The organism is Micromonospora sp. CPM1, from assembly GCF_023896895.1.
Classification (GTDB): Bacteria; Actinomycetota; Actinomycetes; order Mycobacteriales; family Micromonosporaceae; genus Micromonospora; species Micromonospora tulbaghiae.
Genome location: NZ_JAMHIU010000001.1, coordinates 172892 through 403577 on the forward strand (window position 1 = coordinate 172892; position 230686 = coordinate 403577).

The 230686-nt window shown below is 73.4% G+C and carries 152 protein-coding genes (2 of these 152 cut by a window edge); 94 read left to right on the top strand and 58 right to left on the bottom strand.

Going from position 1 to position 230686, the window contains the following annotated elements; translation table 11 throughout:
- The 4 genes in view from M8C11_RS00650 to M8C11_RS00665 are tightly spaced (at most 20 nt apart) and all read right to left on the bottom strand, a layout consistent with a single transcriptional unit that may run on beyond the window.
- On the bottom strand, positions 1-67 hold the beginning of the coding sequence (locus M8C11_RS00650) for a discoidin domain-containing protein (RefSeq protein ID WP_252447739.1). Its footprint begins 2609 nt before the window's first position; only the first 67 of its 2676 coding nucleotides appear in the window; the start codon lies at positions 65-67; the stop codon falls past the left edge of the window.
- Positions 68-84: 17 nt separating this feature from the next.
- Positions 85-2361: a family 20 glycosylhydrolase gene (locus tag M8C11_RS00655; protein WP_252447740.1), complete on the bottom strand. Its 2277-nt coding sequence runs from the start codon at positions 2359-2361 to the stop codon at positions 85-87.
- Between the two features lie 20 nt (positions 2362-2381).
- Positions 2382-5117: an alpha-L-fucosidase gene (locus M8C11_RS00660; RefSeq protein WP_252447741.1), complete on the bottom strand. Its 2736-nt coding sequence runs from the start codon at positions 5115-5117 to the stop codon at positions 2382-2384.
- An 11-nt stretch (positions 5118-5128) separates the two neighbouring features.
- Positions 5129-7834: a glycoside hydrolase N-terminal domain-containing protein gene (locus M8C11_RS00665; protein ID WP_252447742.1), complete on the bottom strand. Its 2706-nt coding sequence runs from the start codon at positions 7832-7834 to the stop codon at positions 5129-5131.
- A 276-nt stretch (positions 7835-8110) separates the two neighbouring features.
- Between M8C11_RS00665 and M8C11_RS00670 the strand changes: the two genes are divergently transcribed.
- The 10 genes from M8C11_RS00670 to M8C11_RS00715 are packed head-to-tail and all read left to right on the top strand — an operon-like array spanning position 8111 to position 17487.
- The gene (locus M8C11_RS00670) at positions 8111-8959 is read left to right on the top strand and encodes a fumarylacetoacetate hydrolase family protein (protein WP_252447743.1); all 849 of its coding nucleotides are present in this window, start codon (positions 8111-8113) and stop codon (positions 8957-8959) included.
- Between the two features lie 2 nt (positions 8960-8961).
- Positions 8962-10269 carry an enolase C-terminal domain-like protein gene (locus tag M8C11_RS00675; protein WP_374666832.1) on the top strand — a complete coding sequence of 436 codons (1308 nt, stop codon included), beginning with the start codon at positions 8962-8964 and terminating at the stop codon, positions 10267-10269.
- Positions 10266-11045 carry an SDR family NAD(P)-dependent oxidoreductase gene (locus M8C11_RS00680; protein ID WP_252447745.1) on the top strand — a complete coding sequence of 260 codons (780 nt, stop codon included), beginning with the start codon at positions 10266-10268 and terminating at the stop codon, positions 11043-11045. Before M8C11_RS00675 ends, M8C11_RS00680 begins: the two co-directional genes overlap by 4 nt.
- A 7-nt stretch (positions 11046-11052) precedes the next feature.
- Entirely contained in the window at positions 11053-12099 is a 1047-nt protein-coding gene (locus M8C11_RS00685; protein WP_252447746.1) for a sugar ABC transporter substrate-binding protein, read from the top strand.
- Positions 12096-13616: a sugar ABC transporter ATP-binding protein gene (locus M8C11_RS00690; protein ID WP_252447747.1), complete on the top strand. Its 1521-nt coding sequence runs from the start codon at positions 12096-12098 to the stop codon at positions 13614-13616. Before M8C11_RS00685 ends, M8C11_RS00690 begins: the two co-directional genes overlap by 4 nt.
- Positions 13613-14614 (top strand): ABC transporter permease, encoded by a 1002-nt coding sequence (locus M8C11_RS00695; protein WP_121684862.1) that lies wholly within the window; start codon positions 13613-13615, stop codon positions 14612-14614. Before M8C11_RS00690 ends, M8C11_RS00695 begins: the two co-directional genes overlap by 4 nt.
- Positions 14615-14616: 2 nt before the next feature.
- Entirely contained in the window at positions 14617-14931 is a 315-nt protein-coding gene (locus M8C11_RS00700; RefSeq protein ID WP_252447748.1) for an L-rhamnose mutarotase, read from the top strand.
- The gene (locus tag M8C11_RS00705; protein ID WP_252447749.1) at positions 14928-15914 is read left to right on the top strand and encodes an aldo/keto reductase; all 987 of its coding nucleotides are present in this window, start codon (positions 14928-14930) and stop codon (positions 15912-15914) included. Before M8C11_RS00700 ends, M8C11_RS00705 begins: the two co-directional genes overlap by 4 nt.
- Positions 15908-16762 carry an amidohydrolase gene (locus M8C11_RS00710; protein WP_252447750.1) on the top strand — a complete coding sequence of 285 codons (855 nt, stop codon included), beginning with the start codon at positions 15908-15910 and terminating at the stop codon, positions 16760-16762. The genes M8C11_RS00705 and M8C11_RS00710 overlap by 7 nt, the downstream gene beginning before the upstream one ends.
- A 53-nt stretch (positions 16763-16815) precedes the next feature.
- On the top strand, positions 16816-17487 hold the full coding sequence (locus M8C11_RS00715; RefSeq protein ID WP_121684865.1) for a FadR/GntR family transcriptional regulator: 672 nt from the start codon (positions 16816-16818) through the stop codon (positions 17485-17487).
- A 10-nt stretch (positions 17488-17497) separates the two neighbouring features.
- Here the strand turns inward: M8C11_RS00715 and M8C11_RS00720 are convergent, their stop codons facing one another.
- Complete coding sequence (locus M8C11_RS00720) at positions 17498-19321, bottom strand: beta-galactosidase (RefSeq protein ID WP_252447751.1); 1824 nt, start codon at positions 19319-19321, stop codon at positions 17498-17500.
- A 119-nt stretch (positions 19322-19440) separates the two neighbouring features.
- Between M8C11_RS00720 and M8C11_RS00725 the strand changes: the two genes are divergently transcribed.
- The 6 genes from M8C11_RS00725 (at position 19441) to M8C11_RS00750 (ending at position 26148) form a co-directional block, all read left to right on the top strand.
- Positions 19441-20418: a LacI family DNA-binding transcriptional regulator gene (locus M8C11_RS00725; RefSeq protein WP_233585825.1), complete on the top strand. Its 978-nt coding sequence runs from the start codon at positions 19441-19443 to the stop codon at positions 20416-20418.
- Between the two features lie 206 nt (positions 20419-20624).
- Positions 20625-21947, top strand: a complete 1323-nt coding sequence (locus M8C11_RS00730; RefSeq protein ID WP_252447752.1) for a carbohydrate ABC transporter substrate-binding protein — start codon at positions 20625-20627, stop codon at positions 21945-21947.
- A gap of 122 nt (positions 21948-22069) precedes the next feature.
- Positions 22070-23041 (top strand): carbohydrate ABC transporter permease, encoded by a 972-nt coding sequence (locus tag M8C11_RS00735; RefSeq protein WP_252447753.1) that lies wholly within the window; start codon positions 22070-22072, stop codon positions 23039-23041.
- 11 nt (positions 23042-23052) lie between these two features.
- Positions 23053-23919 carry a carbohydrate ABC transporter permease gene (locus tag M8C11_RS00740; RefSeq protein WP_121684868.1) on the top strand — a complete coding sequence of 289 codons (867 nt, stop codon included), beginning with the start codon at positions 23053-23055 and terminating at the stop codon, positions 23917-23919.
- 19 nt (positions 23920-23938) lie between these two features.
- Positions 23939-24121 carry a hypothetical protein gene (locus M8C11_RS00745; RefSeq protein ID WP_252447754.1) on the top strand — a complete coding sequence of 61 codons (183 nt, stop codon included), beginning with the start codon at positions 23939-23941 and terminating at the stop codon, positions 24119-24121.
- A gap of 35 nt (positions 24122-24156) precedes the next feature.
- On the top strand, positions 24157-26148 hold the full coding sequence (locus M8C11_RS00750; RefSeq protein ID WP_252447755.1) for a discoidin domain-containing protein: 1992 nt from the start codon (positions 24157-24159) through the stop codon (positions 26146-26148).
- A 456-nt stretch (positions 26149-26604) separates the two neighbouring features.
- On the opposite strand, the gene M8C11_RS00755 is transcribed toward M8C11_RS00750, so the two are convergent.
- From M8C11_RS00755 to M8C11_RS00770, 4 genes are all read right to left on the bottom strand, one after another.
- The gene (locus tag M8C11_RS00755) at positions 26605-28038 is read right to left on the bottom strand and encodes a GH1 family beta-glucosidase (RefSeq protein WP_252447756.1); all 1434 of its coding nucleotides are present in this window, start codon (positions 28036-28038) and stop codon (positions 26605-26607) included.
- A complete protein-coding gene (locus M8C11_RS00760) occupies positions 28035-28934 on the bottom strand; it encodes a carbohydrate ABC transporter permease (RefSeq protein WP_374666623.1) in 900 nt (299 codons plus the stop codon). Before M8C11_RS00760 ends, M8C11_RS00755 begins: the two co-directional genes overlap by 4 nt.
- Before the next feature lie 10 nt (positions 28935-28944).
- Positions 28945-29877: a carbohydrate ABC transporter permease gene (locus M8C11_RS00765; protein ID WP_030500465.1), complete on the bottom strand. Its 933-nt coding sequence runs from the start codon at positions 29875-29877 to the stop codon at positions 28945-28947.
- 64 nt (positions 29878-29941) lie between these two features.
- Complete coding sequence (locus M8C11_RS00770) at positions 29942-31213, bottom strand: ABC transporter substrate-binding protein (protein ID WP_252447757.1); 1272 nt, start codon at positions 31211-31213, stop codon at positions 29942-29944.
- 208 nt (positions 31214-31421) lie between these two features.
- Here M8C11_RS00770 and M8C11_RS00775 point away from each other — a divergent pair, with 208 nt between their 5' ends.
- Complete coding sequence (locus tag M8C11_RS00775) at positions 31422-32495, top strand: LacI family DNA-binding transcriptional regulator (RefSeq protein WP_252447758.1); 1074 nt, start codon at positions 31422-31424, stop codon at positions 32493-32495.
- Between the two features lie 614 nt (positions 32496-33109).
- Here the strand turns inward: M8C11_RS00775 and M8C11_RS00780 are convergent.
- Complete coding sequence (locus M8C11_RS00780) at positions 33110-35794, bottom strand: LuxR family transcriptional regulator (protein WP_252447759.1); 2685 nt, start codon at positions 35792-35794, stop codon at positions 33110-33112.
- A 97-nt stretch (positions 35795-35891) separates the two neighbouring features.
- On the opposite strand from M8C11_RS00780, the gene M8C11_RS00785 reads away from it, so the two are divergent.
- The gene (locus M8C11_RS00785) at positions 35892-36305 is read left to right on the top strand and encodes a hypothetical protein (RefSeq protein WP_121684875.1); all 414 of its coding nucleotides are present in this window, start codon (positions 35892-35894) and stop codon (positions 36303-36305) included.
- A gap of 169 nt (positions 36306-36474) precedes the next feature.
- On the opposite strand, the gene M8C11_RS00790 is transcribed toward M8C11_RS00785, so the two are convergent.
- Positions 36475-37041 (bottom strand): hypothetical protein, encoded by a 567-nt coding sequence (locus M8C11_RS00790; RefSeq protein WP_252447760.1) that lies wholly within the window; start codon positions 37039-37041, stop codon positions 36475-36477.
- A 364-nt stretch (positions 37042-37405) separates the two neighbouring features.
- Positions 37406-38653 carry a hypothetical protein gene (locus M8C11_RS00795; RefSeq protein ID WP_252447761.1) on the bottom strand — a complete coding sequence of 416 codons (1248 nt, stop codon included), beginning with the start codon at positions 38651-38653 and terminating at the stop codon, positions 37406-37408.
- 87 nt (positions 38654-38740) lie between these two features.
- On the opposite strand from M8C11_RS00795, the gene M8C11_RS00800 reads away from it, so the two are divergent.
- The 7 genes from M8C11_RS00800 to M8C11_RS00830 all read left to right on the top strand — a co-directional run bounded on the left by M8C11_RS00800 (position 38741) and on the right by M8C11_RS00830 (position 43589).
- The gene (locus tag M8C11_RS00800; protein WP_158614799.1) at positions 38741-38905 is read left to right on the top strand and encodes a hypothetical protein; all 165 of its coding nucleotides are present in this window, start codon (positions 38741-38743) and stop codon (positions 38903-38905) included.
- Between the two features lie 91 nt (positions 38906-38996).
- A complete protein-coding gene (locus M8C11_RS00805; RefSeq protein ID WP_091427589.1) occupies positions 38997-39299 on the top strand; it encodes an urease subunit gamma in 303 nt (100 codons plus the stop codon).
- Positions 39296-39691: an urease subunit beta gene (locus M8C11_RS00810; protein WP_308212709.1), complete on the top strand. Its 396-nt coding sequence runs from the start codon at positions 39296-39298 to the stop codon at positions 39689-39691. Before M8C11_RS00805 ends, M8C11_RS00810 begins: the two co-directional genes overlap by 4 nt.
- Entirely contained in the window at positions 39688-41391 is a 1704-nt protein-coding gene (locus tag M8C11_RS00815) for an urease subunit alpha (protein WP_252447762.1), read from the top strand. Before M8C11_RS00810 ends, M8C11_RS00815 begins: the two co-directional genes overlap by 4 nt.
- Positions 41391-42083 carry an urease accessory protein UreF gene (locus M8C11_RS00820; RefSeq protein WP_252447763.1) on the top strand — a complete coding sequence of 231 codons (693 nt, stop codon included), beginning with the start codon at positions 41391-41393 and terminating at the stop codon, positions 42081-42083. Before M8C11_RS00815 ends, M8C11_RS00820 begins: the two co-directional genes overlap by 1 nt.
- A gap of 88 nt (positions 42084-42171) precedes the next feature.
- The gene (ureG, locus tag M8C11_RS00825; protein ID WP_252447764.1) at positions 42172-42843 is read left to right on the top strand and encodes an urease accessory protein UreG; all 672 of its coding nucleotides are present in this window, start codon (positions 42172-42174) and stop codon (positions 42841-42843) included.
- The gene (locus M8C11_RS00830) at positions 42843-43589 is read left to right on the top strand and encodes an urease accessory protein UreD (protein ID WP_252447766.1); all 747 of its coding nucleotides are present in this window, start codon (positions 42843-42845) and stop codon (positions 43587-43589) included. Before ureG ends, M8C11_RS00830 begins: the two co-directional genes overlap by 1 nt.
- Positions 43590-43596: 7 nt before the next feature.
- On the opposite strand, the gene M8C11_RS00835 is transcribed toward M8C11_RS00830, so the two are convergent.
- Positions 43597-44061 carry a MarR family winged helix-turn-helix transcriptional regulator gene (locus M8C11_RS00835; RefSeq protein WP_252447770.1) on the bottom strand — a complete coding sequence of 155 codons (465 nt, stop codon included), beginning with the start codon at positions 44059-44061 and terminating at the stop codon, positions 43597-43599.
- A gap of 96 nt (positions 44062-44157) precedes the next feature.
- Between M8C11_RS00835 and M8C11_RS00840 the strand changes: the two genes are divergently transcribed.
- The 8 genes from M8C11_RS00840 to M8C11_RS00875 all read left to right on the top strand — a co-directional run bounded on the left by M8C11_RS00840 (position 44158) and on the right by M8C11_RS00875 (position 52489).
- Complete coding sequence (locus M8C11_RS00840) at positions 44158-45240, top strand: substrate-binding domain-containing protein (protein WP_252447774.1); 1083 nt, start codon at positions 44158-44160, stop codon at positions 45238-45240.
- 404 nt (positions 45241-45644) lie between these two features.
- Complete coding sequence (urtA, locus tag M8C11_RS00845) at positions 45645-46889, top strand: urea ABC transporter substrate-binding protein (protein WP_252447776.1); 1245 nt, start codon at positions 45645-45647, stop codon at positions 46887-46889.
- 77 nt (positions 46890-46966) lie between these two features.
- The gene (gene urtB, locus M8C11_RS00850; RefSeq protein WP_252447778.1) at positions 46967-47854 is read left to right on the top strand and encodes an urea ABC transporter permease subunit UrtB; all 888 of its coding nucleotides are present in this window, start codon (positions 46967-46969) and stop codon (positions 47852-47854) included.
- Positions 47851-49035, top strand: a complete 1185-nt coding sequence (gene urtC, locus M8C11_RS00855) for an urea ABC transporter permease subunit UrtC (protein ID WP_252447779.1) — start codon at positions 47851-47853, stop codon at positions 49033-49035. Before urtB ends, urtC begins: the two co-directional genes overlap by 4 nt.
- On the top strand, positions 49032-49808 hold the full coding sequence (gene urtD / locus M8C11_RS00860; protein ID WP_252447780.1) for an urea ABC transporter ATP-binding protein UrtD: 777 nt from the start codon (positions 49032-49034) through the stop codon (positions 49806-49808). Before urtC ends, urtD begins: the two co-directional genes overlap by 4 nt.
- On the top strand, positions 49805-50500 hold the full coding sequence (gene urtE, locus M8C11_RS00865; protein WP_252447781.1) for an urea ABC transporter ATP-binding subunit UrtE: 696 nt from the start codon (positions 49805-49807) through the stop codon (positions 50498-50500). Before urtD ends, urtE begins: the two co-directional genes overlap by 4 nt.
- Before the next feature lie 185 nt (positions 50501-50685).
- Complete coding sequence (locus M8C11_RS00870) at positions 50686-51753, top strand: lytic polysaccharide monooxygenase (RefSeq protein ID WP_252447782.1); 1068 nt, start codon at positions 50686-50688, stop codon at positions 51751-51753.
- Between the two features lie 154 nt (positions 51754-51907).
- Complete coding sequence (locus M8C11_RS00875; protein WP_252447783.1) at positions 51908-52489, top strand: hypothetical protein; 582 nt, start codon at positions 51908-51910, stop codon at positions 52487-52489.
- Positions 52490-52588: 99 nt separating this feature from the next.
- On the opposite strand, the gene M8C11_RS00880 is transcribed toward M8C11_RS00875, so the two are convergent.
- The gene (locus M8C11_RS00880; RefSeq protein ID WP_252447785.1) at positions 52589-53587 is read right to left on the bottom strand and encodes a DMT family transporter; all 999 of its coding nucleotides are present in this window, start codon (positions 53585-53587) and stop codon (positions 52589-52591) included.
- A gap of 81 nt (positions 53588-53668) precedes the next feature.
- Here M8C11_RS00880 and M8C11_RS00885 point away from each other — a divergent pair, with 81 nt between their 5' ends.
- Positions 53669-54568: a LysR family transcriptional regulator gene (locus M8C11_RS00885; protein ID WP_252447786.1), complete on the top strand. Its 900-nt coding sequence runs from the start codon at positions 53669-53671 to the stop codon at positions 54566-54568.
- Between the two features lie 104 nt (positions 54569-54672).
- Here the strand turns inward: M8C11_RS00885 and M8C11_RS00890 are convergent, their stop codons facing one another.
- On the bottom strand, positions 54673-56238 hold the full coding sequence (locus M8C11_RS00890) for an RICIN domain-containing protein (RefSeq protein WP_252447788.1): 1566 nt from the start codon (positions 56236-56238) through the stop codon (positions 54673-54675).
- Positions 56239-56565: 327 nt separating this feature from the next.
- On the opposite strand from M8C11_RS00890, the gene M8C11_RS00895 reads away from it, so the two are divergent.
- From M8C11_RS00895 to manD, 6 genes are all read left to right on the top strand, one after another.
- Positions 56566-57573, top strand: coding sequence for a sigma-70 family RNA polymerase sigma factor (locus M8C11_RS00895; protein ID WP_252448160.1), 1008 nt, complete (start codon positions 56566-56568; stop codon positions 57571-57573).
- A 38-nt stretch (positions 57574-57611) separates the two neighbouring features.
- Positions 57612-58463: an SgcJ/EcaC family oxidoreductase gene (locus tag M8C11_RS00900; RefSeq protein WP_252447795.1), complete on the top strand. Its 852-nt coding sequence runs from the start codon at positions 57612-57614 to the stop codon at positions 58461-58463.
- Between the two features lie 108 nt (positions 58464-58571).
- Entirely contained in the window at positions 58572-59732 is a 1161-nt protein-coding gene (locus tag M8C11_RS00905; RefSeq protein WP_252447797.1) for an alkaline phosphatase PhoX, read from the top strand.
- A gap of 181 nt (positions 59733-59913) precedes the next feature.
- Entirely contained in the window at positions 59914-60225 is a 312-nt protein-coding gene (locus tag M8C11_RS00910) for a hypothetical protein (protein WP_252447799.1), read from the top strand.
- 90 nt (positions 60226-60315) lie between these two features.
- The gene (locus tag M8C11_RS00915) at positions 60316-60486 is read left to right on the top strand and encodes a hypothetical protein (RefSeq protein ID WP_181726501.1); all 171 of its coding nucleotides are present in this window, start codon (positions 60316-60318) and stop codon (positions 60484-60486) included.
- Positions 60487-60573: 87 nt separating this feature from the next.
- Positions 60574-61782 (top strand): D-mannonate dehydratase ManD, encoded by a 1209-nt coding sequence (gene manD, locus M8C11_RS00920; protein WP_252447803.1) that lies wholly within the window; start codon positions 60574-60576, stop codon positions 61780-61782.
- A gap of 10 nt (positions 61783-61792) precedes the next feature.
- Here the strand turns inward: manD and M8C11_RS00925 are convergent, their stop codons facing one another.
- From M8C11_RS00925 to M8C11_RS00950, 6 genes are read right to left on the bottom strand one after another with little or no spacing between them, the layout of a single operon-like run.
- Entirely contained in the window at positions 61793-63904 is a 2112-nt protein-coding gene (locus M8C11_RS00925; RefSeq protein WP_252447810.1) for an alpha-glucuronidase, read from the bottom strand.
- A complete protein-coding gene (locus M8C11_RS00930; protein WP_252447811.1) occupies positions 63901-64593 on the bottom strand; it encodes a hypothetical protein in 693 nt (230 codons plus the stop codon). Before M8C11_RS00930 ends, M8C11_RS00925 begins: the two co-directional genes overlap by 4 nt.
- Positions 64590-66116, bottom strand: coding sequence for a xylan 1,4-beta-xylosidase (locus tag M8C11_RS00935; RefSeq protein WP_252447812.1), 1527 nt, complete (start codon positions 66114-66116; stop codon positions 64590-64592). Before M8C11_RS00935 ends, M8C11_RS00930 begins: the two co-directional genes overlap by 4 nt.
- Before the next feature lie 6 nt (positions 66117-66122).
- Positions 66123-67766: an extracellular solute-binding protein gene (locus tag M8C11_RS00940; protein ID WP_252447814.1), complete on the bottom strand. Its 1644-nt coding sequence runs from the start codon at positions 67764-67766 to the stop codon at positions 66123-66125.
- 36 nt (positions 67767-67802) lie between these two features.
- Positions 67803-68741 carry a carbohydrate ABC transporter permease gene (locus M8C11_RS00945; RefSeq protein WP_233585866.1) on the bottom strand — a complete coding sequence of 313 codons (939 nt, stop codon included), beginning with the start codon at positions 68739-68741 and terminating at the stop codon, positions 67803-67805.
- The gene (locus tag M8C11_RS00950) at positions 68738-69673 is read right to left on the bottom strand and encodes a sugar ABC transporter permease (RefSeq protein ID WP_233585868.1); all 936 of its coding nucleotides are present in this window, start codon (positions 69671-69673) and stop codon (positions 68738-68740) included. The genes M8C11_RS00945 and M8C11_RS00950 overlap by 4 nt, the downstream gene beginning before the upstream one ends.
- A 78-nt stretch (positions 69674-69751) precedes the next feature.
- Between M8C11_RS00950 and M8C11_RS00955 the strand changes: the two genes are divergently transcribed.
- The 3 genes from M8C11_RS00955 to M8C11_RS30470 all read left to right on the top strand — a co-directional run bounded on the left by M8C11_RS00955 (position 69752) and on the right by M8C11_RS30470 (position 73408).
- Complete coding sequence (locus M8C11_RS00955) at positions 69752-70759, top strand: acetylxylan esterase (protein ID WP_252447816.1); 1008 nt, start codon at positions 69752-69754, stop codon at positions 70757-70759.
- A 121-nt stretch (positions 70760-70880) separates the two neighbouring features.
- Positions 70881-71411: a hypothetical protein gene (locus tag M8C11_RS00960; protein ID WP_252447818.1), complete on the top strand. Its 531-nt coding sequence runs from the start codon at positions 70881-70883 to the stop codon at positions 71409-71411.
- A 293-nt stretch (positions 71412-71704) separates the two neighbouring features.
- The gene (locus tag M8C11_RS30470) at positions 71705-73408 is read left to right on the top strand and encodes a tetratricopeptide repeat protein (RefSeq protein ID WP_252447820.1); all 1704 of its coding nucleotides are present in this window, start codon (positions 71705-71707) and stop codon (positions 73406-73408) included.
- 45 nt (positions 73409-73453) lie between these two features.
- On the opposite strand, the gene M8C11_RS00970 is transcribed toward M8C11_RS30470, so the two are convergent.
- On the bottom strand, positions 73454-73894 hold the full coding sequence (locus M8C11_RS00970) for a hypothetical protein (RefSeq protein WP_252447822.1): 441 nt from the start codon (positions 73892-73894) through the stop codon (positions 73454-73456).
- Positions 73895-74057: 163 nt separating this feature from the next.
- Here M8C11_RS00970 and M8C11_RS00975 point away from each other — a divergent pair, with 163 nt between their 5' ends.
- Both M8C11_RS00975 and M8C11_RS00980 read left to right on the top strand, forming a co-directional pair.
- Positions 74058-75650: a beta-1,3-glucanase family protein gene (locus M8C11_RS00975; protein ID WP_252447826.1), complete on the top strand. Its 1593-nt coding sequence runs from the start codon at positions 74058-74060 to the stop codon at positions 75648-75650.
- Between the two features lie 202 nt (positions 75651-75852).
- Positions 75853-76224, top strand: coding sequence for a nuclear transport factor 2 family protein (locus M8C11_RS00980; protein WP_252447828.1), 372 nt, complete (start codon positions 75853-75855; stop codon positions 76222-76224).
- 27 nt (positions 76225-76251) lie between these two features.
- Here M8C11_RS00980 and M8C11_RS00985 read toward each other — a convergent pair whose 3' ends face one another.
- Positions 76252-76608, bottom strand: coding sequence for a nuclear transport factor 2 family protein (locus M8C11_RS00985; protein ID WP_128136412.1), 357 nt, complete (start codon positions 76606-76608; stop codon positions 76252-76254).
- A gap of 106 nt (positions 76609-76714) precedes the next feature.
- Here M8C11_RS00985 and M8C11_RS00990 point away from each other — a divergent pair, with 106 nt between their 5' ends.
- Positions 76715-77755 carry a DUF4034 domain-containing protein gene (locus M8C11_RS00990; RefSeq protein WP_252447832.1) on the top strand — a complete coding sequence of 347 codons (1041 nt, stop codon included), beginning with the start codon at positions 76715-76717 and terminating at the stop codon, positions 77753-77755.
- A 208-nt stretch (positions 77756-77963) separates the two neighbouring features.
- A complete protein-coding gene (locus M8C11_RS00995) occupies positions 77964-78170 on the top strand; it encodes a hypothetical protein (protein WP_252447833.1) in 207 nt (68 codons plus the stop codon).
- 18 nt (positions 78171-78188) lie between these two features.
- Here M8C11_RS00995 and M8C11_RS01000 read toward each other — a convergent pair whose 3' ends face one another.
- Positions 78189-78737: a TetR/AcrR family transcriptional regulator gene (locus tag M8C11_RS01000; RefSeq protein ID WP_252447834.1), complete on the bottom strand. Its 549-nt coding sequence runs from the start codon at positions 78735-78737 to the stop codon at positions 78189-78191.
- 106 nt (positions 78738-78843) lie between these two features.
- On the opposite strand from M8C11_RS01000, the gene M8C11_RS01005 reads away from it, so the two are divergent.
- Together M8C11_RS01005 and M8C11_RS01010 are read left to right on the top strand one after the other, a co-directional pair.
- Positions 78844-79257 (top strand): nuclear transport factor 2 family protein, encoded by a 414-nt coding sequence (locus M8C11_RS01005; protein WP_252447836.1) that lies wholly within the window; start codon positions 78844-78846, stop codon positions 79255-79257.
- Positions 79254-80093 (top strand): NAD(P)H-binding protein, encoded by an 840-nt coding sequence (locus tag M8C11_RS01010; RefSeq protein WP_252447837.1) that lies wholly within the window; start codon positions 79254-79256, stop codon positions 80091-80093. Before M8C11_RS01005 ends, M8C11_RS01010 begins: the two co-directional genes overlap by 4 nt.
- An 8-nt stretch (positions 80094-80101) precedes the next feature.
- Here M8C11_RS01010 and M8C11_RS01015 read toward each other — a convergent pair whose 3' ends face one another.
- Complete coding sequence (locus M8C11_RS01015) at positions 80102-81007, bottom strand: helix-turn-helix transcriptional regulator (RefSeq protein WP_252447844.1); 906 nt, start codon at positions 81005-81007, stop codon at positions 80102-80104.
- Positions 81008-81173: 166 nt separating this feature from the next.
- Here M8C11_RS01015 and M8C11_RS01020 point away from each other — a divergent pair, with 166 nt between their 5' ends.
- The 3 genes from M8C11_RS01020 (at position 81174) to M8C11_RS01030 (ending at position 83778) form a co-directional block, all read left to right on the top strand.
- Entirely contained in the window at positions 81174-82031 is an 858-nt protein-coding gene (locus tag M8C11_RS01020) for an SDR family NAD(P)-dependent oxidoreductase (RefSeq protein ID WP_252447845.1), read from the top strand.
- A gap of 88 nt (positions 82032-82119) precedes the next feature.
- The gene (locus M8C11_RS01025; protein WP_252447846.1) at positions 82120-83067 is read left to right on the top strand and encodes a hypothetical protein; all 948 of its coding nucleotides are present in this window, start codon (positions 82120-82122) and stop codon (positions 83065-83067) included.
- Positions 83068-83136: 69 nt separating this feature from the next.
- Positions 83137-83778 (top strand): M23 family metallopeptidase, encoded by a 642-nt coding sequence (locus tag M8C11_RS01030; protein WP_252447847.1) that lies wholly within the window; start codon positions 83137-83139, stop codon positions 83776-83778.
- Positions 83779-83787: 9 nt separating this feature from the next.
- On the opposite strand, the gene M8C11_RS01035 is transcribed toward M8C11_RS01030, so the two are convergent.
- From M8C11_RS01035 to M8C11_RS01045, 3 genes are all read right to left on the bottom strand, one after another.
- Positions 83788-84201 carry a DUF4260 domain-containing protein gene (locus M8C11_RS01035; protein WP_252447848.1) on the bottom strand — a complete coding sequence of 138 codons (414 nt, stop codon included), beginning with the start codon at positions 84199-84201 and terminating at the stop codon, positions 83788-83790.
- Between the two features lie 144 nt (positions 84202-84345).
- Positions 84346-85830, bottom strand: coding sequence for a class I adenylate-forming enzyme family protein (locus tag M8C11_RS01040; RefSeq protein WP_252447849.1), 1485 nt, complete (start codon positions 85828-85830; stop codon positions 84346-84348).
- A 23-nt stretch (positions 85831-85853) separates the two neighbouring features.
- Positions 85854-87095: a hydroxymethylglutaryl-CoA synthase family protein gene (locus M8C11_RS01045; RefSeq protein ID WP_252447850.1), complete on the bottom strand. Its 1242-nt coding sequence runs from the start codon at positions 87093-87095 to the stop codon at positions 85854-85856.
- Positions 87096-87221: 126 nt separating this feature from the next.
- On the opposite strand from M8C11_RS01045, the gene M8C11_RS01050 reads away from it, so the two are divergent.
- Positions 87222-87761, top strand: a complete 540-nt coding sequence (locus M8C11_RS01050) for a DUF1697 domain-containing protein (protein WP_120569394.1) — start codon at positions 87222-87224, stop codon at positions 87759-87761.
- An 11-nt stretch (positions 87762-87772) separates the two neighbouring features.
- Here M8C11_RS01050 and M8C11_RS01055 read toward each other — a convergent pair whose 3' ends face one another.
- The 5 genes from M8C11_RS01055 to M8C11_RS01075 form a co-directional block, all read right to left on the bottom strand.
- Positions 87773-89053, bottom strand: a complete 1281-nt coding sequence (locus tag M8C11_RS01055) for a cation:proton antiporter (RefSeq protein WP_252447851.1) — start codon at positions 89051-89053, stop codon at positions 87773-87775.
- Positions 89050-89868, bottom strand: coding sequence for a Crp/Fnr family transcriptional regulator (locus M8C11_RS01060; protein WP_256484850.1), 819 nt, complete (start codon positions 89866-89868; stop codon positions 89050-89052). Before M8C11_RS01060 ends, M8C11_RS01055 begins: the two co-directional genes overlap by 4 nt.
- A 499-nt stretch (positions 89869-90367) precedes the next feature.
- Positions 90368-92623: an acyltransferase domain-containing protein gene (locus tag M8C11_RS30380; RefSeq protein WP_308212710.1), complete on the bottom strand. Its 2256-nt coding sequence runs from the start codon at positions 92621-92623 to the stop codon at positions 90368-90370.
- Positions 92624-92628: 5 nt separating this feature from the next.
- Positions 92629-93387: an enoyl-CoA hydratase-related protein gene (locus M8C11_RS01070; protein ID WP_120569397.1), complete on the bottom strand. Its 759-nt coding sequence runs from the start codon at positions 93385-93387 to the stop codon at positions 92629-92631.
- A 6-nt stretch (positions 93388-93393) separates the two neighbouring features.
- The gene (locus M8C11_RS01075; protein WP_252447856.1) at positions 93394-94272 is read right to left on the bottom strand and encodes a DUF6039 family protein; all 879 of its coding nucleotides are present in this window, start codon (positions 94270-94272) and stop codon (positions 93394-93396) included.
- A gap of 198 nt (positions 94273-94470) precedes the next feature.
- Between M8C11_RS01075 and M8C11_RS01080 the strand changes: the two genes are divergently transcribed.
- From M8C11_RS01080 to M8C11_RS01110, 7 genes are all read left to right on the top strand, one after another.
- Positions 94471-100524, top strand: coding sequence for an SDR family NAD(P)-dependent oxidoreductase (locus tag M8C11_RS01080; RefSeq protein ID WP_252447862.1), 6054 nt, complete (start codon positions 94471-94473; stop codon positions 100522-100524).
- A gap of 25 nt (positions 100525-100549) precedes the next feature.
- A complete protein-coding gene (locus tag M8C11_RS01085) occupies positions 100550-120874 on the top strand; it encodes an SDR family NAD(P)-dependent oxidoreductase (protein ID WP_252447863.1) in 20325 nt (6774 codons plus the stop codon).
- Positions 120871-121806, top strand: a complete 936-nt coding sequence (locus M8C11_RS01090; RefSeq protein ID WP_252447864.1) for an LnmK family bifunctional acyltransferase/decarboxylase — start codon at positions 120871-120873, stop codon at positions 121804-121806. Before M8C11_RS01085 ends, M8C11_RS01090 begins: the two co-directional genes overlap by 4 nt.
- Positions 121803-122051 (top strand): acyl carrier protein, encoded by a 249-nt coding sequence (locus M8C11_RS01095; RefSeq protein ID WP_013476299.1) that lies wholly within the window; start codon positions 121803-121805, stop codon positions 122049-122051. Before M8C11_RS01090 ends, M8C11_RS01095 begins: the two co-directional genes overlap by 4 nt.
- Positions 122048-123283 carry a hydroxymethylglutaryl-CoA synthase family protein gene (locus tag M8C11_RS01100; protein ID WP_252447865.1) on the top strand — a complete coding sequence of 412 codons (1236 nt, stop codon included), beginning with the start codon at positions 122048-122050 and terminating at the stop codon, positions 123281-123283. Before M8C11_RS01095 ends, M8C11_RS01100 begins: the two co-directional genes overlap by 4 nt.
- Complete coding sequence (locus tag M8C11_RS01105; RefSeq protein ID WP_252447868.1) at positions 123280-124473, top strand: alpha/beta fold hydrolase; 1194 nt, start codon at positions 123280-123282, stop codon at positions 124471-124473. Before M8C11_RS01100 ends, M8C11_RS01105 begins: the two co-directional genes overlap by 4 nt.
- A 178-nt stretch (positions 124474-124651) precedes the next feature.
- Entirely contained in the window at positions 124652-125908 is a 1257-nt protein-coding gene (locus M8C11_RS01110; protein ID WP_252447869.1) for a hypothetical protein, read from the top strand.
- 68 nt (positions 125909-125976) lie between these two features.
- Here M8C11_RS01110 and M8C11_RS01115 read toward each other — a convergent pair whose 3' ends face one another.
- The 3 genes from M8C11_RS01115 to M8C11_RS01125 form a co-directional block, all read right to left on the bottom strand.
- Positions 125977-126777: an ABC transporter permease gene (locus M8C11_RS01115; protein ID WP_013476303.1), complete on the bottom strand. Its 801-nt coding sequence runs from the start codon at positions 126775-126777 to the stop codon at positions 125977-125979.
- Positions 126774-127757, bottom strand: a complete 984-nt coding sequence (locus M8C11_RS01120; protein WP_121684466.1) for an ATP-binding cassette domain-containing protein — start codon at positions 127755-127757, stop codon at positions 126774-126776. Before M8C11_RS01120 ends, M8C11_RS01115 begins: the two co-directional genes overlap by 4 nt.
- Before the next feature lie 84 nt (positions 127758-127841).
- Positions 127842-129080 (bottom strand): cytochrome P450, encoded by a 1239-nt coding sequence (locus M8C11_RS01125; protein ID WP_120569404.1) that lies wholly within the window; start codon positions 129078-129080, stop codon positions 127842-127844.
- A 195-nt stretch (positions 129081-129275) separates the two neighbouring features.
- Between M8C11_RS01125 and bioA the strand changes: the two genes are divergently transcribed.
- Entirely contained in the window at positions 129276-130637 is a 1362-nt protein-coding gene (gene bioA / locus M8C11_RS01130; protein WP_252447870.1) for an adenosylmethionine--8-amino-7-oxononanoate transaminase, read from the top strand.
- Between the two features lie 74 nt (positions 130638-130711).
- On the opposite strand, the gene M8C11_RS01135 is transcribed toward bioA, so the two are convergent.
- Complete coding sequence (locus tag M8C11_RS01135; protein ID WP_121684468.1) at positions 130712-131449, bottom strand: thioesterase II family protein; 738 nt, start codon at positions 131447-131449, stop codon at positions 130712-130714.
- The gene (locus M8C11_RS01140; RefSeq protein WP_252447871.1) at positions 131446-137961 is read right to left on the bottom strand and encodes a non-ribosomal peptide synthetase; all 6516 of its coding nucleotides are present in this window, start codon (positions 137959-137961) and stop codon (positions 131446-131448) included. The genes M8C11_RS01135 and M8C11_RS01140 overlap by 4 nt, the downstream gene beginning before the upstream one ends.
- A 113-nt stretch (positions 137962-138074) precedes the next feature.
- Between M8C11_RS01140 and fabD the strand changes: the two genes are divergently transcribed.
- The 11 genes from fabD to M8C11_RS01195 all read left to right on the top strand — a co-directional run bounded on the left by fabD (position 138075) and on the right by M8C11_RS01195 (position 151789).
- Entirely contained in the window at positions 138075-140324 is a 2250-nt protein-coding gene (gene fabD / locus M8C11_RS01145; protein WP_252447878.1) for an ACP S-malonyltransferase, read from the top strand.
- 45 nt (positions 140325-140369) lie between these two features.
- Positions 140370-141311 carry a DUF6039 family protein gene (locus tag M8C11_RS01150; RefSeq protein ID WP_013476308.1) on the top strand — a complete coding sequence of 314 codons (942 nt, stop codon included), beginning with the start codon at positions 140370-140372 and terminating at the stop codon, positions 141309-141311.
- 3 nt (positions 141312-141314) lie between these two features.
- Positions 141315-143213, top strand: a complete 1899-nt coding sequence (locus tag M8C11_RS01155) for a non-ribosomal peptide synthetase (RefSeq protein ID WP_252447879.1) — start codon at positions 141315-141317, stop codon at positions 143211-143213.
- A gap of 1 nt (position 143214) precedes the next feature.
- A complete protein-coding gene (locus M8C11_RS01160) occupies positions 143215-144180 on the top strand; it encodes a chlorinating enzyme (RefSeq protein ID WP_120569411.1) in 966 nt (321 codons plus the stop codon).
- The gene (locus M8C11_RS01165; RefSeq protein ID WP_013287026.1) at positions 144177-144407 is read left to right on the top strand and encodes a phosphopantetheine-binding protein; all 231 of its coding nucleotides are present in this window, start codon (positions 144177-144179) and stop codon (positions 144405-144407) included. Before M8C11_RS01160 ends, M8C11_RS01165 begins: the two co-directional genes overlap by 4 nt.
- Positions 144404-145642: a beta-ketoacyl synthase N-terminal-like domain-containing protein gene (locus M8C11_RS01170; RefSeq protein ID WP_252447880.1), complete on the top strand. Its 1239-nt coding sequence runs from the start codon at positions 144404-144406 to the stop codon at positions 145640-145642. The genes M8C11_RS01165 and M8C11_RS01170 overlap by 4 nt, the downstream gene beginning before the upstream one ends.
- 6 nt (positions 145643-145648) lie before the next feature.
- On the top strand, positions 145649-146833 hold the full coding sequence (locus tag M8C11_RS01175; RefSeq protein ID WP_252447881.1) for an NAD(P)/FAD-dependent oxidoreductase: 1185 nt from the start codon (positions 145649-145651) through the stop codon (positions 146831-146833).
- 105 nt (positions 146834-146938) lie between these two features.
- Positions 146939-148495 carry an ABC transporter substrate-binding protein gene (locus tag M8C11_RS01180; protein ID WP_120569414.1) on the top strand — a complete coding sequence of 519 codons (1557 nt, stop codon included), beginning with the start codon at positions 146939-146941 and terminating at the stop codon, positions 148493-148495.
- Entirely contained in the window at positions 148492-149448 is a 957-nt protein-coding gene (locus M8C11_RS01185; protein WP_121684474.1) for an ABC transporter permease, read from the top strand. The genes M8C11_RS01180 and M8C11_RS01185 overlap by 4 nt, the downstream gene beginning before the upstream one ends.
- Entirely contained in the window at positions 149445-150236 is a 792-nt protein-coding gene (locus M8C11_RS01190; protein WP_120569416.1) for an ABC transporter permease, read from the top strand. The genes M8C11_RS01185 and M8C11_RS01190 overlap by 4 nt, the downstream gene beginning before the upstream one ends.
- Entirely contained in the window at positions 150233-151789 is a 1557-nt protein-coding gene (locus M8C11_RS01195) for an ABC transporter ATP-binding protein (protein WP_252447882.1), read from the top strand. The genes M8C11_RS01190 and M8C11_RS01195 overlap by 4 nt, the downstream gene beginning before the upstream one ends.
- 64 nt (positions 151790-151853) lie before the next feature.
- Here the strand turns inward: M8C11_RS01195 and M8C11_RS01200 are convergent, their stop codons facing one another.
- Both M8C11_RS01200 and M8C11_RS01205 read right to left on the bottom strand, forming a co-directional pair.
- Positions 151854-152264, bottom strand: a complete 411-nt coding sequence (locus M8C11_RS01200; protein ID WP_252447883.1) for a DUF3224 domain-containing protein — start codon at positions 152262-152264, stop codon at positions 151854-151856.
- A gap of 28 nt (positions 152265-152292) precedes the next feature.
- Positions 152293-152658, bottom strand: coding sequence for a VOC family protein (locus M8C11_RS01205; RefSeq protein ID WP_114920719.1), 366 nt, complete (start codon positions 152656-152658; stop codon positions 152293-152295).
- A gap of 264 nt (positions 152659-152922) precedes the next feature.
- Between M8C11_RS01205 and M8C11_RS01210 the strand changes: the two genes are divergently transcribed.
- The 5 genes from M8C11_RS01210 to M8C11_RS01230 all read left to right on the top strand — a co-directional run bounded on the left by M8C11_RS01210 (position 152923) and on the right by M8C11_RS01230 (position 165009).
- The gene (locus M8C11_RS01210) at positions 152923-153684 is read left to right on the top strand and encodes a class I SAM-dependent methyltransferase (protein ID WP_233585713.1); all 762 of its coding nucleotides are present in this window, start codon (positions 152923-152925) and stop codon (positions 153682-153684) included.
- Between the two features lie 12 nt (positions 153685-153696).
- Positions 153697-155631 (top strand): KedN5 family methylcobalamin-dependent radical SAM C-methyltransferase, encoded by a 1935-nt coding sequence (locus tag M8C11_RS01215; RefSeq protein WP_252447884.1) that lies wholly within the window; start codon positions 153697-153699, stop codon positions 155629-155631.
- 65 nt (positions 155632-155696) lie between these two features.
- Positions 155697-158804: a BTAD domain-containing putative transcriptional regulator gene (locus M8C11_RS01220; RefSeq protein ID WP_252447885.1), complete on the top strand. Its 3108-nt coding sequence runs from the start codon at positions 155697-155699 to the stop codon at positions 158802-158804.
- 117 nt (positions 158805-158921) lie between these two features.
- Positions 158922-160610 (top strand): bifunctional 3-(3-hydroxy-phenyl)propionate/3-hydroxycinnamic acid hydroxylase, encoded by a 1689-nt coding sequence (locus tag M8C11_RS01225; protein WP_252447886.1) that lies wholly within the window; start codon positions 158922-158924, stop codon positions 160608-160610.
- A gap of 139 nt (positions 160611-160749) precedes the next feature.
- Positions 160750-165009 (top strand): FG-GAP-like repeat-containing protein, encoded by a 4260-nt coding sequence (locus M8C11_RS01230; RefSeq protein WP_252447887.1) that lies wholly within the window; start codon positions 160750-160752, stop codon positions 165007-165009.
- 58 nt (positions 165010-165067) lie between these two features.
- On the opposite strand, the gene M8C11_RS01235 is transcribed toward M8C11_RS01230, so the two are convergent.
- The gene (locus M8C11_RS01235) at positions 165068-167827 is read right to left on the bottom strand and encodes a matrixin family metalloprotease (protein ID WP_252447888.1); all 2760 of its coding nucleotides are present in this window, start codon (positions 167825-167827) and stop codon (positions 165068-165070) included.
- 165 nt (positions 167828-167992) lie between these two features.
- On the opposite strand from M8C11_RS01235, the gene M8C11_RS01240 reads away from it, so the two are divergent.
- Positions 167993-170035 (top strand): hypothetical protein, encoded by a 2043-nt coding sequence (locus M8C11_RS01240; RefSeq protein WP_252447889.1) that lies wholly within the window; start codon positions 167993-167995, stop codon positions 170033-170035.
- Between the two features lie 61 nt (positions 170036-170096).
- On the opposite strand, the gene M8C11_RS01245 is transcribed toward M8C11_RS01240, so the two are convergent.
- Together M8C11_RS01245 and M8C11_RS01250 are read right to left on the bottom strand one after the other, a co-directional pair.
- On the bottom strand, positions 170097-171065 hold the full coding sequence (locus M8C11_RS01245) for an alpha/beta hydrolase (RefSeq protein ID WP_252447890.1): 969 nt from the start codon (positions 171063-171065) through the stop codon (positions 170097-170099).
- A 54-nt stretch (positions 171066-171119) separates the two neighbouring features.
- The gene (locus M8C11_RS01250) at positions 171120-171425 is read right to left on the bottom strand and encodes a putative quinol monooxygenase (protein WP_091416550.1); all 306 of its coding nucleotides are present in this window, start codon (positions 171423-171425) and stop codon (positions 171120-171122) included.
- A gap of 154 nt (positions 171426-171579) precedes the next feature.
- Here M8C11_RS01250 and M8C11_RS01255 point away from each other — a divergent pair, with 154 nt between their 5' ends.
- A complete protein-coding gene (locus M8C11_RS01255; protein ID WP_252447891.1) occupies positions 171580-172485 on the top strand; it encodes an AraC family transcriptional regulator in 906 nt (301 codons plus the stop codon).
- Here the strand turns inward: M8C11_RS01255 and M8C11_RS30675 are convergent.
- Positions 172388-172918, bottom strand: a complete 531-nt coding sequence (locus tag M8C11_RS30675) for a TetR/AcrR family transcriptional regulator (protein WP_374666835.1) — start codon at positions 172916-172918, stop codon at positions 172388-172390. The genes M8C11_RS01255 and M8C11_RS30675 overlap by 98 nt on opposite strands.
- Before the next feature lie 183 nt (positions 172919-173101).
- Here M8C11_RS30675 and M8C11_RS01265 point away from each other — a divergent pair, with 183 nt between their 5' ends.
- Both M8C11_RS01265 and M8C11_RS01270 read left to right on the top strand, forming a co-directional pair.
- A complete protein-coding gene (locus M8C11_RS01265) occupies positions 173102-173842 on the top strand; it encodes an alpha/beta fold hydrolase (RefSeq protein ID WP_252447892.1) in 741 nt (246 codons plus the stop codon).
- A 321-nt stretch (positions 173843-174163) separates the two neighbouring features.
- Complete coding sequence (locus tag M8C11_RS01270) at positions 174164-176326, top strand: S8 family serine peptidase (RefSeq protein ID WP_252447893.1); 2163 nt, start codon at positions 174164-174166, stop codon at positions 176324-176326.
- 23 nt (positions 176327-176349) lie between these two features.
- Here M8C11_RS01270 and M8C11_RS01275 read toward each other — a convergent pair whose 3' ends face one another.
- From M8C11_RS01275 to M8C11_RS01315, 9 genes are all read right to left on the bottom strand, one after another.
- On the bottom strand, positions 176350-177249 hold the full coding sequence (locus M8C11_RS01275; RefSeq protein ID WP_252447894.1) for a UDP-N-acetylglucosamine-transferase: 900 nt from the start codon (positions 177247-177249) through the stop codon (positions 176350-176352).
- Positions 177246-178190: a hypothetical protein gene (locus M8C11_RS01280; RefSeq protein ID WP_252447895.1), complete on the bottom strand. Its 945-nt coding sequence runs from the start codon at positions 178188-178190 to the stop codon at positions 177246-177248. Before M8C11_RS01280 ends, M8C11_RS01275 begins: the two co-directional genes overlap by 4 nt.
- A 127-nt stretch (positions 178191-178317) precedes the next feature.
- Positions 178318-179238 carry a hypothetical protein gene (locus M8C11_RS01285; protein ID WP_252447896.1) on the bottom strand — a complete coding sequence of 307 codons (921 nt, stop codon included), beginning with the start codon at positions 179236-179238 and terminating at the stop codon, positions 178318-178320.
- Entirely contained in the window at positions 179235-179738 is a 504-nt protein-coding gene (locus M8C11_RS01290; RefSeq protein WP_252447897.1) for a type VII secretion system-associated protein, read from the bottom strand. The genes M8C11_RS01285 and M8C11_RS01290 overlap by 4 nt, the downstream gene beginning before the upstream one ends.
- Positions 179738-180100: a type VII secretion system-associated protein gene (locus M8C11_RS01295; RefSeq protein ID WP_252447898.1), complete on the bottom strand. Its 363-nt coding sequence runs from the start codon at positions 180098-180100 to the stop codon at positions 179738-179740. Before M8C11_RS01295 ends, M8C11_RS01290 begins: the two co-directional genes overlap by 1 nt.
- A gap of 63 nt (positions 180101-180163) precedes the next feature.
- Positions 180164-180487, bottom strand: coding sequence for a YrhB family protein (locus tag M8C11_RS01300; protein ID WP_252447899.1), 324 nt, complete (start codon positions 180485-180487; stop codon positions 180164-180166).
- Between the two features lie 77 nt (positions 180488-180564).
- Entirely contained in the window at positions 180565-200793 is a 20229-nt protein-coding gene (locus M8C11_RS01305) for a DUF6531 domain-containing protein (RefSeq protein ID WP_252448163.1), read from the bottom strand.
- A 26-nt stretch (positions 200794-200819) separates the two neighbouring features.
- Entirely contained in the window at positions 200820-201716 is an 897-nt protein-coding gene (locus M8C11_RS01310; protein WP_252447900.1) for a WXG100 family type VII secretion target, read from the bottom strand.
- Positions 201713-202123: a YbaB/EbfC family nucleoid-associated protein gene (locus M8C11_RS01315; RefSeq protein WP_121685092.1), complete on the bottom strand. Its 411-nt coding sequence runs from the start codon at positions 202121-202123 to the stop codon at positions 201713-201715. Before M8C11_RS01315 ends, M8C11_RS01310 begins: the two co-directional genes overlap by 4 nt.
- A 252-nt stretch (positions 202124-202375) precedes the next feature.
- On the opposite strand from M8C11_RS01315, the gene M8C11_RS01320 reads away from it, so the two are divergent.
- The 13 genes from M8C11_RS01320 to M8C11_RS01380 all read left to right on the top strand — a co-directional run bounded on the left by M8C11_RS01320 (position 202376) and on the right by M8C11_RS01380 (position 224690).
- Positions 202376-202696 carry a WXG100 family type VII secretion target gene (locus M8C11_RS01320; RefSeq protein WP_091416604.1) on the top strand — a complete coding sequence of 107 codons (321 nt, stop codon included), beginning with the start codon at positions 202376-202378 and terminating at the stop codon, positions 202694-202696.
- Between the two features lie 37 nt (positions 202697-202733).
- The gene (locus M8C11_RS01325) at positions 202734-203036 is read left to right on the top strand and encodes a WXG100 family type VII secretion target (protein ID WP_013286988.1); all 303 of its coding nucleotides are present in this window, start codon (positions 202734-202736) and stop codon (positions 203034-203036) included.
- Positions 203037-203168: 132 nt separating this feature from the next.
- On the top strand, positions 203169-204005 hold the full coding sequence (locus M8C11_RS01330) for a hypothetical protein (protein ID WP_208576442.1): 837 nt from the start codon (positions 203169-203171) through the stop codon (positions 204003-204005).
- Between the two features lie 42 nt (positions 204006-204047).
- Positions 204048-207512: a hypothetical protein gene (locus M8C11_RS30385; RefSeq protein WP_305884523.1), complete on the top strand. Its 3465-nt coding sequence runs from the start codon at positions 204048-204050 to the stop codon at positions 207510-207512.
- A 2-nt stretch (positions 207513-207514) separates the two neighbouring features.
- On the top strand, positions 207515-207913 hold the full coding sequence (locus M8C11_RS01340; protein WP_252447901.1) for a hypothetical protein: 399 nt from the start codon (positions 207515-207517) through the stop codon (positions 207911-207913).
- A complete protein-coding gene (eccCa, locus tag M8C11_RS01345; protein ID WP_252447902.1) occupies positions 207910-211869 on the top strand; it encodes a type VII secretion protein EccCa in 3960 nt (1319 codons plus the stop codon). Before M8C11_RS01340 ends, eccCa begins: the two co-directional genes overlap by 4 nt.
- A 13-nt stretch (positions 211870-211882) precedes the next feature.
- On the top strand, positions 211883-213292 hold the full coding sequence (gene eccD, locus M8C11_RS01350) for a type VII secretion integral membrane protein EccD (RefSeq protein WP_121683182.1): 1410 nt from the start codon (positions 211883-211885) through the stop codon (positions 213290-213292).
- A 6-nt stretch (positions 213293-213298) separates the two neighbouring features.
- Complete coding sequence (eccB, locus tag M8C11_RS01355; protein WP_252447903.1) at positions 213299-214657, top strand: type VII secretion protein EccB; 1359 nt, start codon at positions 213299-213301, stop codon at positions 214655-214657.
- A gap of 7 nt (positions 214658-214664) precedes the next feature.
- Positions 214665-217859 carry a hypothetical protein gene (locus M8C11_RS01360; protein WP_252447904.1) on the top strand — a complete coding sequence of 1065 codons (3195 nt, stop codon included), beginning with the start codon at positions 214665-214667 and terminating at the stop codon, positions 217857-217859.
- Positions 217860-217863: 4 nt separating this feature from the next.
- Positions 217864-221151 carry a right-handed parallel beta-helix repeat-containing protein gene (locus M8C11_RS01365; protein ID WP_252447905.1) on the top strand — a complete coding sequence of 1096 codons (3288 nt, stop codon included), beginning with the start codon at positions 217864-217866 and terminating at the stop codon, positions 221149-221151.
- Between the two features lie 32 nt (positions 221152-221183).
- A complete protein-coding gene (locus tag M8C11_RS01370) occupies positions 221184-221504 on the top strand; it encodes a YbaB/EbfC family nucleoid-associated protein (RefSeq protein ID WP_252447906.1) in 321 nt (106 codons plus the stop codon).
- 119 nt (positions 221505-221623) lie between these two features.
- Positions 221624-222259, top strand: a complete 636-nt coding sequence (locus tag M8C11_RS01375; protein ID WP_252447907.1) for a response regulator transcription factor — start codon at positions 221624-221626, stop codon at positions 222257-222259.
- Position 222260: 1 nt separating this feature from the next.
- The gene (locus M8C11_RS01380) at positions 222261-224690 is read left to right on the top strand and encodes a hypothetical protein (protein WP_252447908.1); all 2430 of its coding nucleotides are present in this window, start codon (positions 222261-222263) and stop codon (positions 224688-224690) included.
- Positions 224691-224888: 198 nt separating this feature from the next.
- Here M8C11_RS01380 and M8C11_RS01385 read toward each other — a convergent pair whose 3' ends face one another.
- The 5 genes from M8C11_RS01385 to M8C11_RS01405 form a co-directional block, all read right to left on the bottom strand.
- Positions 224889-225296 carry a four-helix bundle copper-binding protein gene (locus tag M8C11_RS01385; RefSeq protein ID WP_252447909.1) on the bottom strand — a complete coding sequence of 136 codons (408 nt, stop codon included), beginning with the start codon at positions 225294-225296 and terminating at the stop codon, positions 224889-224891.
- A 197-nt stretch (positions 225297-225493) separates the two neighbouring features.
- Complete coding sequence (locus M8C11_RS01390; RefSeq protein ID WP_121683189.1) at positions 225494-225889, bottom strand: DUF4190 domain-containing protein; 396 nt, start codon at positions 225887-225889, stop codon at positions 225494-225496.
- Positions 225890-226009: 120 nt separating this feature from the next.
- Positions 226010-228085, bottom strand: coding sequence for a BTAD domain-containing putative transcriptional regulator (locus M8C11_RS01395; RefSeq protein ID WP_252447910.1), 2076 nt, complete (start codon positions 228083-228085; stop codon positions 226010-226012).
- On the bottom strand, positions 228082-230274 hold the full coding sequence (locus tag M8C11_RS01400; protein WP_252447911.1) for a BTAD domain-containing putative transcriptional regulator: 2193 nt from the start codon (positions 230272-230274) through the stop codon (positions 228082-228084). Before M8C11_RS01400 ends, M8C11_RS01395 begins: the two co-directional genes overlap by 4 nt.
- 286 nt (positions 230275-230560) lie before the next feature.
- Positions 230561-230686, bottom strand: the 3' portion of a protein-coding gene (locus M8C11_RS01405) for a cellulose binding domain-containing protein (protein WP_252447912.1). It continues 1119 nt past the right edge of the window; the window shows 126 of its 1245 coding nt (coding positions 1120-1245); the start codon falls outside the window, past its right edge; its stop codon occupies positions 230561-230563.

The window sequence follows — 230686 nt, forward strand, 5'->3', positions numbered from 1 at the left end:
CGACCAGCACGGTGGCCAGGGGTCGCCGCCGGGATCGTGGCCCGGGTGGGGACTGTGCGTGATGCAACCTTGCTCCTCCATGCATCATGCGGCGGGGAGGGTCCACCGCTGGTTCGCGGCGCCGGTGCACGGCCACAGCACCAGACGGGTGCCGTTGGCGGTGGCTGCGGCGTTGGCGTCGAGGCACTTACCGCCGGTGCGATAGCTGCTGCTGGCGGCGTCGTAGGTCCAGCGTTGGGTCGCCGCGTCGGTGCAGGTGCGGATCACGATGCCGGTGCCGTCGGCGGTGCTGCCGCCGGCCGGCTCGAGGCATTTGCCGAGAGCGACCAGGTTGCCGTTGGCCCGCTGGGTCCAGGTCTGATTGGCCCCGCTGTTGCAGTCCCAGAGGTTGACCGCGGTGCCGTCGGCGCTGTTGCTGGCCGGGATGTCGATGCAGCGCGCGCTGGCCTGACCGGTGATCACGCCGCGGCGGGGCCCGAAGACCTCGAACTCCCAGAGCGAGTAGCCGAAGCCGGTGCCGCGCTGGGTGCCCTGCATCCGCACGTAGCGGGCGGTGCCGCTGACGGCCAGCTCGTCCTTGCCGCCGTCGCCGGTGGTCGTGCTCGCCACGGTGGTCCAGGTGGTGCCGTTGGCGGAGGTCTGGATCTGGTACGAGCGGGCGTAGGCCGCCTCCCAGTGCAGCACGACGCGGGAGAGCTCCTGGCTGCTGCCGAGGTCGACCTGGATCGTGGTGGGGTCGGTCCAGGCCGAGGACCAGCGGGTGCCGAGGTTGCCGTCGACCGCCGCGGTGGCCGGGAAGCTCGCCGTCTCGGTGGAGGACGCGGTCACCGGCCGGTTGAGCGCCAGGTTGCCGTCCGTGCCCGGGCCGCCGGGCGCCCGGCCGACCCGGTCCATGACGGTGGTGAACGCGGTGTACGAGGCGACCGGCTTGGGCGAGCCCCAGGTCTGCTGGGCCACCACCCGCAGGATGGTGCGGATGCCCGCGGCGATCTGGTCCTCGGTCTCGTTGTCCGGGCTGTCGCACCACACGTGCACGAGCGAGCCGAGGTTGCGCGACGGGTCGGAGATGGTGGCGCCGCCGTGGAACATGTCCGGCCGCCAGGTCTCGTACGCCCAGGTCAGATTCGGCTTGCTGCGGCCGGGCACGTAGTAGGTCGGATCCCAGGAGGCGTTGGCGAGGGTGTGCCCGCGGTCGAGCAGCGCCTGCGGGCCGATGCCGAGGCCGTACCAGGCCTCGACGATGATGTTCGAGGCCGGCCGGATGGTGCCGTCGTTCTTGATGCCGTCGTTCCACATCCGGCTGGTCTTGCCGGCTGCGCGGACGATGTCGTTGGCCCAGTTGATGAAGCCGTAGTAGGTGTCCTGGGCGACAGCGTTCGGTCCGTAGTTGGCTCGGGCGTACTCGAGAAGCTGCGGGTAGTCGTCGAAGCTGGCGTAGTCGCCGAGGTACTCGTCCGCCCCGATGTGCCAGTACCGACCCGGGAACAGCGGCAGGAACTCGGTCATCAGGTCCCGGACCAGGGTGTACGCGCCCGGCTTGGACAGGTCCAGGTAGTACGGGTCGCGGTTGCCCCGCACGTCGGTGAGCTGGAGTTCCGGGTGATCGGCCAGGATCGCGTTCATGTGCCCGGGCATGTCGATCTCGGGGACGATCTCGATGTGGTACTGCCGGGCCAGCGCGATGAGCTCGCGCATCTGCTGCTTGGTGTAGTGCTGCTCGGAGACGACCTCGGGATGGGTGGTGCTCTCCAGCCGGAAACCGAAGGTGTCGGACAGGTGGAAGTGGAACCGGTTCATCTTCAGGTAGGCCAGCTCCTTGATGTGCTTGCGGAGCCAATCCACCGTGAAGTACTTGCGGCCCTGGTCGACCATCAGGCCGCGCTCGGGCTTGACCGGGCTGTCGGTGGTGGTGCCGGCCGGCACGGTGCTGGACTGCTTGAGCAGTTGAAGCACGGTGCGGGTGCCGTAGAAGGCACCGGTGTCGGTCGAGCCCTGGATGGCGATGCTGGAGCCGACCGTCATCGTGTAGCCCTCGACGGGCTGGTTGCCGCCGAGGGTGAGCCGGATGTCGCCGGCCGCGGCGGCGCCGGTGACGACCGGAACCGTGCGGCCGGTCAGGTCGCGCAGGTCGGCGGCGAACGTCGCCGCGTCGTCGTTCAGCTGGGCGGTCCAGGCGGGGTCGACAACGATGCGGGAGGCGGCACCGAAGGTGTAGCTGCCGGTGCCGGCGGTCCATTGCTTGAGAGCGGGGATGACGTGCAGATCGCCCGGTACGGCCGCGGCCGGACCGGCGGGCACGGCGATCACCGCGGCGGCGAGGGCGCTCACCGAGCCGGTGACCGCGAGTCGTCGGAGTCGCATGTGTTGAGCTCCCATCGGGGTCAGCAGGAGGAGGGGTTGGCGGCGGTGTCGGTGGAGTAGGCGGTGAGCGTGGCGACCTGTGGGACGCCCCGCGCGGAGGTGACCCGCAGCCGCAGCCGGTCGCTGGAGACTGCGGACGACAGCGGCACGATCCGCTTGTAGCCGACCGATCCGGCGGTGGCGACCTGCTGCCAGGTGCCGTTGATCCAGGCGTCCACGGCGAAGCCCTCGATGCGCTGGCCGTTGCCGATCGATTCCTGCACCAGCACCCGGTCGAAGGTGCGCGCCCGGCAGGAGGTCAGCTCGACCGAGCCGGTGGTGGCGTTGTTCGCCGGCGACCAGAACGAGGCCAGCGACGTGTCGGTCAGGGCGGCGGCGGTGCCGGTGGCGTCGGCCCGGGCGAACAGTTCCCTGCCGTAGCGGCCGCGGATGGTGGCGCCGAACGCGTCGAGCGAGGCGACGTCTGCCGTGTCCAGCACGCCGGCCTGGTTGGGCGGCACGTTGAGCAGCAGGTTGGCGTTGCGGCCCACCGCGTTCTCGTAGAGCCGGACCAGGGCGTCGGGCGTCTTGACCGAGCCGTTCTGCGCGGACTTCCAGAACCAGCCGGGCCGGATCGACACGTCGGCCTCGGCCGGGTACCAGGACAGGTAGGTGATGGTGCCGAGGTTGCGCCCGATCAGCGCGCTGGAGCCCAGGTCGGTCGACTGCGGCCCGCTCAGCAGGTCGTCGTCGCGGTTGAGCGCGGCGGGATTGGTGCCCTTGAACGGGAGGGCGCTCCACTCGTCGGCGCGGAAGGCGCCGGACTCCGAGCCGATCCAGCGCACATCCGGCCCGTTGATCGCGATGTTGGCGTTCGGCTGCAGCGACCTGATCAGGTCGTACCAGTCGCCGACCTGGTAGTTCTGCGGGTACGCGGTGTACGGGTTCGCGCCGTCGAACCAGACCTCGGACATCGGGCCGTACTCGGTGAGCAGTTCGTACAACTGGTTGAGGAAGTAGGCGTTGTAGTCGTCGGCCTGGTAGGTGAAGGTCCGCGCCGGGGTGCGGGTGTCGCCGACGACCAGCGTCGGGATGGTCACCGAGCGCCGGGCGCTGTTGTTGCCGAACCGGTCGCCGCCGCGCCGGCCGGGGATCTCCGCGCCGTCGGCGGGGGAGAGGTAGAAGCCGACACCGAGCCCGGCCGCGCGGGCGGCGTCGACGGTGGCGCGGAAGATGTCGTCGCGCCACGGGCTGGATCGCACCGAGTGGGTGCTGTACCGCGACGGGTAGAGCAGGAAGCCGTCGTGGTGCTTGACGGTGAGGATGACCTCCTTGAAGCCGTTGCGCTTGAGCACCTGCATCCACTGCGCCGGGTTGACCGTGGCCGGGTCGAACAGGGCCGGGTCCTCGTTGCCGGTGCCCCACTCGACGCCGGTGAAGGTGTTCATGCCGTAGTGCAGGAAGGCGGTCAGTTCCTGCTGCTGCCAGGCGAGCTGGCCGGGGCTCGGCACGACGTGGGCGGCCTTCTGCCGGATCCGCTCGAGCGTGTCGCACCGGTCGACCGGGATGACGGTGGCCGGGGTGACCGGTCCGCTGGTGCCGGGGTTGTTCTCACAGCCGGCCGGCGGCGGGGTGGCGCCGCCGCAGAGCGGCGCGTCGAGCTGGAAGTCTGCGGGGCCGGCCGCGCTGCGCATCGTCGCCAGCGCGATCGCGTCCATGGTGCCGTGCCAGCCCCGGTTCCTCGTGCCGGCGTCGTTGCCGAACGCCAGCAGGCCCTGCGCGGCGTTGGCCGCGGCGACCGGGGTGGTCACGGCGGTGCCGACGCGGCAGCCGTTCACGTACGCCTCGAGGCGAGCCGAGGTGTCGCTCACGTACTCGTAGGCCAGTGCCACGTGGGTGTTCTGTGTGTCGGACAGGTCCGGCCCGTTCTGCCGGGTGTCGTAGTAGGGCGCGTCCGGTCCGTACATGCCGAACTGGGTGGTGTTCTGCGACCCGTTGGCGTATCGGTAGTAGGCGCCGCCGGCCAGGCTGAGCACCGTGTCGAAGGCCATCGTGGCCCCGGCCCGGCGGCGCACGACCGCCTCGGCCAGCAGGCTCCGGTTCACGTACCTGGCGCTGGTCAGCGCGATGCGCGGGGTGAAGCCGACGCCGGTGCCGCCGCCGGTGAGCGTGACGGCGGAGCCGTCGACGGTCTCGGTGCCGGCCAGCCGGGTGAGCTGCCCGTCGACCAGTTCGCCGGGCGCCGGGGTGTACCCGCTGGCGGTGGTGAACGAGCCGCCGAACCCGACGTTGAGCAGTGGCTGGTATTCGGCCGCGCCGATGCGCCACTGCTGGTTGGTGGCGGTGCCGCAGGACCACAGGATGAGGCGGGTGTTGTTGGCGGTGCCGCCGCCGTCGGCGTCGAGGCAGGTGGCGGTGGCCTGGTTGCGCAGGGTCCGTGCGGTGGTGTCGTAGGTCCAGCGCTGGTTGGTGGCCGTGCCGCAGGTGCTGATGGTGGCGGCGCCGTTCGCGGCGGTGAGGCACTTGCCGCGGTTGCGGATGGTGGTGTCGGCCATCCGGTTCCAGATCTGGTTGGCCGCGCCGGAGCAGTCCCACAGGACCAGGGCGGTGCCGTCGGCCGTGGCGGCGCCCGGTACGTCGACGCAGCGGCCGCTGCCCACCCCGGTGATCTGTCCGGTGAACGCGGCGGGTTCGGCGGCGGCCGGGGAGGAGGGGGCGACGGCGATGAGGAAGGAAGCGGTCAGGGTCAGGACGGTGGCGCGTGTGATCGATTTCAAGGAGATGTCTCCTACATCAGCCACTGCTGGTTGGCCGCTGTGGTGCACGGCCAGAGGATGAGGCGGGTGTTGTTGGCGGTGCCGCCGCCGTCGGCGTCGAGGCAGGTGCCGGTGGCCTGGTTGCGCAGGGTCCGTGCGGTGGTGTCGTAGGTCCAGCGCTGGTTGGTGGCCGTGCCGCAGGTGCTGATGGTGGCGGCGCCGTTCCCGGCGGTGAGGCACTTGCCGCGGTTGCGGATCGTGTTGTCGGACTCGCGGGACCAGATCTGGTTGGCCGCGCCGGAGCAGTCCCACAGGATGAGGGCGGTGCCGTCGGCCGTGGCGGCGCCCGGCACGTCGACGCAGCGGTTGCTGGCGACCCCGGTGATCGTGCCGGTGACCCCGGTGGACACGGCCTGGTAGCGGCGGCCGGCGATGGCCGCGAAAGTGATCTGGTTGCCCGAGCGGGTCACCGGGACGGCCTGGCCGGTGCTCAGGTCGATCAGCGTGGCGGTGGACAGGATCGGGTTGCGTACCGTCAGATTGCCGCTGCGGCCGGCGGTCAGCGTGATCCGGCTGGCCTGCCGGTTGCGCCACTCGGCGTCCACCGTCACGTCGCCCCGCGCCTTCAGGCCGGTGACCGTGCCGGTCGGCCAAGCGGCCGGCACGGCGGGTAGCACGTCGACGACGCCGTGCTGGCTCTGCAGCAGCATCTCGGCCATGCCGGAGGTGGCACCGAAGTTGCCGTCGATCTGGAACGGCGGGTGGGTGTCGAACAGGTTGGCCAGCGTGCTGCCCTTGAGCTGCTCGCTGAGCATCTTGTGGGCGCGGTCGCCGTCCAGCAGCCGGGCCCAGAAATTGATCTTCCAGGCCTTGCTCCAGCCGGTGCCGCCGTCGCCGCGCGCGTTCAGCGAGACCTTGGCGGCCTCGGCGAACGCCGGGGTGGTCAGCGGCGAGATCTGCCGGCCGGGGTGCAGGGCATACAGGTGCGAGATGTGCCGGTGCTGGTTGTTGCGGTCGTCCCAGTCGGCCTTCCACTCCTGCAACTGGCCCCAGGAGCCGATCCGCAGGCCAGGGTCGAGCCGGTTGAGCGTCGACTGCCACTGCTGGCGCAGGGTGGTGTCCACACCGAGCGTCGTACTGGCCTCGACGACGTTGGTCAGCAGCTCCCACACGATCTGCTCGCTCATCGACGCGCCGGCCGAGAAGTCACCCTGCTCGGGGGAGTAGCTGGGTGAGACGACAAGCCTGTTGTCGCGCGGATCGGTGTGCAGGTTGGCGCGCCAGAACTCGGCCGCCTCCTTCATCGCCGGGTACGCCCGGTCGCGCAGGAACGCGGTATCGCCGGTGAACCGGTAGTGCTCGTAGAGGTGTTGGCACAGCCAGGCGGCCGCCTCCGGGAACCAGAACGCGGTGGCGTAGCTCTCCACGCCGGTGAAGCCGTACGGGTTGGTGCCGAGATGGGTGACCCAGCCGGTGGTGCCGTAGTTCCGCTGCGCGGTGACCCGGCCGGGGGCGCGCAGCGCCTCGATGAAGTCGAACAGCGGCGTCGCGGTCTCCGAGAGGTTGGTGATCTCCGCGGGCCAGTAGTTCATCTGCACGTTGATGTTGGTGTGGTAGTCGGCGTTCCAGGGCGGGCTGTTGGAGTTGTTCCAGATGCCCTGGAGGTTGGCCGGCAGGGAGCCGCCGCGCGACGACGCGATGAGCAGGTAGCGGCCGTAGGAGAAGAACAGCGACTCCAGCGCGCGGTCCTGGGCCCGGCCGGCCGCGCCGGTGTAGGCCGACCGCAGTTCGTCGGTGGGAATGTTCGGCATCTGCCCGCCCACGTTCAGCCGCACCCGGTCGTAGAGGCGGCGGTAGTCGGCCAGGTGCGCGGCGCGTAGCGCGTCCGGGGTGGCGGCCGCGGCCGCGTCGACCGCCTGGGTGACCTTCGTCCGCGGGTCCGCGCCGCGGTAGGAGGGGTAGGCACCGGCGTACGACGTCCCGGCGGACAGCACGACGAGCGCCGAGTCGGCGCCCGTGACGGTGACCCGGCCGGAGCCGTCGGTCCGGGTGCCGCCGGTCGTCACCACCCGGTACTGGGTCTCGTGGATGAGGCCGTTGCCGAGCGCGCCGCGGATGGTGATCCGGCCGTTCGTCACCGTGACTGAGCTGCCGGCCTGGGCGGTCACCGGCCGTAGGACGAATGAGATCTTCCCGGCGTGGCTGGCCGACAACCGGGAGACGATGACGTTGCCGGGGTAGCTGGCGAAGTACTCGCGGCGGTAGGTCGCACCGCCGTGCGAGTACTCGACGCGGGCGGTCGCATCGGCGAGGTCCAGCTCGCGCCGGTAGCCGCTGACCGTCGCGGGCGTGCCGGTCATGTCGAGGTACATGTCGGCGAGGTTCTGGTACGCGCCGAACGCGGTCGGCTGCTGGCCGAGCGCCGCGGAGACGGCGTTCGGGTCCATCCGGCCGTCCCGGTCGATCTGTGCCTGGACGGCGTCCAGGGCGCCCGGCCGGGGTGCCGTCCAGTTGCCGTGGTCGTACCCGGCGGCACCGGGGCCGCCGGTCCACAACGTCTTCTCGTTGAGCTGCAGACGCTCGGTCTGTACGCCGCCGAAGACCATGGCGCCGAGCGCGCCGTTGCCGATCGGCAGGGCGTTGTTCTCCCAGTTGGCCGCGGGCTCGTCGTACCACAGGGCCTGGCTGGGATCGGCGGCCGTGGCCCGTGCGGGCTGCGGGCGGTCGACCGCCGGCAAGGCGGACAGGGTGACGAGCAGGGTGGCGGCGACGGCTCGCGAAACGGTTCGGCTCCCCGCAGGTAGACGCATAAGCCCTCCTCAATACGTCGCAGTTAACATTGGATGTTTTTTTATGTCAAGACGTCGGAGTATTTTGGCAGCTAAAGCCGCCGAAGGCCGATCGCGCAAGGTCATTAAGGGCGGACGGAGGTCTTGCCCAGAGCGATCGGTGGATGTTAGACATCCGATGTTCGATGCCGAAACGGCAAAACACCCGATGTATTTGGTGGTGTGGTGAAGCTTCTCCGCGTAGGTCCTCCGGGCGAGGAACGGGTCGCCGTGCTGGGCGCCGACGACAGCCTCGTCGATGTGTCCGATGTGGTCGACGACCTGGATCCGGCGTTCTTCGCGGCCGGCGGCATCGACCGTCTGCGCGAGCGGTTGGCGGGGCGGGCGTCCCGGCCGGCGACGGGGGCACGGATCGGCCCGCCGATCCGGCGCCCCGGAAAGATCGTCTGCATTGGCCTGAACTACCGCGACCACGCCGAGGAGACCGGCGCGGCGCTGCCGGCCGAGCCGGTGGTGTTCCTCAAGGCACCGGACACCGTGGTGGGCCCGGACGACACGGTGCTCGTGCCGCGCGGCAGCAGCTGCACCGACTGGGAGGTCGAGCTCGGCGTGGTGATCGGCCGCCCGGCGCGCTACCTGGAGTCGCACGAGGCCGCGATGGCCTGCGTCGCCGGCTACGTCGTCTCGCACGACGTGTCCGAGCGCGAGTTCCAACTGCACCGCGGCGGTCAATGGGACAAGGGCAAGTCCTGCGAGACGTTCAACCCGATGGGCCCGTGGTTCGTCACGGCCGATGAGATCGCCGACCCGCAGCAGCTCGGCCTGCGGCTATGGGTCAACGGCACGCTGCGCCAGGACGGCAACACCAAGGACATGGTCTTCGGGGTGGCCGAGATCATCCGGTACCTGAGTCACTTCATGACCCTGTACCCGGGCGACCTGATCAACACGGGCACACCCGCCGGGGTGGCGCTCGGCCGGCCCGAGCCGCGGCCCTACCTGCGTCCCGGTGACGTGGTGGAGCTGGAGATCGACGGGCTCGGCCGGCAGCGGCAGACGGTGGGAGCGGCGTGACGATCCCGCGATTCCGGGCCCTGGAGACCCACGACATCCGGTTCCCGACCTCCACGGCGCTCGACGGCTCGGACGCCATGAACCCCGACCCCGACTACTCCGCGGCGTACGTGGTGCTGCGCACCGACGCCCCGGACGGGCTGGAGGGCCACGGGTTCGCGTTCACCATCGGGCGCGGCAACGACGTCCAGCGTGCCGCCATCGACGCCCTCGCGCCGTACCTCGTCGACCGCAACGTCAACGACGTGCTCGACGACCTCGGCGGGTTCTGGCGGGAGCTGGTGCACGACTCACAGCTGCGCTGGCTCGGCCCGGAGAAGGGGATCATGCACATGGCGGTCTCCGCGGTGGTCAACGCGCTGTGGGACCTCAAGGCCAAGACGGCCGGCCGGCCGCTGTGGCAGATGCTGGCCGCGATGTCGCCCGAGGACCTGGTCGACCTCGTCGACTTCCGTTACCTGACCGACGCGCTCACCCGGGCCGAGGCGCTGGAGATCCTCCGGCGGCAGGTGCCCGGGCGCGCCGAACGCCGGCGCCTGCTGCTGGCCGAGGGATATCCGGCCTACACCACCTCGCCGGGATGGATCGGCTACAGCGACGACAAGCTGCGCCGGCTGTGCGCCGAGGCGGTCCGGGACGGCTTCACCCAGATCAAGCTGAAGGTGGGCGCCGACCTGGACGACGATGTGCGCCGGATGCGTATCGCCCGGGACGTGTGCGGGCCGGACTTCCGGATCGCCGTCGACGCGAACCAGCGCTGGGACGTGGAGTCCGCGGTGACGTGGGTTGCCGCCCTCGCCCCGTACTCGCCCTGGTGGGTGGAGGAGCCGACCAGCCCGGACGACGTCGTGGGACACGCCGAGATCGCCCGCCGGATCGCGCCGGTGCCGGTCGCCACCGGCGAGCACGTCGCCAACCGGGTGATCTTCAAGCAGCTGTTGCAGCTCGGCGGGATGTCCTACCTGCAGCTCGACGCCGCCCGGGTGGCCGGTGTCAACGAGAACATCGCCATCCTGCTGCTGGCCGCCAAGTACGGCGTCCCGGTGTGCCCGCACGCCGGCGGCGTGGGCTTGTGCGAGCTGGTCCAGCACCTGTCGATGTTCGACTACGTCGCGGTCTCCGGCGCCATGGACGACCGGGTCATCGAGTACGTGGATCATCTGCACGACCACTTCGTCGATCCGGTACGGGTGCGTGACGGCCGCTACCAGGCGCCGCTCCGTCCGGGCTTCAGCGCCACCATGCGACCGGAGACCCTGGCCCGCTACGCGTTCCCCGGCGGTCCGCAGTGGATGGGCGTGGCTCGATGACCGTGCGCGAGTTCGACGGGCTGGCGGCCGTGGTGACCGGCGCCGCCTCCGGCATCGGCGCCGAGACCGCCCGCCTGCTGGCCGAGCGCGGCGCCCGGGTCGCCTGCCTCGACCGGGTGGCCGCGCCGGACCTGCCGTCGTTCGTGGCCGACCTCGCCGACGACGCGGCTGTCCGTACGGCGGTGCACCGGATCGCCGACCGGTTCGGCGGGCTGGACATCGTGGTGAACAACGCCGGCATCGGCGCGGTCGGCACCGTCGCGGACAACGACGACGCCGAATGGCACCGGGTCCTGGACGTCAACGTGGTCGGCGCGGTGCGTGTGACCCGTGCCGCCCTGCCGCACCTGCGCCGGTCCCGGCACGCCGCGGTGGTCAACACCTGCTCGGTCGCCGCGCACGTCGGGCTGCCCGACCGCGCGCTCTACAGCGCGAGCAAGGGCGCCCTGCAGGCGCTGACCCTCGCGATGGCCGCCGACCATGTCCGCGACGGTATCCGAGTCTGCTGCGTCAACCCCGGCACGGTGGACGGCCCCTGGGTGCGCCGCCTGGTGGCCGGGGCCGCCGATCCGGACGCCACGCTGACCGCGTTGCGCGCCCGGCAACCCAACGGACGGCTGGTCACCGCCTCCGAGGTGGCCACCGCGATCGCCTACCTGGCCAGCCCGCTCGCCGGTGCCACCACCGGAACCGTGCTGGCCGTCGACGGCGGCATGCAGCATCTGCGGCTGCCGCCGGCCTCTCTTCCACCCGTCGTCACGCCCGACCCCGAATGAGGAACTCATGAGACGGTCCCTGCGCGCCACGGGCGCCGCCCTGGCCACCGTTGCCCTGCTGACCACCGCCGCGTGCGGCTCCGACTCCCCGGACGCCGCGTCCGGCAACTCGGACAAGCCGCAGATCGGTGTCGACCTGCCCCGGGCCGACTCCGACTTCTGGAACTCCTACGCCAAGTACGTGCCCACCTTCGCCGAGGAGGTGGGTGCCGACCTGATGGCGCCGACCAACTCGCAGAACGACGTGGCCAAGCTCGTGGCCAACAGCCAGGCCCTGGCCAGCCAGGGCGCCAAGGCGATCGTCATGGCGCCGCAGGACACCGGCGCCATCGCCACCACGCTCGCCATGCTGGAACAGAAGAAGATCCCGGTGGTCTCCGTCGACACCCGCCCCGACAAGGGCAAGGTCTTCATGGTGGTGCGCGCCGACAACCGCGCGTACGGGCAGAAGGCGTGCGAGTTCCTCGGCCAGAAGCTCGGCGGCAAGGGCAAGGTCATCGAGTTCCAGGGAGCCTTGTCGTCGATCAACGGCCGGGACCGCTCCGAGGCCTTCGCCGAATGCATGAAGACGAAGTTCCCAGGCATCACCATCTTCGAAGAGCCCACCGAGTGGGAAGGCACCAAGGCCTCCGCCGCCCTCCAGACCCGGCTCGCTCAACACCCGGACATCATGGGCATCTACATGCAGGCGGGCGGCGTGTTCCTCGCGCCGACGCTGCAGCTGCTGCGCTCCAAGAGCCTGCTCGTGCCGCCGACCGACCCGAAGCACATCTTCATCGTCTCCAACGACGGCATCCCGCAGGAGTTCGAGGCGATCCGCAGGGGCGAGATCGACGCCACCGTCTCGCAGCCCGCCGACCTGTACGCCAAGTACGCGCTGTTCTACGCGAAGGCCGCGATCGACGGCAGGACCTTCCAGCCCGGCCCCACCGACCACGACAGCACGATCGTCGACGTCGGCAACGGCGTCCTCGAGGACCAGCTCCCCGCCCCGCTCGTCACGGCCGAGAACGTCGACGACGCCGGGCTGTGGGGCAACCAGGTCAGCAAGTGACCCCGGCCGTCGAGGCGACCGGCATCAGCAAGCGGTTCGGCGCCACAGTCGCCCTGGCCGACGCGCAGATCTCCATCGCGCCCGGCTCGACACATGCCCTGGTCGGGCGTAACGGCGCCGGAAAGTCCACCCTGGTGTCCGTCCTGACCGGGCTGCAACGCCCGGACGGCGGCACGCTGCACTTCGACGGCCGGCCGGCGCCTCCGACGGCCGACCGTCGACAGTGGCGGCAGCGCGTCGCCTGCGTGTACCAGAAGAGCACCGTCATCCCGGAGCTCAGCGTCGCGGAGAACCTGTTCCTCAACCGGCACGAGGAGGCCGGACCGCGCGGCCGGGCGCCGTGGATCAACTGGCGTGGCCTGCGCCGGGCGGCCGCCGACCTGCTGGACGAGTTCGAGCTCGCGGTCGACCCGGCCCGGCCAGCCGGCGAGCTCGACGTGGAACAGCAGCAACTCGTGGAGATCGCCCGCGCGCTGTCCACCGGCGCGCGGTTCATCATCCTCGACGAGCCGACCGCCCGGCTGGACGCCAACGCGATCGAGCGGTTGTTCCAGCGGATGCGCGCGCTGTCCGCGGCCGGGGTGACACTGCTGTTCATCTCGCATCACCTGCACGAGGTGTTCGATGTCTGCGACACGGTCACCGTGATGCGGGACGCACGCTGGGTGTTGACTCGGCCGGTCGCCGGGCTGAGCCGCGAGGCGCTGGTCGACGCGATGACCGGCGAGGCGGCCGCCGGCATGTCGCCGGCCGCCCGGCCGCCGGTGCCGGCGGACGCGCCGGTGGCGCTCGAGGTGCGCGACCTCGGCCTGGCCGGTTCCTACTCCGGCGTCCGGCTCGCCGTGCGGTCCGGGGAACTGGTCGGGGTGACCGGCTCGGGCAGCAGCGGCAAGGTGGCGCTCGCCGAAACGGTGGCCGGCCTGCGCCGGGCGGACACCGGCGAGATCCGGGTCCGGGACCGGGCGGTGCGGCCGGGGGACGTGCCGGCCGCCTGGGCCGCGGGCATCGGGCTGGTGCCGCAGGACCGCCATCGCGAGGGCCTGGTGCCGTTGCTGTCGGTGGCCGAGAACGCCACCATGCCGATCGGCGACCGGCTCGGCCCCGCCTCGGTGATCCTGCCCGCCCGCCGAGACAAGGTGGCGGCGGACATGATCGCGCGGTACGACATCAAGACCAGCGATCCCGGCGAGCCGGTGAGCAACCTGTCCGGCGGCAACGCGCAGAAGGTCGTCCTGGCCCGCGCCCTGTCGACCGGGCCGGACGTGCTCGTGCTCATCTCGCCCACCACCGGGGTGGACGTGCGCTCCAAGGAGACGCTGCTCGACGCGGTGCTGGACGTCGCGACCTCCGGGACCGGCGTCCTGCTGGTCTCCGACGAACTTGACGATCTGCGCTCCTGCGACCGGGTGCTGGTGATGTACCACGGCGAGGTGAGCCGCGAACTGGACCGCGGCTGGGACGACGCGGAGATGGTCGCCGCGATCGAGGGGCTGGCCGCAGAGGAAGGAACCCCATGACCGCAATGACGCCGGTGGCTCCGGCACCGGGCCGGGTGGTCCGCATCTCCCGCTTTCGGGACCTGGCGCTGGTACCGGCCATCCTGGTCCTGCTGTTGGTCGGCGCCCTCGTCGACCCCGTCTTCCTCACCCGGGTCAACCTCATCAACGTGCTGCAGCAGCAGACCGAACTGGCCCTGGTCGTACTGGCCGAGGCGATCATCCTGATCAGCGGCAAGTTCGATCTGTCGCTGGAGTCGGTCGTCGGTCTGGCGCCCGCGCTGGCTGTGGCTCTGGTCATCCCGGCAGGCAGCAACGGCCTCGGCACCGAGTGGGCCACCGCGCTGGCGGTCCCGCTCTGCCTGCTCGCCGGTGCGGCGGTCGGCGCCTTCAACGGCCTGCTGATCCTGCGCCTGCGATTGTCGGCGTTCATCGTGACGCTCGGCATGCTGATCGTGCTGCGCGGTCTGCAGATCGGCATCACCGGCGGGCAGAACCTGTTCGAGCTGCCGCCATCGGTGCTCTACCTCGGCAACGCCGTGTGGCTGGGCCTGCCGGCCTCCATCTGGCTGGCCGGGCTGCTGTTCGGCGCCGGCATCGCGACCCTGCGCTACCTACGCCAGGGGCGGGCGCTCTACGCGGTCGGCGGCAACGTCGACGCGGCCCGGGCGGCCGGCATCCGTACCGACCGGGTGATCTGGAGCGCCCTGGTGGTGGGCGGGGTGCTCGCCGCCCTCGCCGGCCTGCTGATGACCGGCCGGCTCGGCTCGGTCGCCGCCGCCCAGGGCGACGGCATGATCTTCACGGTGTTCGCCGCGGCGGTCATCGGCGGGATCAGCATGGACGGCGGCAAAGGCACCCTGTTCGGCGCGCTGTGCGGCGTCATCGTCCTCGGCCTGATCAACAACATCCTGACCCTCGCCGGGGTGTCGGCACAATGGATCCAGGCCATCTACGGCCTGATCATCCTGGTGGCGCTGCTGCTGGCCCGGCTCACCACCGGAAAGGCGCAGGACTGACGATGGCCGTGGAGATCGCTCTGCACACTGTCCTGAAGCCGGGTGCGCAGGCACGGTACGACGAGGTGCACGCGGTGATCCCGGAAGAGCTGGACCGGGCGCTGCGCGAGGCCGGGGTGCTCGGCTGGCGGATCTGGCGGGACGGGCAGCACCTGTTCCACCTGGTCCGGGTGGCGGACCCGGCGCACATGCGGCGAACGCTGCGCGACCACCCGGCCAACCAGGTCTGGCAACAGCGGATGGCGGAGCTGCTCGAGGTGGCCGACGACTACGACGACGACGGCCGAGGGCTGCCGATGGTCTGGGAGCTGCCGTGACCCGGACCAGCCTCGGCCTTGGCTGCGCCGCGCTCGGCAACCTGTACCGGGCGGTCACCGACGAGGTCGCCGCGGCCACCGTCGAGGCGGCCTGGACGGCCGGCATCCGCTACTTCGACACCGCGCCGCACTACGGGCTCGGACTGTCCGAGCAGAGGCTGGGCCGCGCGCTGCGCGGCCGGCCGCGGGACGACTACACGGTCAGCACCAAGGTGGGCCGGCTGCTGGTGCCCGACCCGGCCGGCGCCCGCCGCCCGGATCCCGAGGGGTTCGTCGTGCCCGCCACCCACCGGCGGGTCCGCGACTTCAGCCGCGACGGCGTCCGCCGCTCCCTCGACCAGAGCCTGGAGCGGCTCGGGCTCGACCGGGTCGATCTGGTGCTGCTGCACGACCCCGAGGGGCACGACCGGGCGGCGCTGGACGAGGCGTACCCGGCTCTCGCTCAGCTGAGGGCGGCCGGCGTGGTGGGCACGATCGGGGTGGGGTCGAAGGACCCCGGCATCCTGCAGCGGTTCGTCACGCAGACCGACGTGGACACGATCCTGCTGGCCGGCCGGTACACGCTGCTGGAGCAACCGGCTCTGGACGAGTTGCTGCCGGCCTGCCTGGACCGGAACGTCCAGGTGATCAACGCCGGGGTGTTCAACAGCGGCCTGCTCGCCGTCGCCGACCCGCACGAGGGCCTGCCGTACGAGTACGGCCCCGCGTCCGACGGCGTGCTGCGGCGAGCGCGGGCGCTGGCCGGCGTCTGCACCCGGCACGGCAGTTCGCTGCCCGCGGCGGCGCTCGCCTTCGCCGGCGGCCATCCCGCGGTCGCCTGCGTGCTGCTGGGCGCGCAGACGCCCGAGGAGCTGATCCGCAACGTGGCCCTGTTCCGGTGTCCGCCACCGGCGGCGTTGTGGGCCGACACGGTGGCGGCGGGGCTGCTGCGCGCGGACGCGCCGCTGCCGTCCGCGGATCACGAGAGGGAGCCGGCATGCTGACTGTCGACGCCCACCATCACCTCTGGCAGGTGCCGCAGGCGTACGCCTGGCTGGACGACGACCGGATGCGGATGATCCACCGCCAGTTCACCGTCGCGCAGCTGCAGGCGCAGCTGCGCTCCGCCGGGGTGGGCCGGTCCGTGCTGGTCGAGGGTGGCCGCTGCGACGAGGCCGAGTCCGACGACCTGTTGCGGTGGGCGGTCGAGGCGCCGCAGATCGCCGGCGTCGTGCTCTGGGCCGACCTGGCCGATCCGGCGCTCGCCGGCCGCCTGGCCCGGCACCTGCGGCGGCCCGGCGGTGACCGGGTGGTCGGGGTACGCAGCCAGGTCCAGGGCGAACCGGATCCGGATCACCTCGACCGCCCGGACGTCCGGGCGGGACTGCGGGCGGTCGAGGCTGCGGGACTCGCCTTCGATCTGGTGGTCCGGGTCGACCAGCTGCCGTCCGCCGCCCGGGCGGCCGCCGCGCTGCCGCAGCTGCGCTTCGTGCTGAATCACCTCGGCAAGCCGGAAATCCGGGCGGGCGCGGCCGGGCTGGCCCGGTGGCGCGGGCCGTTTGCTGCGCTCGCCGAGCAACCCAACGTCGCGGCCAAGGTGTCCGGCCTGGTGACCGAGGCGGACTGGGCCTCGTGGCGGACCGACGACCTGCGCCCCTTCGCGCGGGAGGCGCTGGAGCGGTTCGGGCCGGACCGGCTCATGTTCGGCTCGGACTGGCCGGTGTGCCTGCTCGCTGCCAGCTACGGCCGGGTCCGGGCCGCACTGCTGCAGGCCTTGGCACCGTTGTCCGAGGCGGCCCGGACGGCGATTCTCGGCGGCACCGCGGCGCGCGTCTACGGCCTGCGGGTCTGATCCGCGCCATCATGGCGACGCCCGTACCCTGAACCTTTTCCGCGGAGGCAGCGATGGCCCTTACCGACGAGGCGATCGGCAAGATCAAGTCGATGATCACGTCCGGCGAGCTCGGCCCCGGTGACCGGCTGCCCAAGGAGGGTGATCTCGCACAGCGACTCGGCCTGTCGCGCAACTCGCTGCGCGAGGCGGTGAAGGCGCTGTCGATCATCCGGGTGCTGGACGTCCGGCAGGGCGACGGCACGTACGTCACAAGCCTCGCCCCGCAGCTGCTGCTGGACACGCTGGGCTTCGTCGTGGACTTCCACCAGGATGACACCGTACTCGAGTTCCTGGAGGTCCGGCGCATCCTGGAGCCGGCGGCCACGGCGCTGGCCGCGCAGCGGATGAACGCTGAGGACGTCGCCAAGCTGCAGGCCGTGCTCGACGGCCTCGGTGACACCCTCGACGTCAAGGCGCTGGTCGCGAACGACCTGGAGTTCCACCGGCTCGTCGCGGTGGGCTCCGGCAACACAGTGCTGTGCTCCCTGCTCGAGGGCCTCTCCGGGCCGACCACCCGGGCGCGGATCTGGCGCGGTGTCACGCAGGAGGGCGCGGTCGCCCGGACCCGCGAGCAGCATCAGGCCATCGTCGACGCGATCGCGTCGGGTCAACCCGACCTGGCGCGGTCCTGGGCGACCGTGCACGTCGCCGGGGTGGAGGAGTGGCTCCGCAAGGCGCTGTGACCGCCGTCGCTCAGTCGAACTCCTCGACGTACTCCTCGGCCGGTCCCAGCTCCGGGCGGTCACGCAGTTCCAGGACCGGGCCGAGCCGGTCGGTCTCCAGCACCACCACCGTGTTCTCCCCGGCCCGCAGCAGTGGCGCCGGGCAGTAGAGCGTCACCTGCGGGCCGATGTCCCAGTACCGGCCGAGCAGGAACCCGTTGACCCAGACCACGCCGTGCACCGAGCCGGGCAGGGCGAGAAAGGTGTCGGCCGGCTCGTCGGCGCGGACCGTCGCGACCGCGAAGCCGGCCTCGGTGCGGGCCGGCCCGGTTCCGGTGGCCCGCAGCAGGTCGTCGGCCGTCCACTCGGGGAGCGCGATCGGCGTGCTGGTCCAGCCGTGCACGATCCGCCGGTCGACCAGCACCGGCCCGAGCAGCCCCTTGTGCTGCCCGACCAGCGGCCCGTAGTTGATCCGGCCGAGGTTCTCCACCAGGATCTCCAGGCGTACGGCCGCCCCCGTGCCGCGGATCGGCAGCTCGCGGTTGTCGGCGTCGGCGATCCCGAGCGGCACCCCGTCGGCGAACACGACCGCCCGGTCCCGGACGTCGCTCAGGACGATCCGGTGCTCGCCGGCCGGGATCCTCGGCCGGGCGGTGAGCAGCATCATGCCCGCGTCCAGTCCGAGCTGCTCGAAGCTGACCGGCCGCGGGGTGTCCACCGTGAGCGCCGGCACGGCGCACAGCCCGGCGAGCAGATCGGCGCAGTGCGTCAGCGGCACCCGGGCCGGGGGCAGCACCGGCATCCGCTCGGGTACCCGCACCGGCGCGGTGGCGCCGAGCACCGCCCGCATGGCGTGGAACTTGGCGGTCAGCGTGCCGTCCTCGGCGATCGGGGCGTCGGAGTCGTAACTGGTGACGGTGGGCTGGACCCGGCCCTGGCCGGCGTTGGCGCCCGCCCACAGCCCGAAGTTGGTGCCGCCGTGTGCCATGTAGATGCTCACGCTGCCGCCATCGGCCACGATGGCGTCCAAGGTGCCGGCCGCGCTGTCCACCCCGCGGACGTGATGCCGTTCGCCCCAGTGGTCGAACCAGCCGTTCCAGTACTCGGCGACCACGAACGGCTCATCGGGGCGGCGCCGCCGGAGCAGGTCCCGGGCGGCCGTGGGCTTCGAGCCGAGCGTGATCGCGGCGAGCGTGCCGGGGATCGTGCCGGCGTCGAGCATGAGCTCGGTCGGTCCGTCGGCGGTGAACAGCAGCTCGGTGATGCCGCGGGCGAGCAGGGCGGACCGGTTCCAGAGCAGGTAGGCGTGGTCGTCGCCGTAGCTGCCGTACTCGTTCTCGATCTGGACCGCCACGACTGGCCCGCCGGCGCTCGCCTGCAGCCCGGCGATCCGGGGGATGAGCTCGTCGAACCACCTTTCGACGGACCCGATGAACGCCGGATCGGAGCTGCGCAACGCCATGTCGCGGGCGGTGAGCCAGGCGGGCAGGCCGCCGTTCGACCATTCCGCGCAGATGTAGGGGCCGGGCCGCACGATCACGTCGAGGCCCTCGGCGCCGGCCAGCGCGATGAACGCCTCGACGTCGTGCCAGCCGTCGAACCGGGGCGCCCGGTCCGCGCGCGGCTGGTGGAAGTTCCAGGCCACGTACGTGTCGACGGTGTTGAGCCCGAGGTCGACCAGTCGCCGGATCCGGTCGTGCCAGAGGTCGGGGTGCACGCGGAAGTAGTGCATGGCCCCGGACAGGATGCGGTGCGGGATGCCGCGCCTGTGCAGCCGCCGGTCATGCCAGCCGAGCGTGGGGGAGACCGTGGTCGCCGGCTCCGGCGCTACGCCTGACGTGGTCGTCTCGATCATGGCGTGAGCCTATGTTACCGATGCCATAGCAAACAATGGCGCTATGATCAGGCCACCCCGAGTCTGAGGAGCGGCAGAACAGCATGACCGAGGCCATCACGCATAACAGGCAGCCGAGCATGGCTGACGTGGCACGCGCTGCCGGTGTGTCGGCGCAGACGGTCTCGCGGACCCTGCGCGACTCGCCGAACGTCAACGCGGAGACTCGCCGACGGGTGCTCGACGCCGTCGACCAGCTCGGATACCGCTACAACAGCGCCCCCAAGGTGCTGTCCTCGGGTCGCAGCTTCACGCTCGGGCTCGTGCTGCTGCAGGCCGGCGGCTACTTCTCGCGGTCCGCGGTGACCGACGGCGTGGAGGCCGCGGCCCGCGCCGCGGGCTACTCCGTCAGCATCACCACCATCGCCGAGCTGGATCCGGCGCTGATGGAGAAGGCCCTGTTCAAGCTCTCCGACCAGGGTGTCGACGGCATCGTCATCGCGGTGCCGCTGATCTCGGTGACCCAGCGGATGGAGGACATCACCCGGGAGATCCCCACCGTCACGGTGGACGGCTCCCGGACCACTGGCGCCAAGGTGCTCGGCATCGACCAGCGCGAGGCCGGCCGGATCGCCACGCAGCACCTCCTGGAGCTGGGACACCGTCAGGTCTGGCACGTGGCCGGGCCGGACGAGTGGATCGAGGCGCGCCAGCGCCGGCAGGGCTGGCAGGAGGCCCTGGCTGAGGCCGGTATCGACGCGCCGCCGCCGCTGGAGGGCGACTGGTCGCCGGAGTCGGGCTACCGGCAGGGCCGGATCCTCGCGATGATCCCCGAGGTCACCGCGGTCTTCGCGGCCAGCGACGAGATGGCGTTCGGAGTGATCAAGGCGTTGCGTGAACGGGGCCGGTCGGTGCCGGAGGACGTGTCGATCGTGGGTGTGGACGACATCGACCTGGCGGCCTACTGCCACCCGCCGCTGACCACGGTGCGGCAGGACTTCTACCGGTCGGGCGCGGCCGCGGTCGCCGTGCTGCTCGGCTCCGCAGGCGCCGTCGAGCCCGCCGTCGAGCCGCCGACCCTGACGGTCCGGGCCTCCACGGCGCCGCCAGCCCGCTGACCCGCCGTACCACCGCCCTGCTGACGGGCCGACCGGCCCGTCCCGTCGGCCATGCCCGCCGCCGCTGCCGGACGGAGCGTGTCCCTTCGCATCAGCATCGATCTTGACTACTCATGTTATCGGTGCCACAGTAACAATGCCTGGCTGACCGAGCGATTTGGCGCAGGCCAATTCACCCACGCGCGCTCGCCCACGAAGGACCACTCATGATGAAAAGATCATTCGTCCTCGCCGCCGCGGCGGCGACGGCGCTGAGCCTGATCGCCGGCTGTTCCGGAGGCGGCGACGCCACTGCCGGGGACAAGAAGATCCTCAAGATTGCCGCCTTCGAAGGCGGCTACGGCCGTGAGATGTACACCGAGCTCGTCGCCGCGTACCAGGCCAAGAACCCCGGCCTGGACGTGCAGCTGCAGATCTCGAAGTCTCTCGAGGACGAGATCAGCCCGAACATGAAGGCCGGCAAGTTCCCGGACGTCGTGGTGCTGCCCCAGGGCCGCAAGGCCGCCCTGTCCGAGACCCTGGTCAAGGACAAGGCGCTGGAGGACCTGACCGGCGTGCTGGACATGACCGTGCCCGGCGAGCAGACCACCGTGCGGGCCAAGCTGGCCGACGGGATCATCGGCCTCGGCACCAACCCGTACGGCGATGACAAGACCTACCTCATGCCGATGTTCTACGCGCCGACCGGTCTGGTCTACAACAAGGCCCTCTTCGCGCAGCAGGGCTGGCAGGTCCCGGCCACCTGGGACGAGATGTTCGCGCTCGGCGAGAAGGCCAAGGCGCAGGGCATCGCGCTGTTCACCTACCCGACCGCCGGGTACCTCGACTCGTACTTCTACGCGATGCTCGCCAACGTCGGCGGCACGGAGTTCTTCAACAATGTGATGACCTACCAGCAGGGCGTCTGGCAGACCCCGCAGGCACGCCAGACCCTGGACATCACCGCCAGGCTGCTGGGCTACGCGGCGAAGACCACGGTCGGCTACGCCAACGAGCAGGACTTCACCAAGAACCAGCAGTCGATTTTGGACAACAAGGCGCTGTTCATGCCGAACGGCACCTGGGTCGTCGGCGAGATGAAGGACGCGCCGCGGGCGAAGGGCTTCGCGTGGGCGATGACCCCGCTGCCGGCGGTCACCGCCGGTGGCAAGCGTCACCTCACCACGATCATCGAGTCGTCCTGGATTCCGAGCGGCGCCGCCAACAAGGACGCCGCCAAGCAGTTCATCGCCTACCTGTACTCGGACGAGGCCGCCAAGATCTTCGCAAAGTCCAGCGCGATCCAGCCGATCAAGGGCATCGCTTCCAGCGTGACCGGCGAGATCGCCGACTTCTACAAGCTCTACGACGACCCTGCCATCACCGCGCTGGTCGGCGGCTTCGCCAGTAGCGCCCCGGTCGAGGGCGTGAGCATCAAGACCACCCTGTTCGACACCGCCAACAGCATCGTCAGCGGCGACAAGACCGTGGAGCAGTGGCAGGCCGCGCTCAACGACGCCAGCGAGAAGCTGCGGCTGGCCGGCAAGTGAGCACGCGGCGGCAGCCCCGGTGCTGGGCTGCCGCCGCGCCCGCTCGTGCGGGTCGCCCCAATGTCCTTCCCGGCCGTTCGTTGCGGCCATCCCGTCCCGGCTAGAGGCAAGGACCGGTCACGGTGACAACCACCATCACCCCACCATCGGGCGTCGCCGAGCAGGCACCCAGCGAACCCCCGGCGCGCCGGCGCCACGCCGTCACCCGCCGGCGGCGTGGCAACGGCCGATTCGTCGCCGCCTGCCTGCTGCCTGCGCTGGCGCTGTTCGCGCTCTTCATGATCTGGCCCACGCTGAGCGTCTTCCGGATGTCGCTCTACACGTGGAGCGGCTTCTCCCCGAAAATGCGCTTCGTCGGCTTGGACAACTTCACCAAGCTGATCGACGACCAGCAGTTCCTGCGCGCCTTCCAGAACACGGTCGCGTTGCTCGTGATCGTCACCGTCGTGACGATGGGCCTGGGCCTTTCGCTGGCGGCCATCATGACCCGGCAGAAGCTGCGCGGCCGAAACCTCTACCGGTTCATCCTCTACATCCCGAACGTGCTGTCGGTCGTGGTCATCGCGGCCATTTTCTCGGCCGTCTTCGACCAGGAAAACGGCTTGATCAACGGTACGCTGCGGCTGCTGTCGCTGGACGGGCTGCAGCAGGTCTGGCTCGGTGACCAGGGTGTGGTTCTCTGGTCGGTCGCCATCGCGATGGTCTGGCAGGCGCTCGGCTACTACATGGTCATCTACATGGCCAGCATGGCGAGCATCCCGGAGGAACTCTACGAGGCGTCCGCGCTCGACGGCGCCGGCGCCGGCCGGCAGTTCTTCACGATCACCCTGCCGCTGATCTGGGAGACCCTGCGCACGACACTCACCTTCTTCGTCCTCAGCGCGGTCAACCTCAGCTTCGTGCTGGTCCGGGCGATGACCGGCGGCGGACCGGACGGTGCCTCCGAGGTGCTGCTCAGCTACATGTACCAGCAGGCCTACACGAACTCCTCGTACGGCTACGGCATGGCCATCGGCGTGGTCATCTTCGCCTTCTCGTTCCTCGTGTCGCTGCTGGTCAGCCGCGCGACTCGGCGTCAGCCCCTCCAGTACTAGAGGACGGTCCCATGTCCACCATCCGCAAGTCCGGCCGGACCTTCTCCACCTTGCTGCTCACCGTGATCGCGCTGCTCATCGTGATCCCGGTCGGCTGGGTGCTGGTGGCCTCGGTCAAGCGGAAGAGCGAGTTCTTCGGCAGCCCGTGGACGCTGCCGGAGGGCCTGCACCTGCGCAACTACGTCGACGCCTTCGTCACCGCCGGTATGGGCGGGTACTTCGCCACCTCGGTGCTCGTGACGCTGCTCGGGCTGGTCCTGGTGCTGGCGGTCTCGGTGCCGGCCGCGTACGCGGTGGCCCGCTACGAGTTCCGCGGCAAGCGCCTGGTCGAGACGGCGCTGATGGCCGGGCTGTTCATCAACGTCAACTACATCGTGGTGCCGATCTTCCTCATGCTTGTCGACTGGGACCGGGCGTTGCTCGACGTCTTTCCAGACGGCTTCTTCATCGACAACCCGGCCATGCTGGCGCTGGTCTACGCGGCCACCTCGATCCCGTTCACCATCTATCTGCTCGCCTCGTACTTCCGGACGATCCCGGGCGACTACGAGGAGGCGGCACTGCTGGACGGCGCGTCCCGGTTCCGGATCATGACACTTGTGATGCTGCCGATGGCCCGCCCGGCGGTCACCACGGTGACCCTCTTCAACTTCCTGGCCTACTGGAACGACTTCATCATCGCGCTGACCCTGCTGCCCGGCGAGGGCAAGACGCTGCAGGTCGGCCTGCTCAACCTGATGACCGCGCAGAAGGCGGCCGCCGACTACGGCCGGCTCTACGCCGGCATGGTCATCGTCATCGTGCCGGTGCTGCTCGTCTACGCGCTGATCCAGCGCCGCCTCATCGAGGGCATGGCCGCCGGCGGCGTCAAGGGCTGAGGTTCGAGGAAGGACTGTCATGAAGGATTCGACACGCGGCGCGGCGCTCATCGCCGGCCGGGCGGCGCTCGCGCTCGCCTGCGTCGTCACCGTCGTCGTCGCCCGGCCCACCGTCGGCTGGGCACACCTCGCGGTGATGCTCGGGGCGCTCGCCGTCCTGCTGCTCCTACTCGCCGGATACAACCGCAAGTTCCGATCTTGATTGCTCCTGTCGCCCCCGCACAGTTAGGACAGTCGATGCACCCGTTCCGGACAACCCTCATCGCGCTATCGCTGGTAGCCGCCGCAGTCCTGGTCGCCGCGCCCCCGGCAGCGGCCGCGAACACCACCTACTACGTCGACTGCTCCGCGACCGCGGCGGGCAGTGGCACCCAGGCCAGCCCCTGGAACAGCTTCGCGGCGGTGAACTCCCGGACGTTCACCTCCGGTGACCAGATCCTGATCCGGCGCGGCACCACCTGCGCGGGCCAGCAACTGTGGCCCAAGGGCTCGGGCAGCGCAGGCGCGCCCAACATCGTCGACGCGTACGGCACCGGCGCCAAGCCCATCCTGGCCGGCAACGGGGCCGTAGACGACGTGGTGAAGCTCTACAACCAGCAGTACTGGGAGATCCGGAACCTCGACATCTCCAACCAGGGTGCGGCGCCAGCCGCCCGTCGGGGCGTGCACATCATCCGCGAGAACTCCGGCACCGGCACCTACTACCGGGTCACCGGCGTCGACGTTCACGACATCAACGGCGTACAGAACAAGAAGGACGACAACGCGAGCGCCGGCATCTTCTTCGAGGTGCTCGGCAATTCCGTGCAGACGAAGTTCGACGACGTGGTGATCGCCGACAACACGGTCCGGGCGGTGGACCGCTACGGCATCCACTTCTGGACCCGGTGGATGACCCGGCCGGAGCTGGCCAACCCCAACTGCGGCTCGACCTGTGGTGCCTGGCACCCGCAGACCAGGGTCGTGGTGCGCGGCAACACCGTCACCGACATCGGTGGCGATGCGATCGTCGTACACCACACCCAGGGCGCACTGGTCGAACGCAACCGGGTGGACGGCTTCCGGATGCGCGACACCAACTGCGCCGCCGGCGTCTGGGGCTGGAACGTCAACGACACCCTGTTCCAGTTCAACGAGGTCAGCGGCGGCCGTAGCACCTGCGACGGGCAGGGCTTCGACCTCGACGAGGGCAACATCCGCACCATCTACCAGTACAACTACAGCCACGACAACGAAGGCGGTTTCATCCTGCTGTGCAACGGCGGCGGGTCGACCACCAAGGACAACATCGTGCGCTACAACATCAGCCAGAACGACCGCGGTGACCTGGTCGACCTCATCTGCGGGAAGATCACCAACACGAAGATCTACAACAACGTCTTCTACGTCGGTCAGAACGCCAGAATCATCAACAACACCAACGGGTCGACCGGCGCCAACGCCGAGTTCTACAACAACATCTTCTACGTGACCAGCACCGGCTCCAGCTACGTCAATGCCGGCTCGCTGCTGTGGGACTCGAACACCTTCTACGGCCAGCACCCGGCCGGCGAGCCCACCGACCCGGCCAAGAGCACGGCGGACCCGCTGCTGGTCGGTCCGGGCACCGCCACCTCGATCAGCAACGCCGGTGGGTACCGGCTGCGGGCCGGCTCGCCGGCCCTGGCCAGCGGCCAGGTCATGACGAACCCGGGCAGCCGGGACTTCTTCGGCGGAGCGGTCACCGCGGGATGCCGTCCCGACCGGGGTGCGCACCAGCTGACCACCACCTGCGCGCCCGGTGGCGGCGTCGTCCCGCGCACCGCCTGGTCGGTGCGGTACGTCGACAGCCAGGAGACGGCGGCGGAGAACGGGGCGGCGACCAACGCGTTCGACGGCAACATCAGCACGATCTGGCACACGAAGTACACCGGCGGCAGTGACCCGGCGCCGCACGAGATCCAGATCAACATGGGCGCGAGCTACTCCGTTTCGGGCCTGCGTTACCTGCCCCGGCAGGATGGCGGCTCCGGCGCGGCCAACGGGCGCATCGGCCAGTACGAGGTGTACGTCAGCACCGACGGCACCAACTGGGGAACGGCCGTGGCCACCGGCACGTTCGCCAACGACGCGAGCCAGAAGGACGTCCGGTTCACCGCGAAGACCGGGCAGTACCTGCGGCTGCGTGCCGTGAGTGAGGTCGCCGGCAACCCGTGGACGTCGGCCGCGGAGATCTACGCCCTCAACTGAGGCTCGTCCGTGCGTCCCTGGGGGAGTGACCGCACGGGACGGTAAGGCATGGGGTGGCCGCCACGGAGCGGGCACCCCATGCCGTTATGAGCCGGCTGCACCCCGGTACCAGACGAAAGACGCATACGAACACCAAGTATCGGCCCGCTGAACAGGGATGACACGGTGCGCTCCCGAAGAGTCGACGACTTCCGGAGTCAGTCTTCACCGAGCGGCGGCATAGGTCGGATCCTTGATCTGGCAGGGATCGGGTTCACGACTCGCTCGGGTGACCGAGGGCTCCCACGCTGAAATTTGTGGAAGATGTCGATGACGCCCGCGAGCTCGTTGAGCAGCGGATGCGCGCCACGGGGTTCGAGGAGGCCGGCCCTCGACGCCCCGCCAGGCGAGCCCGTCGCCCACGCCCCGCCTTCATGATCGAAGAGCTTGTTCCGGCCACGAGCCGCGGGCGGCGCTTCAGGTGGAGGTGCGTTTCCGCCACGCCCGCAAGCGGTCACGCAGCCAGTGGTAGCTGGCCTTGGGCGTACGGGATCCGGTGCCGTAGTCGACGTGGACCAGACCGAAGCGGGGCCCGTACCCGCGGGCCCACTCGAAGTTGTCGATGAGCGACCAGTAGAAGTACCCCCGCAGATCGAGCCGGTCGTCGACGGCGGCCGCACGGGCCGCTGCCGCCAGGTGCCCGGCCACGAACGAGATCCGTTCCGGGTCCGGCTCGGGTCCGTCCCGCAGGTCGGCGCAGCCGTTCTCCGTCACGTACACGGCAGGCAGGCCCGGGTAACGGTCCGCGAGCCCGGTCAGGGTGTCGAAGAGCCCTTGCGGCTCCACCGGCCAGCCCAGGTCGGTGGTGGGTAACCCGTCCGGCCGTAGCTGCCGGACCCCGATGTCGAACGCGCTGCGCAGCGCCGGGTCGGGCTGCTCGTACGGGGCGTCGGCGACGTGCACCCGGTAGTAGTAGTTGACACCGAGGAAGTCCAGCGGCGTGGAGATCACCGCCAGGTCACCGTCCCGGCGGAACGACAGATCGCTCACCCCGGCGTAGAGCCGCTCGAACCCGGACGGGTACGCGCCGCCCAGCACCGGATCCGTGAACTGCCGGTTGAGCATGAGGTCCTGCCGATCCGCCGCCGCCCGGTCGGCCTCGGTATCGCTGGCCGGCACGGCGGGGGAGAGGTTGAGCGTGATGCCGACGCGCGCCCGCGGGCCGGCGGCGGACCGGACTGCGGCGACCGCCCTGCCGTGCCCGAGCAGCAGGTGGTGGGCGGCGGCCAGGGCACCGTGTCCTTCGGCGGTGCCGGGAGCGTGCCGGCCCTCCGCGTAGCCGACCATCGACGAGCAGTACGGCTCGTTCAGCGTGATCCAGTCCTGGACCCGGTCACCGAGGACACCCGCCACCGCGGCGGCGTACTCGGCGAACCACTCGGCGGTGTCCCGTACCCGCCAGCCACCCTCGTCCTCGAGCGCCTGGGGCAGATCCCAGTGGTACAGCGTGACGAACGGCCGGATGCCGTGCCCGCACAGGGCGTCGACGAGCCGGTCGTAGTAGTCGAGGCCCCGCCGGTTCACCGCGCCCCGCCCGGCCGGCATGACCCGTGGCCAGGCGACCGAGAAACGGTAGGCGTCCACGCCGAGGCCGGCCAGCAGGTCGACGTCCTCCCGCCAGCGGTGGTAGCTGTCACAGGCGACCGAGCCGGAGGTGCCGTCGTCGACGGCACCGGGGCGGCGGCAGAAGGTGTCCCAGATCGACGGCCCGCGGCCGTCCTCGTCGACCGCCCCCTCGATCTGGTACGCCGCGGTGGCCGCGCCCCAGCTGAAGCCGGCCGGCAGGTCCGGCAGCTCGGGCAGGTCCGGCCGGGTTGCGGCCGCGGCGGCGCCTTGGGATGTGGTGGTCATCCCTTCACCGCCCCCTGCATGATGCCGTCGACGAGATGCCGGCCGAGGAGCATGAAGACGACGAGGATCGGCAGCGTGGCGAGCAACGTGCCGGTCAGCGTCAGGGTGTAGTCGGTGGTGTAGCCGCTGGCCAGTGCGGAGAGCGCCACCTGCACGGTCGCGTTGTCCTGCAGCACGACCAGCGGCCAGAAGAAGTCGTTCCACGCCTGCATGAAGGTGAACAGCCCGAGCACCGCCGCGGCGGGGCGGGCCGCCGGCAGGACGATGTGCCAGTACAGGCCGAACGTGCTGGACCCGTCGACGCGGCCGGCCTCCAGCAGTTCGTCGGGCACGGCGCGGCCGAGGTACTGGGTCATGAAGAAGACGCCGAACGCGGTTACCAGCCCGGGCACGATCACGGCGGTGAGGCGCCCGGTCCAGCCGAGGTCGGCCATCAGGATGTACAGCGGGATGATGCCGAGCTGGTGCGGCACCATCGAGGTCGCGATGGCCACGACGAGAAGCGCCTTTCGGCCCCGGAACCGCAGTTTGGCGAAGGCGAACCCGGCCAGGGTCGAGAAGAACACCACGGAGACGGTGATCGAGCCGCTGACGATGAAGGAGTTCACCAGGGCTCGGCCGAAGTCGGTCGTGTCGAACACGCGCGCGATGTTGTCGAAGAGGTGCCCGCCGGGCACCAGGGCCGGCGGCACCTTCGTGACGGCGTCGCTGGTCTGCGAGGACACGACGATGGACCAGTAGAGCGGGAAGACCGACCCGGCCACGACCGCCAGCAGGGCGCCGTAGCTCCAGACCGAGCCCTTGCGTGGGTACCCGAAGCTCCGGCGCCGGTGGGACCGGCGTTGCGGCGGCGAGGGTGTGGTGCCGGTCTGTATGGGGTCCGCGAGGGTGGTCACGGCGTTCTCCTCAGTCCTCGTCCTTGGCGATGCGCCGGGTGAGCAGGAAGTTGATGATCGCGAAGATGGCGATGACCAGACAGAGCGTCCAGGCGACCGCCGAGGCGTAGCCGAAGCGGAACTCCCGGAACCCCTGCTCGTACATGAACAGGGCGACGGTCTGGAACTGCCGGTCGGAGCCGCCGGTGGGCGTCTGGGAGCTGGCGAACAGCAGGGGTTCGGCCATGATCTGCAGGCCGCCGATCGTCGAGATCACCGTGGTGAAGATGATCGTCGGCCGCAGCATCGGGACGGTGATCCGCCTGAACTGCTGAGCCTGCGACGCGCCGTCGAGGTCGGCGGCCTCGTACAGGTGGTGCGGGATCGCCTGCATCGAGGCGAGGTAGATGAGGGCGTTGTAGCCGGTCCACCGCCAGGCGACGATGAACGAGATGGCCAGGTGGGAGCTCCAGGTGTTGGCCTGCCAGTCGATCGGGCCGATGCCGACGAGGCCGAGCGCCCAGTTGACCATGCCGAAGTCGCGGCCGAAAAGCTGGGTGAAGACGATCGTCACCGCCACGATCGAGGTGACGTTGGGCAGCAGCACGCCCATCCGTAGCGCGGTGCGGGCCCGCAGCCGGTGGTTGAGCAGGTGGGCGATCCAGAGCGCGGCGAGCAGTTGGGGCACGGTGGACAGCACCCAGATGCTGAGTGTGTTGCCCAGGGCGTTCCAGAAGTACGCGTCCTGCAGCATCTCGCGGTAGTTCGCGAGGCCGACCCAGCGGTGCGACCCGGAGTCGAGCAGGTCCCAGTCATTGAACGAGACGTACGCCGTGTACAGCAGCGGGAACAGCCCGAACGCGCCGAACAGCAGGAAGAACGGCAGGATGTAGAGGTAGGGCGAGCCCTTGGTGTCGAGCCGGCTCAGGCCGGCCCGCCGGGCCTGGTGGAGGTAGGTGGCCATCGTCGATCCTTCGTCGCCGGGCGCCGCCGGCGGTCAGGGGCGACCGCCGGCGGCGCGGGTCGAGTTACTTGGCGAGGCGCTCGACGTCGCTGACCATCTGCTTCCAGGACTCGTCGGACCTTTGCTTGCCCTGTTCGATGCGGACGAGGGCGTCGCGGATGGTGGTCTGCACGTCTCCGGCTCGCGGGCCCTGGTACTGGGGCTTGAGTTGCTTCGCCGCGGTGGTGAAGAGCTGGCCCACCGGGGCGTTGTTGAAGAAGGCGTCCTTGTACTGGGCAATGTCGGGCTTGTCGTACAGAGCCGGGATGGACGGCAGGTTGCCCCGCGCGGTGAACACCTTGGCCTGTTGTTCCGGGGCGGTCAGCCACGCCGCGAGCTTCTTGGCCTCCTCGATGTGCTTGCCCTGCTTGGGAACGGTGAGGTACGAGCCGCCCCAGTTGCCGCCGCCGCCCGGGACGCTCGCCACGTCCCACTTGCCGGCGGCGTGCTTCGCCTGGTCCTTGATCTTGGTCATCATCCAGGCCGGGCACGCGATGGTGGCGAACTGGTCCTTCGCGAAGCCGTTGTTCCACTCCTGCGAGCTGCCGATCAGCTTGGCCGACAGGTTGCTCTGGATCGCCTTCACCGTCAGGTCCCAGGCCTTTCGGACATCGGGGTTGGTGCTCACGACGATGGCGTTGTCCTCGTTGTAGTACCCGACCGGGGCCTGGCCGATGATGGCGTTGAACAGTTGGCCTCCGCCGTCGAAGAAGGCGCTGCCGGCCGGGGCCTTCGCCGCGTACCGCTTGCCGAACTCGATGTACTGGTCCCAGCCGCTGCCCCAGGCGGCCGACACCTGGTCGCGGTCGAACGGCATGCCGGCCTTCTCGAACAGGTCACGCCGATAGCAGATGGCCAGGCCACCGACGTCGGTGCCGTACCCGACCTGCTTGCCGTCCTTGGCCAGCGACGCCGCCCACTTCCAGTCGAGGTACTCGGACTGGCGGTCCTTGCCCAGGTCGACGAAGAGGTTGCCCCGCTCGCGCATCTGAGCGATGAAGCCCGTGTCGACGCCCTCGATGTCGCCCGCGCCGGAGCCGGTGGCCAGGTGGGTGATCAGGTCGCGATGATGGTCGTTGTAGGCGGCCGTGCGCTCCTGGATCGTGATGTTCGGGTGCGACTTCTGGTACTCGGCGTACAGGTCCTGGTACCCGAAGTTGCCGAACAGGTTGACGTTCAGGGTGATCTTTTCGTTGCCGCCGCCGGAGCCTCCCTCAGTGCCGGTGCCACACGCGGTCAGCAGTACTCCGGCGGCCAGGGTGGCCGCCGCTAGTCGCAAAAGTCGGTTTGGGTGCATGCCAGGGGAACCCTTTCGTGCGATGTAACCGGTTACCTGAAACCGGTTACATTGTCGGCGAAGCGATGGTGGTGGGGGTGGGTGGAGTTGGATGAAGATCGGATGCCGGCAGAGTTGCGGGTGGCCGCCGGCGAGCGCCTTTCCTGAGAAGTGTGAACGGGTTCGGCTAGGGGGTGTCAAGCTACGAAACGGTAACGGTCGATGCGGCTTGACCGGCGGACATCGCTGGCGCTACGGTCGTGAAACCGGTTACAGAGAAGGCACCACATTGACCACTATCAGGGAGTTGGCGCGCCGCTCCGGCGTGTCCGTCGCCACCGTGTCCCGCGTCTTCAACACCCCCGAGGTCGTCAGCCAGCACACCCGCCAGCGCATCCTCGACCTGGCCGCCGAGATCGGCTACCTGCCGAACGGGTCGGCCCGGACGCTCGCCACGAAGAAATCCAACATGGTGGGCCTGGTATGGGACACCGACCATCGCCGCCCTGGATGGCGCCATCCATTCCTGCAGGAGATCCTCGTCGCGCTCAAGACGGCGCTCAGCGCGCACGGGCTGAACCTGCTCATGCTCGCCGGCCACGACGCGGCGGGGCCCGACGACGGGCAGCGATACGTGCGCGCCGTCCGCCAGCACAACCTCGACGGCGCGGTCATCATCGACAACGGCACCCGGGACCCGGCCGTGCTCGCCCTCGTCGAAGCCCAGGTGCCGTGCGTCGCTCTCGACCTGCGGGTCGACGGCCCGACGTCGACCTACATCACCTCGGACAATGCCGGCGGCGCGGCGCTCGCCGTGCGCCACCTCGTCGAACGCGGCCACCGGCGCATCGCCACCATCACCGGCCCGCTGCGAACCTGGCCGGGAGCCGAACGGCTCGTCGGCTTCCGGGCCGCGCTGGCCGGGGCCGGCCTGCCGCTCGCCGACGGCCACGTCGTCGAGGGAGACTTCTATCTCGACGGCGGTCACGCCGCGATGGACCGGCTGCTCGCCCTCGACGACCGCCCTACCGCAGTGTTCGTCGCCGGTGACGAGATGGCTGTCGGTGCGATGCGGGCGGCCCAGGCGGCCGGCCTACGGATCCCCGACGACATCGCGATTGTCGGCTTCGACGACATCGAGGTGGCCGCGCTGATCCCGCCCGGGCTCAGCACCGTCGCCCAGAACAAGCCCGGCTTCGGCACGGCCGCCGCCGAGGCGCTGGTCGCCATGCTGCACGGCGGCGACGACCCGCCCAAGCCGACCGTGTTGCCGACGACGCTGGTCGTCCGCGGCTCCACCTGACCCGAACCGCGCGACGTCGGCGCCGTCCCGCTCTGGATCGTGCTGCTGCTCGCGGTCGCTGTTGCCGGAGCCGCTGTCACCGCCCCCGCAACCGGGCCTGCCCCGAGCGTCACACCTGTGCCTGGCCGGCGGTGGCTCGAATGATCCGGGGCCAGGTCCATGCGGCGCGCAGGATGAAGGCCAGAGGAGCGGGTCCCACAGTTCGAAGTCTTGATGGCGGCCATCGGGCGATGGAGCGACGGGGTCTCGTCGCCCGCCCGAAGTGGTCACCGAGGCCGGGCAGAACGGAAGGCTTCGGCCTGCGGTGATGTGGGCGATGAATCCGGTGTGACCTCCCAGAGAACTCCGAAGTGGTCAGGCGCATCGCTCCCCGCATGACTGGTGTCGGCTGTTGTCTCGAAGCGCGCTGACGTCAGGCAGCAGGGCTTCGTCGCGTCACCGCATGGCACCGGATGCTCCCGCCGCGGGCGCTTCAGCTCCGCCGACTCCTCCGACGTGACTGAACCGCCCCGGGCTCTGTGGAGACCATGATCCGGGGCGGTTCAGTTCGTGTTCCGGCTGGGCCCCCTTGGAACATCCGCCCGGACGCCCGCCGCTCCCGCAGGCGGCCGTCCTCACTCGGCGGACGCGACCCCGACCAGCGTCGCCAGCTGAGCCCGCGACGTGATGCCCAGCTTGGGGAACGCCTTGTAGAGGTGGTAGCCCACGGTCCGTGGGCTGAGGAAGAGCTGGGCGGCGATGTCGCGGTTGGAGGCGCCGGCGGCAGCCAGCCGCACGACCTCGCGTTCCTGCGCCGTGAGCACGCTGAGCGGGTCGCCGGCCCGGCGCGGCGCGGCCGGCACGTCCCCGGTCGCGCGCAGCTCGGCGCGGGCCCGCCGGGCCCACGACTCCGCGCCCAGCCGGTCGAAGACCTCCAGCGCGACGCGGAGCTGGGTGCGCGCATCCGCCCGCCTCCGGGCCCGCCGCAGCCACTCGCCATAGGCGAGTCGCGTCCTCGCCTGCTCGTACGGCTGGTCGTCGCCGTCGTGGGCGCGAACGGCGGCGACGAAGTGCGCCTCGTCCTGCTCCACCAGGGCCCGGCAGCGCAGGGCGACCGCGTCCGAGGCCGGTTGACGGACATGCCGTGCCCAGGTCACGTAGCGCTCCAGCGGCTCGGCGGCCCGCTCCGGCCGGCCACTGCGGACCGCCGCCTCGACGAGATCGGCGGCGGCGAGCGCCCCGAACCCGGTCGGCGGAATCCGTTCCAACTGCTCCAGAGCGGCGTCCGCGTTCCCCTGGCCGAGTTCGAGCCGGCCGAGCGCCCAGCGTCCGAGGGTCGCCGCGAGGACCAGCTTGCGGTCGTCGGCCCGCCGGACGCCGTCCTCGGCCCTCGCGCGGCACCCCGCCACGTCCTCCTGATGAGCGAGCACCCAGGCGAGGCAGCAGGTGAGGTGGATGACCCGGTGCTCGTGACCCAGGTCGGTCGACAGCCGCAGCCCTTCGTCGAGGGTCGCCCTCGCCTCCCCGTAGCGGCCCTGTAGCCCTTGCGCGAACCCCTGGTCCTGGAGGGCGAACGCCAGCCAGCCGATCATCCCGCTCGTCCGGCAGTCCGCCACGACCCGCCCGGTGAGTTCCTCGCAGAGGGCCGCGCGGCCCGTCGCGAGGGCGGCGCCGGCGGTGAAGGTCAGTCCGGGAACGCCCAGCCCGGCGAGCCCGGACGGGTCCAGCGCGCCGCCGGTGAGCGGCAGCCCACCCGCGAGGTCGCCGACGAGCAGCCGGGTCAGCCCGACCGCCTGGCCGACCAGCGGCGAATTGGTCGCCGGCAGCTCGTGGAGCGCCGTCGCCGCCTGTTCGGCCAGCGTCGCGTCGCCGGCGAACCAGGCGCAGCGAACCGCCTCCACCAGCAGCCAGGTCGCCTGCTCGGGGTCGCGCGCCGCCACCCGGGGCGCGGCGTCGAGGATGATCCGGCCGGCGGCCGGCGGCGTCCCCAGCTCGACCTCGCGGTGGGCGCGGACCTGGGTTAACGCCACGATCATCGCCGGGTCGTCCACGTCGGGCGTGGCGTTTGCGGCGAGCGCGGCGGCGCGGTCGGTCAGACCGGCGTCGCTCGCGGCCAGCGCCGCCGCGGCCAGCCGAGCGGATCGGCGTACCGGATCGACGGTGAGTTCGGCGGCCCGCTCGTAGGCGGCCGCCACCGCGGCGTGACCGCCCCGGGTACGGGCCCGGCCCGCCGTCTCCTCCAGCTGCCGCGCGACGTCCTCATCGGGACCGAGCGCGGCGGCGGCCAGGTGCCAGATGCGCCGGTCGGCGGCGTCGGGCGAGGCCGAGCCGCTCAGCGCGTCGGCGAGCGCCCGGTGTACGGCGAGGCGGCGGCTCACCGACGCGCTCTGGTATGCGGCAGCCCGGATGAGGGGATGACGGAAACCGACGGCCGTCCCGTTGATCCCGATCAGCCGGCTCCGCTCGGCGGCTTCGAGACCGTCGAGCGGAGCGCCGGCGGCGACCAGCGTCGCGAGTTCGCCGGAGCCTTCCGCCGCCGCGACCAGGAGAGCGGTGCGCGCGGCTTCGGGCAGCGCGGCCATCTGCGCGAGGAAGGCCTCCTGGATCCGCTCCGCCACCGGCATCGCCCCCACCGGCGACAACCGCCCGGTCCGCTGTTCGGGGGTCAGCGCGGCCGGCAGCTCGATGAGCGCCAGCGGGTTGCCGGCCGACTCCTCGACGAGGCGCTCCCGGACCTGCGGCGGAAGATCGGCGGGGAGCAGGGCGGTGGCGGCCGTGTCGTCGAGCCCGGCGAGACGGTGTTCGGGAAGGCCGGTGACCGGGAGGTCCGGACGGGCGGCGAAGATCATGGCGACGCCCTCGGCGCCGAGCCGGCGCGCCGCGAACACCAGGGCGTCGACCGACGCCTCGTCGCACCATTGCACGTCGTCCACGAGGCAGAGCAGTCCGCCCTCCCCGGCCAGCTCCGACAGGAGGCTGAGGGTGGCCAGGCCCACCAGGAACCGGCTCTCCGGTGGCGCGTCGCGCAGCCCCAAGGCGGCGCCGAGCGCCCTCGCCTGCGCGTCGGGCAGCGCGTGGATCCGGTCGAGCCCGGTTCGCAGGAGCAGGTGCAGCGCGGCGAACGGCAACGCCGCCTCGGACTCGATACCGACACCGCGCACCACCCGCATGCCGATCGCCCGCAGCGCGGCGTACTCCAGCAGCGCCGACTTGCCGATTCCCGCCGGACCCCGGAGAACCAGGGCGCCGCTGCGACCTTCCCGGGCACCGTCCACCAGCCGGTCGATCTGCGCCTGTTCCCCGACCCGCCCGTACAGCACGACTGGCAACCTACCGTCACGACGACGGATTCGGCATGGCCACCAGCTCCGTAGCTTCGTGATCAGACGCACGTCAGCACCACGAAGGGACTTCGAGATGGCCACCATCGCCAGTACCGTCCGGACCGCCGACGACGCCAAGCTGCTCCGCTTCGCCCTCAAGCAGGACGCGATCGGCTCCGGCGCCAACGGCGTCGTCTACCTCGCCGCCGCGGCGATCTTCGGCCGGCTGTTCGGCCTTCCCGCCGGTCTTCTCTACCCCGTTGGCGCCTTCCTGGTCGTCTTCGCGGCCACCCTGCTCCTCCTCGCATCGAGGCCCACGGTGAGCCGACCCGCCGTGGCGGTCGTGATCGCCATCAACATCGCCTGGGTCGCCGCGAGCGTCGAGGTGCTCGTCGCCGGCTGGTTCCCGTTGACCACCCTCGGCGTCGCGCTCGTGATCGCACAGGCGGTGGTGGTCGCCGGATTCGCCGCCCTCCAGATCATCGGCCTGCGACGGACGGCCTTCTGATTCGTACCGATCCCGGGTGCCCGTTCCGGGCCGGAGCGGGCACCCGGGGATCCAGCCCGCCGGCCGATCCGGTCGGCGCCCGTTCAGTGACCGACACGCCCGAACCGCCTGCGCCCACCACGGACGCCTGGTGACCGTGCGGCAGTCGACGCATTCACCCGCGGCTGGGTCAGGCCGGGGGATCGTCTCGGAAGAGGGCTTCCTTCACACCTCGACCGCCCCAGCGGGTGGCGACGAGTTCGGGACGGGGACGGGTCGGCTCGGGCACCCCGCGGTGTCGTCTGGTGTCGGGCGCCGGGCGGTCCCAATCAGCGACCAGGCCGAAAGGATCGGTGGCGCGGTCCGACTCATCGTCACATCGCTCCCGGACAACCATCGCTGGGTAGAAGCGCAGTTCCTGCGCCACGTTGCAGTCATCTGCCCGCGAAGCGACCACGGCGCCGCAGCCCCGACACGCGACACAGGGGATCCATCCCACCACCGACCAGCAGCCCGTGCGGACACGGTCATGGACGAAGCGTGTCCCGCGTACGTCGCCGGGTGAGAGGACGAAGGTGCCGGCGACCTGATCACGGCCGTAGGCGGCATCGTCGATCGCGTAGGCGCCGGGGTCCAGGAGCGGCGGGTTCACGTGGTGGCAGTCCAGGAGCGACCAGTGCGGCTCCGCCGGCAACTCCACCAACCGGACCGGGACGCTCAGCGTGTTCCCACAGCCCGCACACCGAAAGCGCTCCACTGCCGCAGTGTGGCATCGCAGCCGAGCGACGGCATCCGAGATGTGCCTACTTCGGCAGGCTGCGATCTACAAGGCGTTGGACGTGCGTGGTCTGATCTGGCGGGTCTGTCAGGATGGGTCCGTCAATGGGCACCGCTGTCAGAGTGGTGGATCTTCGGTCGCTGGGGCGGGCGGTTGGTCGCGCCCCACGGCTTGGACCCGTGCCCGGTCGCCGTGGAAGTCCGGGTTGAGGCGGTCAGCCAGACACGACCGGTGCGCGACGAACGACGCGCATCCGGGTCCCTCGCTGCTGCGCACATCGGTTGATCGTCGCGCACCGCTCCGTCGGCGTCACACAGGCATGCCTGCCACCCGGCCGAAGCGCTCACCGAGCCTGCGCGGAGGGGAGTGGCTTGCCCTGCGGTGATGCGGCCGGGTGATCCGCCTTGAGCCCGTTCATGGTTGCTCCGATCTTCAGCCACGAGGGGTCGCTGTCGGACGCCTCGGTGACCGTTCTCAGTTCGCCGGGCTGCCAGGTGCGGGTTCCGTCGGTGAGATCGAGTTCGTCGATGTCGGTGGCTGAGGACTCGGCGGTGCCGGTGAGGAAGGTGCGGACTGCGTCGGTTGCTCCCTCCGCTGTGGTGGCCGGTCCTCCCGAGAGCACGACGAGGGTGCCGTCGCCGGCGACGATCAGTTCGCCGGTGGCGGCGGCTGTCAGAGCGGTCACCGGGGTTCCGGGCAGAACCTCGTGCTCGGTCACCTGTCGCCCGTCGATTTCCAACTCGATGAGGGCACCTTCCGGTGTGCCGATCCAGAGGACGCCCGGGGACGGGCCGAACGCGACGTTGTGGCGCGACCAGGCGTTCATGCTCTCGAGCCATTCCTCGGGGTACGGGTATCCGGGGCAGGGATCCCCGAGTGTCAGGCCGAGAAGCCGGCGCAGGGACGGGAAATCGAAGACTTCCAGCGAGTTGTCGTAGGCGTTGCCCCGTATCGCGAAGTGCCGTCCGTTCGGGCTGAAGATCGGAGTTTGGTAGCCGTCGCAGTCGAGGATCAACGCGCGTCGCAATGGCCGCAGCACAGGCTGGGTGTCTTGCGAAAAGCGCACCAGCGTGGCGCCTTGGTCGCTTTGCAGGGTGGCGACCAGGCCCCCACCGGGGTGCGCCGCGACTCCGGTGTCCCAGCGCGGTCCGGTCGAGGTCGTGCCGGAGGCGAGGTCGAGCGCGATGGACGACTCCCAGCCGTTCTCGCCGTCGTTGGGCGACAGCCAGAGCGTCCGACCGTCCGGACTGAACGCCACCTCTCGTGAGTACTCGGCCGGCGGTACGCCGTCGATCGGGGCGGTTCCCGAGGGAGTCCAGCGGACCGTGCTGGTGTCGTCTGCGATGACCAGCTGCGGTTCAGTCGGATGCCAGGCGGCAGAGGGTGTCCGCTCGGCGCGGTCGTAGCCGCTGGCGTCGTAGCCAGCCGCACCTGTACCGAAGGCGCCGATCTCGCGTAGCTGCCCGACCGTGTACTCCCAGATCCTGATCGTCGGACGGTCGGTGTCCCACCCGGCGACCAACGGCAGCGTGGGGTGGCACAGCAACCGCCCGAGCGTCGCTCCGCAGCGCATCCTCGCCAAGGTTTGCACCGGCACACCCTAGCGGCACCGATGTTCTCCGGCGCAGCAAGCGAGGCCGCCCGGCGGCTGATCCAACAGGCCGCGGATCGATCCCTCATGCCGAGCACACTGTTGCCCCCGCCGGTGGCGATCCTCTACGGTCGGCTCAAGCGGTGGGCGGTGCGGTCCGCATCCGACCGACACCGCCGGGTGCCCGTCGCGCGGGCCGGGATGGTGGAGTCCCGGGCCACCCCGTCGGCGGTCGACGCGGCGGTCGTGTGACTCCAGCTCGTACTCCGGGTGGTGCTGCCCGGCGCGGCTCCGCGCGGAGCCGACGGCGAGCGGGCCACGCCGATCCCCACCGGAGAATCCCGTGTTCCTCAGCCCGCATGAGCAGGACCGCCTGCTCGTCCACGTCGCGGCCGACGTCGCTCGCCGCCGCCGCGAACGCGGCCTGCGCCTCAACTATCCCGAAGCCGTCGCGATCATCGTCGCCTTCCTGCTGGAAGGGGCCCGCGACGGACGGTCGGTGGTCGACCTCATGTCCGCCGGCCGGACGGTGCTCGGCCGCGAGGACGTCCAGGACGGCATCCCCGAGCTGCTGAGGGAGGTGCAGGTGGAGGCGACGTTCCCGGACGGTACCAAGCTCGTGACGGTGCACCACCCGATCCCGTGATCCCCGGGGAGATCCTGCCGGCGGCCGGCCCGGTCGAGATCAACGTGGGTCGGCCGGTGACCACAGTGGTCGTGGTCAACACCGCCGACCGTCCGGTGCAGGTCGGCTCGCATTACCACTTCGCCGAGGCCAACCCGGCCCTGATGTTCGACCGGGCCGTGGCCTGGGGTCAGCGTCTCGCTGTTGCGGCGGGTACCTCGGTGCGGTTCGAGCCGGGCGTGAGCCGCACCGTCGAGCTGGTCCCGCTCGGCGGCGCACGCGTCGTGCCCGGCCTCCGGGGCGAGTGCGCCGGGCCGCTGGACGAAGCGCCACCGACCACGCCGGAAGCAGACGCGCCGACGAATGGGGCGCCGGCGAGCGGGGCGCCGGCGACCGACGGGCCGGCGCGGTGAGCGCCGTGCGGCGGGACCGCTACATCGACCTGTACGGGCCGACCACCGGCGACCGCATCCGGCTGGCCGACACGAGCCTGCTGATCGAGGTGGAGACCGACCACTGCGTGGGCGGCGACGAGGCGGTCTTCGGCGGCGGGAAGGTGATCCGCGAGTCGATGGGCCAGTCGCGGGCGACCCGCGCCGAGGGCGCGCTCGACACCGTCATCACCGGCGCGGTGGTGCTCGACCACTGGGGCGTGGTCAAGGCCGACGTGGGTCTGCGCGACGGGCGGATCGTGGCGCTGGGCCGGGCCGGCAACCCGGACACCATGCCCGGCGTCCACCCCGAGCTGGTCATCGGCCCGGCCACCGAGGTCATCGCCGGCAACGGCCGGATCCTCACCGCCGGCGCCGTCGACACCCACGTCCACTTCATCTGCCCGGAGATCGTCACCGAGGCGCTGGCCAGTGGCATCACCACACTCGTCGGCGGTGGCACCGGCCCGGCCGAGGGCACCCGGGCCACGACTGTCACCCCGAACGCCTGGCACCTGGCCCGCATGCACGAGGCGCTGGACACGCTGCCGGTCAACGTGCTGCTGCTCGGCAAGGGCAACACCGTCTCGCCGGAGGCGCTGTGGGAGCAGTTGCGCGCCGGCGCGGGCGGTTTCAAGCTGCACGAGGACTGGGGCACCACACCGGCGGCGATCGACGCCTGCCTGCGGGTGGCGGACGCCTCCGGGGTGCAGGTGTCCATCCACACCGACACCCTCAACGAGGCCGGTTTCGTGGCCGACACGCTGCGGGCGATCGCCGGCCGGGCCATCCACTCGTACCACACCGAGGGCGCGGGAGGCGGGCACGCGCCGGACATCATCACGGTGGCCGGCGAGCCCAACGTGCTGCCGTCGTCGACCAACCCGACCCGGCCGTACACCGCCAACACCCTCGCCGAGCACCTGGACATGCTGATGGTCTGCCACCATCTCAACCCGTCCGTGCCGGAGGACCTGGCCTTCGCCGAGAGCCGCATCCGGCCGTCCACGATGGCCGCCGAGGACCTGCTGCACGACCTCGGCGCGATCTCCATCATCGGCTCCGACGCGCAGGCGATGGGCCGGGTGGGCGAGGTGATCCTGCGAACCTGGCAGAGCGCGCACGTCATGAAGGAGCGGGTCGGCGCACTGCCCGGCGACGGCGCCGCCGACAACCACAGGGCCCGCCGGTACGTGGCGAAGTACACCATCTGCGCCGCGATGGCGAACGGGCTGGACCGGGAGATCGGCTCGGTCGAGCCGGGCAAGCTGGCCGACCTGGTGCTGTGGGATCCGGCGTTCTTCGGCGTACGACCGCACCTGGTGCTCAAGGGCGGCATGATCGCGTACGCCCAGATGGGTGACGCCAACGCGTCCATCCCGACGCCGCAGCCGATGCTGCCGCGCCCGATGTTCGGCGCGTACGGCGCCGCGGCGTCGGCCACGAGCCTGGCGTTCGTCGCCCCGGCCGCCATCGACGCCGGGCTGCGCCTCGACGTGCGGCGGCGGGTGGTGCCCGTCGCGGACGTGCGCTCGCGGGGCAAGGCCGACCTGCCGGAGAACGACGCGATGCCCCGGATCGAGGTGGACCCGGACACTTTCACCGTGCGGATCGACGGTCAGGTGGTAGAGCCGGACCCGGTGACGCGCCTGCCGATGGCCCAGCGGTACTTCCTGTTCTGATGGCGACGTCGAGTCTGCTCCTGCTGCTGGCCGACGGCCGCTTCCCGGCCGGCGCGCACGCCCACTCCGGCGGACTGGAGGCCGCCGTCGCCGCCGGCCGGGTCACCGACCTGGCCACGTTGGAGGCGTTCCTGACCGGCCGGATGGCCACCGCCGGGCTGGTCGGTGCGGCGTTCGCGGCGGCGGCGCACCGGGCGGTGACCTCGGCCGGTTCCGCCGTACGCGGGTCCGCGCTGGCGTTGCTCGACGCGGAGCTGGACGCCCGGACGGCGGCACCGGCGCTGCGCACGGTGTCCCGTCGCCAGGGACGGGCCCTGCTGCGCGCGGGCCGGGCCATCTGGCCGGAGGCTTCCTTCGACGACCTGCCCTCCACACCTGGCGGAGCGCACCAGCCGTTGGTGCTCGGGCTGCTCTGCGCCGCCGCCGGCCTGAGCCGCGCCGAGACCGCCACGGTCGCCGTCCACGGGACGGTGACCGGTGCGGCCAGTGCGGCCGTACGCCTGCTCGGCCTCGACCCGTACCAGGTCCAGGCCCTGCTGGTCGGTCTCGCCGATTTGTGCGACGGCACCGCCGCCGCGGCGGCCCGGGCCGCCGACGGCCCACCCGAGCGGCTGCCCGCGGCAGCCGCCCCCCTCGCCGACATCCATGCCGAAGCTCATGCCACCTGGGAGGTGCGTCTCTTTGCGTCCTGACACCGTTGCGCCGGCCGCTGCGCCCACTGCCGGCCGGAATCCCGCCCCGCACGACGAGACCGTTCCGCACACCCACCCTGAACCGGGGGTGGACCCGCACCCGCCGCTGGCACTCCCCGGCCGGGCGCTGCGCGTCGGCATCGGCGGGCCGGTCGGGTCCGGCAAGACCGCCCTGGTGGCGGCCCTGTGCCGGGCGTTCGCCGGCGAGCTGCGGCTCGGCGTGGTCACCAACGACATCTACACGACCGAGGACGCCGACTTCCTCAAGCGGGCCGGTGTGCTGGACCCGAGCCGGATCCGCGCCGTGGAGACCGGTTGCTGCCCGCACACCGCCATCCGGGACGACATCGGGGCCAACCTCGACGCGGTGGACGAGCTGGTCGAGGCGGTCGGCCCGCTGGACCTGGTGCTGGTCGAGAGCGGCGGGGACAACCTGACCGCCACGTTCAGCCGGGGTCTGGTGGACCGGCAGATATTCGTGGTCGACGTGGCCGGCGGGGACAAGGTGCCGCGCAAGGGCGGACCGGGGGTGACGTCCGCCGACCTGCTCGTGATCAACAAGGCCGACCTGGCCCCCATGGTGGGCGCTGACCTGGCCGTCATGGACCGGGACGCGCGTGCCCGGCGCGGCGACCTGCCGACCGTGTTCCTGTCGATCGTCGGCGACCCGGCGGCGGGGCGGGTCGCCGACTGGATCCGCCACGAACTGACCCACCACGCCGCACTGCACCCGGTCACCACGCGGGTCGGCCCGGCCTGATGCGCGCGTACGCCCGGCTGGTCGCCCGGGCCGACGGCCGGGGCGGCACGGTCCTCGCCGAGCTGCGTGGTGAGACGCCGCTGCTGTTGCGGCAGACGCCCGGCAGCGGCCGTGGCGTGACCGTGTACGTCGTCGGCGGGGCGGCCGGCCCGCTCGCCGGCGACGACCTGCGCCTGGAGATCGACGTGGGACCGGGGGCGGCGGTGCGGCTGCACACCGTCGCCGCCTCGGTCGCCCTGCCCGGCCGGCCCGGCGCCGTGTCGCGGATGGCGGTCCGCGCCGTGGTGCACGACGGCGGCGCACTGCGCTGGCTGCCCGAGCAACTGGTCGCGGCGGCCGGCTGCGCCCACCTCGCCGAGTCCCGGGTCGAGCTGGCCGCCGGGGCGATGCTGACCTGGCGCGACGAGGTGATCTGCGGCCGGTACGGGGAGGCGCCGGGCGGCGCGGTCGTCCACACCCGGGTCGACTACGACGGCCGGCCGCTGCTGCGCCAGTCGCTTGAAGTGGGACCGGGCGCGCCCGGCTGGGCCGGCCCCGCGGTGCTCGGCGGCGCGCCGGCCACCGGGTCGCTGCTGGTGGTGGACCCGTCGCTTCCCCACGAGACCGCGACGGTCGAGGGCACCGTCGCCCGGCTGCCCCTGGCGAGCGGTCCGGCGACACTGTGGACCGCCACGGCTCCCGACGCGCACACGCTGCGCGCCCACCTCGACGTGGAGGTCGAGCCGCTGCTCACCAAGGTGGACTGAAGCGGGGTCAGCGGCGAGGGCCGGCCGCCTCGACGTGGTCACGGCGGCCCGCCGGGTCGAGCCGGGCGATCAGGTCGGCGAGGTGGTCGAGCAGGGCGGTGTCGCCCGGTACGCCCGCCTCGGCGAGGCTGGTCCGGACCCGCTCGTCGAGGCGCGCGTGCTCGCGGCGCCCCCGGGCGGTCAGGTAGGCCCGGATCCGCCGGCGGTCCAGCGGGTCGATCCGCCGGAAAACCAGGTTACGGTCGACGAGCTGGTCGACCAGCTTGGTGAGGGTTCCCGGCGGCAACGACGCCTCGGCGGACACCTCGCTCATCGGATGGCCCTGACCGTCGGCGAGCAGGCAGAGCACCCGCCACGCCTCGGTGGTCAGGTCGTGGTCGGCCAGAACGGCGGCCAACCGGCGGGAGAGCAGCCGTTCGGCGCGGGTGAGCGAGCGCAGCAGATCGGCTGGCGCCCCGGGCACGTCTGACATCGAACTCCCTGGGCCGGTGGCCCTGTCATGGTAGCGACTCGTCCCGGTCCGTGGAGAGCTGTGGTTTTCCCACGTCGGCCGGGCAATCATGGGCTCATGTCCGCGCCGGCCCCGCCGTGGCTCACAGTCGATCGGACCGTGGTCGGCATCGCGCTGGTGTACCCGATGCGCGGGCCGGCGGGGATGTTCGGCCCGACCTGCGAACTCTGCGCCCAGCTCGCGGTCGAGGAGATCAACGCCGGTGGCGGGGTGCTGGGCCGCGAGGTGCGGCTGGTGCCGGTCGACGGTGGCGCCCCGCCGGCTGAGGTGGCCGCCCAGGTGGAGGCGCTGGTGTCGGTGGGCGCCGTGCAGGGCGTGACCGGCTGGCACATCTCCTCGGTGCGGCAGGCGCTCGCGCCCCGGGTCGCGCACCGCGTGCCGTACGTCTACACCGCCCTGTACGAGGGCGGTGAGCGTACCGAGGGGGTATATCTGACCAGCGAGACGCCGGACGCCCAGCTGTGGCCCGCGATGCGGCTGCTCGCGGGGGAGCAGGGCGTGCGCCGCTGGTTCGTCGTCGGCAACGACTACGTGTGGCCCCGGCGCACCGCGCGGGCGGCCCACCGGTACGCGCTGCGCGGCGGTGGTCGCGTGGTGGGGCAGGCGTTCCTGCCGTTGGAGACGCACGACTTCGACGACGTGATGCGCCGGATCGAGCGCAGCGCGGCCGACGCCGTGGTGATGCTGCTCGTCGGCGCGGACGCGGTGCGGTTCAACCGGGCGTTCGCGCGGGTCGCGATGGACCAGCGTTGCCTGCGGCTGAGCACCCTGATGGACGAGAACATGCTGCTGGCCAGCGGGGCGGGCGCGACACGGCGGCTCTACAGCACGGCGGGCTTCTTCGCCGGCCTGGTGACGCAGGAGAACCTCGACTTCCACGGCGAGTTCGCCCGCCGGTTCGGGGTGGAGGCGCCGCCGCTGGGCAGCCTGGGGGAGTCCTGCTACGAGGGCGTGATGCTGCTCGCCGCCCTGATCGGGCAGGCCCGCACTCTCGACGTGCGGGCGATCGAGACGGCCGCCGACACGGTGGCGTACCACGGGCCGCGCGGCCGGCTCCAGCTGCGTCGGCGGCACGTGCGCCAGCGGATCTACCTCGCCGAGGCCGACGGTCTCGACTTCACCGTGCTCGCCCAGCTCTGACCGTCCGGTGCAGACCCTTGACACGTCCACCCGGCCCGGTCATAAGATGCTTCCTGCGTGAAGTATCTGCCCCAGGGGCGGATACCGTGAACGTCTGTCCACCCTCGGCGGAATCTGTCCGCCGACCATTGTGGCGGCGCTATTCTTCGGCGAATTGGACACGGCTGAAATCGTCTCGCATGGGGCGCCGTCAGTCGTTGTGTCGTGCGCTCTCGCCAGGTGTGTGGGAAACAGTCAATTAAGGACTGGGAAACGTCCGCGCAATCATGTCGGTCAACGCTTTGCGTGCCCGTAACCGATGCGATGACCACACGCGACGTCCACCCGTCGGCCTCGTCGTCGCCAACTCCACCGGACCGCACCGACCGCCCTTTCGCTACTTGAGTGCACCGCAGGGAGATTAGATGTCAGTTCTTTGGGGCCGCCGCATCCTGGCGGGTGCCATGACCCTCGTCGCCGCGGCGGCCATGACCGCGTGCGGCAGCAAGACCAGTGACGAGGGCGGCGCGGCCGGCGTCACCGCCGACGTCTCCGGCGACACCGTCAAGGTGGGCCTGCTCAACTCGCTCTCCGGCACCATGGCGATCAGCGAGGTCACCGTCCGCGACTCCATCATGCTCGCCGTCGAGGAGATCAACGCCGCCGGCGGCGTCCTCGGCAAGAAGATCCAGCCGGTCGGGGAGGACGGCGCCTCGGACTGGCCCACCTTCGCCGAGAAGGCCGAGAAGCTCATCTCCGAGGACCGGGTCGCAGCCGTTTTCGGCTGCTGGACGTCGGCCAGCCGCAAGGCGGTCAAGCCGGTGTTCGAGAAGAACAAGGCGCTGCTGTTCTACCCGGTGCAGTACGAGGGTCTGGAACAGTCGCCCTACATCTTCTACACGGGCGCGACGACCAACCAGCAGATCGTCCCCGGGCTCGACTACCTCAAGGCCCAGGGAACGAAATCGGTCTACCTGGTCGGCAGCGACTACGTCTTCCCGCGGACGGCCAACAAAATCATCAAGGCGTACGCGGCGGCGAACGGGATGACAGTGGTCGGCGAGGACTACGCGCCGCTCGGGTCCACCGAATTCGGCACGATCGTCAACAAGGTCAAGTCGTCCGGCGCGAAGGCGGTCTTCAACACGCTCAACGGCGACAGCAACGTGGCGTTCTTCAAGGAGTACAAGTCGGCCGGGCTGACCGCCGCCGCGATGCCTGTGGTGTCGGTGTCCATCGCCGAGGAGGAGGTCAAGAGCATCGGCACCCAGTACCTGGAGGGTCAGCTGACCGCCTGGAACTACTACCAGACCACACCCGGCGCGGCGAACGGCAAGTTCGTGGCCGCGTACAAGGCGAAGTACGGCGCGGACAAGCCGACGAGCGACCCGATGGAGGCCGCCTACGTCAGCGTCTACCTGTGGAAGGCGATGGTCGAGAAGGCCGGCGCGTTCGACGTCGAGAAGGTCCGCGGCGCCTCCGACGGCATCACCTTCGACGCGCCGGAGGGCCTGGTCACCGTCGACGGCAAGACCCAGCACATCGCCAAGACCGCCCGCATCGGCAAGGTCGGCGCGGACGGCCTGATCACCGAGGTGTGGAACTCCGGCAAGCCGATCGCGCCGGACCCGTACCTCAAGACCTATCCGTGGGCGAGCGCCCTGAGCTGACGACGCCGGCCCCGGGCGGGCACCGCGACGACGCGCTTCCGCCCGGGACCCCGACCAGCAGTACGGGAGTACCCACCGTGACAGTCCTCTTCGGTCAACTCTTCACCGGCATCAGCATCGGCGCGGTGCTGCTGCTCATCGCGCTCGGGCTGGCGCTGACCTTCGGCCAGATGAACGTCATCAACATGGCGCACGGCGAGTTCATCATGGCCGGCGCCTACACCACGTACGTGCTGCAACAGAGCATCACCGGCGCCGGCCTGTCGCTGCTGGTCGCGCTGCCGGTGGCGTTCGTGGTCGCCGGCACGATGGGGGTGCTGCTGGAGATCCTGCTGATCCGCCGGCTCTACGCCCGTCCCTTGGACACGCTGCTGGTCACCTGGGGCGTGTCCCTGATGCTGCAACAGCTCGCCCGGGACGTCTTCGGCAGTCCGAACGTGCAGACCCGCGCGCCCGACCTGCTCACCGGCAACGTGGCCCTGCCCGGCGGGCTGTCGGTCGCCAACAACCGGCTGTTCATCCTGGCCCTGGCCCTCGCCGCCGTCGCCGCACTCACCCTGGCGCTGCGGTTCACCCCGTTGGGGCGCCGGATCCGCGCGGTCGTGCAGAACCGCGACCTCGCCGCGGTGTCCGGCGTCCCCACCGCCCGGGTCGACCGGACGACCTTCTTTCTCGGCTCGGGCCTGGCCGGGCTCGCCGGGGTGGCGCTCACCCTGCTCGGCCCGATCGGCCCGACCATGGGCACCAACCTGATCATCGACGCCTTCCTGGTCGTCGTGGTCGGCGGGATCGGTCAGCTCAAGGGCAGCGTGATCGTCGCCTTCGCCCTCGGGGTCCTCCAGGCCACCGGGGAGTACCTCACGACCCTCAGCGTCGCCAAGGTGATCGTCTTCGTGGCGATCGTCGCGTTCCTCCAGTGGCGGCCACAGGGCCTGTTCGCCCTGCGGACCAGGAGCCTCGCATGACCGCCGTGACACCCGCGCCACCGACCACCGCCGACGCACCGGCCCCGGCCGGCATCGCGCCTGCGAGCCGGCCCGGTGGCCGGTCCCGGCTGCGCGCGGCGGCGGGGTTCGCGTTCGGCGCGGCGCTGCTGTTCGCCGTCGCGCCGCTGGCGCTGTCGGACTTCCGGCTGGCCCTGCTCGCCAAGTACCTGTGCATCGCCATGGTGGCCGTCGGCATCGGCATCGCCTGGGGGCGCGGCGGCATGCTCACCCTCGGCCAGGGCGTCTTCTTCGGCCTGGGCGGCTACGCGATGGCCATGCACCTCAAGCTCGCCGACGCGGGTCCCGGTGGGATGCCCGACTTCATGCAGCTGTACGGGCAGCTCGACGAACTACCAGTCTGGTGGCGGCCGTTCGCCAGCCCGTGGTTCGCGCTGCCGGCCACGGTGCTGCTGCCGATGGCCGTCGCCTTCGGGCTCGGCTCGCTGGTGTTCCGCCGCCGCGTGCGGGGCGCGTACTTCGCCATCCTCAGCCAGGCGCTCGCCGCCGCCATGGTGATCCTGTTGATCGGCCAGCAGGGGACCACGGGCGGCACCAACGGGCTCACCGACATCCAGGGCTTCTTCGGTTACGACCTGGACGACCCGGTCAACCAGCGGATGGTCTACTTCATCATCGCCGGCGTCCTGCTCGCGCTGCTCGCGCTGGCCCGCCAGGTCGTCCACAGCCGCTACGGGGAACTGCTGGTGGCGGTGCGTGACAGCGAGGAGCGGGTCCGCTTCCTCGGCTACGACCCGGCGTCGGTCAAGCTCGTCGCCTACGTGGTGGCGGCGGGTATGGCGGGCCTCGCCGGCGCGCTGTTCGTGCCGGCGGTGGGCATCATTTCGCCCGCCCTCATCGGCATCGTCCCGTCGATCGAGTTCGTCATCGGTGTGGCGGTGGGCGGCCGGGCCACGCTGCTCGGGCCGGTGCTCGGCGCGGTGGCGGTCGCCTGGGCGCGTACCGCCCTCTCCGAACGTTTCCCGGGCACCTGGACGTACCTGCAGGGTCTGCTCTTCGTGGTGGTGGTGGCGTTCCTTCCCGGCGGCCTGGCGTCGCTGTGGGCGCTGGCCCGCCGCCGCGACGCCGGCCCGCAGCGGAGCCGGCGCGGCTGGCCGGCGCCGGGCCGACGGCGTGCCCAGCGGGCCGAGGTGAACCAGTGAGCGGCGACCGGCTGGACGGGCTGTCCGTCCGTGACGTGCGGGTCAGCTTCGACGGCTTCACCGCCGTCGACGGCGTCTCGCTGGAGGTGCCCGCCGGTGACATCCGGTTCCTGATCGGGCCGAACGGTGCCGGCAAGACCACAGTGGTCGACGCGATCACCGGTCTGGTGCGGGCCACCGGCTCGGTGTGCTTCGGCGACCAGGAGCTGCTGGGGCGCCCGGTGCACCGGATCAGCCGGCTCGGCATCGGCCGGACGTTCCAGACGTCGACCATCTTCGAGGAGCTGACGGTCGTGCAGAACCTCGACATCGCCGCGGGTGCCCGCCGGAGCTGGGCCACCCTGGCCCGGCGTCGGCGGGGGATCCCCGACGAGGTGGCCGCCGCGCTGGAGACCATCGGGCTGACCGGCCGGGCCGACCGGCTCGCCGGCACGCTCGCGCACGGCCAGAAGCAGTGGCTGGAGATCGGCATGCTGCTGGTGCAGGACGCGCGGCTGCTGCTGCTCGACGAGCCGGTCGCCGGGATGAGCCACGAGGAGCGCGACGCCACGGGCACCCTGCTGGAGACGGTGAGCCGGGACCGCACGGTGGTGGTGATCGAGCACGACATGGACTTCCTGCGTCGCTTCGCGCGCAGCGTCACAGTACTGCACGCGGGGAAGGTGCTCAGCGAGGGCACTGTGGCGCAGGTCCAGGCGGACCCGCGCGTGCAGGAGGTCTACCTCGGCCACCCGGTCGACGCCGGGTCGGTCCCCAGCGGTCTGGAGGCATGATGCTGACCCTGCGCGGGGTGCACGCCGGATACGGGCGTTCCCGGGTGCTGCACGGCGTGGACCTCGCCGTCCCGCCCGACGGGGTGGCCGCGGTGCTCGGGCACAACGGCGCCGGTAAGAGCACCCTGCTGCGGGTCGCGGCGGGCCTGCTGCGCCCGACCGCCGGCACCGTCGAGCTGGACGGCGAGGACGTCACCCGCCTCGCGCCGCACGAGCGGGTGGCGCGCGGCATGGCGTACGTCCCGCAGGGCCAGCAGTGCTTCCCGCACCTGACGGCGGCGGAGAACCTGCGCCTCGTCGCGGACGCCCGGCGCGACGGCGCGGTGGCGACGGCGGAGGTGCTGGACCTGTTCCCGGCGCTGCGTCCGCTGCTGCGGCGGCGGGCCGGGCTGCTCTCCGGTGGTCAGCGTCAGCAACTCGCCATCGCCCGCGCGTTGATCACCCGGCCGCGGCTGCTCATGCTCGACGAGCCGACCGAGGGCATCCAGCCGTCGGTGGTCGCCGAGATCCAGGAAAGGATCGTCGAGCTGACCCGGCAGTCCGGCTTCAGCGTGCTGCTCGTCGAGCAGCACCTCGGGTTCGCGCTGCGGGTGGCGAGCCGCTACCACGTCCTCGAATCCGGCCGGGTCACCTCGCACGGCGACGGGGGAGTGACGGCGGAGCGGGAGGTGCGCGCGGCCCTCGCGGTCTGATCCGGTGCGCCGGTATCGATTTACATTGACAGCCGTCTTTACTAACATCGTGGCTGGGAGTCGCCATGCGCTGCTGGGCAGCAGTGCCGTCCACCCCTGGGACGGCTTGAACCGATCGGCGTCACCTTCTCCGGGGTGGGCACCCAGCGAGGGCCACTGGGCGCCGGCGCATCCACTGGAGCATCATGAAAATCTCACGGACAGTACGCCGTCTGGGACTGGGCGCGGTCGCAGTTCTCGTCGCCTCGTTCACGATGGTCGCCGTCAACCAGGCCGGTCCGGCCTCGGCGCACGGATCGGTCACCAACCCGCCGTCACGCAACTACGGATGTTACGAGCGCTGGGGTTCCGACCACCTCAACCCCACGATGGCCCAAACCGACCCGATGTGCTGGCAGGCGTGGCAGGCCAACCCGAACACCATGTGGAACTGGAACGGCCTGTACCGCGAGAACGTCGGCGGCAACCACCAGGCCGTCGTGCCGGACGGGCAGCTGTGCAGCGGCGGCCGCACCCAGGGTGGCCTGTACGCCTCGCTCGACGCGGTCGGCGCGTGGACCGCGAAGCCGATGCCGAACAACTTCACGCTGACGCTGACCGACGGCGCCAAGCACGGCGCCGACTACATGTTGATCTACATCACCAAGCAGGGATTCGACCCGACCACCCAGCCCCTCACCTGGAACAGCCTCGAGCTGGTACTCCGCACCGGCAGCTACCCGACCACCGGGCTCTACGAGGCGCAGGTGAACGCGGGCAACCGCACCGGGCGGCACGTCGTCTACACCATCTGGCAGGCGTCCCACCTCGACCAGCCGTACTACCTCTGCAGTGACGTGATCTTCGGCGGTGGCGGCAACCCGCCGCCGACGACCCCGCCGCCCACCACGCCGCCGCCCACCACCCCGCCGCCGACGACTCCGCCGCCCACCACGCCGCCGCCGGCCGGAAACGGTGCCTGCACCGCCACCTTCCGCAAGACGAACGAGTGGTCCGGTGGATTCGGCGCCGAGGTCACCGTCCGGGCCGGCAACGCCGCCATCTCCGGATGGACGGTGGCATGGACCTGGCCCAACGGCCAGAGCATCACGAACTCCTGGAACGCGACGGTCACCTCCAGCGGTTCGTCGGTCACCGCGTCCAACGTCGCCTACAACGGTTCGCTGAGCGCCAACGCCACCACCAGCTTCGGCTTCAACGCCTCCTGGAACGGCACCAACTCCACACCCAACCTCACCTGCACCGCCCGGTAACAGCATCTGCGGTGGGGTGGCGCGGCATGCGCCATCCCACCGCGGGCAGGGCCCTGCGCCGGGGGTGACACTGCGGACGGACCCGACTTCCGAGCAGAGATCCGTCCGCTGCCCTCCGCCACCATCAGGAACCGCGACGAGGTGAGGAACGACAATGATTCCCCGGGTACTCAGCGGCTGGTACCGGAGCGCGTTCGTGTGGATCGAGGTGTGCCTGCTGGCCGCGTCGATCGGCGTGGCCGCCGTGGTCACCTCGACCACCCCGAAGACGGACCCGGCAGCTCTCCGCCAGGAGATCCTGGCCCGGATGCGTACGACCCTCGAGCAGGCGGACCCGACACATCACGGTCACGCCGGGCACACCGCCCCAGAGGCGCCGGCCGGAGAGCAGGCCGCGCCGAAGGTCGTCTGCGGAGTCCACGTCTACGGCCACGAGCCCGCCGGGGCCGCCACACTGGCCGACGTCCGGACGGTCTACGGCTTCCACCTCTGCGGCGTCGCCGAGCAGAAGCGCCAGTGGGACGGGGCGGTCAAACTCGTCGGCCCGTTGATCATGGACATGACCACCCAGCCTCCCGGCATCACGGTGGTCGAGGCGACCGCCGACGTCAGGTTCGTCGACCGGCTGCGGGAGATGTTCCCCGACAAGTACGAGGAACTGGCACTCAGGGAAGCGTTGCCCGCATCGGAGATGGCCGACCTGCGGCGCCGGTACGACGACGCCGCCGGCCTCTGACCACGCCGAGCGGCCGGGTCACCGATTCCTGGACGCGATGTGCAGTAGGCACCCGCCGGCGCCTCCCGACAGCCGCCGATCGGCGCGAGAGCATCGACGTCAGCGGCGCGTGGCGAGGACCACGCCGCTCAGGCACAGCGCGCCGCCGGCCAGGGCGAGCGGTGCCGGCACCTCGCCGAGCAGCGTCCACGACAGCAGGACGGTCACCGGGGGCACCAGGTAGGTCGCGGCGGTGGTGCGACCCGCGGTCCAGCGGGACAGGACGTAGCCCCAGGTGAGGAAGCCGATAGCGGTCGGGAACACGCCCAGGTACAGCATGCCCAGGGTGGCCGCCGGTGGGGCCGTGGCGAGCTCTGCCAGGAGCGTGGGGGCGAACGGCAGCAGGGCCGCGGTCCCGGCCAGCGCGCCGAGCCAGGTCATCGTCACGGCGTCCACCCGCGCCAGTAGGCGCTTCTGGAGCAGTACGCCGAAGGCGTACAGGAGGGCGGAGAGCACCGCCAGGGCGACGCCGGCCTTGTCGGCGTGTCCGGTGAAGCCGCTGGCCGCGATCAGGGCGACGCCGGCGAAAGCGATCGCCACCCCGACGCCGAGCCGGCCGCTGAGCCGCTCGTTGAGAACGAGGACCGCGGCGACCGCGACGAGAATGGGCGCGACCGCCACCAGCAGTGCCGCAGTCCCGGCGTCGACCAGCCGCTCGGCAGCGTTGAGCGCCACGTTGTATCCGCCGAACCAGGCCGCGCCCCAGACCGCGATCAGCGCGAGGGTTCCGCCACGGGGCAGGGCCGTCCGGCGGGGAGCCGTGGCGTCCGGCCCGGGCTGAGCGTGCTGCGGTCGCGTGCTGCGGCGTCGGACGCCGGCGTTTACCGCCATGAACGCGCTCAGCGCGACGGACGCCGCTGCCATACGGCCCAACGCCATGGCGCCGGGGGAGTGGTCGTGCCCGGCGAAGCGGATGCCGACGAACGCCGACGCCCACAGGAGCACGGTGACACCGGCGGCACCGACCGTCGGCCAGGACCGGGGGTACGCCGCGCCGGCTCGGTCGCTCTCGGTGGCAGTCGGCCGGCTCGGGGCGGCGGTCAGCGGTGCACTCCTCATGTCACGATCCTCATGCGCCCGAATGTTCAGCACCAGCGACTATTTCTTCACAACCATTCAGCGGGGCTTTACTGTCGTGAGGTGCTCGACGTCCACCGCCTCCGCGTCTTCCGCTCCGTCGTGGCCTCCGGGTCCGTCCAGGCCGCCGCCGCCAACCTGGGCTACACCCCCTCCGCGATCAGCCAGCACCTCACCGCACTCCAACGCGAGACAGGCCTGACCCTCCTCGCCCGAGTGGGACGCGGCCTGCGACCGACGGCCGCCGGGCATGCCCTCGCCGCCGAAGCAGACCGGGTGCTCGCTCGGGTCGGAGCGGCCGAGTCGCTGATCGCCGACCTGCGCACCGGACGCACCGGCGCACTGTCCATCGCGTACTTCGCGTCAGTTGGCGGCGCCTGGATGCCCTTCGTGGTGCGGCGCATCCTCACCGAGTTCCCCGGAGTCCGGCTCGACCTGCAGCTGCGCGAACACATTCCGGACAGCCGCGAGGAACGCGCTGACGTCCAGGTGGTCGTGGCAGGCAACGGCTTCGACCCCGGCTCGGGTTTCACCACCCGTCACCTCCTCGACGACCCCTACGTGGCCGTCCTTCCTGCCGGGCACCGCCTCGCCGGGCAGGAGGAGGTGGACCTGGCCGACCTCGCCGACGAGCGTTGGATCGACAACGACTTCGCCCGCGGCTGGTGTCGCGCCAACCTCATCGAGGCCTGCACCGCCGCCGGGTTCAGCCCCGCCTTCCGCGTCGAGGCGCACGACTACCCGACCGCGCTCGCCTTCGTGGCGGCCGGCATCGGCCTCACGGTGCTCCCTGCGCTCGGGGCAGTACACCTGCCCGACGACGTGATCCCCGTCCGGGTGGTCCGCCCGACGCCGATCCGGTCGATACACGTAGTGGTGCACGACGCGGTCGAGCACACCCCGGCGGTACGGACGGCGGTCGCCGCGCTGTGGGAGTCGGCCGGCGCCGCGAGCGAGCGGTAGGACCGGGAGGAGGGGTCCGCCTCACCGGCAGCCGCGGACCCGCCACCGCCCGCTGCCGCAGGCGATCTGACTTCGCGGAAGGTCATCGACAACCGGCGGGCCCGTCAGACGGCCGTACGCGACCACTGCTGGTTGGCGCCGGTGTTGCAGGTGTACTGCTTGAGGACCACACCGTCCGCGGTCGATGCGGCCGGCACGTCCACGCACTTGCCGCTGTGCCGTGCCCGGAGCTGGAAGTAACTGCCGCCCGTGAGCATCTGGAACTGCTGATTGGTGCCACTGCCGCAGGTGTACTGGATCAGCTCGGCGCCGTCGGCGGTGGACGCGCTCACCACGTCGAGGCACTTCCCGCTGTTGCGGCTGACAAGCCGCCAGTAGCCGCTGCCGGCGTCCTGGAACTGCCACTGCTGCCACGTGTTGCCGTTGTACGTGTACTGGCCGACACGCGCGCCGTTGTCGGTGTTCGGTTGCTGGACGTCCATGGCCTTGCCGCTGTGCCGCACGGTGATCCGGTAGAACGTTCCCGTCGACGGTGGGGGCGTCGTGGGGCCGCCCCCGATGGTGTCGCCCCACGCGTACCGGATCTGGTCGGCGCCGGAGGTGTTGCGGACGGTCAGGTTGAGGTCGGTGCCGCTACCGCTGAGCGAGTACATCGAGTACCAGTCGTAGCCGATGGTGCCGGGCTTGCCGCCGAGCGCGGGCCAGTACGTGCCGCCCATCCGGTTGTCGCGCATGACCTGGGCCATGGCGCGGATGTGGCGCACGAAGTTGTCGGTGCTGTTCGCGTCGGCGTAGTTGCGGCCGTCGTTCATGGGTGCGCCGAACTCGGTGGCGACCGCCCGCGACGCGCAGTTGCCGAGGCGGGTCTGGATGTGGCTCCGGAAGGCGTCGTAGGTCATCTCGCCGTAGAAGAAGGCGTAGTGGTGGAAGGACAGCAGAGTCGAGGCGAAGCGGGTGTCGTTGCAGATGTCGCGCAGGTCCTGGCTGAACCCGGTGCCCCCGATGAGCACCCGGCTGGGCACCGCCGAGTAGTGGTAGCTGAGCCAGTCGGCCGCGACGTTGCGCCACTCCACCGAGCTGTAACCGTGGGGCTCGTTCATCGGTTCGAAGTAGACGTCGGGGTTCGAGCCGTACGTGTTGGTCACCGTGGACCACATCGCGTTCCACGCGGCGAGGTTCGTGATCCGGCCGCCGGAGGCGGCGCCGTCCTCCCAGTAGGCGAGGATGACCTTGAACCCGCGGGCGGTGGCGGCGTCGACGGCACCTCGGTAGGCCTCCCACCACGCCGTCCCCACCGTGTGGGTGTTGATGGGCAGCCGGACGGTGTTGACCCCCATGGTGGAAGCCATGTCGTCATAGAGGGCGTTGGCCTTGGCCCGCACCGTCGCGTTGCTGTCGGAGGTGCTCAGGCCCTGCACGACGAGCGGGCCGGTGCTGAAGTTGTCACCCAGCACGGCCCAGTTCATGCCTCGGAACTGGTTGGTGGCGGCGATGGCCGGTGACGAGATGACGATGCCGCCGACCATCGCCGTCGTCGCGGCCACCAGCACGGTCAGCAGCCGGCGAAACGACCGGGTGCTCCGTGGTGGTCCGGCGGTGTGGCCCCGCGACGACGTGGTCCGCGTCAGGAAGTGGTGAGTCACCGATCTGGCCTCTCTGGGTTCGGGCATCAGGCTGATCGTCGAGCCGCTGCTGCCCCGGGGTCCGAGTCCGTTAGCGTTAACATCGCCGGATCACGCTCAAGCCAGTCACGACGAGGCGGGCAGATGTGTCCTGATTGTTAAGTGCGTGTTGCAGACAAGTGTTAGCGGTCTCATCTGGAGAGTCAAGGCATCGACCAAGGTCGTTCCCTCTGTGCCCCGGCCCACCGGCCTGTGCCGGGCGGGCGCAGAGACCGCGCACCCGGGACGGTGCCCGGCACTAGATTGAGACGGGTGAGCCGGGGCGAACCATCGGCGGAGGTCGGTCCGTCGGGCGAGGACGTGACGGCGACGCTGCTGGCGGCGGCGCGTGCGGGCGACGACGCGGCCTTCAGTCGTCTGGTCGCACCGCTGCGGGACGAGCTGCGTGCGCACTGCTACCGGATGCTCGGTTCCTTCCACGACGCGGAGGACGCGGTCCAGGACACCCTGGATCGGGCATGGCGGGCAGTCGACCGGTTCGAGGGTCATGGGTCGATCCGGCCGTGGCTCTACCGGATCGCCACCAACCGCGCGCTGTCTCTCCTCCACTCGCGCGGGCGGCGTGAACTGCCGACCGATTTCACCGCTCCGGGCGTGTCCCGGGCCGAGGTGACCTGGCTCGAACCGTATCCGGACCGCCTTGCCCCGTCCGTTCAACCGGATCCGGAGACCCACGCCATCGCGAGGGAGACCATGGAACTCGCGTTCGTCGCCGCGTTGCAGCATCTGCCGCCGCGGCAACGTGCCGTTCTGCTGCTGCGTGACGTTCTCGGTTACTCCGCCGAGGAGACCGCCCGGATGCTGGTCACCACCGTCGCGGCGGTCAACAGCGCGATGCAGCGCGCCCGCCGGATCGTCGCCGGGCTGACGCCGTCGGACAGTCAGCAGCGGATCCTCGCCGACCTGGGCGACGCGGGGCAGCGGGAGGTGGCCGGGCGGTACGCCGCGGCGTGGGAGTCCGGCGACGTCGAGACGATCGTGGCGATGCTGACGGAGGACGCGCGGTACTCGATGCCGCCGCTGACCGCCTGGTACGAGGGCCATGAGCGGATCCGCGGTTTCCTGGCCGAGGTGACGGGAGGGCGGAGGTGGCGGTTCCTGCCGACGAGTGCCAACGGGCAGCTCGCGTTCGGGACGTACCTGTGGGACGACGCGGCTGCCGCCTACCTGCCGGCAGGGCTGGACCTGCTCGTGCTGCGGGGGCGCCGGGTGGCCGAGGTCGTCTCGTTCCTCGACGCGCGCCTGCCTGCCTTCGACCTACCGGATCGGCTGCCGGAAAGTTCGCGCGGAGGCGATGAGTTCGCGGTCCGGCCGGGGTTGTAGTCCCGACGGGTTCACCGGCCACGAAGGGCAGAGCCGACATGCCGAGCAACGAAGAACAGATCGGGGCCCTGGTCGAGCGCTGGGCCGCCGCGGTTCATGACGGGAACCTCGCCGGCGTCCTGGCCGACCACGCCGAGGACATGGTGATGTTCGACGTGCCGCCGCCGTACGAGGGCGTGCGCGGGTTGGACGCCTACCGGGAGATCTGGCCGCCGTTCTTCAGGTGGCAGGCGCAGGGTGCGTCGTTCGAGGTCGAGTCGCTGGACGTCGAAGCCGGCGAGGACGTGGCCTTCGCGTACGCGCTCCTGCGCTGCGGCACGGCGGCCGACTTCGCCGCACGTCCGGAGAACCGCCTGCGGCTGACCCTGGGCCTGCGCAGGCGGGAGGGCCGGTGGGTGGTCACCCACGAACACCACTCCTTCCCGCTGGCCGATCCCGCCGCCGAGCCGGCCCCGGACGCGGCAGCCGCCGAGGCGGAGGTACGCCGGCTCCACCAGCGCTGGTTCGAGGGCACCGCGGCCAAGGATCTCGATGCCCTGATGGATGCCGTAGCCGACGACGTGGTCTCGTACGAGCACGACCAGCCGCTGCGATACGTCGGCGTGAACGCGGTCCGCGAGGTCTGCGCGGCGGGTCTGGAGGCGTCGGGTGACGGATCAGTCGCCTGGGACGTGCCCGACCTGACGATCGTGGTCGACGGCGACCTCGCCGTCGCGTGGGGCCTCAACCGCGTCTCGGTACGCCCGAGCGGTGGTCCGCCGATCGAGAGCTGGTCCCGGGGCACCCGGGTCTTCCAGCGGCGCGACGGGGCATGGCTGATGACCCACCAGCACCTCTCCTACCCGTACGACCCCTCGACCGGGGCGGCACGGACGGATCTGCGTCCGTAGCGGCGCGGCACGACGTCGCACACCGAGCCGTCCATCGACGTTCATCCAACAGATCGGTGTGCGTAAGCTCCGCACGGTCGGATCTGGGGAACCTACGGAGGAGGTTCCATGGATCGTCGAGCGATGTTGCGGGCCACTGTTCTCGGTGCGGGCGCTGTCGCCCTGCCCTTCACGGCGTGGTCGGCCGCGTACGGAGCCCCGGCGCAGAACGCGGCGGGGCCCTACGGTGGGCTCCAGGCCGCCGACGCCAACGGCATCCAGTTGCCGGCCGGGTTCACCAGCTCGATCGTCGCGCGTTCCCGCCGGACGGTGCCGGGGACGTCGTACACCTGGCACGACGCTCCGGACGGCGGCGCCGTGTTCCCCAACGGCTCCGGCTGGATCTACGTGTCGAACTCCGAGGTGGCGGCCGGCGCGGGCGGCGGCGCCTCACGTCTGGTCTTCAACTCCAGCGGTGTCGTGGTCGGGGCGTCGCGGATCCTCTCCGGCACCAACAGCAACTGCGCCGGCGGCAAGACGCCGTGGAACACCTGGCTCTCCTGCGAGGAGGTGTCCCTGGGCCGGGTCTTCGAGACGTACCCCCTCGGCGGGACCGCCGTGGCGCGTCCCGCGATGGGCCGGTTCAAGCACGAGGCGGCCGCGGCCGACCCGGTCCGCCGGGTCGTCTACCTGACCGAGGACGAGACCGACGGCAAGTTCTACCGCTTCGTGCCGGCCACCTGGGGCGACCTGTCCGCCGGAACCCTCCAGGTCTTCCGCGCCGGTACGGCCACCTCCGGCACGTTCACCTGGGCCACGGTGCCCGACCCGGACGGCTCGCCCACCCCGACCCGGCAGCAGGTGTCCGGCGCGAAGACGTTCAACGGCGGCGAGGGCTGCCACTACGCGGACGACACCGTCTGGTTCACCACGAAGGGCGACAACCGCGTGTGGCAGGTCAACCTGGCCGCCGGCACGTACGAACTCGCCTACGACGACAACCTGGTCAGCCCCGGCACCCCTCCGCTGACCGGCGTCGACAACATCACCGGGTCCACGGCCGGTGACCTCTACGTCGCCGAGGACGGCGGCAACATGGAGATCTGCATGATCACGCCGGACGACAAGATCTCCGTCTTCCTGCGGATCACCGGACAGAGCGGTTCGGAGATCACCGGGCCGGCGTTCACCCCGGCGGGGGACCGGCTGTACTTCTCGTCGCAGCGCGGCACGACCGGCTCGTCCTCCGGCGGCATCACCTACTGCGTCACCGGGCCGTTCCGCCGCTGACCGGCTGCCGGCCGCGCTGACCGTCGCGTGGCCCGTCCGGCGAGGGGCGCCCGGTCGTCACCGGCCGCCCCTCGCCGACGCCACTGCCCGGACCCGCCGGGACGACCAGGCCCGCGCCGACCGGTCATACCTTGCGGTCGCGCGCCTCGGTCGGCGCGGGCACGCCGTACGCCGCGAAGCCGTGCGCGATCACGAGCAGCAGGCCGACGCGGGCTGCGATCGACGTCGTGATCCAATGATGCGCATGGTTCTCCAGCGCGTTACCGCCGGCCTTCTGTTGCTGATCGGGCTTCTGGCGATGGTCGCCACCCGGACCTTCCCGTTCCTCGACGATCTCTCCGAACCGGCCGAGACGGCGGTCGCGATCGGGGGCGCGGCATGCCTGCTGGCGGGGGTGTGGCTGTGGTTGCGCAAACCGGCGGACCGGTCGCCCGCAGCCGGCGACGGTGAGCCTGTGACCGCGCGTGAATCGGAGGGGCGAAGGGCGGAGTGATCGGCGGACGCGTCACCCGGGAATGCGGGCGAGCGCGCCCGTCGCCGCGCCCGGCGGGCGGTCCGGGCGGTGGCGTCGGATACTGGGCCGATGACCAACCCCGACCTCGATCCCGAGGTGTATCCGCCGATCGACCCGCGTGAGGACGTGCCGGACGACCCCGGCGAGCTGCTCCCGGACACGCCCGGCGAACTGCCCGAGGCGCCGGTCGAGCCGATGCCCGACGACGGGGATCCCGGGGGTGTACCCGAACCGGCCTGACCGGTCCGGCCCGCGCCGCCCCCCTTGTCGATCGACGATGATGGATAATCCTGTGGTGACCGGTGCGCCGACCGCAGGGGAGACCGGATGAGAATCGTCGACGCCCGGGTGATCGTTACCTGCCCCGGCCGGAACTTCGTGACCCTGAAGGTCGTCACCGACGAGGGAGTCACCGGCGTCGGCGACGCCACCCTCAACGGCCGGGAACTCGCAGTCGCGTCCTACCTGCGCGACCACGTCGTGCCGCTGCTGATCGGGCGGGACCCGGCCCGCATCGAGGACACCTGGCAGTACCTCTATCAGGGGTCGTACTGGCGGCGCGGGCCGGTCACGATGAGCGCCGTCGCCGCCGTGGACACCGCGCTGTGGGACATCAAGGGCAAGGTCGCCGGGCTGCCGGTCTACCAGTTGCTCGGTGGCCGGTCCCGCGAGGGAGTGACCGTGTACGGGCACGCCAACGGCGAGACCGTCGACGAGGTGCTGGCCGAGGTCGCCCGCTTCGTCGACCTCGGCTACCGCGCGGTGCGGGTGCAGTGCGGCGTGCCCGGCCTGCCCCGGACGTACGGCGTCAGCGCCGACAAGATGTTCTACGAGCCCGCCGACGCCGCGCTGCCGACCGAGACGACCTGGTCGACGGAGGCCTACCTGGCCCACGTGCCGGGCGTGTTCGCCCGGGTCCGCGAGGAGTTCGGCCCCACCCTCCGCCTGCTGCACGACGTGCACCACCGGCTCACCCCGATCGAGGCGGCGCGGCTCGGCAGGAGCCTGGAGCCGTACGCGTTGACCTGGATGGAGGACCCCGTCCCGGCGGACCTCCAGGAGGGGTTCCGGCTCATCCGCTCGCACACCACCACGCCGATCGCCGTCGGCGAGGTCTTCAGCAGCATCTGGGACGCCGCCCAGCTCATCCGGGAACAGCTCATCGACTACGTCCGCACCACTGTGGTCCACGCCGGCGGGATCACCCACCTTCGGCGCATCTTCGACCTCGCCGCGTTGCACCACGTCCGCAGCGGCTCGCACGGCGCCACCGACCTCTCCCCGGTCTGCATGGCCGCCGCGCTGCACCTGGACATCGCCATCCCCAACTTCGGCCTCCAGGAGTACATGCGGCACACCGAGCAGACGGACGAGGTGTTCCCGCACGGCTACCACTATGACGGCGGCTACCTGCACCCGGCCGAGACCCCGGGGCTCGGGGTGGACATCGACGAACAGGCCGCGGCCCGCTACCCGTACGCGCCGGCCTATCTGCCGGTGAACCGGCTGGCGGACGGCACCGTGCACCCCTGGTGAGCGTGCCGGTTCAGTGGATGCGGCGACCGTGCGCGTCCGGCACCCCGGACTTGCGGAAGAAGTAGGTGTTGATCTGGTCCCGCCACTCGACGGCGCTGCGGAGCTGTTCGTCGAGGCGCTCGGCGACCCGGTCGTGGACGGCCGGGTCGACCGCCCCGGCGACGAGCCGCCACCGCTCCCGCATCGCCGCCACCTCGTCGACCCCGGCGAAGTGCGTGTCGTAGATGTGCTGGATGACGGTGCGGCCGCTGTGCAGCACGTGCCCGTACGGGACGTGATGGAAGAACAGCAGCAGTTCGTCGGGGCAGCGCTCCCGTGACTCGTACACCTCCGACCACGGCGGCGGGTACTGGCCGGTGAAGCCGGTGCCGGTCGCCCGGGTCCGGTCCACCCCGACGCCGTCGCGGTCCGCGAAGTGGTAGGTGCCCCACGGGGTGTACTCGTAGCCGTCCACGTCCGGGCCGTAGTGGTGGCCGGGCCGCACCATGAAGCCGACGCCGAGCGGGGCGGTGTAGCGCTCGTAGGTGCGCCAGGAATCGTCCATGATCGCGTGCATCGTCCGCCGCACCGCTTCCGGATCGCCCGTGGTGACCGGCAGCCAGGTCAGGTCGATCCACTCGTCGAGGATCGCGGCGGGATCCAGCAGCGGATCCCAGGCGAGCCGGCCGAAGGCGTACAGGTTCGACTGGGCCAGCGGGTGCCCGGTCCAGAACGGGTCGTCGCCCACGTTGGCCACGGCGACCAGGCCGCCACCGGCGCCCGCTCGCCCGGCGGCCACGTCGGCGATCGTGCCGCCGGCCTCGCCCCGGGGGCGGAACCGCAGCACCTCGCTCCACCAGGGCCCGAGGTAGCAGACGTGCCGCTGCTGGCCGGTGTACTCCTGCGTCGCCTGCACCTCCACCGCCAACCGGGTGGCCGGCATCGCGGCGAGCACCGGGGACACCGGTTCGCGTGGCTGGAAGTCGATCGGGCCGAACTTCACCTGGAGGATCACGTTGTCGGCGAATCGTCCGTCCAGCGGCGCGAAGTGGTCGTAGGCGGCCCGGGCCCGGTCGGTCGACCGGTCCCGCCAGTCCTGGTGGTGGTCGTAGACGAACGCCCGCCAGCGCACCACGCCGCCGTGCGGGGCGAGCGCCTCGGCGAGCAGGTTCGCGCCGTCGGCGTGGTCGCGCCCGTACGCGAACGGGCCGGGCCGGCCCTCGGAGTCGGCCTTCACCAGATAGCCGCCGAAGTCGGAGATCCGCTGGTAGACCCGCCGGGTGGCGTCGATCCACCAGGCCCGGACCCGGTCGTCCAGCGGGTCGGCGGTGGGCAGGCCGCCGAGGACCACCGGGGCGGCGAAGGTCACCGCCAGATGCACCCGGATGCCGTACGGGCGGAGCACCTCGGCGATCTCCGCGACATCGCCGAGCCGGTCGGTCAGCAGCAGTGCCTCGGTGTCGTGCACGTTGACGTTGTTCACCGAGATCGCGTTGACGCCGCAGGCGGCGAGCAGGCGGGCGTAGTCCCGGAGCCGGGCGGGCTCGCGCCGGGCGGCGCCGTCGCGCCAGAACAGGGAGCCGCCGGCGTAGCCCCGCTCGACCTGGCCCGACACCGGGTGTACGGCCACGTTGTCCCAGTGGTCGAGCATCCGCCGGTCCAGCGCCGGCCGGTGCCGGCGCGCCGGAAGGTCGTCGTCGAAGGCCGCCGCGCCGAGCCGGACCACGTGGAACATCCCGTACAGCAGGCCGGCCGGCGCGTCGGCCAGCACCACAGTCACGCCGTTCGTCCGCGCCAGCAGGTACCCCTCGTCGCCGAGGGCGCCGTCGCCGGTGCCGTTCACCGCCGGTGTCGCACCGAGCCGGGCCGCCTCCGCCGCCGCGTTCGGCACCGGGCCGGCCTCGCGCAGGGCCAGCACCAGGTCGGCGTCCACCTGCCACGGCGGACCGTGCCAGACCCGCCCGCCGTACCGGGTGCAGGCCCGGCTCACCTCGTCGAGGACGGTGTCGACCAGCAGGCCGTCGCCGTGCACCAGCACCGGCCGGGAGCCGAGTTCGCGGAACGCCGCGGGCGGCAGCCAGGCGGCGTGCCAGGTCGACTCGCCGGCGTCGGCCGACGCCCGGCCGGTGACCGGAACGCTCATGCGGTGAACTCCGCCCGGATGTCGTCGATCATCGGGCCGCCGATCCGCAGCAGCGCCAGCACCAGGAGCGCGGCCAGCAGGGCGAGCACCGCCTCGGAGAACACCGCTGTGACACCGGCGGCGGCGGCCAGCAGCACGACGTTGCCGAACGTGACGCCGGGCTTGCGCGCCACGTAGTACACGGCGAGCCGGAGCACGTCGCGGGTGCGGAAGGTGAACAACGAGACGATCACCAGCGCGTTGAGGCCGACCAGGACCACGCCCGCACCGACCACCACGAGCGGCACCGTCCACCAGCCGGGGACGGCGGCGGCGGGCAGGTTCGCCAGGTTGACCGCGATGACGGCCAGCCACAGCAGCGTCGGCGCCCAGACGCGCAGCGCGCCCGGCAGGTTGGCCCGGTAGGCCCGGCGGAACGCGGCCGCGGGACGGAGATCGGTCAGGTCGGGGCGTTGGTGCCGCAGCGTGTACAGGGCGGCCGAGACCGCCGGACCGACCGGCAGCGCGGCGGCGGCGACCAGCGGGAGGTTGCTGCTGTCGCGTTCGAGCAGCACGAGCACGGCCAGGCCGGGCAGCATGCTCACCAGGAGCAGCAGTTCGACCACGAGCAGGATGTGGACCGTCGCGGCGGCCCGCGACAGCGGCCCGTCGCCGAACTCCCGCAGCCCGCCGGCTGGGTTGGCGCTCATGATCGCTCCCCGGGTGGGTCGAGCAACCGGTCGCCGTCCCACCACGGCGGGGTCTCGTCCACAACCGGAGTCAGTTCGGCGAGGGTCACCTCGTGCCGGGCGAGGTCGAGATCGAGGTCCGCCCGCCCGCCCGCGACCGGCAGGGCCCGATGGGTACGGGCCGGCTCGGCGGCCTCCCGCAACGCGTCGAGTTGCCGGGGCCGGGGCGAGTGCGGGCTGCCCATCTCCCGCCAGGCCGCCCAGGCGTTGCCGGCGTCCTCGCTCACCGACGAGCGGAGCAGGAACGCCGACGCGGTGCCCGGCGGGCCGATCGGCACCGACAGCGACAGGGTGTGCCGTTCGGGTGCCGGTTCCCGGCCGGTGACGTCGACAGGGGCCCAGGCCAGCACCGCGACCCGGCCGTCGGGGTGCCGGGTGACGAGGTGGTCCGGCCCGCGCGCGAGCACCTCGTCGCCGAGCCGGGCCATGAACGCGTACAGGTGGTAGGTGGGTTTCTTGATCTGCCGGTGGGTGAGCAGGCCGAAGCCGCCGTGCAGCGGCGCGGTCGGCACCCCCTCCTCCTCGAACACGTCGGTGAAGGTCCAGTAGGAGAAGGAGTCGACCAGGTCACCGCCGCCGGCCAGCACCGGAGCGAGGTAGGCGGCGTGGAAGGCCGTGTCGTGGATCGGATTGTCCGGCCGGTAGGAGGAGTTGAACTCGGTGATGTGCACCGGGCGGTCGGCCAGCGCGGTGCCGGCCAGGTGCCGGTGGGGCGCGGCGAACTGCTCCAGCAGTTCCGTCGCCGGGGCCAGGGTCTGCCGGGTGCCGAACGGCAGGTGCCGGGCCGGTCCGGAGGTGTAGGCGTGCCGGCTGACGAAGTCGACAGGTACGTCGCGGTCGGTGACGAACTCGGCGAAGGGCTTCAGCCACTCGTCGGCGCCGGGGGACAGGGCCGGGCCGCCGACCTGGAGCGCCGCGTCGACGTCCTTGACGGCGTGCGCCGACACCTCGTACAGGCGGTGGTAGGCGTCCTGGCCGGCACCCGCCCAGAACGCCGGCAGGTTGGGCTCGTTCCACACCTCGACGGGCCAGCCGCGCACCTCGTCGAGGCCGTACCGGTCGACCAGGTGGGCCACCGTGGCGCGGACCAGGTCGCCCCATTCGGTGTACGACCGGGGCGGCGTCACGTTGCCCCGCCACCAGAACACCGTCTGGTCGCCGGAGGCGAGCGCCGAGGGCATGAACCCCAGCTCCACGAAGGGCCGGATGCCCACTTCGAGGTAGGCGTCGACGACCTGGTCGACGTAGGTGAAGGCGTGCCGCACCCGGCGCTCGCCCCGGTAGTCGTAGGGGCGGTGCACCCCGACGCCGTCGCTGAGCAGCCCGTGCCCGCGGATGTGCCGGAAACCGATGTCCCGCTGCACCAGCGCCAGCGAGTCCTGATAGTCGCGTCGCAGGGCCAGGTCGAACCGGCCGGTGCCGACGCAGGTCCGCCAGGCGTCGGTCAGCCGGCCGACGGGCCGCTCGGGAACGGTGCCGCGCATCGCCGCTCAGCCGTGGCTCTTGCGGTACCGCTCGTACGCCTTGTTGACCAGGTCGACGTAGGCCTGCGCGTTCTTGCCCTTCAGCTCCGAGACGTAGGCGTCCCACTCGCTCAGCGGCCGCTGGCCGAGGGCGAACTTCAGCGTGTTCTGGGTGACGTGGTCCTTCAGCGCGGTCGCCCAGAGCGTCGTCTGCTCCCGCTCCTCATCGCTGAGCGGCGCGGGTGGCGGAGTCACCCAGGGCGCGGCCTTGCGGGCGTTCATCTCCTTCTGGAACTCCAGTTCCTCCGGCGAGAAGAACGACTGCACCAGGTCGAGCTTGCCGCCGTAGGCGAAGACGCCGTTGTAGAAGCCGAAGTCCTTCTGCAGATGCTTGCTGCCCTTCGGGTTGAGCCCGATGACGTTGACGTCCGGGGCGAGGGTGCGCTTGCCCGAGGCGTCCTTGGTGTACGTGGTGCCCTCGACGCCCCACTTGGCGAACTCCTGGCCGGCGTCGGAGTACCAGAGCCAGTCGACGAACTGCATCATGGCCACGAAGTTCTTGCCCTCGCGGGCCTTGCTGGAGATCATCACGCCGTTCTCCAGCCGGCTCGCCGCGTTGACCGGGCCGGCCGGTCCGACCGGGAAGAGGATCTTGCCGAGCCGTGCGTTCGGGTTGATCTTCGCGATGTCCGGGCGGTAGTCGTTCACCAGCGTCTGCGCGTTCGTGCTGATCACGAAGGACTTGCCGCTGGCGAGCTTCTGCCGGGCCTGGTCGTCGGTCTGGGTGAACGTCTCCGGGTCGAGCAGCCCTTCGGCGACCAGCTTGTGCAGGTACTCCACCACCTGCCGGTAGCCGTCCGAGGCGCCGGTGAAGACGTACTTCCCGGCCCCGGCGTCCCAGCTCGTCGGCTGGTAGTTCCAGCCGGCGCCGGGCAGGCCGTGTGCCAGGGCGAGCATGTTCAGCAGGTTGCCGGCCGGGTTGGGCTTGCCGAAGCGGTCGGAGAACGGGATGACGTCCGGGTGGGCCGCCTTCATCGCCTTGAGCATGGCGTACACCTCGTCCCACGTGGTGGGGGACGGGATCTTCAGCTGCTCCAGCACGTCGGTGCGGACCGCGAGGGTGTAGTCCTGCCAGGGCTTCTCGTGCAGCCCGGGCAGCAGGTAGAACTTGCCGTCCTCCTGCCGGAGCGTGTCCATCTCCGGCTGGAGCTTCCACCGCTCGATCTTGTCCTTGAAGTGCGGCATCAGGTCGAGGTAGTCGCTGACCGGCAGGATCGCGCCGGAGGAGACGTACGAGTTCTCCTGCGGGTGGTAGGTCTTCGGGATGATCAGCGGGGCGTCGCCGGAGCCGACCAGCACGCTGCGCTTCTGCTCGTAGTCGCTCAGCGGCACGGCTACCGGGTCCAGCTTGACGTTCGTCCGCCCGGCCAGCTCGGTCCAGAACAGCCACTCCGGCTTGAGCGGGTAGTTCGGGTGGTTGTTGTAGAGGATCGAGAACGTGACCGGCTCGGTGGCCTTGAACTGGTCCCCGACACCGTACTTCTCCATCGCGCCGGCACGGTTGCGGTCGAGGTCCTTCTTGTCGGGGGTGTCGTCGCCGCAACCCGCCAGGGAGACGACGGCGGCCGCGCCGGTGGCGAGCAGCACCTGGCGCCGGGACAGCTGGGCCATGAGTTCTTCCTTCCGGTGGTGGGGGTGCGTGGGCGGCTATCCCTTCACGGCGCCGAGCATGACTCCGGAGACGAAGTAGCGCTGGATGAAGGGATAGACCGCGAGGATCGGCAGGATCGTCAGCACGATCGTCACGGACTGGATGGTGGCGGCGGACTGCACGACGTCGCCGGCGCTGCCGAGGCCACCGCCGGTCTGCGTGGCGTCGGTCGCGCCCGCGATGAGGTTGCGCAGATAGACGGTCACCGGGAGCAGGTCCTGACGGTCCATGTAGAGGAACGCGGCGAACCAGGAGTTCCAGAACGAGACGGCGTAGAACAGCACCATCGTGGCGACCATGGCCTTCGACAGCGGCAGCACGATCCGCAGCAGCGTGCCGTACGTGTTCAGGCCGTCGACGGCGGCGGCCTCCTCCAGCTCGACCGGCAGGCTCTCGAAGAACGCCTTCATCACCAGCAGGTTGAACACGTTGATGGCGTTGGGCAGGGCGATCGCCCACACGGTGTTCTTCAACCCCAGGCTGGTGACCAGGACGTAGTTGGGGATCAGGCCGCCGGTGAAGAACATGGTGAACACGGCGATCCCGACCAGCGCGGTCCGGCCCCGCAGGTGCCTCTTTGACAGCACGTACGCGTAGCAGGTGGTCAGCACGACGGAGATGAGCGTGGCGACCACCGTGTAGAAGACGGTGTTGCGGTAGCTGACCCAGAACGTCGGGTCGGACGTCACCACCCGGTACGCGGTGAGGTTGAACCCGCGCGGCACGAGGTTCACCTCGCCCGCGACGATGTACGCGTTGTCGCTGAGCGAGCGGGCCACGATGGTGAGGAACGGGTACAGCGTCACCACCACGACGCCGGTCAGCACGACGGCGTTCACCACCTGGAAGACCCGGTAGCCCCGGGTGGGCCGGGGGCCACGCGGCCGGGCCGCCGGTTCCCGCGTAGGGGTCCGGGTACGGTCCTGCGTGCTCACCACAGGCTCGTCCCGACCGTGCGCCGGGAGATCGCGTTCGCCGACAGCACCAGCGTCAGCCCGATCACGGACTCGAACAGGCCGATCGCGGCGGCGTAGCTGAGGTTCCCGGAGACGATGCCCACCCGGTACAGGTAGGTCGAGATCACGTCCGCCGTCGGGTAGGTGAGCGGGTTGTACAGCAGCAGGATCTTCTCGAAGCCGACGGCCATGAAGGTGCCGATGTTGAGGATCAGCAGGGTCACCATCGTCGGCCGGATCCCCGGCAGCGTCACGTGCCACGTCTGCCGCCATCGGTTGGCGCCGTCGATGCGGGCCGCCTCGTACAGGTCGCCGTCGACTGTGGTGAGCGCGGCGAGGTAGAGGATGGTGCCCCAGCCGACTGTCTGCCAGACCTCCGAGGAGACGTAGATCGTCCGGAACCATCCCGCCTGCTGCATGAACGGGACCGGCTCGCCGCCCACGACGCGCAGCATCTGGTTCACCGCGCCGTCCACCGACAGCAGCTGGAGGACCATGGCCGCCACGATCACGATCGACAGGAAGTGCGGCAGGTAGGACACCGACTGCACGAACCGCTTGAGGGCCCGGTTGCGCACCTCGTTGAGCAGCAGTGCGAGCACGATCGGCAGCGGGAAGCAGAACACCAGGGTCAGCGCGCCCAGCACGAGCGTGTTGGTGAACACGTTCCAGAAGGTGGGGTCGGTGAAGAACAGCCGGAAGTACCGCAGCCCGGTCCAGTACTCGCCGAACAGGCTGCCGCCCGGCTGGAAGCGCCGGAACGCGATCACGTTGCCCAGCATCGGCAGGTAGCGGAACGTCAGGAAGAACAGCAGCGGCAGGACGGCCAGCGAATAGAGCTGCCAGTCCCGGCGCAGGGCCCGCCGCCAGGGCGTACGGCGACCGCGCGGGATCGGGGATGCCAAGCTCATCCTCCCGCCTGACCATCGACCGGAACTTTCCGGTAATACGCCGTAAGCCTTTCGGAAATTTATGGGTATCGTTATCGCGTGTCAAGAGCGTCGATTGACAACTCCCTCGACCAGCTCCGTCGCTACACGCCGGCCGTCGTCGAGCCCGCCGACTTCGACCGGTTCTGGCGCGCCACCCTCACCGCCGCCGCGGCCACCCCGCCGCTCGTCCGCGTCCGTCCCGAACCCACCGGTCTGCGGCTGGTCGACGTGTGGGACGTGACGTTCGCCGGCTTCGCCGGCGAACCCGTCCGGGCCTGGTACACCCGTCCCGCGGGCGTACAGGAGCCGCTGCCGGCCGTGGTGGAGTACCCCGGCTACGGACGCGGCCGGGGCCTGCCGGGCGAGCGGCTCACCTGGCCGGTGGCCGGTTACGCCCACCTGCTGGTGGACAACCGGGGACAGGCCGGACTGTTCAGCCGCGGGGACACCCCGGACCCGCACGACGCGCCCGGCGGGCCCAGCCCCGCCACGCGGGGAATCCTGGCCCCGGACGACTACCACTACCGTCGCCTGATCACCGACGCGGTCCGCGCGATCGACGCCGTCCGCGAACTGCCCGGGGTGGACCCGGCCCGCGTCGCCGCGGTGGGCAACAGCCAGGGTGGTGGACTCGCGCTCGCGGCGGCGGGCCTCGTCGACGGCCTCGCCGCGCTCCTGGTCACCGCCCCGTTCCTGTGCGACATCCAGCGCGCCATCGAGCTCACCGAGGCTTCCCCCTACGGCGAGATCGCCCGCTACCTGGCGGTGCACCGCGAGGCGGAGGAGCAGGTCCGGCACACGCTGTCCTATGTCGACGGCGTCACCTTCGCCCGGCGGGCCACCGCTCCGGCGCACTTCGGGATCGGCCTGCGGGACGAGGTCTGCCCGCCGAGCACCGGCTTCGCCGCCTACAACCAGTACGCCGCCGCCGCATCGGCCACTCCGCCACGGGAGATGCACACGTACCCGTTCAACGGCCACGAGGGCGGGGAGGCCGTCCACGTCCGACGGCAGCTGCGCTGGCTCGACGCGGTGATCCGTCCCGCCGGGACGGCGGCCGGCTGACGGCCTCACCGGATGCGGGCAGCGGAGCGCCTGGACCTGGGCCGGCGTCCCGGACCAGGCGTCGTGACGCCTGCGCGGGCACTCTCCGGAGCGACTTGTCGTCCGCCCCTAGACTGCGCCGATGGATGCTGAGTTCACGGCCAACGCCGCCGCCACCGCCGCGATCTTCGGAGTCTTCGGGATGGCCTGGTTCGGCTGGGCGCAGGAGGCGCCGCCGAAGGCGTGGCGTCCGTGGCTCGGCGTCGGCTCGGTGTTGTCCCTGGCGGCAGCGATCGCCGGCGGCGTCGTCGCCGTACGCACCTGGGACGAGGGCAGCTCCGTGGACGACAGGACGGGGCCGGTCTTCGGTGTGATCGTCCTGATCGAGGTGGTCCTCTGCGCCGCCGGCGCGATCTGGCTCCAGCGGACCGGCCGCGCGTCCCTGGTTCCGGCGTGGGTCGCCCTGATCGTCGGCCTGCACTTCTTCCCCCTGGCGCCACTGCTCGGGTATCCGGCCCTCGCGATCTGGGCCGTGCTCGTCACCCTGGTCGCGGTCGCCGGCGTCGCCGCCGCCCGGCGGTACGACCTCACCCCCAGCGCCGTCGTCGGTGCCGGCACCGGCGTGACCCTCCTGATCGGAGCGACGACCGCACTGGTGCACGCGCTCACCTAGATGTCCCGCCGTGAGATCGTGACGACACGGCGTAGGTGAGACGAAAGCCGCGAGTGCGGATTCGTCCGCCGCGAATCGCGAACACCTTTCTTATTTCCATCGATGAGTATTACGCTCTGGGCCAGCCCTGAGGTGGATCACATCGGAGGTTCTTGTGAGGAAGATGACCGTCCGTCGCACGACTGCGCTCCGCCTGGTGTCCGGCGCACGCCGGCTGTGGATCGAGTGGTGCTGGTAGCTGCCGGCACGGCGGGCGCTCCCGGGCGCCCGCCCCTGCGGCGGCGGGTCCGGCTGTGACCGGCGGGCCGGAGCGCTACGACTGCCACCGCGACCACGGGCCGTACGCCGGTGTCTCGGCCTTCCTCGGCCGGGTCGCCGCCGACCGGCCCCGCCTGGCGGCGCGGCACACGGTCGAGCTGCGGGCGATCGTTCCCCGACTCGATCCGGCGGCCCGGCCGGTCGCTGAGGAGGAGCCGATCCGCTTCCACCCCGCCCGCCGGACCGCCTGCCTGGCCTACGGCGCGGCGGAGCTGGTGGCGGCCTGGGCCGGCACACTCCGGCGGCCCGTGGTCGTCCGGTTCGATCATGTCGCCTCCGCCGACGAGACGACCGCCGAGCTGCTGGACGCGCTGGCCCGCCGGCTCGGGCCGACCCCGGTTCGCCTCGACCTCCGCGATGACGGGGCCCCCGACCCGGCGCCCGACGAGCGCACCCCGCAGGCGTTGCGGCGGACCCTGGGCGACAGCCTGGCCGCCGGCTACTACCACCACGCGGCGCGGGTCGCCCGGCGCGGGCGGGCGGCGGTCACCCCCGGCCGCGACCTGAGGCACTGGTGGGCGTTCACCACCGGCCTGGCCACCGCCCTGGCGGCTCTGAACCGGGCCGCCGAGGCGCTCGACCTCTACGACGAGGCGCGGACCGCCACCGACGACCCGAAGATCACCATGTCGGCGGCGTACGCCACAGCCATGCTGTACGCCCGGCACCTGCCGGCGGCCGACCAGGACCCGGCACAGGCCCGGCTCTGGCTGGAACGGGCGCTGCGCCTCGCCGCCGGGCTGGCCGACCCCCGCCGGCGGCTGCTGTCGACGGTCTTCTACGAGCAGGGCCTGGCGCTGCTGGACAGCCGGGCAGGCCGGCCCGACCGGGCGCTGCGGCTGGTCGACGACGGGCTGGCCCGGCTGACGGCCGCGCTCGGCCCCGGCGAGCGCCCGCAGGACCTGGCCCGGCTGCGCCACAACCGGGCGCAGGTTCACCTCGCGCTGGGCGACCCGGCGCGGGCGCTGGCCGATCTGGACACCGTGATCGCCCAGGACCCCGGAAACTGTGAGTACTACGTGGACCGCGCCGCCCTGTACCGGGTGGCGGGCCGGACCCGAGCCGCGATCAGGGACTACGACGCCGCGATCCGGCTGGGACCGCACCTGCCCGAGGCGTACTACAACCGGGCCGTGCTCCACCAGGAGCGGGGCCGCCCCGAGCGGGCACGCGCCGACCTGGAGCGGGTGCTCACCATCGAGCCCGGCCACCTCGACGCCCGGATCACCCTGGTCAACCTGCACGTGGAGCGCGGCGCGCTCGACGCCGCCGAGGCCGCCGCGCGGGCCGGGCTGGCCGACGTGCCGCAGGAGCCCGCGCTGCTGTGCACCCTGGGCCTGGTCCGCGCCGAGCGCGGCCGGCCCGCCGAGGCCGACGAGCTGTTCACCAGTGCTCTGAGTGGGGACCCGGAGCTGGTGGAGGCGTGGACGAACCGGGCCGCCGTCCGGTTCGAGCGCGGCGACGTGGCCGCCGCGCTCGCCGACCTGGACCGGGCGGTGGCGCTGTCGGCCGCCCCCGTGCCGCGATACAACCGGGGCACGGCCCTGGCCCGGCTGGGCCGGTGGGACGAGGCGGCCCGCGACTTCACCGAGGCGCTCGCCCAGCCCGGGCTGGACCGTGCCCTGCGCCGCGACCTGCGCGCGGAACTCGCCCGTTGCCGCCGAGCGCCGGCCGACTGACCCGGCCGCGGGCCGGGTGCGGGCCGGGTGCGGGTGGGAGCGGAGTCAGCAGCCCTGGCGGCGGCTGTAGATCTGGTGGCGCTGACCGGCCCATCCGATGTAGCCGACCGCCTCGACGCAGTAGTTCGCCGTACCGGTGACGGCGACCGGGCCGGCGTAGTAGCTGAAGTCACCGGAATTGGTGTCCGTGCCGCCCGAGCGGGTGCAGTGCGCGCCCTCGCCCGACCGCTCCGCGCAGCGGTAGATCTGCACGAAGGTGGGTGCCGACTTCCCGTACGCCGCGCCGCGGTGGTAGAAGCAGGCGCTGTTGGTGCCGCCGTTGCTGCTGTTGTAGTAGATCACCAGTTCACCGAGCCCGGACGACTGCACCTGGCTGTAGGTGATGGTCCCCGAGCAGGAGCCGGCCGCCTGGGCGGCGGGGGCGCCGACCGTCAGGCCCGCCCCGACTGTCACCAGCGCCGTCAGCATCGAAAGTGCGCGCTTCATGAATCCCCGATCTACAGTCGACTGTTTCGGAGTGGATCTTAATCGACCGGTGACCTTCGCCGTGGCCCTGCTCCATAGGCGGCCGCCTATTGACAAACATTATTAACAATTGGAGTCTGCTGAGAGAGCGCTCTCCCGTCCCCGTCTCCAGCGAGGTGTCGCCATGCGTCTCCGAAGAAGGCTGCTCGCCGCCGCGTCCGCCCTGCTCGCCGGGCTCGCGGGCGCCGTCGTCGCCACGCCCGCCCACGCGGCCGGACCGGCGTTGCTGCCGGTCACCGTCACCAACACCACCGGCCGCAGCGACCCGGTCTACCTGTATGTCATCGGCGTCCAACTGTCCTCCGGCCGGCTCGGCTACGTCACCTCCGGCGGTGCCTTCGTGCCGTGGACCGGCGGGCAGATCCCGCCGTCGCCCGCGCCGGACGTCTCCATACCGGGCCCCGGCAACGGCGGCAGCACCACGATCCAGTTCCCCCGCGGCTTCTCGGGCCGGGCCTACTTCGCGCTCGGGCAGAAGCTGAAGTTCTTCCTCACCCCGGACGGGCTGGTGCAGCCCGCGCCCTGGGCGGCCGGTGACGCGAACCGCGACATCCTCTTCGACTGGAGCGAGTTCACCTACAACGACTCAGGGCTGTGGCTCAACAGCTCCCAGGTCGACATGTTCGCGATCCCGCACGCGGTCACCGTGACCGGCGCCAACGGCGTCACCAAGCGCACCGGCGACGTGGTGGCCAACGGGCGCAACGCGGTCATCGACGGCATCCGCGCACAGCCGGGCTGGGCCGGCACCGTCCACACCCGCTCGGACGGGACCGTGCTGCGCGTCCTGGCTCCGGGCAAGGCGGCCGGGGCCGGCCTGCTGAGCGCCACCTACCTGGACTCCTACATCGCCTCCGCGTGGAACGCGTACACCACGAAGACGCTGACCGTGGCGCCGTTCGCCGACCAGCCGGCCATCCGGTACTACGGCCGCACCTCGGGCAACACCATGACCTTCACCAACGGCAGCGGCCAGGTGGTCGCCTCCTTCAACCGGCCCTCCTCGGCCAGCGTCTGGGGCTGCGACGGCGACCTGCCCGCGCCGAACGACCAGGTGGTCGGCCCGATCTCGCGTACACTCTGCGCCGCCCTCAACCGGGGCACGCTCGGCACCGTCGACACCCAGCCCAGCACCGACGCCGCCGGCTTCTACCGCAACAACCCCACCAACCAGTACGCCCGCCTGATCCACGCCAACATGACCGACGGCCGGGCGTACGCGTTCGCCTTCGACGACGTCGGCGGATTCGAGTCGCTGGTGCACGACGGCGACCCCCGTTCGGCCGGACTGATCCTCAGCCCGTTCACCGGCGGTGGCGGCGGCACCCCGACCACCGGGGTTCCCGTGGTCAGCACCTGGAACAACAAGTGCATCGACGTGCCGAGCTCCAACTTCGCCGACCGTGCGCCGCTGCAGATGTGGAACTGCAACAACACCGACGCGCAGAAGTGGACGTTCAGCGGCACAGCGCTGAAGAGCCAGAACAACAAGTGCATGGACATCGACGCCGGGTCCACCGCCAACGGGGCGGTGGTGCAGCTCTACACCTGTAACGGCACCGGCGCCCAGCAGTTCACCCTGAACGCGGCCGGAGACCTGGTCAACCTGCAGGCCGGCAAGTGCGTCGACATCAAGGACTGGAACAGTGGCGACGGCGCGAGGCTCCAGCTCTGGGACTGTGGGGGCACTGCAAACCAGAAGTGGCGCAAGGGCTGACCGGCCGTGCGACGGCGGCGGGGGCCGACCGCGAGTCGTCCCCGCCGCCGGCAGGGTGACGGTTGCGCCGACCACCGGGCGAGCCGGCGCGGGCGCCGCCTGCTCGCTGCGACCGCGCGGCGAGGATCCGTGATCGGCGACGCGGCGCCCGCCCGGCGTTGGATGATGGCGTGAGTCGTCCATGCACGAGAGGCTGCGGTGAATGACCGAGCAATTGCGGGCGCGCCCGGCACGCGAGGTGCTCGACGAGCACCTGCGCCTGTCGAACGAGGGCCGGTTCGCCGAGGACATCGAGCGCAACGTGTCGCCGGACTGCCTCGTCCTCGACCGCAGGGGAGTGTTCCGGGGGCACGACGGGGTGCGGAAACTGGCGCAGTGGCTGAGCGCGGAGCTTCCGGGCGCCCACTTCACCTACACGACGGTGCTGATCGAGGATCGGATCGGGTTCCTGGAGTGGACCGCTGACGCAGCGGGCACGCGGGTCCGCGACGGCGCCGACTCGTACGTCATCGAGGACGGCTGGATCGTCGCGCAGACCATCCACTACACGGTGGAACCGACCGCCGAGGCCTGAGCGTCCGACCGGCCGCGGGCGGAGCGCTCACTGGACCGGGACGAAGGTGGCGGCCAACACCCGCCAGTTGCCGTCCTCCCGCACCCACAGCCGGGTGTAGCGCAACCGCGCGGACACGACGGCCCCGCCCTGAACCGCATCCACCGCGGCGACCGTGCGGGTCACCCCGGTCTCACCGTCGTCCTGGACGTCGAGCGACTCCTCCACCAGGCCGGTGATCCGCAGGGCCCCCGAGCGGTAGCTCTCCAGATCATCCTCCTTGGTGAAGACCGTGCCGTCCGGTCCGGCACCCACGACCCGGGGGTGCAGAAGCGCGTCGAGGGACTCGACATCGGCGGCACGCTGAGCGGCTTGGAGCCGCCGTTCCGCAGCACGAAGATCCATTCACCGATCCTCTCCGGCGCCCCGCACCACGACAAGCGGGTTAGCTCGCGGCAGAACGGCGACGCTGCGCCCACACGCCGGTCGCTGACATCTACCATCCCTGATCATGATCTCGACCATGTGGCGGATACTCACCCGCCAGATCGACCCCAACCCGGCGCAGGACGACGCCGTGCTGCGCGAGGCGTGCACGCAGGCGCGGTACGGCTCCGACATCGGACCGGCCCGGAAGGCTCTGACCGCCACCCGGGACGACTACGACCGCCGGGCACGGTACGTCCGTGTGCTGGCCGAATCGACCGCTCGCGGGCTGGGATCGCGGGTCGACCGCACGACCGGTCGCGTCGACACCACGGACGCGTGGACCGACCGCTGGGCCTCTCGCGCGCCCGCCGATCCAGACGCCCAGCTCGTCCGTGCCCGTTCCCTGATCGCACGGGCATGGGAGGTGCGCGGCGGCGACTGGGCCTCCAACGTACGCCGGGAGCAGTGGGCCGAGTTCCACCGCCTGCTGGACCTGGCCCGGCAGGTGAACGATGTCGCGATGCGGCTCGCACCGGACGACCCCACGCCGTGGGCGCACCGGCTCACTCTCATGATCGACGAGAGCGCGCCACTGGAGGACGTCGAGGAGACGTGGCGTGAGCTGACCAAGCGGGATCCCCGGCACCATCAGGGCCACGTGCTGCGGCTGACCTACCACTGCCGGAAGTGGAGCGGCTCGCACGAGGCGATGTTCGGCTTCGCCCGCTCGGTCGCCGCCACGGCGCCCACCGGCTCGCCGCTACTCGTGCTGCCGGTTCGGGCCGCCGCGGAGTGGGCGCTGTGGGAGCAGGATCGCGAACCCCACGGTGGTACCGGCGACGAGATCGGCGAGCGGTGGCGACAGGATCCGGTCATGCAGTCGGATCTCGACAACGCGCTGAACCGGTGGTTCCACCAGCCGGCGGCCCGGCACGCCGACTGGCTCGACGACGCGAACTTCCTGGCGTACGGGCTGGTGCGCACCGGCCGCGACGCCGAGGCCGCGCCGGTCTTCGCGTCGATCGGCCGGTACATGACCGACGTTCCGTGGGCCTGGTGGGGCGACGAGCGGCACGACGCCGTCTTCCTCCGCGCCCGTCGCCGCGCCCGCCGCGCCGCCTGACCGCAGGCGAGGCCGTCACGGCCACAGCCGATTCCCCCTCGGAGGAGCCGTTCTTACCACTCTCTTACGGGACGCGCTCGGGCGCGCACGGACCTTCCCGAAACGGGATGCCGAGGTCCGGGCCGCCACCGGCCCGGGCAACGCCTGGTCCGTCGGCTACCAGGCGTCCACCTACACGGGGTACTCGATCGACCAGCCGTACGCCCTGATGCAGTGGAACGGGCGGGCGTGGACGGAGCGGCGGCTGCCGCACCAGGCGCACGTGCTGTACAAGGTGGACGGGGCGAACGCCCGGGACGTCTGGACGGTGGGCGTCCGGCGCCTCGACATCCCGGGGACCTCGTCGTTCTGGGGGAGCGGCACCGTGTCGACCGCCGGGCTCCGCCTCACCGCCGTGATCGAGCGGACCAGCTGAGGGCAGTCGTCGACCGGACTACCGCCCGGTCGCTAGGACCGAACGGGTCAGTGCCGTCAGCCCGGCCTCCCAGCGTTCGTCGGGCCAGTCGCGCAGGTGCTCCACCAGGTCGCTGCGCACGGCGGCCAACAGGGCGTGGGCGAGGTAGTCCGCCGACTCCGGACCACGGGCCTCGGACACGACGGCGGTCAGCGTGGCGTGCCAGTCCTCGTACGACTCGGTGCGATAGGGGCTCCCGTCGCCCGCGTTCTCCAGGGCCAGCGTCAGCACCCGGTTGGCCTGCTTGAACCGGACCAGTTCCCGTAGCAGGTGCAGGGCGCGGTCCGCCGGCGAGTCGCCGGGCAGGCTCGCCGCGAGTGACGCCTGTAGCTGCTCGCCGCGGGCGGTGTAGAGGGCGCGGATGAGCCCCGACCGGTCACCGAAGTGGCGGAACAGCGTGCCCTTGCCCACACCGGCGGCGGCGGCCACGTCGTCCATCGAGATCCGGTCGGGGTCGGTCGCCGCCTCGAACAGCCGATCCGCCGCCGTGAGCACCGCCTCCCGATTCCGCGCCGCGTCAGCCCGCATCCCCTGCCCCTCTCGCAAACGGACCGCCGGTCCGCTATGGTGAAGTGGACCGGCCGTCCGCTTATCGTAGATCACTGCGGCGGCCCGCCGACCGGAAGGGACAACAGTGCCGAGCACCGCCACCGACGTTTTCCACCAGGCCCTGGAGCATCTGCTCGCCAAGGACATGCCGGGCTTCATCGCCCTGTTCGCCGACGACGCCGCCATGGAGTTCCCGTTCGCGCCGCCCGGACGGCCGAGCCGGGTGGCCGGCCGTGCCGAGCTGCACGACTACCTCGTCGACTACCCGCAGACACTGGACGTCCGCCAGATCGCCGACGTCACGGTGCACGAGACGGCGGACCCGGAGGTGATCGTCGCCGAGTTCACCGCCACCGGCGTCGTCGTCGCCACGGGAGAGCCGTACCGGCTGCGGTACATCGCCGTCCTTTCCGTCCGGGCCGGGCGCATCGTGCGCTACCGCGACTACTGGAACCCGCTGGCCGTGCAGGAACTGTTCGGCGAGGGGGTGCGCGCATGATCCTCGTCGTCGGAGGCACGGGAACGACCGGCCGGCTCGTCGCCGCGAAACTCGCCGCCGCCGGCCGCCAGGCCCGCGTCGCCAGCCGCCGGGCGTCCGCCGAGGGCGTCCGCTTCGACTGGTACGACCGCGGCACGCACGACACGGCGCTGGACGGTGCGACAGGGCTCTACCTGATCGCGTCCCTCGGCGACGCCGACCCGGCGCCGACCATGCTGCCGTTCCTGGATCTGGCCCGGCGCGCCGGGGTGCGACGGGCCGTCCTGCTCAGCTCGTCGGCGATCGACGCCGGCGCGCCCGGACTGGGGGAGGTGCAGGCCCAGCTCGGCGAGATGATCCGCGAATGGGCGGTGCTGCGGCCGTCCTGGTTCATGGAGAACTTCGTCGGCGCGCACCCGCACGCCGCGAGCGCGCGGGAACGTGGCGAGATCGTCAGCGCCACCGGCGACGCGCGGGTGGGGTTCGTGGACCCGGCCGACATCGCCGAGGTGGCGGTACGTGCCCTCACCGACCCGGCGCCCCACGACACCGAGCACGTCATCACCGGCCCCGAGCGGCTGAGCTACGCCGACGTCGCCGCCACCCTCACCGATCTCCTCGGCCGCCCGGTCCGGCACCGCGCCGTCGACGAGGACGCGCTCACCGCGTACCACGAGGCTCACGGCCTCCCGCCCGACTACGCCCGCTTCCTCGCGGGCCTGGACACGGCCGTCGCTGCGGGCTCGGAGGACCGTGTCACGACGACCGTCGCGGACGTGACCGGCCGGCCCGCCCGGACGTTCCGGGACTTCTGCCGCGACCGGCTGGCCGGGGCGCCCCGCGCCGCGGACGCCTGAGATCGGCGTCAAGCAGGGCTTGCGGGTTCCGTCCTGCTCGCGTCGGGCGCCTCGCGCGGCGGCGTACGGCCCGGCGCCGGCCCGGTCCGGGCGGCCAGCGACCCCAGCAGGCGCAGGTTGTCGTGCGACGGGCTGCCGGGATCGGTGGTGTAGACGAACAGCGTCTGGTCCGGGTCACCGGGCAGGGCGAGAGCTTCGTAGCGGAGGGTGATCGGCCCGACCGCCGGGTGGTTCATCCGCTTGGTGCCGTGCGTGCGTTCGTGCACGTGACGGCCGTTCCACCAGGTCCGGAACTCCGGGCTCCCGATGGTCAGCTCGCCGACGAGTTCGCTCAGCCGCGGATCGTCGGGATGGCGCCCGGCGTCGAGGCGCAGGGTGCCGACCACGTCGGCGGCCACGGTCGACCAGTCGAGGAAGGCGTCGCGGGCACCCGGGTCGAGGAAGATCCACCGGATGTAGTTGCGGTGCCGCGGCGGCAGGAGTGTCCAGTCGGTGAGGAGCGCACGCGCGAGCGCGTTGGAGGCGAGCACATCCGTGCGGCGCCCGAGGATGAGCGCGGGATGTTCGGTCATCGAGGCGAGGAGCTGGTGCATCGCCGGGCGAACCCGTTGCGCCGGCGTCTGCCTGCCGCGCCTGGCCGGCCGGGCGAGGTCGGCGAGGTGGGTGCGGGCGGCGGCGTCGAGCCGGAAGACCCGCGCCAGGGCGTCGACCACAGCGGCCGACGGGCTGGTGTGCCGGCCCTGTTCGAGCCGGGTGTAGTAGTCGACGCTCACGCCGGCGAGCATCGCCACCTCCTCGCGGCGCAGTCCGCGGACGCGGCGTCCCTGCGCATCCGCGGCGATGCCGGCCGCTTCCGGAGTCAGGTCGGCCCGGCACCGACGAAGGAACCGGCCGAGGTCCGATTGTCCCGTCATGACTCGATGATCCGCCGCGACCGCCGTCCGCGACACCGCCTGGGTGGGTACGCCGTTCCCCGGCAGCGCTGGGCCTGCCCGGCCGTGTTCCCGGCCCTCCCTCGTACCCACGATGGAGAGGCGTCCCCGGCCGGGGACACGACGACATCGAGATCCGGGAGTTTCCATGCCCTACCCCACCGCAGGTCCGGCCACGTGGTTCGTCACCGGCACGTCCCGCGGCATCGGCCTCGAACTGGTCCGGCAGTTGCTGGAGCGGGGTGACGACGTCGCGGCGACGACCCGGTCGGCCGAGCGCCTCCGCGCGGCCCTCGGACCGGTCGACCGCGAGCGGCTGCTCGCCCTCGAACTCGACCTGACCGACGCGGCGGCGGTGACGGCGGCCGTCCGGGCCACCACCGACCGGTTCGGCGGGATCGACGTCGTGGTCAACAACGCCGGCTACGGCTTCCTCGGCGCGGTCGAGGAGGCAGGAGACGCCGAGGTCCGGACGATGTTCGAGGTGCAGGTCTTCGGCGTCTGGAACGTGCTCCGCGCGGCCCTGCCCGGCATGCGCGCCGCCCGCAGCGGCCACATCATCAACGTCTCCTCGATCCTGGGGCTGACCGCCTTCCCCGGCTGGGGCCTCTACTGCTCGGCCAAGTACGCCCTGGAGGGCCTGTCGGACTCGCTCGCGGCCGAGGTCGCACACCTCGGCATCAAGGTCAACGTGGTGGAGCCCGGGTACACGCGTACCGACTTCCTGCGCCCGTCGTCGCTCGGCCTGCCGGCGCGCACCACCGACGGGTACGAGGCGATCCGCGAGATGACCGAGGCGCACCTGGCCATGCCCGGCACCCAGCTCGGTGACCCGGTCAAGGCCGCGGCCGCCGTCATCGAGGTGGCCGTCGGCGGCGACGCGCCGCTGCACCAGGTGCTCGGCTCCGACTCCTACGACCTGGCCAAGGCCCGCGTGGCGGCGCTGCTCGCCGACGTCGAGGCCGGCCGCGACCTCGCGTTCAGCACGGACGTCGACGGAGCCTGACCGCGCCGTCGACGGTTCGTGGCGCGCCGCGCGGCAGCTCATGTCGGCGTGATCCGGTGTTGTCGGAGTCCGTGGCTATCCTGTCGCGGTGTCGTACGCCGATCTGAGTTTCTCGCAGTGGAACGATCTCTCCGACGCCGCTGCCGGCCGGCTGGCCCAGGAGATCGCCGCGCGGCACGAGCTGACGGTGGCCGGCGTGCGGAACACGTCGTACGCGGGGCGGTCGCACCGGACGGCGCTGTTCGACCGCGGCGGGATGCGGTTCGCGCTCGTACCCGGCGGCCGGCCGGCGCTCGGCTACGACGCGGGCCGGTTACGACCCGGTCCGCGCCAGGCCGCCGACTACGCCGACAGCGCCGCCGAGTTCGGGCTTCCGTCCCTGACCGAGTACGTCGAGGCGATGACCTCGCCGGTACGCGACGTCGACATGCCGGCCATGCTGGTCGCGGTGGACGCGTTCGACCCGTGCGAGATTCCGCTGGCGCCGGACGACCCCCGGGTGCGGGAACTCGTCGCGTCGGCCGGTGGGCGGTTCGGCGGGGTGCGCACCGTCGGATCGGGCGGTGACGGGCTGACCGTCGAGTTCGACCGGACCGGGCAGGTGGTGCGGGCCCGGGCGATCCGCGAGGTCTCCTACGACGAGGCGATGGCCGGGCTCGCGAGCCTCGGCCTGCGGACGGCCACCCCGGACGAGTGGGAGTGGGCGTGTGGCGCCGGTGCGACGACCCTGTTCCGCTGGGGCGACGACTGCCCCGACGACGGCTATCCGTACGACCACAGGACCGGCCCGCACCGGCAGGAGAACCTCTGGGGTCTGGCGATCGGGCAGGACCCCTACCGGCACGAGGCGACGACCGAGCGCACCGTCGTCTGTGGTGGCGACGGCGGCGGTGCCACCTGCGGCGGCAGCGGCTTCTTCCTGGGCTGGCTCACCATCGCGACCGCGTACCGCGACGAGGATTTCGGCCAATGGTTCGCCTCCGACGACGGGTATGCCGACGAGATCCTGACCCGGCCCGTCGTCGAGCTGGGCTGAGGCCCGGACGGATGCCCGGGAGCCGAGCCGGTCAGGCTGTGCACAGCGCCGCCTGTCATGCTCGAAACGATGACCACCGAGTGTCCCCATGGTTCCGGCCGCCCGCGCCGCCGCGCCCCGCGTGTCCTGCTGGTCGTCGGCGTCCTCGCGGTGCTTGCCGCCGCCGCGGCGGTCGTGGTGCCGCTGGTGCGGCCACCCGGCCCGCGACCGGACTTCCAGCTTCCGGTGGCCTGCGGCGAGACGTGGCGCCTGTCCACCTATCCGGGGCACGACGACTACGACGTCGACCTCTTCCCGACCTCCGGGGAGGCGTGGGGACGGCCGGTGCTCGCCTCCGCCGCCGGCACCGTCACGGTGGCGGGGATCAACGGCTCGCTGGGCGGTCGTACCCCTGAGGATCCGGACGGGCCGCGGGGACGCGGCGGCGGCTACTGGGTGAAGATCGACCACGGCGGGAAGTGGGAGACGCAGTACCTGCACCTGCTCGAACCGCCGTCGGTGAAGGCCGGGCAGCGGGTGGCCCGGGGCGACCAGCTCGGGCGCGTGGGCAGCACCGGGAACTCCGGCGCCCCGCACCTGCACTACGAGCAGCGCCGGGGTTGGGAGAAGGTGGAGGCGTACTTCGACGGCGTACCGTCCGGGATCACGTCCGACGACCGCGAGTACTCGGTGCGGCTGACGAGCGCGAACTGCCGGCCGGCCCGCCCGTGACCGGGGCCGTCAGCGTTCGTCGGCGGCCGGCCCGGCACGGCGGGCCTTCCCGATCCGGCCGAGGTGGGTGTGCTCGAACCCCTCGGTCGTCTTGAGGCCGTAGCCCAGGGCGCGGTCGACGGCGATGTGGAACGCCCACGCGACGGCCAGGACTCCGAGCCAGTCGATCCGGTCGCCGGACGCGGCCGCCGCCACGGCCACCGCGCCGAGCACCGCCGGCAGCGTGTACGAGTGCGCCACGTTGTAGCAGACGGCGCCGACGCGCGGCCCGCGCAGGTAGCCGAGCATGGACAGGTCGAAGACGAGGAAGAGGGCGAGCAGCGACCACCACGGGTACCCGGCCGCGACGGTCACGACGACGGCGAGGGCCGCGACGGCGACGGCCTCCGCGCGCTGCGCCGCGACCGGGTTCAGATGCGGCATCTCCCACCTCGCTGTCTGTCCGTGGCCACCGCCCAGGGCCCGATCACCCCGGTGGCCGAGGTGGCCGGCGGCAGCCGGCTCGCGCCGTCACCGGCCCCGACAGGGTACGCGGCGCAGGCCGCGCGCCGGCGACGACCGCGACGGTCAGCCGGCGAAGCGTTGCCGCAACTGGAACTTGAGCACCTTGCCGGTGCCGCCGCGGGGCAGCACGTCGAGGCGGTGGATGCGGGCGGGAACCTGGTGCGGCTCCAGCCGCTCGGCGAGGAACGCGGCGAGCGTCGCGTCGTCCAGGGCCGGGTCGGCGGCCACGACGGCGGCGACGATCTCGCCGTGCTCCGGGTCGGGCAGCGCGATGACCGTGGCCTCGCGTACCGAGGGGTGGTCGTAGAGCGCGGCCTCGACCTCCAGCGACGACACGAGCTTCCCGTCCGTGGTGATCACGTCGGTCATCCGGTCGAACAGGAACAGCTCGCCGTCGGCGGTGGCGCGTCCGAGGTCGCGGGTGCGGGTCCATCCGCCGGCGTGGACGCGGGCGTTGAGCGCCTGGTCGAGGTACAGCCGCTTGGGCGCCTCGCAGCGCAGCCACACCTCGCCGAGCTCACCCGGCGGCAGCGGCTCGCCCTGCGGGTCGACGACGCGCATTTCGGTGCCGCGTCCGGGGCGTCCCAGCCACATCGGCCGGTCCGGGTCGACGTTGCCCAGGATGATCGCCGGCACCGCCTCGGACTGCGCGTAGGCGTTGGCGATGGTGGCGTTCGGCATGGCGGCGAGCAGGTCGCGGGCGATGCGCGGCGGCATGATCGCCGACGCGTTGCCGATGGTCTTGACCGAGCCGAGGTCGTAGCGGTCCTGCGGGCGGATGGCGGCGAGCCGGATCGCGGTCCACGGGGTCAGGATGAGCGTCGCGCAGCCGTGCGTGGCGAGCAGGCGGGCGATCTCCTCCGGGTCGTCCGGCGAGCACACGATCAGCGGTGACGGCGTCGTGGTGGCCAGCACCGCGACGGTCGTCGCGCTCGACGTGGTGCCCAGCGGCATCGGCGCGAGCAGCGGCGCGGGGTCGACCAGCTGCCCGAGGGCGGCGGACCCGCGCCCGTATGTCAGGTTGCCGTGCGGGTTGGTGAACGGCTTCGCCGGGCCGGTGGTGCCGGAGGTGTAGAGGATGTCGGAGATGTCCTCGGGGGTGACGCCGGTGTCGACGGCGCCGCTGTCGCCCTGGTCGAGGTCCGCGACGACCACCGACCAGCGTCCGGCGTCGTCCCGCCACGGCGGCAGCGCCGCGCCGCGGATCACGCCGGCCACCGCGCACTGGTCGAACCGGCGGCGCAGCTCCACCGCCGGCATCGTGTCGTTCACGTGTACGGCGGTGGCGCCGGCCTTGAGCACGCCGAGGTAGGCGACCGCGTAGTCGATCCAGTCGTCGCCGCCGAACAGCAGCGCCACCCGGGCGCCCCGGCCGGTGCCGCCGAGCCGGTCGAGCACCGCGCGGGCGACGGCGTTCGAGCGCCGGTCCCAGTCGCCGTAGGTGATCGCCGTCTTGCCGCGGACGTTTATCGCCTCCTGCTCGGGCATCAGGCCGGTGCGGTGCCGGAGCAGGTCGGGCACGACGACCGCGGACGTGGGCACACTCATGGGTCCTCCCTCGGATGGCGCGCTCAACTCCACCGGTACACGCGGTGGAAGTCTTCGATCCGGTCGAGCAGCAGCAGGCCCCGGCCGGCCACGTGGCTGTCCAGCACGGACCGGTAGGGGCCGGTGTCCAGGACGGCGTCGCGGACACCGAAGGCACGGTCGGCGGTGTGCCGGCTCCACTCGTCGAACTCGGCGACGGTGAGCCGGCGGCGCTCCTCGACGGCGCGGGCGAGCGGGCGGGCCGCGAGCCGGCCGGCGGCGCGCTCCGTGACGACCCCGCTGAAGAACTCGGACCCGCAGCCGGAGCCGTAGGAGAACAGGCCGATGCGGCGGGCCACCGTGAAGTCGGCGTGGTCGATCAGCGAGCACAGCGCGAGGTAGAGCGAACCGGAGTAGAGGTTGCCGATCTCGCTGGTGTACGACAGCGACGGGGCCACCCGCGCCGCGAAGTCCCGGTCGATTTCGGCCGGCGCCATGCCCTTGGTCTTGCGCAGCAGCGTGCGGTGGGCGCCCTTGACCATCCCGGCGAAGGGGATGTGGAAGACGAGGTGGTCGAACGTGGTGACGATGTCGGCGCCCTCGACGCGGTCCCGGTAGGCGGCGAAGCACCGTTCCAGGCAGGTGAGATAGGCGAGCAGGGACAGGTCGGAGTTCACCACGTCGACGTCCGGCCGGGGCCGTAGCGTGTCCATCACCTCCTGGGTGTGGTACCCGCTGGCGCCCAGGTCGAGCCGCAGCACGTCGGGCGTCCGGCTGACCAGCATCGCGACCGCGCCGGCGCCCTCCGACGGCTCGAAGTAGCTGCCGGTCGCCGCGACGCCCGCGATGTCGGTGGCGACCACGAGCGCTCGCGCGTCCGGCGCCGGGCTCGCGGCGATGATCGCCGCCGCGCTCTGCAGGGCCGCGGTGCCGCCGTAGCAGGCGTGCTTGACCTCGAACGACCGGCAGCGCGGCGGCAGGCCGAGGAGGTCGTGGACGTAGGTGCTGATCGGCTTGCCGAAGTCCAGCCCCGACTCGGTGGCCACCACCACCAGTTCGATCGCCTCCCGCTGCTCCGGCGACAGCGCGTCGACCAGCGGCCGGGCGGCGTTGACGGCGTGGGTCACCTGGTCCTCGCAGGGCAGGCTCACCGACCGGCGGCGCATCATCAGGTTCGGCAGCCGCGACGGGTCCAGGCCGCGCGCCTCGAACAGGCCCGGCACGTCGACGTACGCCCGCCCGGGGTAGACGTGGAGATCCTCGATGCCGACCGCCGTGGTGATCATCCTCGGGCCTCTCCTCTTCGTGGATTCCTCACCGTCGCGGTCCCTGACGTTGTACGGCCCCGGGCCGGGCGTGTCTGCTCAGAGTTGAGCGCCCGCGACCGGCCCGGCCGGTTACCATCCCGGGTCATGACGAGATACGTCGCTCTGTTGCGCGCGGTGAACATCGGTGGCGGTAGCTCGATGGTGATGACGGAACTGAAAGAGGTCTTCGTCTCCTGCGGCTTCGACGGCGTGGCGACGTACATCCAGAGCGGCAACGTCGTGTTCGGCTGCCCCGAGACCGACGAGGTCGCGATCCTGGCCGAGATCGACCGGGGCATCAAGCAGCGGTGGGGCCGCGACGTGCCGGTGCTGCTGCGCAGCCTGGCCGAACTCGACGCGATGATCGCCGCCAACCCGTACCTCGACGTGCAGACCGATCACACGAAGCTGCTCGTCACGATGCTCAGCAGCGATCCCGGCGCGGACAAGCAGGCGGCGCTCGCCGCCCCGCCCGGCGAGACCGGCACGCTGACGCTGCTCGGCCGGGACGTGTTCGTGCACGTTCCCGACGGGTACGGGCGCAGCAAGCTCAGCAACGCCTTCGTGGAGAAGAAGACCGGCGTGGTCGGGACGACCCGCAACTGGCGCTCGGTGCTGAAGCTGCGCGACATGGCGGCGGCCTGACCGCGTACCCGTCATCGCGGGCTCACCACTGACCGGCCGGGCACGGCGCCCGAGGCGCTGTCGCCGGCGTCGGTGCCCTGGCCGAACCGGTCCGCCAGCGACAGCAGCGGGCCGGTGAGAAGCGTCGTGACCAGCGCCATGACGAGCAGGGCGAGGAACAGCGGCGGGCTGAGGATGCCGGCCTGGAACGCGACCTGGAGCACGATGAGCTCGGTGAGCCCGCGCGTGTTGAGCAGGATGCCGATCCGCGCGGCCTCCGCGGGCGGGCAGCCGCCGAGCCGGCCGCCGAGATAGCCGCCGCCGATCTTCCCGACCAGGCCGAGGACGAGGACGACGACCACCAGCGACCACGGCGTGCTGCCGACCGCGCCGGTCAGCGCGGTGAGCCCGGCGCTCACGAAGAAGATCGGCAGCAGCGACCGCCCGAGCCGCGACACGGCGGCGGTCGGCGCGTCCCAGGGCTCGCCGGGCGGCACCGCCAGGCCGACCAGGATCGCGCCGAACACCGCGGTCAGCCCGAGGAGGTGGACGCCGAAGCCGACCACGAGAGCCACCACGCCGAGCACCACGGCACTGGCGGCCGGCCACCGGCCGCACCACAGTTCCGCCCGGCCGCGGCGCAGCACCCATCGGATCCCGCCGGCCAGCAGCAACGCTCCGGCGAGGACCGCCATCGCACGGCCGAAGGTCGCCGGGTCCCCGGCGCCCAGCCCGACGGCCAGGGACAGCAGCAGCCAGCCGATGACGTCGACGACCACGGCGGCGGCCAGCGCGAGGGCCCCGGCCGCCGTCTCCGTGAGGCCCCGCTCGGTCAGCAGCCGCGCCAGCACCGGTACGGCGGTGATGGACAGCGTCACCGCGACGCCGAGCACGAAGGCCGGCATCGGCGCGTCGCCGCGTACGGCCGGTCCGGCGACGAACTGCACCCACAGCGCGACCAGCACACCGCAGAACAGCGCCGGGACGAGCGCCCCGGCGGTGACCCAGGCCAGCCTGCGGTCGTCGCGCGCCGGCCCGACCCGTAGCTCACGCGCGAGGCCGACCAGGAAGAGCACCAGCGCGCCCTCGGCGACCAGGCGCAGGAGCGCGCGTACGTCCTCCGGCAGCACCGCCGCCAGCCCGTCGTGACCGGCGAACAGGACGAGGGCCGGGCCGACGAGGAGACCGGCGACGATCTCGCCGATCACCGGCGGCTGCCGCAACAGCCGCGCCGCGGCTCGTCCGGCCCCGCCGACGAGCAGGAGCGCCACGAGCAGCGCGGCTCCGTGCAGGGAGACCAGGACGGCGCTCACGCGGACAGCTCCCGTTCGCCGCGCAGCAGGCGCGCGCCGTTCACCGGCCGGATCGGGTCGGCGCCCCACCGGGCGGGCTCGTACTGCCCGCACTCCACGTACCGGGTCAGCGCCGGCTCGTTGATCAGGAGATAGCCGCCGGGCAGCTGATCCACCAGCTTCGCCGCGCGGAAGTGCTTGAGGAACAGCCCCACGCGGGACCGGGTGGTGCCGACCATGCTGGCCAGCTCCTCCTGGGTGATCTTCGCGTCGATCTGCATGCCGAGGTTGAGCCGGCGGCCCACCTTGCGGGCCAGTCGCAGCAGGGTCGCGGCCAGCCGGTGTTCGCTGTCCATGGTGACCAGTTGGGTGATGGCCTGCTGCTGGTCGAGCAGCTTGGCCATGAGGAACTGGGTGAAGTGCCAGTTGAGCTGCTCGTCGCTGCTCAGGACGTCGAACAGCTTCGCCGAATTGACTCTCCTGATCACACTGTCGCGCATGGCCCGGGCGGTGTCGTGGCGTGGTCCGCCGAGCAGGCCGAGCTCGCCGAACATGTCGCCCCGCGTGTGGATCGACAGCAGGCACTGCTTGCCGTCGGCGGAGGACGCGATGGTCTTGAACTGGCCGACCTCCACGAGGTACATCCGCAGATCGTGGTCGCCGGAGTTGTACGCGGCCCCGCCTCGGGGGACATGTGTGCGGACGGCGAAAGTCGGGTCGTCCCGGATCAGCCGATTCAGCTCGTTACGCAAACTGGTGGTGGCGCCGGCGATTCGCAAGGAGGCCTCCTGGCGCCCGATGTCGGTGCTCGGGCGTGTTGTCAGGTTCCTGAACATTCGCTGGTGAAATGCGTGACGCTATCAATCGTTGACAGTGCAGCCGCAACGCCGGCAAGTAAATTGCCAGCGCGCTGTCGGCATACTGTCGGAATTGCATTACGGCCCGTGCCGGCCGTTCGTCCCGTTGGCCGCCCTCGGTGCGCCGCGTGCTCGACGCCGGGGCGGGTTCGCCACATATCCGCAGGTGAGGGGCGTCAGGCCGGGTGGAGGCATGGCGCGACCTGCGATGTCCATCGATCCGTGGTGTCTGATTCCTTCCACGTTCGGGACGCGTTCATCCAGTGAAGCAAATGCATGCAAGGGGCCTTCCGGAGGGTGTGGGCGACGGTTGCACATACTGCTCGATCGAGCGGTATTAATGCCCGCCGCCATCGTAACTAATTGGGTGACGGGTGTCTACGCAGAGCAATGACCAGGCATTTTGTGACCTCGGGTCGGTTCGTAGGGGGTGATTGTCAGCGGAATGGGAACCGGCTGGCCTTTTTAAGGATTTAGGTCAATTTGCCTCGCTGAGCAGACGCTCGGTGACCAGCTCGGCGTGCCGGGCCCGCCAGTCGGCCAGCGGCTCCGCCGCGACGAGCCGGTTGAACGCCCCGACGTCGGTGGAGGCCGGCACCCGGTAGTTCAGCCGCTGACCCGGGGTGCCGCGCAGGGCCGCGGCGGTGGCCTCCCGGCAGTAGGCGGCGCAGACCGACGCGAGCACACCCCGGTCGTCCCGCCCCGCGACGCCGAGATCGGCGCGCACCTCGTCCAGCGGGCGGCCGAAGTGCGTCCGCTCCAGCTCGGCCAGCCGCCGGGGACCGACGTCGGCCAGCCGGTCGTAACGCAGGAACATCCGGTACAGCTCCTCGGCACGAGCGGCGAACAGCGTGCCCCGGTGCGCCACCGGAGACCGCGCGCCGAGCTCGAACAGGTCCGGATCGGGCGCCTCGCGGACGTCGGTGACGTCGAGCGCGGCGAGCAGGTCCTTCGCCGCGTCCGAGGTGGCGGCCTCGGCGGTGCACTGGTTCACCGTCGTCGTGACCACGAAGTCGGCACCGAGCGCGAAGGCGGCGGCGACGGCCGCCGGGGTGCCCACCCCGGCCACCCCGATCCGCGCCCCCGGCGCCTCCCGGTCGCGCAGGGCCACCAGGGCGGGCACCAGCGCGTGCGCGTCCCGTTCGACGGCCACGTCGGTGGCGACCGCCTCCCGTGCCGCCGCGCCCGCGGACGCGCCGTCCAGGTGCCCGGCGGCGGCCAGCGCCCGTACCGTCGCCGGGTCGGCGGGGCGCAGGAACCGGACCGCGGTGGCCAGATCCGGGGCGCGGACCAGGACCTGCCGGGGACCGTCGCCGTGCCGGAACCGCACGAGCTGCGGCGACACCACGGCGAGCGGGCCGGCGACCTCCACATGGCGCACGTCGTGGGCGAGGTACAGGTCGCACAGCGCCCGCTCGTCGCCACCGGACGGCCAGGCCACGCCGTACCGGCGCACGTCGCGCAGCTCGGCGAGCGCGGCCCGGATCTCCGGCAGGGTCAGGCCCTGGGCGCCGAAGAAGCCGAGCAGCCCGGCCCCGGACAGCCGTCGCAGGAACGCCGGTGACGTGACGCCGAACGGTGACGACCCGGCCAGGCAGGCGTACCGGATGCCGTAGTCGGCCCGCAGCCCGGACGAGCCCGCCGGGCGCGGACGCGACGCCGCGACCGGCGGCGGCCCGGAAGCGGGACCGCGCGCCACCGGCGGCGGCCCGGGGGCGGGACCACGCGCGGCCGGCTCGGACTGCGGCGGCGCGGCCGGCGGAGGCGGCACGGGAGGCGCCACCGGCGAGGGCACCGGAGGAGCGACCGGCGTGGCCGACGTGGGCGGCGAGGCTGGCGTGGGCGGCGGGACGGGCGCGGCGCGGGCGAGCGGCCCGCCGGGGGCGGGCGCCGGCAGGCTCCCGGCGGCCCGGCGCCACATCTTGGTCAGCACCTCACCGGGACCGACCTCGACCGGCTCGGTCACCCCCGACCGGGCCAGCAGGCACATCGTGTCCCACCACCGCACCGGCTCGACGAAGTGCCGCAGCAGCGTGCCCGGGATCTCGCCCGGGACGTGGGGCGCCCCGGACACGTTGCTCACCACCGGGATCGACGGCGGCGCCGGCGCGACGTCGCGCAGGGCCACCGCGAACGCCTCCGCGGCGCCGGCCATGAACCGGGAGTGCGCCGGCACGCTGACCGCCAGCGGCACGCACCGGCCGGTGCCGTGCCGCCGCACGGCGTCGACGACCGCGCGGACGCCCGCCGCGCTGCCGGCCAGCACGAACTGGTCGGGCAGGTTGTGGTTGGCGAGGTCGACGTCCGGGATGTCGGCCAGCAGTTCCGTCACCCGCGACAGCGGCAGGCCGAGCACCGCCACCATGCCGCCGCCGGTCACGCTCTCCATCAACCGTCCACGGCGGACGACCAGACTCAGCGCGCTGTCGAAGTCCAGGCAGCCGGCGAGGTGCAGGGCGGCGTACTCGCCGAGGCTGTGCCCGGCCACCACCTCCGGCGGCGGCCGGCCGTCCGCCAGCGCGGCCCGGGCGGCCAGCACGCTGACCAGGAACACGGCCGGCTGCACGTACCGGGTGCGGCCGAGGTACTCGCCCCGGACGTCCCGGCACAGCTGCGCCGGTGGCACGCCGATGATCCGCTCGGCGGTGGCGCACTCGGCGGGGAACCGGTCCAGGAGACTCTCGCCCATGCCGGGGTGCTGCGAGCCCTGCCCCGGGAAGACCCACGCGCGCACGGCGATCACCGTTCCCAGGGGTAGCGGCCGTGCGCGACGAACTCCGTGATCCGCTGCCGGACCGCGGGCGCCGACATCAGCCGGCCGAACTCGGTCACCGCGTGCTCGCGCAGCCGGTCGTCGACGCCGGAGAACGCCCGGAAGTACCGCTTGGCGTCGCCGACGACCACCGGGTCGAGGCGGTTGAGCCGGAACAGCAGCTGCCGCAGCACCGTCTCGGGACGCTCGGCCACCTCGTCGACGAGATGGATCCGGTACGCCTCGGCCGCGGAGATCGTCTGCGTGCTCAGCGTCGCGGCGTACGCCTTCTGGAACCCGACCCGCCGCACCAGGAACGGCAGCACACAGCAGGGCAGCAACCCCCACAGCGCCTCCGGCAGCGCGAACGTGCTGCGGGCGGTGGCGTGCACGAAGTCGCTCGCGGCGGCCAGCCCGACACCACCACCGGCGACCTGCCCGTCCACCTGGGCGATCACCACCCGTGGCACGGTGGTGAAGCGTTCCAGCAGGGCGAAGAACGCCGCACCGCCGTCGGAGGCGCCACCGTCGCCGGCGGCGCTCTGGAAGTCCATGCCGGTGCTGAACACGCCGTCCCGCCCGGCCAGGACCACCGCCCGGCAGGCGGCGTCACCCTCGGCCTCGTCGAGCGCCGCGTGCAGCTCGCGCAGTGTCTCGTCGTCGATGCCGTTGCGCCGCTCCGGCCGGGCCAGCGTGACGCGCAACAGCCCGGGCTCGCGCCGGAGCTCGATCGTGCGGTACGCCATCGGTGCTCAGGCCGTGCCGCTCGGCACCTGCGGCAGCAGCAGCGTGTCGCGGATGCTGCCCTCGATGAACAGACGGTCCCAGGTGCCGCCGCCCTTGGACTCGTGCAGCCGGCGCCGGCCGAACACCTCGGTGGCCATCTCCTTGCTCCGCTCCAGCTCGGCCAGCTCGTGGTAGTCGTCGACGCTGCGCAGGTGGATCAGCTGGAACAGGTGGTCCTGCTGGCCCCAGGTCTGCTCGTACAGCGTCGCGGTGACCCGGCCGGCGAGCCGCTCGTTGACGAAGTGCTGCCAGTGGGCCGCGTACATCCGGCCCTCCTCGCGGAACTCGTACTTGACGTCCGAGGTCCGCATGACGATCGCGCCCGCGGTCGCGGAGTTGATCTGCTGCTCCGGCGGCTGGTTGAGCTGGGACGACGCGGGCGGTACGAAGGTCGCCGGCTCCGCGTCGTCGCCGTCGTGGTCCATCCCGTGCTGCGGTACGAGCACGTCCTCGTGCAGGCTGCGGTGGACGAAGATGCGGTCCCAGTTGCCGCCGCCCTTGTGCGGCAGCCGGTCCTCGTCGGAGATCCGGCGGAACTCCAGGTCGTGGTCGACCATGTTGAGCAGGATCCGGTAGTCCTGCGGGGACTTCAGGTGGATGAACCAGTGCATCCGGTCCCGGCCGCCGAACACCTCCTCGAAGGCGAACGAGGTCGCCACGCCCTCCTGCGAGGTGTTGATGTACTGCAGCAGGTCCACGCTGAACTGGCGCCCCTCGGCGGCGAACCCGTAGGCCATCTGGCCGACCCGGTGCAGGATGAAGCCGGAGTTGAGCGTGTGCAGCACCCGCTCCAACGGCAGCGACGATTGGTTCAGCGCGCGGTACGGCTCGACCGTCGTGGTCATCGGTTCGCTCCTCAGGTGAGATCGCCGGTTCCGGCCCGTTTCTACGGGGACGGCCGACGGCGTGTCTGCTCACGGTTGAGCGGGCGTGGCAAGCAAGCGGCCTGCTCAACGTTGAGCAGGCGAAGCCGGTACGACTGCCTAGCGTGATGTCTCGGCCGGGATCCACGGCCGTCGACCCTTCCCAGGCGGGCAGGTGCCGTGACGCAACAGACCGATCCAGCCCACGCCGTTGTCCTCTCCGCCGCCGATCCGGAGCGGCTACGCCGGTCCGCGCACCGGCTGCGCGAGCACGTCTCCGCCACGGAGCCGGCGCTCGACCTCGCCGACGTGGCGTACACCACGCAGGTCGGCCGGATGCCGTTGCCGCACCGGCTCGCGGTGCGGTGCGCGAGCGTCGCGGAGCTGGTCGGCGGACTCGACGCCTACCTGCGGGGCGAGGCCCGCGACGGGGTGCTGCACGGCGTCGCCGGGGCGCCGTTCGCGCCGGCCGCCGCGCCGACCGACGCCGACGCCGCCGCGGACTGGGTCGGCGGCGGCCTGGTCGACTGGCGGCGGTACTGGCCGGGACCACGCCCGCGGGTGCCGCTGCCCGGCTACCCCTTCGGTGCGGCGCCGCCGGCCCCGCCCGCCGCACGTCCGCGCGACCCGGCCGGGTCGCTGCGGGCCTACCTGGTCGAGGTGTACGCCGAGGTGTCCGGCCTGCCCGCCGAGTCCGTCGACCCGCTCCTGCCGCTGGCCGAGCTGGGCCTGTCGTCGTTCCTCGTCACGCGGCTGACCGCCCGGCTGGAGAGCGACCTGGGCGAACGGTCGCGGACGCTGTTCTTCGAGCACGCCACGCTCGCCGAGGTCGCCGCGGCGCTGGCGGCCGCCGGCCGTACCGCGCCCGCCGGGGCGGTTCCCGCCGAGCCCGCCGAACCCGCCGCCGCACCCGCGGCACCCACCGATTCCGCCGCACCCGACACACCGCCCGCCCCGGCCGTCGTGCCGGCCCCGGCGGTCGTGCCGGCCCCGGCCGTCGCCGCGGAGCGGGAGCCGGGGGAGGAGCACGAGACGGAGATCGCGGTGATCGGCGTCGCGGGACGCTACCCGCGCTCGCCCGACCTCGACGCGTTCTGGGACAACCTCGCCGGCGGCCGCGACTGCGTCACCCCGCACCCGCCGGAGCGCGCGCGACCGGGATGGCCGACCCACCTCATGGACGGCGGGTACCTCGACGACGTCGACCGGTTCGACCCGCTGCTGTTCGGCATCACCCCCCGCGACGCCGCCCTGATGGACCCGCAGGAGCGGCTGTTCCTCGAAGTGACCTGGGCCGCGCTGGAGAGCGCCGGGTACACCCGCGCCCGGCTCCGGGAGCGGCACCACTCCTCGGTCGCCGTGTACGCCGGCGCGATGTGGAACGAGTACCCGCTGTTCGGGGCGGAGCGGACCCTGCGCGGCGTCCCGCAGGACTCCGGCGCGACGCTCGGCGGCATCGCCAACCGGGTGTCGTACTGCTTCGACCTGCACGGCCCCAGCCTGACCGTGGACACGATGTGCTCCTCCGCGCTCGTCGCGCTCGACCTCGCCGTACAGAGCCTGCGGCGCGGCGACGCCGAACTGGCGGTGGCCGGCGCCGTGAGCCTGTCGCTGCACCCGAACAAGTTCATCCAGCAGCACCGGATGAAGCTCACCGCGAGCGACAGGCGCAGCCGGACCTTCGGCGCCGGTGGCGACGGGTTCGTACCGGCCGAGGGGGTCGGCGCGCTGATCCTCAAGCCGCTGCGGCGGGCGCTCGACGACGGCGACCCGGTGCACGCCGTGATCCGCGGCACCGCGGTCGTCCACGCCGGACGGACGAACGGCTACATCGTGCCCAGCCCGGTCGCGCAGGCCGACGTGGTACGGCGGGCGCTGCGCGACGCCCGCACCGGACCCGCCGAGATCGGCTACGTGGAGGCGCACGGCGCCGGCACGGCACTCGGTGACCCGGTCGAGATCGACGGCCTGACCCGGGCGTACCGGGACGCGGCCGGGACCGACCTGCCGCCGGGCGGCATCCCGATCGGCTCGGTGAAGTCGACGATCGGGCACACCGAGGCCGCCGCCGGGCTCGCCGGTCTCACCAAGGTCATCCTGCAACTGCGGCACGGCGTGCTCGCGCCGTCGCTGCACGCCGACGAACTCAATCCGAACATCCCCTGGGACGCCGTGCCGTTCCGGGTGCAGCGGCAGCGGGCCGAGTGGGCCGGACCGCGGGTCGCGGGCGTCAGCTCGTTCGGCGCCGGGGGCACCATCGCCCACGCGATCGTCGCCGCGCCACCCGCCCGTACCCGGCCGGTCGCGCCGCCCGGACCGCAGCTCGTCGTCCTGTCCGCCTACGACGAGGACCGCCTCGACGAGGTGGTGCGGCGGCTCGTCGCGTACCTGCGCCGGGACCGCGGACCGAGCACGGCGGACCTCGTCGCGGCGGTCCGGCGGATCGCCGCCGGGGAGCACGCCGGCTCGGCCGCCGACCACGCCGCCGCGCTGCTTGCGCACGACGGGCCGGCCCTCGCCGACATCGCCTACACGCTCCAGGTCGGCCGGGAGCCGCTGCGGCAGCGGCTGGCGGTCGTGGTCGAGGACGTCGCGACGCTGTGCGAACGCCTCGCCGCCTACCGCACCGACCCCGCCGTGCTGCGCGGGCGCGCCCCCGCCGCGCCGGACCCGGACGCCGCGCCGCCGGCCGGGGCGAGCCTGACCGAACTCGCCCGGCACTGGGTGACCGGCGGAGCCGTCGACTGGGCCGCGCTCCACGGGCCGGGCCGCACCGTCGTGGACCTGCCGGCGTACCCGTTCGCCCGCATGCGCTGCTGGGTGCCCGAGGACGTACCGGCCGGTGCCGGGCACTCCGGCACGCAGACGCCGGCCGCCGGGCCGACGCCGGCCGCCGGGGCGTCGCCGGTCGTCGAGCCCGCGCCGGCCGCGGACGTGCCGCTCTACGCCAAGGGGTGGGAACCGGACCCCGATCCCGGACCGGCCGCGTCGCCGGTGGCCGGGGTGATGCTGTGCGTCGGCGGCAGTCCCGATCTCGTCGCCCGCCTCGGCGGCCTGGCCGTGCACGACGTGGCGGACCTCGCCGCCGTGCTGTCCCGCGTGCCCGGCGTCGGCGGACTGGTCGGCCTGCCCGGCGGACCCGGCTGGGAGACCCGGGTACGGATGGTGCAGCGGCTGCTGGCCGAGCGTCCCACCACGCCGTTGCGGATCCTGGAGACAGCCGTCGACGTCCGCACGGCCGGCTTCGTCAAGGTTCTCGGCGCCGAGTACGCCCGCGTCACCGCCACCGTGCTGCACACCGACCGTCCCGGCGACGACACCGACCTCGCCGCCCGGATCCTGGCCGAATGGGTACGGGCCGACGCCTACGGCGAGGTCCGGTACGCCGGCGGCCGGCGCTTCCGGCCGCGCCTGGACCTCGTGCCGGCGCCCCATGCGCCACTGCGGTGCGACCCGGCCGGGGCGTACCTGGTGACCGGCGGCACCCGGGGCGTCGGCGCGCTCGTCGCCCGGCACCTGGCCGCGCACGGCGCCCGGTCGATCGCCCTCGTCGGCGTCCACGCGGACACCGGGGTCGCGGACGACCTGCGCGCCCGCGGCGTGCGCGTGCTCCAGCACGCCGGCGGGTTCCCCGGTGTCGAGGAGTTCCTGCGGCAGGTCCGCGCCGAACTCGGCCCGCTGCGGGGCGTCGTGCACTGCGCCGGTGTGGAGAGCCGCGGCAACCCGGCGTTCCTGCACAAGGACCTGGCGGACGTACGCGCGGTGATGGCGCCCAAACTGGACGGCTTCGAGACCCTGGCGCCGCTGTGCGCCGCCGACCCGCTCGACTTCTTCCTGGTGTTCTCCTCGGTGTGCGCCACGGTGACCGGGCTGGCCGCCGGGGTCTCCGACTACGCCGCCGCGAACATCGCCGTCGACGAGCTGGTCCGCGCGCGGATCGCCGCCGGCCGTACCGAGTTCCGCTCGGTCGACTGGCCGCAGTGGGCACAGACCGGGTCCACGAGCGGACGCCCCAACCCGTGCGCGCCGGCCGGGCTCGCCCCGCTGGACGACGCCGCCGGACTACGCGTCGTCGACCGCGTGCTCGCCCTGCCGGCCGGTGCGGTGGTGCTGCCGTGCCCGCCGCTCGGCGACGCCCCCGACCCGGACGCCCTGCTGCGGCTGCGCCCGCGCCGTCCGGCGCCGGCGGCACCCACCGCCGCGACCGGCGCTCCGCCCGCCGGTACGCCCGCCCCGTCCTCGGCCTCGGCCCCGCCGTCGGCCGTGGCTACGGGCGCGGCACCACGTTCGGCTCCGGCCCCGGTCACGGGAACGGCGCCGGCCCTGACTACGGGCACGGCTTCGGCCGCGGTGGCGTCGGGCGGGCCGACGGCTCCGCCAGGGTGGCTCGTGGGCATCTTCTCGGCGGCGCTGGGCATCCCGGAGCGCGACCTCGACCCGACCGTCGAGTTCGGCGACCTGGGCGTGGACTCGGTGCTGCTCGGCGAGCTGCTGGTCCGCATCGAGGAGCGGCTCGGCACCCACCTCGACCCGGCGACGCTGCTGCTGCACCCCACGCTGGAGCGGCTCACCGCCCACCTCGGCGTGCAGGCCGCGCCCTCCGAGCCCGAGCCGGTGACGGCGCCCGAACCGGTGACCGCGGCCGAGGCGCTGACGGCGCCCGAGCCGCTGACCGCGCCCGTACCCGTGACTCCGCCCGAGGCGGTGACCTCACCCGAAGCGGTGACGGCGCCCGTACCCGTGACTGCGCCCGTACCCGTCGATGAGCCTGTGCCGACGGCGGCGCAGGCGGCCGGCGGCCGGACGCGGGCGGACCTGGACGGACGGGTGGCCGTGATCGGCATGGCCTGCCGGTTCCCGGGGGCGACCGACGTCGCGACGCTGTGGGACAACCTGCTGCACGGGCGCTGCGCGGTCACCGAGGTGCCGGCCGAGCGCTGGGACCACCGCCGCTGGTACTCGCCGGAGCCCGGCCTCGGGCGGTCGATCAGCAAGTGGGGCGGCTTCGTCGAGGACATCGAGTGGTTCGACCCCGGCTACTTCGACATGGGCGACGACGAGGCCCGCTGCCTGGACCCGGCGATCCGGATGTTCCTGGAGGGCACCGCGGAGTGCCTGGCGGAGGCCGGGTACGCCCCGGACGAACTGCGCGGCCGGCGCGTCGCCGTCGTGGCCGGAGCGCGGCTGTCCGACTACGGCCGGCGCGTCCCGATCCGCACCGACGTCCTGCGCTCCGACCAGAACTTCATCGCCGCCCGCGTCGCCCACCACTTCGACCTGCGTGGCCCGAACCTGGTCGTCGACAGCGCCTGCTCGTCCTCGCTCGTCGCGGTGCAGGTCGCCTGCCGCAGCCTGCTCGCGGGGGAGTCGGAGCTGGCGGTCGTCGGTGGCGTCGAGGTGCTGCTGGACCCGGAGACGTACCTCGACCTGAGCGCCGCCCGGGCGCTGTCCCCGACCGGCCGGTGCTGGACGTTCGACGAACGCGCCGACGGTTTCGTACCCGGCGAGGGCTGCGGCGTGGTGCTGCTCAAGCCGCTGGCGGCCGCGCTCGCCGACGGCGACCGCGTCCACGCCGTGATCGACGGCGTCGCGGTGAACAACGACGGGCACACCATGGGCGTCACCACCCCCAGCCCCGCCGCCCAGGCCGACGTGGTCCGGCAGGCGCTGGCCGCCGCCGGCCGCCGTCCCGCCGACATCGCGATGCTGGAGGCCCACGGCACCGGCACGCTCATCGGCGACCCGATCGAGCTGCGCGCCCTCAACGACGTCTTCGGCGACCGGCCCGGCGGCCGGATCGAGATCGGCAGCGTGAAGTCGAACCTGGGCCACCTGCTCAGCGCCGCCGGCATGGCCGGGCTGTTCAAGGTGGCGCTCGCCCTGGAACACGGCACGATCCCGCCGACGCTGTTCTGCGACACCCCGAACCCGCGGTTCGACTTCGACCGCTCGCCGCTGCACCCCACCACGGAACCGGTCGGCTGGCCCGCCGGATCCGAACGCGTCGCCGGCGTCAGCTCGTTCGGTCTCGGCGGCACCAACGCCCACCTCGTGCTCAGTGGCGCGCCACCGGGGCCGGTCCGCCGGGCGCCGCTGCCCCGGCCGGTGTTCCGCCGCCGGCGGCTGTGGCTCGACGGCGACGCGCCGGCCGGGGCGCCACCCCCGGCCCGGCCGGACGCGGGCGAGCCACTCACGGCGTCCCTGCTGCGACTGCAACTCGTCACCACCGACTGACCAGCGAACCGGAGGCAGGTTCCCGATGGCCGACGTCCAGAGCCGGTTCCGGCTCACCCACGACGACTTCGTCATGCGGAACCACCGGCTGCACGAGGTGTCGGTGCTTCCCGGCGTCGTCTTCTTCGACCTCGTCTACCGCACCGCCGTCGCGGCCGGCTGGGACCACCGGCGGCTCTGCGTCCGGGACACCGTGCTCGCCGAGGCGATCGTCACCACCGACGGCTTCGACCGCGAGGTCGTGCTCACCATCGGCGAGCAGCGGGACGCCGGGCGCCCGTTCACCGTACGCAGCCGCTGGCTGCGCGGTGACGACCCGGTGTCCGGCTGGCACGACAACGCGCACGGGCTGATCTGCTTCACCGACGAGCCGGTCCCGCCGCCGCTCGACCTGGCCGCGCTGCGGGCCGCCGCGGACCGGCACGACGACGTGGACGTGCTCTACCAGCGGGCGGTACGGGAGAACATCCGTCACGGCCCGGCGATGCGCTGCCGCGGCACCCTGCACATCGGTGGCGGCGCGCTCCTGGCCGACCTGACCCGCGAGCAGCACCCGGGGGCCACAGCCGCCGGGTTCCACCTGCACCCGGCCTCGCTGGACGCCTCGACGCTGGCCGGGTTCGGGCAGGTCGAGATGCCGACCGACGACCCGTTCGTGCCGATGTTCGTCCGGGAGTTCCGGGCGCCCGAGGCGCTGCCGCCGACGTGTCACGTCCACGTACCGCGCCCGGAACGGCTCGCGCCGTCCGGCGACGTGATCACCACCGACTACACGATCCGCGACGAGCACGGCCGGTTCCTGGCCGGTTTCACCGGCCTCACCTGCAAGCGCATCCGCGAATCCGGGCTGGTGCGCCGGCTGCTCGCCGACGTGTCGGCCGACGCCGCACCGGTCCGGCCCGCCACCGGGGCGTCGGCCATGGCGCCCGGACAGCCGGCGGCGTCCCCGCCCGGTGCCGCGAACGGCTTCACCGACACGCTGCGCGCCGCCGTCGCGGACATGCTCGGCCGGCCGCCCGCCGAGGTGGCGACCGGGGCCGGGTTCTACGACCTCGGCTTCGACTCGGTCGCGCTGCTCCGGCTCACCGAGCGGGTGGAGCACCTCGTGGGCCGCAAGCTCTACCCGACGCTGCTGTTCGAGCACACCACCATCGACGCGCTCGCCGCGCACCTGTCCACCGGGCCCGCCCCGGCCGTCCCTCCGTCGCCCGACGCGCCGGTGGCCGACGCGGCCCCGGCTCCGGCCGTCCCCGAGCCGGCGGTGCTGTCCTTCGTCGACGCCTGGGTGCCCGCGGATCCGGCGCCGCCGGCCGCCCGTACCCCGGAGGCACTGGTCGTGGGCGGCGTGCTCCCCGCCGGGCTCGCCGCCGCCCACGTGGACTCCGTCGACCGGCTCCGTGACGTCCCTGACCTGCCGCCCGCCGTCGTCCTGCTGTCCGGCGACCCGGCCGCCGACCTGTGGCGCGCCGCCACCGCCCTCGTCGACGCCGGACCGCGCGACCTGCTCGTCGTGCACGCCGGCGAACCCACGGCCGAGCAGGCGGCGACCGCGGCGCTGGCCCGTACCGTGACCGCCGAGGTCCCCGGCCTGCGCTGCCGGTTCGTCCAGGTCGAGCACGCCCGCGACCTCGCCGCCGCGGTACGCGCGGAGCTGCGCGCGGCCGACGCCGAGCCGGAGGTCCGCTACGTCGGCGGCCGGCGTCTCGTGCGGCGCTGGCGCGAGGTGGACCTGGCCGTCGAGGCCACCGGCGGGGAGCCGTTCCGCGACGGCGGCGTCTACCTCGTCACCGGGGGATCCGGCGGTCTCGCCGCCGTCCTCGCGACGCACCTCGCGCGCCGGCACCGGGCCCGGATCGCCCTGCTGTCGCGCACCGCGCCCGCGGCGGCGCTCGTCGACCGGTGCCGCGCCGCGGGCGCCGAGGTGCACGTCGCGATCGCCGACGTCACCGACGCCGCCGCCGTGGACGCGGCGGTGGCCGGCGTACGCGAGCGGTTCGGCCGGATCGACGGGGTCCTGCACTGCGCCGGCGTCACCCGGGACGGGCTGTTCTTCCGCGGCGACCCGGGTGACCTCGCCGCCGTCGCCGCCGCCAAACTCGACGGGCTCCGCCACGTCGACGCCGCCACCGCCGGTGACGCGCTCGACTTCCTGGTCGCCTTCTCCTCCGCGTCGGCCGACGTGGCCAACCCCGGCCAGGCCGCCTACGCGTACGCCAACGCCGGCCTGCGGCACGTCGGACGCCGGGGCCGCGGCCGGACCGTCGTCATCGGCTGGCCGTACTGGGCCGAGGGCGGCATGCGTGCGCCCGCCGACGCCCTGCGCCGCTCGACCGAGCGCACCGGCCAGGAGCCGATGCCGACCGGGACCGCGCTCGGTGTCCTGCGCGACGTGCTGCGCGGTCCGTACGACGCGGTCCTGGTCCTGCACGGGCAGGCGGACCGGTTGCGGGAACTCGTACCGGCCGCGGGTGAGGCTGCCACCGAATCCGTCACCGTCCCGGGCCCGGCCGTCCTGTCCGACCGCGGACCGGCCGTCGGTGACTCGGCCGTGGGCGTACCGGCCGTGGGCGAGCCGGCCGACGACCCGGTCGCGGTGGTCGGCGTGGCCGGGCGCTACCCCGGCGCGGACGACCTGGACGCGTTCTGGCGCAACCTGGCCGGCGGGGTCGACGCGATCACCGAGGTGCCCGCCGGCCGCTGGGACCACGCGGCGCTGTTCGACCCGGAGAAGGGCACCCCGGGACGCACGTACGGCCGGTGGGGTGGCTTCCTCGACGGCGTCGACCGCTTCGCGCCGGCCTTCTTCGGGGTGTCCCGGCGCGACGCCGAGCGGATGGACCCCCAGGAACGGCTGTTCCTCACCACCTGCTGGCACGCGCTGGAGAACGCCGGGCATCCGCCCGAGAGCCTGCGCGGCGAGGTCGTCGGCGTCTACGCGGGCGTCATGTGGAACCACTACCAGCTCGTCGGCGGGGCCACCGACGGCGTCGCCCCGACCGCCATGCACTGCGCGATCGCCAACCGCGTCTCGCACACCTTCGACCTGACCGGGCCGAGCCTGGCCGTCGACACCGCCTGCTCGTCGTCGCTGACGGCCGTGCACCTCGCGGTCGAGAGCATCCGGCGGGGCGAGTGCACGCTCGCGCTGGCCGGCGGGGTGAACGTGACAGTGCACCCGCAGAAGTACCTCCAGCTCGCGCAGGGCCAGTGGCTGTCCACCGACGGCCGGTGCCGGGCGTTCGGCGCCGACGGCACCGGCTACGTGCCCGGCGAGGGGGTCGGCGCGGTGCTGCTCAAACCGTTGTCGCGGGCGCTCGCCGACGGCGACCACGTGTACGGCGTCATCCGCGCGACGTCGGTGAACCACACCGGACGTACCGCCGGGGCCACGGTGCCGAGCCCCGGTTCGCAGGCCGCGCTCGTCCGCGCCGCCCTCGAATCGGCCGGCTGGACCCCCGCCACCGTCGGCTACGTCGAGGCCCACGGCACCGGCACCGCGCTCGGCGACCCGATCGAGGTCGAGGGCCTCCGGCAGGCGTTCGACGGTGCGGACCTGCCGGCCGGGGCGTGCGCGATCGGGTCGGTCAAGTCGAACATCGGGCACCTGGAGGGCGCCGCCGGCATAGCCGGGCTCACGAAGGTGCTGCTGCAACTGCGGCACCGCGCGCTCGTGCCGTCGCTGCACGCCGAGGAACTCAACCCGCACATCGACTTCGCCGCCGTGCCGCTGCGGGTCCAGCGCACGCTGGAGCCGTGGACCCCGCCGCCCGGCGTCCCGCGGCGGGCCGGCGTCAGCGCGTTCGGCGCCGGGGGCACCAACGCGCACGTGCTGGTCGAGGAGTTCGCCCCCGCCGCCGCACCCGCGCCGGACGGGCCCGCGCTCGTGGTGCTCTCCGCGCCGACCGCCGGGACACTGCAGGCGTACGCGGGCGCGATGGCGGCCGGCCTGCCGGCGTCGACCGGCCCGGCCGCGGCGGTGGCCGACCTTCTCGGCGTACCCGAGGAGGCGCTGGAACCGTCGGCGACCCTCGGCGACCTCGGGCTCGACCCGGCGCGGCTGGCGGACCTGGTCGGGGTGGAGGCGATCGGCCGGCTGAGCGTGGCCACGCGCCTCGACGAACTCGCCGGGGACCGCGGCGTCCGCGACATCGCCTACACGACGCAGGTGGGACGGGCGCCGCAGGCGGTCCGCATCGCCGTCGTGACGTCCGGCACCGACGCGCTGAGTACCGCGCTGGAACGCTTCGCCCGGGGTGAGGACACCGCGGACGTGGTGACCGCCGGCGCGCCCGCCACCGGCGATCCGGTGGCGGCGTTCCGGGCCGGTGACCTGCACGAGGTGGCGCGGCACTGGGTCGGCGGCGGCGCTGTCGACTGGTCCGCCTGCTACCCGGACGGGCATCCCCGCCGCGTTCCGCTGCCGACCTGCCCGCTGCCCGAGGAACCGTGCTGGCTCGGCGGCTGGGACGCCGCCCGCGCCGGCACGCCCGTGGCCGGCACGGCCGGTACGCACGTGACCCGTGCCGACGCGCACGTGGCCGACGCCGGCGCGGCCGGTACGCAGGCGGTTCGCACCGGCTCGGTCGACGCGGTCCGAGCCGGGACGGGCGGCGACGCCGCGCCGGCGGCGGGCGCGCCACCGGCCGTCGACGGCGACGTGGTCGTCCCGGACGGGCCGGAACTGGAGTTCCGCGTCCTGGACCAGGGCGTCGCGCTGGTGTCGATGCGCGCGCCGATGTTCACCGACGGGCTGCTCGCGGCACTGGGGGACACGTTCGCGGAGATCGAGCGGCGCGACGACGTACGCGCCGTGGTGATCACCGGCCACGGCTCGGTCTTCAGCATGGGCGGCACGCCCGAGGCCCTGCGGGCGCTGGCCGAGGGCGAGGGCACGTTCACCGACGCCGCGCTGGTGTACGAGGGGATCCTGCGGTGCACCCGGCCGGTCGTCACCGCCGCCGCCGGGCACGCCTCCGGCGGGGGACTGGCGTTCGCCTGCTACGGCGACGTGGTCGTCCTCGGCGACACGTCGGTGTACAGCGCGAACTTCACCCGCTACGGATTCACCCCGGGCATGGGCGCCACCTACATCCTGGAGCAACGCCTCGGCCCGGCCCTGGCCGCCGAGATGATGCTGACCGGACGGTCGATGACCGGCGCCGAGCTGAGCCGGCGCGGAGCCGGCGTGACCGTGCTGCCGCCGCACGAGGTCGTTCCGGCCGCGCTGGACCTGGCCCGGTCCATGGCGGACAAGCCACCGGCGGTGATCCGGTCGCTCAAGAACGAACTCGCCGGCCGGATCCTCGACCGCCTGCCCGACGTCATCGCCAGCGAGGTCCGCATGCACGGCAACGTCCTCGGCGCGGAGTCCGCCGCCCTGGTGCGGGAGCACTTCACCAAGGTCGACGACTTCCGTAGCCGGGCGACGCCGGCCGCGCAGCCGGAGCCCGGCCCGGACGACGGGACGGTGAGCGACGCGGTGACGGAGATCGTGGGCGCCCTGCTGTACCTGCGCCCGGACGAGGTGCTGCCGTCGCGTACCTTCGCCGACCTGGGACTGGACTCCATCGGCGCCGTCGAGCTGGTGCGGGACCTCAACCGCCGGTTCGGCACCGACCTGGACTCGGCCGCCGTGTACGACCACCCCACGGTGCCCGACCTCGCCCGGGCGGTGCGGCGCAACCTGGCCGAGTCCGCCTCGCTGCGCGCCCAGGCCACCGCGCCCCCGGCACCGTCCGTCGTGGACGAACCGGTCCCGGCCGCCGCGGGCCCGCCGCCACTTGTCCTGACCGCACCCGCCGCGGCGCCCGGGACTGCCCAGGCGCCCGGGAGCGCCCCCGCCACGGCGTCGGAGCCGCCGCCGCTGACGTTCGCCGTCCGCCCGCCGTCGGTGTCGCCTTCCCACGCGGAACCGGCGCCGACCGGGATGCCGGCATCTGCGGCGACGCCGCTACCGGCATCGACCGCAGGACCGGCACCGGCTGCGGCCGCGGCACCGGCACCAGACACGTCGCCGGACGCGCCCACCGCGATCGCGGTGATCGGCATGGCCGGGCGGTTCCCGGACGCCCCGGACCTCGACACGTTCTGGGACAACCTCGCCGCCGGCCGGTCCGCCATCCGGGAGGTTCCGCCCGACCGCTGGGACCTGACGGAACTGTACGACCCGGACCCCGCCGTATCCGGCCGCACCCGCAGCCGGTGGGCGGCGCTGCTGGACGACGTGGACGCGTTCGACGCCGGGCTGTTCCGCGTCTCGCCGCTCGAGGCCGAGGCGATGGACCCGCAGCAGCGGATCTTCCTGGAACAGGCGTGGGCGGCGCTGGAGGACGCCGGGTACGCCGGGCGGCCGATGCGGTGCGGCGTCTTCGTCGGCTGCGGCGCGGGCGACTATCCCCGGCTGCTGGAGCGGCACGGCCGCGGCGACACCAGCGAGGCGTTCCTCGGTGGGGCCAGCTCGATCCTGCCCGCCCGGATCGCGTACCTGCTCGACCTGACCGGCCCCACGATGGCGATCGACACCGCGTGCTCGTCGTCGCTGACGGCGGTGCACCTGGCCTGCGAGAGCCTGCGCTCCGGCGACTGCGACACGGCGCTGGCCGGCGGCGTCGCCGTCATGTGCACGCCGCAGATGCAGGTCTGGACCAGCCAGACGGGGATGCTGTCGCCGACCGGCCGGTGCCTGCCGTTCGACGCCGCCGCCGACGGCATCGTGCTCGGCGAGGGCGTCGGCGTGGTCGTCCTCAAGCGGCTGGACCGGGCGCTCGCCGACGGCGACCACGTCCACGGCGTCATCCTGGCCGGCGGCGTGAACGGCGACGGCCGCACCAACGGCATCACCGCGCCGAGCGCGGTCTCCCAGGCCCGTCTGCTGCGTGAGGTCCACGCCCGGGCGGGCGTCGAGGTCGGGTACGTCGAGACGCACGGCACCGGCACCGCGCTCGGTGACCCGATCGAGGTCAAGGCGCTGGCCCAGGTCGTCGGTCCGCACTGCCGGATCGGCTCGGTCAAGGCGAACATCGGCCACACCACGATGGCCGCCGGTGTGGCCGGCCTGATCAAGGTGCTGCTCAGCCTGCGGCACCGGCAGTTGCCACCGACCCCGCACGCCACCGAGCCGATCCCCGGGCTGCCGGTGGTGCGGGAACTCACCGGCTGGCACGACGACCGGCTGGTCGCCGGCGTCAGCTCGTTCGGCTTCAGCGGTACCAACTGCCACCTCGTGGTCGCCGAGGCGCCGGCCCCGTCGGCGAGCACCGGCACCGGGCCGGTGGTGGTGCCGGTCTCGGCCCGGACCGCGTCCGCGCTGCGGGACCTGACGGACCGGCTGGCCGAGCGCCTGCGTACCGAACCGGCCGACGTCCACGACGTCGCCGCCACCCTCGCGCGGGGCCGGGCGCACCTGGCGGTCCGGGCCGCGTTCGTCGCCTCCGACACCGCCGACCTGGTCCGGCAGCTGGCCGGCGGGCCGCCCGCGCCCGACGCGCCGAACGATCTGGTGGCGCTCGCCGAACGCTGGGTGGCCGGCGCGGACGTGGACTGGACGGCGATGCCGGCCGGCCGTCGCGTCCCGCTGCCCACGTACCCGTTCGCCCGCGACCGCTTCTGGACCGGCCGCGACCGGCGGGAGACCGCCCTCACGCCGGCCGACCCGCTCGTGGCCGACCACACGCTGCACGGCGTCCCGGTTCTGCCCGGCGCGGCGTTCCTGCGCCAGGCCACCGCCGGTGGGTCGGCCCGCGCCGCCGACGTGACCTGGCTGCGGCCCGTCGTGGTCACCGGGCCGGTGACGGCTGTCGTCACCCGGGACGACCGGATCACCCTCACCGTGGGCGGGGTGCCGCACGCCGTCGCCACCCGCCGCGCCGCCGACCCGGCCCCGCCGGGCCGGGTGGACCTGGCGTCCGTCGAGGCCCGCTGCCCCGGCCGCCGTCCGGTCGACGACCTGTACGCCGGGTTCGCCCGGGCCGGTCTGCGCTACGGGCCGTCCTTCCGGGTGCTGACGGAGCTGCGACTGGGCGCCGGTGAGGCGCTCGGCACGCTCACCGGCGACGGCGACGTCCAGCTGCTCGACGGGGCGTTGCAGGCGATCGCCGGGGTCGCCGATCCCGCGGACCGGATGCTCGTCCCGTTCGCCGTCGAGTCGGCCTTCGTCGCGGACCGGCTGCCCACGACCGCCCGCGTCCACGTGGTACGCCGGGACGGCGGACGGTTCGACGTGGTGGTCACCGACCTGACCGGCGACGTCCGGGCCCGGCTCGACGGTGTCGCGCTGCGCCCCTACGACCCGTCCGGCGCCACGCCCTCCGCCGCCGAGAGCCGGCCGGTCGCGCCGGCACCACCGGCCGCCGGGGAACCGGACCTGCTGTACGTGCCGGCCTGGCGGCCGGCCGGTGCACCCTCCGGAGCACCGCCTGCCGGGCGGGTCCTCGCCGTGCACACCCCCGGCGACGCCGCGCTGGCCGCCGCCCTCGGCGCCGACGACACGCTGCCGCTCGGCGAGCTGCCCACCGGCCGGTACGACACCGTGTACGTGCTCGCCCGCACGGCCGATCCGGCCGCCCCGCCGCACGACGACACCGCGACGCTCGACGCGTTCCGCCTGCTGCGCCGGCTGCTCGACCTGGGCGCGGACCGGGGGCCGCTGACGCTCACCCTCGTCGTGTCCGGGGTGGCCGGTCTGCCCGGCGAGCCGGTCCACCCGCACGCCGCCGGCCTGGCCGGCCTGGCCAGCGCGATCGCCGCCGAGTACCCGCAGTGGCGGGTCACCTGTGTCGACGCCGGTCCCGGCGACACCACCCCGGCCGACGCGATCCGCCGCGAACACGGCACCGACCGGTTCGTCGCGCTGCGCGGTGACCGCCGCCTGGTCCGGCGCCTGGAGCCGGTGGCCGGGCCCGCGGACGCGGCGCCGCTGCGCGACGGCGGTGTCTACCTCGTCGTGGGCGGCACCGGCGGCATCGGGTTCGAAGTCAGCCGTCACCTCGCCCGGACCCGGCGTGCCCGGCTCGTGTGGCTCGGCCGGTCCCCGCAGGACGAGCGGATCCGGTCCCTGGTGACGCAGATCGAGGCGCTCGGCGGGCAGGCCGTCTACCTGCGCGCCGACGTCACCGACGCGGTCGCGGTCCGCCGCGCGGTGGCCGAGGCGCGGCAGCGGTTCGGGCCGGTCGACGGCGCGTTCCACGCCGCGCTCGTGCTCCGTGACCGTGCCCTGTCCGCGATGGACGAGGCGGCGTTCACCGAGGTGCTGCGACCGAAGGTCGCCGGTGTCGGCGTGCTCGCCGACGCGTTGGCCGGCGAACCGCTGGACTTCCTCGCGCTGTTCTCCTCGGCGCTGTCGTTCGCCCCGGCCCCGGGGCAGGCCAACTACGCCGCGGCGAGCACGTTCGAGGACGCGTACGGGCTCGCGCTGCACCGCCGCGGACAACCGGTACGCGTGGTCAACTGGGGCTGGTGGGGCAGCGTCGGCGTGGTCGCCGACCCCGGATACGCGGCCCGGTTCGCGGCGCTGGGCATCGGCTCGATCGAGCCGGCCGAGGGCGTCGCCGCGCTGGAGCGGATCCTCGCCGGCGCGCACCCGCAGGTGGCAGTCCTCAAGGGCACCAGGGACGGGCTCGCCGCGCTCGGCGTCCACCCGTCCGCGCCCGCCGCCGACGCCGCCGTCACCGCAGTGTCGGGCCCGCCCGCCACGGGAGGCGCCGCCGGGGACACGGACCCGTCGCTGGACCGGTCCAGCGCGGCCTTCCGTACCCTCGACGGGCTGGCCCGCGACCTGCTGCGCGACCGGCTCCGGGACCGCCGCCCCGCGCCGGCCTCCGGGCCGCTGGCTGCCGCCGTCGCCGCCGCCGTGTCCGCGCCCCCGGCCGGTATGTCCACCGCCGGCGTGCTCGCCCGGCATCCCGACCTCGCCCCGCACGTGGCGTTGCTGGCCCGCTGCGTCGACGCGCTGCCCGGCGTCCTGGACGGCCGGACCTCACCGACCGAGGTGCTCTTTCCCGGCGGCAGCACCGACCTGGTCGCCGCCGTCTACCGGGGTCAGCGGGCCGCGGACTTCTACCACCGGCTGGTGGCGGCCGAGGCCACCGCCGTCCTGGACCGGACGGACGGGCCGGGCCGTGTGCTGGAGATCGGCGCCGGCACCGGCGCCGGCTCGGCCTTCGTCCTCGACGCCTGCCCGGGCGTACGGTACGACTTCACCGACCTCTCGACCGCGTTCCTCCGCGAGGCCGAGGACCGCTTCGGCGGACGCCACCCGGGCCTGCGGTTCGGTGTCCTCGACATCGAACGGGAACCGGCCGGGCAGGGCTTCGCGGCCGGCTCGTACGACGTCGTGCTCGCCACGAACGTGCTGCACGCCACCGCGGACGTGGTCCGCAGCCTGCGCCACGCCCGGTCCCTGTTGCGCCCCGGCGGGGTGCTGCTGCTCAACGAGGTCACCCGCGCCTCCGACTTCCTCACCGCGACGTTCGGCCTGCTGCCGGGCTGGTGGCGGTTCACCGACGCCCACCGGCGGCTGCCGCACTCCCCGCTGCTGTCACCGGCCGGGTGGCGCGCGGCGCTCGCCGAGGCGGGCCTGACCGGCCGGATCCTCGGCATGCCCGGTGTCCCCGGCGACGAGCAGGAGCAGTGCGTGCTCGTGGCGACGGCCGGTGCGCCGCCGGTGGACCGGGTGCCGGCCCGCGCCGCCCGGGACTACGTCCGCGCGGTCTTCGCGGAGGTCCTCAAGTACCGCCCCGACCAGCTCGACGACGACGTCACGTTCGACAACTTCGGCGTCGACTCGCTGGTCGGCCAGCACCTCGTACGCCGGTTCTCGGCCGACCTCGGCGACCTGCCGGCCACCCTGCTGTTCGAGCACCTGACGATCGAGCAGCTCGCCGACCACCTGGCCCGGGAACGGCCCGGCCCGCTCGCCGCCGTGCTCGGCGCCGCAGCGGTGGAGGCTGTGCCGGCGCCCGTGCACCCGGCGGAACCGGAGCGGCCGGCAGCCCCGGTCGCCCCGGCCCTCGCCGCCCGGGGCGACGCGGACGCGATCGCGGTCGTCGGCCTGTCCGGCCGTTACCCGGGCGCGCCGGACCTGGAACGGTTCTGGCAGAACCTGGTCACCGGCACCACCTCGATCAGCGAGGTGCCGCCGGAGCGGTGGGACTGGCGCGAACACTTCGACCCGCGCCGCGGCCGGCCGGGGCACACGTACAGCCGGTGGGCCGGGTTCCTCACCGACGTCGACCGGTTCGACCCCGGCTTCTTCGGCATCCTGCCGAAGGACGCGGCCGCGATGGACCCGCAGGAGCGGCTGTTCCTGGAGACCGTCTGGCTGATGCTGGAGGACGCGGGCGCCCTCGGGGGAGTGCTGCCGCGCGACACCGGTGTCTTCGTCGGCACCATGTACGGTTCGTACGGCCGCATCGCCGCCGCGCAGGGCTGGCCGGAGGGCCGCTACACCGACGGGCACTCGGCGTACTGGTCGATCGCCAACCGGGTGTCGTACACGCTCGACCTGACCGGGCCGAGCTTCGCCGTCGACTCGGCCTGCTCCTCGTCGCTGACCGCGGTCCACCTGGCCTGCGAGAGCCTGCGCCGCGGTGAGTGCTCGGCGGCCGTCGCCGGTGGCGTCAACCTGGTCCTGCACCCGGCGCACCTGATCGCGCTGTCGTCGATGACCATGTTGTCGGCCGACGGCGCCTGCAAGGTGTTCGACGAGCGCGCGGACGGGTTCGTGCCCGGCGAGGGCGTCGGCGCGGTGCTGCTCAAACCGCTGTCCGCGGCCCTGCGCGACGGCGACCGGATCTGGGGCGTCATCGAGGGCGGCTTCGTCAACGCGGGCGGCCGGACCGCCGGCTACACCGTGCCCAACCCCACGGCCCAGGCCGACCTGGTGGTCCGGGCGCTCGCCGCGGCCGGTGTGACACCCGGCGACGTCGGCTATCTGGAGGCGCACGGCACCGGCACGGCCCTCGGCGACCCGATCGAGATCGCCGGCCTCGGCCGGGCGCTCGGCACCGGGCTGCCGGACGGCCGGCGCATCCCGGTCGGCTCGGTCAAGGCCAACATCGGTCACCTCGAAGGCGCCGCCGGCATCGCCGGGCTGACGAAGGTGCTGCTGCAACTCGCGCACGGCACGATCGCGCCCTGCGCGAACCTGTCGACTGTCAACTCCCGCATCGACCTGTCCGGGTCGTTCCTGCTGCCGACGAGCGCGCAGCCGTGGACCGCGCCGCGCCGCGCCGGGGTCAGCTCGTTCGGGGCGGGCGGCGCGAACGCGCACCTCGTGGTCCGGGAGCATCCCGCGCCGTCGCCCGCGCCCGTCCGGCCGGGGCCGCACGTCGTGGTGCTGTCGGCGCGGACGCCGGAGCAGCTGCGGACGCTCACGGCCGCCGTGGCGGACCTGGTCGAGCGGACGCGCCCGCGCCTCGACCAGCTCGCGTACAGCACCCAGGTCGGGCGGGCGGAGTTCGACCACCGGCTCGCCGTCGTCGTGTCCGACATCGACGAGCTGGTCCGCCGCCTGCGAGCCGGCGAGGTCACCACCGGCACCGCCGGCACCGATCCGCTGTTCGACGGCGACGGCGGCGCCGAGATCGCCGCCGACCTGCTGCGCCGCGGGCGGCTCGACCAGTCGGCGAAGCTGTGGGTACGCGGTGTCCCGGTCGACTGGGCGGGCCGCTGGCCGGTCCGGCCGGGACGGGTGTCGCTGCCGCCGTACCCGTTCGACAGGCAGCGGCTGTGGCTGCCCGAGCCCGCCGGTACCGCACGGCCACCGGCGCCACCGTCCGTACCGGACGGTGACCGGACCGCCGACCGCCGAGACGTGTCGCCGAGCCCGGCGGTCACCGAGGCGGTGGCGCGGGCGAACGCCGTGCCCGAGGCGGCGGCGCCGGAGAACGCCGTGCCCGTGAAGACCGTGCCGGGGAGCGTCGTGCCGGAGACGGCGGCGCGGGAGACCGGCGTGCCCGAGACCGGCGTGCCCGGAACCGGTGCACCCGAGAGCGACCCGTGCGTGTACCTGCGGCCGCAGTGGCGGGCCGAGCCGCCCCCGCAGGGCGGGCGACCGCCGGCCCGCATCCGGGTCGTCGGCGAGGGCCCGACGTTCGGCGGCCGCCACGACCAGGCCGACCCGGACGTGGTCGTGGTGCACCTGCCCGCTCGTGCCGGCGGACTCGCCGACGAGGTGCGCGAGAGCCTGCACACGGTCCTGCGGACCGCCGTCGAGCTGCTCACCCCGGATCCGGCCGCGCCGCTGCGGATCGTCGTCGGCTGCCCGGACGAGCGGCCCGCGTACACCGCCGTGACGGCGGCGCTGCGCACGCTCGCGCTGGAGCACAGCGGCTTCTCCGGTGCGGTGGTCCGGGGTGGCGTGACCGCCGAGGCGGACCTGTGGCACGTCTCCGGGCCGCCGGAGCAGCGGGTGGACGACGTCCGCTGGAGCGGCGGCGTCCGTGAGGTGCGGCGGATGGTGCCGTTCCGGCCCGGCCCGGCCGTCCGGCGCACCGGCGGCGTGTACGTCGTGGTCGGCGGCACCGGCGCGGTCGGCCGGCACCTCGCCGTGCACCTCGCCGCGACCCGCGCGCCGTCGGCGGTGGTGCTGGTCGGCCGGACCGCGCCGGCCGACGACACCTTCGCGTTCGTCCGCGCGGACGTGACTGTCGAGTCCGACGTGCGCGGTGCCGTGGCCGAGATCCGCCGGCGCTACGGGCGCATCGACGGGGTGGTCCACGCCGCGGGCGTGCACGACGACGCCCGCGCCCTGACGAAGCCGGCCGCCGCCGTCGACGCGGTGCTGGCCCCGAAGGTGTTCGGCCTGCGGCACCTGGTGGACGCGCTCGGCCCGGAACCGCTGGAGTTCCTCGCGCTGTGCTCGTCGATCGCCGGGCGGACCGGCAACCTCGGGCAGGTCGACTACGCCTACGCCAACGCGTTCCTGGACGAGTTCGCCGCCGGGCGGCCCGGCACGGTGTCCGTCTGCTGGCCGCTCTGGGCCGACGGTGGCATGGCCGTGGACGACGCCACCCGGCGGTTGTTCGCGCGGCGCTGGGGGAGTGCCCCGCTGCCGACCGCCGAGGCGGTACGGGCGTTCGACCGCGTCGTGTCGGGCACCGAACCGGTGGTGGCGGTGCAGCGCCCCGCCGACGTCGCGCCGGAGGTGCCGCAGAGCGGCCCGGACCCGGAGCTGGACCTGGACGCGGAGCTGCGCGCGCTCGCCGCCGGGTTCCTGCTCGTCGAACCGGACGAGGTCGACCCGGACATCCAACTGCTCGACCTGGGCTTCGACTCCATCTCGCTGACCGGCCTGGTGAACGAGACGAACGAGCGCTTCGGCGTCGACCTGCTGCCCACAGTCCTCTACGAGCACCCCACGCTCGCGGCCTTCGGCGCGTACCTGCGCACCGTACTCCCGGCTCGTCCGGCGGCGGCCACAGTGGACGCCGGGCTCGCGGCGGACCGGCCCGGGGCGGCCGCCGCCGAGCCCGCGGCGGACCTGCCGGCCGACGCGGTCGCCGTGGTGGGAATGGCCGGGGTGCTGCCCGGTTCGCCGGACCTCGACGCCTTCTGGCGGCACCTCGCCGCCGGTGACGACCTCGTCCGCGCGGTCCCGGCCGACCGCACCGACCTGCTCGCCGACCCCGCCACCGCGGGCGTCCGCGCCGGTTTCCTCGACGACGTACGCTCGTTCGACGCCGACCTGTTCGGCATCGCGCCGCGCGAGGCCGCGCTGATGGACCCCCAGCAGCGGTTGTTCCTCCAGACCGCCTGGCAGGCCGTCGCCGACGCGGGCTACCGGCCGGCCGACCTCGCCGGCACCGACACCGGGATCTTCGTCGGCGTGTCCGCCTGCGACTACGACGACCTGCTCCGCGCGCACGACGTGCCGGTCGAGGCCCACACCGCGAGCGGCCTCGCCGACTGCATCCTGGCCAACCGGGTCTCCTACCTGCTGGACCTGCGCGGCCCCAGCGAGGCCGTCGACACCGCCTGCTCCAGTTCGCTCGTCGCGGTGCACCGCGCGGTACGGGCGCTGCTGGCCGGCGAGTGCTCGACGGCGCTCGCCGGTGGGGTGAACGTGCTGCTGAGCCCCGGCCTGTTCGTGGCGTTCCAGTCCTCGGGCATGCTCAGCGCCGACGGCCGGTGCAAGACGTTCGACGCGTCCGCCGACGGGTACGGCCGCGGCGAGGGCTGCGGCGTCGTGCTGCTCAAGCCGCTGCGCGCGGCGGTCGCCGACGGGGACCAGGTGATCGCCGTCATCCGGGGCAGCGCGGTCAACCACGCCGGCCGCGGGCCGTCGCTGACCGCGCCGAACCCGCAGGCGCAGGCACAGGTGGTCAGCCGGGCGTACCGGGCCGGCGGCGTCGACCCGGCCGACGTCAGCTACATCGAGGCCCACGGCACCGGCACCCGGCTCGGCGACCCGATCGAGATCGAAGGGCTGAAGAAGGCGTTCGAGGGCGTGGACGCCACGATCGCGGTCGGGACGGTGAAGACGAACATCGGCCACCTGGAGGCCGCGGCCGGCATCGCCGGGCTGCTCAAGGTGCTGCTGAGCCTGCGGCACGAACGGCTGCCGCGCACGCTGCACCAGCACCGGCGTAACCCGTACCTGCGGCTGGACGGCACCCCGTTCACAGTGCTGGACCGGGACGTGCCCTGGACCGGCGACCGGGTCGCCGGGGTCAGCTCGTTCGGGTTCGGCGGAACCAACGCCCACGTGGTCGTGCAGTCGCCGCCGCCGCTGCCGGCGTCCCCGGCGCCGGGCCCCTGGCGCCTGGCGCTGTCCGCGTCCGGTCCCGCGGCCCTGGCCGAGTACCGGCGCCGGGTCGCGGACCACCTCGCGGAGGGCGCCGACCTGGCCCGTGCCACGTACACGCTCCAGGTGGGACGCGACGCCCTGGCCCACCGGTTCGCCGCTGTGGTCGCCGACGCCGCCGAGGCGGTGGCGGTGCTGCGCGGCGACGCCCCGGCCCGCCTCGACGCCGAGACCGAGGCCTGGCTGGCCGGCGGTGACGTCGACTGGGCGGCGACCTGGGAGCACCGGCCGGCCCGGATCTCCGTGCCCGCGCCGCCGCTGGCGGCCCGGCCGTTCTGGTTCGACGAGGGCCTGGCCCGCGCCGCCGCGCCGTCCCGGCCCGCCCCGGCCGAGCCGCCCGCCCCGCATGTTCCGGCCGAGCGGCCCGCCCCGGTGCGGCGCACCGCCGCCGACCGGATCGTGCTGCGTGATCCGTCGGCCTTGCGCCGCAACGGCGCGGGCCGGCGCGCGTCCGCCGGCGCGGGAGCGGTGAACGGCGGACACACGCCGAACGGCGCGGCCCCGGTGGGCGTCCTCGCCCGCCCGGCCACCCGCCCGGCCGGAGCCGGTCCCGCCGCTACGGCGCCACCCGCCGCCGCTGCGCCACCGGCCGCGCCCGCGCGGACGAGCCCCGCGCAACCGCACGAGCACGTCGACCGGCCGGACCCCGCCGACCGACCGGACCCCGCCGACCCGCGGGGCCTCGTCGAACCGCACGGCCCCGCCGAGCAGCCGCGCCGCGCCGGCCGGCCGGCCGCCGCCGTCGTCGTCGTCCAGGAGCCCGCCGGTACGGTCCCGGCCGCGCCCGCGGAGGTGGCCGAGGCGGTACGGGACTGCGTGGCGCGGGTGCTCGGCGCCGACCGTACGGAGATCACGGCCGACCGGGCGTTCGCCGACCTCGGCCTCGACTCGATCTTCCGGATGGAACTGGCCCGGCTGGTGGTGGCCACGTTCGACGTGGAGATCACCGCCGCCGACCTGTACGAGCACGACACGGTCGAGGCGGTGGCGGCGCTCGTGGCCGCCGGCACGCGGGCACCACGCCCGGCCGCACCCGGCGACGGCGTCGAGGAGATCGTGGCCGGGGTGCTGGAGCGTCCCGTCGAGCCCGGGCGGACGTTCGCCGACAGCGGCCTCACCTCGTTCGACATGCTGCGGGTCGTCGGCGCCCTGGAGCAGCGTTACGGCGCGCTGCCCAAGACGCTGCTGTTCGACCACCCGACGATGGCCGACCTCACCGCGTTCCTGGCCGGGCGGTCCGCCGGGACCGGCGTCCGGACCGAGCCGGGCGACGGTTCGCGGGCCACCGGCCGGACGATCGAGAGCGGCGCCGAGGTCGACGGCGAGCCCGTCGTCGTCCGCAAGCGGACCTTGCCCGGCCGCCCGGCGCTGAGTGACCTCCTGGCCGACCTCGACCGCCGCCACGCCAAGGAGGGCGGGCTGGCCGGCCGGGACATCGCCCCGTACGCGTTCGTCGACTCTGAGCGGGCCGGCTACGTCAACTTCTCGGTCCGCGGCGACGACGTGTTCGCCTGGAGCTTCGTCGGGCACCACGACCACTTCCACGACCTCGTCGCGGAGTGGATGGCCTGGGCGCGGCGCCACGGTCTGCGGCCCAACTTCCTGTCCCTGGCCCACCTGACCGAGGTCGCCGGGGAACCGGTCACCGCGACCCCGTTCGGGGCGGTGCAGCGCCTGACGGACCTGGCCTCGTTCACCGTACGGGGCGGCCGGATGCAGCGGCTGCGCAGCCTCCTGCACCGGTTCGAGCGCGCCGGTGACTGCCGGATCGAGGAGTACCGGGCCGGCGCGTCGCCGGAGACCGACCGGCAGATCGTCGGTCTGATCGACTCCTGGGGCCGGCGCAAGCAGATGGTGAACCCGTACGTCGGCGTGGTCCGCGAGGAGATCGGCGGCGGCACGCTCGACCCCCGGCACCGGGTCTTCCTCACCCGGGTGGACGACGTCCTCGTCAACGCGGTCATCGTGACCCGGATCCCGTCCGAGCGGGGATACCTGCTCGACCTGGAGTTCTACGCCGACGAGATGCCCGCCGGCGGTCTGGAGTGGGCGATCGTCCGGATCATCGAGCTGACCGCCGCCGAGGGATGCACGTCGTTCAGCTTCGGGGCGAGCTTCGGCGTCGCCATCACCGAGTCGCCGAACGCCGACCCGGCGGTGGCGGACGCGCTGGCGGAGCTGCACTCGGTGGGCGTGTTCGGGCCCGGCAACTTCCAGTTCAAGAACAAGTTCCGGCCCGAGAACACGCCGATCTACCTGTGCCAGCCGGCGACCGGCGACCGTACGTCGGTCACCGACATCATCCTGATGATCGCCAACCCGGACCTCGTGGACGGCACCCCCGCCGGTCCCGCGCCGTCGTCGGACGCCGCCGCCGCGACGCCGCCGCGCGCCACCGCGCCGCCGGAGAGCGCCGTGCCGTCGGGCGCCGCCGCGCCGCCGGCGGACGCGGGACCGCCGCCGGACCCGGCGCTGCGGCCGGGACGTGCCGACCTGCTGGCCGCGCACGGGTACAACGCGCTGGCACTGCCGACCGAGCTGGTCCCCTTCGACCTGCTCACCGACTCCTGGGCGGAGCGGGCGGACGGTTTCGTCGCGGCCCGGACGCGGCTGCTCGCCGAGCGGCCCGCCCCGCCCGAGCTCACCGCGCACGACTGGCTGCCCATGCCCGAGGTGGTGCCGACCCGGTCGGGGCGGACGGCCGAGGAACTGCTCTGCCGCTGCCACCCCGGCCCGCGCGGTGTCGTGCTGCACGCCGCGGCCTTCCCGACCTGGCTGTCCACGCTCGCCGACCTCGGCTACGAACCGGTGGCCGTCGGAATCGGCCGGCTCGACCCGGAGACGATCGAGGCGTTCGCGGCCGAGCTGACCCGCCGGACCCCCGGATCGGTGTCGTTCGTGGTGGTGGAGGCGGCCAGCAACGCCGCCGGTGGCGTACCCGTCGAACCCGCCGCCCTCCGGGAGCTGCGCCGCGTCACCGCCGCACACGGGGTGCCGCTCGTCCTGGACGCCAGCCGCGTCGTCGACAACGCCGTCCGGCTCGCCGGCCCCGGCGGGGATCCCTGGACCGTGGTGCGGGACATGCTCGCCGTCGCCGACACGGCGACGCTCAGCCTGTCCAAGGACTTCGGCGTCACCGCCGGCGGGCTGGTCGCCACCCGCGACCCGGAGCTGGCGGCGCGGCTGCGCGAGCACGTGGCGCGGCGCGGCGCCGAGGTGGACCGGGCCACCCGGATGACGCTGCGGGCCGCGCTCGCGGACCGCGACGGCGTCACGGAACTGGTCCGGCGGCGCGTCGCCGCCGTCGCGGTGCTCCGCGACGGCCTGCGGGCGGCCGGCCTGCCGGTCGTGGACGTCGACGGCGCCCACTGTGTCCTGCTCGACCTCGCCCGGATGCCCGGACTGGCCGGTCAGGAACACCCCACGATGTCCGGGCTGGCCTGGCTCTACACCGGCGCCGGCGTCCGGGGCGGCCCGCACCTGGCCGTCGGCGGGCCGCTCGCCGGCACCGTCCGGCTCGCCGTGCCGGTCGGCTTCGGGCCCGACGACGCCGAGGCGATGGTGGCCGCCGTCGCCGCGCTCGCCGCCGCACCGGGCGAGGTTCCCGAACTGGTCACCGGCGGGATCCGCACGGCGGGGGAGGCGGCCCGGGCGGTCTACCAGCCCGCCGACCGGGTGCCCGAGGACGTCCGGCAGGCACTGCGCGACCGGGCCCCGGCCGACGACAACGGCACCGTGCTGCGGGAACACCAGCCGGCCGTACGCCGGCGGGTGGTGCCGGTGGCCGGCGCCCAGGTGGAGGTCTTCACCGCCGGCGACGGCCCGCCGCTGCTGCTCGCCCACCCGTTCAACATCGGCGCCGGCGTCTTCGCGCGGCAGTTCGAGGCGCTGGCCGGGCGGTACCGGGTGATCAGCGTCCACCACCCCGGCGTCGGGGCGAGCACCGCCTCGGCCGACCTCACCCTCGACGGGATCGCCGCCCTCCAACAGCGGGTGCTGCGGGAGATCGGGGTCGACGGGCCGGTCCACGTCGCCGGCGCGTCATTCGGCGGGCTGGTCGCGCTCACGTTCGCCCTCAACCACCCCGAGGACACCGCCTCGCTGATCCTGCTCGGCAGCTCCTACAAGATCGGCAACCGGGTCGGTGAGATCAACCGGCTGGCCGTGGTGGCGGCCCAGGACCTCGACCGCACGATCGAGGGGTCCGGCGCCGACCGGCTGCGGCACGAGCGGGCCGCCGTGGAGGCGCTGCTGCTGCGCTGCGAGAGCATGGACCCCCAGACAGGGCTGCGCTACCTCGACGTGTTCGCGGCCCGGCCGGACCTCCGCGCCCGGCTCGGCGAGCTGGACCTGCCGGCGCTCGTGGTGCAGGGCCGGCACGACACGGTCATCCCGTCGGAGACGGCCCGGCTGCTGCACCAGGGCATCCGGGGCGCCCGCTACGAGGAGATCGCCGACGCCGGCCACTTCCCGTATCTGACCAGCCCGCAGGAGTGCAACCGGATCCTGACCGACTTCCTGCGCGGCGCCGGAGGGGAGGGGTCGTGACCGTCCTGACTCCCGAGCTGGAACTGCTCGGTCCCGACGCGACGACGCGGACGACTGTGGTGCGGCCCGGCATGTGCGGGCCGGGGTCGCTGTTCGTCGGCCAGGTCGGCGACTGGACCTGGGACACCGTCAGCGCGCTCTGCGACACCAACGTCTACACCGCCCGCGACGCCGACGGGATGCCGACCTACCTGGCGTTCCACTACATCCACCTGCGCGGCGGCGCCGACCTGCACGTGCGCGGCATGACCTTCGGCGACGTGCTGCGGGTGGACTCGCGGTCCTTCGCCTCCGGCAGCGAGTCGGTGCTGACGCTGCACGAGATCCGGCGCGGCGACCGGCCGGGACGGGTCGTCGACCCGGACGAGTTCTACGCCCACCCCGACCCGGCATGCCTGTACGCGCAGAACTTCAACCGCTGGGTGGTCCGGGGCCCGTCGGGCGGCAACGGCGACCTGCGCAGCGCGTCCCCACCGGGGTTCCGCCACGCGCACCTGCCCGTGCTGCCCGCGCGGCACTCGCCCCGGCGCGCGTACGCCGAACTGCGCGCCCTCGGCGCCGAGCCCGACCCGCCCGACCCGCTGGACCGGCTGGCGCTGGACTACCCGGTCGACCCGAGCCGCGACCTCAACGGCGTGGGCCTGCTCTACTTCGCGTCCTACTTCTCCATCGTGGACTGGGCGTCGCTGCGGCTGTGGCGGCACCGCGGCGGCACCGACGCCGGTTTCCTCCGGCGGATCGTGCTGGACCAGCGGATGAGCTACCTCGGCAACGCCGACGTGGGCGCCGTGCTGCGGGTGCGGGTGTCCCGGCGGTCGGGCGGCGACGTGACCGGCGCCGACGAGACGGTCCGGGTGGTGCTCGCCGACCGCGACACCGGACGGCCGCTCGCGGTGGCCCTCGCGCAGACCCGGACGGAGGCGACGACGTGAGCGCGAACGACGAGGCGGTCCGGCGGGTGGTCCACGAGGTGATCACCGAGATCCTGCCGGCGGTCCCCGGCGACCGGATCCCGGGCGGCGCGCACCTGCGCGACCTGGGCGCCGACTCGATCGACCGGGTCGAGATCATCCTGGCCCTCCGGGAGCGGCTCGGCGTCGACGAGCCGCTCGGCAGCTTCAGTGACCTGCCCGACATCGACCACCTGGTCGCGTACCTCTGCGAGGTGACGGCATGAACGTGGGCATCGAGGCCCTGAACGTGTACTGCGGGGTGGCCTCCGTCGCGGTGCCGGTCCTGTTCGAGGGGCGCGGTCTGGACGCGACCCGCCTGGGCAACCTGATGATGACCGCGAAGTCGGTCGCGCTGCCGTTCGAGGATCCGGTCACGCACGCGGTGAACGCCGCCAAGCCGATCCTCGACGCGATGGACGAGGCCGACCGCGACCGGATCGAACTGCTGGTGACCTCCAGCGAGTCCGGCCTGGACCTGAGCAAGTCGATCGCCTCGTACGTGCACCGGCACCTCGGGCTGAGCCGCCGCTGCCGGATGCTGGAGGTGAAGCAGGCCTGCTACGCCGCGACCGGGGCGCTCCAGCTCGCCTGCGGCTACCTCGCCGCCGGCCTGTCGCCGGGCGCCAAGGCGCTGGTGATCGCCACCGACGTGTCACTGGTGAACGAGAACGCCTCGTACACCGAGCCGGCCATGGGCACCGGCGCCGCGGCGGTGCTGCTCGGCGACGACCCGCGGGTGCTGGACGTGGACCTCGGGGCGTTCGGGACGCACAGCTACGAGACGTTCGACTCGGCGCGGCCGGGCCCGACGTTCGACGTCGCCGACGCGGACCGCTCGCTGTTCGCCTACCTGGACTGCCTGACGAACGCCTACGCCCACTACGCGGAGAAGGTGGCGGACGTCGACTTCGCCACCACCTTCGGCGGGCTGGCCATGCACACGCCGTTCGCCGGCATCGTCCGCGCGGCGCACCGCAAGCTCGCCCGCGAGCACCGGCTGCCGGACGCCGACGCGGACTTCGCCCGCCGCGTCGCGCCCGGGCTGGAGTACCCGCGGCTGGTCGGCAACCTCTGCTCCGGCTCGGTCTACCTGGCCCTGGCCAGCCTGATCGACCACCTGCGGCCCGACGAACCGGTACGGGTCGGGATGTACTCGTACGGCTCCGGCTGCGCCGCCGAGTTCTACTCCGGCCTGGTCGACGCGCGGTCCACCGCCGAGGTGGGCCGGATGCGCATCGGCGAGCACCTCGCCGGCCGGTGCGAGCTGACGTTCGACGAGTACAGGCGGATCCTCGCCGACAACGCCGACTGCCTCGTACCGGTGGCGGACAAGCGGATCGACCCGGGGCGGTACGCCGAGGTGCTGGACCGGGTCGCGGGCCCGCGCACGCTGCTCGCCTGCACCGGCGCCCGCGCCTACCACCGCACCTACGAGTGGATCGGGGCGGGCGCGTGACGCCGGGGCTGGACACGGCCGCCGCGCTGCTGGCGGCGGGCCCGCTGCTGCGGGTGCTGCCGCCACCGGTACGGGTGCGGTGCGCCGACCCGGCCACCGCCGCCGCGCTGGCCCGGCTGTGCGAACGGCTGGACGTGCCGGCGCCGACGCCGGTGACCGACGTCGCCGATCTCGGCCCGTTCGAGCGGGTGCTGAGCGCCCTGCTGGACCTCGACGCGAACCCGGCCCCGCGGGCGGCGGACGAGCCGCGGGTGGCCGCCGAGGCGCGCGAGCGGGACTTCACCTGCCGCTTCCGGCGCACCGACGTGCGTACCGGCGACGGGGCGGTGCTGCCGACGTACGCCGGCGGCGACCCGGACCGGCCGCCGGTGCTGCTGGTGTCCGCGTGCGGGATGCCCGCCCGGCTCGCGGAGGGCTGGGCCGACCGGCTGTCCCGCGACTTCCACGTGCTCGTCCCCGAGACCCGGGGCCTGTTCGCCGACGTGGACGGGTTCACCGGCGACACCGGCGTGGTGGCCCAGGCCGACGACCTCCTCGCGGTGCTGGACCGGTTCGGGCTGCGCCGCGCGCACCTGATCGGCCTGTGCGGCGGCGCGGTGCTCGCGGTCGTGGCGGCCGCGCGGGCGCCGGAGCGGGTGTCGTCGCTGAGCCTCTGGCACGGCGACTTCGACCTCGGCGGCGAGAGCCCGAAGACCGACCACCAGCAGAACCTGCAGGCTCTGATGGCGATGGCCGCCCGCAGCCCGCAGCAGGCCGCGGCGGTGCACGCGGTGCTCACCAACACCATGCTCGGCGTCGCCCCGCCACGGCTGGCGCACCTGGTCACGTACCCGTACGCGACGCCCGACCTGCTGCGCCGCTACTGCCGGCTCAACGGCGCCATCATGGGCACGGACCTGCGTCCGTACCTCGCCGGGCTGACCACGCGCACGCTCGTCGTCACCAGCGAGGACGACCACACGGCGCATCCCGCCGGGTCGCGGGCCGTGGCCGCCCGGATCGCCGGGTCCGTCCTGCACGTCGCCCCGCACGGCGACCACCTGTCGCTGTTCCACGCCGAGGACAGCCTCGTCGACCTCGCCGCGCGGTTCGTCGGCGGCGACGACGCCCTCGGCACACGATCTCCCGCCGAAGCCGGCCGGCGGGTGCCCCCCGTCCCGACGAGAGGTGGAGAGGAGGTGTTCCCATGACCAAGGAGACCGCGCCCAAGAAGTCGCTCCCGGTGCGCAAGCTGGAGTCCATCAAGGCCAGCACCGTCGCCCCGTGCGCGCCCGCGCTGAACTGAACCCGGTGACACGGGGGCGGGGGTCCGGTTGCCGGACCCCCGCCCCTGCGCCCAGTCCCGCACGTCAGAGGAGAGGTCCCACAGTGACCGAGTTCGCCCTCGACGCACCGGTCCTGGTCCGGCCGTACACCGCCCGCAGAGACGGTGACTTCGCCGTGATCGGTGACGACAGTCGTCAGGTCTACCTGTCCATCCCGGCCGAGGGCCTCGACCTGCTGGAGTGGCTGCGCGACGGCGCCACAGTCGGTGAGGCCGTCCGCCGCTTCGAGGCGACGCACGCGGCGTCGCCGGACGCCGACGCGTTCCTCCAGGCGCTGGCCGACGAGGGGTTCCTCGCCCCGGCCGGCGCGCACGACCCGCCGCCGGACGCCGAACCGGCCCGGGCGCGACGCGCCGGGCATCTGGAGTGGCTGTCCCCGCACGCCGCACGGCGCCTGCTGAGCCGGCCCGTGCTCGCCGTCTGCGGTGTGGTCGTCGGAGTCGCGGTCGCGATGGCCGTCGACCGGCCGGGGCTGGTGCCCGGGCCGTCCAGCCTCATGTTCCACTCCCACTTCTGGGCCTACCTGCTGGTCGTCCTCGGCATCGCGGTGATCGGCGTGTGGCTGCACGAGCTGGCCCACGTCGTGGGGGCGCGCGCCGCCGGCACGTCGGCCCGCATGACTGTCGGCAACCAGATGTACGCCATCGTCGCGCAGACCGACCTGTCCGGCATGTGGATGGCGTCCAAGCGGGAGCGTTTCGTCGCGGTGCTGGTCGGGCCGCTCGTCGACGTGATCGGCGCGGCGCTGCTGTTCATCACGCTGTGGCTGAACGACGTCGGCGTCCTCGGGCTGCCGGAGCCGGTACGGCTGGTGGTGGCCGGCGTGCTGTTCACGTCGTTCATCCGGCTGCTCTGGCAGACCTTCCTGTTCCTGCGTACCGACTTCTACTACCTGATCACGACCGCGCTGGACACCCGGAGCCTGATGGCCGACACCGGCGCCTACCTGCGCAACCTCGTCCGGCGGGTGCTGCGCCGCCGGCTCATCGACCAGTCCGGGGTCGGGCGCGGCGAGATGCGCACCATCCGGATCTACGCGGTCGTCTGGGTCCTGGGCCGCGTCGTGGCCCTGGCCGTCCTGTTCACCGCGACCATCCCGCTGCTGTGGTTCTACCTGGTCCGGGTCGTCGGCTTCTTCCGCGGCGACGAGATGACCGGCCAGTTCACCTGGGCCGACGTGCTCGCGCTGGCGATGCTGTCGTTCCTGCTCGACGGCGGCGGCACCCTGATGTGGCTGCGGTCGCTGCGACGTTCCAGCCGGCTGCGCCGCCGCGCGCCGGACCGCGTCCTGGTGGAGTAGGCCCCCCACCGACGACGACTCCGCCCGATTGCACGGGCGGAGTCGTCGTCCGGCGGGAGGCGGGCGTCTCAGCGCCCGGCGGACCTGCGGAACTGGGCGATCGCCAGCGGGATCGACAGGGCCAGCAGAGCGCCGATCCACAGCGCGGAGGCGGCGACCGGGTGTTGCAGCGGCCAGACGTCCGGCGCGGTGGACGGGTCGACGTTGCCGAACTGGACCCGGACCGCCTGGACGATCGCCGAGACCGGGTTCCACTCGGCGACCGGTTGCAGGACGCCCGGCATGGAGTCGATCGGCACGTAGGCGTTGGAGAGGAAGCCCAGCGGGATGGCGATGGTGAAGCCGGTGCTGCTGACCGCCTCCGGCGCCCGGGACGCCAGCCCCACCACGGCCATCAGCCACGACAGCGCGTACGCGAACGCCAGCAGGATCAGGAATCCCAGCGCCGCCTCGGGCACCGACGTGCGGCTGCGCCACCCCACGACCAGGCCGAGCAGCGCGGTGACGGTGATGACCACACCGCTGTTCACCAGGTCGCTCGTGGTGCGGCCGACGAGCACCGCGGACCGGGAGATGGGCATCGACATCAGCCGGTCGACGATGCCGTTGCGCAGGTCGGCGGCGATCGCGGTGCCGGTGTTGACGGCGCCGAAGAGGACCGCCTGCACGAAGATGCCGCCGAGCAGGTACTCGCGGTACGGCACCCCCTGCGCGTCGATCGCGCCGCCGACGATGAAGCCGAACAGCAGCGTCATCATCGCCGGCGCGATGGCCGCGTTGAGCAGCATCTCCGGTACGCGCAGGATCATCCTCAGGTTGCGCTTCGCGACGACGACGCCCTCACCGAAGGCCAGTACGACGGCGTTCACTGCTTCTCCTCCACGGTCTCCTTGGCGGGCTCGTCGCCGGTCCGCCGGCCTGGGCCGGTGAGGGCGAGGAAGACGTCGTCCAGCGTCGCCGTGCGCAGCGCGGCGTCCCGGACCGGGATGCCGGCCTGGCGCAGCAGCCGCGCGCCGGCCAGGAGCGTGTCCACGCCGTCGCCGGCCGGCACGGAGATCCGGCCGGCGGCCTCGTCCACGCTGGCCGGTCCGGTGCCGAGCGAGGTGAGCACCGCCTGTGCGGCGGTCAGGTCGGCGTCCGGCCCGAGGGTGATCTCCAGGCTGGTGCCGGAGACCCGCCGCTTCAGCTCGTCCGGCGTGCCGCCGGCGACCACCCGGCCGTGGTCGATCACCACGATCTGGTCGGCCAGCCGGTCGGCCTCCTCGAGGTACTGGGTGGTCAGCAGCAGCGTCATGCCGCCGGAGACCAGCTCACCGATGGTGTCCCACAGCGCCGTCCGGCTCCGGGTGTCCAGGCCGGTGGTCGGCTCGTCGAGGAACAGCACCCGCGGCGTACGGATCAGCGCGGCGGCCAGGTCGAGGCGCCGCCGCATGCCGCCGGAGTACTCCTTCGCCCGGCGGCCCGCGGCGTCCACGAGGTCGAAGCGTTGCAGCAGCTCGTCGGCCCGCTGCCGGCTCTGCCGGGAGCCCAGGTGCAGCAGCCGGCCCAGCATCTCCAGGTTCTCGAACCCGGAGAGGTTCTCGTCCACGGCGGCGTGCTGCCCGGACAGGCTGATCACCCGGCGTACCTCGGCGGCCTGGGTGACCACGTCGAACCCGGCCACCTCGGCCCGGCCGCCGGTCGGGGCGAGCAGTGTGGTGAGCAGCCGGACGGCGGTGCTCTTGCCCGCGCCGTTCGGCCCGAGGATCCCGGTGATGGTGCCCTCCGGCACCACCAGGTCCAGGCCGTCCAGCGCGGTCACCTTGTCGAACTGTCTGCGTAGCCCGTCAGCGACGATGGCGTTCGCCACGTCGTCTCCTCCCTCTGCGGTTCGGTCGGGATGCTCACCGGCCGGCCGGCCGAACCGCAGTGGGAGCCGGTCGCGCCGGCCCGGTCAGAACTCGACCGTGAGCGCGGTCAGCCCGCGCAGCGTGAGCCCGGGCCGCCAGGGCGTCTCGTCAAGGCTCTCCGCCGGGCGCAGGTCGGGCATCCGGGCGAGCAGCGTGGTGATGGCGACCTGCCCCTCGACGCGGGCCAGCGGCGCGCCCAGGCACATGTGGGCGCCCCGGCCGAAGGCGAGGTGCCGGTTCGCGGTCCGCTCGATGTCGAGCCGGTCCGGCTCCGAGTAGCGGCCCGGATCGCGGTCGGCGGCCGCGAGGACGCCGATCACCATCTCGCCGCGGCTGATCGGCACGCCGCCGATCTCGGTGTCCTCGGCGGCGAACCGCGGGAAGCTGATCTCGATCGGGCCGTGGTAGCGCAGCATCTCCTCGACGGCGCCCGGCGCCAGCTCGGGCTTGTCGCGCAGCAGCCGCAGCTGGTCGGGGTTGCGGAACAGCGCCAGGACCATGTTGCCGATCAGGTGCTGCGTGGTGCCGAGGCCGCCGACCACGAGCAGCGCCACCATCTTCAGCAACTCGTCGTCGCTCATCCGCTCGCCGTCGGCCTCGGCCAGGGCCATCCCGGAGATCAGGTCGTCGCCGGGCTCGGCGCGCTTGCGCTGGATCAGCGCGTCCAGGTAGCGCACGAACTCCTCGATCTCGGCCATCACCTGGGCCGGGTTCATGCCCTGCGGCGCGGACTGCGCGGACGTCGGGTCCAGCGACAGCAGCAGTTCGGACCAGAGCCGGAACCGGTCCCGGTCGGCGCGGGGGATGCCCAGCATGTCGGACATGACGGTGAGCGGCAGCGGCACCGCGAAGTCCTCGACCAGGTCGAAGGTCCGCCCCTCACGTTCGAGCAGCCCGTCGACGAGCTGGTCGGTGATCTGCTGGACGCCGGGGCGCAGCCGCTCGACGTACTGCGGCGTGAACGCCTGCTGCACCAGCCGGCGCTGCCGGGTGTGCTCGGGCGGATCGACGCTGCCCATGCTGCCGCCGAGCAGCCGCACCACCGCCTCGGGCAGCGCCGGCGCCTCCATGCCCTCGGGCATCACTGTCGGGCTGGTCTTGAACCGGTGGTAGTCGGTGAGGAAGCTGGTGCACTCGTCGTAGCCGGTGACCAGCCAGACGTCCTGGCCGGTGGGCATCCGGACCCGGGAGACCGGGTTGGCGTCGCGGAGGGCGGCGTAGGTGTCGTAGGCCGTCTCCCGTGCGGCGGGCGACATCAGGTCCGGTTGTTCGGAGGTCGTCACGTCGGCGTCCCCTCTCCAGCGTTCGGCCGCACCGGTCGGCGCCGGCTCCGGATGAGCATTTCCGGGCCATGGCGACACCTCTGCTCAGAGTTGAGCACCGGCCACCCTGCGCACTACTGCGCAGACGTCACCGGCCCTCTTCCGGTGGACTGCGTGCTGTTGTCCTGGTTCCCTTCGATGACGGAGCGCCGACGCATGGACCTCGAAACCACGGAGACCGAACGCCTGCGCACGCTGGACCAGCAGCGCGTGTGGCACCCGTACACCCCCACCGACGCCTACCTCAACGCCAAGCCCCTGGTGATCACCCACGGCGAGGGTGTCTACCTGGTCGACAGCGACGGCAACCGCTATCTCGACGCGGGCTCCTCGCTGGGCGTGAACATCCACGGCCACCAACGTCGGGAACTGAACGAGGCGCTGGCCGCGCAGGCGGCGAAGATCGCGCACACCACGCTGTACGGCATGACCCACCCGGGCGCCGCGGAACTCGCCGACCGGCTGGTCCGGCTCGCCCCGGAGGGCATCGACAAGGTGCTGTTCCTGGAGTCCGGCTCCAGCGCCGTGGAGACGGCGATGAAGATGGCGTACTCCTACTGGGTCTTCAAGGGATCGCCGCAGCGCAACAAGTTCGTGTCCATGGGCGGGGCCTTCCACGGCGACACCGTCGGCGCGCTGTCGGTGGGCCAGATGACGATCCTGAAGAACTTCTACCAGCCGCTGCTGCGCGAGACCAGCTCGTTCGCCCAGCCGTACGCGTACCGCTGCGGGTTGTGCAACAACAACTGCAACCTGGCCTGCGCGGACACGCTGGAGGAGGTGCTGGAGCGCGAAGGCGACGAGGTCGCCGCCGTGCTCGTGGAGCCGCGCGTGCAGAACGTCAGCGGCATGATCGTGGCGCGCGACGGTCACCTGGCCCGGGTCGCCGAGATCGCCCGCCGCTACGGCGTCCTGCTCATCGCCGACGAGCTGGGTGTGGGCTTCGGCCGTACCGGCCCGATGTTCGCCTGCCAGGCCGACGGCGTGTCGCCCGACATCCTCTGCGTCGGCAAGGGCCTGACCGGCGGGTACATGCCGTTGACGGCGACGATGGCGTCCGCGGAGGTGTTCGACGCGTTCCGCGGCGACGGCAAGATGCTGCTGTCCGGGCACACGTTCTCCGGCAACCCGCTCGCCGTCGCCGTGGCGCTGGCGAGCCTGGACCTGTTCGAGAAGGACGACCTGATCCGGCACGGCCAGGCGCAGGCCGTGGTCCTGGCCGAGGAGCTGGACAAGTTCCGCAGCGTTCCGCACGTCGGCGACATCCGCCAGTGCGGCCTGCTGGCCGCCGTCGAGCTGGTGGCCGACGTGGAGACGCGCGAGCCGTTCCCGATGGAGCTGGGCGTCGCGACCCGTATCACCGAGCGGTGCCGCGAGCTCGGCATGATCATCCACTCGGCGCCGAGCGACACCATCGTCATCGTGCCGCCGCTGGTGATGACCGAGGAGGAGCTGCGCACGATGTCGCGGATCCTGCTCCAGGCGACGCAGGAGGTCGTGGCCTCGCTGTCCGCCTGAGCGCGGGAGAACGGGAACGGGACGGGCGCGGGCCCGTCCCGTTCCGTCGTCTTCAGGACCGGCTCAGGACCGGCTCAGGACCGCACGGCGAGATCGGCCAGGAGCGCCTCGGCCAGCTCGGCGGGCGGGCCGGCCAGATAGAAGTGACCGCCGCTGAACACCCGCAGGCTGAAGCCGGCCGACGTGACCTCGGCCCAGGAGCGCATCTCCGTCACGTCGACCTCCGGATCGGCGTCGCCGGTGAACGCCGACACGGGACAGCGCAGCGGCGGGCCGGGCAACTGCCGGTACGTCTCGTTGACCGCGAAGTCGGCGCGCAGCCCCGGCAGGAACAACGCCATCAGGTCGTGCCGCCGCAGCACCTCGTCCGGCGTGCCGCCCAGCGCCGCGACGGCCGGCAGGAACTCGTCCGCGCCGAGCGTGTGCCGGTCCGGCCGGCGGGCGGGCAGGTGCGGCGCGCGCCGGCCGGAGACGAACAGCCGCGCCGGACCGTTCGGCCCGGCGGACAGCCGCCGGGCGGTCTCGTACGCGACCACCGCGCCCATGCTGTGGCCGAACAACGCGTACGGGCGGTCCGCGTGCGCGGCGATCGCGGCGGCCAGCGGCGGCACGACGTGCTCGATGCTGGTATACGGCGGCTCCGACAGCCGGGACTCCCGGCCGGGCAGCACGACCGGGCAGACGCCCAGGTACGGCTCCAGCGCGGCGCGCCACGGCCGGAAGAACGAGCCGCCGCCCCCGGCGTGCGGGACGCAGTACAGCAGCATCGGGGCGTCCGGGTCGGCCGGGCCCTTGATCCACCGGTTGCTCATCGTTCCTCCTCGTCGGACCGCAGCACCACGTGCCCCACGGTGCCGGTCGCGCCGACCGCCGTGACGAGCGCGCGCAGCGGGACGCCGGTCCACGGCTCGGACCGGCGGACGAACCGCACCGGCAGCGCGCCGAGGTCGACGAGCGGGTGGGGTGCCTCCGCCACCAGGGTCGGTACGAGCCGGCGGTGCCGCAGCTGGAGGAGCACCTTGGTCAGCTGCGCGAGTCCGGACGCGGCCTCCGCGTGGCCCAGGTTCGGCTTGAGGGTGCCGATCGGCACGCGTACCCCCTCGGGACCGGGCGCGGCGGCGGCCAGGAACCGCCCCACGGCCTCGATCTCGGCGGCGTCGGACAGGGCGGCCCCGGAGGCCGCGCACTCGACGTACCCGATGTCGGCGGGGGTGAGCCCGGCCCGGCTCACCGCCTCGGCGAGCGAGCCGGCCAGGGTGGCCGCGTCGGGCGTGCCGAACCGGCTCGTCGCGCCGCTGTGCCCCACCCAGGTGCTCTCCACCACGGCGTCGACGCGGTCGCGGTCCCGGCGCGCGTCGCCGAGCCGGCGCAGCAGCAGCGCGCCGGCGCCCTCGCCGGGCGACCAGCCGCCGGCGGCGGCGTCCAGCGCCCGGTGCGGCGTCTCGGCGACCAGGCCCAGCCCGCGCAGCACCGCCACGTGGTACGGATGCGCCAGCAGGTTCACCGCGCCGACCACGGCGGCGTCGCAGTCGCCCCGGTCGAGGCTCTCGGCCGCCTGGCGCAGCGCGGTCAGCGCGGAGGAACAGGAGGTGTCCACGGCGACGCTCGGGCCGCGGAAGTCGAAGGTGTGGGAGATCCGGTTGGCGATCTCCGAGCCGGTGCCGGAGATCCGGGCCGGGTCGCCGTCGCGCCACCGGTCGGTGCCGGCCAGGCGGTGGTCGTGCCACATCACCCCGACGAAGACACCGACCCGGCCGAGGGACGCCGGGGTGTGGCCGGCATCCTCCAGGCACGCCCACACCACTTCGAGCAGGACGCGTACCTGCGGGTCGAGGACGGCCGCCTCGGCCGGTGCGATCCCGAAGACCATGCTGTCGAACGTCTCCAGGCCGGACAGGTAGCCGCCGGCCGGTCCGGCGCCCCGCCCGGGCGGGGGTGACGTGATCGCGCAATGGCCGGCGTCGAGGTTGCGCCAGAGCGTCCCGACGTCGTCCGCGCCGGGGTAGCGGCCGGCCACCCCGACGACGGCGATCTCGTGCGGTCCCGCGGCGGGCGGTGGACCGGCGGCGGGCGTCTCGGTCTCGTCGTCGCGCGTCACCGGACCGCACAGGAACGCCTGCTGGAACACGTGGTCGTCGTCCAGCCGCAACGCGGCGCGCACCGGCGCCTCGGCGACCGCGCCGACCGGGCACAGCCCGAGGCCGTGTTCGGCCTGGGCGCCCATCAGCACCTGGCCGAGGTAACCGGCCTCCAGGGCGAGGTACCGCTCGGCGTCGTCGCCGTAGAGCGGGCGGATCGCCCGCGTCTGCCCGACGAGCAGGATCTGGAACGCCGCCCGGTCGTACACCGGCCGGTTGTAGACGAAGTGCGCGGTGCGGTCCAGGGCCGCGCCGTCGCCGATGCGGCGCAGCGTGTGCTCGTCGGGGTGGTGGTAGTAGACGCCGGCCGGCAGCCCGGTGACCCGGTCGCCGGGCACGTGGACGTAGACCTGCACGCCGTAGGTGTCGCCGGCCGACGGGTACAGCCGCCGCGCCCGGTCGCCGTCGGGCAGCGGGCGCAGCAGGCCCAGCAGACCCGCCACCGTGGACAGCGGCACGGGCCGGTCGAGGAAGTCGCGGCGCGAGGCCCGCCGCCGGTACCACCGCCGCGCGGGACGCTCCCCGGACAGGGACACCGCCTCGCCGTCGTCGCGCAGGTCCAGCCGGGCCGCGGCGAAGGCGGACCGCTCGGTGGGGGAGAGCACGTCGACCGTCCGCGGCGGCGCGGCCGCCGGGGGCGGGTCCGCGGGTACGGGTGCCGGCGGGCCGGGCGACAGGTGCGCGGCGATGCCGTCGATCGTCGGGTTCTCCAGCAGCGCCGCCACCGGCACCCGGGTGCCGAGACGCTCGTGCAGCCGGGCCGAGACCTGGACCATGGTGAACGACGTGGCGCCCTGGTCCCACAGGTCGGCCGCCGGGTCGACGGTCTCGCCGAGCAGGTCGGCGAACAGTTCCGTGAGCACCTGACGGACGCCCGGTGCGTGCGGGGCGTCCGCCGGTTCCGGCGGCGCGACCGGTGTGTGTGCGGCGTCCGGCGCGGGCGGCGTGACCGGCGGCAGCGGCCACGGCAGGGCGGCGCGGTCCAGCTTGCCGTTGTCGGTGGCGGGGAACTGCTCCAGCACGGCCAGGTGGCTCGGCACCATGTAGTCGGGCAGCGTCTCGGCGGCGAAGGCCCGCAGGTCGCGTACGGCCGGGGCGGCGCCGCCGGAGGACAGCAGGTACGCCACCAGTTTGCGCTCGCCGCCCTCCTCGCGGGCGACCACCACCGCGTCCTTGACGCCCGGATGGCCGCGCAGCCGGTGCTCGATCTCGCCGAGTTCCACCCGGAACCCGCGGATCTTCACCTGGTGGTCGGCCCGGCCCAGGAAGGTCAGGTTGCCGTCCGGCAGGAACGCCGCCCGGTCGCCGGTGCGGTACATCCGGTCGCCGGGCGGCCCGAACGGGCACGGCACGAACCGGTCCTCGGTGAGGTCCGGGCGGTTGTGGTAACCGACGGCGAGCACCTCCCCGGCGATGTAGAGGTCGCCCTCGACGCCGGGCCGGCACGGGCGCCGGTCGTCGTCCAGGACGTAGTAGCGGGCGTTGTCGATCGGCCGGCCGTACGGGATGCTGCGCCACCCGGGGTCGACCGTCCCGACCCGGTAGAAGTTCGACCACACGGTGGCCTCGGTCGCCCCGCCGAGGTTGACGATCTCGGCGGCGGTGAAGCAGGCCCGCAGCTCGTCGGGCAGGGACAGCGGCGTGTGGTCCCCGCTGAGGAACACCAGCCGCAGGTCGGTGGTGCCGGGCCCGCCGCGGTGCGCGGCGGTCAGCGGTACGACGTGCGCCAGGGTGGTCGGCGCGGAGTTCCAGAACGTGACCGGTTCCCGCAGCAGGACGTCCAGCAGCAGCGCCGGGTCCCTCTGCTGCTCGGAGTCGGCCACATAGATCGAGGCGCCGTAGCCGAGCAGTCCGAGGATGTCGAACACGGACAGGTCGAAGCCGAGCGACGTCACGCACAGCCCGGTGTCCTCCGGTCCGAAGCGGAACGTCCGGCGCGCCCAGTGCAGGAGGTTGTGCACGGCCCGGTGGGTGACCGCGACCCCCTTGGGCCGGCCGGTGCTGCCGGAGGTGAAGATGACGTACGCGAGGTCGTCCTCGCCGGTGCACGGCTCCGGGTCCGGTACGGCGGCCGAACCGACCCGGTCGGCGTGGACCACGGCGATCCCGTCCGGCCGGCCCGGCGCGGGCAGGTCCAGGTCACCGGTCGTGACGAGCGCGATCGCGCCCGCGTCGGCGAGCATCAGCGCGGCCCGCGCCGGCGGCAGTGACGGCTCCACCGGCAGGTAGGCGCCACCGGCCTTGAGCACGCCGTACACGGCGGCGACCATGAGCGGCCCCCGGGCGACGCTGATCCCGACCACCGATCCGGCGCCGACGCCCGCGGCGCGCAGCCGGACCGCGATCCGGTTCGCCACCGCGTTCAGCTCACCGAAGGACGTGGTCCCGCCGCGCCAGCGTACGGCGACCGCCTCGGGCCGGGCCCGGGCCTGGGCCTCGAACAGCAGGTGCACCGGCCCGGCGTGCGGGAACTCGACGGCGGTGTCGTTCCATCCGTACAGGACGTCGCCGAGGTCGGCCAGCTCGGCCAGCGCCGACCGGTACGCGTCGAAGATCCGGTCCAGGTCGTCGTCGCCGATCGCGCCCTCGGTGGCGTCCCAGAACAACCGCAGCGTGTCGTCGCCCTCGTCGATCGCGATGCAGTCCAGCGCCACGTCGGGTGTGCACGTCAGCCACGGGCCGGCTGTCACCCCGTCCGGCAGCGGCACGTCGCCGAGTTCGAGCAGCCCGGTGCACACGACCGGGTAGCCGGCGCCGCCGTCGCGCATCCGCCGCAGCACCAGCCGCCGCAGCTCGGCCAGGCCCGACGCGCCGTCCGCCGCCGCGTCGGCGCTGATCTGCCGGTCGTAGCGCTCGGCGAGGTCGAGCAGGCCCTCGCCCGGCTCGCCCGCGGCCAGCCAGCTCAGCGCGGTCAGCTCGGCGGGCCGGAACGGCTCGGACCGCGGCGTCCACCGCACCAGCGGCACCGCGAAGCGGTCGTGGTGGCAGGTGCCGAGCGCGGTGGTGAGCGCGGCCATGAGCAGCGCGTCGAGCGCGAGGCCGCGTTCCCGGGCCAGCCGCCGGATCCGCGTCCAGCCCGGCACCCGGGCGGTACGCCGCCGCCGCGGCCCGGCGTGCGCCTCGATCGGCGGGCCGGGCGGAAGGTCGGCCAGGCGGTCCTGCCAGTACCGGCGGGCGTGCGGGTCCGGCGACGCCTGCGGCGCGCGGGGCGGCCCGGCCACCGGCGTGCCCGGGTCGGCGTAGCGGCGCATCAGCTCGCGCAGCAGCAGGTGGATGCTGCGGCCGTCGGCCACCAGCAGGTCCAGCGCCACGTGCACGGTCGCCGCGCCGGCCTCGTCCACCTGGACGCGCAGCTCGCCCTGGGGGAGCCGGCCGAGCGGGAAGGCCCGCCCCACCATGTCCCGCTGCACCGCGTCGGACGGCGGCCCGCCGGGCCCGGTCACCGGGATGTGCCACCGGTCCGGCACGTCGTCGCGGGTGACCAGCCGGCCGTCCGGGGTGACGACGGTCCGCAGCGGCTCGTGCGCGGCGAGCAGGCCCAGCCACGCCGACTCCAGCCGGGACAGGTCGAGCCGGTCGACGGCGAAGGCGTGCACCACCTGGCAGCCGCTCCACGGCCCGGTGCCGCCCGTGGTCCGCGCCACGAAGTACGCCTGCTGGAGGTCGTTGAGGGGACGGCCGGCGTCGTCGGGGACGGGCCGCAGCCAGCGCAGCGTGTTGACGAACCAGGCGAAGGTCGCGGCGACCACGCCCGGGGCGAAGGCGTCCTCCGCGACGTCCCACCGCACGCGCAGCTCCCCGTCGCGCTCGCCGATCTGCGCGTCGAGCGTGACGCCGGTGGTCTGGCTGACCGCGTACCGGCCGTCGGCGCCGGTCCCGCCCACGTCGAGCAGGCTGGTGAACACCACCGGCAGCCGCGCCGGGACCGGCAGCCGGCGCGACCGCAGCTCACGGAGCGCGGCCACGCCGGGCACGTCGGCGTGTTCGAGGTCGCGGCGCAGCCGGTCGTCGACCGCCCGGGCGGCCTCTCCGAACGGCCGCCCGGCCGCCGGCTCGGCGACGAACACGGTGGTCGAGGTGAACGGCCCGGGCACACCGGCCGCGTCGGCGGGCAGCCACAGCCGGCTGTTGGTGGTGAGCACGAGCGAGAACGCCGCGTCGGCGCCGGCCCGCCGCAACGCCTCGGTGAAGGCGGTGAGCACCACAGCGGTCGGGGAGACGCCGAGATCGCCCGCGTACGCGGTCACCGCGGCCCACTCGCGCCGCGTCAGCGCCGCCGTGTACGGCACCCGGACCGGGCCGGGCTCGGCGCCGGAGGTGGGCAGCGCGGGTCCGGGCGGCAGGTCGCGCAGCGCGTCGGCCCAGTACTCCAGGCCGGCGCGGTACCCGTCGCCGTCGCGGTGGGCGGCGAGCGCCACGCCGAGGTCCCGCAGCGAGGCGCCGGGGGCGGGCAGCTCGCGCCCGGGGTCGTCGTAGAGCGCCCGGAGCTGCTCGACGAGCAGCTCCAGCCCGGCACCGTCGACGATCGCCGCGTCGACGCTGAGGTGCAGCACGCCGCCGCCGTCCGGGGCACGGGTCACCTCGACCGTCCACAGCGGCTCGTCGGCCGGGCCGTAGGAGTGGTGGGAGAGGCGACGGCGTACCTCCTCGGCGTCGGCGCCGACCGGCATGGTCCAGTCCGGCGGCCGCTCGGCCACCCGCTGACGCCCGTCCGCGGTCAGCACGAGCCGCAGCGCCTCGTGGTGCCCGACCAGCCGCCCCCACGCCGCGCGCAGGCGGTCCACGTCCAGGTCGGCGACGTCGTACTCGCGGTAGAGGTGGCAGCCCGGCCCGCCGGTCGCCTTGGCCAGCAGGTAGCCCTCCTGGAGCGGGGTGAGCGGGAACGGCTCGTGCCGCCGCCCGGGCTCGGCGCGTACGTCGGGACGCAGCCCCGCGCCGGCGGGCGCGGCCCGGGCGGCCAGCTCGGCCAGTTCCCGGGCGGTGGCGCAGCGGCGCAGCGCGTCGGTCGGCAGCTCGGTGCCGAACGCGGCGCCGACCTCCAGCAGCACCCGCGCGGCGGCGAGGGAACCGAGTCCCAGGTCGCCCAGGTCCGTGTCGGCGTCCGCCGTGACTCCGGCGGGCAGCACGCCCGACAGGACGTCCAGGACGATCTCCACGCGGTCCGGGATGGCGGTCTGCTCGTTCATGCGCTCCCCGCTCCGAAGGCCGGCCCTGTCGCCGCAACCTAAGCGGCGCCGGACCGGGCGTGCTGCTCAACTCTGGGCAGCCAGTGCGTCCGGCGGGCCGGACAGTCCAAGTCGTGTCCACCAGACCGAAGTCCGCCTGGGTGTTCCCGGGGCAGGGCGCGCAGCGCCGGGGCATGGGCGGTGACCTGTTCGACCGCTTCCCGGCCGAGTGCGCCGCCGCCGACCGGATCATCGGCGTACCGGTGGCCCGGCTGTGCCGCGACGACGCCCTGCTCGGCGACACCCGGTACGCGCAGCCGGCGCTGTTCGTGGTCGGCGCGCTCGCCTACCTGGCGGCACGCGACGAGGAGCCGCCGCCGGACTACCTCGCCGGGCACAGCCTCGGCGAGTACGCGGCGCTGTTCGCGGCCGGCTGCCTGGACTTCGAGGACGCGCTGCGCCTGGTGTGCCGCCGCGGCGAGATCATGGCGCGGGCGGCCGGCGGCGGCATGCTCGCCGTGCTCGGCGAACGGCTGGACCGGCTGCCCGGGGTGCTCGCCGACGCCGGTGTCGACGACGTGGACGTGGCCAACGACAACGCCGACGGCCAGGTGACGCTCTCCGGCCCGCGCGAGTCGCTGTCGGCCGCGGCGCGGGCGGTCACCGCCGCCGGTCTGGGCCGCTGCGTCCCGCTTCCGGTGGCCGCCGCGTTCCACTCGCGGTACATGCGCGCCGCCGCGGCCGAGTTCGCCGACGTGCTGTCGGAGGTCCGGTTCGCGCCGCCGCGGGTGCCGGTGATCTCCAACGTCACCGCCCGGCCGCACGACCCGCTGCTGCTGCCCGACCTGCTCGCCGTGCAGCTGCGCCGCCCGGTGCGGTGGCGCGAGACGATGGCGTACCTGGTCGGCCGCGGCGTGCGCACGGTGCGTGAGCTGGGTCCGGGCCGGGTGCTGACGGACCTGTTCCGCCCGGTGCTCGCGGCGGCACCGGCCGTGCCGGACGGCGGCGACCCGGGACCGGCGGCGCTCGGCTGTCAGCGGTTCCGCGCCGACTACGGCGTCACGTGGGCCTACCTCGCCGGCTCGATGTACCGCGGGATCAGCTCGGTGGCGATGGTCGCCCGCCTGGGCAAGGCGGGCCTGCTCGGCTTCTTCGGCGCGGGCGGCTTCGACCGCGACGAGGTCGAGGCGGTCCTGCGCTCGCTCACCGCGGATCCCGGCCCGGGCCGCTTCGGCATGAACCTGCTGGCGATGCCGGACAACCCGGCGCTGGAGTCGGCGCTGGCGGAGCTGTACGTCCGGCACGACGTCCGCTACGTCGAGGCGGCCGGGTACACCGGCGTCACCGCGGCGCTGGTGCGGTTCCGGTTCGCCGGCGCGCACCTGAGCGCCGACGGCACCCCGGTCGCCGTCCGGCACGTCGTGGCGAAGGTGTCCCGGCCCGAGGTCGCGGCCGCGTTCCTGGCACCACCGCCGGCGTCCGTGCTCGCCGCTCTCGTGGCCGAGGGCGCGCTGTCCGCCGGGGAGGCCGCGGCGGCGGCGCGGCTGCCGGTCAGCGGCGACCTGTGCGCCGAGGCCGACTCGGCCGGGCACACCGACGCGCGGTCCGCGCTGACGCTCGTGCCGGACCTCGTCCTGCTGCGTGACGCGGAGATGCTCCGGCACCGCTACCCGGAGCGGATCCGGGTCGGCGCCGCGGGCGGGCTGGGCACCCCGGAGGCGGTCGCCGCGGCGTTCGTGCTCGGCGCCGACTTCGTGGTCACCGGCTCGGTCAACCAGGCCACCCCGGAGGCCGGGACGTCACCGGAGGTCAAGGATCTGCTGGCACGCGCCGGGATCCAGGACACGGCGTACGCGCCGGCCGGCGACACGTTCGAGTTCGGTTCCCGCGTGCAGGTGCTGCGCCGCGGCACGATGTTCGCGGCGCGGGCCACCCAGCTGCTCCAGCTCTACCACCGCTACGGCACCTGGGACGAGGTGCCCGCCGCGACCCGCGACGCCGTGGAACGGACCACCTTCCGCCGGCCGTTCGCGCAGGTGTGGCGGGAGACCGAGCGGCACTACCGGGCCACCGGCCGGGCCGCGGAGGTGGAACGGGCCGACCCGCGCCGGCGGATGGCCCTGGCGTTCAAGTGGTACTTCGCCCACGCCACGGACGTGGCGCTGCGCGGCGACACCACGGAACGGGCGAACTTCCAGGTCCACACCGGACCGGCGATGGGCGCCTTCAACAGGTACGTGCGCGGCACCGAACTGGCCGACTGGCGGCTGCGGCACGTCGACGTCATCGCCGAACTGCTGATGCGCGGGGCGGCCGACGTCCTGCGCCGGCACTGTCCGCCGGTGGCCAGTAGTGAGCAGAGCGGCTGCTCCGATGCTGACTAGCGTGTCCGGGCGCCCACCGAACCAGCCGAAGCGAAGGAGTCTCCGATGACCACCACGTCGAGTCCGCCGTTCGTGTTGCCGACCGCCCAGGCCCAGACCTCGATCGACCGGGCCGCGATCCTGCACTCGGGCAACGCCGGCGTGATCGTCGAACGGGTCGGTCAGTTGCGTGCCGAGTTCCGCTCCGAGGCCCGGCAGTTCGCCCGGGAGCTGTCGGAGTACCTCAACACCAACTACGCCGGCATCATCACGGTGTTCGTCTACGAGGAGACCTTCGGCACGAAGGACCGCCTCCACTGGCTGATGCACCTGAAGTCGCTGCACGCGTACGAGACGCTGATCGAGATGGGCAGCCGCGACGCCGGGTGGCGGGACATCATCATGCGCCAGCGCATCGACCCCGCGCGCGGCGGCGGCACGTGGGACCGGATGTTCCTCGACGGCGACCTGCACGAGACGGTGCTCATCCCGTCGGCCTTCGGCATGTACGGCACGTCGGACGAGACGCCGGACTCGGTGCGGACCACCGAGGGCGCGGCCACGTTCACCGTGCCCACCGCGCAGCTCCAGACCGACGTGCCGGTCGAGGACCAGCTCAACTCCGCCACCTGCGGCATCCTCATGCACCGCACCGGCGAGCTGCGCTACGAGTTCCGCGCCGAGGGACGCGCGTTCGCCCGGGCGCTGTGCGAGAGCTGGAACCGGGCGCTGGCCGGCCACGCCACCATCTACCTGTACGAGGAGGCGTTCGGCCGGTCCGACCGCATCCACCACTTCATCCACCTGAAGTCGCTCAGCTCGTACTACACGCTGATGGGCGTCCGCGCGATGAGCGACCCCGCCACCCGCGAGGTGTTCACCCGCCAGTGGATCCCGGAGGAGAAGGGCGGCGGGGGCTGGGAACGGATGTTCGTCCAGTCCAGCCTGTCCGACCTGTCGCTCACGCCCCAGCACTGGGGCATGTACGCCACCAAGACGGAGCGGTGACCGATGCCCGTGACTGACTGCCTGCACACGATCTTCGCCCGGCGGGCGGCGGAACAGCCGCACCGGATCGCGGTGACCTGCGGCGACCACCGGCTGTCCTACAGCGAGCTGGACCGGCTGTCCGGTGAGCTGGCCGAGCGGCTGCGCGGGTACGGGGTGCGCCCCGGCGTCCACGTCGGAGTGTGCGTCGACCGCTCGGTCGACCTGGTCGTGTCCGTCCTGGCGGTGGTCAAGGCGGGTGGCGCGTACGTGCCGGTGGACGCCGAGCATCCGGCCGCGCGGGTCGCGGCGGTGCTGGCCGGCAGCCGGGTTCCGGTGACGGTGGCGGTGACCCGGACGGCCGACTCCCTCGCGGAGTGGTCGGGCCCGGTGCTGTGGGCCGACGACAGCGAGGACGACGACGCCGCCGACGACGACGCCGCCGACGACGAGGACACCGACGGCGAGGACACCGACGGCGAGGACCCGCAGGGCGAGGTCACGGCGGTCGAGGTCACGGCCGGCGACGGTACGGCGGGGCGGGCCGGCGGCACCGGCGCCGTGCGGGAGCCCGCCGCCGAGGCCGGACCGGACGACCCCGCGTACGTCATCCACACGTCGGGTTCCACCGGGGTGCCGAAGGGCGTGGAGGTGACCCACCGCAGCGTCGTGGCGCTGCTGGAGCACGGCGCCGGACGGTTCGGCTTCGGCAGCGACGACACGTGGACGCTGTTCCACTCGATCGGCTTCGACTTCTCCGTCTGGGAGCTGTGGGGCGCGCTGCTGTCCGGCGGCCGGCTCGTCGTCGTACCGGGGCGCGTGGCCCGGACGCCGGCGCTGATGCTGGACCTGGTGCGGCGCGAACAGGTCACCGTGCTCAACCAGACCCCGTCGGCGTTCCGCCAGTTCGCCGCCGCCTACCTGGCCGACGAGGGCCCGGACGAGCTGCGCCTGGTGGTGTTCGGCGGCGAGCGGCTCGACGTCGGGGTGCTGGCACCGTGGATCGCCCGGCGCGGCGACGACCGGCCGGAGCTGGTCAACATGTACGGCATCACCGAGGTGACGGTGCACGCCACCGCCCGCCGGATCGTCGCGGCGGACTTCGACCGGCCGTCGGTGAGCCCGATCGGCCGGCCCCTGCCCGGCGTCCGGATCGAGCTGCGCGACGAGACCGGCGCGGTGGTGCCCGACGGCACACCGGGGGAGCTGTACGTGGCGGGCGCCGGGCTGGCGCGGGGATACCTGCACCAGCCGGAGCTGACCGCCGAGCGGTTCGTCACCTCCGGCGGTGAGCGCTGGTACCGCTCCGGGGACCGGGCCGTGCGGACCGACGGCGACCTGGTCTACCTCGGCCGGGTCGACAGGCAGTTGAAGGTCCGCGGCTACCGGATCGAGCCGGGGGAGGTGGAGGCGGCGGTCCTGGCCCATCCCGGCGTCGGCACCGCGCTGGTGACCGCCCAGGACTTCGGCGAGGGCGACGTACGCCTGGTCGCCTACGTCACGCCCCCGCCCGGCGCGGACCCGGACACGCTCACCGAGGCGGACCTCGCCGCGACCGTGGCGGACCTGCCCGGCTACCTGCGGCCGTCCCGCTTCCACGTGGTCGCCGACATCCCGCTCACCGTGCAGGGCAAGGCCGATGTGGCGGTCCTGAACCGCCTGGCCGAACCGGCCGGCGACGACGCCGTGTCCGGGGTGAAGGCGATCGCCGACGAGGTGCTGCGCCGCGACGTGCCGGTGGACGGCGACCTGTTCGACCTCGGCGCCACGTCGCTGGCCCTCACCCGGATCGTGGCCATGGTGAACGACCGGTTCGGCATCGCGCTGACCGGCGCCGAGATGGAGGAACCCACGGTCGGGTGCCTCGCCGAGGTGGTGGACGCGTCCCGACGCCACCATTCCCTGCAACAGGTAGGAGGATGACATGGAGGACGACTACACGCTCACCGACGAGGAGCTGGCCGGCTTCCACCGCAACGGGTACTTCGGCCCGTTCCCGGTGTACGAGGTCGAGGAGATGCAGCGGCGGTGGCGGCGGGAACGGCTGCGCCTGCTGGACCGCTCGCACGCGGTCTACCAGGACGAGGCCGCGCTCTCCGGCAACACCAACATCTCCAACTACGACCGGCACCTGGACAACGAGTTCCTGGCCGACCACATCTGCCACCCGCGGATCGTCGACCGCGTCGTCAGCGTGCTCGGCCCGGACGTGCAGTGCTGGCGGTCGGAGTTCTTCCCCAAGTACCCCGGCGACGAGGGCACCGACTGGCACCAGGCCGACACGTTCGCCAACGCCTCCGGCAAGCCGCAGATCCTCTGGCCCGGCGACGCGAAGGACTTCGGCGGCACGATCACCGTCTGGACGGCCTTCACCGAGGCCAACGAGGAGACCGGGTGCCTCCAGTTCATTCCGGGCACCCACCGGACGATGTTCTACGACGAGACCAAGCGCATGCACTACGACCCGTCCTCCATCAACAGCACCGACAAGGACGGCGTACGCCGCGGCTTCTTCGGCTACGACTACCGCGAGCTGCAGATCGACCCGGACTGGAAGCCCGACGAGTCCAAGGCGGTGTCGATGGTGATGCGGCCCGGCGAGGCGATCATGTTCTGGTCCACGCTGATGCACGCGTCGCTGCCGCACGCCGGGCGGACCGAGGAGATGCGGCTCGGCTTCGCCGGCCGGTACGTGCCGGTGTCGGTGGACGTCTACCCGGACACCGACGTCATCGAGGAGTACGGCGGTGCCGTGTCGCTGGACCGCTGGGGCTCGGTGCTCGTCGCGGGACACAACGGCAACCCGCACAACCGGATGGCGACCGAGACCACGCGGGGTCACCGGTTCACCCGGCGGGACCGCTCCGGGGCGCGGGTGTCACCGGCATGACCGTCTTCGAGGTCGTGAAGGCGAGCCTCGTCGAGGTCGTCCCGGACGTCGACCCGGCGAGTGTCACCGCCGGGCGCACGCTGAGCGACCTCGGCTGCACGAGCATCGACCGGGCCGAGGTCGTGACGCTGGCCATGGAGCGGCTCGGCATCGTGGTGCCGATCTCCGAGTTCCGCGACGTCAACGACCTCGACCGGATCGTCGAGCTGCTGCGGACACACATGTGAGCACGGTCGCGGTGACCGGCACCGGGATCGTCTGCGCGATCGGGGCGGACGTCCCGTCGTTCACCACGGCGCTGCGGGCGGGCCGCAGCGGTGTCGTCGGCACCGCTGACGGCCTGGCCGCGCCGATCACCGGGTGGTCGTTCGAGGACGCGGTGGCCGGCGCGCCCGAACCGCTGCGCCGCCGGGCGGTCCGGGCCGCGGCCCGGGCGCCGCGGCCGGTGCGGGCCGCCGTCGCGGCGGCGCTGCAGGCGTGGACCGGGGCCGGCCTGTCCGGCGCCCGGATCCCCGGCGACCGGGTCGGCATCGTGGTGGCCGGGCACAACCTGACCGCGCGCTACACGCACGAGCTGTACCGGACCTGGCAGGAACGGCCGGCGTACCTGCCGGCGCGGTTCGCCCTGCACGTCCAGGACACCGACCACGTCGGCACGCTCAGCGAGGTGCTGTCCGCGACCGGCGAGGGGTTCACCGTCGGCGGGGCGTCGGCCAGCGGCAACGTCGGCATCGTGCACGCCGCCCGGCTGGTCGCCGCCGGTGCGGTGGACTGCTGCGTCCTGGTCGGCGCCGTCACCGAGCTGACACCGATGCACCACCGGGGCTTCGCCGTGCTCGGCGCGCTCGCCGAGCCGGGCGGCGACCCGGCCGCCGCCTGCCGGCCGTTCGACCAGGACCGGCGCGGTTTCGTGCCCGGCGAGGCCGCCGCGGCGCTGGTGCTGGAACGCCCCGCCGCCGCGGCCCGGCGCGGTGCGGAGGTCCTGGCGACGGTGCCCGGGTACGCGCTCGGCCTGGACGCCAACCGGCTCGCCGACCCCGACGCGGCCGGGCAGGCCCGCGTGATCCGGGCCGCCCTGGCCGCCGCGGGGCTGGCCCCGCACGAGGTGGACTACGTCAACGCCCACGCCACCGGTTCCCGGCTGGGCGACGAGACGGAACTCGCGTCGCTGCACGACGTGCTCGGCGCCGCCGCCGGCCGGCCGTGGGTGAACGCCACCAAGGCGCTGACCGGTCACTGCCTCGGGTCGGCCGGGGTGGTCGAGGCAGTCGCCACAGTCGCGCAGCTCACCGGCGGCTTCGTGCACCCCAACCCGAACCTGGCCCGACCGATCGACGCCCGGATCCGGTTCGCCGGCCCCGGGCCCGAGCCCGCCCGGCTGCGGTACGCGCTGTCCACCGGCTTCGGCTTCGGGGGCGTCAACACGGCCGTGGTCCTCGCCCGTACCGCCGATGGAGGTTGAACGATCATGTACGACGTCGTCGTCGTCGGGGCCCGCTGCGCGGGCGCGCCGACCGCCATGCTCCTGGCCCGCCAGGGCCACCGGGTGCTGCTGCTGGACCGCAGCGGCTTCCCGGCCGACAAGCTCTCCACGCTCTACATCCAGCAGCCGGGCGTCGCGCGGCTGGCCCGCTGGGGCCTGCTGGACGCGCTGCGGGCCACCGGCTGCCCGCCGCTGGACCACGTCGTCTACGAGCTGGGTGACGTACGCGTCGAGGGCTGCTGCAGCGGCATCGACGGCATTCGCGCGGCGTACGCGCCCCGCCGCTCGATCCTGGACCCGCTGCTGGCCGGCGCCGCCGTCGACGCGGGCGCCGAGTTCCGCGACGACTGCCGGGTCACCGGCCTGCTGTGGGAGGACGACCGGGTCGTCGGGGTGCGCACCGACCGCGGCGACGAGCGGGCCGCGCTGGTCGTCGGCGCCGACGGGATGCGCTCCACGGTCGCCGGGCTCGTGAACGCGCCGACGACGACCGCCCACCCGCCGCTGACCTGCGCGTACTACGCGTTCTGGGACGGGCCGAAGACGCACTTCGAGATGTACGAGGGCGACACCGGCTGGGTGTCGGCGGTGCCGACGAACGACGGCGCGGTGCTCATCGCCGCCTACTACCCGCAGCAGCGCTTCGACGAGGTCCGGCACGACGCGCAGGCGGCCTACCTGGACAACGTGCGGACCAACGCGCCGCGGCTGTTCGAGCAGATGGAGCGCGGCCGGCAGATCGGGGCCGTGCACGGCACCGGCGACCAGCAGAACTTCTTCCGCCGCGCGCACGGCCCCGGCTGGGCGCTCGCCGGCGACGCCGGCCACCACAAGGACTCGCTGACCGCGCGCGGCATCTCCGACGCGTTCATGCAGGCCGACCTGCTCGCCGAGACGGTGGGCGAGCACCTGGGGGACCGGACACGGCTCGACGCCGCGCTGGCCGACTACGACCGGGAACGCGAGCAGCGGCTGATGGAGAACTACCAGGCGACCCTGCTGGTGGCCCAGGCCGAGGCGCGGGACAAGCGCCGCGCGCTGCTGCGCGCCGTCGGCAGCAGCCCCGAGCTGACCACCCGCTACTTCGACGCGGTGGCCGGGATCGTCTCGCTGCGGGAGCTGTACACCCCGGAACTGATGGCGCTGATGTCCGCCCCGACGGCCACCTGACACCGCGCCCTATTGAGCAGACACCCGTGCCGATGATCGGCGACCGTCAGATCCGCAGACGTCTTGCGATCCGATTTCACCGGCACGACTTTTTGTGGAGGAACCATGTCGCCCACCCCGTACGACTCGCCGTTCAATCGCCGCGCGCTGCTCCGGATGGGCCTCGTCGCGGGCGCCGCGGTGGCCGGCGTGCCGCTGCTGTCGGCCTGCGGCGACGACGAGGAGCCGTCGCCGGCGGCGGCCGGCGGGGGGTCGCTGGCGGTGCTGAAGGTGGGCGCGCCGAACGCGGTCACCGACGCCGAGGCCGGCAACCCGCTGCTGACCAGCATCGGCGCGACGCTCATCGTCATGCGGCACGTGTACGACTCGCTGATGGTGCTCGACAACGGCGAGTACAAGTACCAGCTCGCCGAGTCGGTGCAGCCCAACGCCGACGGCAGCGTGTGGACGATCAACCTGCGTTCCGGGGTGACGTTCCACGACGGCAAGCCGGTCACCGCCGCCGACGTGGTGCACAGCATCCGTACGCTCGGTGCCAAGCCCAGCAACCGGGCCTCCGTCTACGCCAACGTCGACCTCGCCAAGGTGACGGCCGTCGACGACCGCACGGTCACCGTGCCGCTGCTCACCCCGCGCGGCGACTTCAAGGAAGCCGTCCTCGTCGTCTTCTCGCCGGTCTTCCCGGCCGGCATGACCGAGTTCAGCAAGCCGATCGGGTCGGGCCCGTACCGGCTGGCCGAGCGCAACGGCACCACGACCCGGCTGGTCGCCAACGAGCAGTACTGGGGCGGCAAGCCGAGCGTCGCCGAACTCCAGGTGGTCGGCATCCTCGACGCCGGCGCCCGGCTGTCGGCGCTGAAGGCGGGGCAGGTCGACTACGCCGTCAGCATCAGCTCCACCGGCGCGAAGACCGAGGCGGCGAACAGCGAACTCACGGTCGTCCGGGGCGGCCCGGCGAACGCGAACGCGCTGTCGTTCGCGATGAACCAGAAGCTCGCGCCGTTCGACGACGCCCGGGTCCGCCAGGCGGTCCGGCTCGCGGTGGACCGGCAGGCGCTGGTCGACAACGCGCTGCTCGGGCTCGGCTCGACCGCCGACGACGTGGTCGGCAAGAGCCTGCCCGGCTACGCCGACCTGCCGGCGCGCGCCCGCGACCTGGAGCAGGCGAAGCGGCTGTTCGCCGAGGCCGGGATCACCAAGCTGACGCTGCGGACCGGCGAGCTCGTCCCGGGCATGCTCAACGCCAGCCGGCTGCTGGCCCAGCAGCTCAAGGAGGCGGGCGTCGAGCTGACGCTCCAGGAGATCTCGCCCGACGCCTACTACGCCGACCTCACCACGCTGGCCACGCACCCGTTCCAGGCGTTCTACTACGTGAACCGGCCGGCCGCCGTTCACCTGTCGGCGGTCACCCACGGCAAGGCGCCGTTCAACGTCACCGGCACGTCGGCCGCCTACCAGGAGCGGCTGGCGAAGGCCCAGGCGACAGTCGACGACAACGCCCGCGCGGAGGCGTTCAAGGCGTTGCAGGAGGAGTTCTACAAGGAGGGCGGCGACCTGCTGTGGGGCTTCCAGGAGCAGCTCGACGCCGCCCGTAAGGGGATCAGCGGGGTCCGCACGATGCAGTCGATCCAGCTGTTCGACCGGGCGACCGGGCCGGCGTGACCGCGCTCGGGTTCCTGGCCCGACGGCTGCTGGCGACGGTGGCCACGCTGTTCGCGGTGGCGGTGGTGCTCTTCGCCGGCTCGGAGGTGCTCCCGGGTGACGCCGCGTCGGCGTCACTCGGGCCCGACGCCACCATCGAGGAGGTCGCGCAGCGCCGGGCCGAACTCGGCGTCGACCGGCCCTGGCCGGTGCGGTTCGTCGAGTGGGGGACCGCGGCGCTGCGCCTCGACCTGGGCACCAGCACCTCGATGCACCGGCCGGTGGTGGACGTCGTGGCCGAGCCGCTGGCCGCCACCGGCCTCCTGGTCGGCCTCACCGCGGCGGTGACGGTGCCGCTGGCGATGGGACTGGGGCTGCTCACCGGGCTGCGGCCGGGCGGCCGGGTGGACCGGGCGGTGTCGGCGGTCGCGGTGGTGGCGGTGTCGATCCCGCAGTTCGTCACCGCCGGCCTGCTCGTGCTGGTCTTCGCCGACCTGTGGCCGCTGCTGCCGGCGATCTCGCTCCCGCCGCTGGGCGGCGGACCGCTGGACCGGCCGGAGATCCTGGTGCTGCCGGTGGCCGCGCTGACGCTGTTCGGCGCGGCGTGGGCGAGCCGGATCGTGCGGGCCACGGTCATCGACGCGGACGCGATGCCCCACGTCGAGGCGGCCCGGCTGGCCGGGCTGCCCGAGCGGGTGGTCGTGGCGCGGCACCTGCTGCCCGCGGCGGCGCCGCCGTGCGCGCAGACGTTCGCGTGGCTGCTGTCCGGGCTGTTCGGCGGCACCACAGTGGTCGAGGTGGTGTTCAACTACCCGGGCCTGTCGCAGACGCTGGTGGCGGCGGTCCGCAACCACGACACCGCCGTCCTGGAGGGGGTCGGGCTGCTCCTCGCCGCGATCATCCTCGTCTCGTTCATCGTGGCCGACCTGCTCGTCCTCGCGGTCGACCCCCGGCTGCGGGTGGCCGCCCGATGAGGGCCGCGCGGTGGCTGCTCGCCGGGACGGCCGCGGCCGTGGTGCTGCTCGTGCTGGGCGTCGCGTTGTTCGGCCCGCTGTTCGCCGGCGAGCCGGAGCGGATCGTCGGGCTGCCCTACAGCGCGCCGACGGCGGGCAGCCCGCTGGGCACCGACAGCGCCGGACGGGACGTGCTGGACCGGGTGCTGGCCGGCGGCCGGCCGCTGGTGGCCGTGCCGGTGGTGGCGACGATCCTGGCAACCGTGCTCGGCCTGGTGCTGGGCCTGCTCGGCGGCTACTTCGCCGGGATCACCGACGCCGTGGTGTCCCGGCTGGACTACCTGCTGCTGGGCCTGCCGCCGGTGCTGATCCTGCTGGTGCTGCTGCACGGCTGGGGGTACAGCGCCACCACGATGATCATCGTGGTGGTGCTGACCGGCACGCCGTTCGTCTCCCGGGTGACCCGGGCCGAGACGCTCCGCGCGGTCGAGGACGGCTACGTGGTGGCCGCCTACGCCGGCGGCGACTCGCACCTGTCGGTGATCGTCCGGGAGATCCTGCCGAACATCGTCCGGCCGGTGCTCGCCGACTTCGGCACCCGCCTCGCCATCGCGGTCACGCTGACGGCGGCGGCGGCGTTCCTCGGCTTCGGCTCCAGCGGCCCGAACTGGGGGGCCATGATCAGCCAGAACGTCGAGGGAATCCAGCTCACCCCGTGGGGAGTCGCGGTGCCGGCGGTCCTGCTCGGCGTGCTCACCGTCGCCGCGAACCTCGGCATCGACCGGATCGTCGGGCGGGTGCTGCGATGATCGAGATCAGTGGGCTGCGGGTCGAGGACACCGCCGGGCGGGCCGTCCTGGAGAACCTGTCGTTGCGCGTCGCCGAGGGCGAGCGGGTCGCCGTCGTCGGCGAGTCCGGGGCGGGCAAGACGACGCTGGCGATGGCCCTCGTCGGGGCGGTACGGCGCGGACTGCGGGTGGCCGGAGGCACGGTCGTGGTCGACGGGCACGACGTGCTGACGGCCTCCGGGGCCGAGGTGCGGCGGGTCCGGCGGCGGGTGCTGGCGTACCTCCCGCAGGATCCGCCGTCCGCGCTGAGCCCGACGTTGCGGGTGCGGGCGCAGATCCGCGAGCTGGCCGCGGACCGGTCCGACTCGGCCGTGAGCCGCGGGCTGGTCGAGGTCGGGCTGCCCGGCGACCGGGCCTTCCTGCGCCGGTACCCGCACCAGCTCTCGGGCGGTCAGCAGCAACGCCTGGCGCTGGCCCGGCTGCTGGCCGGCGACCCGCGCGGCCTGGTGCTGGACGAGCCGACCACGGGTCTGGACGGGCTGGTGCGCAAACAGGTGCTCGACCAGTTGGACCGGCTCTCCGCCGACCGCGGGCTGGCGGTCGTGCTCGTCACCCACGACCTCGCGGCGGCGGCCCGGATGACCGATCGCCTGATCGTGCTGCGGGGCGGCGTCGTGGTGGAGCAGGGACCGACCGCGCAGGTGCTCACCCGACCGGCCGCCGCGTACACCCGGGACCTGCTCGCCGCGGTGCCGGACCTGCCGGCGGAGATGCGCCGTCGCGCCGCCACGCCGGAGCGGGGTGCGGAGGTCCTGACCGTGTCCGGGCTGACGGTGCCGCGGGGTGGCCGGGTCGTCCTGGACGACGTGTCCCTGCGGTTGCGTGCCGGCGAGGCGCTGGCCCTGCTGGGCACGTCGGGCTGCGGCAAGACGACGCTCGCCCGGGCCGTCGTCGGAACGCTGCGCCCCAGCTCGGGCCGGGTGACGCTGTCCGGCGAGGTCCTGGAGCCGACGCTCGGGCGCCGGCCGGTGCACCAGCGACGCCGCTTGCAGCTCATCCCGCAGGACTCCGGCGGGTCGCTGAACCCGCGGCGGCCGGTGGGCGCGGCGATCGGCCGGGTGGTCCGCCTGGCCGGTGGGATGACGGCCGATGCGGCCGCGGCGGAGACCCGCCGGCTGATGGGGCTCGTCGGCCTGCCGGGGGAGCTGGCGTCGCGGCTGCCGCGGGAGCTGTCCGGCGGGCAGCGGCAACGCGTCGCGATCGCCCGCGCGCTCGCCGCCGGGGCCGACGTGCTCGTCTGCGACGAGATCACGTCGAGCCTCGACGCCCAGGTGGCGGCCTCGGTCCTGGCGCTGCTCGACTCGCTGCGGCGGACCCTGGGCCTGGCGGTGCTCATCGTGACGCACGACCTCGGTGTGATCGCCCGCAACGCGGACCGGGTCGCCGTGCTCAGCGGCGGGCGGATCGTCGAGGAGGGGACTGTCGAGCAGGTGTTCGGCAACCCGCGCCACGAGGCGAGCAGGATGCTGCTGGACGCCGCGCGGCCCGTCACGGCGGCGGCGGACGTGCCGTGAGCGCCCGAGACGGAGGGCCGCTCCCGGTTTCCCGGTAGCGGCCCTCCGTCTCGGTATCAGGGCGTCAGACGAGTTCGTCGAGGAGCTCGTAGTTCAGCGTGAAGGTGTGGCTGCCGTCCTCCAGCTTGCGCATGGTGGCGGTGCCCTGGATGCCGGCGAGCCCTTCGGTGCCGGTCCCCGGCACGATGTGCCACTCGGCGCCGCCCTCCTCGTCGCTCATCAATCCGACGGCCTGGTGCTGGAGCATGAAACTGCCCTTGGAACCGCCGATCGACACTTCGATCACCTCGTGACCGACGTATCCGGCGCCGCCCTTGCCATAGGCGAACAGGAACTGCGCGCGGCTGGTGCCCTCGAGTTCACCGGAATACGTCTTGGTGACCGAGGCCCGCGAGAATTTCATGCCCTCGGGGGTCTCCTGCCACTCGTCTTCGTCCCAGGAGTCGAGCGTAAATGAAGCGGTCGCGGTGCTCACCTTGTCTCATTCCTTCCGTGGTTCTTTTTCAGTCCCAAACCGAGGCGCAGAACGGGTGACCGGCGGGGTCGAGGAAGACCCGCCACTTCGCGTCGCCGGGCTGGTCGGCGGGTTTCGTCGCACCCAGGCGCAGCAACTCGGTCTCGGCCGTCTCGATGTCGTCGACGGCCAGGTCGAGGTGCAGTTGCTGGGGAACCGTCTGCCCGGGCCACTCCGGACGCCGGTAGTTCTCCACCCGCTGCAACGCCACGGCGACGCCGTCACCGTTGCGGAGGAACGCGCCCGACTCCGACTCGTGCACCGGCTCGAGGCCGGCCGCTTCCCGGTAGAAGGCCACCAGCGGGGCGATTTCGGAACAATCCAGTGTTACCGCCGCCAAGCGACCGACAGCCATTCACGTCTCCTGGAGATTGTCGTCCGATCGAAAGCGTGGCCCGAGCCTAGCAATCCGCCGTCGTCCACGCCACGGTTACCGGGTGTGTCGCGGCCGCCCTGCTCATTAGACGGTTGCGAATGGACAGCACGTGCCGAAGGTTCCGCAGCATACCGGGGCAACCGTCGGCGGCGCCACCGTCACGCCAATCGAGTTGCTCTCACTTCGTGCTCAGAACAGCGCAGCGTCGAGCGCACTCGTCCGCCACGATTCGCCGGTACCCCAATGACCGGCGTGGAGGAGAACACGGTGGAAGGCTTCGAGATCTTCACCTACGGGGACGCCGTCGCCGACGTCTTCGACGGGACGGGATGGGCCGGCGACCCGGGTGACACCGAGGAGACGATCGAGTGGCTCGCCGAGAACTCCGGCGGCGGGCCCGTCCTCGAACTCGGCGTCGGCACCGGCCGGGTCGCCGTCCCGCTGGCCCGCAGGGGCATCGAGGTGCACGGCATCGACGCGTCGGAGGGGATGCTGACGCAGTTGCGCGACAAACCCGGCGGCGAGCTGGTGCACGTGCACGTCCAGGACTTCACCGACTTCACCCTGCCGTACAAGTTCTCCCTGGCGTACGCGGTCTTCGACACCCTGCCGTTCATCACCGACCAGGAGGAGCAGATCCGCTGCTTCCAGAAGGTCGCCGACGTCCTGGAGCCGGGCGGGCGGTTCGTGATCCAGACGTCCATCCCCGACCCGGCGCGGTACGACCGCAACCAGCGCACCCAGACCGTACGGGTGGAGAAGGACCACGTCGTGATGACGTTCACCCGGCGGGAGCGGATCTCCCAGTGCTCGTCGATCCAGTTCGCGGTCCTGCGGCCCGACGGCATCCGGTTCTTCCCGATGCGCATCCGCACCGTCATGCCGTCCGAGATGGACCTGATGGCCCGCCTCGGCGGGCTCACCATGGAGTCGCGCTGGGGCCACTGGGACGGACGACCACTGCGCGACTCCGACGAGCGGCACATCACCGTCTACCGCAAGTAGGGCGGCGGATCGGTGGAGCACAGCCAGACGAGCGCCGGCGACGCGGACCGGCGCCTTCGGGTGGTCCTGGTGCAGCAGGGCGTCTGGGACATGCCGCTGGAGTCGCTGCCGCTCGCCTCGGCGTACCTCAAGGCGATGGTGTCCGGCGACGCCGAGCTGGACGCCCGGGTGTCGGTGGAGATCTGCAACTTCCGGGGGCGGGTGACGCACGGGGAGATGGCCGCCCGGCTGTTCGCCGGCCCGCTGCCCGACGTGATCGGGTTCTCCGTCTTCGGCTGGAGCCAGCGCGCCTTCGGCGCGCTCGCCGCCACCTACAAGCAGCTCAACCCGCAGGGCTGGGTGATCTTCGGCGGCACCCACGTCAGCGCGCAGGCCGACCGCGTGTTCCGGCTCTACCCGGAGATCGACGTCGTGGTCAACGGCGAGGGTGAGCTGACCTTCGTCGACCTGCTCCGCGCCCGGCTGGCCGGCGTGCCCGCGGACGACCTCGGCGAGGTGCTGGGCATCTCCTGGCACCGCGCCGACGGCAGCGTGGTCACCAACCCGGACCGGCCCCGGATCGAGGACCTCGACGTCATCCCGTCGCCGTTCCTCACCGGAGCCGTCGAACTGCTCGACGCCGACGGCCGGTTCCGCTACGACGTCGCGCTGTTCGAGACCAACCGCGGCTGCCCGTACAAGTGCTCGTTCTGCTACTGGGGCGGCGCGGTCGGCCAGCGGGTACGCGCGTTCTCCCGGGAACGGCTGCGCGCCGAGCTGGAACTGTTCGCCCGGTGCGGCGTGCACACGGTGGTCGCCTGCGACGCCAACTTCGGCATGCTGCCGATCGACCTGGAACTCGTCGACGACCTCATCGACATCAAACGGCGTCACGGCTTCCCGCTGGCCTTCGAGAGCTCGTGGGCCAAGAACAAGTCGAAGGTGTTCTACGAGATCGTGCGGCGGATGAAGGAGGCCGGGCTGCGCAGCTCCTTCACCCTGGCCCTCCAGTCGCTCAACCCGGACGCCCTGACGCTGATGCGCCGGCGGAACATGAAGGTCAACGACTGGCGTGACCTGGTGCGGTGGCTCAACCGGGAAGGGCTGGACTGCTACGCCGAGCTGATCTGGGGCGCGCCGGGCGACACCGTCGAGTCGTTCCTGGCCGGGTACGACGAACTCGCCCAGCACGTGTCCCGCATCGCCGTCTACCCGATCATGCTGTTGCCGAACACCGAGTACGCGGAGAACAAGGAGCTGTACGGCATCGTCGCGCTGCGCGGCGACAACGACGACTTCGAGTACGTGCTCGCCCACCGCACCATGACGTTCGAGGACAACGCGGTGATGCAGCGGTTCCTGTTCTGGGCCCGGGTGATGGCCGAGAACGCCGTCCTGCGTCACTGCTGGCTGCCGCTGCGGCGGCTGGCCGGGTGGGAGCAGTCCCGGGTCCTCAACAGCCTCGCCGACTGGGCGGACACCACCTCGGCGCGGGAGGCGATCCCGTTGCGGGAGGCCGCGATGCGGGGGCACGGCGGCGGCGCGCCGGCGTACGCGGCCGCCATCGGCTACCTCTTCACCGAGGCGGACGGGCGGCGGGCGCTGGAGCTGTGGTGGCAGGAGGTGGTCTCGCGGCAGCTCGCGGACGACGTCCGCCCGTTCCTCGACGAGGTGTACCGCTACGACCTGCTGACCCAGCCGGTCTGCGATCCGGACGAGCTCCCCGTCGTCGAGATCGGCGGTGTCGAGTACTTCCACCGCCCGGACGTGACCCTGGCGTACGACGTGCCGGGCGTCCTCGCGCGGATGCGCGCCGACGAGCCGGTCTCGCTGGAGCCGGACCCGGTCCGGGTCGACATCTACTACCGCACCGGCGCCATGACCGCTGTCATGTCGACGAACCACGAGGAGATCCTGCACTTCATGGGGGAGGTGCGGAGGGCAGGCACCCCGCTGACCGTGCCCTGACCGATCGTCGGTGTCCGGAGTGGACCGGGCGCTGCCATACTCGGCACGATGGGGTCGTCGTCGACGTGACTGTGCAGTTCCGTGTGCTGGGCCCGCCGGAGGTCGTCCGGAACGGGCGGGTGGTGCCCCTCGGCGGGCCGAAGCAGCAGGCGCTGCTGGCCCTGTTCCTGCTGCGGCCGAACCGGTTCGTCGCCGCCGACTGGCTGGTCGACGCGCTGTGGGACGCGCGACCGCCGGCCAGCGCCCCGACCACGCTGCGCACGTACGTCGCCGGGCTGCGCCGGGCCGTGGAGCCGCAACGGTCCCACCGCGAGCCGGCGCGCGTCCTGCGCAGCCACCCCCGGGGGTACGAGCTGCGGGTCGACTCCGACGCGGTGGACGCGATCCGGTTCGCCGGCCTGGTGGACCGGGCGGCGGACGCGCTCGCAGCCGGGCAGGCGGCGGCCGCCGAGCGGACGTACACCGAGGCGCTGGCGTTGTGGCGTGGCGAGCCGCTGGCGGGCGTGGCCGAGCTGGCCGCGGTGCGCCCGGAGGCGGCCCGGCTGGCCGAGCTGCGGTTGAGCGCCGAGGAGGGGCGGTTGACCGCAGCCGTCGCCGCCGGCCGGCACGCGACGCTGCTGCCGGAGCTGCGCCGGTTCGTGTCGGCGAACCCGCTGCGCGAGGGCGCCCGGGCGCAGTTGATGCTGGCGCTGTACCGCTCGGGGCGGCAGACCGAGGCGCTCGCCGTCTTCGACGAGGGGCGCCGGATCCTGGCCGGCGAGTACGGGCTCGACCCCGGTGAGCAGATCCGCGCGGTGCACCGGCTGATCCTGGAGCAGGCCGTACCGCCGGACCGGAGCAGCCCGGCGGAGGTCGCCGGCCTGGCGGCGGCCGGACGCCCGGCCCCGCCGGAGCGCGACGGCGGACCGCTCGTGGGCCGGGACGCGGAGCTGGAGCGGCTGCGGGAGACGCTGGACGCGGCCACCGGGCACGGCGGGCGGGTGCTGACGCTGGTGGGGGAGGCCGGTATCGGCAAGACCAGCCTCGCCGCGGCGCTCGGCGCGCGGGCCGCCGCGACCGGCGTCCCGGTGGTCTGGGGCCGGTGCCCGGACGTCGGGCAGGCGCCGCCGTTCTGGCTGTGGAGCCAGGTGGTACGCGCGCTGGTGGCGATGCCGCAGACCGGCGCCACCGGCTCGGCGGGCCGGCTGGGCGGGTTCGCCGCCGGCGCGCCGACCGGACCGGCGGACGGTCGCGGTCTGGACCCCACGGCGCGGTTCCAGGTGTACGAGGCGGTGGCCGACCTGGTGCACGCGGCGGCCCGGGAACGTGGCCTGCTCGTGGTCCTGGACGACCTGCACGCCGCCGACCCGGACTCGCTGCTGTTGCTGCGGTTCCTCGCCGCCGCCGCCCTGCCCGCGTCCCGGGCGCTGGTGGTCGCCACGCTCCGGCCGTACGACGACGATCCGGCCCTGGTGGCGACCGTCGCCGAGCTGGTGCGCGGGCGCGGCTTCGGTCAGGTCCGGCTCGCCGGGCTGGACGCCGCAGCGGTCGCCGACCTGGTCCGGGACCGCACCGGCGAGGCGCCGCCGGAGCCGGTGGTGACCCGGCTGGTCACCCGTACCGGCGGGAACCCGTTCTTCCTCACCGAACTGCTGCGGTCCCGGACCGGCCCGGGCGACGGCGCGGAGCTGCCACCGAACATCCGGGACACCGTGCGGCTGCGGCTCGCCGGACTGCCCGGCCCCACCCGGCGATGCCTCGACCTGCTCAGCGTGGCCGGACACGACCTGGACCTGGCGGTGCTGGCGGCGGCGCTGGACAGCACTCCCGAGGCGGTCGCCGAGGAACTCGCCCCGGCCTACCCGGCCGCGCTGGTGGTCGAGACCGGGCCGGGCGCGCTCGCGTTCCGCCATCCGCTGATCGCCGAGGTCACCTACGCCGAGCTGGTCCCGCCGCGCCGGGCCGCGCTGCACGCCCGGCTGGCCGCCGCGTACGAGCAGTCGGCCGGCACCTCCCCGGCGGAGCTGGCCCACCACTACGGCGAGGCGGTCGGGCTGGGCCACGGCGAGGACCACCTGCGGTGGTCGCTGCGCGCCGCCGACGACGCCACCCGCCGGGTCGCCTACGAGGACGCGCTCGGTCACCTGGAACGCGCCGCGCTCCGGCTGGCCCCGGCCGCGCGGGTCACGCCCGACGCGGCGGTCACCGAGCTGACCGTCCAGTTGCACCGCGCGGCCCTGCTCCAGATGACTGTGGGCGTCGGCAGCGACGCGGTGGACCGGGTCTGCGCCCGGGCCCGCGAACTGCTGACGCTCGTGGGGCCGGACGCCGACATCCGCCACGCGCTCTGGGCGCTCGGCGAACTCGCCGCCAACCGGGCCGAGTTCGCGATCTGCGCCGACCTCGCCGGGCGGCTAGTCCGGGCACCCGACGACGGCAGCGGGCTGATCGCCGTGGCCGGTGAGTACCTGCTCGGCGCGATCGGCTACTTCACCGGACGGCAGGCCGAGGGCGAGCGGCGGCTCACCGCGGGCATCGACCGGCTGCGTACCGTCGACCGGGCGCTGCTGCGCCGCGAGGTCGGGCGGCGTCCCGTGCTGGCCTGCCACAACTTCCGGGCGCTCGTGCGCTCGATGCGCGGCGACCCGGCCGGCGCGTGGGCCGACATCGCCGCCGCCGAGGCCCTCGCCGAGGAACTCGACGACCCGTACGGCCGGGCCAACGCGGCGCTCTACGCCGCCTGGCTGGCGATGCAGGAACACGACGTCGCCGCGGCCGACGCGGCGGGGCGACGGTGCCGGGACATCGGCCGGGCCACCGGCCTGCCGCACATGACGGCGACCGGCGCGTACTTCCTGGAGTGGGCGGCCGCGCGCGGCGGCGACCCCGGCCGGCTCGACGCGATGCGCGCCGCCGCCGAGGAGTTCTACCGCCCCGGGCTGCGGTCCACCCGGACCATCACGCTCTGCGCGATGGCCGAGGCGTACCTGACCGGCGGCCGTCCGGACACCGCGGCGACGCTGACCGAGGAGGCGCTGGCGCTGGCGGACCGGGTGGGCGAGCGCGTCTTCGTCGCGGAGCTGCACCGGATCCGCGGCGCGGCCCGGCGCGACCGTGCGGAGTGGGACCTCGGCGCGCGGATCGCCGCCGACCAGGGAGCGGCTCTGCTGCTGCCCCGGTTCGCCGCCTTCTGACCGGTGTGGAGGCCCGCCTCCACGCCGTCTCCACACCCCTTCCACAGCGGACTGGTGCCCTGACCGGTGCCGGGCGGCGGAGAGCCGTCCGGAACCACGTTCCGAAGGGGCACCACGATGGGATCAGTTCAGCCGCCGGCTCACCAGGAGGTCCACGAGGTCGAGGTCGCCGTCATCGGCTGCGGGCCGGTGGGCGCACTCACCGCCAACCTGCTCGGCGCCCGCGGCGTCACCACGCTCGTCGTCGAACGCAGCGCGGCCCCGCACGGTCAGCCGCGGGCGTTCTCCTGCGACGACGAGGCGCTGCGCATCTACCAGCAGGCCGGCCTGCTCGACGAGGTACGCGACGAGATGGTCGCGCCGCCGCTGGTCGAGTACGTCAACGGCGCGGGCCGGGTCTTCGCCCGGATGAGGCTGTCCGAGACGGACTTCGGGTACGGGCACGCGCCGCTGCGTTTCTTCGACCAGCCACGACTGGAACACACGCTGCGCACCGGGCTGGACCGTTTCCCGCACGTCCGGCTCGCGCTCGGCACCGAGCTGGTCGGCCTCACCCAGGACGAGGACGGCGTGACCGTGCTGCTGTCCGACGTGGCCACCGGGCAGCGGCGGGCGGTCCGCGCCCGGTACGTGCTCGGCTGCGACGGCGCCCGCAGCGCCACCCGCGCCGCCGTCCGGATCCCGCTGTCCGGGGCGAGCTACGCCGAACCGTGGCTCGCGGTCTCCGGCGACGTGCCGCCCGACGCGGTACGGGTGCCGGACACCACGTTCGTCTGCGACTGGCGGCGCCCGGCGTTCGTCTCTCCCGGCGCGGCCGGCAGCTACCGGATGGAGTTCATGCTGCGCCCGGGCGAGACCGAGGACGAGGTGCAGCGGCCGGAGAGCATCGCCGCGCTCGTCTCCCCGTACGTCGACCCGGACCGGTTCACAGTCACCCGGGCGGTGGTCTACACCTTCCACCACCTCGTCGCGCAGCGGTGGCGGGAGGGGCGCGTGTTCCTGCTCGGCGACGCGGCGCACCAGATGCCCCCGTTCATGGGCCAGGGCCTGTGCAGCGGCCTGCGCGACGCGGCGAACCTGTCGTGGAAGCTGTCGCTGGTGCTGTCCGGCGCCGCCGACCCCGCCGTGCTCGACACGTACGAGACCGAGCGGCGCCCGCACACGGTGGAGATGGCGCGGACGAGCGTCCGGCTGGGACACGTCTTCCTGGCCCGCAACCGGATCACCGCCGGGCTGCGCGACACCGCGCTGCAGGCGGTCCAGACGATTCCCCGGGTACGGCGGTTCGTGGAGCGCTTCGAGTTCAAGCCGGTCCCGGCGTACCGGCGGGGCCTGATGGCCGGCGGGCGGCGCGACGGCGTGGTCGGGACGATGTTCCCCCAGCCACGCGTCCTCGTCCCGGGTGCGCCCGGCGAGCGCCTGCTCGACGAGGCGCTCGGCGACGGCTTCGTCGTGCTGGGCCGCGCCGGCGTGGACAGCCCGCCCGGACCGCTGTGGCAGCGGCTGCCGGTGCGGTTCGTCGCGGTCCACCCGCCCGGCACGCCGCTCGCCGGCCTGCCGGACTCGTCCGTAGACGGCCGGCCGGGCCGGGTCGACGTCGTGGACGCCGACGGTGTGCTCAGCGGGTGGCTGCGGCGGCACGGCGCCGACCTGGTGGTGCTGCGGCCGGACCGGTTCGTGTTCGCGCTGGTGAGGCCCGGCGGCGTCGAGCACGCCGCCCGGGACCTGTCGGCCGCCCTCGGCGCGCCGCCCGAAGAGCCGGGCGAGCCGCGCTCGGAAAGGCCGGAGGCGGCACCCGCCCGGTGACCGGCTCGCCGTCCGGACACGGGCGGCACGACCGACGGCGACGCGATCGGCTCCCGTCGACCCATCGAGACCTCTCATCTCCTCCGACGACTGTGTGCAGCCGTGCCCTCCGGCCGGTGCGCACGGAAAGGTGACAGTGATGCGATCAGGAAGATCCGGCCCGTGGGCCGGCGCGATCGCGGCCGCTCTGGCCGTGGCGTTGCTCGGCCCCGGGACGGGCGTGCCCGGCGCGGCGGCGCCGGTCCGGGCCGCCGGCCCGCCGGGAGCGGGCCTCGCCGCCGGCTGCGAGACGTTCGGGTTCACGGCGATGCCGGCGGTCGCCGGGATCGCCGCTCCTCGTGACGTCGAGGCGGTCGACACCAACCAGAACGGCTTCGACGACCTGCTCGTCGCGTCGGCGAGCGGTGACGGCGACGTGCACCAGCTCATCGCCGTCGGCAACGGGACGTTCCGTACGTCGACGACGCCCGGTGGCCCGCCCGAGGTCTATCCCACCTCGGGCACGCCGCGGGCCATCACGGTGGGCTACTTCAACCGGGACGCCAAACCGGACTACGCCGTCGCCACCACCGACGGGGTGGGCATCTGGTTCGGCGTCGCCGGTGGCGACCCGAGGTTCGGCCCCGGAGGGCGGGTGCTGGCCGGGCGCAGCGTGGCGGACGTGGCGGTGGCCGACTTCGACCGCGACCTGCTGCCCGACCTCGCCGCCGTCGACCCCGCCGTGCAGAGCGATCCGGACGACGACCGGGTACAGGTGTTCCGCAACCTCAACGGCGGCGCCTTCGACGCCAGGTTCCTCCTCGGCGACCAGCCGTCGTACGTCCGCCCCTACCGGCTCGCCGCCGGCGACCTGACCGGTAACGGCGTGCCCGACGTGCTGCTCAGCAGCTACGAGCAGGGCACGGTCTCGGTGATCCGTGACGGCAAGAACAGCCCCGCGCCCCGGATCGAAGGGCTGGACGAGGCGTTGCAGCCCGTGATCGCCGACTTCGACCTCGACGGGCGGCTCGACGCGGCCGTCGCGATGCTCGGCGAGGACCGGATCCGGTTGTGGAGCGACTTCCGCGACCCGCCGGCCGGCGGCTTCCCGCCGGCGCCCCGGGAGCTGCCGTCGCTGGACCTGGGGCCGCTGACCCCGGGACGCGAGGGCCCGCACGACGTGGACGTCGCCGACGTCAACCGGGACGGCCGTCCGGATCTGGTGGTGGTCGGCTACGCCAGCCGCGCCGTCTACGTCTTCCCCGGCAACGGTGACGGCACGTTCGGCAGCCCGGCGGTGCTCGCGGCGGGCAGCCGGCCGGTGCAGGCGGCGGTGGGCCGGTTCGACAACAACCAGTCCCTCGACGTGGCCGTCCTGGACGAGGTCGACAACACCCTGCGCGTCTACCTGAACACCTGCACCGCACCCGGGCCGAACCTGACGGTGAGCGGGGTTGAGGCCACCCAGGTGATCCAGAACCTGGGCAACTCCGTGGACCTCGTCGCCGACCGTCGCACTGTCGTGCGAGCGTACGTCGGCACCGACGCGGCGACGCCCGCGGTGACGGCCGCTCTGCACGGGTTCCGGCCCGACGGCACGTCGCTGGGCCCGCCGGTCGCCCCGGCCAACCCGGGCCGCCTGCTGGTGCCGGACCGGACGGTACGGCGCGGACAGCTGGGCGGCGGGTTCCTGTTCGAGCTGCCCACGCAGTGGACGAGCGAGGGAGAGGTCAGACTGCGGGTCGAGATCAACCCGGACCGCCGGGTCACCGAGCCCGACTACCTGGACAACGTCGTCGAACGCACGGTGCGTTTCCAGGCGTCCAAGCCGGTGCGCGTCAAGCTGATCCGGTTCGGTTACCAGCGCGACGGACGGACCGTGCTGCCTCCCGAGTCCGACCTGGACCGGGCCGAGTCGCTGCTGCGGCGCACGCTGCCGACGAGCCGGCTGGAGGTCACCCGCGCCGATTACCGCGACGACACCCCGTTCTTCTGGATCGGCGACGACAGCTTCTATCTCGACGCGAAGGACGCGCGTTCGGTGCTCGACAGCTACCGGCAGGCGACGGCAGGGACGCGGGAACCCGGCGTCTACCACCTGGTCATGGTGAACCGGGACCGGATGGGCGGCGTCGCCGAGAACATCCCCGGGTGGGTGGCGGTCGGCGGCTCGCACAACCCCACGACCATCCAGCACGAGCTGGGACACCTCCTCGGTGCCCAGCACGTCGAGTGCACGGACAATCCCGGCGACGAGACCGGGCCCCGGTCCTACCCGTACCCGCGCGGCACCATCGGCGGGCCCGACCCGGCGAACCCCAGCTTCGCCGGCTACGACATCGGCGACTACTCGGTCGGCGCTCCGCGCCGGGTCGTCTGGGCGCCGGACACCAGCCCGCCGGTCGCCGACCTGATGAGCTACTGCCCGCGCACGTGGGTCTCCGACGACCTGTGGCGGCTGTGGCGCAACCGCGTCCAGAACCCGCCCGCCCAGCAGGGCGCGACCGGTGACCTGCTGGCGCTGTCCGGCGCCGTCGGCGACGGCGCCGGCACCCTGACCGGGCAGCGCCTGAACCGCACCACCCAGCGCCCGGCGACGACGCCCGGCCCGTACGCGCTGCGGCTGCTCGACGCCGCCGGGGCGACACTCGCCGAGCACCCGTTCACCCCGGCGGCGGCCACCGAGCACGCCGCGACCCGCCCGTTCCACGAGGTCGTCGACTTCGCCCCCGGCACCCGCCGGGTGACGCTCGTGGACACCCGCGCCGGGCGGAACCTCGCCACGCTCCCGGTGTCGGCGAACCCGCCCGTCGTGGCGCTGGCGGGCGACGCGCCGCCCGCGTCCGTGCCGGCGACCGGGCCGGTCACGGTGGGCTGGACGGCCGGCGACGCCGACGGCGGTCCGGTCACCGCGAGCGTCCTGTACAGCCCGGACGGCGCCGACGACTGGCGGGTGCTCGCGGCCGGGCTCACCGGGACGTCGTACACGGTGGACGCCGCGCAGCTCGCGGGCACCGGCGGCGCGGCGACCGGCCGGCTGCGTGTGCGGGTCACCGACGGGGTGAACACCGCCGACGCGACGAGCGGCCCGCTCACCGTCGCCGGCAAGAACCCTTCGGTACGGATCACCGCCCCGATCGGCGGCACGTTCTTCGCCACCGGGCAGACCGTCACGCTCGCCGCGACCGTCACCGACCCGGAGCAGGGCGAACTGGACGGATCGGCCGTGCGCTGGACCTCCGACCGCGACGGTGACCTCGGCACGGGCGCCACCCGTACCCCGGGGCAGCTCAGCGAGGGACGGCACGTCGTCACGGTCACCGCCACCGACGCCGACGGCCTCCGGGCAACCGCGCGTACCGAGGTGACGGTGGGCCGGGTCCTGCCGGCCGGCGGACCGCCGACCGCGGACGCCGGGCCGGACCGGACCGCTGTCGAGGGCGACACCGTCACCCTCGACGCGACCGGCACCACCGACCCGGACGGCGACCCGGTGACCCTGTCCTGGACCGTGCTCGCCCAGCCCGACAGTGGCGGGCTCGGCGGCGGCCCGCGGCTGGAGGGCCCGGCCCGCGCGCCGTCGTTCCGAGCCGACCGGGCCGGCACGTACCGGCTGGAACTCACCGCCACCGACGCCCGCCACGGCACCACCACCGACACGGTGACCGTCACCGTGGCGAACCGGCCGATCGAGGTGAGCCCGATCGCGCTCGACGAGGAGCTGCGGGTGGCCGGACCGGTCACCGTGCGGGCCACGTTCACCGACCCGGGTGTGCCGGACACGCACCGGTGCGCTGTCGACTGGGACGGCGACGGTCCGGCCCCGGCCACGGCCGGGGTGGTCACCGGGGAGCGCAACGAGGGCGTCTGCGTGGCCGGCGGTGAGCTGCGGCCCGGTGTGCACGTCGCGCGCCTCACCGTGACCGGCGACGACGGCGGCACCGGGCGGCAGCAGGTACGGATCGTGGTCTACGACCCGTCGGACGTCACTGTTGCCGGCTCGGGCGAGATCGTCTCACCGGCTGGGGCGCTCAGCGCGGACGTGGCCGCCACCGGGCCGGGGGAGTTCGCCTTCGTCGCGGGCCTGGTGAAGGGTTCGCCCACGCCGTTCGGCACGACCACCTTCCGGCTGCCGGACCGTGGGTTCACGTTCGCCGGCACCACGCACGAGCGCCTGACCGTCGCCGGATCGGTGGGCCGGTACCAGGGCGAGGGCACGGTGAACGGCCGGCCGGGGTACGCGTACCAGCTCACCGTCTCCGACGCACCGGACGGGCGTGACGTGGACCGGTTCCGGATCCGGATCTGGGAGAGCGACGGAGGGCGCGTCGTCTACGACAGCGGCCGGGGCGCACCGGACGATCTCGACCCGGCGCACCTGCAACCGCTGAACCAGGGTCGCGTCGTGGTCGTCGGCTAGCCCGGTCCTCCCGCCGTCCGCCACCGAGAGGAGGCGGACGGCGGGAGGCCTCGCCCTCTCACACCACGTCGGACACCCGGGTCAGGTTGGTGCGCTTCCAGTCGTGGTCGCCGAGGGCGCGGGACAGCAACTGGATGTTGCCGTTCGCCGCCGTGTACGTGATCTGGAGCCGGCCGCCGCCCAGCCACACCGACAGCACGCTGCGCCCCACCGGCGGCATCCCGTCGACCTGCACCCGCTCGGCCTGCCACGTGTCACCGTCGCCGGTCAGCTCCCACAGCCCGCCGTCGAAGTCGGCGAAGACCAGCAGCCAGCCGTCGGGCGCGCCGTCCACGCCGGGCAGCCGCTGCACCGCCGACGCGCTGCACTCCGGCAGGCCGAGTTCCGCGGTCAGCGACCGGGTGTGCCAGGCGCCGTCGTCGCCCACCGCGTACATCCGGATGTCCTGCCGGTGGTCGAGGCCGAACACCCGGTGCCGTTCGCCGGCGCGGTGCTCGCCCCACACCGGCATCATGGTCAGCGGCAGCGGGTTCTCCGCCTGGGTGGCCCAGGTGAGCGAGATCTGCCCCCAGCCGTCGGGGCCCTCCCACAGCATCCGCAGGTGCTCCTCGGCGTCCCGGTAGACGATCACGTCGAGGCCGGTGACGCCGTCGACGTACCCGTAGGGGGTGCCGTCGGCGGCGACCGCGCCCTCCACCGACACGTCCTGCCAGACCCAGCCCTGCCCGGGCGCCTGGGACAGCCGGATCGTCCGGCCGTCGGTGGCGCTGTACACGACCCGCTGGGTGTCGCCGTTGCGGTAGGCGTGCGGGCCGTACCGCACGGCGGGCGGGCCGCCGCTGTCCTGCGTCAGGTCACCCCACCACCACTGGCCCTGGTCGTACCAGATCTGGAGGACGTGGCCGCCGTCCCCGGCGTAGACGTACGACGGCACGCCGTCGTGGGCGAAGAACGGCGACGGGGAGGTGCCGCGGGCCATCCGGGGCGCGCCCACGTCCGCGGTGAGCCTCGTCCACGTCCACCCGTCGCCTTCGGGGTAGTGCACCACCAGGTGCCGCTCGCAGTCGGAGTAGGCGACGTGGTCGACGTCCGGCAGCACCCGGATGCCGACGCCGTCGGTGAACGGCAGCCGCCCGTACATGGCGAAGAAGCCGTTGCGGTCGTCGGACTTCGGCACCCGGTACCAACTCGCGTTGCGGTGCATCACGTTGCCGCTCTTGCCGTGGTTGAGCCCGAACGCGTGGCCGATCTCGTGCGTGGCGACGTGCCGGAAGTCGGGGCCGTGGAGGTCGACGTCGAAGTACCCGTGCGCGTCCCAGTTGATCTTCCGGTTGAAGATGACCGGAAGCTGGCCGCCCGTGTCCGGCCAGCCCGGAGCGGCACCCCACTTGGTCACCGCGTAGACGGTCCGGAACCAGCCGGTGTCGTGGAACACCGGGTCGTCGCCGACGGAGAAGACGATGTCCGCCTGCGCCGGGTCGAAGACGCGGGTGAACTCGAACGGCCCGTACCAGTTCTCGCCCAGCACCTCGCGCCACACGTCGAGCGACACCTGGATCAGCTCGTGCTTCAGCGCGTCGGTGAACTCGTCCCGGGCGTACGGCATCGTCATGTCACCGAGGTGGTAGGTCAGGTTCGTGTGCCGGAAGTGCCCACCCTGGAGGACGAAACCGGTGGTGGTCGTCCGGTCCGGGGTGCCGCAGCCCGGTGCGGTCAGGTGGGCGGCGGTGACGGCGTCGGGCCGCCCGGTCACCGGCAGCTCGTGGAACGTCTGGTACGCCCGGATCGCCGCGCCGAGCCCGGTGGTGGGGGCGAAGCCCGCCTCGGTGAGCAGCGTGGCGACCGCGTCCAGGGGCAGGTTCGCCACGTCCGGCCGGATCAGCGACACCGTGCCGTCCACCACGTCGCCCACGTACGCGGTGCCGTCGGCGGTGACCGCCACCGCGTACGGGGCGTGGCCGGTGGTGATCGGATCGAGCGTGCGCGGCGCGTACGGGTTGGTGGTGTCGACGAGCTGGACACCCTTGTCCGTCGCCAGCCAGGCTCGGGACAGTCCCGGCACGGCCGCGAGGTCGCGGACGCCCGCCGCGGTCGGCACCGCGCCGAGCCGCAGGCCGCTGTCCGGGTCGTACACGCCGAACAGCGGGTGCACGGTCCCGCCGCCGAGCGAGCCGACGTAGATCATCCCGTCGTGCGCGACCGCCACCCCGCCCGGCTGGAGGTGGGCGGGCTCGATCGGCGCGACGGTGAGCGTCCCGTCCGGACGTAGCACGGCGAGCGCGTCGTCGGCCGGCACGAGCCCCTTGACGTACAGCGTCGCGTAGACGGTGCCGTCCGGGGCCACCGCGAGCCGGATCGGCGCCGACGGCAGCGGCACGACGCGCCGCTGCGTGGTGTCCGCCAGCTCGATCACGTGCAGGCGCTTGTGCGCCCAGTCGGCGGTGTAGAGCAGGTCGGCCACCGGATCCACGGCGATCGCGATCAGCCCGAAGCCGATCGGGATGTCGGTGACCGTGCCGGTGGCCAGGTCGCACCGGGAGACGCTGTAGCTCTGCACGCCCCGGTTCATCACGTACGCCTGCCCGCGTCCGGGGTGCCAGGCCACCGCGCGGGGCTCGTGGCCGACCGGCAGCGACGGGCGGACCGGGGCGAGGGTACGGGGGTCGAGCACGTGCAGCCGGCCGGCGCCGGACGCGGGGTAGTGGGTGACGAGCAACGCCGTGCCGGTGCCGGTGACGGCGTGCACGGAACCGGGATCGGCGGCGGTGCCGAGGGCGACCTGGAGCTGAGGCGGTGGTGTGGGGGCGGGAGTGGTCATGACGTCCTCCACTGGACGTGAATGCTTCGCGACCCACCGTAGGGCTATGCGCCTGACCTGCGGATTCTTCGTCGTTGATCCGGCAGTGTCGATGTGTGGGCCCTTGCCGAGATCCGTTCACGAGCGTAGGAAGAACACCACCGTCCGATGTCGAAGGAGACACGCGTGCCCACCCCCAGACGGCTCCGTCTCGCCGTGTCCGCGTTGGTGACCGCATCGGCCGTGCTGCTCGGCTCCGGCGCCGCCGCGGCGCCGTCCGCGCCTCCCGCGCCTCCCGCGCCGGCCGGGCAGCGGTCCTGCGACCCGATCGACCCGGCGGCCTGCCTCCTGCCGTTCCCGAACGACTACTTCACCGTCCCGGACCGCGGCACCCCGACCGGCAAGCGGGTCCGGTTCGCGGCCTCCGCGATGCCCGCCAACGTGCTCGGCGTGCCGATCGACCCGGCCGAGTGGAACCGGCAGGACGGCTTCAGCCCCGGCTCGCCGATCCTGGCGCGCGTACCCGGCCTCGACGCCGCGCGGACGCGGATCGCGCCGGTCACCGACGTCGGCCGCTCGCTGGCGCCGGACGCGCCGATCGTGCTGCTCGACGCCCGCACCGGCCGGCGTACGCCGTACTGGGCGGAACTGGACGCGCACGCGGCCGGCAGCCCGGACCGGCAGGCGCTGATCATCCGGCCGGCGGTGGCGCTGACCGAGGGCGCCCGCTACGTCGTCGGCCTGCGCGGCATGCGCGACGGCGACGGCGCGCTGATCCCGGCGCCGAAGGCGTTCCGCGCGTACGTCACCGGTGCCGGCGTGGACCGGCGGGACCCGCGCGCGCCGCAGATGAAGCGGATCCTCGCCGACCTGAGCCGGGCCGGGGTCAAGCGGCACAGCCTCTACCTCGCCTGGGACTTCACGGTCGCCAGCCGGCAGGGCCTGACCGGGCGGATGCTGGCGGTCCGGGACGGCGCGTTCGCCGCGCTCGGCCGCCACGCGCCCTCGTTCACCGTCAGCCAGGTCACCGACTACACGCCGGAGCAGGATCCGCTGATCGCCCGGCAGGTGACCGGCACCGTCGCCGTACCGTCCTACCTGACCGGTGACGGCGGACCGGGCTCCCGGCTGCACTACGGGCCGCCCGGCGGCGACGGCACCCCGCCGACGCCGAGCGCCCTGCCCACACCGTCCGGCACGACAGTGGCGGCCGACTTCGTCTGCAACATCCCGCGCGGCGCGTCCGCCGCGCGACCGGCCCACCTCTCGCTCTACGGCCACGGCCTGCTCGGCCGGCCCACCGAGATCAACGCCGGCAACGTCAAGACCATGTCGCAGACGTACGACTTCACGTTCTGCGCGACGAGCTGGATCGGCATGGCGGCGGCCGACGTCCCGTACGTGGCGGGCGCCTTCACCGACCTCAGCGCCTTCCCGGCGGTGGCCGACCGGCTCCAGCAGAGCTTCCTGAACTTCCTCTTCCTGGGCCGGACGATGATCCACCGCAACGGGTTCGCCGCCCACCCGGCGTTCCGCGACGCGGCCGGGCGGCCGCTGATCGATGTGAAGGGCGGACTGCACTACGACGGCAACAGCCAGGGCGGCATCAACGGCGGCGCGCTCACCGCCATCGCCCAGGACTGGACCCGCTCGGTGCTCGGCGTGCCCGCGATGAACTACTCCACGCTGCTGCAACGCAGCGTCGACTTCGCCCCGTTCCAGACCGTCCTGGACGGCTACTACCCGGACAAGATCGACCAGCAGATCGTCTTCGGTCTGCTCCAGATGCTGTGGGACCGGTCCGAGGCCAACGGGTACGCCCAGCACATGACGGACCGGCCGCTGCCGCGTACCCCGGCGCACCGGGTGCTGATGCACGTGGCGTTCGCCGACCAGCAGGTCTCGACCGCCGCGGCGGAGGTCCAGGCGCGCACCATCGGCGCCCGCCTGCACACCCCGGCGCTCGCCCCCGGCTGGTCGCCGGACGTGCGGCCGTTCTGGGGCATCGCGCCGATCCGCAGGTACCCGTACGCCGGCTCGGCCATGGTGGTCTGGAACAGCGGTGCCGCGTACGCGCCGCCGCCGACGAACCTCGCGCCCGCCGGACCGGAGTACGGCGAGGACTCGCACGAGTTCCCGCGCGCCCAGCCCGGCGCCCAGCGGCAGAAGGCGGTGTTCCTGCTCACCGGCAAGGTGATCGACGTCTGCGCGGGCGGGCCCTGCCCGTGACGTAGCCCCACCGGAGGCACGGCCGGCGCGAGCGGTTCGCGCCGGCCGTGCCTCCCGGGGCTCAGCCCCGGTGACCGGGGAGGGGGTCCAGGACCCGGGCGAGCCAGTCGGCCTGAGCCCGCCGGGCCGCGGCCGACACGCGCACGTGCGGGAACAGCGCCGCGAAACCATGGAAGCCGCCGGCCCACACATGCAGTTCGGCCTGGCCTCCGGCGGCCCAGATCCGGCTCGCGTAGGTGACACCCTCGTCGCGGAAGACCTCCGCCGACCCGGCGTCGATGTACGTGGGCGGCAGGCCGGACAGGTCCCCGGCGAGAGCGGGGGAGACGTAGGGGGAGACCTCCTCGCCGGTCCGGTCGCCGAGGACGCTGCGCCACCCGAACTCGTTCATCTCCCGGGTCCACACGCCGTCCGGGCCGGTGTACTGCCGGCTGGACGTGGTGTCGTTGCGGTGGTCGAGCATCGGGCACGACAGCAGTTGGGCGGCGACCGCCGGTCCACCGAGGTCGCGTGCCATCAGCGTGACCCCGGCCGCCAGGCCGCCACCGGCGCTGGCGCCGGCCACGACGACACGGCCGGGGTCGATGCCGAGGGCGGCGGCGTTGTCGGCCACCCAGCGCAGACCGTGGTAACAGTCGTCGACCAGGGTCGTGCCGGTGGCCTCCGGGGCCAGCCGGTAGTCGACGGTGACCACGACCGCGCCGAACCGGTCGAGCCACTCCAGCGGGATGTCGATGTTCGAAAAGCGGTCTCCCCACATCATCCCGCCGCCGTGGATCCAGTAGACGCAGGGCGCCCCGGCCGTCTGCGCGGCCGGGCTGATGACGGACAGCGGGATCGGCGTTCCGTCCGCGGCGGGGACGGTGACCTCACGCCGTCGCACCGCGCGGTCGCGCAGGTGGGTCTCGATCGGCGGCTCGGGGAGTCGGCGTACGAATTCGATCACCTCGGGGCCCAGTGGCGGCATGGACGGCAGGTCGGCCAACACCGCGAGGAACTCGGGGTCGAGGTTGGGTCGAGGGGAGCTCATCAGAGGGGTCCTTCCGGTGAGGGGGTCGGGGCGGGGCCGGCGGCGGCAGCCGGTTCAGAAACGCGCCTTCCCGCCGACCGGAACCGCGTCCGTGTACGCCGACTCGCCGGCCAGCAGCGGCTGGAGCCGGGCGACGAGATCCTGGGCCTCCGCACCGGCGAAGAACCGGCGGTGAGCCTCGGCGCTGGTCCAGCCCTCGACGACGTGCACGACGTCGGGGTCGGAGGCCGACCGGGACACGAGGAAGACGAGGCAGTCCGGATGGGGCAGGGACGGCGCGCCGAGCAGCAGCCCGACCAGGTCGTCAGCCCTTCCCGGCCGTGCGGTCATGGTGGCGTGGAACCCGTGGCGGACGGTCATCGCGGTGCCTCCTGGATTGTCGTATCCGGGCTCGTCCCGGAAATCCGATTCCTCAATGGAAGCAGGATGAGCAGGGAAAACGTTAGGTATATGCTCGCGAATACTTGCCTGATCCTACTCAGCCTGCGAGGATCGGCCATGCTTTAATCGATGGGTGGATCTGGCTGAGCTGCGAGCGCTGCTGGCCCGTCACGCGCGGGCGGACATGAGCACCGCCATCGACGGCGTGCTGATCTCGAAGGTCGAGCGGCAGAGTCCGCCGGCCACGTCGATGTCGGGCACCGTCATGGCACTCATCGCCCAGGGGGCGAAGCAGATGGCGCTGGGCGACCGCGTGTACGAGTACCGCGCCGGGCAGTACCTCGTCGCGTCGGTCGACCTGCCGGTCACCGGCCGCTTCACCCGGGCCAGCGCCGACATGCCGGCGCTGGGGTTCGGCCTGGTGCTGCACCCGCCCACGGTCGCGGAGCTGCTGTTGCAGGCGGCGCCGGGCGACCTCCCGCCCGTGCCCGGCGCAGCGCCCCCGGGCATGGTGGTCAGCGACGCGCCGGACGAGCTCGTCGACGCGGTGATCCGGTTGCTGCGGCTGCTGGACCGGCCCCGGGACGTCGCGGTGCTCGCGCCCCTGGTCAAGCGGGAGATCCTGTGGCACCTGCTCACCGGGGAACAGACCGGGGCCGTCCGGCAGCTCGGCCTGGCCGACAGCAGCCTCAGCCACGTCGCCAGGGCGGTGCGGTGGATCCGTGACCACTATGCGCAGTCGTTCCGGGTGGAGGAGCTGGCCCGGCTGTCCGGGATGAGCGAGTCGGCCTTCTACCGCAACTTCCAGGCCGTGACGGCGATGAGCCCGATCCGGTTCCAGAAGCAGATCCGGTTGCAGGAGGCCCGGCTCCTGCTCGCCACGCATCCCCACGACGTCACCGGCGTGAGCGCGCGCGTCGGATACGAGAGCCCGTCGCAGTTCAGCCGTGAGTACCGCCGCCAGTTCGGGGTGCCTCCCCGCGAGGACGCCGCCCGCCTGCGCGGCACCGCCCCCGGCCGCGTGCCCGCGGTCGTCTGACCGCAGACGTACGCGACTCCGCCGCCGTCGCGCTCGTTCGGGCCACGAGGGACGGGCGGGGGAGGGTGATGGCGGCGCGACGGGGTGCCGAACTGCCGCGTCCACCGGCGACTCCGGGCCCGGCGAGCTGCTGGAGCTGTTCTTCGACCTGGCCTTCGTGGTGGCGCTCGCCCGGGTGCTCCAGCGCTTCGCGGCCGTAAGCGACGACACCGAGTGGGCGCAGCCGCGGAATGGCGGGGGACCGGATGCCCCGGGCGACGGAGTCGGCGACGGCCAGTAGGCGATCGATCGGAGAAGGGTTGTCCGGGGTTGCCGCTTCCACGGCGGCGCGGTCCATTTCGTGCACCCGGCGCAGATAGGCCCGAATGAGATCGTCCTTGCCGGGGAAGTGCCGGTAAAAGGTGGCACGGGTGACTTTCGCCTCGGCGATGATCTGGTTGTTCTCAGCATTCTCTCAGCCGGGCGTTCATGGGAACCGCTTGCGGGTTTCGGGCACCTCGGATAGCGGCGGGAGGGTCGGTGTGACCATTCGCCGACGTTTCCCCATTCCGCTGACAGCGATTCCGCGCGTGCCCGATATTGGAGTCTCCGCCGGGCCTGTCGAAAGGAATGTCAGATGAATGCCGCACCGAAGCCGGAGACCGGAATGCCGACTGTCGTGCTCGTTCACGGGGCATTCGTGGACGGGTCGAGCTGGAACGGGGTGATCGCCGACCTCCACCGCCGGGGCTATCCGGCCATCGCCGTGGCGAACCCGCTGCGGAGTGTGGCGGGGGACGCCGCCTACCTGCGCGCCCTCGTGGACAGCCTGTCCGGACCGGTCGTGCTGGCCGCCCACTCGTACGGCGGAGCGGTCATCACCGAGGCCGCGGACGGCGCCGCCAACGTCCGGGCCCTGGTGTACGTCGCCAGCTTCAGCCCGGATGCCGGCGAATCGGTGGCCGATCTGAACGCGAGGTTCCCCGGCAGCCGGCTGGCCGACAACATCCAGGCGGTGCCGATCCCGGTGCAGGACGGCAGCGCGGACATGGACCAGTACGTCAAGCAGGAGACCTACCCGGACTTCTTCGCCCCCGACGTCCCCCGGGAGACCGCCGCGGTGATGGCGGCCACGCAGCGGCCGACCGCGGCGAACACGCTGACCGACAGCGTGACGCGGGCCGCCTGGAAGAGCATCCCGTCCTGGACGCTCGTCACCACCCAGGACCTGGCGATCCCGCCGGATCTGCAGCGCTTCCTGGCGCAGCGGGCCGGGTCGACGACGGTCGAGGTCGATGCGTCCCACGCGGTGACCGTCTCGCAGCCGGCGGCCGTCGCGGACCTCATCGACACGGCGGCGCGGGCCACGTCGCGATGACGTCCCGGAACCCGACCGGACTGATGTCCTAGGACGGTCGAGAGGGTGTGCCGGCCGCGACGGTCGGCACACCACGCGGCGGCGTTGCGGAGGAGGTCTGCGTCTCGCGCCGGGTGCGGGGCGCGGGGACGCCGGGTCCGGACCGTCCGGCGGCCCTTCGTGCATCGGGGATCCGCGATGCTAGCCTGCCCGTCTGGTATGGACAGTCTCCTCGACCGGGTTCAAGAGTGGATCGATGACGGATGGTTCGGACGCCCGGCGTTCGCGGCACCACGCAACGTCCGGGGCCACGCCCGTGACCGGCGCCCGAGGCGGTCGCGGGTGACCCGGACCGCGCCGGCGGTCGTCCGGACCCTGCTCGCCGCGGTCGTCGCGTCCGCGGTGCTCGCGCTGACGCCGCTCGCACCGGCAGCCGGCGCCGTCAACGCGCCCGCGCCCGCGGACCGCGCCGAGGGCGACCACGTCAAGTACTACACGGTGGAGGCGACCCACCAGGGCGAGCCGGAGAACCTCACCGAGATCGCGGAGCGGTTCCTGGGCGACGGCTCGCGGGCCGCCGAGCTGTTCGCCCTCAACACCGGGCGGATCCAGCCGGACGGCGCCACACTGACCGACGGCGCCCGGCTCCGGGCCGGCTGGGTGCTGGTGCTGCCGTGGGACGCGTACGGCAGCGAGGTCCGCCAGGGCGTCCCGCCGGCCGCGAAGCCGGCGCCCGGGACGTCCACGCCGGCCGGGCGGCAACCCGCCGCCGGCGACGCGGCCGTCCGCCCGCCGAAGGGGTGCCGCACCGCCGCGACCTCGGGCGCCCGGTCACAGTGGGCCGGTCCGCGGGTCGCCGCCGACCAGGCGTGGCCGCACAGCAGGGGCCGGGACCAGCTCGTGGCCGTCGTCGACTCCGGTGTCGCCGGCGGCCTGCCCGCGCTCGCCGGCCGGGTCACGACGGGCGTCGACCGGGCGACCGGCGGCGCTCGCGGTGACGCCGACTGCCTCGGCACCGGTACGGCGATGGCCGGGCTGATCGTGGCGCAGCCGGTGAAGGGGTCGGCAGTGGCCGGCGTCGCGCCGGACGCGGCGGTCATGCCGGTCCGGGTGGCGGGCCGGACTCCCGGCGCCTCGGCCGCGGCGAGCGTGGCGGGCATCCGGGCGGCGGTCGGCTCCGGCGCCTCCGTCGTCGCGGTCGGGCCGCAGGTGGACCTCGGTCAGGCGGAGGTGGTGTCCGCCGTCAACGAGGCGGTCGAGGCCGGCGCGGTGGTCGTGGTGGGTGCCGTGGGCGAGTCGGCGCCGCCGGACCCGGACGTACCGCTGCACGACGCGGTGCTGCGCGTCGGCGGGATCGGGGCCGACGGGGGTACGGCCGACGGCTACCGCACCGGCGGCGTGGACGTGGTCGCACCGGGCGTCGACGTGACAAGCCTCGGCATCACCGGCACCCGGCCGGTGAGCGGCACCGGCACGCACCTCGCCGTCGCGTACGTGGCGGGCCAGGCGGCGCTGATCCGGTCGGCGTACCCGGATCTCGACCCGGCGCAGGTCCGCAACCGGGTGCTGAAGACCGCGAAGACCACCGGCGGGGTCGCGCCGGAGATCGACCTGACGGCCTCCGTCACCGCCGTGCTACCCGAGGAGGCGCCCCGAGCGCAGGCGGCCGAGCAGGCGTCCGGCTCCACCGGGATCGGCCGCCGGGCGGCGTTGCTGGCGCTCGCCGGGCTGGCGGCGCTCGCCGCGCTGCTGCTGGGTCTGCGCGCCCGCAGGTCGGCGCGGAGCGGTGCCGGGCGGCCGGAGGCGGCACCCGCCGGGGCAGAGGCGGTGTCGCCGTCCGTCCACACCGACGGGACGGACCTCGCCGCGACGCGGATCGATCCGGCCGTGGCCGCCCCGGTCCCGACCGTCCGGAGGAACGCCGGCCCGGCCGTCACCGATCCGGACCTCGGCGGCCCGGCCGTCGTGCACGCTGCCGCCGGCACCGCTGCCGACGACACCGATCCGGCCGACACCGATCCGGCCGACACCGATCCGGCGGGCACAGGTCCGGCCGGCACTCGGCCGGACGTGACTGCGGCGGTGGCGGAGTTGAGCCGCGACCCCGCGCTGCGGCACCTGGCCGCCGACGAGGCGGGGATGGCGTATCTGGCCGAGACCCGGCCGGAGGCGCGGGAGAAGGCGCTCATCGGCCTCGTGCCGGGCATGGACGACGAGACGGTCGCCGCGCTGCCGGCGATGGTGACGGCGCTGCCCGGCACCGACGAGCAGGAGCAGTCGCTCACCGGCGTCCTGGTCGACGTGCGGCGTCACCTGCGCGGCGACCCGCTCGCGCTGGACCGGGCGCTGGTGCGGGCCGGGAAGATCCGGTGGCAGTCCCAGCACGAGCTGGCCGAGCACGTCACGTCGTACGCGCAGCAGCATCCGGAGCTGGCGCGGCTCGCCACCGCCATCGCCGAGACCCGCTGGTCGAGCGGCGCCGAGGAGCCGGCGCGGGGCAGCTGATCAGACCGGCGCGCGGGAGCTGATCAGAGCAGCACGAGTTCCTGGGCCAGCATGTCGGTCCAGGTGCGGCGGGTGAAGTTGCAGCCGGTGTGCGCCACGAACTGCTCCAGGGTGCGTACCGGTCCGATGCCGAGCCGGTCGGTCGGCGGGGTGTGCAGCATGTAGAGCACCCGGCGGCGGCTCAGCTCCTCGTAACGGGCCCAGTCGGACTCGACGTGGTCGCTCCAGTGCCGCGGCCTGTCCTGCCGGATGTAGTAGTGCCAGGCCAGCACCTCGGTGGGGTGGAACAGGTCGTAGCCCCACGTGAAGGCGCGCAGGGCCAGGGTGATCTCCTCGCCGTTGAAGTAGATGCCCGGGTCGTAGGGCACCTCGGCGACGAACGAGCCGGGCGCGAAGAGGAACCCGGCGGCCAGGAACAGCGCCGGCTTGGGCGGTACGCCGGACCCGGCCCCCTCGATGAGACGCTGGCCGAGGACCGGCACGCCGAACGTGGTCCAGTCGCTGACCACGATCTCGGCGGGCGCGCCCGCGCCGGTGAACTCCTGATCGGGCTCGTAGCTCGCCGGGTACGCGGTCAGGACCGGCTTCGCCGCACCCGTCTCCCGCGCCATCCGGATCAGCCGTACGTCCCAGTCCGGCGCGAACCGGGTGTGGCTGTCCACCTGGAGCAGCCAGTCCTCGCCGCGGTAGCGCTGGAACGTCTTGTCCCGGGCCCAGCAGGCGCCGCGGCTGTCACGGGCGTCGTACTCCTGCACGTCCACCTGTGGCAGGTCGCGGATGGCGGAGATGTCCTCGTCGCCGAGGTGCTGCCAGCACACCGCGATCCGGACGTCCTCCGGGCGTGCCGCCTTGGCCAGGCAGTCCAGCACCGTCGGCACCAGTTCCCGGTCCCGGTACGACGCGATCGCCACGAAGATCGTCACGCCTCCGCCTCCGCCTCCGCCTCCGCCGGGACGAGGGCGTACGACTGGAACAGCAACGCCAGCGCGCGGTGCTCGTCGGCGGGATCGGTGACCGGGAGCCGGTCGCCGCGCGACCGGATGTGGGCCAGGAGGTCCGGTTCCGGCGCCAGCCCGTACGTCTGGAGGTAGTAGGGGACCGACTCGGGCCAGAGCCAGCTCCCGTCGGTGCGGTAGGTCATCGGCACGACCAGCCCGCGTCCGGGCTCCACCACGTCGAGCCCACGCGCGGTGGTGGCGAGCACCGGCGCGCCCGCCTCCAGGTACGCCGCCGCCCGTTCGAGGTCGGTGCCGGACAGCCGCTCGCGGTCCGGCGCGAAGCGTGCGCCGTCGTCGTCGACCTCGTCGAAGACGCGGGCGATCCGCGGCGGCCCGGCGTCCCGGTCGGCCCAGAGCAGCGCGCCGGACCGGCGGGCCGCGGCCGAGTAGGGCGGGAGTTTGTCGCCGGGTCGGTACACCTCGACCAGCGGGGCCGAGATCCCGGCCGCGGCGAGCGCGCGCATCACGGCCGCCGCCGTCCCGGCCTGCGGGCCGCTCGTCTCCAGCACGTAGACCGGCGCGGGCGGGATCACCGAGGCGGCCCACTCCGGGGCGATCCGCCATCCGCGCCACAGCGCGACGGCGCCGGGCTGCTGCCGCGCGGCGACGACGGCGACCCGGTCGGTGTCGTCCATCAGGCCCTCGCGGCCGGTCAGGTCCGCCAGCGGCGGCACCCGCCCGCCGAAGACACGCGGATTCGGTACGGCCGACGCGAACGTGAACGCCAGGTCGACCGGTCCGGGCGGCTCGGGGAGGGACACCGTGCCGGTGTCGGCGAGCCGCAGCCGCGCGTCGGCGAGCAGCGCGTCCGGCACCCGGCCACCGAGGTGCAGCAGCGCGGTGTGCAGCTCGTCCTGTTCCGTCATTCCCGGCCTCCTCGCGTCCTCGTCGGCGGGCGTCGGCGCATTCGACCACGGCGGCCGCCGGGAGCACCGCGCAGCGCCGGGGCTCGTGCCCGAAGGACACCGCGACCCGAGGCGTTCGTGCACCCGGTCAGAGCGCGCCCGCGCGTACCAGGGCGGCGAGCGCCCGGTGTACGGCGACCGCGCCGGCCGGCGGCGGCGGGTCGGCCCGGCACCGCCGCAGGTGCCGCAGCAGCCCTTCGTCGGCCAGCGCGCCCTCGTCCAGCAGCCGGTCGGCCAGGGCGGCCGGCCAGACCCAGGCGCCGTCGGTACGCAGGTGCGCGGTCGGCGCGGGCGCGGACCGCAGGTGGGTGACGAACGGCGCGATCTCGTCGTCGTCGACAGGCAGCCGCGCGTCCCCGTCGGCGGCCAGGCGCACCTCGCCGGGCGGCTGCGGGGCCCAGACGAGCGCGGACCGGGACCGGGCCGCCCACTGGTACGCGGGCAGCGGCAGGTCGGGCCGGTACACCTCGACCGGCGCTGCGTGCCCGGCGTCGGCGAGCGCCCGCTGTCCCCGGTCGCTGATGGCGGGCAGTTCGTCGTCGGGCGCCGTCGCCTCGACCAGGTAGACGCGCACCGCGTGCACCGTGTCGTCCGGTCCCCGCGTGATCCGCCAGCAGCGCCACACCCCGGCGGTGCGGGCCGGGTCCAGCACGTCGAGCAGCACCCGGTCGAGACCGTCCACGGTGCCGCCCGCCGTCTCGTCCACCACGAGCGGCGCGGTCGTCGCGTACAGCGGCAGGTCGGTGGGCGGGAACGGGACGAACAGGGCCGCCGGGTCGGCGTCCACGTCCTGGTCGGCCGCCGGTTCGGGCAGCAGCGGCGTCTCCGGGGGCAGCAGCGCGGCCAGCGCCGCGATCTCCGCCGCGGACTGCGGGAACGCGCCGAGCAGCCGTGCCGCGCAGGCGCCGTGGTCGCCGCCGGCGAGCAGCGTACGCAGGACGGCGAGGTCGCCGTCCGGGATCCGGCCCGCGGCGCGCAGGCAGAGCAGGTGCAGCGGGCCCGTGCTCACGGCGTCACCGCCGTCTCGCGCAGGAAGGCGGCGGCCAGGCGGGCCGGCGTGGCGCCGCCGGGGTTGACGAGCGCGTCGCGGTCACCGGCCACGTCGGCCAGTTCCGCCAGGTGCAGCAGCCGCCAGCCGGGGGCGGGGACCGGCTCCCGGTACGGTTCGCCGGTCGCGAGGACCACGCACCGCTCGTCGCCGGGGGCGTGGACGACGAGCGGCCGCCCGTCGCCGTTCACGGCCAGGTGGAGGGTGGACGCGCGCAGCACCGACCGCAGGTGCGCCGGCTGCGCCGCACCGGCCGCGGCCAGGCGCAGCAGCGCGTCGACCGGGTCGGTGGGGGAGTCCGGGAAGTGCGGGCGGTAGTCCGGGTTGTGCCGGAACTCGCCCACCTCGCCGTCCCCGCCGACCTGCCACACCCCGAGGACCGCCTCGAACGGCGGCTCGTCGTCCTCGTCGCCGGCCGGCCATTCCGGGTCGAGCAGGAAGAGGAACTCGTCGTCGCTCATCAGCCGGCGTCCTCGTCCGCGTATCGGAGCGCGTGCCAGACGACCGCGGCGGCCAGCCGTACCGGTTCCGGGCCGCCCGGGTCGACCAGGACGTCGATGCCGTCCGGCAGCAACTCGGCCAGCTCGACCGCCTCGACCCGGCGCCACTGCGGCGCGAAGGTGCGTTCGCGCTCGTCGGCCGAGGTGGCCACGACCACGCACGGCGTGTCGTCGAAGGAGTGGACGACGAGGGGACGGCCGTCGCCGTTCATCGCGAGGTCGAGCGGGGAGGCACGCAGCGCGGCCTGTACCTGCTCGACCGTGGCGTCACCGCGCATCATCCGGCGCAGCAGCACGTCGAGCGGCTCGGCGCTGTGGGTCATGTTTCCTCCAGGTGGCGGCGGCCCGCCGCGACGGTACGGTCACGGCGGGCCGTCCGTCCGGGATCAGGCGAACGGGTCCGGTGCGGCCGGGACCGGCACCGCCGGCAGCCCTTCCCGCGCGGCGTACTCGTTGAGCCAGCGCTCCAGCGGCGGGCCGGACGGCGCCACCCAGGGCTCGGCGCCGTTCTTGGGCACGACCAGCGGGCCGACCGCGAGCGTGTCCATGATGTTGCCGGTCTCGGTGGCCCGGACCGTGTTGAACGGGTACACCCAGCACCACTCGTACTCGGCCGGTGCGTCCGGGGCGAGCAGCGTCAGCGGCTGCGCCGGGTTCTCCAGCCGGCGCAGCGCGGCCTGCGCCCGGGTGCGGGCGTCGTCGGCGTTCATCAGGTGGTCCTTCTCTGTCGATGGTGGTCGGACGGGTGCCCGCCCCGGCCGCCGTGACGGCCGGGGCGGGCGGCGGGTCACCGCCGGGGTACGGGAGCGGTGCCCGGCTCCGGCAGGGAACCGCCGGACGAGGTGGACACCGTGGCGCCGTTCAGCGGCTCGGTGACCACCCGGCCGGCGGCGTCGTGCTCCGGCCGGATCGGCGAGGCGTCACCCTCGGCGGGGACGACCCGCCCCGCCGCGTCGTACGCGAGGCGCGTCACCGACTCGCCGGTGCGCCGCTCCACGAGCCGGCCGAGCAGGTCGTACGTGTAGTGCGTGACCTCGCCGGCCGCGTCGGTGCGCTCGACGAGCTGCCCGGCGGCGTCGTAGACGTACCGCTGGGTGCGGCCGTCGAAGTCGGTCTCGGACACCATCCGGCCGTTCGGGTCGTACGTGTAGCTCCACGTCGCGCCCGCCGGGTTGGTGACACGGACCAGCCGCAGCTCGGTGTCGTACGCGTACTCGGTGCGGTTGCCCTCGTCGTCGATCTCGGCCGTGACCAGGTCGAACGCGCCGTACTCGCGGATCGTCCGGCGGCCGGTGGCGTCGACCCACTCGACCAGGTTGCCCTCGCCGTCGTAGAGGAACTCCTCGACCGAGCCGTCCGGGTTCTCCCGCCAGGCCAGGTCACCCTCCAGCGTCCAGCCGAACTCGGTGAGACCGGTGTCGTCCTGCATGCTGAACAGGCGGCCGAGCGTGTCGTAGACGTACTCCGTCTCGCCCTGCCCGGTGCTCACCGAGGTGATCCGGCGGGCCGCGTCGCGCACGACGGCGGTCGGTCCGACGTGGGTGGTCGTGCCCCGGCCGTCGGCGGCCGGCTGCTCGTACCGGACCACCTCACCGGAGGCGTCCACCTCGGCGACCATCAGCCCGTCCGGGCCGAACTGGCGGTTGCGGGTGCTGCCGTCGAAGTCGGTCCAGGACACCGCGCGACCGAGTTCGTCGTACGTGGTGGTGGACCGGCTGCCGTCCGGCCGGGTGACCGCGGTCAGCCGCCCGAGCGCGTCGTACTCGCTGGACGTGGTGCGGCCCAGCGGGTCGGTCGTGGACCGCAGGCGGTACGCCTCGTCCCAGACGTTGCGCGTGGTCGCGCCGAGCGCGTCGGTCTCCGCGACCACCTGGAAGCGGTCGTTGAGTTCGTACGTGCGCACCGCGCCGAGCGAGTCGGTCACCACCGTGCGGCCCGGCTGGTAGTCGAACCGGTAACGCAGGTAGCCGCCCCTGCCGTCGGTGGCGACGCACCGGCCGGCCCCGTCGTAGGTGTACGTGTACCACTCGCCGTTGCGGTCCTCCCAGCGCACCAGCCGCCCGTCGGCGTACGTGAAGCGCTCGGGGTCGCCCGAGGAGTTCGTCACCTCGATCAGGTTGAGGTCGCCGTCGTAGCCGAACTGCGACGCCACCGTCAGGTCACCGGCCGCGTTGGGCAGGGAGACCATCGTGACCAGCCCGGCGGACGAGGTGAACGCGACGGTGGCCCCGGTGGACGACAGCAGCCGGGTCGGCGTACCCCGGCGGTCGCGGACGATCGTCCAACGGACGCCCCCGTCGGTGACGTCGGTGAGCAGCGACTCGGTGTCCGACGCCGCGGCGAACAGCAGGCTGCGGCCGGACGTCGGGTCGGTCAGCAGCCAGCCGCCGCCCACCAGCCGGCGCAGCGGCAGCGTCCGGCCGGTCTCCGGCTGCGCCACCTCGCCCTCGGCGGGCAGCGGGTACGTGAGCAGCGAACCGTCGGCGGCCAGGTAGCGGACCTGCTCGCCGTCGACGACGATCCGCTGGTCGACCGTGGAGGCCCAGGCCCGGCCGAACGACCGGCCCCACCGGTAGTCGGAGCGGTAGGTCCGCTCCAGCGTGAGCCCCGGCATCACCGCGTCGGTGTGGGTGAGGATCATCCGGCCGGTGGTGACGTCGATCGGGTCACCCACCGTCGGCGTCTGCGCGGTGGTCTTCGCCACCGCCTCCGGCGCCACACCGGCGAACGTCTCGGTGGTCGGCGAGAAGTCCGCCATGTCCACGTCGCTGTCGCCGTCGCGGACCGACGCCATGTCGACGTCGGAGTCACCGTCGCGGACGGAGGCCATGTCGACGTCGGAGTCGCCGTCGCGGACGGAGGCCATGTCGACGTCGGAGTCGCCGTCGCGGACCGAGGTCATGTCCACGTCGGAGTCCGCGTCGCGGACCGACGCCATGTCGACGTCGGAGGACGGGCCGGGCATCGGGTCGCTGGTCCGGATCAGGACGACGGAACCGTCCGGTCCGATCTGCGGCAGCGTGGCCAGACCGGGGACCTGCGAGTCCTCGAACGTCACCCGGCCCTGCGAGTCCTTCGACACGTTCACCACGTGACCGACGGTGCCCGGACCACCGGTGCGGAAGCCGACGATGCCGTTGGTGCCGTTCGGCATGGCGCCGAGCGCGTCCACCAGCCCCTGGAGGGTGCCGACCTCCTCGGTGGTGCGCCCCGGGTACTGCTTCTGGAGGTCGCTCAGCTCCCTCGGCTGCGTCTGCGGCGGGATCTGGGTGATCAACCCGGACTGCTTGTAGCTGTCGACCGCCATCGTGAGCGTGATGCAGTCGTTCTGGTTGCCGCTGTCACGGGACTGGTGGATCTGCCGCAGGTGCCGCCGGTCCGCGTCGTTGAGCGTCTCCAGGTCGACGTCGGTGTTGGCCGTGTCACCGTGCGAGTTGGCGGCCATGATCTGCAACGTCGACCCGTTGCTCAACGTGACGTTCCGCGACAGTGCGTCCCGGAAGGTGTCGAGGATCCGGGCCTGCGCCTGCGGGTCGCCCTGCGCCGCCGCCAGCTGCTCGGCCAGCGGCGTCGTGGTGTCCGCCTGCGTGGCGGCGGAGGCGGTGCCGATACTGACCGGACCGGTCTGCTGCCCCTGGAAGCCGTACTCCTGACGACGGCCCCGGCGGTGGCTGCTGCCGCCGGGACGGCTGCGGTCCCGCGGGCTGCGCGACCTGTCGTTCCGGTCCCGGCTGCCGCTCGGCTCACCGTCGACGGCGTAGGCGTGCGTCGTGGTCCGCTGCCGCCTGCGTTCACCGGTGATCAGCTGATCGGGCCGGGGCCGCTGCGACGGCGGAACGTAGTCCTCCTCGCTGGCGTAACCGCGACGGGCGGGGCCGTACCAGTGACCGACGTTCTCCCAGTAGTGCTGTGCGCGTTCGCTCCTCGCCAGGGAGTGGATCTCCTGGAGCGCGTTCGCCGCCTCGTGACGCTCCTGGGTGTAGCCACGGGCCTGCTCGGCGAACGTGACCACAGCGGCGAACTCCCGCCCGGCGGCGCTGGTGATGGAGTCGATCTGCGTGAACCCCCGCAGGTAGTTCGCGATCTGGCTGGCGGTCCGGCGACCGCCGTCGGACTCCGCGCCGATCCGGTCGCCGAGGCCGGTCCCGTCCGCGTTGTTGTACGGGCGGTTGCCGACCATCGGCTCGTTGAAGTGGCCGTCCCGGTTGCTGCGGGGGCCGGTACGCGGGCGGTGCCCGGTGCTCGCGTACAGGTCGGAACGGATGCTCTGGTAGCTCTGGTACGCCGCCGAGGACGTGTCGGCCAGCGTCGTCTGCGAGGCGAAACCGACAGTGTCGAACCATGCCTGGGCCTGCGCGGTGACCTGCCCGACCGGGGTGTTCAGCGGCGGCGGCGACGGGGTGTCGCGCTCCACGTACTCGTAGGTGACGGTGCCGTCCGCGTTGCGTCTGGGCTCCTGTACCCAGGTCGGCATGCCGTAGAGCGCGCTCGGCGGCGGCGGTGCCGGGTTCGTGGGCAGGCTGCTGGGCGTCTGGTCCGAGGGCGCGGCGAGCGCCGGTTCCACAGTGGCCAGCGGGTGCGGCGTCGCCGGGGCGGGCGTGCAACTGGTCAGGCCCAGCGGGTCGGCGACGGTCAGCGGGTCGCTCACGTACGCGGTCGGGTTCGGCCCGCCGGACAGGCCGAGCGGGTCGGGGCTGACGTACCGGCCGGTGGCCGGGTCGTAGTAGCGGAACCGGTTGTAGTGCAGGCCGGTCTCGGCGTCGACGTACTGGCCGGGGAAGGCGAGCGGCGTCGCGCTGCGGTCCGCGCCGCGTCCCCACAGGTCACCCCGCGACCACCAGCGCAGACCGCCGCCCGGCTCGACCAGGTGGGTCGGGGTGCCGATCGGGTCGGTGACCACCGCGCGGAGGGTGCCGTCGTCGGTCTGCGCGACCGGCACCGGGGCGTCCGGGCGGTAGTCCCACGTGGTCGTGGTGGTGGCGCCGGCGGCGTCGCGGTGCGTCTGCTCCAGCATCAGGTCGCCGGACCAGGCGAAGGACACCTCCTCCAGCACCCGGTCGCCGTCGCCGAGGCGCTGCTTGGCGATGCGCCGGCCGAAACCGTCGTAGCGGTAGCGCCAGCGGTCGCCGCCGGGCGTGACGGCCAGGACCATGCGGTCCTCGGCGTCCCACTCGAAGCGCCACGCGCCCGCGTCGTCGACCCGGCCGGTGAGGCGGCCCTTCGCGTCGTAGGAGAACGTCGCGTCGTCGGAGCGCACCAGCATGGTGCCGGTGAACTCCCAGCGCCCGCCGCCGGCGCCGACCAGGCTGCCGGCCTCGTCGTAGTCGTACCGCTGCGGGACGTCCCCGTCGACGGCCCGGATGCGGCCGGTGTCGTCGGCGGTGAACGCCAGGTCACCGGCGAGCGAGTCGGCGATCGCGGTGACCCGGTCGGCGGCGTCGTAGGTGTAGCGGCGCTCGGCGCCGTCGGCGAGGTGCTGGCCGGTGAGCCGGCCGGCCGCGTCGAAGGTCTGCCGCAGCGCGACCAGGCCGCCGATGGTCCGGCCGATCTCGCGCCCGGCGTCGTCGTGGGTGAAGCCGAGCAGGTGCTCCCCGGCGGTCAGGCTCTCCGGGCGCCCGTCGGCGTCGAACGTCCAGCGGCTCGACCGGCCCGACGGCGTGGTGCGGGTCTCGACCGCGCCGGAGGCGGTGTACGAGGTGCGCACCGTCCGCCCGTTGATCGTCTCGGACACCACCCGGCCGTCCGCGTCGCGGATGAACCGCACCTGCGCGTCCGGGCTGAGCACGGCGGCCACGTGGCCGTCGGCGTCGTACTCGACGCGGGTGACGGCGTCGCCGACCCGGCGTTCGACGACCCGGCCCAGCGCGTCCCAGCGATAGTGGGTGACGTTGCCGGCGGAGTCGGTGTGCGCGACCAGCTGGCCCGCCTCGTCGTGCCGGTAACGCTGGGTACGGCCGTCGAAGTCGGTCTGCCCGCACAGCCGGCCGGCCGCGTCGTACTCGTAGCGCCACGTCCGACCGGCCGGATTCCGCACCGATGTCAGCCGTAGTTCCGTGTCGTACGTGAACTCGGTGCGGTTCCCCGCCTGATCCACCCGTGCCGTGGGCAGATCGAAGGGGCCGTACTCGAAGCTCACCGCCCTTCCTGATGCGTCGATGACGTCCACCAGATTCCCTTCACCGTCGTAGAACCACCGTTGCGTGGAGCCGTCCGGGCGGGCCCGCCACGCGAGATCCCCCTCGGCGGTCCAGCCGTACGTCGTGACCGCGCCGTCCGGGGCCCAGGTCGCCCGGACCCGTCCGAGCGCGTCGAACTCGATGTCGTCCTCGGGCGCGGGCGCGGGCCGGCGCGGCGGGACCGGGCGGGTCGAGCCGTCCGGGAGCGTGAGCGTGCGCGCGTCGTGGTCGAACCGGGTGACGCGACCGAGCTGGTCGGTGCGCGACAGCAGCCGGTGCGCCGCGTCCCACTCCTGCCGGACCGTCGCGCCCAGCGGGTCGACGATCGCGGTGACCCGGTGCTGCTCGTCGAACTCGTACCGGGTCACCTGGCCCAGCGAGTCCGTCACGTGCGTGACGCCGTCGTCGTACCGCAGGGCGTAGCGCAGCCGGTCACCGCCGCCGCCGGCCCGGACGCAGCGGCCCGCCTCGTCGTAGTCGTATCCGAACCACTCGCCGTTGCGGTCCTGCCAGCGCACGAGCCGGCCCGCGTCGTCGTAGCGCAGCCGCGTCTCCTGACCGGAGGAGTTGCGGACCTCGACCAGGCGCCGCCGCTCGTCGTAGCCGAAGGAGGGAAGGTGGACCGTGTCGTCCTCGGCGCGGACGTGCCCGCCGACGACCAGGCCGCCGGCCAGGTGCGGCACCACGACCAGGCCGGACGCGGAGAGCAGGAGTTCGGGTGTGCCGTCGCCGGAGCGTTCGATCCGCCATCCGGTGCGGTCGGTGACCACGTCGGTGAGCCAGGCGTCGCCGTGCGCGCCGGCGGGTGCGAACAGCAGCGACCGGCCCGGTTCGGTGAGCAGCCAGCCGCCGCCGGCCAGCCGGCGCAGCGGCCCGCCGGGGCCGGCGACCGGCAGCGCCTCGTCGCCCTCGGCCGGCATCGGGTACGTGTGGATGGAGCCGTCGGCGGCCAGGAACCGCGCGTACGTGTCGTCGGTGACGACGCGCTGGTCCAGCGTGGAGGCCCAGGTCGGGCCGAAGCAGCGGCCCCACCGGTAGTCGGAGCGGTGGGTCCGTTCCAGGGTGAGCCCGGGGAGCCGGGCGTCGACCTCGGTGTAGAGGACCCGGCCGGTGGTGACGTCGACCGGGTCGCCGACGACCGGCGCCTGCGCGGTGGGCGTGGCCACCTCGGCGGCGGGCACGTCCACCGGCGGTGCCGGGTCCGGTGGCGGGGCGACCTCGGCCTCGTGCGCGCGGTAGGCGTCCCACCAGGCGTTCTCGGCCTCCGTCAGGGCCCGTTCGGCCTCGGCGACGGCCTCCGCGTCCGCGTCCGTCCGGGACGTCAGCCCGTCCAGGCGGGCTGACGCGGCGGACAGCGTCTTCGCCGCGTCGGCGACGGCGAGCGCTGACGTACGCAGACCCGGGGGGAGGTCCCGGCCGGTGACGTCCCGGGCCGCCGCCTCGTCCAGCCGGACGACGAAGCCGCCGGGCACCCGGACCTCGGTGCCGGCCCGGTGCTTGCCGCCGGCGTCGCGGGACCGGGCGACGAAACGGAACTCGACGTCGTACTCGACCGCGGCGGTGAGCTTGTCGTCCGGGTCGGTGCGCCGGGCCGGCTTGCCGGTCGTGGCGGCGGCGACCTTGCCCTCGTCCTTCACCTGCGCGCCCGGGTCGGTCCGGTAGAGCTGCTGCTCGACCAGCGTGGCCGCGTTCACGGCGGCGAAGTCCTGCCGCTCGCCCACCCGGCTCGCGCCGCCCGGATGGCCGACGCCGCCGACGACGAGCGGCCCGGCCGTCTTCAGCGCGAACGAACGGCCGGCGGTCTGCTCGTACTCAGTGTCCGCGCTGCGCTTCGCCGAGCCGCCGATCTTCACCGTGGCGTCCGCGCGCAGGAGCTTCGGACGGGCCACCAGGCGGGCGTCGAGGAACAGGTCGCGGCCCAGCCCGGCCGGCATCGGCAGCGGGAACGCGCCGTTCAGCATCGCCGGCAGCGCCTTGATCCGGCTCACGGTCAGTGTGTCGCGCAGCGCCGCGTCGACGTCCCGGCCGGGTGCGGCGCCGGAGGCGACGAGCGCCTGCCGGGCCGCGTCGTGCAGGCCGGGCAGGTCGACCAGGACGTCCTCGACCGCGAACCGGCCCGGCTCGGGCAGCCGGTCGAACCCGGCCTCCTCGCGCCACAGCCGCCGCCCCTCGTCGGTGGTCTGCTCGGCGGCAACCGGTGTGACCGGGCCGGAGGCGGCCGGTTCCCTGCCCTCGGTCGCCGAGTACGTGGTGACGTCGTGGACCGCGTGGACCGACACGCCGCCCTCGGGCAGCCCTCTGCCCGTGACGGTGACGGTGAGGCGCACCGGACCGCGGTACGTGGGCACCGGACCGGAGACGGTCAGCGACTGCTCGTACGTGCGGCCGGTGCGCTCGGTCGACTTGGTGGCCTGGTTGCCGAGGGCCGCGGTGCCGGTGAGCCCGGCGGCCACGGTTCCGGAGGCCGGGCCGTGCCCGGTGGTGCGGGTGGCGTCGCCGTCGACCCGGTCGGTCTCGGTGCCCTGCGCCCGCCCGGTCAGCGTGACCTGCGCCGCCGTTCGCGAGGTGGTGCGGGTGTGCGCCTCGCCGACCACAGCGCGGTCGGTGACCGACAGTTCGTCGACCAGGTCGATGCCGGTGAAGCTCGGTTCGCCGACCGGCTCGGCGGTGAGCGTGACGTGGTACGTGGCGCCCCGGAACCGCCGTTCCAGCCGTACCGTCTCGCTCCGGCCCCCGTTGAGCGCGTCGGCCAGGTGCAGGTGGGCGGCGCCGAGGAAGCCGGTGCTGCCGAGCCCCCGGATCGGGTCGTTCGGGCCGCGGTCCCGGGTCGACGGCAGGATCGCCTGGGCGAGTTCCTCGCTCGACTCCCGGGCCAGGGCACGCCGCAGGTGCGGGATGCGGTCGGTGAGGTCGATGTGGGTGGTGACACCGCCGATGCCGAGCGACAGTCGCGGTCCGGGCCGGAACTCCGGCTGTGCCGCGTGGGCGGTCGTGCCGGGGCCGGCCGCGTCCTCGTCGCGCCGCTGCTGTGCCTCGCGTACCAGGTCGCGTTCCCGCTGCTGGTGCTCGGCCTGTGTGGCCCGCTCCTGCTCCTGCGCCGCCAGCAGCGCCTGCGTGGCCGTGTCGTGCGTGGCGGTCAGCTCGCCGAGTTCGCGCCGGTGGCGGTATTGAAGTGCGGCGAAGGAGTCGTCGACGAGTTGCCGGGCCGCCGCGTCGACGGCGCGGTCCCGGTGGACCCGGTCGACGTAGGCGCGGGCGTCGCGCTGCTCGGTGTGCTGCCGCCGCAGCAGGTTCCCGCGTTCCGTGGCCTGTTCGCGGGCCATCCGCGCGCGCTGCTCGTCCTGGTCGGCGCGAAGCGTCCCGGCCCGCTCGGCGTGTTCCAGTTGCAGCCGTACGTCGGCGGTGCCGTGCCGACGGGCGCGGTCGCGGTCCTGGAGTTGCTTCAGCTCCGCCGGGGTCATCCGCATGACGACCGCGCCGGGCAGGGTGAGCCGCCGGCCGGCCCGCCGGGCCGGTGCGCCGGGCCAGCGGCCCAGCGGACGCAGGTTGCTGTCGTGCCGGGCCTCGGCGACCACCTCCGCCTCGACGTCCACCCGCACCAGCAGTTCGCGTTCGGCCCGGCCGCCGCCGAGGCGCAGCTTGGACACGCCGGAGACGCTGCGCTCGCTGATCCGCCCCCACGCCCGCCGCCACGGCGTGACGGACAGGATGACGGCGCCCCCGGGCCGGCCGGTGCTGCCACCGTGGTCGGTGACCGGCCCGCTGACCGAGGCGACGCCGGTGCCGGAGACGCTCAGCTCGATCGCGCGCGCGTTCGTGCTCTTGCGGGCGGTGCCGCTGGCGAAGGTCCGCTTGACCCGGGCGAACTCGGCGCCGTCGAGCACCGTCGGGTTGGTGGGCCGCAGCCGTACCCGCACGTCGGCGCGGGCGTCGGCGGCCCGGCGGCCGTGCCACAGGTTGCTCAGTGCCAGCGGGCGGCTGAACAGCTCGGCGTCACCGGTGAGGCGTTCGGGCGACAGCTCGTCGGCGACCACGGTGGAGATCAGGCCGTCCTCGACCGCGTAGACGTCGTCCCGGCCGGCCTCGCGCAGCGTCTCGACTACCGCTTCCTGCAACCGGTCGGCGCCGACGAACGACTCCACCCGGCGTCCGTCGAGATCGTGCGGCCCGCCGGTCATCCGGCTCAGCGGAGGCGGGTACGCCATGGTCTCCACGTCGCGGGGGACCGGGCCGGGCTCCGCAGCGGAGCGCTGCCGGGACACGCGCGGCTCCGGGACCAGCATGCGCACGTCGAGGCGGTGCGTGCGGGGACGCTGCTCGGACGTGGCGACGACGGTGGGCACGTCCCGGCCGTACGTCCCGAGGGACAGCTGCCGCCCGGCCTGGTTGACCCGGACGGTGGACCGGGTGCTGACGGTGAGGTCGAGGGTGGCGGCGAACTCGCGCAGCCGTACCCCGGTGGGCTTGCCGTCGTCGTCGAGCGCCGGCCCGTGGTCGCTCTCGGTGGACTGCCCACCGGTGACGGCGCTCTCGTCGGTGGTGCCCCAGGTGAGCGCGGCGCGCGGGCCGCCGAGCAGCGTCGAGGCGGCCTGGCCGAGCGGGCCGAGGATGCGGGGCTCCAGGCTCAGCTCGGCCGACCGGCTGTCGTCGCGGGCGCTGGTCACCGTGGACCTGGCGGTCCGCTTGGCGGCGGTGCCGATCTTGTCGTGGTCGAGCAGGTCGCCGTCGGACACGTCGCCGAGGCTGCCCCGGATGGTCACCACAGTGACGTGGTCGTGGAACGTGCCGGTGCGGATCAGCGGGATCTTCAGCCCGGGGCCGACGATCCGGTCCGCCAGGTGGCGCAGCTGGTCGGGGGAGAGCTGCGTCCGCAGGTCGGTGGACCGGGTCAGCGCCGCCTGGAGTTCGGGGGTCAGCCCGTCGGCGAGCTGCTCGTCGCCGAAGTGCCGCAGCATCTCGTCGCGGGTGGCCAGGCGGAACCGCTCGTGACCGGGTACCGACCGCACCGCGTCGGCGACCGTCTCGTACAGGCTGCGGTCGCCGACCCGGGTCAGGTACGTGCCGCCGAACGACTCGCCCTGCTCGACGCGTGCCGGTGCGAAGTGGGTCCGGTCGGCGCCGCGCCGTCCGCGCCACTCCCGGCCGTCCGGGTCGAGGGCGGTGCCGGGCAGCCGGTCGCCGGTCGTCCACTGGAGCGCGTCGACGGAACCGGACAGCATCCGCGGCGCGCGGCCCAGGACGCGCACCTGGACGCCGTACTCGACGCGGTAGCGGACGCCGGGCGCGGTGCCCGTCACCGTCTGCTTGCCGCCGGTCCGCTCGGCGATCGTCTGGGTGGCGCCACGCTCCCGGCCGCCGCCGACGCGCGGCCCGACGACCAGGCTCAGCGGCGCGGCGTCCACTCCGGCGCCGGCGAGGCCCCACAGACCCCACGGCCGCTTGGTGGCGGCGGCGCTCGTGCCCTCGCCGCCGAACGCGGACGTGTCGACGTGGGTGAGCCCGTCGACCCGCTCCACCTCCTCGACCTGCCGGGCGACCAGGCGGACCTCGACCTGCCGGGCCCGGCCCGGGAAGAAGCGCCGCCAGCCGGTGCGCGCGGCGCGCGGCAGCGAACCCGACCGCACCCAGCCGTCGTGGACGTTCGCCGGGTCGGTGACCACCATCGCCGGCAGGCTGCCGGAGAACGTCGCGTCGCTGAGCAGCTTCTGCATCACCGGGCGGCCGGGCGCGCCGATCCGGACGAGGTCGGCCATGCCGTCCTCGGCGAGGATCGCCTCCACCTGGTCGAAGAACGTTGCGCCCGGATCGGCCGGCCGGCTCCGGACACTCTCCACTCCGAACCGGGCCGGCACCGGCGCGTCGAGCGCACGGTCCGCGGCGGCCGGCGCGGTCGCGTCTGCCGTCCGCAACCCCGTGTGTACGGCGAGAGCGACGCTCCCCGAGGTCTCGACCGGTGCGGCGGCGGGACGGCCGGGCCGCACGAGCCGGGCCACGAACCGGATCGGCACCGTCACCTCGGTCAGTCCGGTGACCTTGACGGTGGTGGTGGACGTGTACGTGTCCTTGTGGGCGGCGGAGTACTCCACGGTGGGCGTCGTCGGCACCGAGCCGCCGACCCCGATGACGACACCGGGCATCGCGGTGACAGTCGCCTTCGGCTCGACGTGCCGGTCCCGGTTGTGGCGCAGCGTGTGGGTGAGGTTCTCCCGGGTCTTGGCGGTGACCTTGCGCGGGTCGTCGTGGGCCCGGTCCACTGTGAGCGCGTCCCAGTCGAGGACGGCGGTGACCCGCAGCTCGGCGGGGCGCCCGCCGATCGTGACCGGATACGGGCGGCCCTCGCCGAGGAACTGGTCCACGTCGTCGCGGCTGTCCGCCTCCACCGCGGCGACCACGTCGTCGGACAGGCCGGGGTCGAGGGTCCGCAGCGCCGTGCCGAGTGCCGCGTTCTCGGTCGCACGCAACTGTTCGGCGAGGCCGAGGGTGCGGCTCTCCCGCAGGTACGACGGCAGGCTCCGGCGTACCGCGTCGGGCGACGGAAGCGCCGGGGCGGTCTCGGTGGCCGACGACGTCCCGCCCGCGGTGTCCTCTCCGGCGGTGATCTCTTCCGCTGCGGTCTCTTCCGCAGTGGTCTCTTCCGAGGTGGTGGTGGTGTCGTCGGCGGTCGACCGGGTGGCGGGGTCGTCGGCCGGCGCGGACGTGACCAGAGCGTCGTCGCTGTCGTCGCTTCTGTCGCCGTCGCCGTCGTGGTCGCCGAAGCCGCCGTAGCCGTCGTCGTCGCCGAACAGGTCGAAGCCGCCGGAATCGCTGTCGCCGTCGCTGTCGGTGTCGCTCGCCGGGGTCGACGGCGGTGGCACATGGCGTGCGTAGGTGACGTGACCCGACGGGTCGATCGTGCGGAGCAGCTCCAGCCGGGCACGCGGCCTGGCGCCGACCACCGGGTGGTCGCGCGGCGGCCCGGCCGGGTCGTCGTACACGATCAGGTGCACCTGGGTGCCGCGGGCGGCGGCGAACTCGACCACGTCGTGCGCGTTGGCGATGCGTCGCCGCTCGGCGTCGTCGATCGGCGTGTCGCGGCGCTGCGGCCCGGGGTCGGGGGCGAGCACGGCGCGGACGAAATGGCCGTTGTCGTACGGGTTGCGCTGCCGCATCGCCGCGGCCTCGTCGAGACTCATCGCGTCCCGGCCGGCGCGCAGCGTGCGCATCCGCAGGTCGTCCGCGTCGTCGCCGGGCATCTCGGCGGCGATCGTGTCGTAGAGGGAACCCGGCTGCCGGCCGAGCCCGCCGCGGTCGGCGACGGCGGTCGCGGCGGCGAACTCCTGCTGGACGGTGCCGGCGTCGTCGGACGTCGCCAGCAGGTGCGCGGCGACGAGGCGCTGGCTGTTCGGCAGGCCCACGGTCCGCGCCGGCCGCGCCGGGTCCAGGTCGGGGTCGACAGCGGGCGGGACGTCCGGTGCCGGGGCGGCGCCCGGCGCCGGCAGCGAGACGGCGGTGAGGTACCGGTTGTGCGGTTGCGCGCCGAGCTGCCGGAGCTGCTGCGGCGTGAGCGTCTGCTGCCACGTCTGCGAGCCGGGTGCGACCTCGGTGGGCGCGGCGAACGGCTTCGGGGCGGCGACGGCCGGCTTGCGCAGGTCGGCCCGGTACTCCTTGAAGCCGGTGCCCTCGGTGTGGAACAGCTGCCGGTTGGCGTTCGTCGGTACGGCGTGCGACTGCGGCAGGAAGTTGCCGACGGCGAACTCGGCCGCGAGCCGGGACAGGTCGGTGGGTGTGGCGGCGCCCACGAAGTCCGTCATGAAGGCCATGTCGCGGTCGGGATGCCTGTTGTTCTGCGACTCGACCTGGACGTCGACGGAGAGGACGTCAGCGGGCAGGTCCGCCGGCGTCGCCGCGCCGTGGGCGACGGCCAGCTCCGCGCCGTACGCCTGGTGCAGGCTCTCGGCCAGCAGGAGGAACTCCGCGCCCGCGTCACCGAACCGGACCTCGGGCCGGCCGAGGGTGAGCAGGCCGTCGACGAACAGGTTCGGCTCCGGCGAGTACGGGAGCATCGGGTGGACGGTGGCCTGCCGGTCCCGGGACCGCATGTCCTCGTCCACGGCTGTGGTGAAGTCCCGGACGAAGGCGTCCCGGCCCGCCTGCGTGTCGAGCTTGGCGAGGCCGTTGCGCACGGCGGCCAGCTTCTGTTCCTCGGTCGTGCGATCGTCGCCCGGGGCGAGGTCGTCGATCCTCGCCCGGTGGTCGCGCGCGCGTCGTTCCAGCCGCTCCCGGGTACGCCGGATCAGCTCCTCGGTGTCACCGACGCGGTAACCGCCGGAGATCATCAGAGGCCGGGCCGGTGGCTCGCCCTGCCGTCCGGTCGCGTCCGGGTCGAAGCGGGTCTCGCGGTCGACGCGGTCGAAGACGTGGGTGCCGTCGGCCGTCGTACGGGCGCCCAGGTCGAAGTCCTGGATCGACACGTACGGGTAGCGCCGGGCCCCGCCGTCCGGGCCGCCCTGCGCGAGGCCCTGGATCGCGGCCACCGTGTCCGGGTCGCGGAGCACCTGGTTGCGGGTGCGGCCGTACGGGAACTTGCCGTTCTTCGTGCCGACGGCGTAGCCGTTCACCGCCACCGGCACGTCGAGGCTCTCCACGAGCCGGGCCGCCCGGGCGACCGCCTCCCGGAAGGCGAGGTCGGGCACCTCGGCGGTGGTGTTGACGCCGAAGACGAACACGACTGTGGTGCCCGGGTCCAGGCCCTCGGTGACGGCGCGGACCACCTCGGGGATCTGGTCGACGTCGTCGGCGGGCAGCATCGAGTTGACGACGAACCCGATCGGTGCGCCCTCGTCCCTGAGGTCGGCCGTCTCCTGCCGGTAGTTGCCCGGGCCGACCTCGCGGGTGTGCCGGGTCAGCTCGTCGAACCGCGCGTTGCGGCCGCCGGCCACCCGTACCGGCTCGAACCGGACCGGCACCGTGCGGGGCGGCAGTCCGCCGCGGTCGGGCGAGAGCACGTCGGACCGCTGACCGGCGATCCGGTTCACGTTGCGCGCCAGCAGCCGCGGGTCCTGGCCCGGCGTGGTGGTCGCCATCAGCGAGTTGTCGCCCTTGACGAACGTGCCGTCCAGGGCGCGGTCCGCCACCGGGTACTCGTCGCGCAGGCCGAGGAAGTGCCCGATCTCGTGCGCGAGATCCAGGTCGGAGGAGTGCGTCGACCAGCTGGTCTGGGTGGTCGGCGACCGGGTGCCGTGCAGCGCGACGGTGGCGTGCGCGTCGCTGGGCCGGGTCGTGAACTCCACAGTGACGTTCAGCTGATCGGCGCCGATCCGGAAGCCCTGGTTGTAGACCCGGTCGACCGCGTCGCGTACCCGGGTCTCGACGTCCGGCCGCGCGGCCGCCGCCGCTTCGTCCCGGGCGTCGAGGAAGACCTTCACCGTGAAGTCCTGCACCCTGCGGCCGTCGAGGTCCAGCACCCGATGGTCGTACGCGATCCGGTTGTCGACCGCGTCGAGGCGCGGGCGGGGCCGGTCGCCCGCCGGAAGGGGCATGCCGGCCTGCTCGTACGAGCGCGCGACCACGTCGGGCACGCGGGTGTCGGGATGGGGCCCACGGTCGATGACGTCGTACGCGCTGGTGTTCGCGACCCGCCGTGGCGCGGTGTCGTGCTGCGCGGCGCGCGCCCGGTCGATCTCGTCGCGGGTCTTGGGCGCGGCGAGCCGGGGCGGCGGGACTCCCGGGACGCGCAAGGTGTTGTCGACCGGCGGAGCGCCCGGCGCGGTGTCGGTGCGGGGGCGCGCGTCCGGGTCCAGCGGCAGGCCGGTGACCGTGGCGAGGGCCTGGTCGACCTGGTCGGAGCCGGTCCGGCCGAGCGCGTCCCGCCACCCGTCGAAGTACGTCCGCACGCCGCCGTCGTCGTCCTGGACGAAGCCCCGCACCGTGGCGGGGTCGCCGCCGCTGCGCAGGTACTCCGACGCGTTCACGAGCAGGTCGTGGCCACTTCGGGCGGAGTCGTCCCGGACCGGTGCGGGCTCGTGTTCCCACGGCCGGGTGTCACCCGCGGCCCCGGTCACGGAGAGCGTGGGCTTGCCCGCCGCGAGGGACTCCTGCCAGGTGTTCGCACCCTCGGTGACCACGAGCGTGGCGCGGTCCTGGAGCCCGGCCATCTGTTCCGGTGTGACGCGGGGCAGCGCGGCGACGTGGACGTCGGCGTTGCTCGTGGTGAAGCCGCGCTCGCCGTTGCCGAGGACCAGGACGACAGTCGGCCGGTCGGGGCGGGCGGCGGCGGCCAGCCGGTCGACGACCGCCTGGTGCGGGGGAGTGTCGGGCGTGTCGCCGTAGTAGACGAGCACCACGTCGGTGGCGTCGTCGTCGACCAGGGCCGCGAGGTCGTCGGCCCCGGGAATGCCGGTGGTGGTGATGACGTCCCGGGCGGGCGGCGGATCGGCGGGCGGCGGGCGGCGGTAGGCCGGCACCCCGGTCGAGGCCCGGTCGAGATCAGTGATCGTCCCGTCCGCGCTGCGGACCTGCCGGGGGAACTGGTCCCACAGGAACGGCTGGAGCGTGACGACGTCGTGGTCCCTGCCACCGGCGGCGTCGCGCAGCGGACCGGCCCACGCCTGCTGGAACCACTCCTGCTTCTGCTCCGCGGTCCGCTCCGAGCCGTCGTCGTTCTTCGGTACGTCGACGGCCGGCAGCACGGTCAGCACGTCGCCCTCGGGGAGCGGCCTGCTGCCGACCTCGTCCAGGCGCAGGCTCTGGGTGTGGTTCTGCTCGCGGACCTTCTTGTCCCGGAACTCCTGCTGCCGCGCCACCTGCCACGCCTTGGCCCGTGGCGCGCCGGGCCAGTTCGTCGTCTTCCAGGCCTCCTCGCGCGTGCCGGGCGGCCCCTGCGGGCGCATGACGACGTCCATCCCGCCGCGGTGGCCGGTCCACTCCCGATGGAACAGGTCGTACGAGCCCGCCGGCGTCTCGAACTCCTGCTGCCGGCCGAGTTGCGCGGCGTAGTAGGGCGTCTTGTTGCCGGGATAGGTGAGCACGACCGTGCCCCGGTAGCCGGTGGCGGCCAGCCCGTCGAGCATCGCGATCGTCGCTGCCTGGTGGCCCAGGCCGGGCGATCCCTGGTCCACGACGTGCACGACGTCGTACTTCTCGTTCAGCTTCTGGCCGACGGGGGTCGGCACGGGCCGCGGCGCACGGCTGCGCAGCGTGGCGGGTGAGAGGTCCGTCGGGGTCAGGTCGACGGCCTGGGTCGTGGGACCGGCCGGCGGCGGTGGCGGCACGCCGGGTGGTGGCCGCATGCCCGGCGGTGGTGGCGGTGGGAGCATGCCCGGCACGCCGGGTGGTGGCGGCGGTGGTGGCATGCCCGGCATGCCGGGCGGTGGTGGCGGTGGCGGGGCCGGGGCGCGGGACGGAATCTGCGGGTTCGGACGCGGGTCCGGCGTCTGGTCGTGCGGCGTCTGCGGAACCGGAAGGTCGCGCACCGGGCCGGCGGTCAGCGCGGCGTCGTGGATCGTCGCCAGGTCCACAGCGGTGAGATAGCCGGTCGGCCCGGTCGAGGTCGCGGCCTGCTCCGGCGACGCCGGCAGGGTGTCGACGTCGAGGCCCATCACCCCCGGGCGGCCGACGGTGGTGAACAGGTGCTCGGGGGCCTGGTGACCCTCCTTGGCCCCCAGGTAGTGCATCACCTCGTGCACCATCACGGGCAGGCGGTCGCCGGTGTTCCACCGGTGCTGGTCGGTGCCGACCCCGGTCTCCGAGGTCACCTCGACCGGCGGGTTGCGTCGTGGGTCGGCCTGCCAGCCACGGGTCATGCCGTCGCGCCACGGCGGCGTGTCGACGACCAGGTCGATGTGCAGCAGGCGGCCGTCGGGCAGCGTGTACCGGCTGTTGACCATCTCGTCGACGGTGCGTTGCACCGCGTCGGCGAAGTCCCGTAGCTCCTGGGGAGACATCCGGTCGTTCTTGGAGACCAGATCCAGGTGTACGTCGAACGACCGGTAGTCCCGGCCGTCGGCGGTGAACTCCCGGGTGGTGAAGTCGATCGTCGTGATCTCGCCGCGCAGCAGGTGTGTGCCGGGGACGACGGTGTCCTTCCAGGGCACGTACCGTTCGGTGCGCAGCCGTTTCGGCTCCGCGCTCGCCTTGGCCTGCCGGAACTGCGGGCTCGGCCCGGCCCCGGTGGGCGCGGGGAGGTCCGCGACGGCGAGCGGCGCGGGAATGCCCTGCGGCCCGTCCGGCGCCGGACCGGCCGTGTCGTGCTGCCCTGTCGCCGTCGGGCCGTCCGGCGTCGGCGCGGTGTCCACGGCACCCGTCGGTCCGGCGCCGGTCCGGTCCGTCCCCGTGCCTCGGCCGTCGGCTTCCACCGGGACGCCCGACGGGACGTCGACCGTCGTGGTGTCGACGGCCGTGGAGGTGAGCGGGCCGGGCGCCGCGACCGCCGGTTCCGGTGCGGGCGTCGCGCCGGCACCGGGATCGGCCGCCGGGGAGGCGACCACGGCCGGACCGTCGACCGAGATGCCCTCCACGGGTGCCAGTGGTGGGGGCGCCTCCACGGTGCTGACGACGTCACGCGGGGGAGCGGTCGGCTCGCCGGTGCTTGTCGGGGTCGACGGCGACGTGCCGGTGGTCGATGTGCTCGGGGTCGACGTGCCGGTGCTCGGCGTGCTGGTCGGTGAACTCGTGGACGGCGGGCTCGTGGACGTCGTGCCGGTGCTCGCCGTGCCGGTGCTCGCCGTGCCGGTGGACGGTGTGCTCGTGCTCGCCGTGCCGGTGGCCGGTGCGGTGGTCGTCGGTGCGGCCGGACCGGGCATGACGGTGGCCGGAGTGCCGGCGCTCGGTGCGGCGGCGCCCGGCGTGAGGGTGGACGACGGTGCCGGGTCGCCGGTCGTCGTGGCCGTGCCGGCCGGCTGGCTGGGCGGCGACGCCGGGACAGCCGCCGGGCCGGGGGTGGCGGCGGTCGACGTCACGGGCGCCGGTGTGTCGAGACCGGTCGGCCCGCTGCTCGGCGTCGGAGCATCGAAACCGGGAAGGCCGCCGCCGTACCCCGCCGTGACCTCCACGACGCCGGCCGGGGCGCCGATCGTGGGCGTACCGGTGCCGCTGCCCGCCGGGGTGCCGTTCGGCGTGCCCGTCGAGTCGGCGCGCGGGGTGGTGACCTCGCCGCCTGCGACCGGGCCCGACCCCGGGGCCGGACCGCCGACCCCACGCGGGTCGCCGTCGGCGCCCTGACCGGCGGTGCCGTGCCCGCTCGGGCTCTGACTTCCGGCGTCGTTCGGGCTCGTGCTGCCGTTCGGGCTCGTGTTGCCGGTCTGGGCCCCGTCCTGTGAGCCGTCGCGGACCTGACCTCCGCCGGTCTGGCCATCAGCGGTGGGACTGCTCGACGATGGGCCATCAGCCGTCTGACCGCCCGCCGTTTGCCCGCCTGCGGTTTGGTCACCCGCGGGTTGCCCGCCCTCGGTTTGGCTGCCCGGGGTCTGCCCGCCCGGGGTCTGCCCGCCCGGGGTCTGCCCGCCCGGGGTCTGCCCGCCCGGGGTCTGCCCGCCCGGGGTCTGCCCGCCCGGGGTCTGCCCGCCCGGGGTCTGCCCGCCCGGGGTCTGACCGCCCGGGGTCTGACCGCCCGGGGTCTGACCGCCCGGGGTCTGACCGCCCGGGGTCTGGCCCCCGGAGGGCTGGGCGCCCGGAGCGGCGCTGCCCTGGCCGGTGCCCTGGCTGCCGGGGCCCTGGTCCCCCGAGCCCTGCTGCGCCGGCCCCTGACTCCCGGCATCGCCCTGCCCGGGCCCCTGACCGGCACCGCCACCCCCGGCGACCGGCCCGCCCGAGGGCTGCGGACCCGGACCGCCGCCCTGACTGCCCGGGCCGCCGCCCTGACTGCCCGGGCCGGCGGCGGAGCCGACGGGCGGGGGAACGGGTGGTCCGTCCACGGCCGTGGGCGGAGGCGTGGGCGCGGTGGTCGTGAGGTTGTTCGTCTCGATCGTCGGCGGTGGTGCTCCGGCAGCGGCGCCCGGGCCGTAGCTCTGGCCGACCACTGTGGCGTAGTGGTGGGCCATCCCGCCGATCATCGACGAGCTCATGGTGGCCCACGGGTTGAAGCCGCCGCCGCCGACCATCATGGTGAACAGGCCCTCGAACAGCGTCTCGGCGAGCGCCGACAGCCCTTCCCGCGACAGGACGTTGTTGTTGATCTTCGGGAAGAACTTGCCGCCGATCATCTGTACGCCGCTGACGCCCGCGCCGATGAAGGCGCCACCGGCGAACGCCATCGCCAGATCCTTGTAGTCGAGGGACTTGCGGTTGCCCTCGATGATCTGCGTGACCTGGGCGGCGGCGCTCTGCCAGAGTTCCTCCAGGCCCTCCTGGAACGCCTCCCAGGCCAGCCGCATCAGCATGTTCCGCAGCCGCTGGCGGAACAGGCTGATCAACGCTCCGACGATCTCCTGACCGATCTTGATCAGGGCGGGCACCGCCGCCGCGCCGAAGCCCGAGGCCAGCGCGATGGCGATCTCCACCACCTGGGTGAAGGCCGCGATGACGATGTTGTACTGGGTGTTCTCCGAGTCCAGCGCGAAGTTGTAGGCCGAGCCGCCCAGCGCCAGCGCGATGTTGCCGCCGGCCGGCACGTTCTTGGTGATCCCGACCTGGTACTGCTGGAACGCGTCCATCGCCGGGCCGGACAGGCTCCCGGCCAGCCCGTAGCCGAGGTTGGCGGTGGCGCCCATCCCGTTGAGGATGGTGCTGCTGAGCGCGTACAGCTCGTCGCCCATGGCCCGCAGGGCGGTGGGGTCGGCCTTCGGGTACTCCTCGCCGACGGCGACGAGGATCAGGTCGTACGCCCACTGCCACTGCGGGTCGTTGGGGATGTGGAAGTCGGGCATGTCCTAGCGGGGCGCGGGTGGGTGGCTCAGGCGCCGGGGATGATCGGGGTGGGCGTGCCGTCGGGCGCGTAGCTCAGGTATAACGGCTGGTAGCCGGGCGCGGTGGGGTCCACGGCCGGGTTCTCCTTGACGACGAAGAACCGGCCCTGTCCGGGATCGATCGTCCTGCCGTCCGGGGTGGTGACGGGTGTGCCGGTCAGCGGGGTGATCGAGTCGTAGAGGTTCGCGTCCACCCGGGTGCTGCCGTCCTCGAACGGGTTGAGCGCGATCAGGCGGTACTCCTCGGGCAGCGGCCGGCCGCCGACGTGCGCGGTCGCGTACTCCGGCTGCACGAAGTAGGACGAGATGGCCGGCAGGGCGGCGGTGACCGGGAGCAGCGGCTCGGCGGGCCGGACCGACCGCATCGGCGTGCCCTGCTGCTGCGGCAGGAGCCGGGCCTGCTCGGTGACCGGTTCACCGGCCGGCTCACTGACCGCCAGCTTGCGGGACAGCAGCTGGCGCCGGCGCGGCTCACCCTCCGCGGTGGGCTCCAGCACCCGGCCCGTGACGGCTGTCCGCGTCGCGTACGTGGGGCCGTCCAGGCGGTCGAAGTCCTTGGCCATCTTCCGGCTGACGTCCAGGGCGGCCTCGTCCGCCTCCCGGTACGCCCGGCCGCTCTCCGTGAGGCCCTGGGCGGTGTAGTGCAGGGTGCCCTTGACGCCACCGATGATCGCTTCGAGGTTGTCCAGGCCCTCCAGGAACTTGGTCGAGAACTGCTCGCCCATGTCGTCGTCGCCCCAGGCGTTGGCGTACCGGGCGCGCAGGGCGGTCAACTGGGCGAGGTAGGACTCGTAGAGCTGCACGTGCGACTCGTACGCCCTGCCGAGCCCTTCCACGCCGTCCGGGTCGACCCACAGCCGCCCGCCGGGATTGTTGCCGATCATTCGGGCCCCCGGGTCAGGAGTTCCCGCACGCTCGTCACCATGCGGGGTTCCTTGGGCAGGAACGCGTCGGCCCCGGCCTGGCCCCGGACCAGCTTGTGGGCGTCGAGGCCGTCCGGCAGCACCGGCGCCAGCACCTCGGCCGCCTGGTTCATGACCTGTTCCTTGGCGTCGGCGTAGGTCTCCAGGATGAGCCGGGTCAGGTCGGCGGTGGTGAGCCGCTTGTGGGCGCCGGAGGGGAACTGGACGTCGGTCAGTACACCGTTCTGGCCGACGGTGACGCTCACCTCCCGTCGCGGTGACGTCGCGGTGGCCGAGAGGGCACTCATCCGGGCCTGCATCTCGGCGAGGCTGTTGCGCTGCCGCTCGTACTCCTGGAACAGGCCTTCGATGCGCTCGCTGTAGTTCACGACGGACCACTCCCTCGACGTCGCGGTCCAGTGAAGACGCCGCCCCGGTCGCGCCGGAACTCCGGCCGGGGATCAGTGCATGAAAGTGCAACCACTCTTCCCGGGCTGTCGGCCGGCGCCGCCCGTTCCGGGGGCGCTGCCGTGCAATGTTGGGTGACGTTCGGACATGGTGGCGCGACCGGGTTGCCGCCGGGCACGGCCGCGGATCAACACTCTTCCCTGCCACCGTTCCCTGACACGAGGAGTCCGGCCGTGACGATGCCGATCGTCAGCACCACCGAAGAGGGTATGCAGCGGGCTGCCCAGGAGTTCTCCGACAAGGCCACCGAATTCACCGGCCAGCTGCGCGCGGTCAACGGGCAGATGGCCATCCTGATCTCCTCCTGGACCGGCCAGGCGTCGCAGGGCTTCAACCAGGCCATGGACAACTGGGAGAACGCCTTCCAGCGGGTGATCAACGAGCTGCTCAACATGCTCGAGGTCATGGGTGTCACCACCAAGGGCTACCAGACGGCCGAGGACGAGGCGTCGAGCGTGGCCAACTCCTTCGGCGCGGCCCTGCCGGGCATCTGAGCCGCACCCCGACCCCCGATCTCCCGAGAGGACCGACATGTCCAACTACACCTTCGACTTCGTGCAGGCAGACGCCGTGCTGACCGACATGAACCGCATCAACGGCCAGATCCAGTCGTCGCTGGAGGAGATGGAGCGCACCGTCGAGGCCAGCCTCGCCCAGTGGACCGGTGCCGCGCAGGAGCAGTACAAGGTCTCGAAGCTGGCCTGGAACCAGGCGGCCGACTCGATGGTCGGCTACCTGGAGCAGGCCCGGATGACGCTGCTGCAGATCTCGGACAACTACGGCACCACCGAGCAGCGTCACGCCATGATCTGGAACGACGTCCGCGGCGGCTGAACCGCCGGACGGCCGCCGCGGACGCGGCGTGGCGGCCGACGTCGTCCGTCCCCGGCCCGGTGAGCTAGACGACCCGGGCCGCTGGGGTCTGTGCCAACGTTCCGTCGTCGACTCTCGAGTGGAGTGAGCTCCATGGCCCGCATTGACTGGGGATACCCCAACGACAAAGCCATCAGCGCGATGAACGCCTACGGCATGGGCGACGCCGCCCTCAACAAGCCGGAGGGCACCGTTCAGGCGGCGCACGACTCCTGGATGGCGTTCTACAACAAGAACCAGAACAATCGCACCGGCGTGAACTACGAGAAGTGGAAGGACGAGGTCCGCGCCGAGCATCCGGAGTGGATCGAGGCCCGCGACTGGTACGACAAGAACATCCTCGACACCGACGGCTGGAAGAACCTCGTCAAGACGTACAAGGACAACATCACCGACCCGTCGAACGTGAAGCCGCCCGCGTTCACCGACCAGTCCGACTGGATCGACGACAAGATCCAGACCGGTTCGGGCTTCAAACCGCCGGCGATCAACCCGACGTTCAAGGGTGACACCGCCTCGACCAGTGGCGTGGCGGTCAACACCGCCGCCCTGAAGTGGTTCGCGGAGGACGTGCTGGGCAGCATCACCGGCGCCGGGAAGATCCTGCTCACCACGGCCGACCAGGTGGGCGCGATCGACCCGCGTCCCGGCGCCTTCGCCCGGGCCGAGGTGCTGCGGCAGGCGATCGTCGGGGCGACGGCCCAGGACGGCGGCGTCAAGGGCGACATGAAGGACATGCTCGTCAACATGAACACCGCCCTGCTCGCGGTGCAGACCGCCCTGCTGAAGATGGCCGCGGAGTACGAGAACCTCGAAGAGCTCAACGCGCTGACCACCGACAAGCTCGGCGAGATCATGGGTGACTCCTTCAAGGGCCTGGACAACCTGAGCACCTACGGCCAGAAGATCGTCAAGACCGACGGAAACTGACGCGGGCGGACAGGTCTCGCCGCTCGCGAAGAGGGACAGGGCATGGGCAACGGTCTCGGTGACAGCAAGCTCGACGGCTGGAACGACCCCGCGGAGGAGGCGGCCACCTTCCCACCCAAGGTGATCCCCGTCAGCGACCTGTACGACTACCAGACCTGGGCGAAGGAGACCCGGGGCTGGCGGAAGCTCGAGGCCGCGGTGAACGGCGGCGCCGCGCTGACCACCGAGAGCGGGCGGGACCATGCCGAAACGCTGGTGAGCGTCCGGTCCGTCGTCGAGACCGCGCAGGCCTTCCAGGCGACCCAGGACCTGCTGATCTGGCTCGAACAGACCATCCGTACCGCCGTCACCTCGATGGTCGGCGACGACAAGGCGTGGAAGGGGCCGGCGGCCAACGGGTTCCGCGACAAGATGAACTTCTACGCCGACCTGCTCGGCAAGCAGGCAGAGCACCTGGCCGGCGGCGCAATCCCGGACTCCACCACGGCGGCCAACAGCATCAACTCCTCGACCAACCGCAACTCGCTGCCGTCGCAGCTCTACGACGCCGCCAACCATCTGTCCTGGGCCCAGCAGACGATCACCTACCTGGACCGCGCCTGGGCGTCGATCGCCTCGGACAACGGCGTGGGAAGCGGCAGCGGCCCGGTGCCGATCAGCGGCACGGAGTACGAGAAGCCGATGGCCCAGCAGATGTCCGAGGTCGTCCACACGGTCGCCGAGAAGTACAGGATGACCACCGACAGGGCGGGGACGTCCGGGGTCACCATGCCCACGCCCAGCATCACCACGCCGACGATGCCGAACCTCACCACCCCCAACCTCACGACGCCGAACCTCACGCCCCCGCCGACGGTCCCCCCGCCGGTGTTCACCACGCCCTCCATCGGTGGCGTCACCACTCCGCCGGTCAACGCGCCGCCGAACATCACGGTGCCCACGATCACCCCGCCGAACCTGGCCGGTGGGCCCGGCACCGGCGGACCGGGCACCGGCCAGGGACCGGGGACCTTCACCCCGCCGTCGTTCTCCGGCCCCGGCGAGATCGGCGGTCCCACGCCCGGCGGCGGGGGTGCCGGCAGCGGGCTGCCCGGCTTCGACGCGCCCGGCTTCGACGCGCCCGGCATCAATGGGCCGGGCGGCCTCCCGGGCGGCGGTCTGCCCGGCAGTGGCGTACCGGGCGGATTCGTCCCCGGTGTGGTTCCGCCGGGCATCAAGCCGCCCGGCTCGGCCAACCTGGGCGGCGGCGCGGGCGGCACCGGTTCGGTCAAGCCGCCGTCGTTCTCCGGACCGGGTGAGGTGGGCGGCCTGAAGCCCGGGGCGGGCACGGGCGCAGGCATCGGCAGACCGGGCGGCGGCTTCACCGCGCCGGGCGTCCCCGGCTTCGGCTCGCCAGGAGGCGCCGGCCCTGGCGCGGGTGGTAGCCCGAGCCTGCCGGAGAAGCCGGACGCGAACGGGCTGCTCGGCAACAGCGACGACTTCGCCCCCGGGGCCGTCGGCGGTGTGGACATTCCGGCCGCCCCCGGTGGCGCCGTCCCCGGTGGCGGCGGCTTCCAGTCGCCGATGATGCCGGGCATGCCCGGCGCGGGCGCTCCCGGTGCCGGTGCCGGCGGCGGATCCGGTGTCCCCGAGGCCCCTGACGCCAAGGGCCTGGTGGAGGGCGACGAGGCGGACTGGCGGTCACCCGGGTTCGACGGCGTGCAGGTTCCCGGCGCGCCGGCCGGCGCCTCGTCCGGCGGCGCCGGGCTCGGTGCGGGCATGCCGCCCATGCCCGGCATGCCGGGGCCCGCGGGCGGCGCGAACAATCCCGGCGGGGCCGAGTCGCCCGACGCCCGGGGACTCGTCAGCGGCGATCCGGAGACCTGGGGACCGGTGGGCGTGGACGCGGGTGTACCGGACGGGTCGGGCGGTGCGCCGGCCGGTGGTGACGGGCTCGGCGTCGACGGCCCGCAGATCCCCGCCGCCCCGTCCGTGGCTCCGGGCGTCGGCGTCGACTCGCCGGTGGCGGCGCCGGCCGGCCCCGCCATGCCGATGATGCCCGGAGCGCCGGGTGCGCCGGGCGCCGGTGCGGGCACGCCCGGCGGCGGTGTGCCGGACGCGCCCGACGCCTCCGGACTGATCCGGGCCGACCTCGACGACTGGCGCCCGTCGACCCCCGACACCGGCACACCGCAGGCGCCCACCGGAGCGGACGCGGGCGGTGTCGGGCTGGGGGAGCCGGCCCACTCCGCGCCTCCTGTGCCGCCGAGCGCCGGTGCGACGCCGCCGGCGGCCGGTGTGGTGCCGCCGGTGGCCGGCCCGCCGGGCGCCAACGCACCGGCCGGGACCACACCCCGGGCCGCGTCCGACGCGTCCGGTCTGATCCGGACGGACGAGGCCGACTGGACTCCGGCCGGACCGGGGGACGGCGGACCGGAGGCGGGCGGCGGCACGGCGGCCGGTGGCGCGGGACTCGACGGCTCGGCGCCGGTAGCCGGCGTGCCCGGCCCGCGGCCGGGGCCGGGCGACGCGACGGCGGGCGGCGGCGCGGGCCCCGACGGTTCCGCGCCGGTCACCGGCGTGCCGGGCTCGCAACCGGGTCCGCCCGTAGCCGGAGATCCGGGCGTGCCGGGGGCCGCCGCCGAGGAACCGGCCGCGCCGGAGGTTCCGGCAGCGCCCGTGCCCGGCATCGGCGGTACGTCGCCGGGCGCGCCCGTACCCGAGGTGATCGCACCGCCGACGGCGGTGGAGGTGCCGACCGTGGTCGACCTGTCCCCGGCGGTGGAACCGCCGCCGCGGGCCGAGCCGCCCGCGGCCGTTGCACCGCCCGCGGCCGTTGCGCCGGCTCCGGCCGTCGCGCCGCCTCCGGCCCTCGCGGAGCCGGCGGCCGGCGGTGTCGTGGCGGCTCCGGTGATCGTGGGCCAGCCGGGCCTGCCCGCCCAACCCGGCCCGGTGCCGAACCCACCCGCCCAGGCAGTTGCGCCGAACCAGCCCGCGCAGCCGAATCCGCCGGCGCAGCCGAACCAGCCCGCACAGCCGAGTCCGCCCGCGCAGCCGAACCCAACCGCGCAGGGGAACCAGCCGGCCTCGCCGGGAGGCGGCGGTCCGGAGGGGACGCACCGGAAGGCCGGCGTGGCCGCTGCCGTGGCCGAGGGCGAGGTGGCGGTCGCGGTCCCCGGCGCGCTCGGGCTGGCCGGCACCGCCGCCGTGGCCGGACTCGCCGGTCCCGGCCCGCAGACGTCCGGCCGCGCGGCGGCCGGCGCGGACCCCGACGACCCGGCCCGGGCCGGCACGGTCCGGCGCTCCGGTCGCGACGACGACCGCGAGCCCGGCGCGGGCCGGGAGCCCGCCGCCGGGCTGCGCGAGGACGACGCCGTCTGGGGCGGTGACCGCGCCCGGCCGGCGGCCGACGACCATGTGCCGCTGGTCCGTCCGGACGACGACCCCGACGACACGACGGGCTGGGACGACCTCAGCGACGCGGACTGGCTGACCGGTCCGTCAGCGGACGAGGGCAGGGAAGGGTGACCATGTCGGAGACACCGCAGCCTCCGCGCGCCGTGTGGCGGCGGGTCGCGCCCGCGAAGACGCCCCGGCCGGCGGACGGCACGTTCGACTTCTTCGGCGCCGACCTGGAGAAGATGCGCGGGTGCGGCGAGCCCGGCGTCAGCGACGCGGAGTTCACGACGTCGCTCGCCGAGGAGGAGAAGGCGGCGGCCGCCCGCGCCGAGGCGTTCTGGGCCGAGCAGGAGCGACGCCGCCGGGACGAGGAGGAGCGGGCGAAGAAGGAGAAGAAGCGCCAGGCCGAGGAGGACGACGACGTCAAGGTGGCCGAGCGCTACCGCAACGACCGCTACGCGGTGAAGCTGCTGCGCCAGGAGCGCACCGTCTGGGGCGGCGACGGCGCCGACGCGGGGACGATCGGATGAGTACGGTCACCGTGAAGCGCCCGCCGCGCGCGCCGGGCCCGGAGGCGCCGGAAGGCTCGATCGAGCTTCAGGAGCCGCCGCTGATGGCCGAGGAGGCCCCGCTCGACTTCCGCTCGTTCGCGATGGTCGTGCCGATGGGCCTCGGCATGGGCGCGATGCTCGCCATGTTCGGCCTCTACAACCGCACCCCGATCATGTACGTGATGGGCGGCGCGATGGCCGGCGGCATGCTGCTCATGGGCGTCATGCAGATCGGCCGGGCGGCCGCCGAGCGCAAGCGCAAGATGCGCGGCGAGCGGCGCGACTTCCTCCGCTACATCGGGCAGCTGCGCAAGCAGGCTCGCGAGGCGGCCGACCAGCAGCGCCGGCACGTGCTGTGGAACAACCCGCAGCCGGGCTGGCTGTGGTCGATCGCGATGGGCAGCCGGCTGTGGGAGCGCCGGCCCAGCCACGACGACTTCGGCCGGGTCCGCATCGGCCTCGGCCGGCAGACCGCGATGCTGAAGTTCGATCCGCCGTCCACCAAACCGATCGAGGATCTCGAACCGCTGTCGTCGATCTCGCTGCGGCGGTTCTCCGAGGCGTACCGGACGGTGTCCGGCATCCCCACCTCCGTCGGCCTGCCGAGCTTCACGAGTGTCGAGTTCGAGGGCGCGATCGACCCGGCGATCGACCTGGCCCGCGCCATGGTGGCGCAGCTCGCCACCTTCCACGCCCCGGACGAGCTGCGGATCGCGGTGCTCGCCGCCGAGGTGCACCGGCGCCCGTGGGAGTGGGTCAAGTGGCTGCCGCACAACGCCCACCCCACCGCGTACGACGCGGCCGGCCCGGTCCGGATGTTCGCCGGCAGCCACGACGCGCTGATGGACATGCTCGGCCCCGAGATCACCGACCGGGGCGACCACGACCGGGCCGTCAGACCCACCACCAGCGAGCCGCTCCTGGTGATCGTCGCGCATCTGGTGGACCTGCCGGACAGCTCCCGCCTGCTCGGCGCGGGCATCCGCAACGTGGTGCTGCTCGACCTGACCGGCGCGATGCCCGGCGGCCCCAAGGTGCTGCGGCTGACAGTCACCGACGACGTGGTGGAGTTCCCGGCCGGCGCGACGACCGGTACGGCCCGGCGTGACGGGCTCGACCAGACCCAGTGCGAGGCGCTCGCTCGGATCATCGCGCCGAAGCGGACCAGCGGCACGCTGGAGGTCTCCGACGAGCCGCTGGACACCAGCTTCGAGCTGACCACGCTGCTCGGCATCCGCGACGCCATGACCTTCGACGTGCAGGCGCTGTGGCGTACCCGCACCCCGCAACGCAACCGCCTCATGGTGCCGATCGGCGTCACCGAGGAGGGCGAGGTCATCGAGCTGGACCTGAAGGAGTCCGCGCAGGGCGGCATGGGACCGCACGGCCTGCTCATCGGCGCCACCGGCTCGGGCAAGTCGGAACTGCTGCGTACCCTCGTCTGCGGCCTGGCCGCGACGCACAGCTCGGAGATCCTCAACCTGGTGCTGGTCGACTTCAAGGGCGGCGCCACCTTCCTCGGCATGGACAAGCTGCCGCACACCTCGGCGGTCATCACCAACCTGGCCGACGAGCTGCCGCTGGTCGACCGGATGCAGGACGCGCTCAACGGCGAGATGACCCGGCGGCAGGAGATGCTGCGCGCCAGCGGCTACGCCTCCCTGTTCGACTACGAGAAGGCGCGCGGCAACGGCGCCCAGCTCGTGCCGTTCCCGGTGCTGCTCATCATCGTGGACGAGTTCAGCGAGCTGCTGTCCAGCAAGAGCGAGTTCATGGACCTGTTCGTGTCCATCGGCCGGCTCGGCCGGTCGCTCGGCGTGCACCTGCTGCTCGCCTCCCAGCGCCTGGACGAGGGCCGGATCAACCGGGTCGAGGGGCACCTGTCGTACCGGCTGGCGCTGCGCACGTTCTCCTCGATGGAGTCGCGGTCGGTCATCGGCGTGGGCGCGGCGTACGAGCTGCCGCCCGAGCCCGGCAACGGCTACCTCAAGGTGGACACCACGAACCTGGTGCGCTTCAAGGCGGCGTACGTCTCCGGGGCGTACACCGGAACCGGACGCCGCGGCGGCGTCGCGGACGCCGGGGACGAGCCGACCGCGGACGTGGTGCCGTTCACCACCCGGCAGGTCGCGGTGCGCCACGACCCCGGGCCGGAGCGTCCGGCCGAGCAGGTCGAGGAGCCCGCCGCCGACGCGAACGGGCCGAGCCTGGTCGAGGTGCTGCTGGACCGGCTCGCCGGCTCGGGCCCGCCGGCCCGCCAGGTCTGGCTGCCGCCGCTGTCCGCCGCGCCCAGCCTGGACTCGCTCATGCCGAGCGTGCTGCCCGACCCGGTACGCGGCATGACCATCGACGACCCGGCCGTCCAGGGTGGCCTGCGCGTCCCGGTGGGGGTGGTGGACCGGCCCGCCGAGCAGCTGCGCGAGCTGCTGGTGGTCGACCTGAACGGCGCCGACGGCCACGTCGGCATCGCGGGCGCCCCGCAGAGCGGCAAGTCGACGCTGCTGCGCAGCCTGATCCTGGCGCTGTCGCTGGCGAACACGCCCCGCGAGGTGCAGTTCTACGGCCTCGACTTCGGCGGTGGCGGCCTCGCCTCGATCGCCGGCCTGCCGCACGTCGGCTCGATCGCGACCCGGATGGAACGCGACCGCGTCGTCCGGACGGTCGAGGAGGTCCTCCAGGTCATGGAGAAGCGGGAGGCCGAGTTCGCGCGGCACGGCCTCGACTCCATGTCCAGCTATCTCGCGAAGGTCGCCGAGGGGGTGATCGAGGACGGCTTCGGACACGTCTTCCTGGTCATCGACGGCTGGTACACGATGAAGCAGGACTTCCAGGAACTGGAGCAGAAGTTCCAGGAACTCGCCTCGCGCGGCCTGTCCTTCGGCGTGCACGTGATCGTCACCGCGACCCGCTGGTCGGAGCTGCGTACCTGGATGCGGGACCTGCTCGGCACGAAGCTGGAGCTGCGGCTCGGCGACGCGATGGAGTCCGAGCACGGCTCCCGCAAGGCGGCCACGGTGCCCAACCAGGTCGGCCGCGGCCTCACCGCCGGCGCGCTGCACTTCCTGGCCGCGCTGCCCCGGATGGACGGCAGCTCCGAGGTGGGCGACCTGGCCGAGGCGACCAAGTCGGTGGTCGAGGAGATCGGCACGTTCTGGCCCGGCCCGGCCGCCCCGCCGGTACGGATGCTCCCCGCGCACCTGATGGTCGAGACGCTGCCGCCGCCCGAGTCCGACTTCAAGTTCGTCATCGGCCAGGACGAGCAGCGTCTCGCCCCGGTCTGGCACGACTTCATGACCACCCCGCACATGCTGGTCCTCGGCGACAGCGAGACCGGCAAGACGAACCTGCTCCGGCTCGTCCTGCGGTCCATCCAGCAGCACTACCCGCCGGAGCGGGCGAAGGTCGTGCTCGGCGACTCGCGCCGCGACCTGGACACCGCGATCGGCGCCGCGTACCAGGTGGGGTTCGCGTTCACCGGCGACAAGATGCACGAGCTGGCCGGCCAGGCGTCGGTCTCGATGAACCGGCGGATGCCCGGGGCGGACGTCTCGTCCGAGCGGATGCGCAGACGCGACTGGTGGGAGGGGCCGGAGCTGTTCGTCATCGTCGACGACTACGACCTGATGACCAAGAGCACCGGGATGGGTTCGACGCTCGACCCGCTCCTGCCGTTGCTGGCCCAGGGCGCCTACATCGGCCTGCACGTGATCGTCGCGCGGAGCACCTCCGGCGCGATGCGGGCCATGATGGACCCGGTGATCCGGCGGATGTGGGAGCTGGGCACGCCCGCGACGCTCTTCTCCTACCCCAAGGAGGAGGGCAAGTTCCTCGGCGAGGCGAAGCCCCGCCAACTGCCGCCCGGGCGCGCCCAGCTCGTCACCCGGCGCGGCGTACGCCTGATGCAGACCGGTTTCGTGTCGGACACGGCCCGATGAGAGAGGCTCGCTGGTGACCGCAGCGCTGAACGACCAACTGTGCCGGATCACGGTGATCGGGCCGGCCCGCCGGGCCGACCTGGCCGTACCGGCCCGGATGCCGGTGGCGAACCTGATGCCGCTGCTGGTGCGGCACACCACCGACCTGGCCCGGGTGCCCGACGGCGAGGTGCCCGACGAGTCGTGGGTGCTGCAACGCCTCGGCCAGGCGCCGTTCGAGCTGTCCGGCACGCCGGAGAGCCTGGACTGGCTGGAGGGCGAGGAACTGCACCTGCGCCCGGCGCAGGACCCGCTGCCCGAACTCGACTTCGACGACCTCGCCGAAGGCGTCGCCACAGTGGTCAACCGGCGGGCCGACAGGTGGCAGCCGGAGTACCGCCGGGTGCTGTTCCTGGTGCTCTCCCTGGTGGCGATGGGCCTGATCGCCGCCGTGCTCGTGGACCGGGGGCCGGTGCTGCCCCAGGTGGTCGCCGGCGCCGTGCTCGCGGCCGGCCTGTTCACCGCGGCGATCGTCAGCGCCCGCCAGCAGACCGACGGCGCGTTCCCGCTGCTGTTCGGCGGCGGCGCGGCGTTCTTCGCGGCCGTCGCCGCGTCCAGCGCCGTCGACGGCGACCCGGACGGCGTGGCCTGGAACGCCGCCGCCGGGCTGGCCGCCGCCGTCGCGGTCGTCGCGGTGACCGCGTTCCTGCTGATCGCGCAGCGCACGGTCACGCCGGTCATGCCGTTCGCCCCGCTGCTGATCGCCGCGCTGACCGCCGCGATGGTGGTGCTCGTGCTGCTGGCCGGCGACGGCTTCGCGCTCACCGCCCCGGAGGTCTCCGCGGTGGCCGTGTCGGTGATCCTGGTGCTGATCGTGATCGCGCCCCGGGCGGCGGTGAAGCTGGCCCGGCTGCGCGGACCGCAGCTGCCGAAGACCGGCGCCGACATGTCGTACGACATCGAGCCGGAGGACTCCGACCTGGTCAAGTCGCGCGCCGACGAGGCGGACACCTACCTGACCGCCTGCATGACCGCGTCCGCGCTGGTCCTGCCGGTGCTGATGCACCACACCATGCGGGTGCCGGGCTGGTCCGGGTGGACGCTCGTGCTCGTGACATCGGGTGCAATCCTGTTGCGCTCGCGTACCTTCTTCGGGTTCTGGCAGCGGGTCGCCCTGGTGGCGGCCGGTACCGTCGGCTACCTCATGGTGGCCCTGACGTTCTCCGACAAGCTCGCCCCGACCGGCCGGTACGTCCTGCTCGGCGGGCTCGTCGCCCTCCTGGTGCCGCTGGTGATGGCCGCGCTGCGGCCGTGGCCGCGACGCATGCTGCCGTTCTGGGAGTACACGGCCGGCGGGCTGGACGTCGCGACCGGCCTGGCCGTGCTGCCGGTGCTCGCCCAGGTGCTCGGGCTCTACGCCTGGGCCCGCGGACTCTTCGGGTAGCCGGCCGTGCAGACCCAGCGCGACCACGTCCACGCCCACCAGTTCATGATGGGCCGGTTGAGTTCCGCCCTGGTGCAGGGCGACCCGTCCACGGCGGAGATACCCGGGCAGCGCGCCGTCACCGGCCTGGCCTTCGGCGTGCTCATCAGCGTCCTGGTCGTGGCCGGGTTCGCCGTCTACGGGTGGATCGTCCCGGGCGGCAGCAAGGCGTACACCCGCAGCGGCGTGATCCTGGTGGAGAAGGAGAGCGGCAACCGGTACGTCTACCTCGACGGCGTGCTGCGCCCGACGCCGAACCTCACCTCGGCCATGCTGATCCAGGGCGGCGGCGCCACCGTCAAGCTGATCTCCAAGGAGTCGATCAAGGACGTTCCGCGCGGACCGTCGATCGGCATCGACGGCGCGCCCCAGTCGGTCGCCACCGGGTCGATGGTCGCCGGCCCGTGGCTGGCCTGCCTGCCCGGCTCCGTCGCCGACGAGCCCGGCGACCGGCTCGGCATCAACCTCGACCCGCGTGCCGAGGCCGTACCGGTGCCGGCCGATCGCTTCGCCGTCGTCCGCGCCGCCGACGGGCCGACCTACCTGGTGACCGCCGACCGCAAGCACCGCGTCGCCGACCCCGCGGTGCTCGCCGCGCTCGGCGCCACCACCACCCGCAAGGTGCCCGCGCCGCAGGACTGGCTCGACTTCCTGCCCGACGGACCGGACCTGGCACCGGCCACGATCCCCGGCGAGGGCCGCTCCGGGCGGGTCGGCGACCGCACGTACCCGATCGGCACGCTGTTCCGCCAGCGTCCCGACACCGGCGCGGAGCAACTGCTGGTGCTGCGCCGCGACGGCCTCGCGCCGCTGAGCCGGACCGAGTTCCTGCTGGCCACCGCCACCTCCGGGAAGGAGCAGCCGGTGGAGCTGAGCGCCGCGGGCCTCGCCGCCGCGCGGATGTCGGCCGACCGGTCGCTGCTCACCCGGCTGCCCGACCTGACCGGCCTCACCCCGCAGGAGCCCGGCCCGTACGCGCTGTGCCTGCGCCAGAGCCCGGTGGACGGGACGCGGTTCGACAGCACCGCCGTCCTCGTCCCGCCGGCCCGCTCCGGCGTCCGCCCCGACGGCCGCACGTCGGTGCTCCTGGCGCCCGGCAGCGGCATGGCGGTGCTCCCGGCACCGGTCGGCTCCGGTGCGGCGCAACCCCTGCCCACGTACATCGCGGACGACGGAAAGGCTTACCCGATCGGCGACCAGGACGCGGTACGGGCGCTGAAGCTCGACCGGGTCGTGAACGTTCCCTTCCCGAGAGAGCTGCTCGCGCTGGTGCCCCAGGGCCCGACGCTGGGCATGAGGGCCCTCGCGGCCGCAGAAGTGGGGTAGGTCGATCATGGCAACCCGGATCCGGGACCTGTTCGGCGGCGGCAAGGACCGTCCCGAGGGCGTCGTCCAGCACACCGTCGGCAACGCCCTCGTGGTGCACGCCGAGGACGCCATCAGTCCCGAGGCCCAGTCGCTGGCGCTGTCCATGATCGAGGACGCGGAGAACGACGTGGTCGTGCTCGACCTCGGCGACGGCATGCCGATCAGCGCGTGGGAGGCCATGGCCGGGGTGCTGCCGCGCCGCCGCCGCGGCATCCGGCTCATCGCCTGCGGCCGGCACGGCAACTCCGCGGCCATGGCCGGTCAGTGGCTCTCCGAACGCCTCAACCGCACCGTCATCGCCCCGGACGGCGACCTGGTACGCGGCTCGGCCGGGACGCTGTTCGTCCACTCCGCACCGGGCAGCGGCTGGGTGCGGTTCCGGCCCGGCCGGCCGCCGGCCTGGGACGCCAAGCGCTACCCGACGCCGCGGTGGGACCGGGCCGCGATCGACACCCGGCCGTCCAGCGCCACCGCCGAGATCGAGCCGATCCCCGCCGGGGTCTGGATCCACAGCAACCGCGACCCGCAGGTGGTCGACCCGCAACGGCAGCGGCTCACCGCGTACGTGCCCTGCCAGGCCGAGACCATGACCGTGCTGCTGGGCTGCCCCGGCACGCCGCCGCTGTCGCTGGACGACGTGGTGCGCTTCTGGCGCGGACTCGACGAGGAGAACCGGCAGCGGGTGCGCTTCGTGCAGTTCGGCGAGGTCCGCATCCCCGAGGGCGAGGCGTTCGGCCAGGCGCTCGCCGACCTGCTGAACACCGAGGTCACCTGTTACACCGGCGTGCCGATCGGCAGCCCGCACCGGTACGAGATCCGTACCGTGCTGCCGGACGGCGCGTTCGGCTGGGCGCCGTACGCGCTCGAACTGTCGTACTCGCCCCGGGCGCACCCCAACTCGCGGGCCCGCCGCCCCACGGTGCTCAGCCACCGCCCGCCGCTGGCCGGCGCCGAGGAGGTCGCGCCCCGGGTCTACTGGTTCGCCCCCGGCGCGGTGGTCGAGGTGGTGCAGACCGGCCTCTGGGTACGCTCCACGGCCGAGCCGAAGAACGCCGAGCAGGTCCGGTCCGCGATGCTCGACGCGGGCAGCGGCACGCTCGTCTTCGACGACACCGTCCACTCCACCGCGCACCGGATGCGGGAACTGGCGGTCGACCTGGCCGCACGGGTCGACGGCATGGCGGGCGCGGGCCGCGCCCTGATGCCCGCGTCGGTGCTGGTGCCCGGCGCGAAACCGGCCAGCCGGGCCGAGGTGGTCATCGACCTCGAAGCCGAGATGCGTGCGGTGGGCACGACGGTGCCGGTGCCCGCGTACGTGGAGGTCGCCCCGCCCGCGCCGGTCGCCCCGGCCGCCGCGGACGGCGTGGTGGTCGCCGTTCCCGCGCCGGCCCTGTCCGCCGAGCGGGAGCAGGCGCTCGCGTCACGGCCGTCCTCGGCGCCGCCGCTGCCCGCACCTCCCGCGGTGCCGCTGCCGGTCGCGCCCGCACTGCCGCCGCCCCCGGTCGCGCCGCTCGGGTCCGAGCTGCCGGCTCCGCCCGCGGTGCCGTTCGTGTCCGCGCTCCCGGAACCTCCGGCGATGCCACCGGCATCCGAGCGGCCGGCTCCGCCCGTGGTGCCGCCTCCGGCAGCACCGCCGGGCGTGCCGGAGCTGCCGGCTCCGCCCGCGGTGCCGCTCCCGGCGGCGACGCCGGTCGTGTCGGAGCTGCCCGAGCCGCCCTCGGCGCCGCCCGTGGCCGACCTGCCCGAGCCGCCCACGGTGTCGCTCGTGTCCGAGCTGCCGGCCCCGCCCGCGGTGCCACTGCCGACAGCGCCGCCGGTCGCGCCCGTGGTGGTGGCCGCCCCCACACCGCCGGTCGTCCCCGGCGAGCCGGTCGCTCCCGCCGCGCGGGCCACCGCTGGCGGGCCGGTCGCCTCGGTCGAGCCGGTCACCCCCGTCGCGCCGGCGGGGCCGGCCGGACCGGTCGCCGTCGGGCCGGTGGCCGCCGCCGACCCGGGGCCCTCGGCGGCACCCGTCGAGGACGCCGGACACGACCCGTACCCCGCGCCGCCCACCATGCCGGCGGGCTTCGGCGAGCCGGCACCGCCGACCATGCCCGCCGGTTTCGGCCAGGCGCTCGCGACGCCGCCGGTGGCGGCCGGGCCGGTCGCGCCGGTCGTGGCCCCGCCGCCGACGTCCGTCGACCTGACTTCCGCCCCGCCCGCCGGTGCCGGCCCGGCGGACACCGCCGAACCGGCGAAGACCGCCGGGGCCGGCCCGGCGGAAGCCGCCGAGCCGGCGAAGACCGCCGAGCCGACCGGGCAGGCCGGGCAGGCGGAGGACGCCGAGCCGTCCGAGGTGGCCGCCGAGGCACGGGTGCAGCCGGTGCCCCCGGCCGGCGCGGGCGCGCTGCTGTCGGAGAAGAAGGGGCTCGCCGACGAGCGCGCCTGGCTGCGCCGCACGCTCAGCCGCGAGTTCGACGTGATGGCCAGTTCGGTGTCCCGGATCATGTCCGAGCACCCGGGCATGCAGGGCTCAGGTGTGTCCACCGAGGACGTGCTCGCCGACTCGGTCGCGCTGCGGCTCTACCTGACCGGCCGGGGACCGGGCGTCGACGCCGGGCTGCGCTCCGGCCGCAAGGGGCCGCACGTGCCGTTCGCGCGTTGCGTGGTCGCCGGGGTCTCCCGGATGCCGTCCTTCCGGGGCACCACCGTCTACCGGCTGTCGCCGACCGCCGGGGAGTGGGCGCTCTACCAGGACCGGCGGCTGGTCACCGACTGGAGCTTCGTCAACGCGCTGACCCAGCCGTGCGCGTCCGAGGACGGCGACACCGACGTGCTGATCTGGTCGATGACCGCCCGCCGGACCAGCCTGCTGGAGCCGGAGGGGGACGAGCACGTCGAGGACCGGGTGCTGTTCCTGCCCGGTACGAACTTCAAGGTGCTCGACCTGCGCCGGCCCTCGACGGGTGAGCGGGGCGCGGTCCTGCTGCGGGAGATCGGCGCCAACGAGATCGACGACACCGGCCGGGTCGACTCCAACCGGGTGTCGCTCGACGAGCTGGCGCTCACGTCGCTGCGGCGCAGCGTGGACCGCTGGGCCACGGCCGAGCCCCGGGTACGCATCGGAGCGGCGGCCCGCGGACGCCTGCGGGTGCTGCCCGGCCTGGACCGGAAGGGATGACGCGGTGAGTCGGCAGGTTCTTGTGGTGGGCGACCGGAAGCCGGGTTCCTATCCGACGATCGGCTCCGCGCTGGCCCGAGCCGAGCCCGGCGCCACGATCGACGTCCACGCAGGCCGGTACGTCGAGAAGCTCGTGGTCGGCGACCGGGTGACGATCAGCGCGGTCCAGCCCGGCACCGTCGAGGTGCACGTGGAGGAGGGCAGCGTCCTCGTCGTGCGCGGCGAGGGCGCCCAGCTGCGCGGCATCACGCTCAGCAGCGCCGACACGACGCTGGCGGCGGTCGACGTGTACGCGGGCGAGGTGGCGCTCGACGACTGCCGGGTCAGCGGCGCCTCCTGGGTGACGCTGCTGGCCCGCATGCAGGGCACCGTCGCGCTGCGCGGCTGCGACGTGACCAGTTCGGCGGGCGCGGGCGTGGTGGTGATGTCGGCCGGGTCGAGCACGATCGAGGACACCGACGTCCACGACGTCGCCACGAGCAGCGTCGTGGCGGGGGAGCAGAGCGCCCTGACGCTGCGCCGCTGCCGCCTGCGTACGGCCGGCGCGAACAGCGTGTGCGCCGGCGGCGACGCCCGGCTCACGATCGAGCAGTGCGAGATCACCGGGGCCGGCAAGCCCGCCCTGGTGGTCGAGCAGCGCGCCTGGGCCCGCATCCGCGGCCTGTCGGTCACCGGCAGCGGCAACGTCGACGTCTTCGTCCGCGGCGAGGCCGACGTGCAGATCAGCGACTCGACGTTCACCGGCGCCGCGGTGCAGTCGGCGCACATCGCCGAGGGCGCGTCGCCGTCGTTCCGGAACTGCACGTTCGGCGGCGCCGGGCACACCGCCGTCCAGGTGCTCGGCGGCGGCCGGCCGACGTTCACCGACTGCACCGTCCAGGACGCGCCGGTCGGCGTCGCCGTCAGCGGTGGCGCTCCCCGGTTCCTCGGGCTGACCGTGCGGGGCACGCGCGACAACGTCGCCGTGCTCACCGGTGAGTCGGCTGTCGTGCTCCAGCGGCTGCGCGCCGAGATCACCACGGGCGGCGGCGTGCTGGTCCAGGACGGCGCCTCGCTGGAGGGCACCGACCTGGTGGTGGACGCGGGCGAGGCGACAGCGCTCGCGCTGACCGGACCGGCGCGGGGCGTCGTGCACGAGGCCCGCCTCACCGGTACCGGCGCGGCGTGCGTCCAGGTGGGCGCCGGCGCCGACCTGACGTTGCGCGCTGCCCTGCTGCGGGGCTCGGGCGTGCTGGCCGAGGGCGCGCTCCAGCTCGGCGACAGCGAGATCGTCGGCGCGGTCGGCGACGGCCTGCGGGTCACCGGGTCGGCCACCGTCACGCAGACCCGGGTGCGCGACGCCCGGGCCGACGGGATCGTCTTCGAGGCGGGCTCCCGGGGGTCGGTGAGCGACGGGGAGGTGCTCGGCAGCGGCGCGGCCGGCATCGGCGTGGACACCGTGGAGCCGGTCGCGCTCACCCGGTGCGTGGTGCGCGACAGCGGAGGCGAGGACGTCCGGCGGGGGCCCGGCGCCACGGTGACCACCGAGGCGCTGACGGTGGGCCGCCCGCAGACCACCCCGGCGCCCGCGGGCCCGCCGGCCGCCGCGCCGGTCCCGGTAACCGGCGACGAGGGTACGGCGGCGGAGAGCGGCGCGGACGAGCTGAGCGAGCCGCTCCGCGAGCTGAACGGGCTGATCGGTCTGCGCGGGGTGAAGCAGGAGGTCACCGCGCTGATCAACCTGATCAAGATGTCGCAGGTCCGGCTCCAGATGGGCCTGCCGATGCCGCCGATGAGCCGGCACCTGGTCTTCGCCGGCCCGCCCGGCACCGGCAAGACCACTGTGGCCCGCCTCTACGGCTCGGTGCTCAAGGAACTGGGCATCCTGTCCAAGGGCCACATGGTCGAGGCGGCGCGGGCCGACCTGGTGGGCCAGTACATCGGCTCCACGGCGATCAAGACCACCGAGCTGGTCACCAAGGCGCTCGGCGGCGTGCTCTTCATCGACGAGGCGTACACCTTGTCCAGCGGCTCGGGCGGCTCCGGGCCGGACTTCGGCCAGGAGGCCATCGACGCGCTGATGAAGATGATGGAGGACCACCGCGACGAGCTGGTGGTGATCGTCGCGGGCTACTCCGAGCTGATGGAGCAGTTCCTCGCCTCCAACCCCGGTATGGCGTCCCGGTTCACCCGCACCGTCGAGTTCCCGAACTACTCCGTCGAGGAACTGGTCACCATCACCTCGAACCTGGTCAGCAAGCACTACTACGAGCTGACCGACGACGCGGTGGACGCGCTCACCGCGTACTTCACCCGGGTGCCGAAGAACGCCACGTTCGGCAACGGCCGGGTGGCCCGCAAGCTGTTCGAGGCCCTGATCAACAACCAGGCGTCGCGGCTGGCCACCACGCCGCCCACGAAGGACAGCGAACTCAACCGGCTCACCGCCGCCGACGTCGAGCCCGAGCTGGCGCTGCTGGAGGACCTGCCGGTCGAGCAGGGCGAGCAGCCCGACGCGGCGACCGACCCGACCGGCGCGATCAACGCGGCCCGCAGCTGGAAGCGGATCTGCGGCCTGGTCGGGGGCCAGCGGGTCAAGGAGGCGGCCGGGCAGACGCTGTTGCAGCTCTGCGAGGGACGCAACCGCCGGCGCGGCCCCGGCCGCACCGGCAACGTGCTGCTCGCCGGCCGGGCCGGGAGCGGCCGCAGCGAGTACGCCCGGCTGTACGCGGCCTGCCTGTCGGAGCTGGGCCTGGTGCCGGTCGGTCAGCTGGTGCGGGTGAGCACGAGCCGGGAGCTGGCGCCGCAGTGGCCCGGCCAGGCCGGGAACCTGGTGGACGCGGTCCTCGACGACGCGGCCGGCGGCGTGCTCCAGCTCGACTACGTCGACGACTCCTCCGGCGTCGCGCCGGAGATCGCCGAGGCGCTGGTCGGCCGGATGCGTTCCCGGCTGGGTGATCCGGTGGTGGTGCTGACCGGCGAGGAGGCGGCCCTGGCGAGCCTGCGGGCCGCGGTGCCGGCGGTGAACGAGGTGTTCGGCCAGCAGTGGTCGGTGCCCGAGTTCAGCACCGACGAGCTGGCCGCTGTCGTACTGCGGCATCTGGTGCGGCGCGGCCACGAGGTGCCCGACGACGTCCGGGCCGCGCTGACGCAGATGGCCGGCCGGCTCCCCGAGCGCACCGTCCACGCCGCCCACCAGTTCTCGCTGGCGCTGACCCGGCGCACCGGGTCCCGAACCCTCGCGCTCGCCGACCTGGCCGCGCCCGGCCCGGCGGTCGGCGAGCGGCTCGGCGGCCTGGCCGCCGTCGGCTGACCACCCGTCCGCAACGCACAGAAAGGCCCGGCATGCAGCCCGAGTCCACGCCGATCCCACCCTCGTTCCAGGAGTTCATGGAGAACGCGCAGCGCCTGGAGGACCAGATGCGCAACGCGCAGTCGGAGCTGGAGCGGGCGATCGTCACCGGCCGCTCGCAGGACGCCACCGTGGTGGTCATGGCCAGCGGCCTGGGCAAGGTCCAGGCCGTCCGGGTCGACCCTCGGGTGTACGACCAGCGTGACGCAGTGTCGCTGCAGACGGCGGTCATGGAGGCGATCCAGGCCGCCGCGGCGAACGCCGGGAAGCTCGCGACGGAGAAGATGGGCCCTGTCGAAATCAATCTTCACTGACTGAAAAAAGTCTGACCAGCCCTTTCGGGCAGATCTTCACGGCTCGGCGCCATCGGGAAAGAGAGTGTGGAGATTTCCTGAAGGACTCTCCATGAGACTGTCAGCCCCTACTGACAGTGATGGAGATGGCTGTGGAGCAAGTTGCCGTCTTTGTGCACGCGGCCGACCCGCTGACCCACACCGGCCTGACCGCCCACCTCCGGACGCGCTCCGACATCACGCTGCTGGACGGCGCGGACCGGACACGGGCACAGGTGCTCGTGGTCGCGGCGGAGCGGCTCACCACCGACGTGATCGCCATGCTGCGTCTCGCGGCGACCGAGATCGGCGCCCCGGTCGTCCTGGTCACCACGGAGGTCAGCGAGCAGGAGCTGCTGACCGCCGTGGAGTGCCGCGTCGTGGCGGTCCTGCCGCGCGCGGCGGTGACCGCCGAACGCCTCGTGCACAGCGTCCGGGCGGCCGCCTCCGGCGGCGGCGTGCTGCCCCCGAACCTGGTGGGCGAGCTGCTCAAGCACATCGAACGGCTCCAGCGCGACGTGCTCAACCCAAACGGGCTCAACGCCTCCGGCCTGACCGCGCGTGAGATCGACGTACTGCGGCTGATGGCCGAGGGCTTCGACACCAACGAGATCGCCGACGAGCTGCGCTACTCCGAACGCACGGTGAAGAACGTCATCTACGGCCTCAACCACCGGCTGAAGCTGCGCAACCGCTCGCACGCGGTGGCCTACGCCCTGCGCTCCGGCATGATCTGAGGTGATCACGCGCCACACCGTCGGCAACGCCCTGGTGCTGCACGCCAGCGAGCGGATCAGCACGGAGGCCCGTACGGTCGCGCTGTCGGTGGACCGGGATCCCGACAACGACATCGTGATCCTGGACCTGCAACACGAACTGCCGTTCGACATCTGGGACACGGTCGCGACCGAGCTGCGCCGGCAGCGCCTGCGCCGGGGCATCCGGCTGGTGGTCTGCGGCGCTCGCCCGGAGACCGGGGCGCTCGCCGGCCAGTGGCTCTCCGACCGGCTGGGCCGGCCGGTGATCGCCCCGTTCGGTCGGATGATCCCGGGCGCGGCGGGCCTGCTGTTCGTGCACGCCACCGATCTGGGCGGGTGGGTCTGCTACCGGCGCGGCCACACGCCGGTCTGGCAGTCCAAGCGCTATCCCGTACCGGCCTGGGACGGCGCCGCCGTCGACCACCTGACGATCAGCTCGACCTGCGCCGCCGAGCCGCTACCCGGCGGCGTCTGGCTCCGGGAGAGCCGCGACGAGGCGGCCGTCGCCGTACACGGAAGTCACCTCACCTCGACGATGCCGTGCCTGCCGGACGCGATGCCGGTCCTCGTGGGCTGCCCCGGGACGGCGCCGCTGCGTCTCGACGACATCGCCCGGTTCTGGCGGGGCCTGGCGCCCGAGGGCCGCGAGCACGCCCGCTTCGTCCAGTACGGCCCGGTCGCGCTGCCCGACGGCGAGCCGTTCGGGCAGGCGCTGGCCGACCTGCTGCGCTGCCCGGTGCGCGTCTTCACCGGCGTGCCCAGCGGCCGGCCGGACGGCCCGGCCATGTTCACCGTCGACGCCGACGGGCGGCCCGGCTGGCAGGTCTTCGCCGAGGAGCTGGCCTACCGTCCCCGGGAGACGCTCGGGGCGAAGGCGGTGACGCCGCGGATCCTGCGTCACCGCGCGCCGCCGGAACTCGGCGAGCGTGTGGGCCCGCGCGTATACCAGTACGCCCACGACGCGGTGGTCGAGGTGATCCCGTCCGGCCTCTGGCTGCGCGCCCCGGAGCCGCCCCGCCACGCCGACCGGATCCGCGCGGTCCCGATGGACCCGAACCGCGTCCGTCTGGTCGTGGACGATCCGGCACCGGCCGCGGCCGAACGCCACCGGGAGCTGGCCGGTGACCTGGCGGCGCGGCTGGACCCGGCGACCCGCAGGCGCGCGGCGGTGCAGCCGTCCTCGGTCGTCGCGCCGGGACGCCCGGGGCTCTCGGCGCGCGGGATCGAGGCCGGGACGTACCGGCACACGACGGCTCACGCCGCCGGCCCGCTTCCCGCGCCGTCGGTGCCGGCGCCCGTCCCGGAGGCGGTGCCGGTCACCGTGGCCGGCCCACCCGCGCCGGCGACCGACGAGGTGAGGGCCGGCGGCGTGGCCGTTCCCGCCGTACCGCCGGATCCGGCCCCGCCGGACGGCGCCGGGCTTCAGGGTGCCGGGCTGGAGGTGGTCGGGCTTCCGTGGGCGGGGACGGACGTGGCCGGGCTTCAGGGCGCCGGCCCGGCCGTGGCCGGGCTCGACGGCGCGGGGCTGGACGCGACCGGGCCCGATACGACGGTGCCCGACGCGGCCGGGCCGGTGCTCGGCGGCGGCGCGGGCTGGGCGACCAGCCCGACGATGACGCTGCCGGTGCACCGCCCCGCACCGGCGCCCGTCCGCTTCCAGCGCACCCCCGGCGACGACGCGCGGGGCGTACGCCCGGGGCCCGACCTGGACGAGGAACGCACCTGGTTCCGGCGCGCCTTCCGCCGGGAGATCGCCGCCGTCTCCGCCGACGTGGCGGACGTGCTCGCCGCGCACCCGGCGCTCGCCGGCGGAGCCGACGCGACGGAGTGCGCCACCGCGGTCCGCCTCTACCTCTCCGCCGCGGGAGACGGCCTCGACCAGGCGCTGCGCTCCGCCGAGCCGGGCGGTCACGTGCCGTTCGCCAGGTGCGTGTCCGCGGGCGTACGCCGGCTGCCCGTGCACCGCGGCATCGCGTACGCCGGCGCCGAGCTGACCACCGCGGACCTGCGGCGGATCGCGCAGCGGCGGGTGCTCACCGACTGGGGGTTCACCAACGCGCTCGCCGAGCCGCCCGCCGACCTGCCGGGCGCGGTCGAGGTGCTGATCTGGTCGGCGACCGCGCGGCGCACGGCGGCGTTCGAGACCGGCGACGGCGTCCCGGCCCGGGTCCTGTTCCTGCCCGGCACGGCGTTCACGGTGCTCCAGGTGCAGGAGCCGGAGGCCGGCGCCCCCGCCCGGCTGCTGTTGCGGGAACTGGCGGTGGAGGAGCCGCCGGTCGACGGGCGGGTACGCTTCGACGCCCTCGCCCTGGCCGCCCTGCGTCAGCACCTCGCGCGCCGGACCGGCCCGGGTACGCCGGTCCCGGCGGCCGCCGCACGCCGGTTCCTGGGCGTGCCCGGGCTGCGCTAGATGTACTGCGGGCATCTGCCCGCTTCCGCTCCGGACCAAGGGCCGTGCTTCTGGGCAAGTCGCCGGAGACGAGCACCTGCCGGAGTTCGGACGGACTCACCGCCGATTGGGCACGCGGATGGCCAGACAGGACGCCAAGCGGTGATGTCACGCCTGAGGTCGCCGGCACCCTCCCCGTTCCGGCGGCCCGTGCCGTCCTCAGCTGATCGTCGCCAGCAGGTCCCGGCAGCCCTGCTCACAGGCGCGGCACGCCTCCGCGCAGATCCGGCAGTGCTCGTGCTTGTCGGCGTGTGCCGCGCACTCGTCGCCGCACGATCGGCAGGCAGTCGCGCACGCCTCCAGCAGCGTGCGGCTGATGGTGGCGTCGTAGCCGGTGTGCCGGGACAGCACCCGGGCGGTTGTGGCGCAGATGTCGGCGCAGTCCAGGTTCGTCCGGATGCACTTCGTCAGCTCGGCGACCATGTCCTCGCTGAGGCAGGCGTCCGCGCAGGCGGTGCAGGCCTGGGCGCAGTCGTTGAGGGCATCGACCGCCGCGGCCAGCTTCGCCCGATCCAGGTTGATCGACTTAGGGTACGTCTCCAGCATGGGCCCTGTGGTGCTCGGCATCGGACAGTCCTCTCTCGTCGGTTCTCCCCGCCCTACCCGAAGTCTCCTGTCACACACCCTCTCCGAGCGCGATCAACAGCAGTTGTTCGTACCGCTCGGCGAGCCGTGGGGCGGGTCTGCGCGGCGACGCTCACCCCGTACCCGCTGGGAGTGCCGTCCGTGCTGCCCGGCGAGGTGGCGGGCCGACGGCGAGACACCTAACGGTCGAGTCGTTCGCGCAGGTCGTCGACCTGCTGCTGGAGCCGGTCCACCGCGCCCTCGTTGTTGAGAAACGTCGTGAGGCCCGCGCCGAGCGCGAGCCCGAGCAGCAGGGCGATCACACTGAGCACCAGCCCGCCGATCGCCACGCCGCGACCGGTCACCCCTGGTCGCGCGGCCATCTTGAGCCCGACGACGCCCAGGACGATGCCGATGATGGCGAGCACCACGCCGATCCAGGCGAGGATGGCGGTGAGCACGCTGAACAGCGCGGCCACGCCGAACACGAGCGCGAACGCGGCGGCCGCGCTGGTCTTGGCCGCCCCGCCGGTTCGGGTCCGGCCGGCACGGGTCGGAACGCCAGCCCCGCGGGCCGGCTCGCTGGACGCGGTCATGGGCACTCCCTCCGGTACGCCGTGAGGCGTACGCTGCGTGCCGCCGCTTCCCCGGTCACCGTCGACTCATGCCTGCCCTTTTCGCGGTCCGCCCGGCGATCCCGTCCCGGCGGCGAGGCGCTACCGGTCCGGGCCGTCCAGGAGAGCGGCGAGCGTCGCCCGCTGCGCCTGCGGGAGCCGAGGGCTCGCCAGGGCGCGGCGCAGCAGTTCGCGCGCCGGCTCCGGGGCCTGCCGGGACAGCTCGGCGCCGTGCGCGACCAGCCAGCCCACCAGCCACTCGTCCACCTCGGGCGGCCCGGCGAGCAGATGGTCGGCGACCCGGATGAGAGGGCCGCCGTTGTCCGCGAGCGCCTGCGCCGCGTGCCGGTGCAGCGTCGGTCGCAGCGCGGCGGGGATGCTCCCGGCGAGCGCCCGCCGCAGCACCGGTTGCCGGAACGCCAGCTCGCTGCCCGCGTCCACGAGGACGTCGGCGGTGACCGCCTCCTCCAGGTCGGCCATCAGGTCGAACGGCGTGCGCCCGGTGACCGCCGCGACCTCGGCGACGGCGAACGCGTCGCCGAGCAGGGCGGCGTAGCGCAGCGCCTCCCGCGCGCCGGGGGAGAGGTGGTCGAGGCTGGCCCGCACGGTGTCCAGAAGCGACCGTGGCATCTCGTCGGCCCGCGCGGCGACCTCGGCGAGCCCGTCGACCACCCGTACCCCGTCCTCGGCCACGAGGCCGGTGACCAGCTCCCGGGCGTACAGCGGGTTGCCGGCGGCCAGCGGCGCCAGCGACCGCAGCGTGGCGCCGGGCGGCACGCCGACCGTCCGGCCGAAGATCTGCTCGATGTCGGACGGGGGCAGGGGAGTGAGCCGGATCAGGTGCCCGTCGCGGGTGCCCACCCCGCGCCGTAACCGGGCCAGGTCGCGGCGGCCGGGCTCGGGCCGGGCGGTCGCGACGAGCAGCAGCGGCAGCCACCGGGTCAGCGCGGCCAGCCGCTCCCAGGCCAGCAGACTCGCCTCGTCGGCCCACTGGAGGTGGTCGACGGCCAGCACCAGCGGGCCCTCGGCGGTCAGCCGGCGGACGTGGTCGAGCACCCGGTCGACGGCCGTCGCCGGGTCGTCGTGCGGCACTTCCTCCAGGCGCAGCGCCCGGCGCATCACGTGCAGCGGGAACCGGCTGCTGAGTTCCTCGGCGCTGCCGCGCGCGACCCGGTGGCCCAGCGCCCGCGCCTCGTGCAGCGCCGCGTCGAGCAGCGCCGACTTGCCGATGCCCGGCTCGCCCTCGATCCACACGATCGCGCTGCGGCCCTCGCCCAGCGCGTCCAGCAGGCCGCGCAGCAACGCCAGCTCGCCGTCGCGTCCGACCAGGCGACCCCACCGCGGTACGGCCGGCGCGGCCACCGCTGCCGGCGTCACCGGTGCGGCCGGTCCAGCCGGTCCAGCCGGTGCGGCCGGCGCGGCTGGCGCGGCCGGTGCGGCCGCTGCGGCGAGGATCCGGCTCTGCAACTCGCGCAGGGCCGGGCCGGGCCCGACGCCGAGTTCGTCCACCAGCACCCGGCGCGCCGCGTGGAAGACGTCGAGCGCCTCGGTGCCCCGGCCGGCCCGGTGCAGCGCGCACATCAGCAGCTCGTGGAACGGCTCGTGCAGCGGGTGGTCGCGGACCAGGGCGGTCAGGTCGGCGATCAGCGCGTCGTCGCCGCCGCCGGTCAGGACCAGCCGGGCCCGCCGCTCCGCCGCGGCGATCCGCAGCTCGGTCAGGCGGTGCCGGTCGAGGTCGGCGAAGAGTCCGGTGACGTTCGCGTACGCCTCGCCCTGCCAGAGCGCGAGCGCCTCGTCGAGCAGGGCGACGGCCTGCCCGGGCCGCCCGGCGGCAGCCGGCTCCACCGCCGCCTCGCACAGCGCCTCGAACCGGTCGGCGTCCAGCGCGCCCGGTTCGAGGCGCAACGTGTACCCGGCCCGGCCGGAACGCAGCATCCCTCCCGCCGGGCCCAGGCTGCGCCGCAGCCCGGAGACGTAGGTGTAGATGTTGCCCGCCGCGGTGCTCGGCGCGGACTCGCCCCACAGCGCCCGGATCAGCTCGGCGCGGGTGACCGGGCGGTTGGCGTTCGCGGCCAGCATCGCGAACAGGGCCCGCCGCCGGGCCGGTCCGAGGCCGATCTCGACCGGGCCGTTCCAGGCGCGTACCGGCCCCAGAACGGTGACGCGCAGTCTCCTCACCGGTGCCCGACGACCGCCGGTCCGACGCTCGGGGAGGGCCCGTCCACGCCGGCGATCCGGCTCATCTCGGCGCGCGTCGCGGCGTCGCCGGTGTGCGCCGACACCCAGCTCGCCTCGGCCCCGGCGGGCAGCCCGCAGCGGTGCAGCACCCGGGCCAGTTCCGCGGTGAGCAGCTCGCGGGACGACGGGGAGAGGCCGGGCGAGGCGACGGCGTGCCGCAGCACCGCGATCGCGGGCGCGGGCGCGACGGCGCTCAACTGCGCGGCGTGCGCGGTCAGCCAGTCCTGCACCCAGGCGTCGACCGGCACCGGCCCGGCCAGCAACTGGCCCGCGACCCGGCCGAGGTCGCCGCCGGCCTCGGCGAGCCGCTGCGCGAACTGCCGGTGCATCAGCACCCGCAGCGCGGTCGGGATCGCGCCGCGCAGGACCCGGCGGATGACCGGATGCCGGAACCGCAGGCGGCGCCCGTCCTCCACGAGGACGCCGGCGGCCAGCGCCTCCTCCACGGCCGGTACGAGTTGCGGCGCCGACCTGCCGGTGACCGCGGCCAGGTCGGCGACCAGGTAGTTGTTGCCGAGGAACGCGATCGCCCGCAGCAGTTGGCGGGTGTCGTCGGCGAGCGGTTGCAGGTGCCGGGAGACCGCGTCGGTCAGTTCGGGGCCGGGCGTGTCGGCGGTCCGGCCGTCGTGGTCGGCGAGGACGAGATGCCGCAGGTAGTACGGGTTCCCGGCGGCCGCCGCGACGAACGAGCGCGTGGTGCCGGCACCCGGCCCGGGCGGGCGGGACCAGTCGCGCACCAGCGCGGTCGCGGTGTCGTCGTCCAGCGGGCCGAGTTCGACGAGCGTGGTGCCGTCGCGGGGCAGCACCCGGCGCAGGAGCCGCACCTCGTATCCGGCCGGGACCGGGCGGGCGGCGGACACGAGCAGCAGCGGCAGCCGCGTGGTGAGCTTGTGCAGCGCGTGCCAGACCAGCAGCGACATGTCGTCGGCCCACTGGAGGTCGTCCAGGACCAGCAGCAGCGGCCGTTCGGCGCACCGTTCGACCACGAACCGCTGGACCGTGTCGATCACGGTCATGGTCGGTGGCGCCCCACCGGAGCAGGCGTGCAGCGAGGCGGGCAGGCCGTCCGCGTCGTTGCCCAGGGAGAGGCACTCCAGCACGATGCTCAACGGCATCCGGTACGCCAGCTCGTCGCCGACGGCCCAGCCGACCTGGACGCCGAGCGGTGCCGCGCCGCTGAGCCCCTCGGCCAGCAGCGCCGACTTCCCGATGCCCGCCTCGCCGCTGATCCAGACGCTGCCACCGCGCCCGCCCGCCAGGCCGGTCACCGCCGACCTCAGCCGGGCCAGCGCTGCGGAACGGCCTCGGAAACCGGGGTGCCGCTGCGGCACCGGGCCGGGGCCGCGCGGCGGGGCCGGGCTGCCGGCCGACAGCTGGTCGTGGATCTGCCGGACGGCGGCGGCGGGTTCGGTGCCCGACTCCTCGACCAGCCGGTCCCGCAGCGTGGCGTAGAGCGCGAGCGCCTCGGCGGTACGGCCCTGCGCGGCCAGCGCCCGCATCGCCACCGCGTACAGGCTCTCCCGGGCCGGGTGGCGGTCGACGAGCGCGAGCAGGCGGTCGACGACCTCGGCGCCGCGTCCGAGGCCCAGCATCAGCTCGGCCTGCCGTTCCACAGTGGTCAGGTACAGCTCGCCCAGCCGGATCCGGTGGCCGGCGGCCCGTGGTCCCGGTACGCCGACGAGCGCCTCGTCGCCCCGCCACTGCGCGAGCGCGGCGTCCAGGGCGGCCAGTTCGCCGGCGGTGTCCCCGGTGGCGCGGGGCGCGCGGCTGCGTTCGCGGAGCCGCTCGAAGCGGTGCACGTCGACGGCGTCGGCGTCGAGGTGCAGCCGGTAGCTGCCGCCCTCGGAGGTGAGCACCCGGCCGGAGGACCACCTGTCACGGTCCGGTTCGAGCATCCGGCGCAGGGCGGAGACGTACGTGTAGAGGTTGCCGGTCGCGCTGGCCGGCGGGTGGTCACCCCAGACGGCGGTGATCAGCTCGTCCCGGGACAGGCCCCGCTCCGGGGTGAGCGCCAGCGCGCTGAAGACGGCCCGGCGCTGTGCCGAGCGTAGTGGCAGCTCCCGCCCGGCGTACGTGATCCGGAGATTGCCCAGCAAGCGGATGTCGAAGCCACTGCACTGTGCCGTCATGCCGTCCTCGTGGTGACCGGATACCTGCCTCGGTGACAACCGTTCGGCGGAACCCTAGCCCAACCATCAACCATGTCAACTTCGTGTGGATGACGGAAAGGCTTACGGCGCAGGACTTTCCGGTGCGTGCGGCGTTCGCCTCGGCCGCTGCCGGACGCGCTAGCAGGCAGTCTTCCCGGGCCCTGCCGGGACCGTCCACGACGGACCGGCGGGCGGCCGGGGGTCGCGGCGAGACGATACTCACCTCGTCGAGGGCCGGCGTCCGGCGCCGGCCCCCGGAGGTCGTTCAGCTTCCGGCGCAGGTGGCGGTGGCGCCGCCGCCGGTTCCGGTGCCCTGGAACCCGAAGGTGGTGGTCTGCCCGGCGGCCAGCCGTCCGTTGTAGCTCTGGTTGGCCACGGTGACGGTGCCGCT

Excerpts from the sequence above, each read along its gene's own strand:
- M8C11_RS00930 (WP_252447811.1), bottom strand. The coding sequence starts at position 64,593 with ATGAGCGCCAACCCAGCCGGCGGGCTGCGGGAGTTCGGCGACGGGCCG.
- M8C11_RS01175 (WP_252447881.1), top strand. The coding sequence starts at position 145,649 with ATGTACGACGTCGTCGTCGTCGGGGCCCGCTGCGCGGGCGCGCCGACC.
- M8C11_RS00730 (WP_252447752.1), top strand. The coding sequence starts at position 20,625 with ATGATGAAAAGATCATTCGTCCTCGCCGCCGCGGCGGCGACGGCGCTG.
- M8C11_RS01035 (WP_252447848.1), bottom strand. The coding sequence starts at position 84,201 with ATGCCGCATCTGAACCCGGTCGCGGCGCAGCGCGCGGAGGCCGTCGCC.
- M8C11_RS00995 (WP_252447833.1), top strand. The coding sequence starts at position 77,964 with ATGCAGTGGAACGGGCGGGCGTGGACGGAGCGGCGGCTGCCGCACCAG.
- M8C11_RS01375 (WP_252447907.1), top strand. The coding sequence starts at position 221,624 with ATGGAGATGGCTGTGGAGCAAGTTGCCGTCTTTGTGCACGCGGCCGAC.
- M8C11_RS00720 (WP_252447751.1), bottom strand. The coding sequence starts at position 19,321 with ATGATCGAGACGACCACGTCAGGCGTAGCGCCGGAGCCGGCGACCACG.
- M8C11_RS01290 (WP_252447897.1), bottom strand. The coding sequence starts at position 179,738 with ATGAGCGACGACGAGTTCCTCTTCCTGCTCGACCCGGAATGGCCGGCC.
- M8C11_RS30385 (WP_305884523.1), top strand. The coding sequence starts at position 204,048 with ATGGGCAACGGTCTCGGTGACAGCAAGCTCGACGGCTGGAACGACCCC.
- M8C11_RS00925 (WP_252447810.1), bottom strand. The coding sequence starts at position 63,904 with ATGAGCGTTCCGGTCACCGGCCGGGCGTCGGCCGACGCCGGCGAGTCG.
- M8C11_RS01020 (WP_252447845.1), top strand. The coding sequence starts at position 81,174 with ATGCCCTACCCCACCGCAGGTCCGGCCACGTGGTTCGTCACCGGCACG.
- M8C11_RS00765 (WP_030500465.1), bottom strand. The coding sequence starts at position 29,877 with ATGGCCACCTACCTCCACCAGGCCCGGCGGGCCGGCCTGAGCCGGCTC.
- M8C11_RS00785 (WP_121684875.1), top strand. The coding sequence starts at position 35,892 with ATGGCCACCATCGCCAGTACCGTCCGGACCGCCGACGACGCCAAGCTG.
- M8C11_RS01070 (WP_120569397.1), bottom strand. The coding sequence starts at position 93,387 with ATGGCGTACCGCACGATCGAGCTCCGGCGCGAGCCCGGGCTGTTGCGC.
- M8C11_RS01075 (WP_252447856.1), bottom strand. The coding sequence starts at position 94,272 with ATGACCACGACGGTCGAGCCGTACCGCGCGCTGAACCAATCGTCGCTG.
- M8C11_RS00990 (WP_252447832.1), top strand. The coding sequence starts at position 76,715 with ATGATCTCGACCATGTGGCGGATACTCACCCGCCAGATCGACCCCAAC.
- M8C11_RS01060 (WP_256484850.1), bottom strand. The coding sequence starts at position 89,868 with ATGTTCAGGAACCTGACAACACGCCCGAGCACCGACATCGGGCGCCAG.
- M8C11_RS01150 (WP_013476308.1), top strand. The coding sequence starts at position 140,370 with ATGACCACCACGTCGAGTCCGCCGTTCGTGTTGCCGACCGCCCAGGCC.
- M8C11_RS00830 (WP_252447766.1), top strand. The coding sequence starts at position 42,843 with ATGCGCGCGTACGCCCGGCTGGTCGCCCGGGCCGACGGCCGGGGCGGC.
- M8C11_RS01390 (WP_121683189.1), bottom strand. The coding sequence starts at position 225,889 with ATGACCGCGTCCAGCGAGCCGGCCCGCGGGGCTGGCGTTCCGACCCGT.
- M8C11_RS01015 (WP_252447844.1), bottom strand. The coding sequence starts at position 81,007 with ATGACGGGACAATCGGACCTCGGCCGGTTCCTTCGTCGGTGCCGGGCC.
- M8C11_RS00940 (WP_252447814.1), bottom strand. The coding sequence starts at position 67,766 with ATGGCCCAGCTGTCCCGGCGCCAGGTGCTGCTCGCCACCGGCGCGGCC.
- M8C11_RS01310 (WP_252447900.1), bottom strand. The coding sequence starts at position 201,716 with ATGATCGGCAACAATCCCGGCGGGCGGCTGTGGGTCGACCCGGACGGC.
- M8C11_RS01300 (WP_252447899.1), bottom strand. The coding sequence starts at position 180,487 with ATGAACGCCGACGACGCCCGCACCCGGGCGCAGGCCGCGCTGCGCCGG.
- M8C11_RS01210 (WP_233585713.1), top strand. The coding sequence starts at position 152,923 with ATGACCGGCGTGGAGGAGAACACGGTGGAAGGCTTCGAGATCTTCACC.
- M8C11_RS00655 (WP_252447740.1), bottom strand. The coding sequence starts at position 2,361 with ATGCGACTCCGACGACTCGCGGTCACCGGCTCGGTGAGCGCCCTCGCC.
- M8C11_RS01225 (WP_252447886.1), top strand. The coding sequence starts at position 158,922 with ATGGGATCAGTTCAGCCGCCGGCTCACCAGGAGGTCCACGAGGTCGAG.
- M8C11_RS00915 (WP_181726501.1), top strand. The coding sequence starts at position 60,316 with ATGACCAACCCCGACCTCGATCCCGAGGTGTATCCGCCGATCGACCCG.
- M8C11_RS01325 (WP_013286988.1), top strand. The coding sequence starts at position 202,734 with ATGTCCAACTACACCTTCGACTTCGTGCAGGCAGACGCCGTGCTGACC.
- M8C11_RS00870 (WP_252447782.1), top strand. The coding sequence starts at position 50,686 with ATGAAAATCTCACGGACAGTACGCCGTCTGGGACTGGGCGCGGTCGCA.
- urtC (WP_252447779.1), top strand. The coding sequence starts at position 47,851 with ATGACCGCCGTGACACCCGCGCCACCGACCACCGCCGACGCACCGGCC.
- M8C11_RS00725 (WP_233585825.1), top strand. The coding sequence starts at position 19,441 with ATGGCTGACGTGGCACGCGCTGCCGGTGTGTCGGCGCAGACGGTCTCG.
- M8C11_RS00740 (WP_121684868.1), top strand. The coding sequence starts at position 23,053 with ATGTCCACCATCCGCAAGTCCGGCCGGACCTTCTCCACCTTGCTGCTC.
- M8C11_RS00745 (WP_252447754.1), top strand. The coding sequence starts at position 23,939 with ATGAAGGATTCGACACGCGGCGCGGCGCTCATCGCCGGCCGGGCGGCG.
- M8C11_RS00900 (WP_252447795.1), top strand. The coding sequence starts at position 57,612 with ATGCCGAGCAACGAAGAACAGATCGGGGCCCTGGTCGAGCGCTGGGCC.
- M8C11_RS00750 (WP_252447755.1), top strand. The coding sequence starts at position 24,157 with ATGCACCCGTTCCGGACAACCCTCATCGCGCTATCGCTGGTAGCCGCC.
- M8C11_RS01230 (WP_252447887.1), top strand. The coding sequence starts at position 160,750 with ATGCGATCAGGAAGATCCGGCCCGTGGGCCGGCGCGATCGCGGCCGCT.
- M8C11_RS01165 (WP_013287026.1), top strand. The coding sequence starts at position 144,177 with ATGACCGTCTTCGAGGTCGTGAAGGCGAGCCTCGTCGAGGTCGTCCCG.
- M8C11_RS01190 (WP_120569416.1), top strand. The coding sequence starts at position 149,445 with ATGAGGGCCGCGCGGTGGCTGCTCGCCGGGACGGCCGCGGCCGTGGTG.
- M8C11_RS01205 (WP_114920719.1), bottom strand. The coding sequence starts at position 152,658 with ATGGCTGTCGGTCGCTTGGCGGCGGTAACACTGGATTGTTCCGAAATC.
- M8C11_RS01030 (WP_252447847.1), top strand. The coding sequence starts at position 83,137 with ATGACCACCGAGTGTCCCCATGGTTCCGGCCGCCCGCGCCGCCGCGCC.
- M8C11_RS00695 (WP_121684862.1), top strand. The coding sequence starts at position 13,613 with ATGACCGCAATGACGCCGGTGGCTCCGGCACCGGGCCGGGTGGTCCGC.
- M8C11_RS00755 (WP_252447756.1), bottom strand. The coding sequence starts at position 28,038 with ATGACCACCACATCCCAAGGCGCCGCCGCGGCCGCAACCCGGCCGGAC.
- M8C11_RS00700 (WP_252447748.1), top strand. The coding sequence starts at position 14,617 with ATGGCCGTGGAGATCGCTCTGCACACTGTCCTGAAGCCGGGTGCGCAG.
- M8C11_RS01000 (WP_252447834.1), bottom strand. The coding sequence starts at position 78,737 with ATGCGGGCTGACGCGGCGCGGAATCGGGAGGCGGTGCTCACGGCGGCG.
- M8C11_RS00970 (WP_252447822.1), bottom strand. The coding sequence starts at position 73,894 with ATGAAGCGCGCACTTTCGATGCTGACGGCGCTGGTGACAGTCGGGGCG.
- M8C11_RS01085 (WP_252447863.1), top strand. The coding sequence starts at position 100,550 with ATGGCCGACGTCCAGAGCCGGTTCCGGCTCACCCACGACGACTTCGTC.
- M8C11_RS00875 (WP_252447783.1), top strand. The coding sequence starts at position 51,908 with ATGATTCCCCGGGTACTCAGCGGCTGGTACCGGAGCGCGTTCGTGTGG.
- M8C11_RS00980 (WP_252447828.1), top strand. The coding sequence starts at position 75,853 with ATGACCGAGCAATTGCGGGCGCGCCCGGCACGCGAGGTGCTCGACGAG.
- M8C11_RS00985 (WP_128136412.1), bottom strand. The coding sequence starts at position 76,608 with ATGGATCTTCGTGCTGCGGAACGGCGGCTCCAAGCCGCTCAGCGTGCC.
- M8C11_RS00975 (WP_252447826.1), top strand. The coding sequence starts at position 74,058 with ATGCGTCTCCGAAGAAGGCTGCTCGCCGCCGCGTCCGCCCTGCTCGCC.
- M8C11_RS00890 (WP_252447788.1), bottom strand. The coding sequence starts at position 56,238 with ATGCCCGAACCCAGAGAGGCCAGATCGGTGACTCACCACTTCCTGACG.
- M8C11_RS01265 (WP_252447892.1), top strand. The coding sequence starts at position 173,102 with ATGAATGCCGCACCGAAGCCGGAGACCGGAATGCCGACTGTCGTGCTC.
- M8C11_RS01135 (WP_121684468.1), bottom strand. The coding sequence starts at position 131,449 with ATGAGCAACCGGTGGATCAAGGGCCCGGCCGACCCGGACGCCCCGATG.
- bioA (WP_252447870.1), top strand. The coding sequence starts at position 129,276 with ATGGACCTCGAAACCACGGAGACCGAACGCCTGCGCACGCTGGACCAG.
- M8C11_RS01295 (WP_252447898.1), bottom strand. The coding sequence starts at position 180,100 with ATGACCCACAGCGCCGAGCCGCTCGACGTGCTGCTGCGCCGGATGATG.
- M8C11_RS00950 (WP_233585868.1), bottom strand. The coding sequence starts at position 69,673 with ATGAGCTTGGCATCCCCGATCCCGCGCGGTCGCCGTACGCCCTGGCGG.
- M8C11_RS01040 (WP_252447849.1), bottom strand. The coding sequence starts at position 85,830 with ATGAGTGTGCCCACGTCCGCGGTCGTCGTGCCCGACCTGCTCCGGCAC.
- M8C11_RS01370 (WP_252447906.1), top strand. The coding sequence starts at position 221,184 with ATGCAGCCCGAGTCCACGCCGATCCCACCCTCGTTCCAGGAGTTCATG.
- M8C11_RS01305 (WP_252448163.1), bottom strand. The coding sequence starts at position 200,793 with ATGCCCGACTTCCACATCCCCAACGACCCGCAGTGGCAGTGGGCGTAC.
- M8C11_RS00680 (WP_252447745.1), top strand. The coding sequence starts at position 10,266 with ATGACCGTGCGCGAGTTCGACGGGCTGGCGGCCGTGGTGACCGGCGCC.
- M8C11_RS01330 (WP_208576442.1), top strand. The coding sequence starts at position 203,169 with ATGGCCCGCATTGACTGGGGATACCCCAACGACAAAGCCATCAGCGCG.
- M8C11_RS00710 (WP_252447750.1), top strand. The coding sequence starts at position 15,908 with ATGCTGACTGTCGACGCCCACCATCACCTCTGGCAGGTGCCGCAGGCG.
- M8C11_RS00800 (WP_158614799.1), top strand. The coding sequence starts at position 38,741 with ATGCCGAGCACACTGTTGCCCCCGCCGGTGGCGATCCTCTACGGTCGG.
- M8C11_RS00835 (WP_252447770.1), bottom strand. The coding sequence starts at position 44,061 with ATGTCAGACGTGCCCGGGGCGCCAGCCGATCTGCTGCGCTCGCTCACC.
- eccCa (WP_252447902.1), top strand. The coding sequence starts at position 207,910 with ATGAGTACGGTCACCGTGAAGCGCCCGCCGCGCGCGCCGGGCCCGGAG.
- M8C11_RS01045 (WP_252447850.1), bottom strand. The coding sequence starts at position 87,095 with ATGATCACCACGGCGGTCGGCATCGAGGATCTCCACGTCTACCCCGGG.
- M8C11_RS01245 (WP_252447890.1), bottom strand. The coding sequence starts at position 171,065 with ATGAGCTCCCCTCGACCCAACCTCGACCCCGAGTTCCTCGCGGTGTTG.
- M8C11_RS00715 (WP_121684865.1), top strand. The coding sequence starts at position 16,816 with ATGGCCCTTACCGACGAGGCGATCGGCAAGATCAAGTCGATGATCACG.
- M8C11_RS00880 (WP_252447785.1), bottom strand. The coding sequence starts at position 53,587 with ATGAGGAGTGCACCGCTGACCGCCGCCCCGAGCCGGCCGACTGCCACC.
- manD (WP_252447803.1), top strand. The coding sequence starts at position 60,574 with ATGAGAATCGTCGACGCCCGGGTGATCGTTACCTGCCCCGGCCGGAAC.
- M8C11_RS00840 (WP_252447774.1), top strand. The coding sequence starts at position 44,158 with ATGTCCGCGCCGGCCCCGCCGTGGCTCACAGTCGATCGGACCGTGGTC.
- M8C11_RS00685 (WP_252447746.1), top strand. The coding sequence starts at position 11,053 with ATGAGACGGTCCCTGCGCGCCACGGGCGCCGCCCTGGCCACCGTTGCC.
- M8C11_RS01050 (WP_120569394.1), top strand. The coding sequence starts at position 87,222 with ATGACGAGATACGTCGCTCTGTTGCGCGCGGTGAACATCGGTGGCGGT.
- M8C11_RS01010 (WP_252447837.1), top strand. The coding sequence starts at position 79,254 with ATGATCCTCGTCGTCGGAGGCACGGGAACGACCGGCCGGCTCGTCGCC.
- urtE (WP_252447781.1), top strand. The coding sequence starts at position 49,805 with ATGATGCTGACCCTGCGCGGGGTGCACGCCGGATACGGGCGTTCCCGG.
- M8C11_RS00960 (WP_252447818.1), top strand. The coding sequence starts at position 70,881 with ATGGATGCTGAGTTCACGGCCAACGCCGCCGCCACCGCCGCGATCTTC.
- M8C11_RS01180 (WP_120569414.1), top strand. The coding sequence starts at position 146,939 with ATGTCGCCCACCCCGTACGACTCGCCGTTCAATCGCCGCGCGCTGCTC.
- M8C11_RS01400 (WP_252447911.1), bottom strand. The coding sequence starts at position 230,274 with ATGACGGCACAGTGCAGTGGCTTCGACATCCGCTTGCTGGGCAATCTC.
- M8C11_RS00820 (WP_252447763.1), top strand. The coding sequence starts at position 41,391 with ATGGCGACGTCGAGTCTGCTCCTGCTGCTGGCCGACGGCCGCTTCCCG.
- M8C11_RS01100 (WP_252447865.1), top strand. The coding sequence starts at position 122,048 with ATGAACGTGGGCATCGAGGCCCTGAACGTGTACTGCGGGGTGGCCTCC.
- M8C11_RS00905 (WP_252447797.1), top strand. The coding sequence starts at position 58,572 with ATGGATCGTCGAGCGATGTTGCGGGCCACTGTTCTCGGTGCGGGCGCT.
- M8C11_RS01195 (WP_252447882.1), top strand. The coding sequence starts at position 150,233 with ATGATCGAGATCAGTGGGCTGCGGGTCGAGGACACCGCCGGGCGGGCC.
- M8C11_RS01250 (WP_091416550.1), bottom strand. The coding sequence starts at position 171,425 with ATGACCGTCCGCCACGGGTTCCACGCCACCATGACCGCACGGCCGGGA.
- M8C11_RS01155 (WP_252447879.1), top strand. The coding sequence starts at position 141,315 with ATGCCCGTGACTGACTGCCTGCACACGATCTTCGCCCGGCGGGCGGCG.
- M8C11_RS00770 (WP_252447757.1), bottom strand. The coding sequence starts at position 31,213 with ATGCACCCAAACCGACTTTTGCGACTAGCGGCGGCCACCCTGGCCGCC.
- M8C11_RS00935 (WP_252447812.1), bottom strand. The coding sequence starts at position 66,116 with ATGCGCGGCACCGTTCCCGAGCGGCCCGTCGGCCGGCTGACCGACGCC.
- M8C11_RS01360 (WP_252447904.1), top strand. The coding sequence starts at position 214,665 with ATGGCAACCCGGATCCGGGACCTGTTCGGCGGCGGCAAGGACCGTCCC.
- M8C11_RS01140 (WP_252447871.1), bottom strand. The coding sequence starts at position 137,961 with ATGAACGAGCAGACCGCCATCCCGGACCGCGTGGAGATCGTCCTGGAC.
- urtA (WP_252447776.1), top strand. The coding sequence starts at position 45,645 with ATGTCAGTTCTTTGGGGCCGCCGCATCCTGGCGGGTGCCATGACCCTC.
- M8C11_RS01385 (WP_252447909.1), bottom strand. The coding sequence starts at position 225,296 with ATGCCGAGCACCACAGGGCCCATGCTGGAGACGTACCCTAAGTCGATC.
- M8C11_RS01160 (WP_120569411.1), top strand. The coding sequence starts at position 143,215 with ATGGAGGACGACTACACGCTCACCGACGAGGAGCTGGCCGGCTTCCAC.
- M8C11_RS01340 (WP_252447901.1), top strand. The coding sequence starts at position 207,515 with ATGTCGGAGACACCGCAGCCTCCGCGCGCCGTGTGGCGGCGGGTCGCG.
- M8C11_RS01280 (WP_252447895.1), bottom strand. The coding sequence starts at position 178,190 with ATGACGGAACAGGACGAGCTGCACACCGCGCTGCTGCACCTCGGTGGC.
- M8C11_RS01235 (WP_252447888.1), bottom strand. The coding sequence starts at position 167,827 with ATGACCACTCCCGCCCCCACACCACCGCCTCAGCTCCAGGTCGCCCTC.